The 228,799-nt window shown below is 56.2% G+C and carries 218 protein-coding genes, 1 tRNA gene, 2 pseudogenes, 1 CRISPR repeat array and 2 riboswitches (2 of these 224 cut by a window edge); of the genes and pseudogenes, 139 read left to right on the forward strand and 82 right to left on the reverse strand.

Annotated features, from left to right (window positions below; translation table 11 throughout):
- The 5 genes from DWY95_RS02820 to dnaJ form a co-directional block, all read left to right on the forward strand.
- Positions 1-23, forward strand: partial view of a stage V sporulation T C-terminal domain-containing protein gene (locus DWY95_RS02820; protein WP_118552163.1) — the end only. 520 nt of this gene lie to the left of the window's left edge; only the last 23 of its 543 coding nucleotides appear in the window; its start codon lies off the left edge, out of view; the stop codon is at positions 21-23.
- Between the two features lie 185 nt (positions 24-208).
- Entirely contained in the window at positions 209-1,282 is a 1,074-nt protein-coding gene (hrcA, locus tag DWY95_RS02825) for a heat-inducible transcriptional repressor HrcA (RefSeq protein ID WP_118552165.1), read from the forward strand.
- The gene (locus DWY95_RS02830) at positions 1,279-1,899 is read left to right on the forward strand and encodes a nucleotide exchange factor GrpE (RefSeq protein WP_118552167.1); all 621 of its coding nucleotides are present in this window, start codon (positions 1,279-1,281) and stop codon (positions 1,897-1,899) included. Before hrcA ends, DWY95_RS02830 begins: the two co-directional genes overlap by 4 nt.
- Before the next feature lie 98 nt (positions 1,900-1,997).
- Positions 1,998-3,827: a molecular chaperone DnaK gene (dnaK, locus tag DWY95_RS02835; protein ID WP_118552169.1), complete on the forward strand. Its 1,830-nt coding sequence runs from the start codon at positions 1,998-2,000 to the stop codon at positions 3,825-3,827.
- Positions 3,828-4,083: 256 nt separating this feature from the next.
- The gene (gene dnaJ / locus DWY95_RS02840; RefSeq protein WP_097792948.1) at positions 4,084-5,256 is read left to right on the forward strand and encodes a molecular chaperone DnaJ; all 1,173 of its coding nucleotides are present in this window, start codon (positions 4,084-4,086) and stop codon (positions 5,254-5,256) included.
- Between the two features lie 62 nt (positions 5,257-5,318).
- On the opposite strand, the gene DWY95_RS02845 is transcribed toward dnaJ, so the two are convergent.
- Positions 5,319-6,878, reverse strand: a complete 1,560-nt coding sequence (locus DWY95_RS02845) for a GH25 family lysozyme (protein WP_118552171.1) — start codon at positions 6,876-6,878, stop codon at positions 5,319-5,321.
- A 358-nt stretch (positions 6,879-7,236) separates the two neighbouring features.
- Between DWY95_RS02845 and DWY95_RS02850 the strand changes: the two genes are divergently transcribed.
- Positions 7,237-8,295, forward strand: a complete 1,059-nt coding sequence (locus DWY95_RS02850; RefSeq protein ID WP_118552173.1) for a PTS sugar transporter subunit IIC — start codon at positions 7,237-7,239, stop codon at positions 8,293-8,295.
- Between the two features lie 88 nt (positions 8,296-8,383).
- On the opposite strand, the gene DWY95_RS02855 is transcribed toward DWY95_RS02850, so the two are convergent.
- From DWY95_RS02855 to DWY95_RS02865, 3 genes are all read right to left on the reverse strand, one after another.
- On the reverse strand, positions 8,384-8,905 hold the full coding sequence (locus tag DWY95_RS02855; RefSeq protein WP_118552175.1) for an 8-oxo-dGTP diphosphatase: 522 nt from the start codon (positions 8,903-8,905) through the stop codon (positions 8,384-8,386).
- A 168-nt stretch (positions 8,906-9,073) separates the two neighbouring features.
- On the reverse strand, positions 9,074-9,661 hold the full coding sequence (locus DWY95_RS02860) for an RICIN domain-containing protein (RefSeq protein WP_118552177.1): 588 nt from the start codon (positions 9,659-9,661) through the stop codon (positions 9,074-9,076).
- 82 nt (positions 9,662-9,743) lie between these two features.
- The gene (locus tag DWY95_RS02865; RefSeq protein WP_118552179.1) at positions 9,744-10,715 is read right to left on the reverse strand and encodes a hypothetical protein; all 972 of its coding nucleotides are present in this window, start codon (positions 10,713-10,715) and stop codon (positions 9,744-9,746) included.
- Positions 10,716-11,149: 434 nt separating this feature from the next.
- Here DWY95_RS02865 and DWY95_RS02870 point away from each other — a divergent pair, with 434 nt between their 5' ends.
- From DWY95_RS02870 to DWY95_RS02910, 9 genes are all read left to right on the forward strand, one after another.
- Positions 11,150-11,332, forward strand: a complete 183-nt coding sequence (locus DWY95_RS02870) for a hypothetical protein (protein ID WP_118552181.1) — start codon at positions 11,150-11,152, stop codon at positions 11,330-11,332.
- Between the two features lie 151 nt (positions 11,333-11,483).
- Positions 11,484-11,975: a GNAT family N-acetyltransferase gene (locus tag DWY95_RS02875; RefSeq protein ID WP_118552183.1), complete on the forward strand. Its 492-nt coding sequence runs from the start codon at positions 11,484-11,486 to the stop codon at positions 11,973-11,975.
- 106 nt (positions 11,976-12,081) lie between these two features.
- Positions 12,082-12,381: a YerC/YecD family TrpR-related protein gene (locus DWY95_RS02880; protein ID WP_118552185.1), complete on the forward strand. Its 300-nt coding sequence runs from the start codon at positions 12,082-12,084 to the stop codon at positions 12,379-12,381.
- A gap of 106 nt (positions 12,382-12,487) precedes the next feature.
- Positions 12,488-13,039 carry a DJ-1 family glyoxalase III gene (locus DWY95_RS02885; RefSeq protein ID WP_118552187.1) on the forward strand — a complete coding sequence of 184 codons (552 nt, stop codon included), beginning with the start codon at positions 12,488-12,490 and terminating at the stop codon, positions 13,037-13,039.
- Between the two features lie 15 nt (positions 13,040-13,054).
- Positions 13,055-13,939, forward strand: coding sequence for a fumarylacetoacetate hydrolase family protein (locus tag DWY95_RS02890; protein ID WP_118552189.1), 885 nt, complete (start codon positions 13,055-13,057; stop codon positions 13,937-13,939).
- A 270-nt stretch (positions 13,940-14,209) separates the two neighbouring features.
- Positions 14,210-14,761, forward strand: coding sequence for a twin-arginine translocase TatA/TatE family subunit (locus DWY95_RS02895; protein WP_118552191.1), 552 nt, complete (start codon positions 14,210-14,212; stop codon positions 14,759-14,761).
- Positions 14,762-14,858: 97 nt separating this feature from the next.
- Entirely contained in the window at positions 14,859-15,065 is a 207-nt protein-coding gene (gene tatA, locus DWY95_RS02900) for a twin-arginine translocase TatA/TatE family subunit (RefSeq protein WP_118552193.1), read from the forward strand.
- A 3-nt stretch (positions 15,066-15,068) separates the two neighbouring features.
- Positions 15,069-15,872: a twin-arginine translocase subunit TatC gene (gene tatC / locus DWY95_RS02905; protein ID WP_118552195.1), complete on the forward strand. Its 804-nt coding sequence runs from the start codon at positions 15,069-15,071 to the stop codon at positions 15,870-15,872.
- 210 nt (positions 15,873-16,082) lie between these two features.
- Entirely contained in the window at positions 16,083-17,033 is a 951-nt protein-coding gene (locus DWY95_RS02910) for an ROK family glucokinase (protein WP_118552197.1), read from the forward strand.
- A gap of 76 nt (positions 17,034-17,109) precedes the next feature.
- Here DWY95_RS02910 and DWY95_RS02915 read toward each other — a convergent pair whose 3' ends face one another.
- From DWY95_RS02915 to DWY95_RS02940, 6 genes are all read right to left on the reverse strand, one after another.
- A complete protein-coding gene (locus DWY95_RS02915; RefSeq protein ID WP_118552199.1) occupies positions 17,110-18,909 on the reverse strand; it encodes an ABC transporter ATP-binding protein in 1,800 nt (599 codons plus the stop codon).
- Between the two features lie 62 nt (positions 18,910-18,971).
- Positions 18,972-19,691, reverse strand: a complete 720-nt coding sequence (locus DWY95_RS02920; protein WP_118552201.1) for a YggS family pyridoxal phosphate-dependent enzyme — start codon at positions 19,689-19,691, stop codon at positions 18,972-18,974.
- A 5-nt stretch (positions 19,692-19,696) separates the two neighbouring features.
- Positions 19,697-20,257: a TIGR01440 family protein gene (locus DWY95_RS02925; protein WP_118552203.1), complete on the reverse strand. Its 561-nt coding sequence runs from the start codon at positions 20,255-20,257 to the stop codon at positions 19,697-19,699.
- Between the two features lie 112 nt (positions 20,258-20,369).
- Positions 20,370-21,662: an SMP-30/gluconolactonase/LRE family protein gene (locus tag DWY95_RS02930; RefSeq protein ID WP_118552205.1), complete on the reverse strand. Its 1,293-nt coding sequence runs from the start codon at positions 21,660-21,662 to the stop codon at positions 20,370-20,372.
- 142 nt (positions 21,663-21,804) lie between these two features.
- Positions 21,805-22,560: a glycosyltransferase gene (locus DWY95_RS02935; RefSeq protein ID WP_118552207.1), complete on the reverse strand. Its 756-nt coding sequence runs from the start codon at positions 22,558-22,560 to the stop codon at positions 21,805-21,807.
- A 16-nt stretch (positions 22,561-22,576) separates the two neighbouring features.
- On the reverse strand, positions 22,577-24,082 hold the full coding sequence (locus DWY95_RS02940; protein WP_158577508.1) for a polysaccharide biosynthesis C-terminal domain-containing protein: 1,506 nt from the start codon (positions 24,080-24,082) through the stop codon (positions 22,577-22,579).
- 279 nt (positions 24,083-24,361) lie between these two features.
- Here DWY95_RS02940 and DWY95_RS02945 point away from each other — a divergent pair, with 279 nt between their 5' ends.
- Both DWY95_RS02945 and DWY95_RS02950 read left to right on the forward strand, forming a co-directional pair.
- Entirely contained in the window at positions 24,362-25,048 is a 687-nt protein-coding gene (locus DWY95_RS02945; protein ID WP_097792924.1) for a response regulator transcription factor, read from the forward strand.
- 18 nt (positions 25,049-25,066) lie between these two features.
- Positions 25,067-26,575, forward strand: a complete 1,509-nt coding sequence (locus DWY95_RS02950; protein WP_118552211.1) for a HAMP domain-containing sensor histidine kinase — start codon at positions 25,067-25,069, stop codon at positions 26,573-26,575.
- Positions 26,576-26,610: 35 nt separating this feature from the next.
- Here the strand turns inward: DWY95_RS02950 and DWY95_RS17165 are convergent, their stop codons facing one another.
- From DWY95_RS17165 to gltX, 4 genes are all read right to left on the reverse strand, one after another.
- A complete protein-coding gene (locus tag DWY95_RS17165; RefSeq protein ID WP_179859523.1) occupies positions 26,611-26,766 on the reverse strand; it encodes a hypothetical protein in 156 nt (51 codons plus the stop codon).
- A gap of 18 nt (positions 26,767-26,784) precedes the next feature.
- Positions 26,785-27,732 carry a pectinesterase family protein gene (locus DWY95_RS02955; protein ID WP_118552213.1) on the reverse strand — a complete coding sequence of 316 codons (948 nt, stop codon included), beginning with the start codon at positions 27,730-27,732 and terminating at the stop codon, positions 26,785-26,787.
- Between the two features lie 57 nt (positions 27,733-27,789).
- The gene (locus DWY95_RS02960) at positions 27,790-30,075 is read right to left on the reverse strand and encodes a SpoIIE family protein phosphatase (RefSeq protein WP_118552215.1); all 2,286 of its coding nucleotides are present in this window, start codon (positions 30,073-30,075) and stop codon (positions 27,790-27,792) included.
- 189 nt (positions 30,076-30,264) lie between these two features.
- Positions 30,265-31,734, reverse strand: coding sequence for a glutamate--tRNA ligase (gene gltX, locus DWY95_RS02970; RefSeq protein ID WP_118552217.1), 1,470 nt, complete (start codon positions 31,732-31,734; stop codon positions 30,265-30,267).
- 267 nt (positions 31,735-32,001) lie between these two features.
- On the opposite strand from gltX, the gene DWY95_RS16950 reads away from it, so the two are divergent.
- The 3 genes from DWY95_RS16950 to DWY95_RS02990 all read left to right on the forward strand — a co-directional run bounded on the left by DWY95_RS16950 (position 32,002) and on the right by DWY95_RS02990 (position 34,956).
- Positions 32,002-33,495 (forward strand): hypothetical protein, encoded by a 1,494-nt coding sequence (locus DWY95_RS16950; RefSeq protein WP_158577509.1) that lies wholly within the window; start codon positions 32,002-32,004, stop codon positions 33,493-33,495.
- Between the two features lie 251 nt (positions 33,496-33,746).
- Positions 33,747-33,998, forward strand: coding sequence for an AbrB/MazE/SpoVT family DNA-binding domain-containing protein (locus DWY95_RS02985; RefSeq protein WP_118552223.1), 252 nt, complete (start codon positions 33,747-33,749; stop codon positions 33,996-33,998).
- 28 nt (positions 33,999-34,026) lie between these two features.
- Positions 34,027-34,956, forward strand: coding sequence for an alpha/beta fold hydrolase (locus DWY95_RS02990; protein ID WP_118552225.1), 930 nt, complete (start codon positions 34,027-34,029; stop codon positions 34,954-34,956).
- 83 nt (positions 34,957-35,039) lie between these two features.
- On the opposite strand, the gene DWY95_RS02995 is transcribed toward DWY95_RS02990, so the two are convergent.
- Both DWY95_RS02995 and DWY95_RS03000 read right to left on the reverse strand, forming a co-directional pair.
- A tRNA-Ile gene (locus DWY95_RS02995) sits at positions 35,040-35,116 on the reverse strand.
- 82 nt (positions 35,117-35,198) lie between these two features.
- Positions 35,199-35,618, reverse strand: a complete 420-nt coding sequence (locus DWY95_RS03000; RefSeq protein ID WP_118552227.1) for a hypothetical protein — start codon at positions 35,616-35,618, stop codon at positions 35,199-35,201.
- 134 nt (positions 35,619-35,752) lie between these two features.
- Between DWY95_RS03000 and DWY95_RS03005 the strand changes: the two genes are divergently transcribed.
- The 6 genes from DWY95_RS03005 to DWY95_RS03030 all read left to right on the forward strand — a co-directional run bounded on the left by DWY95_RS03005 (position 35,753) and on the right by DWY95_RS03030 (position 41,227).
- Entirely contained in the window at positions 35,753-36,247 is a 495-nt protein-coding gene (locus tag DWY95_RS03005) for a conjugal transfer protein TraD (protein WP_118552229.1), read from the forward strand.
- On the forward strand, positions 36,244-37,527 hold the full coding sequence (locus tag DWY95_RS03010) for a family 10 glycosylhydrolase (protein WP_118552231.1): 1,284 nt from the start codon (positions 36,244-36,246) through the stop codon (positions 37,525-37,527). Before DWY95_RS03005 ends, DWY95_RS03010 begins: the two co-directional genes overlap by 4 nt.
- Positions 37,528-37,621: 94 nt before the next feature.
- On the forward strand, positions 37,622-38,167 hold the full coding sequence (locus tag DWY95_RS03015; protein WP_118552233.1) for a hypothetical protein: 546 nt from the start codon (positions 37,622-37,624) through the stop codon (positions 38,165-38,167).
- On the forward strand, positions 38,164-39,093 hold the full coding sequence (locus DWY95_RS03020) for a DMT family transporter (RefSeq protein ID WP_118552235.1): 930 nt from the start codon (positions 38,164-38,166) through the stop codon (positions 39,091-39,093). Before DWY95_RS03015 ends, DWY95_RS03020 begins: the two co-directional genes overlap by 4 nt.
- The gene (locus tag DWY95_RS03025; protein WP_118552237.1) at positions 39,069-39,626 is read left to right on the forward strand and encodes a YgjP-like metallopeptidase domain-containing protein; all 558 of its coding nucleotides are present in this window, start codon (positions 39,069-39,071) and stop codon (positions 39,624-39,626) included. Before DWY95_RS03020 ends, DWY95_RS03025 begins: the two co-directional genes overlap by 25 nt.
- A gap of 110 nt (positions 39,627-39,736) precedes the next feature.
- Positions 39,737-41,227, forward strand: a complete 1,491-nt coding sequence (locus DWY95_RS03030) for a lipopolysaccharide biosynthesis protein (protein ID WP_118552239.1) — start codon at positions 39,737-39,739, stop codon at positions 41,225-41,227.
- A 76-nt stretch (positions 41,228-41,303) separates the two neighbouring features.
- On the opposite strand, the gene DWY95_RS03035 is transcribed toward DWY95_RS03030, so the two are convergent.
- The 4 genes from DWY95_RS03035 to DWY95_RS03050 form a co-directional block, all read right to left on the reverse strand.
- Positions 41,304-42,422 (reverse strand): foldase, encoded by a 1,119-nt coding sequence (locus tag DWY95_RS03035; RefSeq protein ID WP_118552241.1) that lies wholly within the window; start codon positions 42,420-42,422, stop codon positions 41,304-41,306.
- 54 nt (positions 42,423-42,476) lie between these two features.
- A complete protein-coding gene (gene mfd, locus DWY95_RS03040; protein ID WP_118552243.1) occupies positions 42,477-45,935 on the reverse strand; it encodes a transcription-repair coupling factor in 3,459 nt (1,152 codons plus the stop codon).
- Between the two features lie 30 nt (positions 45,936-45,965).
- A complete protein-coding gene (gene pth, locus DWY95_RS03045; RefSeq protein WP_118552245.1) occupies positions 45,966-46,544 on the reverse strand; it encodes an aminoacyl-tRNA hydrolase in 579 nt (192 codons plus the stop codon).
- A 260-nt stretch (positions 46,545-46,804) separates the two neighbouring features.
- Positions 46,805-47,560: a DapH/DapD/GlmU-related protein gene (locus DWY95_RS03050; RefSeq protein WP_118552247.1), complete on the reverse strand. Its 756-nt coding sequence runs from the start codon at positions 47,558-47,560 to the stop codon at positions 46,805-46,807.
- Positions 47,561-47,934: 374 nt separating this feature from the next.
- Here DWY95_RS03050 and ppdK point away from each other — a divergent pair, with 374 nt between their 5' ends.
- The 7 genes from ppdK to cas6e all read left to right on the forward strand — a co-directional run bounded on the left by ppdK (position 47,935) and on the right by cas6e (position 58,267).
- Positions 47,935-50,601, forward strand: a complete 2,667-nt coding sequence (gene ppdK / locus DWY95_RS03055) for a pyruvate, phosphate dikinase (protein WP_118552249.1) — start codon at positions 47,935-47,937, stop codon at positions 50,599-50,601.
- A gap of 364 nt (positions 50,602-50,965) precedes the next feature.
- Positions 50,966-53,662 carry a CRISPR-associated helicase Cas3' gene (cas3, locus tag DWY95_RS03060; protein WP_243082546.1) on the forward strand — a complete coding sequence of 899 codons (2,697 nt, stop codon included), beginning with the start codon at positions 50,966-50,968 and terminating at the stop codon, positions 53,660-53,662.
- On the forward strand, positions 53,655-55,268 hold the full coding sequence (casA, locus tag DWY95_RS03065) for a type I-E CRISPR-associated protein Cse1/CasA (protein ID WP_118552251.1): 1,614 nt from the start codon (positions 53,655-53,657) through the stop codon (positions 55,266-55,268). Before cas3 ends, casA begins: the two co-directional genes overlap by 8 nt.
- A gap of 12 nt (positions 55,269-55,280) precedes the next feature.
- Positions 55,281-55,901, forward strand: a complete 621-nt coding sequence (casB, locus tag DWY95_RS03070; RefSeq protein WP_118552253.1) for a type I-E CRISPR-associated protein Cse2/CasB — start codon at positions 55,281-55,283, stop codon at positions 55,899-55,901.
- Positions 55,898-56,956: a type I-E CRISPR-associated protein Cas7/Cse4/CasC gene (gene cas7e / locus DWY95_RS03075; protein WP_118552255.1), complete on the forward strand. Its 1,059-nt coding sequence runs from the start codon at positions 55,898-55,900 to the stop codon at positions 56,954-56,956. Before casB ends, cas7e begins: the two co-directional genes overlap by 4 nt.
- Positions 56,956-57,618 carry a type I-E CRISPR-associated protein Cas5/CasD gene (cas5e, locus tag DWY95_RS03080; RefSeq protein WP_118552257.1) on the forward strand — a complete coding sequence of 221 codons (663 nt, stop codon included), beginning with the start codon at positions 56,956-56,958 and terminating at the stop codon, positions 57,616-57,618. The genes cas7e and cas5e overlap by 1 nt, the downstream gene beginning before the upstream one ends.
- Positions 57,619-57,634: 16 nt before the next feature.
- Positions 57,635-58,267, forward strand: a complete 633-nt coding sequence (cas6e, locus tag DWY95_RS03085; protein ID WP_118552259.1) for a type I-E CRISPR-associated protein Cas6/Cse3/CasE — start codon at positions 57,635-57,637, stop codon at positions 58,265-58,267.
- Between the two features lie 129 nt (positions 58,268-58,396).
- A CRISPR array of direct repeats spans positions 58,397-58,790; the repeat unit is 28 nt; unit sequence CTTTTCCCCGCATACGCGGGGGTGATCC.
- Between the two features lie 329 nt (positions 58,791-59,119).
- Here the strand turns inward: cas6e and DWY95_RS03090 are convergent.
- Positions 59,120-60,373, reverse strand: coding sequence for a recombinase family protein (locus DWY95_RS03090; RefSeq protein WP_243082548.1), 1,254 nt, complete (start codon positions 60,371-60,373; stop codon positions 59,120-59,122).
- A gap of 31 nt (positions 60,374-60,404) precedes the next feature.
- Between DWY95_RS03090 and DWY95_RS03095 the strand changes: the two are divergent.
- The 9 genes and pseudogenes from DWY95_RS03095 to DWY95_RS03135 all read left to right on the forward strand — a co-directional run.
- A pseudogene (locus DWY95_RS03095) lies at positions 60,405-60,620 on the forward strand (SDR family oxidoreductase); the annotation flags it as partial.
- Between the two features lie 354 nt (positions 60,621-60,974).
- Entirely contained in the window at positions 60,975-62,912 is a 1,938-nt protein-coding gene (locus DWY95_RS03100) for a helix-turn-helix domain-containing protein (protein WP_158577510.1), read from the forward strand.
- Positions 62,913-63,165: 253 nt separating this feature from the next.
- On the forward strand, positions 63,166-63,666 hold the full coding sequence (locus tag DWY95_RS03105) for a PTS sugar transporter subunit IIB (protein ID WP_118552263.1): 501 nt from the start codon (positions 63,166-63,168) through the stop codon (positions 63,664-63,666).
- A gap of 18 nt (positions 63,667-63,684) precedes the next feature.
- The gene (locus DWY95_RS03110) at positions 63,685-64,458 is read left to right on the forward strand and encodes a PTS sugar transporter subunit IIC (protein WP_118552266.1); all 774 of its coding nucleotides are present in this window, start codon (positions 63,685-63,687) and stop codon (positions 64,456-64,458) included.
- Positions 64,451-65,275 (forward strand): PTS system mannose/fructose/sorbose family transporter subunit IID, encoded by an 825-nt coding sequence (locus DWY95_RS03115; RefSeq protein ID WP_118552268.1) that lies wholly within the window; start codon positions 64,451-64,453, stop codon positions 65,273-65,275. The genes DWY95_RS03110 and DWY95_RS03115 overlap by 8 nt, the downstream gene beginning before the upstream one ends.
- Before the next feature lie 74 nt (positions 65,276-65,349).
- Positions 65,350-66,126 (forward strand): ChbG/HpnK family deacetylase, encoded by a 777-nt coding sequence (locus tag DWY95_RS03120; RefSeq protein WP_118552270.1) that lies wholly within the window; start codon positions 65,350-65,352, stop codon positions 66,124-66,126.
- Between the two features lie 14 nt (positions 66,127-66,140).
- Positions 66,141-66,944, forward strand: coding sequence for a ChbG/HpnK family deacetylase (locus DWY95_RS03125; protein WP_118552272.1), 804 nt, complete (start codon positions 66,141-66,143; stop codon positions 66,942-66,944).
- A 74-nt stretch (positions 66,945-67,018) separates the two neighbouring features.
- Positions 67,019-68,410, forward strand: a complete 1,392-nt coding sequence (locus DWY95_RS03130; RefSeq protein WP_118552274.1) for an MATE family efflux transporter — start codon at positions 67,019-67,021, stop codon at positions 68,408-68,410.
- The gene (locus tag DWY95_RS03135; protein ID WP_005936609.1) at positions 68,404-68,811 is read left to right on the forward strand and encodes a PTS sugar transporter subunit IIA; all 408 of its coding nucleotides are present in this window, start codon (positions 68,404-68,406) and stop codon (positions 68,809-68,811) included. The genes DWY95_RS03130 and DWY95_RS03135 overlap by 7 nt, the downstream gene beginning before the upstream one ends.
- A gap of 533 nt (positions 68,812-69,344) precedes the next feature.
- On the opposite strand, the gene DWY95_RS03140 is transcribed toward DWY95_RS03135, so the two are convergent.
- The 4 genes from DWY95_RS03140 to DWY95_RS03155 all read right to left on the reverse strand — a co-directional run bounded on the left by DWY95_RS03140 (position 69,345) and on the right by DWY95_RS03155 (position 73,115).
- Positions 69,345-70,589, reverse strand: coding sequence for a glycerate kinase (locus tag DWY95_RS03140; protein WP_118552276.1), 1,245 nt, complete (start codon positions 70,587-70,589; stop codon positions 69,345-69,347).
- 98 nt (positions 70,590-70,687) lie between these two features.
- Positions 70,688-71,605, reverse strand: coding sequence for a dihydrodipicolinate synthase family protein (locus DWY95_RS03145; RefSeq protein ID WP_118552278.1), 918 nt, complete (start codon positions 71,603-71,605; stop codon positions 70,688-70,690).
- Between the two features lie 216 nt (positions 71,606-71,821).
- The gene (locus DWY95_RS03150; protein ID WP_118552280.1) at positions 71,822-72,250 is read right to left on the reverse strand and encodes a PPC domain-containing DNA-binding protein; all 429 of its coding nucleotides are present in this window, start codon (positions 72,248-72,250) and stop codon (positions 71,822-71,824) included.
- A 16-nt stretch (positions 72,251-72,266) separates the two neighbouring features.
- A complete protein-coding gene (locus DWY95_RS03155) occupies positions 72,267-73,115 on the reverse strand; it encodes an aldo/keto reductase (RefSeq protein WP_118552282.1) in 849 nt (282 codons plus the stop codon).
- A gap of 296 nt (positions 73,116-73,411) precedes the next feature.
- Between DWY95_RS03155 and garR the strand changes: the two genes are divergently transcribed.
- Positions 73,412-74,299, forward strand: a complete 888-nt coding sequence (gene garR / locus DWY95_RS03160) for a 2-hydroxy-3-oxopropionate reductase (protein ID WP_118552284.1) — start codon at positions 73,412-73,414, stop codon at positions 74,297-74,299.
- 147 nt (positions 74,300-74,446) lie between these two features.
- Positions 74,447-76,351 carry a sigma 54-interacting transcriptional regulator gene (locus tag DWY95_RS03165; protein WP_118552286.1) on the forward strand — a complete coding sequence of 635 codons (1,905 nt, stop codon included), beginning with the start codon at positions 74,447-74,449 and terminating at the stop codon, positions 76,349-76,351.
- 109 nt (positions 76,352-76,460) lie between these two features.
- Here DWY95_RS03165 and DWY95_RS03170 read toward each other — a convergent pair whose 3' ends face one another.
- Together DWY95_RS03170 and DWY95_RS03175 are read right to left on the reverse strand one after the other, a co-directional pair.
- Positions 76,461-77,612 (reverse strand): mandelate racemase/muconate lactonizing enzyme family protein, encoded by a 1,152-nt coding sequence (locus DWY95_RS03170; RefSeq protein ID WP_118552288.1) that lies wholly within the window; start codon positions 77,610-77,612, stop codon positions 76,461-76,463.
- A 33-nt stretch (positions 77,613-77,645) separates the two neighbouring features.
- Positions 77,646-78,926, reverse strand: coding sequence for an SLC13 family permease (locus tag DWY95_RS03175; protein WP_158577511.1), 1,281 nt, complete (start codon positions 78,924-78,926; stop codon positions 77,646-77,648).
- A gap of 184 nt (positions 78,927-79,110) precedes the next feature.
- On the opposite strand from DWY95_RS03175, the gene DWY95_RS03180 reads away from it, so the two are divergent.
- Entirely contained in the window at positions 79,111-80,007 is an 897-nt protein-coding gene (locus tag DWY95_RS03180; RefSeq protein WP_158577512.1) for a LysR family transcriptional regulator, read from the forward strand.
- Between the two features lie 15 nt (positions 80,008-80,022).
- Positions 80,023-80,901, forward strand: a complete 879-nt coding sequence (locus tag DWY95_RS03185) for a LysR family transcriptional regulator (RefSeq protein WP_118552294.1) — start codon at positions 80,023-80,025, stop codon at positions 80,899-80,901.
- Between the two features lie 275 nt (positions 80,902-81,176).
- On the opposite strand, the gene DWY95_RS03190 is transcribed toward DWY95_RS03185, so the two are convergent.
- From DWY95_RS03190 to DWY95_RS03215, 6 genes are all read right to left on the reverse strand, one after another.
- The gene (locus DWY95_RS03190) at positions 81,177-82,523 is read right to left on the reverse strand and encodes an enolase C-terminal domain-like protein (RefSeq protein ID WP_118552296.1); all 1,347 of its coding nucleotides are present in this window, start codon (positions 82,521-82,523) and stop codon (positions 81,177-81,179) included.
- Positions 82,524-82,598: 75 nt separating this feature from the next.
- Complete coding sequence (locus DWY95_RS03195) at positions 82,599-83,927, reverse strand: enolase C-terminal domain-like protein (RefSeq protein ID WP_118552298.1); 1,329 nt, start codon at positions 83,925-83,927, stop codon at positions 82,599-82,601.
- A gap of 35 nt (positions 83,928-83,962) precedes the next feature.
- Positions 83,963-85,483 (reverse strand): galactarate dehydratase, encoded by a 1,521-nt coding sequence (gene garD / locus DWY95_RS03200; RefSeq protein WP_118552300.1) that lies wholly within the window; start codon positions 85,481-85,483, stop codon positions 83,963-83,965.
- Between the two features lie 90 nt (positions 85,484-85,573).
- Positions 85,574-86,434 (reverse strand): MBL fold metallo-hydrolase, encoded by an 861-nt coding sequence (locus DWY95_RS03205; RefSeq protein ID WP_158577513.1) that lies wholly within the window; start codon positions 86,432-86,434, stop codon positions 85,574-85,576.
- Between the two features lie 22 nt (positions 86,435-86,456).
- Positions 86,457-87,332, reverse strand: a complete 876-nt coding sequence (locus tag DWY95_RS03210; RefSeq protein WP_118552304.1) for an MBL fold metallo-hydrolase — start codon at positions 87,330-87,332, stop codon at positions 86,457-86,459.
- Positions 87,333-87,364: 32 nt separating this feature from the next.
- Positions 87,365-88,651, reverse strand: coding sequence for an SLC13 family permease (locus tag DWY95_RS03215; protein ID WP_118552306.1), 1,287 nt, complete (start codon positions 88,649-88,651; stop codon positions 87,365-87,367).
- 659 nt (positions 88,652-89,310) lie between these two features.
- Here DWY95_RS03215 and DWY95_RS03220 point away from each other — a divergent pair.
- The 7 genes from DWY95_RS03220 (at position 89,311) to DWY95_RS03250 (ending at position 97,214) form a co-directional block, all read left to right on the forward strand.
- Complete coding sequence (locus DWY95_RS03220; RefSeq protein WP_118552308.1) at positions 89,311-90,606, forward strand: SLC13 family permease; 1,296 nt, start codon at positions 89,311-89,313, stop codon at positions 90,604-90,606.
- 76 nt (positions 90,607-90,682) lie between these two features.
- Positions 90,683-91,657 carry a mannonate dehydratase gene (locus DWY95_RS03225; RefSeq protein ID WP_118552310.1) on the forward strand — a complete coding sequence of 325 codons (975 nt, stop codon included), beginning with the start codon at positions 90,683-90,685 and terminating at the stop codon, positions 91,655-91,657.
- A gap of 111 nt (positions 91,658-91,768) precedes the next feature.
- The gene (locus DWY95_RS03230; protein ID WP_118552312.1) at positions 91,769-93,175 is read left to right on the forward strand and encodes an MATE family efflux transporter; all 1,407 of its coding nucleotides are present in this window, start codon (positions 91,769-91,771) and stop codon (positions 93,173-93,175) included.
- A gap of 284 nt (positions 93,176-93,459) precedes the next feature.
- Positions 93,460-93,897, forward strand: coding sequence for a DUF4869 domain-containing protein (locus DWY95_RS03235; protein ID WP_118552314.1), 438 nt, complete (start codon positions 93,460-93,462; stop codon positions 93,895-93,897).
- A gap of 14 nt (positions 93,898-93,911) precedes the next feature.
- Positions 93,912-94,874 (forward strand): translation initiation factor 2, encoded by a 963-nt coding sequence (locus DWY95_RS03240; RefSeq protein ID WP_118552316.1) that lies wholly within the window; start codon positions 93,912-93,914, stop codon positions 94,872-94,874.
- Positions 94,875-94,897: 23 nt separating this feature from the next.
- Positions 94,898-95,323 (forward strand): hypothetical protein, encoded by a 426-nt coding sequence (locus DWY95_RS03245; RefSeq protein WP_118552318.1) that lies wholly within the window; start codon positions 94,898-94,900, stop codon positions 95,321-95,323.
- A gap of 307 nt (positions 95,324-95,630) precedes the next feature.
- Entirely contained in the window at positions 95,631-97,214 is a 1,584-nt protein-coding gene (locus DWY95_RS03250) for a C69 family dipeptidase (protein ID WP_243082550.1), read from the forward strand.
- A 320-nt stretch (positions 97,215-97,534) separates the two neighbouring features.
- Here DWY95_RS03250 and DWY95_RS03255 read toward each other — a convergent pair whose 3' ends face one another.
- Positions 97,535-98,065 carry a YcxB family protein gene (locus tag DWY95_RS03255; protein ID WP_118552320.1) on the reverse strand — a complete coding sequence of 177 codons (531 nt, stop codon included), beginning with the start codon at positions 98,063-98,065 and terminating at the stop codon, positions 97,535-97,537.
- A gap of 135 nt (positions 98,066-98,200) precedes the next feature.
- On the opposite strand from DWY95_RS03255, the gene DWY95_RS03260 reads away from it, so the two are divergent.
- From DWY95_RS03260 to DWY95_RS03330, 15 genes are all read left to right on the forward strand, one after another.
- Entirely contained in the window at positions 98,201-99,733 is a 1,533-nt protein-coding gene (locus DWY95_RS03260) for a sensor histidine kinase (protein WP_243082552.1), read from the forward strand.
- Complete coding sequence (locus tag DWY95_RS03265) at positions 99,705-100,538, forward strand: helix-turn-helix domain-containing protein (protein WP_243082554.1); 834 nt, start codon at positions 99,705-99,707, stop codon at positions 100,536-100,538. The genes DWY95_RS03260 and DWY95_RS03265 overlap by 29 nt, the downstream gene beginning before the upstream one ends.
- Complete coding sequence (locus tag DWY95_RS03270; protein ID WP_243082557.1) at positions 100,535-101,545, forward strand: TRAP transporter substrate-binding protein; 1,011 nt, start codon at positions 100,535-100,537, stop codon at positions 101,543-101,545. Before DWY95_RS03265 ends, DWY95_RS03270 begins: the two co-directional genes overlap by 4 nt.
- 241 nt (positions 101,546-101,786) lie before the next feature.
- Entirely contained in the window at positions 101,787-102,881 is a 1,095-nt protein-coding gene (locus tag DWY95_RS03275) for a TRAP transporter substrate-binding protein (RefSeq protein WP_118552326.1), read from the forward strand.
- 122 nt (positions 102,882-103,003) lie between these two features.
- Positions 103,004-103,525, forward strand: a complete 522-nt coding sequence (locus DWY95_RS03280) for a TRAP transporter small permease (protein ID WP_118552328.1) — start codon at positions 103,004-103,006, stop codon at positions 103,523-103,525.
- Position 103,526: 1 nt separating this feature from the next.
- The gene (locus tag DWY95_RS03285; RefSeq protein WP_118552330.1) at positions 103,527-104,867 is read left to right on the forward strand and encodes a TRAP transporter large permease; all 1,341 of its coding nucleotides are present in this window, start codon (positions 103,527-103,529) and stop codon (positions 104,865-104,867) included.
- A 277-nt stretch (positions 104,868-105,144) separates the two neighbouring features.
- Positions 105,145-105,696, forward strand: a complete 552-nt coding sequence (locus tag DWY95_RS03290) for a hypothetical protein (protein WP_118552332.1) — start codon at positions 105,145-105,147, stop codon at positions 105,694-105,696.
- A 195-nt stretch (positions 105,697-105,891) separates the two neighbouring features.
- On the forward strand, positions 105,892-106,686 hold the full coding sequence (locus tag DWY95_RS03295) for a dipicolinate synthase subunit DpsA (RefSeq protein WP_118552334.1): 795 nt from the start codon (positions 105,892-105,894) through the stop codon (positions 106,684-106,686).
- Positions 106,683-107,270, forward strand: coding sequence for a dipicolinate synthase subunit B (locus tag DWY95_RS03300; RefSeq protein WP_097791567.1), 588 nt, complete (start codon positions 106,683-106,685; stop codon positions 107,268-107,270). Before DWY95_RS03295 ends, DWY95_RS03300 begins: the two co-directional genes overlap by 4 nt.
- 76 nt (positions 107,271-107,346) lie before the next feature.
- Complete coding sequence (locus DWY95_RS03305; RefSeq protein ID WP_118552336.1) at positions 107,347-108,660, forward strand: serine hydrolase; 1,314 nt, start codon at positions 107,347-107,349, stop codon at positions 108,658-108,660.
- A gap of 189 nt (positions 108,661-108,849) precedes the next feature.
- Positions 108,850-109,416, forward strand: a complete 567-nt coding sequence (gene rfbC, locus DWY95_RS03310; protein ID WP_097791569.1) for a dTDP-4-dehydrorhamnose 3,5-epimerase — start codon at positions 108,850-108,852, stop codon at positions 109,414-109,416.
- Between the two features lie 6 nt (positions 109,417-109,422).
- Positions 109,423-110,232 (forward strand): ABC transporter permease, encoded by an 810-nt coding sequence (locus DWY95_RS03315; RefSeq protein WP_242960618.1) that lies wholly within the window; start codon positions 109,423-109,425, stop codon positions 110,230-110,232.
- 12 nt (positions 110,233-110,244) lie between these two features.
- Positions 110,245-110,988, forward strand: coding sequence for an ABC transporter ATP-binding protein (locus tag DWY95_RS03320; protein ID WP_118552338.1), 744 nt, complete (start codon positions 110,245-110,247; stop codon positions 110,986-110,988).
- Between the two features lie 3 nt (positions 110,989-110,991).
- Positions 110,992-112,878: a glycosyltransferase family 2 protein gene (locus DWY95_RS03325; RefSeq protein ID WP_118552340.1), complete on the forward strand. Its 1,887-nt coding sequence runs from the start codon at positions 110,992-110,994 to the stop codon at positions 112,876-112,878.
- On the forward strand, positions 112,875-113,411 hold the full coding sequence (locus DWY95_RS03330; protein ID WP_118552342.1) for a DUF5662 family protein: 537 nt from the start codon (positions 112,875-112,877) through the stop codon (positions 113,409-113,411). The genes DWY95_RS03325 and DWY95_RS03330 overlap by 4 nt, the downstream gene beginning before the upstream one ends.
- Before the next feature lie 52 nt (positions 113,412-113,463).
- On the opposite strand, the gene DWY95_RS03335 is transcribed toward DWY95_RS03330, so the two are convergent.
- Together DWY95_RS03335 and DWY95_RS03340 are read right to left on the reverse strand one after the other, a co-directional pair.
- Positions 113,464-114,765, reverse strand: coding sequence for a cation:proton antiporter (locus DWY95_RS03335; RefSeq protein WP_243082560.1), 1,302 nt, complete (start codon positions 114,763-114,765; stop codon positions 113,464-113,466).
- A 265-nt stretch (positions 114,766-115,030) separates the two neighbouring features.
- A complete protein-coding gene (locus DWY95_RS03340; RefSeq protein ID WP_118552344.1) occupies positions 115,031-116,056 on the reverse strand; it encodes a glycosyltransferase family 2 protein in 1,026 nt (341 codons plus the stop codon).
- A gap of 231 nt (positions 116,057-116,287) precedes the next feature.
- On the opposite strand from DWY95_RS03340, the gene DWY95_RS03345 reads away from it, so the two are divergent.
- A complete protein-coding gene (locus tag DWY95_RS03345) occupies positions 116,288-117,871 on the forward strand; it encodes a RecQ family ATP-dependent DNA helicase (RefSeq protein ID WP_118552346.1) in 1,584 nt (527 codons plus the stop codon).
- A gap of 45 nt (positions 117,872-117,916) precedes the next feature.
- Here DWY95_RS03345 and DWY95_RS03350 read toward each other — a convergent pair whose 3' ends face one another.
- Entirely contained in the window at positions 117,917-119,038 is a 1,122-nt protein-coding gene (locus DWY95_RS03350; protein ID WP_118552348.1) for a glycosyltransferase family 4 protein, read from the reverse strand.
- A 300-nt stretch (positions 119,039-119,338) separates the two neighbouring features.
- Between DWY95_RS03350 and glmM the strand changes: the two genes are divergently transcribed.
- From glmM to DWY95_RS03365, 3 genes are read left to right on the forward strand one after another with little or no spacing between them, the layout of a single operon-like run.
- Positions 119,339-120,724, forward strand: coding sequence for a phosphoglucosamine mutase (gene glmM, locus DWY95_RS03355; RefSeq protein WP_118552350.1), 1,386 nt, complete (start codon positions 119,339-119,341; stop codon positions 120,722-120,724).
- Between the two features lie 26 nt (positions 120,725-120,750).
- Positions 120,751-121,206, forward strand: a complete 456-nt coding sequence (locus tag DWY95_RS03360; RefSeq protein WP_118552352.1) for an InlB B-repeat-containing protein — start codon at positions 120,751-120,753, stop codon at positions 121,204-121,206.
- Positions 121,207-121,217: 11 nt separating this feature from the next.
- Positions 121,218-121,493 (forward strand): hypothetical protein, encoded by a 276-nt coding sequence (locus DWY95_RS03365; RefSeq protein WP_118552354.1) that lies wholly within the window; start codon positions 121,218-121,220, stop codon positions 121,491-121,493.
- A gap of 81 nt (positions 121,494-121,574) precedes the next feature.
- Here DWY95_RS03365 and lepA read toward each other — a convergent pair whose 3' ends face one another.
- The 3 genes from lepA to DWY95_RS03380 are packed head-to-tail and all read right to left on the reverse strand — an operon-like array spanning position 121,575 to position 125,221.
- On the reverse strand, positions 121,575-123,386 hold the full coding sequence (lepA, locus tag DWY95_RS03370; RefSeq protein ID WP_118552356.1) for a translation elongation factor 4: 1,812 nt from the start codon (positions 123,384-123,386) through the stop codon (positions 121,575-121,577).
- Between the two features lie 37 nt (positions 123,387-123,423).
- Positions 123,424-124,620, reverse strand: a complete 1,197-nt coding sequence (gene alr, locus DWY95_RS03375; RefSeq protein WP_118552358.1) for an alanine racemase — start codon at positions 124,618-124,620, stop codon at positions 123,424-123,426.
- A 31-nt stretch (positions 124,621-124,651) separates the two neighbouring features.
- The gene (locus DWY95_RS03380; RefSeq protein WP_118552360.1) at positions 124,652-125,221 is read right to left on the reverse strand and encodes a hypothetical protein; all 570 of its coding nucleotides are present in this window, start codon (positions 125,219-125,221) and stop codon (positions 124,652-124,654) included.
- Positions 125,222-125,508: 287 nt separating this feature from the next.
- Here DWY95_RS03380 and rplM point away from each other — a divergent pair, with 287 nt between their 5' ends.
- Positions 125,509-125,937 carry a 50S ribosomal protein L13 gene (rplM, locus tag DWY95_RS03385; RefSeq protein ID WP_097791583.1) on the forward strand — a complete coding sequence of 143 codons (429 nt, stop codon included), beginning with the start codon at positions 125,509-125,511 and terminating at the stop codon, positions 125,935-125,937.
- Positions 125,938-125,954: 17 nt separating this feature from the next.
- Positions 125,955-126,353: a 30S ribosomal protein S9 gene (gene rpsI / locus DWY95_RS03390; protein WP_097791584.1), complete on the forward strand. Its 399-nt coding sequence runs from the start codon at positions 125,955-125,957 to the stop codon at positions 126,351-126,353.
- Between the two features lie 148 nt (positions 126,354-126,501).
- Here rpsI and DWY95_RS03395 read toward each other — a convergent pair whose 3' ends face one another.
- Positions 126,502-126,747 carry a phage holin gene (locus tag DWY95_RS03395; protein WP_118552362.1) on the reverse strand — a complete coding sequence of 82 codons (246 nt, stop codon included), beginning with the start codon at positions 126,745-126,747 and terminating at the stop codon, positions 126,502-126,504.
- A 34-nt stretch (positions 126,748-126,781) separates the two neighbouring features.
- On the reverse strand, positions 126,782-127,411 hold the full coding sequence (locus DWY95_RS03400; protein WP_158577514.1) for a GH25 family lysozyme: 630 nt from the start codon (positions 127,409-127,411) through the stop codon (positions 126,782-126,784).
- A 632-nt stretch (positions 127,412-128,043) separates the two neighbouring features.
- Between DWY95_RS03400 and DWY95_RS03405 the strand changes: the two genes are divergently transcribed.
- The 15 genes from DWY95_RS03405 (at position 128,044) to atpC (ending at position 143,136) form a co-directional block, all read left to right on the forward strand.
- Positions 128,044-129,108: a 3D domain-containing protein gene (locus DWY95_RS03405; RefSeq protein WP_223382454.1), complete on the forward strand. Its 1,065-nt coding sequence runs from the start codon at positions 128,044-128,046 to the stop codon at positions 129,106-129,108.
- A gap of 291 nt (positions 129,109-129,399) precedes the next feature.
- Positions 129,400-131,667, forward strand: a complete 2,268-nt coding sequence (gene glgB / locus DWY95_RS03410; protein WP_118552366.1) for a 1,4-alpha-glucan branching protein GlgB — start codon at positions 129,400-129,402, stop codon at positions 131,665-131,667.
- 84 nt (positions 131,668-131,751) lie between these two features.
- Positions 131,752-132,945: a glucose-1-phosphate adenylyltransferase gene (locus DWY95_RS03415; RefSeq protein WP_097791593.1), complete on the forward strand. Its 1,194-nt coding sequence runs from the start codon at positions 131,752-131,754 to the stop codon at positions 132,943-132,945.
- On the forward strand, positions 132,939-134,066 hold the full coding sequence (gene glgD / locus DWY95_RS03420) for a glucose-1-phosphate adenylyltransferase subunit GlgD (protein ID WP_118552368.1): 1,128 nt from the start codon (positions 132,939-132,941) through the stop codon (positions 134,064-134,066). The genes DWY95_RS03415 and glgD overlap by 7 nt, the downstream gene beginning before the upstream one ends.
- A gap of 127 nt (positions 134,067-134,193) precedes the next feature.
- Positions 134,194-135,612 carry a glycogen/starch synthase gene (locus DWY95_RS03425; RefSeq protein WP_097791595.1) on the forward strand — a complete coding sequence of 473 codons (1,419 nt, stop codon included), beginning with the start codon at positions 134,194-134,196 and terminating at the stop codon, positions 135,610-135,612.
- 338 nt (positions 135,613-135,950) lie between these two features.
- Positions 135,951-136,211 carry an AtpZ/AtpI family protein gene (locus DWY95_RS03430; RefSeq protein WP_097791596.1) on the forward strand — a complete coding sequence of 87 codons (261 nt, stop codon included), beginning with the start codon at positions 135,951-135,953 and terminating at the stop codon, positions 136,209-136,211.
- Positions 136,212-136,228: 17 nt separating this feature from the next.
- On the forward strand, positions 136,229-136,729 hold the full coding sequence (locus tag DWY95_RS03435; protein ID WP_097791597.1) for an ATP synthase subunit I: 501 nt from the start codon (positions 136,229-136,231) through the stop codon (positions 136,727-136,729).
- A 3-nt stretch (positions 136,730-136,732) separates the two neighbouring features.
- Positions 136,733-137,476, forward strand: coding sequence for a F0F1 ATP synthase subunit A (locus tag DWY95_RS03440; RefSeq protein WP_118552370.1), 744 nt, complete (start codon positions 136,733-136,735; stop codon positions 137,474-137,476).
- Between the two features lie 41 nt (positions 137,477-137,517).
- Positions 137,518-137,799, forward strand: a complete 282-nt coding sequence (gene atpE, locus DWY95_RS03445) for an ATP synthase F0 subunit C (RefSeq protein WP_055187653.1) — start codon at positions 137,518-137,520, stop codon at positions 137,797-137,799.
- Positions 137,800-137,838: 39 nt separating this feature from the next.
- Positions 137,839-138,345 carry a F0F1 ATP synthase subunit B gene (atpF, locus tag DWY95_RS03450; RefSeq protein ID WP_097791599.1) on the forward strand — a complete coding sequence of 169 codons (507 nt, stop codon included), beginning with the start codon at positions 137,839-137,841 and terminating at the stop codon, positions 138,343-138,345.
- Complete coding sequence (gene atpH, locus DWY95_RS03455) at positions 138,342-138,881, forward strand: ATP synthase F1 subunit delta (RefSeq protein ID WP_097791600.1); 540 nt, start codon at positions 138,342-138,344, stop codon at positions 138,879-138,881. Before atpF ends, atpH begins: the two co-directional genes overlap by 4 nt.
- Before the next feature lie 48 nt (positions 138,882-138,929).
- Positions 138,930-140,450 (forward strand): F0F1 ATP synthase subunit alpha, encoded by a 1,521-nt coding sequence (gene atpA, locus DWY95_RS03460; RefSeq protein WP_118552372.1) that lies wholly within the window; start codon positions 138,930-138,932, stop codon positions 140,448-140,450.
- An 18-nt stretch (positions 140,451-140,468) separates the two neighbouring features.
- Complete coding sequence (atpG, locus tag DWY95_RS03465; protein ID WP_097791602.1) at positions 140,469-141,317, forward strand: ATP synthase F1 subunit gamma; 849 nt, start codon at positions 140,469-140,471, stop codon at positions 141,315-141,317.
- Positions 141,318-141,336: 19 nt separating this feature from the next.
- Complete coding sequence (gene atpD, locus DWY95_RS03470) at positions 141,337-142,731, forward strand: F0F1 ATP synthase subunit beta (RefSeq protein WP_097791603.1); 1,395 nt, start codon at positions 141,337-141,339, stop codon at positions 142,729-142,731.
- 3 nt (positions 142,732-142,734) lie between these two features.
- Positions 142,735-143,136: an ATP synthase F1 subunit epsilon gene (atpC, locus tag DWY95_RS03475; protein WP_097791604.1), complete on the forward strand. Its 402-nt coding sequence runs from the start codon at positions 142,735-142,737 to the stop codon at positions 143,134-143,136.
- Between the two features lie 61 nt (positions 143,137-143,197).
- On the opposite strand, the gene DWY95_RS03480 is transcribed toward atpC, so the two are convergent.
- Positions 143,198-144,040 (reverse strand): DegV family protein, encoded by an 843-nt coding sequence (locus DWY95_RS03480; protein ID WP_097791605.1) that lies wholly within the window; start codon positions 144,038-144,040, stop codon positions 143,198-143,200.
- 336 nt (positions 144,041-144,376) lie between these two features.
- Here DWY95_RS03480 and murC point away from each other — a divergent pair, with 336 nt between their 5' ends.
- Positions 144,377-145,753 (forward strand): UDP-N-acetylmuramate--L-alanine ligase, encoded by a 1,377-nt coding sequence (gene murC / locus DWY95_RS03485; RefSeq protein WP_118552374.1) that lies wholly within the window; start codon positions 144,377-144,379, stop codon positions 145,751-145,753.
- Between the two features lie 93 nt (positions 145,754-145,846).
- On the opposite strand, the gene coaBC is transcribed toward murC, so the two are convergent.
- Entirely contained in the window at positions 145,847-147,043 is a 1,197-nt protein-coding gene (coaBC, locus tag DWY95_RS03490; RefSeq protein WP_118552376.1) for a bifunctional phosphopantothenoylcysteine decarboxylase/phosphopantothenate--cysteine ligase CoaBC, read from the reverse strand.
- 199 nt (positions 147,044-147,242) lie between these two features.
- Between coaBC and DWY95_RS03495 the strand changes: the two genes are divergently transcribed.
- From DWY95_RS03495 to DWY95_RS03505, 3 genes are all read left to right on the forward strand, one after another.
- The gene (locus DWY95_RS03495) at positions 147,243-148,121 is read left to right on the forward strand and encodes a type III pantothenate kinase (RefSeq protein ID WP_118552378.1); all 879 of its coding nucleotides are present in this window, start codon (positions 147,243-147,245) and stop codon (positions 148,119-148,121) included.
- Positions 148,122-148,144: 23 nt separating this feature from the next.
- Positions 148,145-149,116 (forward strand): Gfo/Idh/MocA family oxidoreductase, encoded by a 972-nt coding sequence (locus DWY95_RS03500; protein WP_097791609.1) that lies wholly within the window; start codon positions 148,145-148,147, stop codon positions 149,114-149,116.
- A 122-nt stretch (positions 149,117-149,238) separates the two neighbouring features.
- The gene (locus DWY95_RS03505; RefSeq protein ID WP_118552380.1) at positions 149,239-149,838 is read left to right on the forward strand and encodes an ECF transporter S component; all 600 of its coding nucleotides are present in this window, start codon (positions 149,239-149,241) and stop codon (positions 149,836-149,838) included.
- 139 nt (positions 149,839-149,977) lie between these two features.
- On the opposite strand, the gene DWY95_RS03510 is transcribed toward DWY95_RS03505, so the two are convergent.
- Positions 149,978-150,346, reverse strand: a complete 369-nt coding sequence (locus DWY95_RS03510) for a RidA family protein (RefSeq protein WP_118552382.1) — start codon at positions 150,344-150,346, stop codon at positions 149,978-149,980.
- 171 nt (positions 150,347-150,517) lie between these two features.
- On the opposite strand from DWY95_RS03510, the gene DWY95_RS03515 reads away from it, so the two are divergent.
- From DWY95_RS03515 to lysS, 5 genes are all read left to right on the forward strand, one after another.
- Positions 150,518-152,278, forward strand: coding sequence for a tyrosine-protein phosphatase (locus DWY95_RS03515; protein ID WP_118552384.1), 1,761 nt, complete (start codon positions 150,518-150,520; stop codon positions 152,276-152,278).
- A gap of 322 nt (positions 152,279-152,600) precedes the next feature.
- Complete coding sequence (gene rny, locus DWY95_RS03520) at positions 152,601-154,178, forward strand: ribonuclease Y (RefSeq protein ID WP_097791613.1); 1,578 nt, start codon at positions 152,601-152,603, stop codon at positions 154,176-154,178.
- A 415-nt stretch (positions 154,179-154,593) separates the two neighbouring features.
- On the forward strand, positions 154,594-156,678 hold the full coding sequence (locus tag DWY95_RS03525; protein WP_118552386.1) for an elongation factor G: 2,085 nt from the start codon (positions 154,594-154,596) through the stop codon (positions 156,676-156,678).
- Between the two features lie 308 nt (positions 156,679-156,986).
- Entirely contained in the window at positions 156,987-157,472 is a 486-nt protein-coding gene (gene greA / locus DWY95_RS03530; protein ID WP_118552388.1) for a transcription elongation factor GreA, read from the forward strand.
- Between the two features lie 20 nt (positions 157,473-157,492).
- Positions 157,493-159,460 carry a lysine--tRNA ligase gene (gene lysS / locus DWY95_RS03535; protein WP_118552390.1) on the forward strand — a complete coding sequence of 656 codons (1,968 nt, stop codon included), beginning with the start codon at positions 157,493-157,495 and terminating at the stop codon, positions 159,458-159,460.
- Between the two features lie 128 nt (positions 159,461-159,588).
- Here lysS and DWY95_RS03540 read toward each other — a convergent pair whose 3' ends face one another.
- Both DWY95_RS03540 and DWY95_RS03545 read right to left on the reverse strand, forming a co-directional pair.
- Positions 159,589-160,821 (reverse strand): site-specific integrase, encoded by a 1,233-nt coding sequence (locus tag DWY95_RS03540; protein WP_006874387.1) that lies wholly within the window; start codon positions 160,819-160,821, stop codon positions 159,589-159,591.
- A 52-nt stretch (positions 160,822-160,873) separates the two neighbouring features.
- Positions 160,874-161,074 (reverse strand): hypothetical protein, encoded by a 201-nt coding sequence (locus tag DWY95_RS03545; protein ID WP_003501914.1) that lies wholly within the window; start codon positions 161,072-161,074, stop codon positions 160,874-160,876.
- A gap of 915 nt (positions 161,075-161,989) precedes the next feature.
- On the opposite strand from DWY95_RS03545, the gene DWY95_RS03550 reads away from it, so the two are divergent.
- The 35 genes from DWY95_RS03550 to DWY95_RS03710 all read left to right on the forward strand — a co-directional run bounded on the left by DWY95_RS03550 (position 161,990) and on the right by DWY95_RS03710 (position 199,789).
- Positions 161,990-163,057 carry a lambda-exonuclease family protein gene (locus DWY95_RS03550; RefSeq protein WP_050624129.1) on the forward strand — a complete coding sequence of 356 codons (1,068 nt, stop codon included), beginning with the start codon at positions 161,990-161,992 and terminating at the stop codon, positions 163,055-163,057.
- 14 nt (positions 163,058-163,071) lie between these two features.
- On the forward strand, positions 163,072-165,345 hold the full coding sequence (locus DWY95_RS03555) for an ATP-dependent RecD-like DNA helicase (RefSeq protein WP_118552392.1): 2,274 nt from the start codon (positions 163,072-163,074) through the stop codon (positions 165,343-165,345).
- Positions 165,346-165,414: 69 nt separating this feature from the next.
- Positions 165,415-166,572: a hypothetical protein gene (locus DWY95_RS03560; protein ID WP_118552394.1), complete on the forward strand. Its 1,158-nt coding sequence runs from the start codon at positions 165,415-165,417 to the stop codon at positions 166,570-166,572.
- Between the two features lie 42 nt (positions 166,573-166,614).
- Entirely contained in the window at positions 166,615-168,408 is a 1,794-nt protein-coding gene (locus tag DWY95_RS03565) for a YodL domain-containing protein (RefSeq protein WP_118552396.1), read from the forward strand.
- Positions 168,409-168,423: 15 nt separating this feature from the next.
- Positions 168,424-168,672 (forward strand): hypothetical protein, encoded by a 249-nt coding sequence (locus DWY95_RS03570; protein ID WP_025529719.1) that lies wholly within the window; start codon positions 168,424-168,426, stop codon positions 168,670-168,672.
- A 72-nt stretch (positions 168,673-168,744) separates the two neighbouring features.
- Positions 168,745-169,665 carry a Cas9 inhibitor AcrIIA9 family protein gene (locus DWY95_RS03575; RefSeq protein WP_050624133.1) on the forward strand — a complete coding sequence of 307 codons (921 nt, stop codon included), beginning with the start codon at positions 168,745-168,747 and terminating at the stop codon, positions 169,663-169,665.
- 25 nt (positions 169,666-169,690) lie between these two features.
- Positions 169,691-170,233 (forward strand): hypothetical protein, encoded by a 543-nt coding sequence (locus DWY95_RS03580; protein ID WP_050624134.1) that lies wholly within the window; start codon positions 169,691-169,693, stop codon positions 170,231-170,233.
- A 1-nt stretch (position 170,234) separates the two neighbouring features.
- The gene (locus DWY95_RS03585) at positions 170,235-172,421 is read left to right on the forward strand and encodes a PcfJ domain-containing protein (RefSeq protein ID WP_118479212.1); all 2,187 of its coding nucleotides are present in this window, start codon (positions 170,235-170,237) and stop codon (positions 172,419-172,421) included.
- Positions 172,422-172,487: 66 nt separating this feature from the next.
- Entirely contained in the window at positions 172,488-172,745 is a 258-nt protein-coding gene (locus tag DWY95_RS03590; protein WP_025529721.1) for a hypothetical protein, read from the forward strand.
- Positions 172,742-173,065, forward strand: a complete 324-nt coding sequence (locus DWY95_RS03595; protein WP_003501931.1) for a hypothetical protein — start codon at positions 172,742-172,744, stop codon at positions 173,063-173,065. Before DWY95_RS03590 ends, DWY95_RS03595 begins: the two co-directional genes overlap by 4 nt.
- Complete coding sequence (ligA, locus tag DWY95_RS03600; RefSeq protein WP_118479214.1) at positions 173,065-175,089, forward strand: NAD-dependent DNA ligase LigA; 2,025 nt, start codon at positions 173,065-173,067, stop codon at positions 175,087-175,089. The genes DWY95_RS03595 and ligA overlap by 1 nt, the downstream gene beginning before the upstream one ends.
- A 110-nt stretch (positions 175,090-175,199) precedes the next feature.
- Positions 175,200-177,317 carry a hypothetical protein gene (locus tag DWY95_RS03605; RefSeq protein WP_118523227.1) on the forward strand — a complete coding sequence of 706 codons (2,118 nt, stop codon included), beginning with the start codon at positions 175,200-175,202 and terminating at the stop codon, positions 177,315-177,317.
- Positions 177,314-179,788 (forward strand): hypothetical protein, encoded by a 2,475-nt coding sequence (locus DWY95_RS03610; RefSeq protein ID WP_118479218.1) that lies wholly within the window; start codon positions 177,314-177,316, stop codon positions 179,786-179,788. The genes DWY95_RS03605 and DWY95_RS03610 overlap by 4 nt, the downstream gene beginning before the upstream one ends.
- Before the next feature lie 7 nt (positions 179,789-179,795).
- On the forward strand, positions 179,796-180,410 hold the full coding sequence (locus DWY95_RS03615) for a hypothetical protein (RefSeq protein ID WP_243022882.1): 615 nt from the start codon (positions 179,796-179,798) through the stop codon (positions 180,408-180,410).
- Positions 180,411-180,646: 236 nt separating this feature from the next.
- Positions 180,647-181,336, forward strand: a complete 690-nt coding sequence (locus DWY95_RS03620) for a response regulator transcription factor (protein ID WP_039959333.1) — start codon at positions 180,647-180,649, stop codon at positions 181,334-181,336.
- A complete protein-coding gene (locus tag DWY95_RS03625; RefSeq protein WP_118479222.1) occupies positions 181,333-182,364 on the forward strand; it encodes a HAMP domain-containing sensor histidine kinase in 1,032 nt (343 codons plus the stop codon). Before DWY95_RS03620 ends, DWY95_RS03625 begins: the two co-directional genes overlap by 4 nt.
- A gap of 128 nt (positions 182,365-182,492) precedes the next feature.
- On the forward strand, positions 182,493-182,753 hold the full coding sequence (locus tag DWY95_RS03630; RefSeq protein ID WP_080908638.1) for a hypothetical protein: 261 nt from the start codon (positions 182,493-182,495) through the stop codon (positions 182,751-182,753).
- Positions 182,754-182,865: 112 nt separating this feature from the next.
- Positions 182,866-183,531 (forward strand): ABC transporter ATP-binding protein, encoded by a 666-nt coding sequence (locus DWY95_RS03635; RefSeq protein ID WP_118024200.1) that lies wholly within the window; start codon positions 182,866-182,868, stop codon positions 183,529-183,531.
- Between the two features lie 14 nt (positions 183,532-183,545).
- Complete coding sequence (locus DWY95_RS03640) at positions 183,546-185,930, forward strand: ABC transporter permease (RefSeq protein ID WP_118552398.1); 2,385 nt, start codon at positions 183,546-183,548, stop codon at positions 185,928-185,930.
- 77 nt (positions 185,931-186,007) lie between these two features.
- A complete protein-coding gene (locus DWY95_RS03645) occupies positions 186,008-188,389 on the forward strand; it encodes an FtsX-like permease family protein (protein WP_118479224.1) in 2,382 nt (793 codons plus the stop codon).
- Between the two features lie 132 nt (positions 188,390-188,521).
- Positions 188,522-188,845 carry a PadR family transcriptional regulator gene (locus DWY95_RS03650; RefSeq protein WP_002578897.1) on the forward strand — a complete coding sequence of 108 codons (324 nt, stop codon included), beginning with the start codon at positions 188,522-188,524 and terminating at the stop codon, positions 188,843-188,845.
- A complete protein-coding gene (locus DWY95_RS03655; RefSeq protein WP_002578898.1) occupies positions 188,842-189,429 on the forward strand; it encodes a DUF2812 domain-containing protein in 588 nt (195 codons plus the stop codon). The genes DWY95_RS03650 and DWY95_RS03655 overlap by 4 nt, the downstream gene beginning before the upstream one ends.
- A gap of 12 nt (positions 189,430-189,441) precedes the next feature.
- Positions 189,442-189,861 carry a nuclear transport factor 2 family protein gene (locus DWY95_RS03660; protein ID WP_118479226.1) on the forward strand — a complete coding sequence of 140 codons (420 nt, stop codon included), beginning with the start codon at positions 189,442-189,444 and terminating at the stop codon, positions 189,859-189,861.
- Positions 189,862-189,888: 27 nt separating this feature from the next.
- Entirely contained in the window at positions 189,889-190,062 is a 174-nt protein-coding gene (locus DWY95_RS16955) for a hypothetical protein (RefSeq protein ID WP_158575090.1), read from the forward strand.
- Between the two features lie 121 nt (positions 190,063-190,183).
- Positions 190,184-190,600, forward strand: a complete 417-nt coding sequence (locus tag DWY95_RS03665) for a DUF523 domain-containing protein (protein ID WP_077138745.1) — start codon at positions 190,184-190,186, stop codon at positions 190,598-190,600.
- 136 nt (positions 190,601-190,736) lie between these two features.
- The gene (locus DWY95_RS03670; RefSeq protein ID WP_118479228.1) at positions 190,737-191,405 is read left to right on the forward strand and encodes a response regulator transcription factor; all 669 of its coding nucleotides are present in this window, start codon (positions 190,737-190,739) and stop codon (positions 191,403-191,405) included.
- The gene (locus tag DWY95_RS03675; RefSeq protein WP_118479230.1) at positions 191,402-192,415 is read left to right on the forward strand and encodes a sensor histidine kinase; all 1,014 of its coding nucleotides are present in this window, start codon (positions 191,402-191,404) and stop codon (positions 192,413-192,415) included. The genes DWY95_RS03670 and DWY95_RS03675 overlap by 4 nt, the downstream gene beginning before the upstream one ends.
- A gap of 101 nt (positions 192,416-192,516) precedes the next feature.
- On the forward strand, positions 192,517-193,284 hold the full coding sequence (locus DWY95_RS03680) for an ABC transporter ATP-binding protein (RefSeq protein WP_118479232.1): 768 nt from the start codon (positions 192,517-192,519) through the stop codon (positions 193,282-193,284).
- Positions 193,274-195,511, forward strand: a complete 2,238-nt coding sequence (locus DWY95_RS03685) for an FtsX-like permease family protein (RefSeq protein ID WP_118479234.1) — start codon at positions 193,274-193,276, stop codon at positions 195,509-195,511. Before DWY95_RS03680 ends, DWY95_RS03685 begins: the two co-directional genes overlap by 11 nt.
- 12 nt (positions 195,512-195,523) lie before the next feature.
- Positions 195,524-196,930, forward strand: coding sequence for an ABC transporter permease (locus DWY95_RS03690; RefSeq protein WP_243024406.1), 1,407 nt, complete (start codon positions 195,524-195,526; stop codon positions 196,928-196,930).
- Positions 196,927-197,487 carry a hypothetical protein gene (locus DWY95_RS17300; protein WP_243022886.1) on the forward strand — a complete coding sequence of 187 codons (561 nt, stop codon included), beginning with the start codon at positions 196,927-196,929 and terminating at the stop codon, positions 197,485-197,487. The genes DWY95_RS03690 and DWY95_RS17300 overlap by 4 nt, the downstream gene beginning before the upstream one ends.
- 150 nt (positions 197,488-197,637) lie before the next feature.
- Positions 197,638-197,802, forward strand: coding sequence for a DUF6440 family protein (locus DWY95_RS03695; RefSeq protein ID WP_117497604.1), 165 nt, complete (start codon positions 197,638-197,640; stop codon positions 197,800-197,802).
- A gap of 55 nt (positions 197,803-197,857) precedes the next feature.
- Entirely contained in the window at positions 197,858-198,292 is a 435-nt protein-coding gene (locus tag DWY95_RS03700; protein ID WP_118479236.1) for a winged helix-turn-helix domain-containing protein, read from the forward strand.
- A 167-nt stretch (positions 198,293-198,459) separates the two neighbouring features.
- Positions 198,460-199,374: a ParM/StbA family protein gene (locus DWY95_RS03705; RefSeq protein WP_118479238.1), complete on the forward strand. Its 915-nt coding sequence runs from the start codon at positions 198,460-198,462 to the stop codon at positions 199,372-199,374.
- Positions 199,337-199,789 carry a hypothetical protein gene (locus tag DWY95_RS03710; RefSeq protein ID WP_243008680.1) on the forward strand — a complete coding sequence of 151 codons (453 nt, stop codon included), beginning with the start codon at positions 199,337-199,339 and terminating at the stop codon, positions 199,787-199,789. The genes DWY95_RS03705 and DWY95_RS03710 overlap by 38 nt, the downstream gene beginning before the upstream one ends.
- Before the next feature lie 30 nt (positions 199,790-199,819).
- Here the strand turns inward: DWY95_RS03710 and DWY95_RS03715 are convergent, their stop codons facing one another.
- Positions 199,820-200,149: a helix-turn-helix transcriptional regulator gene (locus DWY95_RS03715; protein WP_118479240.1), complete on the reverse strand. Its 330-nt coding sequence runs from the start codon at positions 200,147-200,149 to the stop codon at positions 199,820-199,822.
- A gap of 126 nt (positions 200,150-200,275) precedes the next feature.
- Between DWY95_RS03715 and DWY95_RS03720 the strand changes: the two genes are divergently transcribed.
- The 3 genes from DWY95_RS03720 (at position 200,276) to DWY95_RS03730 (ending at position 202,195) form a co-directional block, all read left to right on the forward strand.
- The gene (locus tag DWY95_RS03720) at positions 200,276-200,830 is read left to right on the forward strand and encodes an SLOG family protein (RefSeq protein ID WP_118024189.1); all 555 of its coding nucleotides are present in this window, start codon (positions 200,276-200,278) and stop codon (positions 200,828-200,830) included.
- 631 nt (positions 200,831-201,461) lie between these two features.
- Entirely contained in the window at positions 201,462-202,016 is a 555-nt protein-coding gene (locus DWY95_RS03725; RefSeq protein WP_118479268.1) for a sigma-70 family RNA polymerase sigma factor, read from the forward strand.
- A complete protein-coding gene (locus DWY95_RS03730; RefSeq protein ID WP_118479242.1) occupies positions 202,013-202,195 on the forward strand; it encodes a helix-turn-helix domain-containing protein in 183 nt (60 codons plus the stop codon). Before DWY95_RS03725 ends, DWY95_RS03730 begins: the two co-directional genes overlap by 4 nt.
- A gap of 53 nt (positions 202,196-202,248) precedes the next feature.
- Here the strand turns inward: DWY95_RS03730 and DWY95_RS03735 are convergent, their stop codons facing one another.
- From DWY95_RS03735 to DWY95_RS03775, 10 genes are all read right to left on the reverse strand, one after another.
- Positions 202,249-202,674, reverse strand: a complete 426-nt coding sequence (locus DWY95_RS03735; protein WP_118479244.1) for a response regulator transcription factor — start codon at positions 202,672-202,674, stop codon at positions 202,249-202,251.
- Positions 202,659-202,853, reverse strand: coding sequence for a hypothetical protein (locus DWY95_RS03740; RefSeq protein ID WP_243022888.1), 195 nt, complete (start codon positions 202,851-202,853; stop codon positions 202,659-202,661). The genes DWY95_RS03735 and DWY95_RS03740 overlap by 16 nt, the downstream gene beginning before the upstream one ends.
- A 237-nt stretch (positions 202,854-203,090) precedes the next feature.
- A complete protein-coding gene (locus DWY95_RS03745; RefSeq protein ID WP_118552400.1) occupies positions 203,091-205,121 on the reverse strand; it encodes an FtsX-like permease family protein in 2,031 nt (676 codons plus the stop codon).
- Between the two features lie 14 nt (positions 205,122-205,135).
- Positions 205,136-205,801 (reverse strand): ABC transporter ATP-binding protein, encoded by a 666-nt coding sequence (locus DWY95_RS03750; RefSeq protein ID WP_007890430.1) that lies wholly within the window; start codon positions 205,799-205,801, stop codon positions 205,136-205,138.
- A gap of 177 nt (positions 205,802-205,978) precedes the next feature.
- Entirely contained in the window at positions 205,979-207,010 is a 1,032-nt protein-coding gene (locus DWY95_RS03755; RefSeq protein ID WP_118552402.1) for a HAMP domain-containing sensor histidine kinase, read from the reverse strand.
- On the reverse strand, positions 207,007-207,699 hold the full coding sequence (locus tag DWY95_RS03760; protein ID WP_118552404.1) for a response regulator transcription factor: 693 nt from the start codon (positions 207,697-207,699) through the stop codon (positions 207,007-207,009). The genes DWY95_RS03755 and DWY95_RS03760 overlap by 4 nt, the downstream gene beginning before the upstream one ends.
- A gap of 162 nt (positions 207,700-207,861) precedes the next feature.
- Positions 207,862-207,984, reverse strand: coding sequence for a hypothetical protein (locus DWY95_RS17515; protein ID WP_262348839.1), 123 nt, complete (start codon positions 207,982-207,984; stop codon positions 207,862-207,864).
- A gap of 9 nt (positions 207,985-207,993) precedes the next feature.
- Positions 207,994-208,644 carry an ABC-2 transporter permease gene (locus tag DWY95_RS03765; RefSeq protein WP_015567057.1) on the reverse strand — a complete coding sequence of 217 codons (651 nt, stop codon included), beginning with the start codon at positions 208,642-208,644 and terminating at the stop codon, positions 207,994-207,996.
- Positions 208,637-209,497 carry an ABC transporter ATP-binding protein gene (locus DWY95_RS03770; RefSeq protein ID WP_080908610.1) on the reverse strand — a complete coding sequence of 287 codons (861 nt, stop codon included), beginning with the start codon at positions 209,495-209,497 and terminating at the stop codon, positions 208,637-208,639. The genes DWY95_RS03765 and DWY95_RS03770 overlap by 8 nt, the downstream gene beginning before the upstream one ends.
- The gene (locus DWY95_RS03775) at positions 209,490-209,873 is read right to left on the reverse strand and encodes a GntR family transcriptional regulator (RefSeq protein WP_118552406.1); all 384 of its coding nucleotides are present in this window, start codon (positions 209,871-209,873) and stop codon (positions 209,490-209,492) included. The genes DWY95_RS03770 and DWY95_RS03775 overlap by 8 nt, the downstream gene beginning before the upstream one ends.
- Before the next feature lie 207 nt (positions 209,874-210,080).
- Here DWY95_RS03775 and DWY95_RS03780 point away from each other — a divergent pair.
- From DWY95_RS03780 to DWY95_RS03795, 3 genes and pseudogenes are all read left to right on the forward strand, one after another.
- Positions 210,081-210,260 (forward strand): annotated as a pseudogene (locus tag DWY95_RS03780) (helix-turn-helix transcriptional regulator); the annotation flags it as partial.
- An 804-nt stretch (positions 210,261-211,064) separates the two neighbouring features.
- Entirely contained in the window at positions 211,065-211,619 is a 555-nt protein-coding gene (locus DWY95_RS03790) for a sigma-70 family RNA polymerase sigma factor (RefSeq protein ID WP_118523219.1), read from the forward strand.
- Positions 211,616-211,798 carry a helix-turn-helix domain-containing protein gene (locus tag DWY95_RS03795; protein WP_003501974.1) on the forward strand — a complete coding sequence of 61 codons (183 nt, stop codon included), beginning with the start codon at positions 211,616-211,618 and terminating at the stop codon, positions 211,796-211,798. The genes DWY95_RS03790 and DWY95_RS03795 overlap by 4 nt, the downstream gene beginning before the upstream one ends.
- 53 nt (positions 211,799-211,851) lie before the next feature.
- On the opposite strand, the gene DWY95_RS03800 is transcribed toward DWY95_RS03795, so the two are convergent.
- From DWY95_RS03800 to DWY95_RS03920, 24 genes are all read right to left on the reverse strand, one after another.
- Positions 211,852-212,277, reverse strand: coding sequence for a response regulator transcription factor (locus DWY95_RS03800; RefSeq protein ID WP_003501975.1), 426 nt, complete (start codon positions 212,275-212,277; stop codon positions 211,852-211,854).
- 209 nt (positions 212,278-212,486) lie between these two features.
- On the reverse strand, positions 212,487-212,972 hold the full coding sequence (locus DWY95_RS03805) for an NUDIX domain-containing protein (RefSeq protein ID WP_003501977.1): 486 nt from the start codon (positions 212,970-212,972) through the stop codon (positions 212,487-212,489).
- Positions 212,973-212,974: 2 nt separating this feature from the next.
- Positions 212,975-213,631: an HAD family phosphatase gene (locus tag DWY95_RS03810; RefSeq protein ID WP_003501979.1), complete on the reverse strand. Its 657-nt coding sequence runs from the start codon at positions 213,629-213,631 to the stop codon at positions 212,975-212,977.
- Positions 213,621-214,262 (reverse strand): thiamine phosphate synthase, encoded by a 642-nt coding sequence (gene thiE, locus DWY95_RS03815; protein ID WP_003501982.1) that lies wholly within the window; start codon positions 214,260-214,262, stop codon positions 213,621-213,623. The genes DWY95_RS03810 and thiE overlap by 11 nt, the downstream gene beginning before the upstream one ends.
- Before the next feature lie 11 nt (positions 214,263-214,273).
- The gene (gene thiD, locus DWY95_RS03820; protein ID WP_003501984.1) at positions 214,274-215,077 is read right to left on the reverse strand and encodes a bifunctional hydroxymethylpyrimidine kinase/phosphomethylpyrimidine kinase; all 804 of its coding nucleotides are present in this window, start codon (positions 215,075-215,077) and stop codon (positions 214,274-214,276) included.
- Entirely contained in the window at positions 215,074-215,748 is a 675-nt protein-coding gene (locus DWY95_RS03825; protein ID WP_003501986.1) for a TenA family protein, read from the reverse strand. The genes thiD and DWY95_RS03825 overlap by 4 nt, the downstream gene beginning before the upstream one ends.
- Positions 215,749-215,814: 66 nt before the next feature.
- Positions 215,815-215,912, reverse strand: a riboswitch (TPP riboswitch).
- A 60-nt stretch (positions 215,913-215,972) separates the two neighbouring features.
- Positions 215,973-216,072: riboswitch (TPP riboswitch) on the reverse strand.
- A 386-nt stretch (positions 216,073-216,458) separates the two neighbouring features.
- The gene (locus DWY95_RS03830; protein ID WP_003501988.1) at positions 216,459-217,115 is read right to left on the reverse strand and encodes a hypothetical protein; all 657 of its coding nucleotides are present in this window, start codon (positions 217,113-217,115) and stop codon (positions 216,459-216,461) included.
- A 26-nt stretch (positions 217,116-217,141) separates the two neighbouring features.
- Complete coding sequence (locus DWY95_RS03840; protein WP_003501990.1) at positions 217,142-217,849, reverse strand: DUF4313 domain-containing protein; 708 nt, start codon at positions 217,847-217,849, stop codon at positions 217,142-217,144.
- A gap of 126 nt (positions 217,850-217,975) precedes the next feature.
- Positions 217,976-218,299 carry a hypothetical protein gene (locus DWY95_RS03845; protein ID WP_118523218.1) on the reverse strand — a complete coding sequence of 108 codons (324 nt, stop codon included), beginning with the start codon at positions 218,297-218,299 and terminating at the stop codon, positions 217,976-217,978.
- Positions 218,296-219,390, reverse strand: coding sequence for a DUF4313 domain-containing protein (locus DWY95_RS03850; protein ID WP_118552408.1), 1,095 nt, complete (start codon positions 219,388-219,390; stop codon positions 218,296-218,298). The genes DWY95_RS03845 and DWY95_RS03850 overlap by 4 nt, the downstream gene beginning before the upstream one ends.
- Positions 219,387-219,932 (reverse strand): adenylosuccinate lyase, encoded by a 546-nt coding sequence (locus DWY95_RS03855; protein WP_118523216.1) that lies wholly within the window; start codon positions 219,930-219,932, stop codon positions 219,387-219,389. Before DWY95_RS03855 ends, DWY95_RS03850 begins: the two co-directional genes overlap by 4 nt.
- A complete protein-coding gene (locus DWY95_RS03860) occupies positions 219,929-220,468 on the reverse strand; it encodes a decarboxylase (RefSeq protein WP_118552409.1) in 540 nt (179 codons plus the stop codon). The genes DWY95_RS03855 and DWY95_RS03860 overlap by 4 nt, the downstream gene beginning before the upstream one ends.
- Positions 220,469-220,643: 175 nt before the next feature.
- Complete coding sequence (locus tag DWY95_RS03865) at positions 220,644-221,129, reverse strand: hypothetical protein (protein WP_118523214.1); 486 nt, start codon at positions 221,127-221,129, stop codon at positions 220,644-220,646.
- Positions 221,122-221,550 (reverse strand): DUF6809 family protein, encoded by a 429-nt coding sequence (locus DWY95_RS03870; RefSeq protein ID WP_118523213.1) that lies wholly within the window; start codon positions 221,548-221,550, stop codon positions 221,122-221,124. Before DWY95_RS03870 ends, DWY95_RS03865 begins: the two co-directional genes overlap by 8 nt.
- A 35-nt stretch (positions 221,551-221,585) precedes the next feature.
- Entirely contained in the window at positions 221,586-222,269 is a 684-nt protein-coding gene (locus DWY95_RS03875; RefSeq protein ID WP_243022920.1) for a YkgJ family cysteine cluster protein, read from the reverse strand.
- A 104-nt stretch (positions 222,270-222,373) separates the two neighbouring features.
- Complete coding sequence (locus DWY95_RS03880; protein ID WP_117497642.1) at positions 222,374-222,619, reverse strand: hypothetical protein; 246 nt, start codon at positions 222,617-222,619, stop codon at positions 222,374-222,376.
- Between the two features lie 63 nt (positions 222,620-222,682).
- On the reverse strand, positions 222,683-223,222 hold the full coding sequence (locus DWY95_RS03885; RefSeq protein ID WP_118523211.1) for a sigma-70 family RNA polymerase sigma factor: 540 nt from the start codon (positions 223,220-223,222) through the stop codon (positions 222,683-222,685).
- Positions 223,223-223,321: 99 nt separating this feature from the next.
- Positions 223,322-224,155, reverse strand: a complete 834-nt coding sequence (locus tag DWY95_RS03890) for a hypothetical protein (protein ID WP_050624184.1) — start codon at positions 224,153-224,155, stop codon at positions 223,322-223,324.
- Between the two features lie 37 nt (positions 224,156-224,192).
- On the reverse strand, positions 224,193-225,266 hold the full coding sequence (locus DWY95_RS03895) for a DUF932 domain-containing protein (protein ID WP_118552411.1): 1,074 nt from the start codon (positions 225,264-225,266) through the stop codon (positions 224,193-224,195).
- 45 nt (positions 225,267-225,311) lie between these two features.
- On the reverse strand, positions 225,312-226,127 hold the full coding sequence (locus DWY95_RS03900) for a hypothetical protein (RefSeq protein ID WP_118552413.1): 816 nt from the start codon (positions 226,125-226,127) through the stop codon (positions 225,312-225,314).
- A gap of 116 nt (positions 226,128-226,243) precedes the next feature.
- Positions 226,244-226,645 (reverse strand): single-stranded DNA-binding protein, encoded by a 402-nt coding sequence (locus tag DWY95_RS03905; protein WP_050624186.1) that lies wholly within the window; start codon positions 226,643-226,645, stop codon positions 226,244-226,246.
- Between the two features lie 293 nt (positions 226,646-226,938).
- Entirely contained in the window at positions 226,939-227,547 is a 609-nt protein-coding gene (locus DWY95_RS03910) for a hypothetical protein (protein WP_118523209.1), read from the reverse strand.
- A 145-nt stretch (positions 227,548-227,692) separates the two neighbouring features.
- Positions 227,693-228,178, reverse strand: coding sequence for a hypothetical protein (locus tag DWY95_RS03915; protein ID WP_347561965.1), 486 nt, complete (start codon positions 228,176-228,178; stop codon positions 227,693-227,695).
- A 2-nt stretch (positions 228,179-228,180) separates the two neighbouring features.
- A protein-coding gene (locus tag DWY95_RS03920; RefSeq protein WP_117497652.1) for a hypothetical protein crosses the window boundary here: on the reverse strand, positions 228,181-228,799 show its 3' portion. The gene runs 77 nt beyond the window's last position; the window shows 619 of its 696 coding nt (coding positions 78-696); its start codon lies beyond the right edge, outside the window — the gene reads right to left on this strand; the stop codon is at positions 228,181-228,183.

Raw genomic sequence — 228,799 nt, forward strand, 5'->3', positions numbered from 1 at the left:
TGGCAAAGCAGATGGAAGAGTGAATACCTTATAATAGAAGCAAACGGCCTGCGCCTCGGCGTGGGCCGTTTTCTTATGACCAATTTGTGAATCTTTCAAAACTTTTCTGCGAACCTATTGACAGCGCGGAAAAATTGGATATAATGGTCTTAGCACTCAGGAAGACAGAGTGCTAAAGAACGAAAAGCAAACGAAGGAGGCAGGCGCTATGACGATGGATGCACGCAAGCAGCGAGTCTTGCAGGCGATCGTGGCGCTGTATGGTCTCGAAGGGGAGCCTGTGGGCAGCAGTGTGCTGGCAAACTACTTTGATATGGCAGTTTCCAGTGCGACGCTGCGCAACGAGATGGCGGCGCTGACCAAGTTGGGCCTGTTGGAGCAGCCCCACACCAGCGCGGGCCGTGTGCCCAGTGCCAAGGGCTACCGTTATTATCTGGACAATCTGCTGACGGATGACCAGCCGCTGGACCGCGTGACCCGCGCACGGGTGGACGCCGTGTTCGCTAGCCTGGACCACGAGCCTGAAAAGCTCGCCCAGGGTGCCGCACGGGCGCTGGCTCAGATCAGCGGCTGCACCGCAGCCATCAGCACCCCCTGTGCCGAGGACCTCTGCATCGCCCATTATGAGGTGGTGCAGGTGGGCCGCAGCGCGGCGGCAGTGCTGGCGGTGACCACGGCCGGCTACGTCCGGACCCGCGTGGCGCGGGTGCGCACCGGCCTCTCGCGTGAGGATGCTGCGGCGCTGGCCGCCCTGCTCAACCGGAACCTGACATTCGTGGCTCCCATGGATCTTTCGCCCCGGCTCCTTGCAGAGCTGTGCGGCCAGATCAGCCCGGAGCTGGTGCCGGTGGTGTCGGCGGCAGCGGCCATCCTGCAGGATTCCACCAAACCGCATGTCTATCTGGGCGGCGAGCAGTACCTGCTCGACTGGCCCCAGCTGGAAGGCAAGGTCGGTTCCATCCTCAGCCTGCTGAGCGATGAGGAAGCGGCCGCCCGGCTCATCGCCCCGCCCGCAGAGCAGAGCGAGAGCATCCTGCTGGGCGAGGACATCGAGCCGCAGATCCCCGGCCTGTGCATCGTCAGCGACCGTTATCTGGTCGGCGGCGGGCTGTGGGGCTCGGTGGCACTCATCGGGCCGACCCGGATGCCCTTCCCAAAGCTGATGCCTCTGCTCCACACCTTTGCCGACCAGCTCGGCGAGGGCATGAGCGGCAAACGAAAAGATACCCCGCAGGCAGCCGCACCCCGGCGGACTGTGATCTATAAGGAGGACCTGGAATGAGCGAAGAAACCAAGAAGACCCCGCAGGCGGAACCCGCCGCAGAGCCAAAGACCGCTGAGCAGGCCGCACCCGAAGCAGCCGCTGAACAGGCTGCGCCCGCATCCGAGACAGCGGAACCCAAGGATGCGAAGAAGGACGGCTGGTTCAAGAAAAACCGCGACCTGGAAGCTGCAAAGGCAAAGCTGGAAGCAGCCGAGCAGGAAGCGGCCCAGACCAAAGAAAAGCTGCTGCGGATGGCTGCCGAGTACGACAACTACCGCAAGCGCACCGCCCGCGAAGCAGACCAGAAGTTCAACGATGGCATCTCCTTTGCGGTCAACCAGATCATCCCCATCCTGGATACGCTGGAGATGGCGGCCAACGCTCCCACCACCGACGAGAATTACAAAAAGGGTGTGACCATGACGCTGGACAAAGCGGCCAAGGCACTGGATGTCCTCCATGTGGAGGAGATCGAATCCCTGGGCAAGCCGTTCGACCCCAATTTCATGAACGCCGTGCAGCAGGTCCCCGCCGAAGAGGGCCAGGAGAGCGGCACGGTGGTCACCGTCTACCAGAAGGGCTACAAGCTGGGCGACAAGATCGTCCGCCATGCGACCGTTGTGGTGGCCGAGTAACTTCGCAAAGACCCGCAAGGGTTTTCAAATAAACATCCGCTTATCCACTTTGAGCATCATATAAACAAATACGTTCTGATTTGAGAGGAGCTTTCATTATGAGTAAGATCATTGGTATCGACCTTGGCACCACCAACAGCTGTGTGGCTGTTATGGAGGGCGGCGAACCCGTCGTCATCGCAAACTCTGAGGGTGCCCGCACCACCCCGTCCGTTGTCGGCTTCACCAAGACCGGCGACCGTCTGGTCGGCCAGGTCGCAAAGCGTCAGGCCATCACCAACCCGGAGAACACCGTTTCTTCCATCAAGCGCCAGATGGGCACCGACCACAAGGTCACCCTGAACGGCAAGGAGTACACCCCCCAGCAGGTCAGCGCCATGATCCTGCAGAAGCTGAAGGCAGACGCCGAGGCTTATCTGGGTGAGCCTGTCACCGAGGCAGTCATCACCGTCCCCGCATACTTCAACGACAGCCAGCGTCAGGCCACCAAGGACGCAGGCACCATTGCCGGCCTGAACGTCAAGCGTATCATCAACGAGCCGACCGCTGCTTCTCTGGCCTACGGCATCGATAAGGAAGACGACCAGAAGATCATGGTCTACGACTTGGGCGGCGGCACCTTCGATGTCTCCATCATCGAGATGGGCGACGGCGTCACCGAAGTTCTGGCCACCAACGGCGATACCCACCTGGGCGGCGATGACTTCGACCAGCGCATCATCGACTGGATGGCAGACGCCTTCCAGAACGAGAACGGCATCGATCTGCGCAAGGACAAGATGGCTGCTCAGCGCCTGAAGGAAGCTGCTGAGAAGGCAAAGATCGAGCTGTCCAGCGCAATGAGCACCCAGATCAACCTGCCCTTCATCACCGCCGATGCGACCGGCCCCAAGCATCTGGATATGACCCTGACCCGCGCAAAGTTCAACGAGCTGACCGCAGATCTGGTCGACCGCACCATGACCCCTGTCCGCAAGGCTCTGCAGGATGCGGGCCTGCGCGCTTCTGACCTGAAGAAGGTCCTGATGGTCGGTGGTTCGACCCGTATCCCCGCCGTCTACGACGCCGTGAAGAAGGAACTGAACTGCGAGCCCTTCAAGGGCATCAACCCCGACGAGTGCGTGGCAGTCGGTGCTGCCATTCAGGGCGGCGTCCTGCAGGGCGACGTCAAGGGCCTGCTGCTGCTGGATGTCACCCCGCTGAGCCTGGGCATTGAGACCCTGGGCGGCGTCTGCACCAAGATCATCGAGCGCAACACCACCATCCCCACCCACAAGAGCCAGGTCTTCTCCACCGCTGCCGATAACCAGCCCTCGGTCGAGATCAACGTTCTGCAGGGCGAGCGTGAGTTCGCACGCGACAACAAGAGCCTGGGTGTCTTCCACCTGGATGGCATCGCTCCGGCTCCCCGTGGTGTGCCTCAGATCGAAGTCACCTTCGATATCGATGCAAACGGCATCGTGAAGGTCAGCGCAAAGGACCTGGGCACCGGCAAGGAGCAGAACATCACCATCACGGCTTCCACCAACATGTCCAAGGACGACATCGACAAGGCCGTCAAGGAAGCAGAGCAGTTCGCAGCAGATGATAAGAAGAAGCGCGAAGAGGTCGATATCCGCAACGGTGCCGACCAGATGGTCTTCCAGACCGAGAAGATGCTGAAGGAGAACGGCGACAAGATGCCCGCAGACGTCAAGAGCGAGGCCGAGGCAAAGCTGGCCGACCTGAAGACTGCGGTGCAGTCCGGCTCCATCGACGACATCAAGGCAAAGCAGGACGCTCTGAGCCATGTCTTCGAGAAGATGTATCAGGCAGCTGCTGCCGCACAGCAGGCCGCAGGCGCACAGCCGGGCCCCGATGCCGGTGCAGCCAACCAGCAGAAGCCCAATGACGACGGCGTCGTCGATGCAGACTTCAAGGAAGTCTAAGTTTTGATACAGGCAGCACATGTCCGGCCAAACCGGCGGATGTGCGCTGAGATATAAGCAAAAGCCGCTCCGGTTTTGCCGGAGCGGCCTTTGTGGGTTAAACCTCTCAGTCTCGCTGACACTCGCCAGCTCCCCAGCCGGGGAGCCCTTGGCAGGTCGGCCAGCATTGCGCAGATTGCTGGATGTTTCCCGCTGTGGGAAACGGGAGCGCGCTGCTGTCAGGGGGAGGTTGCTACGATACGAGAGGTGAGTGGATATGGCACAGGAAAAGCGTGATTACTACGAAGTGCTGGGGGTATCCAAATCGGCCACGGATGCGGAGATCAAAAAGGCCTACCGCAAGCTGGCAATGAAGTACCACCCGGACTACAACCCCGGCGACAAGGACGCCGAGGAAAAATTCAAGGAAGTCAACGAAGCCAACGAGGTGCTTTCGGACCCGAAGAAACGCCAGATGTACGACCAGTATGGTTTTGCAGGCGTTGACCCCAGCTACGCAGCCCAGAACGGCGGCGGTGCAGGCGGCTTTGGCGGGTTCGGCGGCGATGGCGTCGATCTGGGCGACATCTTCGGCGATATCTTCGGCGGCGGATTCGGCGGCTTTGGCGGTGCATCGTCCCGCCAGGCCAACCCCAACGCCCCCCGCAAGGGCCAGGACATCCGTGTCCGGATCACCCTGTCGTTTGACGAGGCCGTCCACGGCTGCAAGAAGAACATCACCATCACCCGCCAGCAGGAGTGCACGGAGTGCCATGGCTCCGGCTGTGCGGCAGGCTCCAGCCCGGAGACCTGCCCCGACTGCGGCGGCCGCGGCTATGTCATCCGCCAGCAGCGCACACCCTTTGGCGTGATGCAGACCCAGCAGCCCTGCTCCCGCTGCGGCGGTAAGGGCAAGCTGGTCAAGAACCCCTGCAAGGTCTGCCACGGTTCCGGCAAGACGGCCACCCGGAAGACGCTGGAGGTGTCCATCCCCATGGGCATCGACGACGATCAGAGCTTTGCACTGCGCGGCATGGGCGATGCCGGTGCCAACGGCGGCCCTGCAGGCGACGTCATCGTGATGGTCACGGTGCGGCCCAGCGAGGTGTTCCAGCGCGATGGCTACGACGTCTGGGTCACGGTGCCCATTACCTACAGCCAGGCCGTCCTCGGCGACGAGATCACCGTGCCGTCCATCGACGGCAAGGTGGAGTATACCGTCCCCGAAGGCACCCAGAGCGGGACCACCTTCCGCCTGCGCGGGAAGGGCATCCAGTATCTGAACGGCCGTGGCCGGGGCGACATGTACGTCAAGTGCGAGGTCGAGATCCCTAAGAAGCTGAACAAGGCCCAGCGCGACGCCCTGAAGAAATTCGAGGGCACCCTGAAAGAAGAAAACTACGAAAAGCGCAAGGGATTCTTCAAAAAGCTGAAAGACCTGTTCAACTGATCACCAGAAACAGAAAGACCCTCCCGGAAAATTTCCGGGAGGGTCTTTTGTGTCTTCTGCACTCAGCCCATGTAGCTGATGTTCACGTCGATCTGGCCGCCGTAGCCGGGGATGCGGGCGGTGCAGCTGCCCTGCCACATGTTGCAGGCGATGGGACTGCTGGCGACGTTGTAGTGGGCATTCCAGATGTTGTACTGGGTCAGTCTGCTCATGTCCAGGCGTTTGCGGAACCAGGTGGTGGAGGCGTAGACGCCGGGCTGATAGCCCAGGGCCTTGACCTCTTCGCAGAAGGCGACCGCGCACTTGGTGCGGTCCTCCACGCCCAGACCATCGGCACGGCCAGAGCCGGAACCGGAGGCCTCGGTGTCAAAGTAGATGGGGTAGTCCAGCTGGCGGCCGTTCAGCACATACACGCAGGCTTGCGCTTCCTCGCGGGCTTCGTTCTCATTGACGGCCTGAGTGAAGCAGTAGACGCCCACCCGCAGACCGGCGTTCCGGGCGTTGGTGAAATGCTCTTCGAACTTGGGGTCCTGCACCAGCGTGCCGGAACCGTAGCCGCGGTAGCCGATGCGGATGATGACGAACTCGACGCCGGCCTGCTTGGCCTGCTCAAAGTCGATGCTGGACTGATATTTGGAGACGTCGATGCCGAAGGTGGCGTTCTGCTGGACGCCATTGGCATCAAAGTAATAGAGCTTGTTGTCGATGGAGCGGATGCCGGTGACGGGGTCGGTGGTGTTTGGCTCATAATAATAGGTCTTGCCGTTCACGGTCCGCCAGCCGGAGTAGGTGGGGCGCGGTGCAGGTGTGGAGGGCTTGTCTTCCTCCTTTTTGCCGAACAGCAGGTTCCACAGCCATTTCAGAAAGCCGTTCTCGCTGTCAAGGCACTGGGCGGAGACGCTGCTTTCGTCCAGCGTTCCGGCGTCCAGCGCGGCGCGGATCTCTTCCGGCGTCAGCAGGATGGTGCCGTTGGTGTCGGAGATCCCGGCAGAAGCGACGGCCTCGCCGTTCTCAGAGGCGGCGGGGGTCTCGGCGGCCTCCGCCTCCAGCGTTTCCACCGGGGCGCTCAGCGGGTCTTCGGCGGCCAGTTCCGCAGTCTCCTGCACGAAGTGGGGGAAGAGGGTGTTTTCGTGGTCGTTCTCCTCGGCAGGACCGGCCATCGGGTCGGCGGCGGGAGTCTCAGCGGACGGCTCCGCAGGGGTCTCGTTCGGCACAGCGGCGGGGGCTTCTTCAACGGGGGCTTCCGCCGCAGGTTCGGTGCTGGAAGCAGGCACCTCAGCCTCCGTCGGGGTCACAGGCACAGCGGCAGAGGAAGCAGGGACCTGTGCCGGTGCGGTCTCCTCCACAGCCGTGCTGGAAGCAGACGCTTCCGCCGTGCTTTCCGAAGCGGCCTCCGTGGAGGCGCTCTTCTCCGGCTGAAGGCTGATGGCGGGGGCCTCCCACTCCACCGCCGCAGGCGCGACGGTCAGACCCGCAGGCTGGGTAGCCAGCAGGATGGTGGTGCTCGCGCCGCCCACGGTCAGAGCCAGCGCCATGACAAAGGCGGCAATGGCCTGCCCCGCATTGCGGCGGGTGTTTTGATCGGATGTACGATCCGGAACCGATGGAAATTTGTGTTTCATGCCGTTTGCTTTTGCCTCCAAATAAGATCGGACGTGCAGCCGCCGTGCGGCCCGCAAAGCCCGGTAGAATCGGGACCGATCCAGAAATCCTGATTTCACTCTTCCAGTATACACCCAACCCCGGTATCCGTCAATCTTCTTTGCGGCGGTGTGAAGGAAAAACAGCGAACGGAAAAGAGAAAAATCGCTCCACAGGCAATACGGTTCAGCCTGCGGAAAAATTGCATCCAGCGCTTCAAAATTTGGTTCTTTTCACGAAAAAGGCATTTTTCTCTTGCTGTCTTGACAGGTGTATGGTATGATGATGGACATGCAGTCCGGTTGCAGAAATGACCGGAAAAGAAAAGAGGAAAATTCTATGGCAAGCTTCAAGGAGTTTTTGAAACGAAAAGATATCGTCATCACCCCGCAGCGCTACCTCATCGAGGCGCTGGGCGCGATGGCACAGGGCCTGTTCGCCAGCCTGCTCATCGGCACCATCATCAAGACGCTGGGCCAGCAGACCGGCCTGGACGTGCTGGTGGACCTGGGCGGCTATGCCACGGCCATGAGCGGCCCGGCCATGGCCTGTGCCATCGGCTGGGCGCTGCACTGCCCGCCGCTGGTGCTGTTCAGCCTCATCACGGTGGGCTACTCGGCCAACGCACTGGGCGGGGCCGGCGGCCCGCTGGCCGTCCTCATCATCGCCATCGTCGCGGCGGAGCTGGGCAAGGCTGTGAGCAAGGAGACGAAGATCGACATCCTCGCCACCCCGCTGGTCACGATCTTTGCAGGCGTCGGCCTGTCCATGCTCATCGCAGCGCCCATCGGCGCGGCGGCAAGCCAGGTGGGCACCCTCATCATGTGGGCCACCGAGCAGGCCCCGCTGGTCATGGGCATCCTCGTGTCGGTCATCGTGGGCGTGGCGCTGACGCTGCCCATCTCCTCCGCCGCCATCTGTGCGGCACTGGGACTGACCGGTCTGGCCGGCGGTGCCGCCGTGGCGGGCTGCTGCGCCCAGATGGTGGGCTTTGCGGTCATGAGCTACAAGGAAAACGGCGTCGGCGGTCTGGTCAGTCAGGGTCTGGGCACCAGTATGCTCCAGATGGGCAACATCATCAAGAACCCCCGCATCTGGATCGCTCCTACGCTGGCCTCGGCCATCACCGGCCCGCTGGCCACCTGCCTGTTCCACTTTGAGATGAACGGTGCGGCGGTCTCCTCCGGCATGGGCACCTGCGGTCTGGTGGGTCAGATCGGCGTCTACACCGGCTGGGTCAACGACATCGCGGCAGGCACCAAGGCTGCCATCACCCCGATGGACTGGGCAGCCATGCTGCTGATCTGCTTCGTCCTGCCCGCCGTGCTGAGCGTCGTCTTCTGCGAGATCGAGCGCAAGCTGGGCTGGATCAAAGAGGGAGATCTGAAACTGAACTAAAAGGCAGAACGCCCTCCGTCACAGCTTTGCTGTGCCAGCCCCCTCTGGGAGGGGGCCTTGACGTAGCGGTATTGCTGCAAAGCCTCCCTCACTGAGGAAGGTGGCATCCGCAGGATGCCGAAGGGAGTTCCTTCCCGTCCAACACGGCCTGCGTCAGCGTGTCGCCCTCATAGGTCAGCTTGAGGGAGAAGAACGGGCGGTCCTCTTTGAGCAGGCGGAAGAAGATCTTGTCGCCCTCCCAGATGGGCAGCGTTTCGACGGTGTCCATCGGCACCCATTCCAGCACTCCTTCGTTGCGGGCGGGGTCCCGGATCAGTTCACCGGTCCAGCCGTCTGCGGTGTAAAGGTGCATGTACTCGGTCAGACGGCCCAGAATGAAGGTCACGATACCCCGGCAGCGGAAGCAGGTCAGCTGAAGGCCGGTCTCTTCCCGCACCTCGCGCAGCAGGCAGTCTTCCGGGCTTTCGAACGGCTCGAACTTGCCGCCCACGCCGATCCATTTGTCGTGGTTCATGTCGTTTTTCTTGGTGACACGGTGGAGCATCAGCCACTTGCCGTCCTGCTCCAGATAGCACAGCGTCGTGTTCCGCATGGGAAATTCAGGGTTCATGAAGCGTTCTCCTTCTGATAAATAAAAGAGACCCTCTCCGTCATTGCTCCGCAATGCCGCCTCTCCCGAAGGGCGAGGTTTTGATGTTGAGTTCTGTCAGCATCAAAGCTCCCCCGACGGGGGAGCTGGCGAGCGGATGCGAGACTGAGAGGGTCTTTTCGTTCTTTTTTATTTCCGTGCAGCGCGGCCCTTGCCGGCGTTGTTCAGCTTGCGGACCAGATCGTTCTGGTGCTTGCGCTGCGAGGGGGTGGGTTCCGGGTCGTGCGCCTCGTTGCCGCGCGCGCTGATCTGGGTGGAATCGGGGTCCACGCGGACAAGGTTCCACTCCTGATTGCCGCCGGAGACGTAGTTCCAGATCTGGGCCTGGGCACCGTTCGCGGTGTTCATGCCCACGAGGTCGATGTACTTGTCAGCCAGCACGTTCCGGATGCGGGTGCGGCCGCTTCGGGTGGGTTCCAGCGCCCAGCACTGGCTCAGCCCGCTGCTGCGGCTCCACTGGTGCAGCCAGGTGCCCTCGACCACGCCGCCGAGCGCCAGGTCGATGAACTTGCCTGTGAACCGGTTCTGGATGCGCCAGCGGCCCTCACCGGCGTCCACGAACTGCCACTGCTGCCACGGATGGCCTGCATAATCCCACAACCGGATCGCAGCGCCGTTCTCGGTATTGAAGTTCTTTACCTCCAATACCTTCCCGTTCGGGGCTTTGATCAGGTAAAATTCATTTTCCATTAAAACGACCTGCGATGCTTTTGCCATAGAGCATGTTCTCCTTTCCGGTATCCGCCGATTTGATGGTTCTATTATAACGCATTTCTTCTCTGGCAACAAGGATGGGAAATCACAATCTTTTGTCGTTTTCTTGTGCGTTTTGCTTAAAAAGACACGCTTTTCCCGCCAACTTGGGCACCGTGTACCACAGGAACAGGGCCGCAAGGCTGAGCCACCGGATCTGGGCGTTCGTCAGGTGCTCGTTTAAAAGCCAGCCGACGCCGAACGAGAGCAGGTTGGCCGTCAGGGCGTAGAGCACCGGGTGGGGCGTTTTGCCCTCCGGCCAGGGCAGCCAGTGGCAGTAGGCGGAGGCTTCCACCGCGAAGACCAGCACTTCCATTCCGGCGTAGAGCGCAAAGCCCGCCCAGGGGCCGAGATAAAACAGTCCGTAGTGGAGAACAAGGTTCAGTGCAAGCTGCGTGGCCAGATTGACCCCGCCGATGAGGTTCTGCTGGGCTTTTTCGCGCAGGCCGAACACCAGGGCACCCAGCGCTAGCTCCAGGATCAGCGTGATGAGTAACCGGGAGGTGAACAGGGAAATCTGGTCGCTGTCGGTCCGGTTGGTGTAGACGTGCATCCAGCCGTCCTCCGGGTCGAACAGCACCTGCCATTCGCTGTCGAACGCATACCGCTGGACCGGCTCTTTGCTCATGGAAAAGACCCCGGTGTCCATATTATAAAGGAGCACATAGAATTTCTGGGGCGGGTAGTACCCCCAGGTGAAGGTCTGTTCGGTGTCGCCGAAGTATTCCTCGAAGTAGCCGAGGAAGTAGTACCCCTCCGGCGCATCGTAAGCCTGAAAGGCTTCCCACACCTCGCGGGAACCCATCCAGTCCCCGTATGCGCTGGGGGCGCTCCATGGGCCGGTGGATTCTGTATTGCCCAGCAGAGTCACGGCGTAATTCTGGTCGTTGTAGATGTAGAGCCTGAGCGTGACCGACGGTTTCGGTCCCATATCCGCGAAGGCAGGCGGCGAAACGGTCAGCAGGAGCAGGGAGGCGAGCAGAAAACCCAGGATTTTTTTGCAGAGTTTTTCTTTCATGATGGGGCCCTCCGGCTTTCGAAAACAAAAATTCCGACACGACTTTCCTTAACTTGTAAACGAGGGAGGGACAGCTGTTATTGCATGGCATTCTGCACAAACTTCAAACAGGACTTTTGTGCACTGTTTTCTGTACTTACAGAGAAAACAAAACGCCGGTTTTCGTGGCGTTTTGACCCCGAATATGAACAAATTGTTTCCGGCTCACGGCCAATTCAGAACACTGACTTCACATTTATAAAGCAAAGCGAACTTTTACGCTTTACTTCGATGAGTAAAACGAATTTCAACAAAAGCTTTCAATTGTTTCATGATTTCGGATATTGACTTTAGATTGAAATTGCGGTATAGTAAGGATGCGGAGAGCGGAAAACGCCCCGCTGTGTACTGAACTTCGGGTCCAAGACCCGTAGAAAGATATAGGAGGTTTGATTATGTACTATTACATTCTGGGCTGTGGTATCGCATGTCTGGTCCTGTTCGGCATCAACAGCATGGACACGGTATGTGTCAAGCCGGCCGAGATCCTGGGCAAGGTCATTCTGTGGCCTCTCGCCCTGATGGAAGCAGTTGTTCGTTACAGCTCCACTCATCACAACATCAAGACCGCGCTGTAAAACATCTTGTTCCCATGCAAAACGACAATCAGGCGGCTGCGCTTTTTTGGAAGGCGCAGCCGCCTTTTTGTTTTGCACTTTGGCGCGGCGTATGGTACAATAAGAAAAACCCCGCCCGGCGGGCTCACCCTGAACAACGAATAGGAGAACTATGAAACCCGATTACAAGCTGGTCGCAAAGGCCAAATATATCCACATGACCGCCGACCTCGCCAGCGAGCTCTGGCACGAGGTCTACAAGCGCTATTACCCGGCGAAGCAGCTGGACGCGCTGGTGGAGACGCTGCAGAGCGCCGACGCCATCGAAGAGGACATCGACCGCGATGTGAACTATTTCCTCGTCTTTCTGGGCGACAAGCTCATCGGCTACTTTGCCTGGAAGATGGAGAACACCGCCCTGCACCTGCTCCACCTCTATCTGAAGCCGGAGTACCGGGGCAAGGCCATCGGCCGCGACATCGTGGCCTCCTGCGAGCGGCTGGCCCGCGGCGAGGGCCGGGGCCGCGTCTGCTGCGAGGTACACACCAAGTGCCTGCCGGTGCAGCAGTTCTTCAAGGCGCGGGGCTACCGGCTGCTCAAGCCTGTGGAGAACGCGGTGGGCGGCATCTCCATGCAGCTGACCGAAATGGAAAAGATGCTCTGAAATTTCCCATTGCAATTTTCCTGCATTTGTACTACACTAATGTAGTGCAATGAAGTGCCCGTCGCGGGCCAGACCCCCACCAAAACGACAAGGGAGGAAACGAGCCATGGCAAAAGATCATCCCACCGGAGAGTCCGGCCTGTATTCGGCGCTGCTGGAACTGAAAACGCCGGAAGAATGCTATCGCTTTTTGCAGGATGTGTGCAGCTACGCCGAGCTGAGTGCAATGGAGCAGCGCTACAACATCGCAGAAAAGCTGGTCAGCAAGCAGAGCTACACCAGCATCATGGGCAACATCGGCGCGTCCAGCGCCATCATCAGCCGGGTCAGCCGGGTCATCAGCAGGGAGGACAGTGTGCTGCGCCGCCTGCTGGAAGAAAAGGCCGAGGCACCCACCGAGGAATAATGCAGGACCGCGCACGGCGGGGCAGGGGAGCACTCCGCCCGCGGTGCGCTTTTTTATCCCCTGCTGCGCACAGCGCACAGCAGGGCCGCAGGAAGGAGCAGATACAATGAGCAAAGCAGTTGTCTTTTTCGCCGATGGCACCGAGGAGTGCGAGGCATTGCTGGTGGTGGACCTTCTCCGCCGCGCCAAAGTCGAGGTCATCGTGGCGTCTGCCATGGGCCGCAGGGAGCTGGTCAGCAGCCATAACATCCACCTGACCGCCGACGCTCTGGCCGAAGAGGTGGATTATTCCGACGTGGACATGGTCGTCCTGCCCGGCGGCATCCCCGGCACCCCGAACCTTGCCGCCAACAAGACCGTGACCGACACCTGCACCGCCTTTGCCAGGGCAGGCCGGAAGGTGGCGGCCATCTGCGCGGCCCCCAGCATTCTGGCTTCGCTGGGCCTGCTGGAGGGTCGGAACGCCACCGCCCACGCCGGGTTCCAGGACAAGCTGGCCGGGGCCGTCGTCCACGACGAAGAGGTCGTGGTGGATGGCAGCATCACCACCAGCTACGGCCTCGGCGGCGCCATCCCCTTTGCGCTGGAGCTGGTCCGCCAGCTGGCCGGCCCGGCGGAAGCCGACCGCATCCAAAACGCCATCGCCTATCGGCACTGAGAGGAGGCTTCCCCCATGCGCTTTGTCACCTGCCGTCTGCCGGACGGCATCGAAGACCCGGCCATCCTGTCGGCAGATGGCCGTCAGGTCTGGCCGCTGAGCTGGCTGGGCCTGCGCTATGAGACGCTGTCCGACGCCATCCCGTTCCTGACCCCGCAGGTGCGGGCGGGGCTGTCGCTGGCCATTGCGGGCATCCCGGCCCTGCCCATCGAGGCCGTCACGCTGGAAAGCCCCATCCCGGCCCCGGCGCAGGACGTCATCTGCCTGGGCATCAACTACATGGCCCACTCGGACGAGGCGGAAAAGTATTCCGCCGACGCCTTTGCGACCCGGCATCAGGACGCCATCTACTTTTCCAAGCGGGTCACGCGGGCGGTGCCGGACGGCGGCTTCATCGAGGCCCACACCGACCTTGTGAAGAAGCTGGACTACGAATGCGAGCTGGCTGTGGTGCTGGGCAGGGATGCCAAAGATGTGCCTGCCGGGCAGACGAAGGACGTCGTCTTCGGCTACACCATCCTGAACGACGTCTCGGCCCGCGATGTCCAGACGGCCCACAAGCAGTGGTATTTCGGCAAGAGTCTGGACGGCTTCACGCCGATCGGGCCTTGTATCGTCACGGCGGACGAGTTCGAGACCTACCCGCCCAGACTGGGGATCCGCAGCTTCGTCAATGGCGAGAAGCGGCAGGACTCCAACACCGGCCTGCAGATCTTTGACATCGACCACGTCATCGCGGAGCTTTCGCAGGGAATGACCCTGAAGGCGGGCACCCTCATCGCCACCGGTACCCCGGCGGGCGTCGGCATGGGGATGGACCCGCCGCAGTTCCTCGTCCCCGGCGATGTCGTGCGGTGCGAGATCGACGGCATCGGCACCCTGACGAACCCAGTCCGTTGAACGATGAGAACGACGGCCCCGGACATGACGCCGGGGCTGTTTTTAATTTCCGAACTGTAATATAATCGCCGAAATTTTGATTTTGTTTAGAAAAAGAGGGGAGAACCTACCTTGTTCATAAACTATTCAAAATAAGTTCATATACAGTTCATTGACATCCGGTATACATAGGGCAACGAAAGGCGCACCGCTGCGCCAAACCCCAGAACCGTACAGCAATGCAGACCCCAAAAAGAACGGCCTGTGTTTGAGGAAAGGAATTGGAACGCTATGAAAATTGGTTTTACAGAGCTGATCCTTGTCGTGATCGTTGCGTTCGTGGTCATCGGCCCGGATAAGCTGCCGGAGTACGCACGCAAGCTCGGCAAGATGCTGCGTGAGCTGAAGAAGTACACCGGCGCAGCCTCCGAGGAGATCCAGAAGAACGTCGTCGAGCCGCTGAACGAGATCCAGGCTCCCATCAAGGAGGCGGTCGCCCCCCTGACGGACCTCAAGAAGGACATCGACGACAGCATGAAGGATGTGACCAAGAGCTTCACCAACATCGGCAAGACCAGCAAGGAAGAGGCCAAGAAGGCCGAGGAGGCCGAAGAGGTCACCGAGCTGGAAGAGGCCGTGGAGGAGCTGCCCGAAGAGCCTGCCAAGGCCGAGGCTGCTCCCGCAGAAGAGTCTGCGAAGGCGGAGGAAGCACCGGCTGAGGCTGCGGAACCCGTGAAGGCCGCAGAAAAGCCCGCCGAAACGGAAGCGCCCGCCCCGGCTGCGGAAGCTGCCCCCGCCCATGAAGCCGAAGCCGCTGCCCCGGCGGAAGAGGCCAAGGCCTGACCGTCCCTGTTTGGATGCACCCGCGCCCGCGGTTGTACGATACATTGTAAATCAGCCCGCCCGCACGGCGCGGCAAGAGTAAAAAGGAGATTTTATTATGAGAATCGGACCTCAGGAGTTTATCATCGTTCTGATCATCGTTCTGGTCATCTTTGGACCCAAGAACCTGCCGAAGCTGGGCAAGATGTTCGGCAAGACCATGAAGAACTTCAAGGAAGGCATGGACGACGTCGATGACAACGGCGAAGTCAAGAAGACCGAGACCCAGTCTGAGGACAAGGCTGAGAAGAAGGACGAGGAGTAATTCGTGGCTACAAACGTTAAGCGCAAAAAGAAAGCCGAAGTCATGTCGGAGGACGGCAGCATGACGCTGACCGGCCACCTGAAAGAGCTGCGGAACCGGCTGATCATCTGCGCAGTCGTGTTTGTGGTGGGTGTGATCGGTTTTCTGGCAGTTTCGGACAAACTGATCGATCTGCTGACGGCCATGGCCCGGAATGCGAACTATACCTTCGTCTTCCTGGCCCCGCAGGAGAAGCTGATGCAGTACTTCCGCGTCTCGCTGATCGCGGCGGTGGTCATCACCGTGCCGGTGGCGCTGTATCAGATCTACGCCTTTGCAAAGCCGGGCCTGAAGCGGAGCGAGAGCTTCTTCTTCAAGCTGGTGCTGCTGCTCGGCCTGATGCTGTTCTGCATCGGCATCCTGTTCGCCTATAAGGTCACCCTGCCCTTTATGCTGAACTTCCTGGTCACTCTGGAAGGCACCGATTACATCACGGCGTCCATCAGCATCGAGAGCTACATCAACCTCTGCCTGACGATGTTCATCATCTTCGGTTGCGTCTTTGAGATGCCGCTGGTCACCATCATTCTGGCCAAGATGGGCATCGCAAACCCGGAGATCATGAAGAAGGGCCGCGGCGTTGCCATCGTGCTCATCTTCCTGGTCGCAGCCATCATCACCCCGCCGGACATCGTGTCCCAGTGCTTCGTGGCAGTGCCCATGTGCCTGCTGTACTTCGTCAGCATCTTCCTGAGCGGCATCTTCTACAAGCCCAGAACGGACGATGATGAGGACGACGAGGAAGAGGACGAACCCGACGAGGAATAAGCCTTCTGGCCTTTCATTGCAGCGAAAACGCGCTCTGCCTTGCGGCGGGGCGCGTTTTTTGCGCCCTGCGGCCCACAGAACACAGCCGCGCCCCGCACGAGACTGGAAAAATCCGAAAAAATGGCTCCCCATCTGCGGCAGAATATGTTATAATGGCAACAAGGTAAAACGATCAGCGGGCGACCGCTGCGGAAAAGGGGTAAATGAATCATGAAAGAATACGCATTTGGCATTGACCTGGGTGGCACCACCGCAAAGGTCGGTCTGTTCACCACGTCCGGCGCACTGCTGGAAAAGTGGGAGGTGCCCACCGACACCTCCAACGCTGGTGAGCACATCCTCGAAAATCTGGCCGATGCCATTCACGGCAAGATGACTGAGAAGGAGATCGCCGCAGAGCAGGTCGAGGGCGTGGGCATCGGTGTGCCCGGCCCGGTGCTGAACTCCAGCGTCGTGCCCATCGTCTGCGCCAACCTCGGCGGCTGGGGCGAGCGGAACGTTTCCGCCCAGCTGTCCGGCCTGCTGGACGGCCTGAAGGTCCTTGTCGGCAATGACGCCAACGTCGCCGCCCTGGGCGAGATCTGGATGGGCACTGCCAAGGGCTGCCGCAGCGCAGTCATGGTCACGCTGGGCACCGGTGTCGGCGGCGGCGTCATCGTCAACGGCAAGGTCATTGATGGTGCCCACGGCGCGGGCGGCGAGATCGGCCACATCACGGTCGATCCGCACGAGACGGCCGTCTGCGGCTGCGGCAAGCGCGGCTGTCTGGAGCAGTACTCCAGCGCCACCGGCGTCGTCCGCTGCATGAAGAAGCTGCTGGACGAGAACCCGGAGGTGGAGTGCGTCCTGCGCGGCACCGATTTTGCCGCCAAGGACGTCTTTGATGCCGCCCGCAATGGCGATGCGCTGGCCTCCCGCGAGGTCGAGGATATGTCCAACACGCTGGGCATGGCGCTGGCCAGCATCGCCTCCACTACCGACCCCGAAATGTTCCTCGTCGGCGGCGGCGTGGCCCGCGCAGGCGATGTCCTGTTCGACCCGCTGGTCAAGCACTTCAAGGAATACGCCTTCCGTTCCTGCCGCGAGACCCCCATCAAGGCCGCAAGCCTCGGCAATGACGCCGGCATCTATGGTGCCGTCCGTCTCATCGTGGGCGAATAAGCCGAACTTCTCCACAACAAAAAGCGAAGCCGTTGAATGCTCAGCGGCTTCGCTTTTTTCGTACAGGGATTTCGGGTTACAGCGTATCTTCTCCCGGCAGCTGGTTCCACAGGCGGTAGTAGACGCCGTGCTGTGCGAGCAGCTCATCGTGGGTGCCGGATTCCTCGATGCCGTCGGAACCGAGGACGAGGATGCGGTCGTAGTTCTTGATGGTGGTCAGGCGGTGGGCGATGGTCAGGGTGGTGCGGCCGTGGGCCAGCTTTTCAAGGCTCTGGCCCACCAGGATCTCGCTCTCGTTGTCCAGGGCGCTGGTGGCCTCGTCCAGGATCAGGATGGGCGGGTTCTTCAGGAAGACGCGGGCGATGGCGATGCGCTGTTTTTGGCCGCCGGAGAGCTTGACGCCGCGCTCACCGACGTAGGTGTCGAAGCCGTTCTTCAGGGCGAGGATGAACCGCTCGGCACCGGCCAGACGGGCCGCTTCGATGATCTCCTCGCGGGTGGCGCCGGGCTTGCCGTAGGCGATGTTGTCCGCCACCGAGCCGCTGAACAGATACACGTCCTGCTGGACGATGCCGATGTCCTCGCGCAGGCTCTTGAGGGTGATGTGCTGGATGTCCTGCCCGTCGATGAGGATGCGGCCGCCGGTCACATCGTAGAAGCGGGGGATAAGGTTGCACAGGGTCGTCTTGCCGCCGCCGGAGGGGCCGACCAGCGCCAGTCGCTCACCGGCTTTGATGTCAAGGCTGACGTGGTGCAGGACCTTGTTGTGGTCGTCCGGGTACTCGAAGCTGACATCCTCGAACCGGATGGCACCGGGGCCGGGCTGAAGGGGCTTGGCGTCGGGGGCGTCGTGGATGGGCACCGGGGTGTCCATGATCTCGGCAAAGCGCTCGATGCCGGTCATGCCGCGCTGGAACTGCTCGGCGAACTCGACGATGCGGCGGATGGTGGCGATGAGGGTGGTGACGTAGAGCATATAGGCCACAAGGTCACCGGCGGTGATCCTGCCGTTGACCAGCGACAGACCGCCCGCCAGGATGACCACCAGATACATCAGGCCGTCGAACAGGCGAGTGGAGGTGTTGAAGGCAGCCATGGCGTAGTAGCCAAGGGTCTTGATCTGCTCAAAGTCTTTGTTGCCCTGCGCAAATTTTTCGCGCTCCTGATCCTCGGCGGCAAAGGCCTTGACGACGCCCTGCCCCAGCAGGCTGTCCTCGATGGTGGCGTTCAGCTCGCCGATCTGGACGCGCTGCTGGCGGAACCGGGCGCGGAGCTTTTGGTTCAGCTTGACCGAGACGACTCCCATCAAGGGCACACAGGCGAAGACCGCCAGCGTCAGCGGGATGCTGGCCCGGCAGAGGATGATGAAGGACGCCAGGATCTTGATGAAGGCGATGAAGAATTCCTCCGGGCAGTGGTGGGCGAACTCGGTCACATCGAACAGGTCGTTGGTGATGCGGCCCATGATGGTGCCGACCTTGGTGTTGTTGTAATAGGTGTGGTCGAGCAACAGCAGGTGGTCGAAGGCATCGCGACGCATGTCGGTCTCGATGTGGACGCCCATGATGTGGCCGATGCTGGACATGAAATACTGCGCCGCTCCATCAATGATGCGGAGCACGAAGTAGATGCCCGCCAGCTTGAGCACGATGCCGGCCGTCAGGGTGATGCCCACCCCCATGGCCGAGTTGGTGATGGCGCTCATGATCTTGGGCAGGATGATGTCGCACAGGGTGGTCAGCGCTGCGCAGAGCAGGTCAAAGAAGAGGACGCCCTTGTACTTGGCCAGATACGGCAGAAAGCGCCGGATGAGGGCGCGGCTGCTGGTGTGGTGTGCGGCGGGGTCCTGGGTGGATCGGATCTGTGTTTTTGGCATGGTTTCTCCTATTTTTGACCCTCTCAGGCAGCGCGCCAACGCTGACGGAGAGGGTCGTAATGTTACTTTTTACGATAATCCCGCTCGCCGTAAATGGCGGTGCCGATGCGGACAAGGGTGGCACCCTCGCGGATGGCGTTCTCGTAGTCGCCGCTCATGCCCATGGAGAGGGTCTCCATCTTCACGTTGGCATAGCCGCGCTCTCCGGCCTGCACGAACAGCTTGTGCACCGCTGCTAAATAAGCGCGGTTCCGGGCGTCGTCATCGTTGACGGGCGGGATGGCCATCAGGCCGCAGACTCGGATGTGCTCCTGTGCGGCGGCAGCTTCCAGCAGGGGCCAGAGCTGCTCCGGCGAAACGCCGGACTTTGACGCCTCACCGCCGATGTTCACTTCCAGCAGCACGTTCTGGACAAGGCCAGCCCTGGCGGCTTCCTTCTCGATGGCGGCAAGCAGATGCTCACTGTCCACGCTCTGGATGAGGCTGGCGCGGCCCAGCACTTTTTTGATCTTATTGGTCTGCAAATGGCCGATGAAGTGGCTCGGCTTGCCGCAGTAGGCCCCGGCGTCAAAGTTTGCGCAAAGCTCCTGCACATGGTTTTCGCCAAACACGTCAATGGGCAGGGCGGCACTGGCCGCCACGGTTTCCGCTGTGCGGGTCTTGCAGGCAGCGCAGAGCTGCACCTCGGCGGGGTCGCGCCCGGCCTCGCGGGCCGCAGCGGCCATGGTCTCCCGGATGGCGGCAACGGCCTCCCGCATCTCTTCCAGCGTTTTTTCAGCCATACAACTCAGTCCTCCTCCGTATATCTGGCGCGCTCGCCGCCGATGAGCTTCGGGCGGGTGCGGGCGCAAAGAATGTTCGCTTCGCCGATCCGGGAAAGGTTCAGCCGCACCGGCACGGCCACCCGGCGCAGGTGCATCCCGATGAGGGTGCCGCCGATGTCGATGCCCGCATGGGCGCGGATCTCCTCCACTGCGATGGGGTCCTGGAACTGCTTCCAGCAGGTGGTGGCCCAGCTGCCGCCTGCGTGGGGGCGGGGCACGACGCAGACTTCCTCCCAGCCGTATTTTTCGGCGGCTTCCCGCTCGATGATGAGGGCGCGGTTCAGGTGCTCGCAGCACTGCGCGGCCAGCCAGATGCCGTTTTCGGCCAGCACCGGCGCGATGCCGGCATAGACGGCCTGTGCGGCCTCCAGGCTGCTGTCCTTACCGATGTGGCCGCCGACGATCTCGCTGGACGAGCAGCCCACCACAAAGACATCGCCTTTGCGCAGCCCGGCCTGCGCCAGAAGTTCGGTCACGGCCTGCCGTGCCTCGGTTTCAATCTGCTGTTTGAATGCTTCCGTCATATGGATTCACCTCATATCTACCCTTGCGCGCAGGGCCCGCCGCCTCTTGGCATGGTGGGCCTGCGCGTTTTGTAAAAGACCGGCCCGGCCCGCAAAGCGGGACGGAGAGGGTTTACACCCTGACCCAGTGCAGTTTTGTTTCCCCGGAAATAGCCAGATAGACCCGGCTGCCCACCGGGCAGAGCGCCGTGGTGCTGCCGGAGCTGCCGCCGGGGATCGTCCGCTGCCAGCTGCCGCTGGCGGGTGCGACCGCCTCGGCGCGGATGTTGCTGGCCGAGAGGGAGAACAGCCCCTCCTGCATCGTCTGGCTCAGCCGCAGGGCCATGCCCCGCAGCAGAGTGCGCCCGGCGTGGTCTTCCAGCCAGCCGGACCGGGCCCAGCGGTAGCTGATGTAGAGTGTGCCGTCCGCATCCAGCGCCAGGGCACCGGGGTAGCCGGGCAGGCCGTACAGATGGGTCGAGCAGCCTTTGCCCCCGGCCGTCCGGTCACGGGCGGCGGTGTCCACCGCCCAGACGCAGCGGTTCCCCAGGTCGGAGACATAGAGCGTCTCCGCTGCCTCATCCAGCGCAAGGCCGGAGGCTCCGGCGATGCCGGTCAGGACAGTCTCCACCGTGCGGGCGGCGGGGTCGTAGACGTAGACGCTTCCGGTGCCGGTGTGGGCGGTCAGTTCGGTGCGCAGGGCGCTCTCCACACCGTGCCGGGCGCGGGCGGCGGCAAGGTCGGTGAAGTAGACCGCGCCGTCCGATGCGGCAGCCACTGCCGTGGGGCAGGAGAGGGCGCGGCCGTCGATCTGGCTCACGGTGAGTTCCACCGTCACGCCCCACTGGTCGCTGTTCACCCGGTAGAGCCGCCCGCCCTCCGATTCCAACGTCGTCATCCAAATGGTGCCGTCCGGTGCAAAGGCGAAATCGGTGATCTCGCCTGCCGTCGTCAGCACTTCGGTCCGACCGGTGCCGTCCGGCTGCATCCGCAGCAGGCAGCCATTCTTGCCGGATTTGGCGGCGGCGTAGAGCCAGCCGTTGTTCTCCCGCAGGGCGGAGATCTCCGAGTAGGGGGCCAGTTCCAGAACGCCGCCTTCGGCGGCGGGCTGCGCCCCCGTCTCCTGTCGGACGTCCGGGGCGGTGTAGGGCGTGGGCGCGGCCTCGATGGGCCGCAGCACCAGCCCCCAGATGAGGGCCACCGCAGCGCAGAGCACAAAGACGATGCTCAGCTTCTGGAACCGCTGCAGCACCTCTTCCCGCTCGGCGGCGCGCTGGGCCTCCTGCGCTGCCCGGCGGCGGGCCGCTGCGGCGCTGGTCTTCTGGGCGCGGCGCATCCAGCGGTCCACCCAGAGCGCTGCACTGGGGCCGACGGTCAGCGATGCGATGAGCAGGATGAGCAGCAATTCAACAAGTCCGATCCGCATGGAGGACTCCCTTCCTCTGGTCAAAAACAGATGGGTATTCGTATCGTTTCAGTATAGCACAACTGTGCCGGAAAGTGCAAGCGCGCCCCGGCGGGGCAAACAAAAAGCAAGCGGCCTGGAACAGAGCCGCTTGCGGGAGGGTTCAGGTGCGCCATTTTTTCCGCCGCGCACCCAGAGCGCGGCGGAGCGGACGGTAGTACCGGTAATAGAACTTTGCGCCGAGGAGCGGCTCCATCACCTCTTCGTCGAACCGCATGGCCCGACTCTTCTCCTTCCAGCTGGAATGGTAATGGTGGATGGAGTAGGTATTGGGGGTGATGTCGCAGGTGGAACCGGCATAGGCCACCGGGCAGAAATACTCCACCGGAAAGACTTCCATCTCTGGGGTGGACTGGCGGGTGCCGTCGGCCCGGATGCCGAACCGGGCAAAGATGGGAAGATTTCGTTTCGGGCAGGGGGTCAGGTCGCAGCTGCCGTCCGGCAGCAGGAAGGGCAGGCTGTCGTAATCATCCAGCAGGGCTTTTACCACCGGGCTGCGGGCCTCGGCCCCGAAGCCAAGGCCGGTGGCGACCTCGTTGTTGTGCTGGAAGCCGAAGAAGGCCGGATACGCCAGCAGGTCGTCCAGCGGGCGGAGCAGCTCGACGTCGGTGTCCATGTAGATGCCGCCCTGTTCGTACAGGATCTTCAGGCGGGCATAGTCGGCCACAAAGGCCCAGCGGCGGGCATCGTAGGCCTGCCGGGTGTAAAGTGACTGGGAAACGTCGAAGTTCTGCTCGTTCCACTCGATGATCTCATAGTCCGGGCAGTATTTTTTCCAGCTGCGGATGCAGTTCTGGATGTTTTTGGGTTTGGGCGCGCCGCCAAACCAGCAGTAGTGGAGAACTTTCGGGATGCTCATAAACAAAACCTCCGGCTCAGGATCGGATGCTGCTGCGCAGAGCGCGGAGCTTGCGCAGCAGGTCGTGGTCAAACAGGAAGGCAGCGCCCGCGAAAGCAGCGCCGATCCAGATCATATGCAGCAGGGCCACGCCGATGACGCCCGGCAGGCTGAGTTCCGGGCGGCTCTGGATGCCCACGATGCGCAGGATGAGGGCCATCAGGCCCAGATCACAGACCCATTTCAGGGCGGGGCGGGCCATGCGCTGGTGCAGGATGTTCCGGTAGGTGTAGCGGAAGATGAGCACCGTGCGGCAGAGCAGCGCGGCCAGAGTGCCGAACAGGCAGCCGTAGATGCCGAAGAACTGGATGCCAAAGAGGGTGATGGTCAGATTGATGGCCATTTCGACCAGCGCATGCCAGCGGGTCTGCTGGAACGCGCCTTCAAACTGAACGGCCTGGTGGTAGATGCTTTTGCCGCTCTCCAGTACGGCCTTGAGGGCGAAGAGCAGCAGCAGGAAGGCGTCGATGTAGTTGGTGTCCTGAATGCCGCTGGTGTAGATGCGGATGACCGGCAGCAGAAAAGCCGCCGTCATGGTGTAGCAGAACGCGACAAAGGCCAGATACAGCGTCTCGCACAGGTCGAACAGGCCAAGGAACCGCTCCCGGTCGGTGTGGAAGATCTGGCCCATCCGGAACGAGATGCTGTTGAGGAACAGGTTCATCACGAAGATGATCTGGACGAAGAACATGTTGTAGATGCTGTAGACGCTGACGAGCTGGAAATTGCAGAAGTAGGACAGCAGCACCATGTCCGTGTTGTTGAAGATAACGCCGGACAGCTGGTGCATCAGCACCGAGTTCTTCTGGGCGACGGCGGAGTAATCCGGTTTGGCGTGGTGGTCGATCCAGGGGTAGTTCTTGTGGGTGTACCACAGGATGACCGGGATGGGCAGCATGGAGCACAGGCAGTACAGCAGCTGCATGGCCAGAAGGTTCTGGGTGAGCATCAGCACCAGCACCTTGCCGATGCCGGAGATCAGGTTGGTGGCAGTTTCCAGGTTGCTGAGCACATAGCGGCGGCCGTCCACATCCATCAGCAGGCGGTACTTGGCCTGCACAAAAAAGCTGGTGACGGAGGGCAGGCCGTACAGGATGGTGTACAGTAAAACGACGCCGCGCGGCAGGGTGAAGTGCACCACCATGGGGTACACGATGCCGATGGCCACCACGATGAGGGCATACAGTGTGCCGGTGCGGCGGTAATAGTGGTCGGTGGCGGCCAGGATCTCGCTCACAGTCTGGTGTTCTTCCATCGCCACCGGGCGGTAGAGCGCCTGGATGGTGGCCAGACCGACCCCGGCTTCGAGCAGGTAGAGGTAGGCGAACAGCTGCTTGATGGTGTTCAGCTCGCCGTTGACGCCGGAACCGTAATAGGTCAGATAGAGCCGGGGCATGAGAAAGCCCAGCAGGATGGTCACAAACTGGCAGAACAGGCCGGTGAGCATGTTCCGTTCCACGCGGGAAAGGTTCTTGAATTTCATAGAAACTCCAACGCCTCCGGGAAGGCATACATTTTTCATTCTGTTTTTTACTATAAAGGGTGCGGCCCGCCTTGTCAAGAAATCCGGACGAAAAAACGAACGATCTGCGCGTTTTCACGGCAGGGACGGAAATTCGGTTGGATTGCACCGGCCAGCCGTGGTATACTGAATGTGTTCGGGTTTTCCAAAGCATTCACCCAAACTTCACAGAAATTTCCAAACTTCGCGGTATGATAACCTCAGAATACCAGACACTTTTGAGTGAGGAGGGAGCCATAGATGGCAAAAATTCTGATCGTTGATGATGAACCCCGCATCCGGGAACTGATCCGGGAGCATCTGCAATATGCGGGCTATGTCTGCGAGGAGGCAGGCGACGGCTCGGCGGCGCTTTCGCTGCTGAGCGGCGGCGGATACGATCTGGTGATCCTGGATGTGATGATGCCGTTCATGGACGGCATGACCTGCCTGCGGGAGATGCGCACCCGCCACATCAACACGCCAGTCATCATCCTGACCGCACGCGGCGAGGAATACGATAAACTGGCGGGCCTGGAAGGCGGCGCGGACGACTATGTGGTCAAGCCCTTCTCCCCGCGCGAGCTGGTGGCCCGTGTCCGGGCCGTGCTCAACCGCACCATGCCCCGGAGCGAGGCTTCCGACGGCACCATGACCTTCGGCGACCTGACCATCGACACGGCCAGCCACACCGTCCGCGTGGCGGGCGAAGAAGTGAGCCTGACGCCCAAGGAGTTCGACCTGCTGGTCTTCCTGGCATCGAACAAGGGCATCGCCCTCAGCCGCGAAAAGATCTTGCAGAAGGTGTGGAACTACGATTACTTCGGCGAGGACCGCACCGTGGACACCCACGTCAAGATGCTGCGCGGCCACCTGGGCAAGTGCCGGGGCTACATCGCCACGGTCTGGGGCATCGGCTACAAGTTCGACCCCGATGCGGCACGATAAAACGGAGGAGCGCAGTTGATGCGGCAACTGGGAAAAAAGCGGCGTTCCATCGGTATCCGCGGGCAGATGATGTGGTTCTTGTGCCTGATCTGCCTGCTGCTGCTGGGGTTGTTCTGGTTCCTGAGCACCCAGCTGCTGGAGCCGCTGTACACCAAACACATCCAGAAGCAGCTGACGGCAGAGGCCGAGATGATCGTGGCCGAGATGGACGACGCCATCGCAAAGGGGGAGATCCTCTCGTACTGGGCGTTCGGCGGCATCAAGGTGACGAACGACGACTTCTTCAGCCAGCTGGGCAGCGACATCTATTCCAACGGGGAACTGAGCAGCTTTTGTGTGGACATTTCGGACGCAACGCTCCGCACCATTAAAAAATACGAGAACCTCTCCTATTGCAGCCTGCACCAGAAGTCGTTCCCCGATACGCTGGATGACGACATCGCTTATTCCACCGCCCGGCAGGTGCGGCAGTACTGCCGCGAGAACGGGGCCTTCGCCCGTGTGCTCCCGGCGGCCAAGCCGTCGGCCTACAATCAGCTGGTCGTGGGCCGGATGACCGCCGATGGGGCCTATACGGTGCTGGTGAGCACCACCCTGATGCACGTGTCCGAGGCGGGCGAGGTGATGAGTACCGTGCTGCCGCTGGCGGCGGCGCTCATCTTTGCCTTCTCGATGAGCGCGGCGTGGATGTTCAGCGAGTGGTTCACAAAGCCGCTGCGTCAGCTCTCCGGTGCGGCGCGGCAGGTGGCCCAGGGCGATTATGCCGTCCATGTGGAAACGGGCCGGAACGATGAGCTTGGCGACCTGGCCGAGGATTTCAACCACATGGCGAAGGAAGTCCAGCGGGCCTCCCAGATGCAGCGGGACCTGCTGGCCAATGTCTCCCACGACCTGCGCACCCCGCTCACCCTCATCAAGGGCTACGCCGAGACAGTGCGCGACATCACCGGCGACGACAAGGCCCACCGCGACGAGCAGATGAACATCATCGTGGACGAGGCCGACCGCCTGACGGCTCTGGTCTCCAGCGTCATGGAACTGAGCAAGGTGACGAGCGGCGCGGAAAAATGCGAGAAAGTCCATTTCGATATGGGTCAGCTCTGCGACGAGGTCAGCGAACGGTACGACGCCGTCTGTGCCCAGAACGGCTGGCAGCTGAAACTGGAGCTGCCGGACGAGGAACTGCCCGTCTACGCCGACCCCAACATGATGCAGCGGGCGCTGCACAACCTGCTGGGCAACGCGATGCACCACATGGGAGCGGACGGCATCTTCGTGCTGCGGGCCGCACCATCTGCCGAGGGCGTCCGGGTCGAGGTCGAGGATCACGGCCCCGGCATCGCTGCGGAGGATCTGCCCTATATCTTTGACCGCTACTACCGCTCCCGCTCCGATGCGGGCAAGCAGGGCACGGGCCTGGGCCTGTCCATCACAAAAGCCATTTTCCAGCAGCACGGCTTCCGCTTCGGTGTGCAGAGCACCGTGGGCAAAGGAACGACGTTCTGGTTCATCATGACTTCAGAGTAACAAAAAAATCCTGCGCGAAAGCGCAGGATTTTTTGTTACGAGTCGGCAGAACGGTAGATGCCCAGGCTGTTGTCCGGGTCGGGCATCTTGACACGGGAGGCGCGGTCGTTGACCTGGACCAGCATCCAGCCCATGAGGGCCAGAACGGCCAGAATGATGAGCCATTTGACGGCGTTGGGGAGCTTTTTCATCGTGACGTTCCTTTTTTCTTAAACTTCCGGGCGGCAGCGCTTCCGGGCGCGGGCCAGCAGCGCGGCCGCATCGGCAGCGGAAGGTTCGTTCACCCAGGCCGGGCGGGGCGCAGCCCCTGCGCCGGAACTGCCCTTCTCCGCAAAGGAGGCAAGGCCGGTGTCGGTGCGGTCGTTCCAGGGCGAGAAGCCGTCGGGGGCGATGTGGGCACCGAGGCGGCAGTCCAGCACGGTGGTCTTGCCGGTGGGGCGCCAGGGCCGGCCCAGATAGACTGTCCCGGCCGGGCAGTCCGAGACGAGATCGCAGTCCCAGAAGACAAAGCCCAGCCCATCCGCCGGGCCGGACGGTGCCGTGACGAAGCTGCGGGGGATGTGGTTGTTCACGGTGCGCAGAGTGCACTGCTCGAACAGGGCGTCTGCCCCGCCGAAGATGAAGTCGATGTCGCCCGCGATCTCACAGTTCTGGTAATACTGCGCGGAGGCCCGCCGGGGCGCAAAGGTGCGGGGGCCGAGGAAGCCGTCCTTCTCCCGCTCTTTTTCGGGCAGCGGGGCGCAGAACAGGGTGTCCTGATTGCCCAGCAGCTTCACCCGGCGGAACACGGCCCGTGCGCTGTCCACATAGGCTGCGATGGCCTGCCCCACCAGACTGCCCGGCCCGGCATCGTTGGCGATGGTCAGGTCTTCCACGGTGAGGCTCTCCCCGCTGAAGAAGGCCGTGTAGCTGCGGAAGGTGTGGGTGGGCCGCCCATCCGGGTGGGGCAGCTTGCCGCCGTCGGCCCAGACGAGGATGGTCTGGTCGGCACCGGCACCCCGCAGGGTGATGCAGCGTTTTTCGCAGACCAGCTTTTCCCGGTAGACGCCGGGCCCGATGACGATCTCGGCTTCCAGTTCATAAGGTACGGCCAGCACAGCCTCGGACACCGAAGCGTAATCGCCGCTTCCGTCCTGCGCAACGGTAAGGTGCAGCATAGAAAGGGACCTCCCACAAAAAAGATAGTATTATTATAGTCCCTATTTGTGAATAAATCAACGCCCGCAGGCTTCCAGCCGGAGCACGGCTGCGGTGATGTCGTCGGGGCGGCCGGTCGCCTCGGCGCGGGCGCGGGCCGTTTCCACCAGCGTTTTGGCCAGCACTTCGGGCGGGTCGGCTGCGGCAGCAGAGAGCTCCAGCTGCTTGAGCACCCAGCCGGTGCCGTCCACGAGCAGGCCGTCCGACACCAGCACGGCGTAATCGCCCGCCGCCAGATGCACCACCCGGCTCTGCCCGTTCACCCCGCCCAGGATGCCGATGGGCAGGCTGGCATCCCCCACAGGCCGTGCCCGCCCGCCGTGGACCAGAAAACCCGGTGCGGCCCCGGCCTTGAACAGCCGTGCTGTGCCGGTATAGAGGTCCACGCTGATGAGATCGAGGGTCGCGCCGCTCTCCTCATCGCTCTTGAGGGCCAGTGCCACATTGACCAGCCGTGCGGCCAGCTCGGCGGTGAAGCCTGCCTTGAGCAGGCGGGCCGTCAATTCTGCGGCCAGGTTGCCGTCCACAGCGGCCGGGCGTCCGGTGCCCATGCCGTCGCAGAGGATCATCTGCGCGGCAGTGGGGCTGCAGAACTGCTGGACCGCATCGCCGGAGATGCTGCCCCGCGCGGCGCTCCCGGCAGACCCGAAGACGGCCCGCAGAGCGGGCTTTTCGCAGAAGAGCAGGGTCGTCATCCCCTTGCAGGAGAGCACCTGGGGCGGGTCGAAGGTGCGGCGGCAGAGCCGCCCGACCTCCTGTGCCAGTGCGGCCAGCTCCGGGGCAGAGAACCGGGTGCGGGGCAGGGTGACAGCGGCCCGCGTCCGGCCCAGGTCGTCCAGCGTGACGGCAGATTCCAGCGGCGGGGTGCCGAGGCTGGCAAAAAAGTCGGCCACCCGCCCGGATTTATAGGGCTCCGGTGTGCCGGGGCGGCCCAGCTGTTCGCTCAGCACCCCCAGCGCGTCGGCCACAGCGCTGTACTGCTCGGTCAGGGCTGTGCGCATGGCCTCGGCGTGGACGCGGGTCTCCTTCCGGCTGCGGTAGAGCGCAAAGGCTTTGTTCACCGCTGCGCAGAGCGCCGCCGGGTGGATGCAGCGCCCCAGCTGGGCTGGGAGGTCGCCGGTCTCCAGATGGCCGTTCCGTTCCAGAATGGGCCGCAGGGCGTTCATGCCGTCCAGCGTCGCGGTGTATTCCTGCTTCCAGCAGCTCTCCCGCCGCCCGCAGTTGAAGCAGAGCGCATCATGGGCGTTGTCGATGACCCAGCGGAAGGTCTCGCACCGGTGGGGCAGGGCATCGTAGACCTCGTTGACGGTCTCTGCGAGGGAGGACAGGCTTTCAGCCACCGCTTCCAGCCGGGTGGCCGCGGCCGAAAAGCGGGGCCGCTCCTCCGGTGCGTCCGGTTCGTCTGCGGGCACCGGGGCCAGCCAGCCGCCGGGCAGCAGCGCGGCCAGCCCCAGCCCCGCCCCGGCGCTGAAGGCAAAGCCAAAGGCACTGCCGGGCGGCTGGACGCAGAGCACCCCTGTCACACAGCCGCCCGCATAGGCGGCAAACGCTTCCACCCGGCGTCCGGGGGCCAGCAGAGCAGCCGCTGCACTGGCGCAGGAGAGCCCGGCCGCCGCCGGGCCGAGGGAGGCATCTGCCCCGCAGAGGGCCGCACCCAGCACGGCACAGCAGGCAAGGGCGGCTTTCCCCTGGCCCCGGCAGCAGAGGGCGGCTTCCAGTGCCGCGCAGAACACGACGCCAAGGCAGACCGGCCCCAGTGCGACCCCGCCCAGGGCCGCAGCGGCAGCGGCCCCGACGAGCAGCATCCCCGCGCCGGGCGTTTCGGGCGGGAACCGCCGCAGGGCAAAGCCCAGCGCCCCCGCCAGCAGAGCATCTGCCCCGCAGGTGAGCAGCAGGTCTACCCCGCCGCCGGTGGGGCCGAAGGCAAAGCAGACGGCTCCCAGCCCCAGGGCTCCGCAGCTCGCCAGCAGGGCGGGCCGGAACCGACCCGGCCAGAGCCACCGTGCCGCCACAGCGGCCCCGATGGCGCAGAGCAGACAGATGCTGTCCAGCGACAGCGCCCCGAACCCATGGAGCAGCAGCCCCAGCACTGCCCCGGCCGCACAGGCAGCGAAGCAGTCCTCCGCAAAGCCGAGCGTCAGCCCCAGCCCGAAGGGGATGAGTGCCCCATACAGCACCGCCCAGCCGCCGAGCAGCCCGGCCAGAAAAGCCGAACTCTGCCGCAGGGCCGGGCGGACAGCTGCGCGCGGCAGCAGCGCCGCTGCAAAAGGATGGAGGGTATCCTGCCTGAGAAGATCGTGCATAAAAAAATCCCCGCTTTCCGGCGGGGATCGTTTGTGTTGTTCTGTTTCCCGCGCCTTGTGCATATACTGTAGCGCGGCCGTCGGGCGGTTTTTGGGAGGGTGAAGCGAAGCGGCATCCTTTTGCTAAAACCAAGAAAAAAGCCCTGCGGCGTACAAAAACTGCAGAGCTTTTTGGAAATTTTAGAAGATTCAGCCGTTCAGCTTCTCGATGGCGGCTTTCACGCGGGCAAGGGTCGTCTCGCGGCCCATTATGCAGGCGAGGTCGGTGCCGCCGCCTGGGGTGCGCTGTCTGCCGGACAGGGCGATGCCCAGCGGGTAGAGCAGCCAGCCGTTCTTCTTGCCCAGCTCTTCGGCCTTGGCCTTGCAGGCATCAAAGACGGCGTCGCGGTCGGAGAAGTCCAGAGCTGCATCACTCAGCACGGGCAGCAGTGCTTCCAGCGCTTCCTTTGCGGACTCCGGGGTGGTCTTCTGCTTCTTGTTGGTGTACAGGCTCACGTCGTACTCCGGCATCGCATCGAAGAAGTCCAGCTGCGCGGGGATCTCGCCCAGCACCTCGCAGCGGGGCTGCAGGTTGGCGCAGAGCAGCTTCTTGTCAATGGGGGTGTGGACGGCCTGGTCAATCCAGGGCTCCGCCGCAGCCAGGAATGCGTCCGGGCTCAGGCGGCGGATATACTCCGCGTTGATGGCCCGCAGCTTGAGCGGATCGAAGATGGCCGGAGACTTGGAGATGCCGTCCGGGCTCCAGACCTTGCGCAGCTCGTCGAGGGAGAAGATCTCCTGCTCGGCGTATTCGCCTCTGGGGCTCCAGCCCAGCAGGCAGATATAGTTCAGGATGGCAGCGCTCAGGTAGCCCTTGGCGCGCAGATCCTGATAGCTTGCATCGCCGTTGCGCTTGGACAGCTTGTTCTGGGCGTCCTTCATGACCGGCGGGCAGTGGATATAGGTGGGGATCTCCCAGCCGAATGCCTGGTACAGCAGGTTGTATTTGGGGGTGGAAGACAGGTACTCGCTGCCGCGGATGACATGGGTGATGCCCATCAGGTGGTCGTCCACGACGTTGGCGAAGTTGTAGGTGGGCATCCCGTCGGTCTTGATGAGGATCTGGTCATCCATCTCGCTGTTCTCGACCTCGATGTGGCCGTAGACCACATCATCGAAGCCGGTGATGCCGGTGCGGGGGATCTTCTGGCGGATCACATAAGGCTCTCCGGCGGCCAGACGCTTCTGGACCTCCTCTTCGGGCAGGTCGCGGCAGCAGCCGTCGTAGTGGGTCATCTCGCCGTTGGCGCGCTGCTCAGCGTGCAGCGCTTCCAGGCGCTCCTCGGTGCAGAAGCAGTAATATGCCTTGCCCTCGGCGACCAGCTGTTCGGCATACTGTTTGAACATCCCCATCCGCTCGCTCTGGACATAGGGGCCGACCGGGCCGCCGATGTCCGGGCCTTCGTCCCAGTTCAGCCCGGCCTCGCGCAGGGTGTTGTAAATGACGTCCACAGCGCCTTCCACATAGCGGCCCTGGTCCGTGTCCTCGATGCGGAGGATGAAGGTGCCGTCCTCGTGCTTGGCCATCAGGTAGGTGTACAGCGCGGTGCGCAGGTTGCCAACGTGCATATAGCCGGTGGGCGAGGGGGCAAAACGGGTGCGGACTTTATTGCTCGGCATAAAAAACGCTCCTTATCTATATCGGCAAATAAATTTGTGAATTGCTACCCTTTAGTTTAACTGTTCAGCGCGATTTTGTCAACGAGGAGACGCGAAGAACGGCCGGAAGGGGGCGTTCTCTCCCGGAAACGACCAAAATCGTCGAATCTGCCCAATTTTCGGAGAAAAACTTTGGAGCGAAACGCTGCCGAAACGATTGACAAACGGCGCAGAAAACGGTCAAATAAAAACGACACATTTCAACACATTCAGGCGGAGGTAGAAACGATGAAACAAAAATCGTTCGATGCAGTGCGGCAAAAGAGCAGGACGCTTGCGGTGCTGCTCTGTCTGGCCGTTCTGCTGCTGACCGGCTGCGGTGGAGGCGGGGCAGCTGCACCGGAACCGCCCGCGTCTGCTCCGGCGGCGGGCAGAACGGACGAGGATACGGCTTCTTCTCCGGCGGCACCCGCGCCTTCGGAACCGGAATCGGTGTCCAGTTCGACGGCCGTGTCTGAGTCGGAAGCTCAATCGCCGCAGGAACCGGAGGTGGAAGACTTTCTCCGCTGTGAGCCGATGGACTACACCAGCGTATCGGCGGTCTGCTCCGGGCAGGAGGGCACCCTTATCGTGGTCAAAGTCCGCGTGGAAAATACGACGGAACAGGTCGTCCATGCGTTCAACACCAGCGCATCGCTTGGGAACGTGACGGTGGACAACGCAGTGGACGGCATGTCTGCGGACCGGGTCGCTGCGGGCAAGGCCGCAGAACATCTGACGGCGGTGCTCCGGACGACGCAGGAGACCGTGGTGAAAAAGCCGGTCATTGCAGCCCTGGAAAGCGCAGCCGAAGCCCTGCAGCCGGGGCAGAGCGCGGTGGCGTATGGGTATGTATTCCTCCCGGCCAGCGAAGGCAGCTGGATACGGGCGGATTTTCTGTGGAAGGAGCAGGCCATCGGCAGCCTGACGCCGAAGAAGAAGCCGCAGGCCCCTGCGGAGTCGGCTGCGCCGTCGGGCAGTACCGCCGCTTCGGCACCGTCCGCACAGCCGGAGCCGCCGGCCAGCTCTGAGCGCCCGGCCGCGTCGGAACGCCCTGCCGTCTCGGAGCCGCCCGCAGCTTCGCCGCCCACGGCATCGCCGGGCAGCCCGGCCGGGTCCGAACCATCCTCGCAGCCGGAGACGTCAGCGGGGTCCGAACACCCCGCTGCATCCGAGGCACCGGCCTCGCCGCCTGCATCCAGCGCACCGTCGGCCCCGGAAACGCCGGCAGCGTCCGGGACGCCTGCTTCGTCAGAAGTGCAGGAGCCGGATACGTTCGCGGCGTTCCCGGAGTTTACTGTGCTGGGGCAGACCCTGACGCCGTCCAGTTTCTGTGTGCACTTCCGGGTGAAGAACCACACAAAGGAGACGCTGGACCTGGAAAATACCGCCGCACAGTTTACGGACGCTGCGGATGGGACGTTCCGGGAAGACCGGCTTTACCAGAACGGCACAAAGAGCCGCTGGATCGGTTCGCTCTGTTATCTGACGAACGGAGCGCAGACGGACGAATATCCATGCTACGTCGTCACGTCGGCCCGGAGCACCGTGCTGAAGCCGGGGGCCTCGGCGGAGATCTGGGTCTACGGGCACCTGTCGGATACGGAGAAGGTGTCTCTGGTCGCCGTGTCGTTCTCTGTCTGCTGCGGCGGCAAAACGTGCCCCATCCCGGACGAAGATGCCCTGTTTCTGGTGCCGGGACGGAACGGCTCGAAGCGTGAGACGAGCAGCAAAAAATCTTAAAAAAATCCCAAGAACCGGAACTTTTCGCCCGGAGGCGGACTGCCTTCGGGCGTTTTTGTGCCCATTCCAGAAACATCCGGGAAGTTTTTGTCGAAAAGGACCGCAAGCGTTGACGAAGCAGGAAGTATTTTGTATACTAATGAAGCACTGGAACAATTTTCCTATCACCGGATTTATGGCCGGGCAGCGTGGCCCGGAAAAATGAGGAAAATACGAGAAGCAGTGCGAATTAGAAAAAGGAGAAGCACAAAATGAAAAGTACAGGAATCGTTCGCGGGATCGATGCGCTGGGGCGGATCGTTCTGCCCAAGGAGCTGCGTACCAGCATGAAGCTGGAAACGGATGCAAAGCTCGAAATCTTCGTTGATGGAGACGCCATCGTCCTCAAAAAGTACCGCCCGAAGGGAAGCTGCGACTTCTGCGGGACCGTCGATGAGCGGGCCGTGCAGTTCGCAGGCTACTGCATCTGCTCCGCCTGCCGGAAGAAGATCGGTGCCCTCTGAGCACGGGCCGCAAAAAGGAGAAGACGCTATGAGCCAGATGATCGAGTTTACGCTGCCGTCGAGTGCACCGGGGCGGATGCTTCATGCGTTCCGCTGTGTGCCGGAGGGCGAAGTGCGCGCCATCGTACAGCTCTCGCACGGGATGGTGGAGTTCATCGACCGCTACAAACCGCTGGCCGAGTACCTCGCCGCACGGGGCATCCTCGTGACCGGAAACGACCATCTGGGCCATGGCGGGTCCATCCGGACCAGGGCCGACTACGGCTATTTTGCCGAGCCGGACGGCAACCGGGCAGTGCTGGATGACCTCCACGCCATGACGGTTCTGACGAAAAAGCTCTACCCCGGTGTGCCGTATTTCCTGCTGGGCCACAGCATGGGCTCGTTCTATGCACGGCAGTATCTGTGCGAGTGGGGCAGTGAGCTGGACGGTGCCATCATCCTGGGGACCGGTTTCCAGCCGAAAGCGCTGGTCGCGTTTGCCCGCACGGTCTGCCGGGTGCTGGCGGTCTTTTTCGGCTGGCAGCATCGCAGCAGGCTGGTGGCGGAGCTTTCGTTCCTGGGCTACAACAAGGGGCTGGAGGGCCGCACCACCCACGACTGGCTCAACCGCGACCCTGCCGAGGTGGACAAGTACCTCGCCGATGAGCGGTGCACCTTCACGTTTACGCTGAATGCCTATTACAGCATGTTCACGGGCATCCTGCGGCTGTACGACCCGGCCTTTCTAGCCCGGATGCCGAAAGACCTGCCGGTGCTCTTCCTGGCCGGTGATGCCGACCCGGTGGGCGAGCGCAGTGCGGGCGTCCGGCGGGCCGTGCAGAGCATGAAGGATGCCGGGATGCGGGACGTGCAGGTCAAGTTCTACCCCGGTGCCCGGCACGAGCTTCTGGTGGAGACGAACCGGGCCGAAGTTTTTGCCGACATCGGCGATTTTGTGGAACGGCACCTTCCCTGAGCGGCATTGCCGTGGAATCGGGATGGGTGTTCGGAAGATGAAAAAAGACACCTCATGGCGAGGTGTCTTTTTTCATAGGGTGATGGTGGGCCAGGCAGGACTTGAACCCGCGACCAAGCGGTTATGAGCCGCCAGCTCTGACCAGCTGAGCTACTGGCCCGCAGAGGCACCCGGCGAAAAAGCAGGGTGTAACAGATAGTATAGCAAAAAAACGCGAAAATGAAAAGCGTTTTCGGACAAAATTATTTTGTGCGGTGGGCCTGGAGCTTTTGCATCATAAAGGTGTCCAGCATTTCCTGCGGGAAAAGCGGCTCTTTGTAGCCGAAGGATTCCCGGATGAAGATGAGGGTCACGATGGTCTGACGGCCGGGGTCGAGGCGGAGGGTGTAGAGGGTATCCAGCGGCTGCTGGGTGGGCTGATGGAGCGTGAGGTGGAGCAGGAAGCCGCCGTCGTTCTCGCGGCGGCACTCGTAAGCGAACTCGTCGGTTTCGCTGTGGAGGTCGAGCCGGTCGAAGCACTCGTCCAGCGGCAGGTCGGTGCGGAACTCGCTCAGGCCGGCGGGGCCGTACTGGCTGCGGCGGGTGTTCTCGCGCCGGGTGAGCAGCACAACGATGACGCCCAGCGCCACCGCCAGCAGGATGATGGAAATGACAGCGTTCATGGAGCCCTCCTGAATGGTTTTTTGATCAGAGTTTTCCTTATTGTAACACAACCCGCAGGAAATTGTGTTATAATATTGGAAAAATTCTAAAATTTGCGGTCGCCCATGCCGTCTCATGGGCGGGGAGGCTCACAATGAAACTGAAATTCACCCACAAGACCTGGTACTTTTTCCTGCTGTGTGCAGCGGCGGCATCCATGCTGAACGGCTTTGCCGTGCTGGGCGGGATGGACTTCTCCTTCTTGGAGATGGCGGCATTCTGCATCACCGGCATCACCCTGCTGTTCCTGGCGGCGGAAAAAGGCAGCCCGGCCAAAGACAAGCGCAATTACTTCGGCCTCTTCGTGGTGCTGATGCTCAGCTACATGGGCCGCGGCTGGGCGGCATACATCTGCTCGGCGCTGGTCTGGCCCGGCCTGCTGGGCTACGAATACCAGAAGGGCAGACCCATTCAGCGGCAGCTGCAGCTGGTGGGCGCGGCAGAGGTGCTCCACCTGCTCTTTGTTCTGCTGACGGTCTACGGCGGCATGGCGGGCCTGAGCTTCTGGGCGAACCTGCTCTGGGTGCTGCTGGCCTGCGCCCGCGGCTGGGCCGCACTGAGCCTGTATAAGATGCAGGAGGACGCATGAGCCCGCAGCGGCGCGCACCGCGCAGGAAGAAAAAGATCGGCCGCCGACGGTTCCTGGCGGGGCTGGGCTGTGCCGCCGGAGCGTATTTTCTGTACCGTTCTGTCCGGAACGTAGAAAAAACAGACCCGCCCGCAGTGCTGCAACCGGATGAGACGCCGAACCCGGCCCTGCCATCCGGTGAGTGGCGGGCGGTCTGGGTGAGCTATCTGGAATGGGCGCGGATGGACTTTTCGTCCGAGGCAGCGTTCCGGGCAGACATCGCCGCGCTGATGGACAACTGCGCCGCTCTGGGGCTGAACACCGTCCTCGCGCAGGTGCGGCCCTTCGGGGATGCGCTGTACGAGAGCAGCCTGTTCCCGTGGAGCCATCTCTGCACCGGCGCGCAGGGGCAGGCACCCGGCTTCGACCCGCTGGATGTGCTCATCACCGAGGCACACGCGCGGGGGCTTTCGCTGGAAGCCTGGATCAACCCATACCGGCTGAAAAGCTCTGCGGCCATGCCGCCCAGCATCGGGGAGACGAATCTGATGCACACCCATCCGGAGTGGTGCTGTACGGTGGGCGAGGGGGTCTACCTGAATCCGGCCATCCCGGAGGCCGCCGCGTATGTGGTGCAGGGGGTGGCCGAGCTTGTGGAGCGCTACGCCGTGGACGGCATCCACCTCGACGATTATTTTTATCCCACGACCGAAGCCTCCCTCGACGCGGCGCAGTTCGCGGCCAGCGGTGAGAAGGATCTGGCATCCTGGCGGCAGCAGAACGTGACGAGCCTGGTCAAGGCTGCACACGATGCCGTGAAGGCAGCAGACCCGACCCTGCGGTTCGGCGTCAGTCCGCAGGGGAATCCGGAGAACGATCTTGCCACCCAGTACAGCGACATCTACACCTGGCTGACGGCCAGCGGGGCCGACGCCGTGGTGGATTACCTCTGCCCGCAGGTGTACTGGGGCTATGGATACCAGCTGCAATCGGGCAGCACCCGCTTTGCCTTTGAGAACATCGTGCCGGAGTGGCTGGGCATGGCCCGCGCCGGGGATGTGGCGCTGTATTTCGGGCTGGGGGCCTACCGCATCGGCGTGGGTGACGGCGGGGCCAACGCCGACAGTACGAGCCAGTGGGCCACCGGTTCCGCGCTGGCCCGGCAGACGGCCGATCTGCGCAGCCGGGGCGCGCAGGGCTGGGCGCTCTACCGGTACGATTCGCTCTTCGGCCCGGCCCGGAACGACCTTGCCGCCGCCGAATGCGCGGCCCTGACGGCACAGAATGGGGAAACGCGCTGAAGTGTCTTGTATGCAGGAAAAAAATGCGGTATACTATACCCGTATCATGCCTTGCAAAAGTACACTTTTCTGCGATTTTTGAGGATAAAAAACCATGAAGAAAACAAAACGGATCTTTGTCTTTGCGCTGGCGCTGCTTCTGGCTGCGCTGATGCTCACCGGCTGCAAAAGCACACTGACGTCCATCGCCCACAAGCTGACCGGCGCGTCGGACGAGGTACAGGAGGAGGACACCACCCAGTGGGCGGCCCCCAGCAGCGACCCGCTGATGATCGAGGGCATCGCCGACACCTCCGCCAAATACGCCACGGCTGTGGCCAACGGCTCGCTGAACATCGTCTTCAACGGCATCTGGAGCCGCCAGACCGACTATTTCACCGCGCCGAACGGGCTGCTCTCCGTCTACGGCTGCGGCACGGCGGAGGGTGTGCAGAAGTTCAAGATCTCGCTGTGGAAGAAGGTCGATGGCGGCGCACAGTATGTGGACAACACCACCTACTACTTCGTCACCGACGGCCAGAACTACCACTGCGACATCGGCGATCTGGACCCCAACGCCAGCTATCGGCTGACCATCTCCTATGATTCGAGCAAGTATTACCTCTACGGACTGCTCAAGGTGGAGGGGATCGGCGGATGAATGCACAGACCCGGCATTCCCTGATGCTGATGCTCTGCGCCCTGATCTGGGGCACGGCCTTTGTGGCCCAGAGCGCAGGCTCCGGCATGGGGGCCTATTCCTTTCTGGCCGGGCGGAGCTGGCTGGCCGTGCTGGTGCTCCTGCCCACCGTTTACGCCTTTGACGCCCTTCGCCGCCGCCGGGGCGAACCCACCGGCAGGCCGCAGACCGCTGCCGACCGCAAAACGCTGGGAACAGCGGGCTTTATCTGCGGCACCTTTCTGTTTGCGGCCAGCGCGGCCCAGCAGATCGGCATTACGCTGAACCCTTCCACGGCCAAGGCCGCGTTCCTGACGGCGATGTACGTCGTGATGGTGCCGGTGTTCGGGCTGTTCGTGGGGCGGCGGGGCAGTGCCCGGCTCTGGCTGAGCATGGTCATCGCCGTGGGCGGGCTGTATCTGCTCTGCATGAAGAACGGCTTTGGCGGCATCGAACCCAGCGACTGGGTCCTGCTCAGCTGCGCCGTGCTCTTCAGCTTCCAGATCATGTCCATCGACCACTTCTCCCCGCTGGTGGACGGCGTCCGGCTGAGCCTGGTGCAGTTCGTTGTGGTGGCGGTGGAGAGCACCGCCGCCGCCCTCCTGTTTGAGACGCCCACCCTCGCCGAGTTCGGCACCAACTGGCTGCCCATCGTCTACTGCGGTGTGCTGTCCAGCGGCGTCGGCTATACGCTGCAGATTCTGGGGCAGAAAGAGCTGAACCCCGCCGTCGCAAGCCTCATCATGTGTCTGGAAAGCGTGTTCAGCGCTCTGGGCGGCTGGCTCATCCTGCACCAGAACCTCTCGGTGCGGGAGGCCTCCGGCTGTGTGCTCATCTTTGCAGCGGTGGTGCTGGCCCAGCTGCCGGTGGAGGAGTGGCGGAAATGCCGAAACGCAAGCCGGAAGTGACCCTGCGCACGGCGGGCGGCATCCTCTACAAGGCCACCCGCCGGAAGGTGAAGAACCTGAACATCCGGGTGCATCCGGACGGCACCGTGGCCGTCAGCATCCCGTTCCACTCCTCGTGGGAGGAGGCCGACCGCTTTGTGCTACGGCATCGGGACTGGGTGCAGGAGGCGCAGAGGGACCTGGCCGACCGCGAGGCCCGCACCTACTGGCGGCCCCTGCCCGAAAAGGACGTGGCGCTGGCCCACTTTGCGGTCATGAGCGACAAGGTCTACCCGGCCTTTGCCGAGGTGCTGGGCGGGCAGAAGCCCATCCTGAAGGTGCGGAGCATGACGAGCCGCTGGGGCGTCTGCACACCGGGCAAGCGGCAGATCACGCTGGCATTGGAGCTTTACAACATGCCCGAAGCGGCACAGATCTATGTGGTAGTACATGAGTACTGCCACTTTCTTGTGCCGGACCACAGCCCGAAGTTTTGGGCGGAAGTGGAAAAGATCCTCCCGGACTGGAAGGCCCGGCGGGAGCTGCTGAAATAACCCTCGCAGTTTCGTATTCGTGGAGGGGGAACGTATCAGAGAATCGCCCTGCGGGCTCCAGAACAAGCGGGCCCTGCTCACAGGGGCGGATAGTACAGGAGTTGAAAAACGTGGCAAACGAAAAAAGCTCCGGCGGCGACAAGTATTCCAAGCTGGCCGGAAATACCATCATTTTTGCGATCTCAAGTTTTTCGTCGAAGCTGCTGACCCTGCTGGTCCAGCCGTTTCTGACCTATGCCATGGCGGAGATCTCCGACCTTGGCCTTTCGAAGATCCTGAGCCAATACGCCAATCTGCTCATCCCGTTCGTGTCGATGGGCATGTCCAACGCCATCATCCGGTTCGGCCTGGACAAGGGCAACAGCGAAAAGCAGGTGTTCACCAACGGCCTGCTGACCATCCTGGGCGGTTTCGGCATCCTGGTGCTCTGCTGGCCCATCGCGCAGTTTTTGCCCGATATGGCACAGTACGGCCTGCTCATCTACCTCTATGTCCTCATGAGCTGCCTGCGCACCCTGTGCACCCAGTTCGTGCGCAGCCGCCAGTGGAACAAGCTGGTGGCCGTGGACGGTGTGCTCTGTACGGTGGCGACCATGGCGTTCTACGCGCTGTATCTGGTGGGGTTCCACTGGGGGGCCAACGGCTACCTGCTGGCCATCATCAGCGGCGACCTGGTCAGTGTGCTCTTCCTCTGCCTGACCGGAAAGCTCTGGAACTTTGTGGAGCTGAAGGGCCTGAACAAAGACCTGTGGAAGCAGATGCTCCGCTTCTCGCTGCCCATGATCCCGGCCCAGATCAGCTTCTGGGTCATCAATGCGTCGGACCTGTTCTTCGTGCGTGAGATGTGCAGCGGGCTGGACGGCCACAGCGGCGACGCCTGGAGCGGCCTGCTCTCCACCGGCTACTTCCTGCCCACCATCCTCACCACGCTGGGCCTCATCTTCTACGATGCCTGGCAGCTCTCCGCCGTGACGGAAGAGGACGGGCGCGCCCGGTTCTTCACCAAGATCTTCCGCACCTATTCCAGTGTGCTGTTCTGCTGCGCGGCGGGCATCATCTGGCTCTGCCGCCCGGTCATGCACATCATGAAGGCAAACTATTATTACGCCTGGCACTTTGTGCCTTTCCTGACGCTGGCATCCACCTGCAGCTGCTACAACCAGTTTTTGAACAGTGTCTATGTCGTCAACAAGAAATCCAGCCACAGCCTGTGGACCATGCTCTCCGGTGCAGTGAGCAACTGCATCATGAACTACTTCTTCATCAAGTGGTGGGGCCCCATCGGCGCGACGTATGCGTCCTTCCTGGGATTGGGCCTGGTGTTCACTCTCCGTGCGCTGGATGCCCATCACATGATCGGGATGTCCATCCATCCGGTGCGGGTGGCGGTCAACTTCGGCGCGTTGGCGGCGGAAGCCTTCGTCTTGCTGGCGGATGTCCCGCTCTACGGCCTGTGGACCGGGCTCATCACCGCAGCGGTCATCCTGTACAACTTTGCAGGGGTCTGGGCCATGGCCCGCATGCTGCTGCCCAAGCTCTTCGGCCGCCGCGGCCGGGCGTTCGTGAACACCGTGGATGGCTGGGCCGGTCATCGCAAGTGACCGCCGGTAAAAAAGCATAAAACAAAGGCGTCTGCATCGACCGGGTGCAGACGCCTTTGTTCGTTTCAGGGAATGGTCAGTTCGAGCTTGCGGCCGCGATCTTCCGGGCCGGGAGCTTCCCCATGGCGGAGCTGTCCAGGCTGTGCTCCATGGAGGCACCATAGGCAGCCAGCGCATCCTGCAGCTCGTCGCTCTTCATGTCGGCCAGGACCTGTGCGCGGACATCGTCCAGCGCTGCCCCGTCCAGCGGGTCGAGACGGACGGCCAGCATCATGGAGAGGGAGGAATACTGCACGGCGGCGGCCTGACCGAAGGACAGGCTGCGGATGGTGTCGGCAGAGCCTTCGGTGGAGAACGCCGAGTCGAGGGTGCTGCTGCTCAGCAGCTCGGTCTGCAGGGAAGCGGTGTCGTCGGTGGGGACGGTGGAGTCCAGCACGGCGTAAATGCCGCTCAGGGCCGCAGAGGACACCTCATGGAAGGCGGTGAACTGGCGGACCGCATCTGCCGGAGCGGAGGCGTTGTAGCTGTCCGCAGCAGCCTGTGCCAGGCGGAGCATCGTGTCCTTCTGGTCGTCATCGGCGAAGGCGTAGGTGCTGGAATTGTAGAGCGGGATGCTGTAATAGGCCAGCTTGTACATCTTGTTCTCCAGATGGCTGGTCAGGTCGGCGTCGGAAACCGGGGTCTCACCGTTGGTGCCGTACACGAGGTCGAGCAGGTCGGTGCTCTTGAGCAGGATGCGCTCAAAGCGCTGCAGCGTCTCCAGACCGATGCCGTTGGCCTTGTAGGTGTCGCCATACTGGTCCATCAGCTGGGATGCGTAGCTGTCGGCCTGGGCCTCCTCGGCTTCGGTCAGCTGGCCGCCCAGCTCGTCGAAGCGGGCCTCGACGGCGGCGTACAGCTCCAGATTCTCCTGGGTCTTCTGGGCGACATAGTCGCTGACGGCTGCGGTCTCGCCGGAGTCCGCGTCGGTGGTGATGGTCTCCTTCAGGAAGCTCTTGACGTTGGTGGAATCCTGGTCAGAGGAAGCGAGCTTTGCGGCGGACTGGTAGGCGTTGTACTGCGCCAGCAGATAGAGGCCGGAGGAGATCTCCACATTGCCGATGGAACCGACCGTGTCCGGCGTGGAAAGGACGCAGCCAGCCAGACCGAAGGCCAGTGCCGCCGCGCAGAGAAGGGCAAGAAGTTTGTGTTTCATAAAAGTGTACTCCTGATGTGTTGTGTTACGACCTCTCCGGCATCGCGGAGGGGGTTATTTTGTTCCTAAAATCTCGGCCATCGCCTTGAGGATGCTTTGCAGCAGGTCCAGCGGCTTTTCGTCGGGCTGCAAGGTGACGGAAAGATAGGGTTTGCTGCCGGCACCGGCGGTGACGCGGCCGTTGAAGGCCACGAGCAGGCCGCGGATCATCGGGACATCCAGTGTCTCGACCTGCAGGACGAGGGTGTCCTTTTTCTGGGTGACTTCGTACACGCCCACGGCGGTGGCCTGCACCCGGACCAGCGAGACGTTGACCAGGTCGCTGACCGAGGGCGGCGGGTCGCCGTAGCGGTCGATGAGTTCATCCAGCACGTCGGCGGCGTCTTCGGGGGTCTGGATGGCCGCGATGCGCTTGTAGGCTTCGATGCGGCCGGGGCCGTCGGCGATGTAGGATTCGGGGATGTAGGCGTCCACCCGCAGGTCCACAAGGCACTCGCTCTTGTCGCGCTGGATGGGCTCGCCCTTGGCCTGTGCGATGGCCTGCCCCAGCATCTTCACGTACAGGTCGTAGCCGACGGCCTCCATGTGGCCGTGCTGGCTGTGGCCCAGCAGACTGCCCGCGCCGCGGATCTGCAGATCGCGCATGGCGATGCGGAAGCCGGAGCCGAAGGCCGTGAACTCCCGGATGGCGGACAGCCGCTTCTGCGCGATGTCGGAGAGGGTCTTGTCCCGCCGGAAGGTGAAGTAGGCATAGGCTTTGCGGCCGCTGCGGCCCACGCGGCCCCGGATCTGGTACAGCTGGGCCAGACCCATCCGGTCGGCGTCTTCGATGATGAGGGTGTTGCAGTTGCGCACGTCGATGCCGGTCTCGATGAGGGTGGTGCAGACGAGGATGTCGATCTCGCCGTTGAGCAGGTGCTGCCAGACGGGGTTCAGCTCCTCCTCGGTCATCTTGCCGTGGGCGATGCCGACGCGGGCACCGGGCACCATCTGGCTGACGTGGGCGGCGGTGGACTCGATGTTGTCCACCCGGTTGTGCAGGTAGTAGACCTGCCCGCCGCGCGCAAGCTCTTTCTTCATGGCTTCGGCCAGGATGACGTCGTTGTATTCGAGGACGAAGGTCTCCACGGGCTGGCGCTCGATGGGCGGCTGCTCGATGGTGGACAGGTCCCGGATGCCGCTCATGGCCATGTTCAGGGTACGGGGGATGGGGGTGGCCGACAGGGTCAGCATGTCCACCCCGATGAAGTTCTCCTTGAGCTTTTCCTTGTGCTTGACGCCGAACCGCTGCTCCTCGTCGATGATGACAAGGCCCAGGTCATGGAAGCGGACGTCTTTGGACAGCAGGCGGTGGGTGCCCACCACGATGTCCACGCTGCCTGCCTGCAGGCCGCGCAGGGTCTCCTTCTGCTGCTTGGCGGTGCGGAAGCGGGAGAGCATCCCGACCTTGACCGGGAATGCCTCCATGCGGGAGAGGATCGTGTTGTAGTGCTGCCAGGCCAGCAGGGTGGTGGGGGCCAGGATAGCGCACTGCTTTCCGCCCATGACGCACTTGAACGCGGCCCGCAGGGCCACTTCGGTCTTGCCGACGCCCACGTCGCCGCAGAGCAGGCGGTCCATCGGGTAGCTGCGCTCCATGTCCTTTTTGATCTCGGAGGTGGCGTTGAGCTGGTCGTCGGTCTCATCGTACTCGAAGCGGGCCTCAAAATCGCTTTGCCAGTCGCCGTCCGGCGGGAAGGCATAGCCGGGGGCCTGCCGCCGCCGGGCATACAGCTCGATCAGCTCCTGCGCCATCTCCTCGGTGGCCTTTTTGACTTTGGCGCGGGTGCGCTGCCACTCGGTGCCGCCGAGCTTGGCCAGCTTGACCTTTTCCTCGTCGCCGGGGGCGGTGTAACGGCTCAGCAGGTCCAGCTGGGTGACGGGCACATACAGCACATCCGAGCCGGAATACTGGATCTTCAGATAATCCTTGATGGCACCCTGCACTTCCAGCCGCTGGATGCCCGCATACATGCCGATGCCGTGGCTCTGGTGGACCACATAGTCGCCGGGCTTGATGTCCGACAGGCTGGACAGGGCGTTCTTGTTCTTTTTGCGTTTTTTGGCCTCGGCGGCTTCGTCCAGACCATGCCGCCGGGACGAGATGACCGCCATCCGGGCGAACGGGAAGGTGCACCCGGCGGTCAGGTGGCCGGGCAGCACCTGCACCAGCCCTTTGGCGGGGCGGACGTCCCGGCTCATGCTGACGGAGTAGCCCTTGTCGGCCAGATCGCGGGTCAGGGCCGCTACGCCCTTGGGCGTACCGGCAAAGAGGGTGACGGCATAGCCCTGGGCGATGAGCGGGTCGAGATCCTCCCGCAGGGAGGCCAGGTCGCCGCCCCAGTTGGGGGCCGCAAAGGCCTCTGCGTTGATGAGGTCTTTCAGCTGGAACTCGTTCATCCCGCGCAGGAAGTTCTCACACAGCAGGGTGCTCTGCTTCTGCGCCGCGAAAACGAGGTCGTCCATGGTCTGGTACAGCACATCCAGGCCGGGGCAGAGCACGCCCTCTTCGAGCAGGCCGGTCAGCTCTTCGCCGCGCCGGAACTCGGTGGCCTTCTGGGCGTCCCGGATGCCGCCCACCTCGTCCAGCACGAAGAGGGGAGAATCGAGGTGGTCCAGCAGGGTGGCCGGGGCGGGATACCGCAGGCCGTAGTATTTGTCCATGGCTTCGGGCATCAGGCCGGAGTCCAGCTGAGACAGGTCGGCCTCCATGGCCTTTTCCAGCGCCGTGCGGTGTTTGCCGCGCGCCTTTTTCTGGGCTGCGCGCAGGGCCTCGGCGGTGTCGGCGGTGCTGCCGAACAGCACTTCGCGGGCGGGGGAGAGATAGATCTTTTCCAGCGAGCCGTCCCGCCGCTGGGTCAGCAGGTCAAAGGAGGCCAGCGAGTCGATCTCGTCGTCCCAGTACTCGATGCGGGCAGGCTGGTGCATGTCGGGCGCATAGATGTCCACGATGTCGCCGCGCACACTGAACTGGCCGGGGCCGTCCACCTGGCTGCGGCGGACGTAGCCGGCGGAGAAGAGCCGCTCCACCAGCGCCTCGCGGTTGTAGACCATGCCGGGCTTGAGGGTGAGGGTGTTCTTCTGGAACTCCGCGCGGGGGACAGTGTATTGCAGCAGGGCCTCTGCCGGGACGCAGACGGCGTTCAGCCGCCCGCCGGCCAGTGCACCCAGCACCGACAGCCGCCGGTACTCGTACTCGCGGCCGGCACCCTCCACCGGGCGGAGCATGAAGTCGCGGGGCGGGAAGACCGCCGCCGTCAGGCCCAGCGCCTTGAGGTCATCGGCGAAGTGGGTGGCCTCGGCCTCGCCGGGCGTCACGATGCAGAGCACCCGGCCCAGGTCTTTTTGCAGGGCTGCGTACAGCAGGGCGCGGCCCGCCGGGGGCAGGCCGAACAGCGCCGCCGGGCCGGGCGTGGCAAGGCTTGCAGAAATCTTCTGGTACTCTGCCGTATGCTTCAGCAGGGATTCGTACATCGTGGACCTCCTCTCGGTTACAGCATCCGGTTACCCGTTGTAGCGGCTCTGTGCCAGCCCAAGCTTGCCGTCCATGATGAGCCTGGCGGCCGCTTCCAGGTCGGGATAGCGGTCGGTCATGGCCTTGACGTCGTCGGGCGGGAACTTGCCCAGCACCCAGTCGGCCAGATCGTAGTCGGGGCGAGGCTTGGCACCCACACCGATGCGGATGCGGGGAAAGCTCTCGCCGCCCAGCCGGGCGATGATGCTCTTCAGGCCGTTGTGGCCGCCTGCCGAGCCGGAGGGCCGGATGCGCAGCTTGCCGGGGGCCTGGGTGATGTCGTCGCACAGGACGATGACGTGGTCGGCCGGGATCTTGAAGAAGCCGGCCAGTGGGGCGATGGAGTCGCCCGAAAGGTTCATGTAGGTCAGGGGCTTGAGCAGCACGATCTTGTGGCCGTCCACCTCGCCCTGGCCCCACAGGCCCTGGAATTTGGTTTTGCTGACCGCGATGCCCCACTTGCCCGCCAGATGGTCCAGCGCGGCAAAACCGGCATTGTGGCGGGTGCCGTCGTACTTGGACTCCGGGTTGCCCAGACCGGCGATCAGCCAGATGTCATTTGCATTCATAGATGATTTGCCTTTTCCTGTTTTATTTTTGCTCTGAAAGCAAGTTCTTAGTATAACATACGTGCGCGTAAAAAGATATACATTTTGAATCGAAAAGCTGCACGGTGCGCAAAAAAGGCTGCGGGGAACTCCTTCCGTCATCGCCTGCGCGATGCCACCTCCCTCTGGGAGGGAGGTTTTGGCCCCCTCTCCGAGGGGGCTGGCACGGCAATGCCGTGCCTGGGGGAGTTCTTCGCAGCCCGATGAAGGTGAGCAGGGGCTTACTTGCCCTGCTCATCCTCCAGCTTCTTCTTTTTGGCGATGTAGGCTTCCATCTTGGGGGCGGCCCAGCCTTCGAGGTTGGTCTGGCGGTCACGCGCGATGCCGAGGGCCTGCGCGGGCACATCCTTGGTGATGGTGCTGCCTGCGGCGGTGTAGGCACCGTCGCCGACCTTGACCGGAGCCACAAGGTTGGTGTTGCAGCCGATGAAGCAGTAGTCACCGATCGTGGTGCGGAACTTGTCCTTGCCGTCGTAGTTGCAGGTGACGGTGCCGCAGCCGAAGTTGCAGTACTTGCCCACATCGCTGTCGCCGATGTAGGTCAGGTGGCTGACCGTGTTGCCGCGGGCGAAGCTGGAGTTCTTGGTCTCCACATAGGCGCCCAGATGGACGCCGTAGTCGGTGACGGTGTTCACCCGCACATGGGTGAAGGGGCCGATGTTGTTGTGGGGGCCCAGATGGGAGCCGTAGACCTGGCTGGCGTTGACGGTGGTGCCTTCGTCCACGGTGCTGTCTTCGATGAGGCTGTTCGGGCCGATGACACAGCCCGCGCCGATGACGGTCTTGCCGCGCAGGATGGTGCCGGACAGGATGGTGGCACCAGGCGCGATGACGACGCCCTCGTCGATCTCTACAGTGCGGCTCTCGATGTTCACGCCGTTGGCGATGTGGTACAGCAGGATATCCTCCCGCTTTGCCTCAGCGGCGGCCAGCCTGGCGCGGGCGGCCTCACGTGCAGGATTGGAACTGGATTCCATGAATGATCCCTCCTTGGAACTGGATCGAAATTGATTGGGGGAGAGGAGAAATTGCGGCAGATCCCCGGAGGGCTGTCCGCAACAAAGCTCATTGGATAGAAAGATGTATCCAACAGGCGGAAAAATGGCTCCATATAACAAAAACCTCTCGAAATCTTTCCCATTCTATATTACTCAAAAACTCAGTAAAATGCAAGGGATTGCACAAAAATTATCAAACAAATTCGGTGTTTTGCATGGTGGCAAGGAAGTGATTTTCTGGTATAATAATTGAGCATTCACATGACAATGTTCATCGTATCAGTAATTGTGAGCAAACGATGAGACCGCCGGGACATCTGGACCGGGGGCCACGATTGGGAGGTAAACAACGCATGAGCAAAAAGTATCTGTACTACTTCAGCGAGGGCAACGACGCCTTCGGTGGCGACAAAGTCACCATGAAGAACACGCTGGGCGGCAAGGGTGCCGGCCTGGCTGAGATGACCGCAGCCGGTATGCCGGTGCCGCAGGGCTTCACCATCACCACCGAGGCCTGCACCCAGTACTACGCCGACGGCCGCCAGATCAACGACGAGATCACCGCTGACATCTTCGAGCACGTCAAGGGCCTGGAGAAGATCACCGGCAAGACCTTTGGCGACAACACCAACCCCCTGCTGGTCTCCGTCCGCTCCGGTGCACGTCAGTCCATGCCCGGCATGATGGACACCATCCTGAACCTGGGCCTGAACGATGAGGCTGTTGAGGGTCTGGCCAAGAAGACCAACAACGCCCGCTTTGCATACGACTGCTACCGCCGCTTCGTGCAGATGTTCGCAGACGTCGTCATGATGGTCCCGAAGAGCCTGTTCGAAGTCGAGATCGATAAGATGAAGGAAGCCAAGGGCGTCAAGAACGACGTGGACCTGACGGCAGACGACCTGAAGGAACTGGTCGGCATCTTCAAGAAGATCTATGAGGAGAACGAGGGCAAGCCGTTCCCCCAGGATCCCCGCGATCAGTTGATCGAGGCTGTCAAGGCTGTCTTCCGCAGCTGGGACAACCCCCGTGCAAACGTGTACCGCAAGATGAACGAGATCCCCTACGAGTGGGGCACTGCGGTCAACGTGCAGCAGATGGCATTCGGTAACTCCGGCGACCGTTCCGGCACCGGCGTCGCATTCACCCGTGACCCCGCCACCGGCGCGAAGAAGCTGATGGGCGAGTACCTGATCAATGCACAGGGCGAGGACGTCGTCGCAGGCGTGCGCACTCCTTCTCCCATCAGCCACCTGAAGGATCAGATGCCTGAGGTGTACGATCAGTTCGTTGAGATCGCGACCCGTCTGGAGAACTACTTCCGCGACATGCAGGATATGGAGTTCACCATCGAGGACGGCCACCTGTACATGCTGCAGACCCGCAACGGCAAGCGCACCGCGCAGGCTGCTCTGCAGATCGCATGCGACCTGGTGGACGAGGGCATGATCACCGAGCAGGAGGCTGTCCTGCGCGTGGAGCCCAAGCAGCTGGATACCCTGCTGCATCCCCAGTTCGACGCCGCTGCTCTGAAGGCAGCTGAGGTCGTCGGCAAGGGCCTGGCAGCTTCTCCCGGTTCCGCCTGCGGCCAGATCGTCTTCACTGCGGAAGAGGCAGAGGAGAAGGTTAAGTCCGGCGAGATGAAGAAGGTCGTTCTGGTCCGTCTGGAGACCTCTCCCGAAGACATCGTCGGTATGCAGGTCTCTCAGGGCATCCTGACGGTCCGCGGCGGCATGACCAGCCACGCAGCTGTTGTTGCCCGCGGCATGGGCACCTGCTGCGTCTCCGGCTGCGGCAATGACAACGACGTGAAGATCGATGAAGAGGCAAAGACCTTCGAGATCAACGGCCACAAGTTCGTCGAGGGCGACTGGATCTCCATCGACGGCTCCACCGGCAACATCTACGGCGAGCAGGTCGCGACCGTCGCCGCTACCGGCAACAAGAACTTCAACCGCTTCATGGGCTGGGCAGACGCTGCACGTCAGCTGCTGGTCATGACCAATGCGGATAACCCCCGTGACGCACAGCAGGCCGTTGACCTGGGTGCTGAGGGCATCGGCCTGTGCCGTACCGAGCACATGTTCTTCGCAGAAGACCGCATCAAGGCCGTCCGTGAGATGATCTGCGCACGTACCGTGGAAGAGCGCGAAGCCGCTCTGGCCAAGGTCGAGCCGTTCCAGCAGGGCGACTTCGAGGCGATGTACCGCATCATGGGTGAGCGCCCGATGACCATCCGTTATCTGGACCCGCCTCTGCACGAGTTCCTGCCCAGCAAGGACGAGGACATCAAGGAGCTGGCCGCCGATATGGGCATGACCTTCGATGACCTGAAGAACGTCGTTGCTTCCCTGCACGAGTTCAACCCCATGATGGGCCACCGTGGCTGCCGTCTGGCTGTCACCTACCCGGAGATCGCAGCCATGCAGACCCGCGCTGTCATCAAGGCAGCTCTGAACGTCTCGGCTGAGACCGGTTTCGTGATCACCCCGCACATCATGATCCCGCTGGTCGGCGAGGTCAAGGAGCTGAAGTTCGTCAAGGACGTCGTCGTCAAGGTCGCAGACGAGCTGATCGCTGCTGCTGGTGTTGACATGAAGTACCAGGTCGGTACCATGATCGAGATTCCGCGCGCTGCTCTGACCGCAGGCGAGATTGCCAAGGAAGCTGAGTTCTTCAGCTTCGGCACCAACGACCTGACCCAGATGACCTTCGGCTTCAGCCGTGATGACGCTGCCAAGTTCCTGGGTGCTTACTACGAGAACAAGATCTACGAGAGCGATCCGTTCCAGCACCTGGATCAGATCGGCGTCGGCAAGCTGGTCAAGATGGCTGCACACGACGGCCGCGAGACCCGCCCCGACCTGGGCCTGGGCATCTGCGGCGAGCACGGCGGCGACCCCACGAGCGTCGAGTTCTGCCACAACGTTGGCCTCGACTACGTCAGCTGCTCTCCCTTCCGTGTGCCGATCGCACGTCTGGCCGCTGCGCAGGCTGCCATCAAGAACCCCCGCAAGTAATTGCGTGAGGGCCTGAACCGACACAAATAACGCAAACGAACCGCCCCGGTTTCCACAGCAGGAAGCCGGGGCGGTTTTTTATACCAAAAAAGAAATCGTTTTTTGTGGCTTTGATGAATTTGCGCAGAGCCGTTGACAGCAGAAGGGCAGAAGCGTATCTTTGGAACAGAAGATGGAACCGGGCTATGAATAGCAGGTTTCTCTACCTTGCAAGGACACTTTCGTTTTGATGAGGCACGACCCGGTGCGCCGTTTTTTCATTTGCGGAGATAAAATACAAAAAGTACTGATTATGGGATACATGATCTGTTATGCTTGGTACATGGAAGGCACACACACCGGAAAAGGAACAGAAATGCGATGGATGTTGAATAAAACAAGGTTTTTGGTTGGTAAAACGGACCCGGAGAATACCAGCCTGTGGCTGCCGCTCTGGATGCACCTGTGGGATACGGCGGGCATCATGGAGCGGCTGGTCCGGCAGTGGCTCCCGGAAAGCGTAAAACGGGCCATGGGCATGCGCGAGGAAGCGTTGCGCGCGCATGCCCGGTTTCTGGGCGGAATACACGATATAGGCAAGGCTACGGTAGCCTTTCAGGCAAATATCCTGCGCACCCTGCCGGAGGCGCGGCAGCGGCTGGAAACATTGACGCCGCTGGACTGTCCTGAACAGAACCGCCGGGAGTCGCCGCATGCCAGGGCGGGCGAGGCGATCCTGCTGTGGGATGATTGTCCCGGAGGGATCGCCTCCATTGTGGGGGCACACCACGGCAAGCCACAGAGCTGCGCGGCGGTCGATGATCAGTTAGAGGGGTGGGAGAGCAACTACTACCCCAAGGGACAGAAAAAGGTCTGGCAGGGTTTCTGGGTAGAGCTGCTCATGACTGTTTTGCAGGACTGCGGCTTTGACGACACAGCGGAGCTGGAAAATCTGGACCCGCAGGAGGAAGTGCTTCTGACCGGACTTCTGATTATGGCAGACTGGATTGCCAGCAATACGGAATACTTTCCCCTGATCCCGGTAGAGGAGTTGGGCAGTATGAAGGATTACCCGGCGCGGGTGGACAGGGCGTGGAAAAAGCTGGCGCTGCCCTTCCCGTGGGAGGCACAGCCGGGCATTGCAGACCCGCAGGAGTTTGCGGTGCGGTTCGGCTTTGCGCCCAATGCGGTGCAGAGGGCTGTTCTGGAGGCTGTGGATACCGCAGCGGAACCGGGCATCCTGATCCTGGAAGCACAGATGGGCGTGGGCAAAACCGAGGCGGCGCTGGCCGCTGCGGAAATCATGGCCAACCGGTTCGGGCTGGGCGGTGTCTTTTTCGGGCTGCCCACACAGGCTACGGCAAACGGCATCTTTCCTCGGCTGCTTGGCTGGGCAGACACGCAGTCTGAGGAGACGCTGCCGCAGGCTATAAAGCTGGCGCACGGCATGGCGGAACTGAACGAGAGCTATCTGCGGCTGCAGGGGCGCGGGGTGCAATTGGAGGAGGACGCGCAGGAAGAGCATCAGGTGCAGGTACACCAGTGGTTTCGGGGAAACAAGCAGGCACTGCTGGCAAACTTTGTGATTGGTACAGTGGATCAGCTGCTGCTGGCAGCACTTGCCCAGAAGCACGTTATGCTGCGGCATCTGGGGCTTGCGGGCAAGGTAGTCATTATTGACGAGTGCCATGCCTACGATACCTACATGAACTGCTATCTGGACCGCGCACTGGAATGGCTGGGCTGGTACAAGGTGCCGGTCATCCTGCTGTCAGCCACCCTGCCCGCCCGGCGGCGCACAGAGCTGGTCGAGGCCTACCAGAAGAAAAAGGCTGCCCCGGACGCCCCGTGGAAAACCAGCTGCGGCTATCCGCTGCTGACATGGACGAATGGCGCAGAGGTAAAGCAGATGGCCATCCCATCGGATGCACCCGGTCGAACGGTGCAGATCACTACGCTCACAGAGCCGGAGCTGCCCGCGCTGCTGCGCCGGAAACTGGCAGAGGGCGGCTGCGCGGGGGTGATCGTAAATACGGTCAAAAGAGCGCAGAAGATCGCGCAGCTGCTGCGGGAAAGCCTGCCGGACAAAGAGGTGCAGCTGTTCCATGCGCAGTTCCTGATGCCGGACCGCGCAGCGCGGGAAGAGCAGCTGATGGAACGCATCGGCAAGGGCTCTTCACCGGAGCGCCGGAACGACCTGATCGTGGTGGGTACACAAGTAATGGAGCAGTCGCTGGATATTGATCTGGATGTTCTTGTTACAGAGCTTTGCCCCATGGATCTGCTGTTGCAGCGCATCGGACGGCTGCACCGCCACCGCCGCAGCCGCCCCGCCCCTTTGCAGCAGGCCTGCTGCGCGGTGCTGGACACCGGGGAGGATGCCTTTGACGCGGGCAGCGAGGCAGTATATGGACAGTGGCTGCTCTGGCGTACCCGGAAGTTTCTACCCCGGAGCATCCGGCTGCCGGAGGAAATCTCTCCGCTGGTGCAGCGGGTTTACGGCTGGGAGCGGGAAGCTCCCGGCGAGGCGCAGGGTGAGGAAATGCGCTGCGTATATGAGAAGACGCAGGAGAAAAAGAAAGCACGCGCCGAGGCGTACCTTGTACCGCAGCCGGAAACGCACCGGCTGGTGCAGCTGAATACACTGGACGACTGGATGCAGAACGAGGGCGCCCGCTCGGACCCGGCGGCGCGGGCAGCAGTGCGGGACGGCGACCCATCGGTAGAGGTGCTGGTAATGCAGCGCCGGGCAGACGGCGGCATCCACTTTCTGCCGTGGCAGGAGAGCGGCACTGCTGTAGCTGCCGACAGCCCGCCCCCGCCGGAAACAGCACTGAAGATCGCCCGGCAGAAGCTGCGGCTCCCGGCGGTGTTCGGCAAAGCGTGGAAGATGGACAGGGTCATCCGGGAGTTGGAAGCAGACAACCGCAGCTGCCTTGCGGCGTGGCAGCTGTCGCCGCTGCTGCACGGAGAACTGATCCTGCTGCTGGATGAAAGCCTGACTGCCCGGCTTGCGGGCATGGAACTTTGTTATGACCGTGAAAACGGTCTGTATTACCAAAAGGAGGAGACGGATGAATGAAATTGAATTCAACCTGCTGACCGAACCGTGGATACGGGTGCGGTTGCGGGACAACACAGTGCGGGAAGTGTCCCTGACCGAGGCGCTGGTGTCGGCGCAGGATTATGTGGACCTTGCGGGTGAGATGCCCAGCCAGAACGCCGTCGTGCTGCGGCTGCTGCTGGCGGTGCTGTTCACCGTGTTTTCCCGGATGGATGCAAAGGGATGCCCCCGCCCGCTGGAGCAGAGCGATGATGCACTGGAGCGCTGGAACGAGCTGTGGCAGCTGGGACATTTCCCGGCAGAGCCTGTCCGGGACTATCTGGAGCAGTGGAAGGATCGCTTCTGGCTGTTCCACCCGACACACCCCTTCTGGCAGGTGCCGCAGGCAAAGATCGGCACGGAATACGGCGCAGCCAAACTCAACGGTGAAATGTCGGAAAGTGGCAATAAACTCCGGCTCTTTCCGCTGTATGCGGGGCAGAACAAGGAGCAGCTGAGCTATCCACAGGCGGCGCGGTGGCTGCTATGCGTGAACGGCTATGATGATACCTCCGCGAAGCCAAAAGGAAAGGGACTTCCGTCCGTAGGAGCCGGGTGGCTGGGCAAAATCGGTTTTATTCAGGCACAGGGCGATAATCTGTACGAGACCCTGATGCTGAACCTGACGCTGCTGCGCGACGGCCGGGAATGCTGGGGCGAAAGCAAGCCCTGTTGGGAATTGGAAGCACCAAAGAGCGCGAAACGGACAGAAATTTGCTGTCCGGATAACCCGGCACAGCTGCTCACCCTGCAATCCAGAAGGCTGTTGCTGCACAGGACAGGGGAGAATGTGGATGGGTTCTGTCTGCTGGGAGGAGATTTCTTCCCCAGAGAAAACGTCTTTGCCGAACAGATGACCATCTGGCGCATGATGCCAATCAAGAAAAATGAACCGGTGGTGTTTGTGCCCTGTCGTCATGACTCGGCCAAGCAATTCTGGCGGGAGTTCCCGGCGGTCTTTTGTCAGGACAGCGGGCATCGACCGGGCGTTGTATGCTGGATCGAAAAGTTGCAGGAAAAGAGATTGAAACTTCTGGATCCCCGCAGAAAGGTACATTTCCGCATCTCCGGTGTCCAATATGGCGATAAGGACTTCTTTGTAAATGATTCTTTCAGCGACAGCCTGACCTTTCAGGCAGGGATTCTGGATGAGATAGGGCGCCCATGGCAGAGCCGGATCGTCAGAGAAATCGAACGCTGTGAACAGACAGCGGCGCTGATCGGGCGTTTTGCACAGGAGCTGGCAATTGCCGCCGGCGACCGGAATGAAAACGCAGGCGGCGCGATTCGTGCACAATTCTACTTTGCGGTGGACCAGCCTTTCCGGCAGTGGCTGCAGGCGATCGACCCGGAGCAGGACGACCCGGATGAGGCAGCGCTGCGCTGGCAGGCACGGGCACGCAGCATCGCGGAAAAACTGGGAAAACAGATGGTGATGGAGGCCGGAAATGCCGCCCTGAAGGGACACCGCATTGTGGTGGATAAGGACAAAAAGACCGAGCGCACCATCCTGTATACCTCGCCAAAGGCCTATCATCATTTCCGCGCAAGACTTTGGGAGATCTATCCCAAAACAGAACCATAAAGGGGGAATTGTATGAAAACACAGGACGTCAAAATGTATACGGCGCAGCAGCTGCACAGGCTTCAGGCTCTGCCGGACAACCAGCGGCGGGCAGAACTGGCAAAGCTGCGGCGCGGCATCGGCCATGCGCCCGGCGAGCTGCCGGAGCTGTGGGGAAGTTTTTTGCTGGAAATGCCGGAAAGCTTTCAGAGCCGCAGTGCGCCCTCGGCGGCAGAGTGGGCGGTCTACCTTGCCCTGACCCTGTATGCTGTGCATCAGCAGGGGAACGACCGCCCCATGAACTGCCCCGGCAACACGCTGGGGCGTGCGGTGCGGCAGCTGGCAGAGCGGAACAGTGCCGGACAGGACTGGACCGAGGCCAGTGTGCTCCGGCGCTTCAATGCACTGGCCACCGCAGAAGAAATCACCGAGATCAGCCACCATCTGCGGGGCATGATCCAGCTGCTGAGCGCGGCAAAGGATGGCGGCATCCCGCTGGACTACCCGCAGCTTGCGGCAGATCTGTATGAATTGCAATGCACCGACCCGCGGTATGCGCAGACCCCTGCCAATGTCCGTCTGCGGTGGGGACAGGACCTGTACCGCGACCCGAAGCCTGCACCGGAAGAAAAAGAAAAGGAGAACGGATTATGAATAAGCGCCTGTATGTTGATTTCCACATTTTGCAGACCGTCCCGCCCAGCTGCATCAACCGGGACGATACCGGCAGCCCCAAAACGGCTGTGTACGGCGGTGTGCTCCGCGCCAGAGTTTCCTCGCAGGCATGGAAGCACGCCATGCGCGCAGCCTTTGCGGAGAATGCTCAGCTGGATGTGGGCAAGCGCACCAAAAAGGCAGCAGAACTGGTGAAGGAGCAGATCCTTGCACTGGCCCCGGAACTGGATGCAGACAAGCTGGCAAAGAAAGCGCTGGAGAATGCGGGCATCAAGAGCGACGACAAGGGCACCAAGGCTCTGTTCTTCATGAGCACTGCACAGGCAAAGGCATTGGCAGAACTGGCTGTGGAGGGCTCTGCGGATAAAAAGCAGTATCGGGATGCTCTGAAAGCAGCCCCCTCGATGGACATGGCGCTGTTTGGCCGCATGGTGGCAGATGACCCTTCTCTGAACTATGACGCTGCTGCGCAGGTGGCGCACAGCATCTCCACCCATGCTGTGCAGAACGAGTACGATTACTTTACTGCCGTGGATGACTGTCAGGCAGAGGACAACGCCGGTGCAGGCCATCTGGGCACGGTGGAGTACAACTCCTCCACCCTGTACCGCTATGCCACGGTGAACGTGATGGAGCTGGCCGGGCAGCTGGGTGCAGCGCAGGCCGCGGAAACGGTGCGGGCCTTTGGTGAGGCGTTCCTCTTCTCCATGCCCACCGGCAAGCAGAACACCTTTGCAAACCGCACTCTACCGGACGCGGTATATGTGACCCTGCGGAAAGATCAGCCGGTGAACCTGTGCGGCGCATTTGAGCAGGCCGTGCCCCGCAGTGCGCAGGGTTACGCCGCGCCTTCCAAGGCGGCACTGGCGCAGTATGCGCAGCAGATGTACAGCAGCTTTGCCGAGGCCCCGGCGCAAAGCTTTACTGTGGGCAGCGGACTGGAGGTTCTGGCTCCGGCGCAGACGGCAAAGGCTATGCTGGACGCACTGGAAAAGGCTGTCCGGGATGCGCTTGCCGGAAATGAGGTGGGGTAATGGCAACGCTGTTGCTTCGGCTGGCAGCGCCTTTGCAGGCGTGGGGCGCGGACTCTAAATTTGAGACCCGCAAGACCAACCGGGAACCCACCAAGAGCGGCGTGATCGGCCTGCTGGCGGCAGCTCTGGGGCTGCGGCGTGACGAGCGCGAAGCACTGGCCCGGCTGACCGGGCTGCGGTTCGGCGTCCGCGTGGAGCGGGAAGGGCAGCTGCTGGTGGACTACCACACGGCAAAGACGCAGGATGAAAAGACCTCTTATGTGACCTACCGCCATTATTTGCAGGACGCTGTGTTTCTGGCCGGTATTGAAAGCGAGGATGCCGCCCTTTTGCAGCAGCTGCAGCAGGCGCTGCTGCACCCGGCATTCCCGCTGTATCTCGGCCGCCGCTCCTGTCCGCCCACTCTGCCGCTCTGTCTGGGAGTACGCCCGGACAGCTTGCAGGAGGTGCTGCAAGCGGAACCGCCTCTGTGTCCGGGACGACAGAGCCGGATCCTGTTGGACGCCGACCCGCTGGAGCCTGGCACAGCTCCGCAGCGGGATGTGCCGGTGAGCTTTGACCCACATCACCGGCAGTACGGCTACCGCTCGGTACGGGAGCTTTGGCAGAAAGTGCCGGACAGGCCGGAGACTACGGAGCACGACCCGTTCCGGGAATTGTAAAAAGGGGGGCGAGAGAATGTATTTATCACGGGTAGAACTCGATCCCACTCGCCGCAGCACCATGGCTGCGCTGGCGGCACCGCAAAAATTGCATGGTGCTGTGGAAAGCGCTTTTGGAGGGGAACGCCGTCGCAGGATGTGGCGGTTGGATCGTCTGGGAGAGCAGCTGTATCTGCTGCTGCTCAGCGAGGATGCACCGGAGCTATCCGGCGTGGTGGAGCAGTTTGGCACCGGAGCGGCTGCGGAGACCCGCAGCTACGACCCGCTTTTGCAGCGGGTGGAGCCGGGCAGTTGCTGGCAGTTCCGGCTGACTGCAAACCCCACCAAAAGCTGCAAAGACACCAAAAACCCCGCAGCGCGGGGAACCGTGGCCGCACATTGCACGACACAGTACCAGAAGCAGTGGCTGTTGGAGCGCGCTGCAAAGCACGGCTTTGCTCTGCGGGACGATGGATTTACCGTGACCAGGGTGCAGTGGCAGCATTTTGCCAAGCACGGCACCCGGCCGGTGACCCTGCTGGCAGTGACCTATGAGGGCATTTTACAGGTGACCGATGCAGAACAGTTTCGGGCACTGCTGTGTCAGGGCATGGGGCGCGGCAAGGCCTATGGCCTTGGGCTGATGACCATTATGCGCGGAGGAAACTGAGATGGACGAGATGCCGGGCATGATTCGGCCGGACCTGCAGGCGCTGCCGCAGGTGAAAGACCGGATGACGTTTCTGTATCTGGAACACTGCACCCTTGGCCGACAGGACGGCGCGATCACCGTTACAGACTTTTCCCCGCATACGCGGGGGTGATCCCTGCGCTCAGGCAACCGCTGAGAGCATCCACACCTTTTCCCCGCATATGCGGGGGTGATCCTAATTATTCACAAGCGAGGTGGAAAATTTGCAGTTTTTCCCCGCATACGCGGGGGTGATCCTGAACTGCTTACTACCCTCGTGAAGCTGGTCGTCTTTTCCCCGCATACGCGGGGGTGATCCCAAGCAAACTGCACTGGCACAGGCTGAAACGGACTTTTCCCCGCATACGCGGGGGTGATCCCAGGTAGTGGTACAGGGTGGACTTGCTCTCAAACTTTTCCCTGCATATGCGGGGGTGATCCTAGTAGTCGTACACATCAACAATGGTGTTAATGCTTTTCCCCGCATACGCGGGGCTTACGAAAAAAGAGCCACAGGCTAAACTGAAAATGAAATGATGTTTCTGGAAAGGAGAACTCTGTAATTTTGGAACCCGCTCAGGCTGCTATTATCGCAATTTTCAAAAATAGTGCCAATCAAAACGGCATCTTTGCGATATGCAGTTTGCGGATGTTGCTTGTGCATTAAAAACGCAAACTGCTATAAAAGCCCGAAAGTATAAGTGTTTATAGCAAATTATCGTTAAAAATCAAGCATAAAAAAGGTTCACCGTCAGTTTTGGCGGTGAGCCTTATTTGTTTGCTCATGTATGAGATGAATTGCGTTTAACACAGGGCTGCTTTCCAGAAGCATCACAGATACACCTCCACAGTCAGGTCGGTCCACGCTGCACGGCGGAACTGGTGGGGCATCTTGTTGGCTTCCCGGTAACGCTTGGCGGTTTCAAAGTCGATGGTGAAGGTGAGGATGGGCTTTTCCGATACAGCCATCAGATCGGTGCGCTCCTCTTTGGACTTCTTGCAGCCGGTGTTCAGCTTCCAGCGGTAGGAGTAATCGGCAATAGGGGTGACGACTTCAACGAACTGCTCAATCAATTCGGGCGCAAGACAGGCACCGTGTACATCGACCTTCTGAGAGAGAAAATCGTAGATCGCTTTCATGTCCGAAGAAACCGTCTGCGGTTCGGGCGCAGGGGAGAGGGCTTTCAACTCCTGCTCTAAGCAGGCAATCTCGTCATCTGCCTGTTTGCAAAGGGCTTGATATTCTTCTCGTGGCAGTTCGCCGTCTGCACACATGGCAGCGTAGTTCAGCTTGCGCTTTTTGATTTTTTCAATCTGGCTCCGAATCGGTGCAGCAGACATTCGTGTGATGGCTTTTCCGTTCTGGCAGCTTTCGATCATCTTACAGGCTCGAAGGATGGCTTTGTTCTGATTGCCCCAGACCTTTTCAAAGATCTTCTTCGCCATCAGCTCCAGCTTCCACTCCGGGATGGAGATGGCATCACAACTGAGCTGCTGGGTCATGTTGTGTTCCAGAACGAAGGAACGGGTCGGGTTGACGGTTCGCATATTGCACTGGTAGCCAAAGACCGGCGTTCCGTCCTTCAGTTTACGCCAGTTGAAAATGCGGTAGGAAGAACCGCAGCGGCAGCGAAGTTTTGACACCCACAGATTCTTGGTAGTTCTGGCTCCTTTACGCCTTGTTTCTCCATCAGGAAGGCGCAGGCTGGAAATACGGGACTTGCGGATGCGCTCACATTCATGCCAAAGGCTTTCTGATACGATCGGCTCAAAGTTGCCTTTTACATAGACGAAGGAAGTTTCGTCCAGATTGTTGATGCGTTTCTTTTCAAGATAGTTGTTGACCTTGGACTTGTTGTAGCAGACATAGCCCATATACGTTGCGTTACGAAGGATGCGGCTGATTTTTGTACAGGACCAACTGACGTTTCCGTGCCCATCCTTACGACCCAGCCGGGAAAGTTCATTGACAATCGCCTTTTCCCCGTAGCCCTGAGAATAGAGCGTGAAAACCATTCGTATGGTAGCAGCCTGTTCCTCGTTGATAACGTATGTACGGTTGACCTTAATCACCCACCAGGTCATGAATGGTAGTAACGACCTTTGCCATGCGCTCCAGACCGCTCCCCTGCGCGAGACCCAGCCGGACGGCAGCCGTCACCCCTTCGACACCTTCATCTGCGCTAAGACCCCGTCCGGCCGCTGGGGCGACCCCGAGGACATGGTGGGCCCCTGCGTGTTCCTAGCCAGCTATGCTTCTGACTTCGTCAACGGCCAGATCCTGTACGCCGATGGCGGCATCCTGGCTTACAGCGGCCGTCAGCCCAAGTAACTCCGTCCTTTAAAACAAACAGAAAGCCGCCCGGAAACGTTCTCAGACGCTTCCGGGCGGCTTTTGTCGTATGTCGACCTTCTTTTTCCCAAGTGCTTCTTTCGCGGATGATTGTTCATAATTTGTCGAGCCAATGTTATTTCATATTTCTTGACTTTTTATTGAAAGCATGGCGGCGTAAGTGCTCCAGAATCCATGCATCTGAGAAAATCACACCGGGCAGTTCTTGTAAAGTGCAAAACGATGTAGTACACTTATGACAACTGCCGACAAGCTACACAGCAGAACCGGAAATTCAGTGGGTGTCAGGCACAGGGAATCTTTACGGTGTTCGGGCAAAAGGGGATGCGCAATATGTTTCAGGATTATTCGATTGACGATTACAAAAAGGCATGTTATATCATCCTGCGGCCAGATCTAACTCCGGAATACTTTATCCGGCATTTTGGAATGAGCCGCTATGAGTACAGCATCTGTCAGCAGCGTCTGAAAGAACTGCAAAAGTTCTATGGGATCGAGTATCATTTTGAAGAAAACCGGATCCATTGGACCGTCACCGATGAGAAACAGTTTCATCAGCACTATAAGGGGATGTGGTCCTTCTACAATCGCCACCGCAGAAACCTTACAAACCGGAGCGAACTGGTCAGAGGGCTTTATATTGCCAGAAAGATTCTTCTTGCCAATGACCATACGGATTTGGATGCTGTGTCAGAAACAATGGGATTTTCCCGCAGCAATCTGCGCAATGCAATCAAACTTTGCCGCACCTTTTTGCAAAGTTATAACATCCGGCTGGAAAACGCGCCCCATTACGGAGTGTACCCTATGGGCAACGAATGGAACATCCGGCGCTGTCTGATGGCGATCTATAGTCTGCTGGACGTGAACGTTATTCCGGAAGAAGATTATCCTGAGATCGCGGAAGGGCTCAGCAATCCGCACTACCCCGTGCTTCGGGAGAAAGTGTATGAAGCGCTGCTGCATAATAGCTGCAATTATTCCCAGGCACAGGTCCGGCGGCTGACGTATTATATCTTCTTCCAGCACCTGCGCATCCGGCAGGGAAGGATATTTTCCGGTTTTGAAAACATCCATCCGGCCATCATCGGCTATGTCCGCAGCTCCGAACGGCTGATGAAGATCAGTGCGGACATTACCCGGTCCTGTTTTGGCGGGGAAGCATTTTCCGAACAGGAGATTTTATCGGTTGCCATGATGTTGTTTGAAATGTATGACGAACCGGAGGAGTTCTGCGCCTTTGTGGAAGCAACCTTTCCCGAGGAAGCCAACGACCTGTACCGCATGGTGGATGGCTATCTGCTGCGAAGTTACGGCTTCTCCATCACCGGCCTGTACAGTTCCATTCTCCGGACAACGCTCTACCGCCTGATCATTCACCATCAGATGGGTTTGCTGTCCGAACATGCAGGGCACTCTGAAAGCCGGGCACAGATGATCTCAGACTATCCGCTGGTGATGCTTCTCTACCAGAACATCCAGCAGCTCCTTGCGGAACGCTATGGAAACGAGGCGGCCGGAATCTGCTGTGCTCCGCTGTGTGAACTGATTGCCTTTTATATTCAGGGGATGGATTATGCTGCGCCGCGGCTCCGCATCGGGATCACCGCCCGTTCCGACATTTATGCTCCCGAAATGATCCGGAACCTTCTCCTTGCAAAGCTGAACCCGCGGTATTACAGCTCGGTGGAATGCTGTACCTATGTTGACATGCTGGAAAACATCCCGGAGGCTCGGAAAAAGTATGATCTGATCCTGTGCGATGAACGCCTGTCCAACGATCCGCTGTTTTTTTCATATGCAGAGATCCGGAACGATCTCAACAACATCAATGCCTATCTTCAGATGCTGCGGGACCTGTTTGGAAATGACCTGAAAAAAGAAGATATCCGCACCCAGGAGCTGAAGCTGAGTGATGGGTGGGCCGAAGAGCTTCTGGCAGAGAGCTGTGCCTTTCCCGTTGCTGCTTTCACGGTGGAAGAAATCCAGAAGAAAACGATCTGTGTGAATGACTGTCTGGTTCTGCTTCTCACGCAACAGACGGCGCCACACAGTCTGCTGCAGTTCGGGAAATTGAAAAGTCGGCTCCGGGTCGGTGACAAGCGAGTCTCCCGTTATCTGCTGCTTTCCGGACGTGTAAATGCCCAAAACATCCGGATCATCAATTTGCTGCTCTACGAGCTGATACAGGACCTGCTGTTCTGGGCTACGCTTACCAGCTGCCCCTGCCCGGAAACGCTGAACAATCAGATCAACCGGCTGCTCAAATGATGCTGCCCTTTTGAAAAAACGACAACACCGCATAGAATTCCTGCGCTCTCTGAGGGAGCGTGGGATCCTGTGTGGTGTTTTTTGTGCACTTTGTCAAAAGCAAGCATATGAGCTTGTCAAATTTGTACAATGATGCAATTTTTTATGTAAAGTGCTCGAAAAAATCAGACAAGGAAAGTCTGTGGCAGACTTGTTATAATACACTCAGAAACTTTTCCGGAAAGTGATCCACATCAAAAAAGGAGGACACACAATGATTGCTTTGCTCAGAATTGATGAACGTCTGATCCATGGTCAGGTTGCAACCAGCTGGTCAAAGGCATTGGACATCGACACCATCGTATGTGCAAGCGACGAAGCGGCCCAGAACCCGCTCAAAAAGAAAATGCTGCTGATTGCAGCGCCGCCGGGCAAAAAGACCCATGTTCGCAGCGTGGACGAGGTGATCGGACTTCTGCAGGATCCGCGCGCAGAACGCATGAAGATTTTTTTGCTGACGGACAACCCCAAGGATGCGCTGAAACTGGTTTCGGCGCTGGGACTGAAAAATGTCAACTTGGGTAATTACCACAACCGCAAGGCAGAACATACCGCAAGCGTTTCTATGTATGTGCAGTTGGATCGGGACGATCTTGGTGCATTGAAGGAGATCAGCGAACGTGTTGCGGACGCTTATGTCCAAAGCCTGCCCTCGACTGAAAAAACGTCCCTGAAGGCCTTTGTTGCAGCAGCGGAAAAGGCTGATTGGAAATAAAAAAGGAGGAAACACAGTATGTTAGTTCCTGCATTGCTTGTAGCGTTTGCTTACTGGATCACATGGCTGATTGACGGCATTTTGGGATGGCAGACCATGACCCGCCCGATCGTGCTGGGCACAGTGATCGGTTTGCTCTGCGGTGATCTGAAGACCGGCGTTATAATGGGTGCCTCGCTGGAAGCTGTTTATATGGGCATTTCCGGCATCGGCGGCTCTCTCGCAGCCGATTATCGTTCGGGTACGGCAGTTGGCGTGGGCCTCGCGATCCTGTCCGGGATCTCCATGGAGGAGGGCATTGCAATCGCAGTTCCGATCGGTGCTCTGTGCCTTGGCCTGATGCCGGTCACCACAATGGTTGGCAACCTGATGGAAGTGCCCCTGATGAACGCCGCCAAGCAGGGCGATGTCAAAAAGTACAACCGTCTGGTCTGGTTCCAGGCCATCGTGCTCCAGCACCTGCTGGATACTGCCGTCATCTTCCTGTGCTGCTACTTCGGATCCACCGTGATCACGACCACATTCGATGCGATCCCCGCCTGGCTGATGAATGGTCTGTCGGCATCCGGCGGCATGCTGGTGGTCGTCGGCCTGGCGCTGACGACCCAGGCCATTTTCTCGAAGTACACCGTACCGTTCGTTCTGGTTGGCTTTGTTCTGACCAAATATCTGGCAATGCCGGTGCTCTCCGTGGCAATCCTCGGCTTTGTCTGTGCCTACATGGTCTTTGATCGTTCTCGTGCTCTGAAGCAGGTTGAAAATACGGTTGGAGGTGACGATTTCTATGCCTAATAAGCAGAATACGATTTCGCCGGAAGAAAAAAAGATCCTGAACAAATGCTATTGGGGCTCTCTGTCCTGCATGCGCACCACCAGCAATGTGGTTGGTCAGGGACGTGCCATGGTGCTGTCCACGGCACCGGTTATTGAAAAATATTATCAGGATGACGAAGCCAAAAAAGAAGCGCTTACCCGCCACGCTTCAGAGTACATCAACACAAACCAGACCATGTATGGTCTGTTGGCAGGCATTGCCTGTGCAATGGAAAAGGAACGCGCAGAAAAGGGCAACGTGGAACCCGGCACGATCACCAGTGTCATTGCATCCCTGATGGGCCCCCTGGCCGGTATTGGTGACTCGTTCTTCTTCAACTGTGTCCGTGTTATCGTAGCCGGCATCGCCATCGGAATTGCAGCCGACGGCAATCTTCTTGGACCACTGCTGTTTGTAGCAATGTTCGGCTTCGGTCTTCTTGCACTCAAGTATGTGCTGTTCATGACCGGTTACCGCACCGGCACCTCTTTGATCGATCAGGCTTCGGAATCCGGCATTATTTCTATGCTGATGGAAGTTGCCGGCATTCTGGGTGCCATGATGGTCGGTGTTCTGATTGCTTCCAATATCAAGATCAACATTGCTCTGGCACCGGTGGTCAACGGCGCAGAAATCAACATTCAGGGCATTCTGGACAATGTGATGCCTGGTCTGCTCAGCCTTGTTCTCTGGTGGGGTAGCTATAAGGCTCTGCAGAAGGGCCTGACCCCAGTCAAACTGATCTTCATCATTATGGGTGGATGCATTTTGCTCTCGCTGGTTGGTATTCTGTAAAATTGTGACGGGGAAGGAAGGCTCGCAAAGCACCTTCCTTCCCTGGTTTTTATGTTGAGAAGGGAGAGGTCGAAATGAAACTGCTGACGCAATCGGACGACTACGGATTTACCCGTGGTGTGACCTGTGGCATTCTGGATGCAATTGAAAACGGTGTCGTCCGGAATACCGGGTTGTTTGTAAATATGCCGGAAAGCGAGCACGCCGCATCCTTTATCCAAGATTATCCGCAGGTGTGCTTTGGCATCGACTTCAATATTGTCTCCGGAGATCCGGTCTCTGACCCGGAACTGCTCCCGGACCTGGTGGATCAGGACGGACATTTTATCCGTTCCACCGTCAAAATGGCAGATCCGCGCTTTGGTAAGGAAGAGTTGTGGCCCTACGAACAGGTGCTGACCGAACTGCGGGCACAGCTGAAGCACTTTGTCCGTCTTGCAGGGCAGCCGCCGGAATATCTGCACGGACACTCCATCAGCCGCAGCAGCCCGGCCTATATCCGGGCGATCCGGACCCTGTCGGAAGAAAGCGGCGTTCCGTACAGCGCAGACTGCCACAAAAAGGTGAATATGTACTGGGCTGCCAACGGTTACAATACCAAGCCTTTCACGGTGGAAAAGCAGCTGGAAACCGATGCACTGGCGTATGTCCGGGAACATCTGGATGAGGCAATGGGGCACGAATACGTCCTTTTGGGCGGTCATGTCGGCTTTGTGGATGCAGATCTGTTCCGTTACACAACCTATTCGGTCATCCGCTGCAAAGATCACGAAGTATTCACCTCGGACTTTGTGAAGAACTGGATCCTCCGCAACAACGTTGAGCTGATCACATACCGTGACCTGAAATAAGAAAGGAGAAACAGATGAAACTGATTGTACGAGGCGCCGATTATGCCATGACCGACAGCATCACCGACGGCTGCCTGCGCGCAGCCCGCTGCGGGATTCTGACCGATGTGGGCCTGATGACAAACAATGCTGCACAGGCCCGCTATGCGGTGAACGAGTTGAAAAAGTATCCGCATGTTTCGGTTGGTCAGGACCTGAATCTTGTGTCCGGGCTGCCCGCCAGCGACCCGAAGGACATCCCTGCACTGGTGGATGAAAACGGCATTTTTATTTCTTCGACCCGCCGCAAACTGGAAAATCTGTATGAGATTCCTTACGACCAGATCTACTGTGAAATGAAACAGCAGGTCGAAAATTTCATCGAAATTGTGGGCCGCAAGCCGTGCTACTTTGCAGGGCATTCGCTTTCCACACCGGAAGTCGAGCAGGCCATGGTGGATATTGCAGAGGAATATGGCGTACTGCTGAACTGCTTTGGTCTGAAGGATCTGCCGGTCGGCACACGCTGGTACTATAAAAACATGAAGGTCGACCCGAATGACCGCAAGCCATCTTACGGTCTGGCTGAACAGGGTGCAACGGATGTCATCGGGCATATTCTTTCTGGCGGCTGTGAGTTCGACTTCAATGCACCGTATGCGATGCTTGCAACCCACTGCGGTTACTGCGATGGTGAATTGCAAAATATGTCGACTTTTTCCGTCATCCGCGGCAGAGAACTCGAAGCGCTCTGCTCGCCGAAGATCAAGGAATGGGTCAAGGCAAACGGCATTGAGCTGATCAGCTTTGATCAGTATCTGGCAGAGCACGCGAAATAAACCACCGCGCATCTGCGCTTAAAACGCATAAAGGGATATGCGCCACTGGAAAAAATGGAGCATATGATGACAAAATGGAAAAAAAGACACTATTGGTAAAGGAACCAGGCTTTTACAGGCTGATGCTGATGCTTGCACTTCCTGTGATCATCCAGAATATGATCACGGTGGGCGTGAACATTATGGACACTGTGATGCTGGGCAGCTTTGGTGAGATACAGCTTTCCGGTTCTTCGCTGGCAAATGATTTTATCAACCTGTTCCAGATCGCCTGTATGGGCGTCGGTGGCGGTGCATCCGTTCTCAGTGCGCAGTTTTATGGCAAAGGCGACTACAACAATGTGAAAAAGACGGTTGCGATCATGCTGCGTGTAATTCTCTCTGTGGCCGTCGTCTGCATGGTGATCTCGTTGTTTTTCCCGGAGGAGCTTCTCCGGATCTATACAGCCGACACTGCTGTGATCGAAAAGGGTGCAATTTATCTCCGGTACAGCACAGCTTCTTTTGTAATGATGGCCATCACAATGACCCTGACCTTGATTCTGCGGTCTATTCATGATGTAAAGATCCCGCTCTACACATCGATTGGCAGTTTCTTCGTCAACATCTTTTTTAACTGGGTCTTTATTTTTGGTCACTTTGGTGTGCCACAGATGCAGATTGCCGGTGCCGCAATCGGAACCGTTCTTGCCCGTCTGTTTGAGCTGATCGTGATCGGCGGACACTTCTTCTTCCAGGAAAAGCAGTTGCGCTTCCGCATCAGGGATCTTTGGATGCCGGTCGGAGATCTGCTGGGTACATACTGCAAATACTGCATTCCGGTTCTGTGCTCTGACATGCTTCTGGGTATCGGCAACAGCATGGTCTCGGTCATCATCGGCCACATCGGAACATCGTTTGTAGCGGCCAATTCCATCGTTGCCATGATCCAGCGCCTTTGCACAGTCATGACACAAGGCATCGGACAGGCCGCGGCCGTGATCACCGGAAACAATGTGGGAAGCGGCAAATTGGACAAGGCTTACCGGGAAAGCACAACCATGATCATCTTGACCGTGTTGTTTAGCCTGGGAACCAGCCTCATTTTAATGATCATCGGGCCGTTTGTGGTCAATGCCTACAACCTTTCCGTTGAAACACATGACATTGCCATGCAGCTCCTGGACGCGATCAGCTTTATCATTGTATTTCAGGCACTGCAGTCCGTGCTGACAAAGGGTATCCTGCGGGGCGGTGGAGACACACGGTTCTGCATGATGATTGATGCCACATTTCTTTGGCTGATTTCCATTCCACTTGGATGGCTCACCGGTGTTGTCTTGAAGTTGCCGGCATTTGTCGTATATGTCTGCATGAAACTGGACTGGATCATCAAGGTTTTTGTGTGTCTGTTCCGTTTCAAAAGTAAAAAATGCTTTCGGATCGTCTCCGACAGTACGGAAGAAAGGAATGCCGATTCATGTTAAAGATTTTTCTGTCCTCTCATGGCCGCTTTGCCAGCGGCATCAGGAGTTCCTGCGAGATCCTTCTGGGAGCGCAACAAAATCTGACGGTTTTTGATGCCTATGTAGACAACGATACCGTGCAGGAGCATCTGGATGATTTCTACAAAACCGTTTCTGCTGAGGATCAAGTCCTGCTTTGCAGCGATCTGTATGGAGGCAGCGTCAATCAGTCAATGTATCCATATCTCCAGAAGCCGAACACGCGTCTGGTCAGCGGCGTCAACATGACATTCATGATGAACGTCTTGTGTGAGGAAGAATTGTCCGATGAGCGACTGGAGGAGATTCTGGAGGAAAGCCGCAGCTATCTGCGCAGGGTAAATCTGGAAACCAATGAGACAGAGGATGAATCCTTCTTCTAAGGAAAAAGCAGTAGGAAAAGCCACGACAAATGTTCATATTGTGACGTTTCATCGTGGCTTTTCTTGCGGTCAGAGTGGCGAGACTCAAGCTCGCGGCCTCCTGCTCCCATAGAAGAAGTAAAAAGACATCGCAAGCCGATGATGCTCAGTTCAAAAGGAAGCGTTGAGCAGCACCCGGAGGGAGAAGAATGATTCCCAACGCTCTGCGATTTTGGCACCCACTCAGGCTGCGATCAAGAACCCCCGCAAGTAATTGCGTGAGGGCTTGAGAAAGCACCAATAAACGATCAACTCCCGCCAGCTTCCGCAACCGGAAGCTGGCGGGAGTTTTTGCGTCTTGTTTTGATGCCGCAAAACGGAATAAACCTTCCGTTTCGGCTGAATATCCTAGGCCAAGCAAAGAAGCGCACCCAAAAAAGGCTCACCGTCCATCTGGCGGTGAGCCTTGGTTATTTATTCACGGAACGGATACAGGGCGCAGGCCCCCGTACCGCTCAGAAGACGCCCCGGCATGACAAGCCCCCTGCCGGGACTCAGCGCACCTCCGACGGGATAAGCAGCGCCACGGCGACGTCATTGACGTTGGTGCCGGTGGGGCCGGTGACGATAAGGGCATCGATCGCCTGAAGCGCATGGTAGGCATCGTTGTTCTGCAGGACCTCGAACACGTCCAGCCCTTTCTCCTTCAGGGCAGCAGCGGAAGCACCGTCCACATAACCGCCGGCCGCATCCGTGGGGCCGTCGGTGCCGTCACTGCCCACGGAAAAGACACAGGCGTCCAGCCCGGCAATGCCGGGGGCGGCAGCCAGCGCAAGTTCCTGATTCCGTCCGCCCAGACCCTTGCCGGTCAGGTGGACCACCGTCTCTCCTCCGGCAAGGAAGGCCAGCGGCTTCTTGCTGCCTGCGTAGGTCCGCAGGATGCTGGCCAGAAAGCTTCCGGCTTCCCGTGCCTCGCAGCAGAGCTGGTCGGTCAGGATCATCGGCTCGTAGCCCAACGCGCGGCATTCGGTCTCTGCGGCGGCGCACAGTTCCCGGACGCTGCCGGTGATCTGTGTGGTCACGTTATCCAGCGTTTTGGGGGTCTCCTGCGTCAGCAGATGCCGGGCTTCCGCCGAAAGTTTCAGCTGATATTTTTCGGCGATGGCCAGCGCCTCGGCACAGGTGGAAGTATCCGGAACGGCCGGGCCGCTGGCGATCATATCCAGCGGGTCGCCCAGAATATCGCTCAGGACGATGCTGAACACCTGAGCCGGGGCACAGAGCTGCGCGAACCGGCCGCCCTTGACGCCGGACAGCCGCTTGCGCAGGGTATTCATTTCCACGATGTCTGCGCCGCAGGCCAGCAGTTGGCCGGTGATGTCCTGCAGCTCCGGGCCGGGCACCAGCGGCAGCTCAAACAGCGCGCTGCCTCCGCCCGACAGCAGGAACAGGACCCGGTCCTCTGCCGTCAGTCCCTGTACCAGTTCCACCGCCTTCCGGGTGGCGGAAAAGCTGTTTTCATCCGGGACGGGATGTCCGGCTTCATAGCACGTCACGCCGGGGATCTCCCCTTTGACGTGACCGTATTTTGTAACGACGACACCGTCATCCACCCGGCCCAGTGCCTTTACGGCGGCATTTGCCATCTGCCATGCAGCTTTTCCGGCAGCCACCAGAAGGGTCCGGCCCGTTCCGGGGCGGAAGCTCTTCAGGGCGCGGAAAACGGCCTCGTCCGGCAGAACGGCCTTCAGGCTTGCAGCGATGATCTGGTCGGCATCTTTTCGCAGGGTTGTATTCATAGCGGCTCCTTTACAGGCCCGGCTCCGGGCCAGACAAACAACAAAAGGCGGCAGACGACCTTTTTCGCCGTACGCCGCCCGGATACAGTCTCAGGATATCAGATCAGCTTCATGTCCACAAGGACCTGACGCAGCTTTTCCTTTTCCTCAGGCTTCAGCTCTTGGATGGGGTCCAGACACTTGCCCACCGGGATGCCCAGAAGGTTCAGGCTCTCCTTGATGACTTCGGGGAAGGTGCCCATATTGGTGGCAATGCGCAGGGGAGCCAGCCGGTACTGTGCTTCCAGAGAACCGGCCAGATCACCGGCCACATACTTGTCGTAGATATCGGCCACCACGCGGGGGGCCACGTTGGCGCAGCTTGCCACAGCGCCGGAGCAGCCATAGGCAAGGGCGGCGTGGATCATGGTATCGCGGCCCATCATGACGTTGAAGTGGTCGCGCTGATCTGCGGTCAGGCGAAGATACTCCTCGCAGTTGGTCATATCGCCGGTGGAATCCTTGACACCGATGATGTTGGGGCAGTCCTTTGCCAGACGTGCTACGGTTGCGGGGGCAATGGTCACGTTGGTCTTGGGCTTATTGTTGTACATGAGCACGGGCATCTTCGTGCTTTCGGCGATGGTCTTGTAGTACTGGTACAGCTCATCCTGCGTCTGGCTGACGAACATGGGGGTCAGCACGCTGACGGCATCATAGCCGCCCACCTGCTCCACCAGATGGATCAGCCGGATGACGCCGCGGGTGGTGATGTGGCTGCAGCCGGCCATCAACTGGATCGGCTTGCCGTAGCAGTTGGTCATTCCCTTCACTGCGTCGCGGACCGTCTCCAGCGCCTTGACGTATTCTTCGTCGCTGACGGCATAGAACTCGCCGGTGGTGCCGAACGGGAACAGGCCGTGCACGCCGTTCTCGACCAGATAGACCGACATTTTGGCAAGGGAATCATAGTTCACCTTTCCTTCCTCGTCGAAGGGGGTGATGATGGGAGGGATGATACCGTAAGGCTTGTACATAATATTCACTCCTGTTTGGTCATATTTTTATCAGCCGACCCCGCGGCTGACGGGTTTCAGAAAAAAGAGGGTCTTATCAGTTTTATTCTACCGGGCATCGGAACGAGTTGCAATGGACATTCAGCCAAAACAACCGGGGCGAATCTGGAAGAAAGATAAAAATTTCAAAAAATGAAATCTTTGGTTTGAAATGTCTGAAACGATTCGTTCGCCGGGTCATTCCGAAAACTTGAACAGATTCAGCCCGACTTCCGGGGAATACTCCCGCTCGACGGTGCCGTCCAGCTGCTGGATGACGAACTCACCGGTCAGGCTGACAACGGCGCGGTTCAGGTGTCCGCCGTGGCACTCGTCCTTCACGGCATTTCCGACCGCCATATGGATGTGGAGGTACGTCTCCCCCTCCTTGGTGGTGATGGTGCCGGAGCAGGATGCGATCTCGTAGTCGCCGGTATAGGTGGTGGACTCGTAAGCAAACTTTTCCCGGTTGAAGACGCCGAGGGTCACCTCGCCGACGGCACCGATGCCGCTGACGCTGCCCAGCCGGATCTTTTCGGCGTTGCACAGGGTGGTGATGGAGGCAAGGATCTCCTCGCCGCGGTCGATGCGCAGAATGTAAGTGGAACCGAATTTGCGATACTCCATAATAAAACCTCCTGTATCAGACGATTTCGAGACGGACCTTCCGCTGCGGCGGAGCAAAGGCCTTGTCCAGCAGGGCAAGCTCTTCGGCGGACAGACGGATCTCTGCGGCGCGGGCGTTCTGCAGCGTGTGCTCGGCACGGCCGGTGCGGGGGATGGGAATCACCCCCGGACGGGCCAGCAGGAAGGCCAGCATGATCTGCGGCACGGTGGCATGGTGCTGCCCGGCAAGGGCCTGCAGGGTGGGGTGACGCATCAGGCCCCGGCGCAGCTGCCCGGCCTGCGCCAGCGGGCAGTAGGCCATGACCGGGATCTGATGCTGCTGCATCAGGGGCAGCAGATCGTACTCGATGCCCCGGCTGCTCACATTATAAAGGACCTGCTCGGCGGCACAGTGCGTGCCGTCCGGCTGAGCGAACAGCTCCTGCATATCGGCCGTGTCCAGATTGGAAACGCCCCATTCCCGGATGCGGCCTTTCGCTTTCAGCTCTTCCATGCATTCGACGGTCTCCCGCAGGGGGATGCTGCCGCGCCAGTGCAGCAGATACAGATCCAGATAATCCGTCTTCATCCGGCGCAGCGAGTCCTCACAACTGGTGAAGATATGCCGCTGCCCCGCATTGAACGGGTACACCTTGCTGACAAGGAAGAGCTTGCTGCGGTCCATTCCCTGAATGGAGAAGCCGACCAGCTCCTCGGCTGCGCCGTCACCGTACATTTCGGCGGTATCGATCAGGTTCATCCCCGCCTCCACACCGGTGCGCAGCGCCTTGTATTCTTCCGGGAACAGACTAGGGTCCTCCCCCAGATACCATGTTCCCTGACCGATGGGGCCGACCGACTGGCCGCTTTGCGTCGTAAAAATCATTGCATCGAACCTCCTGTTCCGGCTGTTGGTCTTATTGTAGCACGAAGCACCCGCGCGGGCAAATTGCCGCGAAGCCTCAGGTGAAAGAATCTGAAACTTGAATTTCAAAAAATTCCGTATTCTTTTTCAAGAAACGAACCTTTTTGCAAAACGCACAAAGCGCAGCACTCGGATTCGGCGTTTTGTTCCTTGTTCCGGGACGGATTTCCCGGTATACTGTACCCAGTCGAATAGAATCCGCAACAGGCCGGATTCTGAAAATATTGATCAACTATCAAATACGGAGGTACTGTTTTATGAAAATCGGTCTGATCGGTCTGGGTATCATGGGCAAGCCCATGGCAAAGAACATTCTGAAGAAGGGTTACCCCGATCTGCTGGTCAGCGACCTCAACAAGGCTGCTGTGGACGAGGTTGTGGCCTGCGGCGCAAAGGCTGCCACCAATCAGGAGATCGGCGAGCAGTGCGATGTCGTGCTGACCATGCTGCCCAACTCCCCCCATGTCAAGAGCGTCATGCTGACTCCTGAGATCGGTGTTGCAAACTTCATGCACAAGGGTCAGGTCTTTATCGATATGAGCTCCATCAACCCCGTTGCTTCCAAGGAGATCTCCGCCGCTCTGGCCGAGAAGGGCGTTGAGATGCTGGACGCTCCCGTTTCCGGCGGCGAGCCCAAGGCCATCGACGGCACCCTGAGCTTCATGGTCGGCGGCAAGCAGGAAGTCTTTGACGCATACAAGCCTCTGCTGGAGACCATGGGCGCATCGGTCGTCCGCTGCGGCGATGTGGGCGCAGGCAACACCACCAAGCTGGCCAACCAGATCATCGTGGCCTGCAACATTCAGGCTCTGGCCGAGGCTCTGACTCTGGCTCACAAGGCCGGTGTGGACCCTGAGCTGGTGTTCCAAGCCATCAAGGGCGGTCTGGCAGGCTCCACCGTCATGAATGCAAAGGCTCCCATGATGATCGAAGGCAACGACAAGCCCGGCTTCAAGATCGACCTGCACATCAAGGATCTGAACAACGCTCTGGACTGCGCACACTCCGTGGGCGCACCCGTCCCCATGACGGCTGAGGTTCAGGAGATCCTGCAGTGGCTGCACAACCACGGCAAGGGTCAGGCCGACCACAGCGCCATCGCACAGTATTACGAGGCTCTGACCGGCATCCAGATCGGCCGTTGATCCCTCTTTTCTTTTGAATGAATTTCTGCTATGATATTTCTGGGATTGGACCGATCCCGGAAAACGGCAGAGTCGCGGTCGGCGGCCCGGTCTTACGGGCCGCCGATCTTTGTTTTCACAGCATCATGATAAGAAGGAGATGCTTTCATGGCAAAGGTTGCAGTTTTGGTTCCGAATCAGGAGATGAGCACCATTGCAAAATCCCTGACCGGTGAATTTCCCTCCATCTCCCTGATGGCGATCGAATCCATCCAGACCGATCAGGCCGTCCGGCGGGCCGGCGAGCTGGAACAGCAGGGGTGCGATCTGATCGTGGCGCGCGGCGTGCAGGCCCGCGCCATCAAGCGGAGCGTCAAGCTGCCGCTGGTGGAGATCAGCGTGTCCCAGCAGGAGCTGGCCAGTGTGGTACTGGAACTCAAGGAGGAGCTGGGGCTTCCCTGCCCCCGCATCGGGCTGATCGGGCTTTCCAATATGTTCAGCGACACTTCCCAGTTCGACCGGCTGTTCGGCATCGATCTGGACCTGTATATGGTGGAGCAGAACGATGAGCTGGCCGCTGCCGCCGTGCGTGCCTTTTCCGACGGATGCAATGCCGTCATCGGCGGCGATATCGTCTGCGAGAATGCCCGGCGGGAAAAACTGCCCTATAAGTTCATTCCTTCCGGCGTGGAAAGCCTGCGCAACGCCCTGACCGTGGCGGCCCGCGTGGCCTACGCCATCGATTTGGAAAAGCGGAACAGCGCCGAGATCAACGCCCTGCTGAACTACACCTTCAGCGGCATCGTGCAGGTGGACCGGGAAGGAATCATCCGCCGGGTGAACCGGATCAGCTACAACCTGCTGGAACACCCCGCCGACACGCTGCTGGGCCGGCCGATCTCCGAGATCCTGCCCAACCTGAACCAGAACGTGCTGGACAACGCCCTGATCGGGGGGCAGGAGGCTTACGCCTTCGTGCTGGACATCAACCACAAGGCGGTGGTGGTCAACATCGCCCCCATTCTGGTGGACAGCCAGATCGAGGGCGCCGTCCTGACGTTTCAGGAAGGCCAGCGCTTGATCGAAATGGACAGCGAGATGCGCCGGGAGCTGTATCAGCGGGGCTTCGTGGCCCGGTACAGCTTCGAGAATATGATCTGTGAGTCCCCGGAGACCCGCAGCATGCTGGATCTGGCCAAGCGGATCAGCAAATTCTCCGCGCCCGTCCTCCTGACCGGCGAGACCGGCAGCGGCAAGAACATCCTTGCCCAGTGCATCCACAACGAAAGCCTTGTGCACAACAACGCCTTCGTGACCATCGACTGCAGCGCATGGCTGCCGGAAACGCTGGACAATATGCTGTTCGGCAACTACACCGTCCGGAAGGACTCCACGGTGGACAGCTACGCCGAAATGGCGCAGGACGGCACCCTTTATCTCAGCCATGTGGAAATGCTGCCGCCGGAGACCCAGTACAAGCTGCTCTGCCTGATCCGGGGCCGCTTCCTCCACAACGGCCCGTCCCGGCCGGTGGCGGCCAACGTCCGGGTCATTGCATCCAGCGCCGTGAACCTGATCTCCCGTGTGGAGAAGGGGGAGTTCCGCAGCGACCTCTACTATGCGCTCAGCGTCCTGAGTCTGGAGGTGCTGCCGCTGCGCCGCCGCCGGGCCGATATCCTCGGCTGGACCGAGCTTTATCTGGACGACTGGCAGGAAAAATACAAGCGCTACGTCCACCTGACGCAGGGAGCCAGAGACTACCTGCTGGACTACGAGTGGCCGGGCAACTTGGACCAGTTGTGCAGCGTCTGTGAGCGTCTGGTCCTCCTGACCCGGAAGCGGAACATCGACGAGGTCTTCCTCCGGCAGCAGTTGGAGCAGGTGACGCCCCGGATGCTGCCGGGCACCGAGCAGATCGTCCTCTACAAGGATCAGAAGGCGGTGGAGATCGCCGCCCTGCTCAAAAAATACCACGGCAACCGGCAGAAGATCGCCGACGAGCTGGGGGTCAGCAAGACCACCCTCTGGCGGTATCTGAAGAAGTTCGACATCAAGCCGGAATACAACTGCTGAACCTGAAAACAACAAAATCCGGGAGGATCCTGTGCGAGAGGACCTCCCGGATTTTGTTGTTTGGAGACAATCTGCCGTTCGTTTCAGAAAAGCGATCGCGGGGAAATGGTTACATGATGTGGGGTGCGCCGCCCAGCGTGTAGGCCGTGGGAGAATCCAGCTTGACGCGGCTCCAGACGATCGGCTCGTGCTTTTCGATGAAGTCGTAGTCCAGATCCATGCCCCAGCCCGGCTTGTCGTTGGGGGTGATGAAACCGTCCTTCACCTTCAGCACATCGGTGACCAGCTCGGCGTCCAGCCCCTCTTCCCGCGGCTCGTTCTCAAGGAAGGTGGTGTTGTAGGTGCACATGCAGAAGTGGACGTTGATGCAGTTTGCCAGCGTGCTGAGCGGGTTGTGGGGGCTGAGCTTGCGGAAACTGGGTTCTGCCATGGCGGCGATCTTCCGCATCCCGGTGAAGCCGCCGCAGAGCAGGATGTCCGGCTGCAGCAGATCCACGGCGTGCAGCGCCAGCAGGCGCTCCCACGTATAGGGGTCGAAGATCTGCTCGCCGGTGGCCAGCGGAACGTTCAGGCCCTGCGCCATTTCGGTCCATGCTTCCAGATTGTCCGGGCGGATCGGCTCCTCCACAAAGAAGGGACGGTAGGGTTCGATCAGGTTCGCCACTCGGCGGCCCTCCCGCGGCTCATAGATCTTGCTCTGCATGTCGATGCCGATCTCAAAATCGGGACCAAGGGCGTTCCGCATCCCCTCAAACATCTCCACGAGGCGTGCTTCGGCGGAACCGTTGGGGAAGTAGCCGAGGCCCTTCACGCCGACCTTGCAGGCCTTGTAGCCATACTTCTCGATCTTGGGCTGCAACATTTCCAGCGCGGCCTTGCTGTCCTTGCCCATGGTGTGGCAGTAAACGGGCACGCGGTCCCGCACAGCGCCCACCATCTTGTACACCGGCAGGTTGGCGATCTTTCCGGCAATGTCCCACAGCGCCAGATCGATGGCGCTGGCCGCCGTATAAAGGATGCTGCCGCCGGGAAAGCGAGAGTAGTTCAGGATCCGCTTCTGGATCCGCTCCCGGTCCAGCGGGTCCATGCCGACGACCCACTCGGAGACATACTTGACCATCTCGGCCGTGGCCTTGTCGGCACCGATGCAGAACAGCTCGCCCACGCCGTGGACGCCCTCGTCGGTGTCGATCCGGACAAAGTTGAAATTACGGAACTGGGTGGTATGAACGGAATACGTCGTGACTTCAGTGATCTTCATGTGATGTACCTCTTCTACAGTGTCATACAGGGATTATACCATGGGGAAGCGGAAATTTGCCATAATGATGACGGTGATGCCATACAGGAACCACAGCGGCAGGCAGGCAAGGAAGACGTCCTTGATCTTGTAACCGCCCGCGCCGAAGGCGATGGCGATCGAGGGAGAAGACATGGGGGTCAGCATTGCGCCGGTGGTACCGCAGGAGATGGCAAGGACGACACCGCGGGGATCCACACCGCGGCTCACACAGGTGATGATGGCCAGCGGGATCAGGACGTTGTAGGTCGCCGTGTTGCTCATGATCTGGGTCAGGGTCGCGCCGACGACATAGAAGGCGATCATGATGGCCAGCGGCGAGGGGTTGCCGCCCAGTGCCTTGACGATGAACTCTGCCACAAGATCGGCTGCACCGGTCTGCTGCATCGCAGTCGCCAAGCAGAGCAGGCCCGCCAGCATCAGGATGGTTTCAAAGTTGACATACTGTTTGGCTTCCTTCATGTTGATGCAGCCAAGCGCACCGAGGATCAGGTCCGCGATGATGGGGATGATGTACATGGGGAAGGGCAGATAGCTGTTGAAGCAGATGGCGATCATGGTCAGGATGAAGACGATGTAGATGACCTTTTCCGTCTTGGGGTCGATCTTCTTCGCCTTACCGGCGCGGCTCTCGTCGATCTTGGCCGCGTCGATCTTGATGACGGGGAAGTGCTTCCAGCCGATAAAAGCCATGTACAGGAACGCCACCAGAGCGGGAACGAAGACCACGGCGGACTTATCGAACATGGTAAAGCGCTGCTCGGCACCGTTGGCCTCCATCAGGGCGTTGGCCGTGACGAAGTAGGTCAGGCCGGCGCCGACCGGCAGCATCGCCTGAGAAGCGTGGGAGCAGACAGCGCCGGGGTACAGAAGCTGGGAAGGCTGCACGGGGGAGTTCTCGTCCAAGGCTGCGGTCAGGGGCAGCAGCATGGCGATGACGCCCAAGGGGCTGACGAGCTGGGTCAGCAGGATGGAACCCAGCAGGTACAGGAAGACGATGGAACGGCCGCTGGTGCCCTTGCTCATGATCCAGTTGCGGACATGATCGACCAAGGTGGTCTTGCCCAGCGCACCGGCCAGAATGAACATGGCACCGACCATGACAACGTTGGTGCTGGCGAAGTTGGCGTATGCGTCCTTGAAGCTCAGCACACCGGTGGCGCACAGGAACGTGGCACAGAACATGCCGATCCAGCCGAAATTGAACTTGCCGCTCAGGAACATGATCACGACCACAAGCAATGTGACAAGGGTCAGGATCAGATGGATACTCATAACAGATTCACTCCTTTGACATTCATCGGTTTTGGTTATTCTTCTCCGGAGTTTGCTTGGGATTTTCGACTCATTTTTGCATGCAACTGTTGGTAACATTAGTGTATTTTATCTTCCGACTCTTTTCAAGCCGGAAAAAGCGATGTATACTATAAGCAGAAATTATAACAGGAGGAATGCAGCCTTGAACCTCACATCACAGCAGTATATCATCGCGCTGGCGCAGGAGGGTTCCTTTACCGGGGCGGCCCGGCGGCTGGGGGTGTCGCAGCCGGGGCTTTGCGGCTGGCTGGACAATCTGGAAGAGCAGTTGGGCACCCGGCTGGTCCTCCGCAGCCGCAAAGGCATCACCCTGACCCCCGCAGGGCAGATCTATCTGAACGGCTCCCGCCGGATGCTGTCGGTACAGCAGCGCACGGCAGCGGCGCTGGCGAATCTGGGCGGCGGCGAGGTGCCCTGCCTACGGGTGGCGGGAACGCCCGGCGGCGGCGCGCAGATCTTTGCCCGGATCTTCGGGGCCTTCACCGGCCGGTTCCCGGCGGTGCAGCTTCAGTTCGTGGAGAGCTACAATCAGGAGGCGCTCCGTCTCGTGCAGGAAGGCAACGTGGATTTTGCCCTTTGCAGCCTGCCGGATCCGGACGCCTGCCCGGCAGAGCACATCGTCAAGCGAAGCTCGGAGCTGATCGTCGTGCTGCCGGACCAGTACCCGCTGGGGTACGACGCCTCCGCCCTGACGGCGGGAGCCGAGCTGCCCGGCCTGCCGCTGCGGCGGCTGGGCGACCTGCCCTTTATGATGCCGAGCGAGGAGATGTCCTATTACCCGGTGCTGCAACAACTGTTCCAGCACGCGGGCGTCCACCCGAAGGTCATCTTCCAAAGCTCCAACACCAACATCCTGTACCAGATGGTCTGCAACGGATACGGTGCCGCTATCGTCCCGCGGAGATGCTTTTCGCCGCGGGATCCGGTGTCCCCCTTCTCGCTGCGGCCGAGGCTCTATAATTACGCCTGCCTTGTCTTCCGCAGCGGAGCGGAAAAGACCGCCGCGTGGAATTATCTTCTGGAATTGCTTTCGATCTGAGAAAAGGGAGAAATCATGGACGTTCACGCATTGGAATATCTGCTGCTCATCGCCGAGACGGGCAGCCTGTCGGAAGCGGCCGAAAAGGCCCATCTGAGCCAGCCGGCCATGACGCAGTGTCTGGCCAAGCTGGAACGGGAAGCCGGGTGGCCGCTCTTCAACCGGGTAAACCGGAAGCTGGTGCCCACACGGGCCGGGCAGATCTACCTCAAGGGTGCCCGCGAGATGGTGCAGATCAAGGAGGAGACCTATCAGAGCATCGAGCAGCTCCGGCGGCAGCAGGGACAGCTCCGGGTCACCGGGTCGGCGGATATCTGCCACCTGTTGGAGGAAAAACTGCTGCCGAAGCTGTATCTGCAGTTCCCGCAGCTGAAGGTGGAGCGGATGGTCACAACGACCCACACGGCCAAGCAGTATCTGACCAACGGGCTGGCCGACCTCTCCTTCCTCTGTGCCGTCAAGCCCAGCAGCCTGTTGGAATACGTTCCCCTGCTCCACGACACCCTCTGCCTTGCCGTTCCGGAGAGCATGATCAGCGCGGAGATCCGTGCCGGAGGTCTGGCGGCCTGCGGCTGCCTGCCCTTTGTCCTGCCGGACGAGCAGCAGTTCGGGCGGGAACTGGTGGACCGCCTGTTCCGGCGGGAGCACCTGTACCCCATTTCCCTATACACCGCCGCCGGTTGGAAGGACCTTGTCCGGCTGGCAGACGAGGGCTACGGCGCAGCGATCCTGCCCGAACGGAGCGCCGCCCGGCTGGAACATTGCGAAGTCCTCCCGCTGGAAAATGCCCCTTCGTTCGATTTTGTCTGCGCGGTTCCGCGCTATGCCGAGCCTTCCCCCGCCTGCATGGCCCTGATCGAGCTGGCCCGGAAGCACTTTGCAACCCATGGATGAAACAATGATTTCACTTTCTGAAAGCAGTGCCAGAATGCCGATTCCGGCCTGTGTTTTTGTAGCAATTCGTCAATTGTAAAAAAAGCGCACCTGCGGTATCTTATTGTCAGAGGCCGACGAAAAACGGTCCTGCCACAAAAATTTCATCGTATTGACCCATTTCTCCTTATATTTCATCAAACCTAGCTATTTTCTCTCACCAGACAATCCTTCTAAAACCAGAACGCCCCCGACAGACACGGCTGCCGGGGGCGTTCTGGTTCTTTTGTGCTGCTTCAGCGGACGAGGCAGGGCTTCTTGTGGTCGTATTTCCAGCCGGGGATCAGGTACTGCATGGCCTTTGCGTCATCCCGGTCATGGGAGGGCAGCTTCCGATACAGTGCGTTGGCGGCCATAACGCGGTCCATGTTCAGGTGGACGCCCAGACCGGGAGCATCCGGCACCTGAAGGCGTCCGTTCCGGATCTGCGGCGTGTCGTCCAGCAGGTTCTGGCCGTCCTGCCAGATCCAGTGGGTGTCCAGCGGGGCGGGGGTGCCCACGGCGGTGGCCCCCACCTGCGCAAAGGCGGCCAGCGTGATATCGAAGTGGTTGTTGGAATGCACGCCCCACGTCAGCCCCCAGCTATCCAACAGCAGGCTCATCCGGATGGTGCCGTCAAAGCCCCAGAAATGCGGGTCGGCAAGGATGATATCGCAGGCGTTCAGGCTGACGGTGTGGTAGAACTGCCGCCAGTCGGTCGCGATCATGTTGGTGGCAACTTGGAACTGGGTGGCATTCTTGAATTCCCGCATGATCTCACGGCCGGAGAACCCGGCCTCCGGGCCGCAGGGATCCTCCACATAGGTGATGACGTCGTGCATCCCTTTGCACAGCTCCACCGCCTCGGCAAGGCTCCACGCCCCGTTGGGGTCGATGTTGATCCGTGCATCGGGGAACGCCTTTTTCAGCGCCCGGAGCGCGTCCATCTCCTCCTGCCCGGTCAGGACGCCGCCCTTGAGCTTGAAATTGCGGAAGCCGTATTTTTCCTGCACGGCCTGTGCTTCCTCCACGATCCGCTCCGGAGTCAGGATCTCCTCCCGCCGCAGGCGGAACCACGGGTCCGGGTTGCCGGATTCGTCCAGATACTGCATCTCCCCGGCGGGGGTCTTTGCCTTGTCGGAGACGTAGAAGAGGTAGCCCAGCATCTCCACCTCCCTGCGCTGCTGCCCCTCACCCAGAAGCTGGCACAGGGGGACGCCCAGATACTGGCCCATCAGGTCCAGCATGGCGCACTCGATGGCCCATTCGCTCTTGACCACGAACTTCAGCTTGGAGATGTCCAGCGTCTGGATGCCCTCGCCGTCGTCGGTCGGCTCGTGCCGGGCCAGTTTGTGGATCTTCTGCAAGATCTGCTGGTAGGCGGCAATGGGCTGCCCCTCCACCAGCGGGCGGACAAAGTTCAGGCAGTCGCAGGTATAGTCGCCGCCATGGATCTCGCCGATGCCGGTGTGGTTCAGACTGTCGGTCAGAATCACGAGGTTGCGGGTAAAACAGGGCGCGTGCGCGCCCGACAGGGTCATCAGCATGCTGTCGTAACCGGCCACGGGGATGACCTGCATCTTGGTAATGACGGGATGTTCCATTTCAGGGCCTCCTTAAAAAACAGAGCCGGCACCCTGCGGTGCCGGCTCCTGCATCAGAACGGTTCTTTTTGCAGCTCAGCGCACCAGACAGGGACGCTTGTTGTCAAACTTCCAGCCGGGGATCAGATACTGCATGCCGATGGCGTCGTTGCGGGCACCAAGGCAGTTTTCTACGTACAGCTTGTTGGCCTTGAGAATCTGCTCGCGGTCGATCTCGATGCCGAGGCCGGGAGCCTTGGGCAGGTCGATGCAGCCGTCCACGATCTGCATGGGCTGTTTGGTCAGGCGCTCGCGGCCCTCCTGCCAGATCCAGTGGGTATCGATGCCGTTCATCTTGCCGGGCACGGCGGCAGCGCACTGCACGACCATGGCCAGAGAGATGTCGAAGTGGTTGTTGGAGTGGCAGCCCCACATCAGGCCGAAATCATTGCACATCTGGCCGACCCGGACCGAGCCGTTCATGGTCCAGAAATGGGGGTCTGCCAGAGGGATATCCACGCTGCGCAGGGAGATGCAGTGGCACATCTGCCGCCAGTCGGTATCGATCATGTTGGTGGCAGTGGGCATGCCGCTGTCCCGCTTGAACTCGGCCATGGTCTCGCGGCCGGAGAAGCCGTTCTCGGCGCCGCAGGGATCCTCGCAGTAAGCCAGCACTTTCTTCAGCTCCGGTGCCAGCTCCAGCGACTTTTCAAGGCTCCAGCAGCCGTTCGGGTCCAGATCGATCCGGGCATCGGGGAAGGCGGCCTTCAGGGCCTGCACCGCCTTCAGCTCCTCTTCCGGCTCCAGAACGCCGCCCTTGAGCTTGAAGTCCTCGAAGCCGTACTTCTCGTGGGTCGCCTTTGCCTGCGCCACGATGGCCTCCGGGGTCAGTGCCTCGTTGTGGCGGATGCGGTACCACTCGCAGTCGGAGTCCGACTCATCGGTATAGGGCAGGTCGGTCTTTTTCTGATCGCCCACATAGAACAGGTAAGACAGGAACCGCACCCGCTCCCGCTGGATGCCGTCGCCCAGCAGAGCGGCGGCGGGGACGTCCAAGAATTTGCCCATCAGGTCCAGCAGCGGAGCCTCGACGGCAGTGACCACATGGACGCCGGTGCGCAGGTCAAAGGTCTGCAGGCCGCGGACATCGTCCTTGATGTTGGCGTTCAGCCATGCGCGGACTTTGTTCAGGGTCTGCTTGTAATCCACGATGCGGGTGCCGACCACCAGATCCTTCACGGATTCCAGTGCCGCCGTGATCTTCTGGCCGCCGGGCACTTCGCCCACGCCCTCAACGCCGTTGGAATCGGTCAGGATGACAATGTTGCGGGTGAAGTACGGTGCGTGCGCACCGGACAGGTTCAGCTCCATGCAGTCGGTACCGGCTACGGGGAAAATTTCCATTTTTTCTACGATCGGGGACATAAAGGTTTCCTCCTGTGAGTTTGAATTTTATAAGATCAGGTAATGGGTGCGGGGTTGAAGATGCACATGTCGTTGTGGAAGCCGTACTGATCGCTGTACGGCTGTTTCGTTCCGCTGGCCACATCCAAGATGAAGTTGTAGATCTCGGTGCCGACCTCGGCGATGGTCTTTTCCCCGGTGGCGACCTCGCCTGCGGAGATGTCGATCAGGTCGAACCAGTGCTTCTTCATCTCGTTCCGGCTGCACACCTTGATGACGGGGGAGACGTCCAGCCCGTAGGGGGTGCCGCGGCCGGTCATGAAGACCTGCAGGCCGATGCCGGAGGCGACCTGAGACGGGCCGCAGACGATATCGGAAGCCGGGGTGGCGGCATAGATCAGGCCGTGCTTGGTGGGCTTTTCGGCCGGGCTGAGCACTTCGACGATGGGGCTGGTGCCGCTCTTGGCGATGGAACCCATGGCCTTTTCCACAATGTTGGCCAGACCGCCCGCCTTATTGCCGGGGGTGGGGTTGGCGTCGCGGCCGACACCGCCTGCGGCGAGGTAATCGTCGTACCACTTCATCTCCTCGGCCAGACGGTCGCGGACGTGGGCATCCACACAGCGGGCGGCCAGAAGCTGCACGCCGTCCCGGACTTCGGTGACCTCGCTGAACATCACGGTGCCGCCGCAGCGGACGATCATATCGGCGGCGTAACCGGCGCTGGGATTGGCGGTGATGCCGCTGAAGGCATCGCTGCCGCCGCACTGCATCCCGATCAGCAATTCGCTGACGGGCAGCTCTTCCCGGCGGCGCTGTTCCAGTTTCTGCAGCTTTTTGTCGGCCATATCGAGGATGGCCTGCATCATGGCATCGTGTCCGGCGTAATCCTGCAGGGTCAGGACGTTTTCGGGGGTGATATCCTCCGGAGGCAGGACACGGTCATAGGTCAGCTTTTCGCAGCCCAGACCCACGACCATGATCTCGCCGCCGAAATTGGGGTGGCGGATCAGGTTGGTGACGGCCCGGATGGGCACTTTAGCCTCCGGCGCGTTGATGGCCACACCGCAGCCGTAAGGGTGGGTGACGGCGACCACACCGTCCACATGGGGATACTTGGGCAGCAGCTCCTTCCGGATCCGCTCCACGGCCACCTTCAGGACACCGGCAGCGCACTGGACGGTGGTCACGATGCCCAGCAGGTTGCGGGTCCCGGCGGGGCCGACCTTGTTGCGGTAGCCCATCCATGTGGTGCGCTCCGGCATCGGCAGCGCTTCCATGGGTTTCAGGTTGGTGCCGTAGGGCAGGTTGTCCAGCTTGGGGCTTTCGGGCAGATCGAGCATGAACTCGTTGATCCAGCTTCCGGTCGGAATCTCCTTTTTGGCGTAGCCCAGCACGACACCGTAGCGGATGATCTCGCCGCCTTTGGGGATATCGGTCAGCGCGATCTTGTGCGCCTGCGGGATCGGCTCCCGGGTTTTCAGGCCGGGCAGGAACTCCGCCCCGGCGGGCAGGTCGTGGATGGCCACGGCCACATTATCGTTTTCGTTAATCTTTACAATGATCCGTTCGGGCATGGTCTGTTTTTTCTCCTTTGATACATGGTCTTTTCAGCACCAAAAGCGCAAGCCGCTTTACCGACTTGCGCCTTGGTGATACGGAGCCGGTTATTGTCCGGAAGTACCGTAGATTTCGGGATAGAATTTCTTGACGGCTTCAGCGCGGTTGATCAGGACATCGGCCCATGCGTAATCGGCTACGAAGACGGTGTAATCGTCCGGGTCCTTGGGGATGTTGGGCAGGATGTTGTTCTGGTTCAGGTGGCTTGCCAGTGCGATATCCACCGGCATCTTGGCCAGCTCATAGCAATCCTTGATGAAGCGGTGGGGCAGCTCCGGGTCCGTGCCGGTCTTGATGACGCCTTCCTTGCTCATCTGTCCGACACCGAGGCCGCCGTGCAGGGCGCAGCGGTAGGTCTTGCCGGTCTTCTCGTCGGTATCCTCAAAGAAGAAGCTGGTCACGCCCGGCGTATGGCCGGGGCACAGGCGGAAGGTGATGGTGAAGCGGCCCATGGTCAGGGGGTGCTCCATATCGTAGAAATTCGTGACCGTGTAGGGGGTGACATACGCAGGGAAGGTGTCCTCCGCGTGCTTCTGATGCTCGGCCTCATCCTCCTTGGACAGCCAGATCTCGGCACCGGTCATCTCGTGCAGGACCCGTGCGCAGCAGGAGTGATCCCCGTGCCAGTGGGTCAGGAAGATCTTCTTGATGTCCTTGGGGTCGTGGCCGGAACGCCAGATGCGGTCGATCAGCAGGTACAGCGTCTCCGGGCACAGGCCGGTATCGATCAGGATCAAGCCCTCGCCGGTATCCAGCAGGAAGGACGCGACGTTGTCCTGCCCGCCCACGTTCCAGACGTGGGGCGCATTGCGGTAGACCGGGATGGCATGCTCCCAATGGGTGGCCAGTGCCTCCTTGCTCATGCCCAGACGCCCTTCGGTCGAGGCGTAATGAAATTTCTTTTCCATGGTTTGCGCTCCCTCTTTCCGGTTACTTGTTGCCGTACACTTCGGGGTAGAACTCCTTGGTGGCATCGGCGCGGTTGATCAGGACATCGGCCCATGCGTAATCGGCCACGAAGACGGTGTAATCGTCCGGGTCCTTGGGGATGTTGGGCAGGATGTTGGCCTGATTCAGATGGCTGGACAGCGCAATGTCCACGGGCATCTTGGCCAGCTCGTAGCAGTCCTTGATGAAGCGGTGTGCCATCTCGACGGGGTAGCCCAGCTCCTGCAGGTTCTGCGGGCGCATCATGGGGTTGACGCCCAGACCGCCGTGCAACGCGCAGCGGTAGGTCTTGCCGGTCTTCTCGTCGGTATCCTCGAAGAAGAAGCTGGTCACGCCCGGCGTGTGGCCGGGGCACAGCTTGGTGCGGATGATCATATTGCCCATGACGATGGGCTTGTCGTCGTCATAGAAATTGGTGACGGTGTAATCGGGGATCTCCATCGGCGGGATGTGCTTCCGGAACTCCTCATCGTGCAGGGAGCGCTGATGCTCGACCTCGTCCTCCTTGGACAGCCAGATCTCGGCACCGGTCATCTCGTGCAGGTAGCGTGCGCAGCTGGAATGATCGCCGTGCCAGTGGGTCAGGAAGATCTTCTTGATGTTCTTGGGGTCATGGCCGGAACGCCAGATGCGGTCGATCAGCAGATACAGCGTCTCCGGGCACAGACCGGTATCGATCAGGATCAGGCCGGCACCGGTGTCGATCAGGAAGGATGCGACGTTGTCCTGACCGCCTACGTTCCAGACGTGGGGTGCATTGCGGTAAACCGGGATGGCGTGCTCCCAGTGAGTCGCCATTGCCTCTTTGCTCATGCCGAGGCGTCCGGCCGTCGAAGCATAGAAGAATTTCTTTTCCATAAAACGAACCTCCCTAGAACAACTATATCACATCACCCGTAGATCGGGAAGAAGAAGTTGGCCGAAAGCGAAATGGTCACGATCGCGATCAGAATGTACGGAACGGTGAACTTTGCCACCTGAGACAGCTTGTAGTTGCCTGCTGCGTAGATCAGAGCGGTCTCGGCTGCACCGGAGGGGAAGCCCAGAGAGATGACGTTTGCGATGGCAACGATCAGCATGATGCCGCGGGGATCCCAGCCGCCTGCCAGACAAACCGTAGCACCGACGGTGTACAGGATGTTGGACGTTGCGGAGTTGGACATCAGGGTGGTCATGATGATGCAGACGGTGCTGAACAGGAACATGACAGCCAGAGAAGAAGGATGGCCGCCCAGAACGCCGAGGATCGCGTTGCCGATCAGGTCGCCTGCGCCAGACTTGGTCATGGCAGCTGCCACGCCCAGAACGCCGGCCATCAGGAAAATCATGTCCGCAGTCAGAGCCTTGGTCACTTCGGGAACGCTCAGAGCCTTGCCGTAGATCAGGACCAGAACGCCCAGAGCGGGAGCAACATACATCAGCTTGCCGGTCCACTTGTTCAGGACGAGGACAGCCATGACAGCGATGAAGACGACGTAAACCAGAGTTTCCTGTGCCTTGGGAAGGGTCTTGGTCTCCTTGACCTCTTTTGCCTCTGCTGCGTTGACGGTGCCGCGCTTGGGCAGGAGCTTCCATGCGACCAAGCAGTAAATGGTCAGGCAGACAACGGGCAGGATGGAGACCCTGAACTTGTCGAACATGCCGAGCCAGTAGCCTTCATCGGTGATGATGGTGCCGTAGATGGCGTTGATGGTCGCAAAGCTGGTGGCACCCATACCAATGGGCAAGAAGCCCTTCCATGCACAGCTGATGCCCAGCATCGGCATAAGCAGACGGGTGGGGGTGACTTCGCCGTCGTTGCTCAGGGATGCGAGGAAGACGATCATGATGGAGAAGGTTGCGGTTGCGGGGATGAACTGGACGAATGCGATGACGATCAGATAGAAGAACAGGATCAGGACGATGCCCTTTTTGCCGCTCAGGCTGTTGACCTTATTACGGATATAGGGAACGATGCTGGTCTTGGTGATGGCAGAACTCAGCGCCATCATGGGAGCGACCAGAATGATACTGTTGTTGGTGAAGCCGCCGAACGCTTCCGAGGGGGAGAGGATACCGAACGCTGCCAGCAGTGCGCAGCAGGTCATTGTGGTAACGCCCATGGGGAACTTCTGCCACACGAACATTACGATCATGAAGGCGAGGATCGCCAACGTGATAATCAACTGGGATGTCATAAGTGAATTGCCTCCTTTTGTTTTTTACGACCAAGGGCCGGAGTGTAAGCACTCTTGCCGGACGGGGCGCCACCGTCCGGCAACTCGCACAGAGCTGGACCTTACACTCACAGCAGCCTTTTTGCTCATTCTAGCCAAAAGTTTTGCATACAGCAATTCGCTTTTCGACCGATTTTGACTCTCAATTTTTGACGGACGCCACAAAATTGCAAAATGTGAATTTTGTGGTTCATTTTTTGATTCATTTCGTTTCAATTTTATGGAATACAAGTGGCACGGGGAAAATTCGGGCTTGCACCGGGGGGATCCACCCTCTCAAACCTGCCTCCTTTGTAAAAGCTTCGGAATCTTTTTGTAAAACCTCCGGGAGCTTCCGGTTTCAGCTCCTCCGCCTATATGAAATTTTTTGAAACGCAGAAGTTCACATTCTGCGCCGAATCGTTCAGAAAACCGAACGTTTGTGGGATGCGGATAAATTTTTGTTAAGTTTTTAGCAGATTTCCCGATTGTCGAAGAAGGGGAAAAGTTGTAGCATAGCGATATGGAAATGGCATGTGTGCACACAGAAAACATTTTCGGAGACAGCTCTGGCCGGTCAGTGCGGAACACGGACAGGGTAAAGGTAAAAGAAGTAAGTAAAAGAAAAGGAGCCGTTTCGTATGGAACTTTATATTGTGCTTGCGATCATGGCGTTCATGATTGTCGGCTTCCTCCTGAACAAGTGGCCATTCGGCCTGACCACCATGACCTGCTGCGTCCTGCTGGCCCTGACCGGGGTATTCACCATCCCGGAAGCCTTTGCAGGCTTCTGCAACAAGACCCTGATCCTGCTGGTCGGTATGTTCGGCATGGTCTCTGCATTCCAGAAGACCAGCGTTGTGGATAAGATTCAGGCTCAGATGCTCCGCCTGAAGGGCAAGAGCGGCATGGCGCTGGTCATCGGCCTGTACGTCGTGGTCATCGGTCTGGCCTGCTTCATGCCCACCACCGCCAACATGGTCGTCATGCTGATGTTCCTTGTCGGTCTGGGCGATTCCGGCGAAGTCACCCCCACCCGTATGACCATCCCTCTGCTGGCCATGATCGCCATCTGGGGTTCCAAGCTGCCCATCGGCATGGGCGCTGCCAGCCACCTGAACCTGAATGCCCGTTACGAAGGCATGCTGCCCGAAGGATCTGAGGGCATGCTGCTGGACCTGATGACCCGCTTCAAGGTCATGATCCTGCCCTGCATCATCCTGACGGTCTACTGCCTCTTCGCTTGGAAGTGGCTGCCCAACAAGAAGTTCGACTCCTCCAAGCTGGAAGGCAAGGGCGGCAAGAAGAAGGAAAAGACCCCGCTGCCCAAATGGCAGGAGAACCTGATCCTCGGCCTGTTCCTCGTTGTCATGATCTCCCTGTTCTTCAGCAAGCAGCTGGGTGATTATATGTACCTGATCCCCGTCACCTGCCTGCTCATCATCACCTTCTCCGGCTGCATGTCCGTGAAGGAGACCATCAACGCCATCACCATCGACGCCGTCTGGATGATCGCTGGTGTTCTGGTCATTGCCGACGCTCTGGGCAAATCCGGTGCCGGTGACGTCATCGGCAACACCATCCTGAAGATTCTGGGCGGCAACCCCAGCGGCCTGTTCGTCATGTTCGTGTTCGCAGTCGTCACGGTCGTGATGACCACCTTCATGTCCAACTCCGCGACCTCCAATGTCCTGATCCCCGTGGCAGCTTCCGTTGCCATTGCAGCCGGTTGGGATCCCCGCGGTCTGGTGCTGATCGTTTCCTTCTGCTCTGGCATCGCCATCGCATTCCCCTCCGGCTCGCCTGCCTGCGGCATCGCCTATGCCTCGACCGGCTATAAGCTCAGCGAGACCTTCAAGTTCACGCTGCCCTTCATCGTGCTGGCCGTCATCAGTATCGTGCTCAGTGCAAACTTCTTCTGCCCCATTTACGGCTGATCACACGAACCGCCCGGCGGCCAGAGCCGTCGGGCGGCTTTTCTGAAAAAGAACCGAACGAAAAGAGGTCGATTTTATGTCTTTGCGTCCCCAGATCCCCGTCCGCACCAGCGAGAGCGATGCCACGCTCTCCTTCATCCGTCAGATGGGCGTGGAAAACGTCAGCCTGATGCTCAAGCCCGATGAGATCAACCGGGAAGTCCTGCAGCAGCAAAAGGAAAAGCTGGCCCGCTTCGGCATGACCATTTCGGATGCGGCCTGCAATGAGCTGCAGAAAAATAAGAGCATCCACCTCAACCTGCCCGACCGCGATTTCCAGATCGAGCGGTTCAACAACATGCTCCGGGTGCTGGGCGAGGAGAAGATCCCCTTCACCTCCATTGCATGGCAGCCCAACGGCATCCTGCGCACCGACCACCGGGTCGGCCAGCACACACGCGGCGGCAACAGCGCGTTCTGCGACCAAGCCGAGATCCTTGCCCGCCCCAACGCCGAAAGCCGAGCCTACACGGAGGAGGAGATCTGGGAAAACTTCGCCTACTTCATGGAAAAGGTCGTCCCCGTGGCCGAGGAGACCGGTGTCCGGATGGCGCTGCACCCCAACGACCCGCCGCTGGCCTGCATGGCAGGCATCCCCAGCCTGATCTATAATATGGAGTGCTACCGCAAGGCCTTCAAGGCAGCAGGCGGCAGCAAGGCGCTGGGCATCAAGCTCTGCGTGGGCTGCTGGCTGGAAGGCGGCAGCGACTTCGGCGACCTGATGTCGGACATCAAGGAGCTGTGCGACGACGACCGGATCCTCTGTGTCCACTTCCGCAATGTGGACAGCCCCCTGCCGGTGTTTGAGGAAGTGCTGGCCGAGGACGGCTACGCCGATATGTACGCCATCATGAAGCAGTTGGTGGCCTGTGACTGCAACGCCGTTATCTCCATCGACCACGGTTTCAAACCCATTGAGGGCTTTGGCGGGATGCCCGGTTCCTTCTGCTACCCCACCGGTTTCATGAAGGGTCTGATCTATGCCGCCGAAAAAGAGCTTGGCAAGCGCTGAGCTGCGTAAAATCAGTGAAAAAAGGTCGGCAGCTTTCCGGAGCTGCTGTCCTTTTTCATCCATTTAGTTCGATACAAAACAGCTTTGGGAAACGTGAAGGAGGAATCGCAGGTGGCCGCGCAGAAACAAAGGTTCAAGCTGGTGACCGACAAAAAATTCTATAAACGGGTGCTCAGCATCATGCTGCCGGTGGCGCTGCAGCAAGCCATCAATATGGGCGTCAACATGCTGGACACCATCATGCTGGGGCAGTTCGGCGAAGTGCAGATCTCGTCATCCAGTCTGGCAAACCAGTATTATAATTTCTTTACCATCTTCTGCATGGGCATCATCGGCGGCAGCAGCGTGCTTGCCGCGCAGTACTGGGGTGCCCGTGAGGTGGAGAAGGTACGTCAGACCTTCAATATGGCGCTGCGGATGGCGCTTACGCTGGCCTCCGTCTTTGCCGTTCTGACATGGTGCTTCCCCGCCCAGATCATGAGCATCTATACCTCAGAGGCTCATGTCGTGGAACAGGGCGTGCGGTACCTGCGGATCACGACCTTTGTCTTTATCATCCACGGCACCAGCCTTGTGGCTGCCCAGTTGATGCGCTCAGTCGGGCAGGCGCAGCTTGGCCTGATCGTCAGTTGCGTGTCCTTCGTGGTCAACCTGATCGCCAACTATGCCTTCATCTTCGGCAAATTCGGTGCTCCCCGGATGGAAATCGCCGGTGCCGCACTGGGCACCCTGCTGGCCCGCACGTCGGAGTTCCTCGCCACCTTCGGTTACATCCTCTTCAAGGACAAGGAGCTGGGTCTGCGGATCAAACACCTGCTGCACATGCCCGGCGAGGAGTTCTTCTCCAACTATCTCCGCCTCGGCCTGCCGGTGCTGGTCAGTGACGGCCTGCTGGGTCTGGGCGGCAACATCGTCAGCATCATCCTCGGCCACATGGGTGCCGCGGTGGTGGCCGCAAACGCCATCTGTCAGGTCATCGACCGCCTGTTCACCGTGGTGATCCAAGGCATCTCCAACGCGTCCAGCATCGTTACCGGCCATACGCTGGGCGAAGGCTCCCGCGAGAAGGCCATGCAGCAGGGGTATACGTTCTATGTACTGAGCATCTTCTTCGGCCTGATCGCCGCCGTGATGGTGCTGGCCTGCGGCCCGCTGACCATCGCCATGTACACCCTGAACGACGAGACCATCCTCATGACCGAAGAGATGATGGGTGCCTACGCGGTGATCGTCTTCTTCCAGTGCATCCAGTCCGTCATGACCAAAGGCGTCCTGCGCGGCGGCGGCGATACCAAGTTCCTGATGAAGGCCGACATCCTGTTCATGTGGCTGGTGTCCATCCCGCTGGGCGGCGTGGGCGGCCTGCTGCTGGGCTGGCCTGCTTGGCTGACCATCCTCGCCCTGCGCGTGGATTATGTGATCAAGTCGGTGTGGTGCATCAGCCGCCTCAAGAGCGGAAAGTGGATCCACACCGCCGACGGCATCGCGGAAGAAGAGCCGGAAAAAGTGACCGACTGAGCCGGAATGCCACGGCCCGCTTTCTCCTTTGCCTGAGTCGGATGTCAAAAGCCGCCCCCTGCGCCGGAATGATATGCTACCCCCAGAGTATTCAGAGTTTTGTTTTTACTCTGTCTACTCTAGGGGTAGCATATCAAATTGCGTGAGGGCTTGAGAGAGCACCAATAAAGCGCAAAGCCCCCCGGTTTCTGTGATAGGAAGCCGGAGGGCTTTTTGCATCTTGTTTTGTAAGCGGAAAGAGGGTACAATGATAGCAGAAGTACGCACATCAATGAGGTGATACTATGCTGAACATTTTTTACGGTGATATGAAGGAAGCGGTGTACAATACGGCTTCTTATTTCAAATACGATTACGAAGAAGACTGGATCGTTGATCCGATGGTCAAGGAAATGATTCAGGATGTGGATAAGTCTACCGTTATCGACAGTGGTGTAATTGACAGCCCGGTTTTTGGTAAAATTCCACCGATTGGTTTATCTGGTGGCGTAAAGACACTGATTTTGGTAAAGTTTGAGCCAGAGAAAGTGTTCAATGTATCGACTTGTGGTGACAACTGTGCAAAGTGGCTGCTCAAAATTGCAGAGCAGGAGAATCGCACGGTGAATTTGTGTCACCTGATGGATTTTGGCAAAAAGCCGTTTACAATAAAAGTGCTGAATACGAATCAAATCGTTCACAGTATGGAAGAGCTGATTTTGGCCGCAGGTGAGTTTGTGTAAAGGGGCTGACAGAAATGAAAGGCATTCATAAAGTGGTCGTTGGCACAAAGTACCTGAAATATGAATTTGAACTGCGACGCAACCTGACCATTATTCGCGGGGATAGTGCAACGGGAAAAACGACCCTTGTGGATATGATTCGCACCCATATGAACGATGGAGAGAGTGGGCCGGTCACTCTGAATTGTGATAAAGGTTGCTATGTGGTAGAAGGACGCCTTTGGAAGGGACAACTTGACAATATTCAGGACAGCATTGTTTTTATCGACGAAGGAAATGAGTTTGTCAAGACCAAAGATTTTGCACGTGCGATTCAGCAGACCGACAACTATTACGTCATCGTGACCAGAGAGGGTTTGTCTGCCTTGCCATACAGTGTGGAAGAGGTGTACGGAATCCGGACCTCTGGAAAGTATGGGGCACTGAAACAGAGCTATCATTCGTTCTATCGAATCTACCCGGATAGTACGACTGAGAATATTAAGCCGGAGAAGATCCTGACGGAAGACAGCAATTCGGGTTATCAGTTTTTTGACGCGGTCTGTGCAGAGCATCAAATGCAGTGTGATACTGCAAATGGAAAGTCAAATGTGTTTTCCTATTTGAAGGCGCATAAGGATGAAAAGATTCTGGTGATTGCAGATGGCGCTGCCTTTGGCCCGGAAATGGATAGGGTGTTGCAGTTGGTGCTGACAAGAGAGAATCTGGAACTCTATTTGCCAGAATCTTTTGAATGGTTAGTGCTTTCTTCTGGAATCCTGAAAGATACGGAGGTTGCACAGATCTTGCAGACACCGTCTGACTACATCGACAGCAAGGAATATTTTAGCTGGGAGCGTTACTTTACGGCGCTTCTGACGGAGAAAACGGCGGGAACATATCTGAATTATACCAAGAAAACGCTGAATGAGGCCTATCTGAGGGATGGTGTGAAAAACGCGATTTTGGGACAGATGCAGAAAGTCGAATTGAAATAAAATCAAAAGAAAGTGGAATCGTAATGAGGATACAGTATACATTAAAGGTTTATCCGGCAGGGCTTGGGCGCAGCGTATACAGAACGATAACCATCTGTGGTACGGATACACTGGATCAGCTCTGCATGGCGATTTTGAATGCATTTGGTTTTACGGCAGAGCATCTGTATGAATTTTGCATGGACAACAAGATGTACAGCGAAGACTGCTATCGATTCAATCCGATGGAAGATGACCTGTTTGACGAAGATGATGCAGAAGGAACCGATATTGCATTAGATGAACTGGGGCTGATCGAAGGACAAAAATTCTCGCTCCATTATGACTTTGGCGATGATTGGATGTTTGCCATCCGTGTGATGAAAATAGAAGAAGTAAAAAAACATCGCAAGCCGATGCTGCTCAGTTCAAAAGGAAGCGTTGAGCAGTACCCGGAGGGAGAAGAATGATGTCCAACGCTCTGTAATTTTGGCACCCGCCCAGGCTGCGATCAAGAACCCCCGCAAGTAATCGCGTGAGGGCTTGAGAAAGCACGAATAAAGCATAATGAACCGCCTCGGTTTCCGAAAGAGGAAGCCGGGGCGGTTTTTTGCGCTCACGGAGGGGCAGATGAAAAACACAGTATGAATATATACAATATAAAAATGAATATATGCTAAAATTTCGGGAAAATACTTGCATTTTCATTAAAATGGGTGTATTATGACACCTGCCGACGAAATGCCGACAATCAACAAGAGAGGGATCGATACTATTATGTCTTTGAAGAAGAAAATTGCTGCGGCTTTCATCGCCTGTGCGATGACGCTTGCCGTGGTTCCTTCCGCCTTCGCCTGCACGGCACTCTATGTCGGCAGCGACCTCACCGAGGATGGCACCACCATGTTTGGACGGATCGAGGATCTGGGCACCAACGATTACAACAAGCTGTTCAACATCAGCCCCGCCGGGAAGCACACCGCGGGCGAGGTGTACGAGGGCTGCTACGGCTTTACCTACACCTTCACCCACGACAGCTACCGCTACACCGCCCGCCGGGACGACAACGGTCTGGGTGTCTGCCCGGACTGCGACAGCACCCACGAGCACACCCCCTATGAGGAGGCCGGTACCAACGAGAAGGGCGTCATGGTCTCTGCCACCGAGTCTCTCTACGGCACCGACGCCGTGCTGAGCGTAGACCCCTATGTGGACAACGGCATTGAGGAAGCCGAGATCACCACGGTGCTGCTGAGCGAAGCTTCCACGGCCCGCGAGGGTGTTGCCCTGCTGACCTCCATCTACGACAACGCCGGTGCAGCCGGCGGCTCCGGCGTGTTCATTGCCGACCAGAACGAGACCTGGTTCGTGGAGAACCTGACGGGCCACACCTACCTTGCCCTGAAGCTCTCCTCCAGCGTGGTCTTCATGCAGCCCAACATCGCCGCTATGGGCAAGATCGATCTGGATGACACCGACCATGTGGTGGCCTCTGCCAACCTGATCTCCGTGGCCCAGAAGGCCGGTACCTTTGTGGGCGACGCCGCTGCCAATGTCATCGATCTGGATGCCTCCTACAACGGCGACATCGCATCGGACCGCATGGCAGCCGGCCTGAACTACCTGTACGGCACCGACACCTTTACGAAGGACAACTACAGCGAGACCGACTTTGCTATCAGCAACGTCGGCGAGAACGGTGCCATCGTTCCGGTCTACTCCAACATCCAGTTGACCAAGAAGTTCTCGGTGGAGGATTCCATCCACTTCTTTCAGACCGAGCCCATCGGCAAGACGGGCAATGTGGAGACGCATCTGTTCCAGGTGAGCGCCACCGGCGATCTGAACACCGCCATTACCGAGTGGACCGCTTTTGACGACGACGTGTACAACGCCTTCGTCCCTTACTATCCGATGCTGACCACCGACACCGCAGATGTCTACAAGGTCTCGGTCCACACGGTCACCCGCTCCGACGAGCAGCCCACCGAGGGCGTCTGGTATCAGGATGCCAAGGGCCGCTACTACACCTACCCGGACGACTGGACCGACTCCTTCTACGGCGTGCGTGACGCCCTCTCCAACCTGCTGACCTACGGCAGCAATGGCAATCAGGTCACCGCAAAGGATCGGGCAGCAGCCAAGGCCAGCTATGCCGCGCTCCAGCAGGAGATCATGGCCGACTACGCCGATATGAAGGCCGCCGTTGCCGCCGCCGACACGCTTGAGGCCAAGCAGGCTGCCGCCACCAACGCCAGCAATGCCATGAGCCAGAAGGTGTACAACACCACCCTGAAGATGTACAATAAGCTCCAGGCCAAGACGGCCGCCCGGGCATGGGTCAGCTCTCTGCTGCACTGAGGCTTTGCAGCGCCTGAGGCGTTTCCCATAAAACCGCAGCGCCCCCGGTTTCCATGACAGGAAGCTGGGGGCGTTTTGTGTATGACTGCTCCTTGCAAACGCCGCCCATTCGTTTTATATGACAAGGCAAAACTGCCGGAATTCTATAAAAGCCAAGCATACAATAAGGTTCACCGTCAGTTTTGGCGGTGAGCCTTATCATATCATAGCACCGTCTGCTTTTTTGTCGTTTTGGCGCAGAAAAAGTCCCATGAGACCGGGGACGGCAGTACGCCGTCCGGGTTCCATGGGGCTTGTTGTTTGCAGGGGGGGAAGCGGCGTTACCGCAGATCCCGCAGCCGGGAGGCGGGGAGATGCGTCTTCAGGCAGTCCCACACCGCGTCCCGCTCCTCGCTGTTGACAAGGTAGGCTTGGGTCTGCTGGACGTAAAGGTACACGGCGTCCGGGGTGCGGTAGGCCACGTGAAGGTCCTGCCACGGGTACTGGTGGCTGGGCTGGGGCTTGTCCTGTTCTCCGGCCATCCAGACGGAAAGGCCTGCATCGTCCAGCCGGAGGCGGTAGAAGGGCCGGGGGAGGCCCAGCTTCTGGATCGTGGTGCGCAGGTCCCGGAAGAAGGTGTAAAAGTACACTGCCGGGAGCCCCAGCGCCACCATAGCCAGCACTACCGCCAGCAGGGAAGCCCCCTCCCGCACTCCCACCTGCGACAGGCAGATGCCGGAGGACCCCAGCAGGATGGCGGCGAACAACAGGGGCCGCTGCCAGCGCTTTTGGTGGTGGAACAGGTCGAAGGAACGGAATTTCTGGAACGATTCGGCGTCCATGGTGACAGAGGTCGTAATGGGCTGCGACATAGACAAGCATCTCCTTTTTTAGTCATAGTACCATATTCTTTTTCAGCAGGCAAGGGAAATCTTGCACAAATGGCCCAAAACGTGGTAGAATAAAAATATCTATGGGGCAAAAAACAAGCCGGGGAGGGGAAAACCTTGCATCGACAAAGTACGCTGAAGCAGCGGATGGTGCTGTGTCTGACGGCATTTTTTGCCGCGCTGGCGGTTCAGATCGTTCTGAGCTTTTACCAGTCCGGCACGGTGCTGCGGGAGCTGGACGACCAGATGGGCAACTTCAACGCCATCAGTCGCTTTCAGAACGGGGTGGAGCGCAGCCTTACGGCGTTGGACGACTACCGCTGGGAGTACGGCGACACCGATGCGCTGCTGGCAGAGCTGGACAGTGCCTTTTCCGTTACCAATGCGTGGCTGTGGCGCATCAACGGCAGCCTGGACACGGTGAGTGAGGAGCGGTACCTGCTGTACAGTGCCGTCTGCACCACCTATGACAGCTACACCGCCCTTGTGGAGGAGCTGCGGGCTGAGATCGCCGCCGGGCAGGACGCTGCGGCGGCCCAGCTCTACTACGAAAAAGTCTCGCCCTGCGGCGGCTATCTGCGGCAGTACGCCCAGCAGCTGCTGAACACCGCCATCTCAGACGCACAGAGCACCTACACCACGGTGTCGGCCCTCAGCAGCCGGGTCAAGTGGGCCCAGACGGTGGTGGTGGGGCTGTGCCTTGTGCTGGGTCTGGTGATGGCATGGTCCCTCATGCGGCTGCTGACCCCGGTGCAGGAGATGATCGGGGCATCGCAGGCCATCATCCGGGGAGAGCTGGAGACCCCGGACATCCCGGTGCCCCGGCAGGACGAGGTGGGCCAGCTGACGGACGCCTTCAACCACATGAAGCACTCCATGGCCCAGCAGGTGAACACCCTGCGGGAGAAAAACGAGATGGAGCAGGCGCTACACCAGCAGGAGACCCAGGCTCTGGAGCTGCAGAACCGCATGGAGCGCAGCCGGATGCAGCAATTGCGCAGTCAGATCGACCCGCATTTCCTGTTCAACACCCTGAACGTCATATTGCAGACGGCAGGGCAGGAAAAGGCCTACCGCACCCAGGCGCTGATCACGGCCCTGAGCCATCTGCTGCGGTACAGCCTGATGAGCAACGATGAGCAGGTGCCGCTGGCCCGCGAGGTGCGGATCGTAGATGAATACTACTCCATCTATCACGTCCGCTTTGGTGACCGTGTAAAGATGCGGTGGTGCATCTCGGATTCCATTGACCTGACCGAGACGATGGTGCCTTCGTTTATTTTGCAGCCCATTGTAGAAAATGCGTTTAAGCATGGGATCGCCCCCAAGGAAGAGGGCGGTGCAGTGCGCATCCGCATTACGCCGCTGCGGGAACAGGGGCTGCTGCGGATCAGCGTGTGTGACAATGGTCTGGGCATTGAACCGGAACAGCTGGCCCGGCTGCAGGCAGGGCTGGCGGCCCCCGGCGACCGGTGGGAGCACATTGGTGTGTATAACGTGGCGGCGCGTCTGCGGCTGCTGGACAAGCGCTGCCGGTTCGAGGTGCGCTCACACCCAGGGCGGGGCACGGCGGTGAGCCTGTATCTGCCCCTTGTGGAATTGACAGAAGAGGAGGACTTGGATGATGATTCGCCTGTTGATTGCGGATGACGAGCGGCTGGAGCGGGAAGCGCTTGTGGAAATGGTGTCCCGGCGCTTTGAGCATGAGGTGGTGCTGGAGACCGCCGAAAATGGCCGCAAGGCTGCGGATGCCGCCATCCTGTGGGGAGCGGACCTCATTTTGATGGACATCGAGATGCCGGGTATGAGCGGTCTGGATGCTGCCCGCGCTGTGTTGGCCCAGCGGCCCGGCTGCCGGGTCGTCTTCGTCACGGCCTACAGCCTGTTCCAGTACGCCCACGAGGCGGTGCATCTGGGGGCCTGCGATTATCTGCTGAAGCCGGTGGACCCGGACGAGCTGGAAGCCTCCATCCGCCGGGCCATCCGGCAGATCGAAACGGAGCGGAAGCTGGAAGCGCTGGCCCCGGTGCAGCCGGAGCCGGAAGCTCCCACCGCCCCGGAGGCCCCGGCACCCGCCCACCCGGAAAGTGAGAACCAGCAGACCGCCCTTGTAATGGCCCACGTGCGGCGGTATCTGGAAGACAACTATATGTTTGACATCTCGCTGGACAGCGTGGGGGAGATCCTGCACATCAGCCCCGCCTACCTGTCGGCCCAGTTCAAGAAATACCAGAAGATGAACTTCCTGGACTGCCTGACGGAGCTGCGCATCAACGCCGCCAAGGAGCTGCTGAACGACCCCTTCCGCTCCTCGGCGGAGGTGGCCTCCATGGTAGGCTATGAGGACGCCAGCTACTTTGCCCGTGCCTTCAAAAAGCGCACAGGCGTCACCCCCACTCAATACCGGAAACAGGCCGCCAAGGCCGCCAAAGACCAGCAGGAGGAGGCACTGTGAGCCGGGCGTTTACCCGGCGGCAGGTGCTGGCGGCGGCCGCCGGAGCCATGCTGGGCTTTGGGGCCTGCCAGAAGCAGGAAACGGCCTCGGACAAGCCGGAGCTGGTGCTGCGCTACACCGAGAACCAGCCGGAGGATTACCCCACCACGCAGGCGGCTCTGGCCTTTGGAAATCTGCTGGAAGAGCAGACCGGAGGCCGGGTGAAGGTGGCCGTGTACAGCAAGGGAGAGCTGGGGGCGGAGATGAGCGTCATCCAGCAGATCCAGTTCGGCGGCATCGACTTTGCCCGTGTCTCGCTGAGCCAGCTGGCAGAATACATGCCCGCCCTGAACGTGCTGCAGCTGCCGTTCCTCTATCAGGATGCCGACCAGATGTGGCGTGTGCTGGACGGAAGCATCGGGGACGAGTTTCTGACCCGGCTGGATGCGATCGACCTGACTGGGCTTTCCTGGTTTGATGCCGGTGTGCGCAGCTTCTATACCCGCCAGAAGGTCACATGTCTGGCAGAGCTGCAGGGGCTGAGGCTCCGTGTGCAGGAATCCGACACCATGAGCATGATGGTCTCGGCTCTGGGGGCTGACCCGGTGCAGGTGGTGTACAGTCAGGTGTACGCGGCCCTCCACAACGGCCAGATCGACGGGGCGGAAAACAACTGGCCCAGCTATGAGGCCATGAGCCATTACGAGGTGGCGCCCTACTTCCTGCGGGATGAGCATACCCGCGTACCGGAGATCCAGCTGGCCAGCATCCCGGCAATGGAAAAGGTGGCCGCGCTGGACCCGACGTTTCCGGACATCCTGCGCAGCTGCGCGCGGGAGTCGGCGCTGATCGAGCGCACCCTCTGGGCCGAGCAGGAGGAGGGTGCGGAACAGGAGATGCTGGCCCGTGGCATTGTAGTCACCGAGCTTTCCAGTGAGGAAAAACAGAAATTCCGCGCTGCAGTCCAGCCCCTGTACGATCAGTTTGCGGACCAGTCGGAGCTGATCGCCCGCATTCAGAACAGTTAAAAATATCAGGAAGAATCCCAGCCGTTGGCAGGTATGCCCAAAGGCTGGGATTTTTATTTGTGCAGGATGCACAGAAGTTGTTTTCACATTTTTTCGAAAAACAGGACATTTTTTGGAAGCCCTTGTTCTGACCAAGAAATTTTGCTAAAGTATGAACAGTGAATGAACGACAGCACCGCACCTGTGCAGGAGGATGCTGCCGGAAGGAAACAGAAGAATATATTTCAGGAGGGTTTTTACCATGAAAAAGATCTCTCGTCGCAGCTTTCTCGCCGTTGCCGGTGCAGCTACCGCAGCTGCTGCCCTGACCGCATGTGGCGGCTCTTCCAGCTCCACTGCATCCTCTGCCGCCGGTTCCACCGCCGCTTCCACCGCCGCTTCTGCTGCGGGCGATGCCGCCGCCGCTGCCAACGATCCCAAGGTCACTCTGGTCTACGCCGAGGTCAACCCGCTGGATACCATCGTCGGCCAGACCGCTACCCACTTCAAGGAGAAGGTCGAAGAGCTGACCGGTGGCTCTGTTGTCATCGATGTGCAGGCTTCCGGTGTTCTGGGTTCTGAGAACGACGTTCTGGACGCCATCCTGGGCGGCTCCACTTCCATTGATATGAGCCGTATCTCCGCTTTCGCACTGACCAGCTACGGCTGCAACAAGTCCAAGCTGCTGAGCATCCCCTTCACCTTTGAGAACCGCGCACACTTCTGGAACTTTGCCAACAGCGACCTCGCACCGGAGTTCCTGAACGAGCCCCAGGAGCTGGGCCTGCCCGTTCGCGGCATCTTCTACGGCGAGGAGGGCTTCCGCCACTTCTTCACTGTCAAGCCTGTTTCCGGCATCGCTGATTTCAAGGGCCTGAAGCTCCGCGTGTCCAACGACCCCGTCATGAACGGCATGGTCGAGAGTCTGGGCGCAAACCCCACCGTTGTTTCCTTCGGTGAGCTGTACAGCGCACTGCAGACCGGCGTTGTCGATGGCGCTGAGCAGCCCATCGCAAACTACAAGTCCAACGCTTTCCCTGAAGTTGCCAACAACCTGATCCTGGACGGTCACACTCTGGGCGCGATCCAGGCTGTTATCACCGATAACGCATGGGCAAAGCTGACCGAGAACCAGCAGGCTGCCATCATGGAGGCCGGTGCTGACACCCAGAAGTTCAATGCAGACCTGTCTGAGAGCGCTGAGAACAAGGTTCTGGATGAGTTGAAGTCCTCCGGCTGCAATGTGGTGGATGTTCCCGATAAGGCACCCTGGCAGGAAGCATGTGCCAAGGTCATCAGCGACAACACCTCCGATCAGGCTGAGCTGTACCAGAAGCTGCTGGACATGAAGGCATAAGCAAAAGCGCCTTTTCCATGCAAAAATAAAATGGCCCGGCGGGGACAACGGGAAATCGGCCCGCTGTCCCTGCCGGGCTTTTGCTGCCCCTGCCGGGCTTTTATAGTAAAGGAGGAAACCTTATGCCGAAAATCTTTACCACATTGGATAAGATCAAGCCGGCGTACGACATCACCTATAAGGTGGTGCTGTTCATCTGCAAGATTTTGCTGATCCTGGACATCCTCATCACCACCATGTCGGTCATTGGCCGTTACGTCCCCTTCATCCCGGACCCTGCCTGGTCGGAAGAAGTCGTGCTGACCTGCATGAGCTACATGGCCGTTCTGAGTGCAGCGCTGGCCATCCGCCGCGGTGCCCACATCCGCATGACCGCCTTTGATGTCTACCTGCCCAAGACAGTCGTCAAGGTGCTGGACATCCTGGCCGATGCTGCCGTGATGGTGCTGGGCATCATTATGATGGTGGTGGGCTGGAACTACGCTACCACCTTGGGCGGCCGTGGTTTCTACGTTTCCATGCCCTGGCTGAGCCGCTTCTGGATGTACTTCCCCGTGCCGCTGGCCGGTGTTGCCATGATCGTGTTCGAATTTGAGTCCATCTACAACCACATCAAGAGCCTGTTTGTAAAGGAGGAGAATTGATATGACAGTTCAGACACTGGCGATCCTTGTCCTTCTGGTCAGCTTCTTTGTGATGATCTTTCTGCGGTTCCCCATTGCATACGCCGTTGGCCTTTCCAGTGTGTTCTGCCTGATGGTGCAGGGCCAGGCTCTTACGGATGTTTGCCGTCTGATGGTCAAGGGCATTTCGTCCTTCAGCCTGATGGCCGTGCCCTTCTTCATCACCATGGGCGTGCTCATGGGCTCCGGCGGCATCTCTGAAAAACTGATCGCTCTGGCGGATGCCTGCGTCGGCTGGATGCGCGGCGGCATGGCCATGGTCAACATCGTGGCTTCCTACTTCTTCGGCGGCATTTCCGGTTCCGCCTCCGCCGACACCGCTTCCATCGGCTCCATTATGATCCCCATGATGGTGGATCAGGGCTACGATGCCGACTTCTCCACCGCTGTTACCATCACCTCCTCCTGCGAGGGCCTGCTGGTTCCTCCGAGCCATAACATGGTCATCTATGCCACCACCGCCGGCGGCATCTCCGTGGGCAGCCTGTTCCTGGCTGGCTACCTGCCCGGCGCTCTGCTGGCCATCGTCCTGATGATCGGCTCCTACATCATCTCCGTCAAGGAAAACTACCCCAAGGGCTCGCCCTTCAGCATCAAGGGCTTCATCAAGCAGCTGGGTACTTCCATCTGGGCGCTGGCTGCCGTTGTCATCGTTGTCTTTGGTGTTGTGGGCGGCGTGTTCACCGCCACAGAGTCCGCAGCCATCGCCGTTATCTACTCCCTGTTCGTGTCCGTGTTCATTTACAAGGGCCTGGATTGGAAGGGCGTCTGGTACGCTCTGGACGAGTGCGTGAACACCCTGTCCATCGTCCTGATCCTGATCGCCACCTCTGCGGTGTTCGGCAACTGCCTGACCATGCTGCATGTGCCCGATCTGGCCGCAAACGCCATCACCAGCGTGACCGATAACCCCTACATCATCGCCCTGCTCATTGATGTCATCATTCTGGTTCTGGGCTGCATCATGGATATGGCCCCCATCATCCTGATCGCTACCCCCATCCTGCTGCCCATTGCAACCTCCATTGGCATCGACCCCATCCAGTTCGGTATCATCGTGGTGCTGAACTGCGGCATCGGCCTGCTGACTCCTCCTGTCGGCGCTGTGCTGTTCATCGGCTCTGCCGTGGCAAAGCGCCCCATGGAAAAGGTGGTCAAGGCCACCCTGCCGTTCTACCTGTGCATGTTCATCGCCCTGGTGCTGCTGACCTTTATCCCCGACATCAGCCTGGCCATCCCCAAGCTGCTGGGCGGCTACGTCAGCCCCATCCCCAATCCCCTTGGCCCGGTGTTCATCCACTGATGTGCGTGTGAGCAAGTTTCTTCTCCTGAAACGATAACCTATCTGCAAGAGCCATTCTCACGGTGCGATTCCTGCGCCGTGGGGATGGCTCTTTGTTTGGCGATTTTTTTGCCGGAATCTCCAATTTTGCGGCCCCGAAATTGTGATATGATACAAAAATAAAATAACCTATTGAATAAATTGTGACAAAATGGTAATATAAGGCCAACAAATCGGGTGTATGGAAAGACCATCACTCGGATGGGTGCAGTGCGAAACTATTTTGGAGGATACGATTATGAAAATGTTCAAAAAGCTCATGGCTATTGCGCTCGCTGGCGTTATGGCACTGGCAGTTCTGACCGGCTGCGGTTCTTCTCTGAATGGGAAAGAACTCATCAAGCAGATGAACGACCAATTGACTTACACTTCGATGGTCGATCCGAGTTTTAAGAACTATAAGGAGTTCAAGGCCGACAAGGAAATGGATGCAAAGGCTGAGACGATCGCAAAGAAGGTCGCAGAAAAGGCAAAGACCCAGGCTGAGATCGTGACCGTGCTGAAGTCTGACGACGTGAAGAACATCCTGGTGGGCAAGGACGATACCAATATCTACGAGGTCAGCTATGTGAAGAGCGTTTCCTTCGGCAGCAAATACTACCAGACCAACAAGGACATGGTTGACCTGCAGGTTATTGATGAAAACGCAACAAGCCATTTTGACATCACCGCACAGGTGGGCCGTGAAGTGAAGGATGCCGTGGTTGGCGTTGGCTTTGCAGATGCAACGGTTGGCGGCAGCGTTTATACCATCGTTGTCATGAAGGTCCCCACCCAGAAGATCGCATAACTTCGAACGATACCTTTTAACTTGGGCATTGCAATAAGATTGAAACACCCTGAACTGCACCAAACGAATCATTGAATCACACTCCTGCCCCGGAGCGAGCCATGCGGCCTCGCTCCGGGGCCTTTTGCGTTTGCAGTCACATCGCTGCCCGGCCCGGCATAGGCTGACACAGACCTTGGGGAGGAGGAGCCGGGCATGGAAGGACGAAAGCAGGTTGCAGTGATCGGCGGCGACGCGCGGCAGGCGGCAGCGGGCCGGGCGCTGGCGCGGGCAGGATACGCCGTCTGCGGGGCAGAACAGGTGGCCCTTGCGGATTATATTTTGCTGCCGCTGCCGCTGGATGAGACCCGCACACCGCTGGCGGAGCTGCTGCGGGCGGCAAAGCCGGGGGCACTGGCGCTGGGCGGCAGGCTCTCGGCGCAGGCAAAGCAGATCGCGCAGGAGGCCGGGGTCGAGCTGGTGGATTACTTTGCGCGGGAGGAGCTGACCATCTGGAATGCCATCCCGACGGCAGAGGGCTGCCTCGCCATCCTGCTCCGTCAGCGGAAGCGGACGCTCTGGGGCAGCGGGGTGCTGGTGACTGGCTTCGGACCGGTGGGGCAGGCGCTGGGGCCGCGTCTGGCGGCGCTGGGGGCTGACGTGACCATTGCGGCCCGCCGCCCGGCGCAGCGGGCGCTGGCCGAAAGTCTGGGGCTGCGCAGCGTCCCGCTGGCGGCACTGGCCGGGGTGGCCCCGGCGTTTGATACGGTGGTGAACACCATCCCGGCGGTGGTGCTCACCGAGCCGGTGCTGGCGGCGCTGCGGCCGGGAAGCCTCATCGTGGACCTGGCATCCCGCCCCGGCGGCACCGATTTTGCGGCCGCCCGGCGGCTGGGGCTGACGGCGCTCCATGCGCTGAGTCTGCCAGCGGTCTGCGCACCGGAGACGGCGGGCGAATTTGTGGCGCAGACGGTCTGTGAGATCCTGCGGGAACGGGAGGGGAGTGCATGAACACGCAACATCGGGGCAGAGCCGCATTTGCGGTCTGCGGGAGCTTCTGTACGCTGGGCGCGGCAGCCGCGCAGGCAGAGCAGCTGGTGCGGCAGGGCTGGGAGCTGCTGCCGGTCATGAGCTTTGCAGCGTCCCGGCTGGACACCCGCTTTGGGCGGGCGTCGGAATGGAAAGAGCGGCTGGAGCAGCTGACCGGGCATCCGGTGCTGGACAGCCTGCAGGCGGTGGAACCGCTGGGGCCGAAGCGTCTGGCCGAGGCGCTGGTCATCGCGCCCTGCACCGGCACCACGCTGGCCCGGCTGGCGGCGGGCCTGTCCGACACGCCGGTCACGCTGGCGGCAAAAAGCCTGCTGCGGGTGGGGTGCCCGGTGGTGGTGGCCGTCTCCACCAACGACGGCCTGGGCGCATCGGGGGAGAACATCGCCCGGCTGCGCCAGCGCAAGCACTATTACTTCGTGCCCTACGGGCAGGATGACCCGGTGGAAAAGCCGCAGAGCCTGAAGGCCGATCTTTCGCTGCTGCCCGCCGCGCTGGAAGCGGCGCTGCAGGGGCGGCAGCTCCAGCCGATGCTGCGGATGTTCTGAGCGTTGCATTTCTCTTTTCAGCGGGGAAAAAGTGTGGTATACTAAACAAGATCAAATTGACGATGGAGTATACCAGATGAAAAAACAGATCGCCGTGCTGTGTGCGGTGCTGCTCTGCCTGCTGACGGCCTTTGTGCCCGGCGCGGCGGCCGCTGCCCCGGCACTGACCACCACCGAAGCCTACTGCATTATCGATGCGGACACCGGTCTGGTGCTGGAACAGCAGAATATGGACGAAGAACTGCACCCGGCGTCCATCACCAAGGTGATGACGCTGGGCCTTGCCTGTGAAAAGGCGCAGGGCCAATGGGAGGACGTCAAGCTGACCGTCAGCCACGAGGATGTCTACTCGCTGGCGGGCACGGATTCCAGCCACATTGCCCTGCAGGAGGGGGAAGCGGTCCCGCTGACGGATGCCCTCTATGCCACGATGATGGCCAGCGCCAACGACGGTGCGAACCTGCTGGCCGAATACTTTGGCGGCGGCACCATCGCCGACGGCGTGGCCGCGATGAACGCACAGGTGAAGGAGCTGGGTTTGCAGCACACCCATTTCGCCAACCCGCACGGCATCAGCGATGAAGACCACTACACCAGCTGCTACGACATGGCGCAGATCCTGCGCTGGGCGCTGACCCAGCCGGGGTTCGAGACCCTCTTCACCCGGAACGAGATGTACACCATGGCCCCCACCAACGTCCAGCCGGTGACCCGGTACTTCCACCAGCAGGATAAAATGCGGGTGGCGTCCAGCCGGTTCTATATCCCGGCCATCCTGGGTTCAAAGATCGGCTACACCAACATCGCCCGGTACAGCTACGTCTGTCTGGCCGAGCAGAACGGCGTCCGGCTCATCTGCGTGACCATGCAGAGCAACATGAAGACCGATAAATACAACGATGTCCGCACCCTGCTGGACCATGCGTTTTCCACCTTCACCGGCTACACCGAGATCCCGGCGCAGGGCGTGACGGCGCAGCTGGAGGTCGTGGGCGGCGGCGATGCCATGGGCACCGTGACCGTCAGCGACCCCGGCGTCCGGCTGCTGCTGGCCAATGGCCTGACCGCCGAAAACGTCTCGGTGAGTCTGGAATTGCCCGAACGCTACATTTTGGGGGTTGACCCGGAGGCGTATGCGGTGTATACCATTCAGGGCAGTGGATTGCAGGAGTCGGCCAGTGTCCGTGTCAAGGCGAAGATCGAAGGGCTGGAAGAGGTCGTGGCGGCCAACGCAGATGTTTCGCTCCCGGCCTCCCGCAGCCTTAAAAAGACCGCAGGCGGGCTCATCGCCATCTCGCTGGGCAGCACCGTGCTGGCCGCCGTGGTGGTGTTTGCAGTCATCCGCTTGCAGGCAAAAAAGAAAAAGCGAAAGCCAGGAAGTAAGCACTGAATGCTCATGCCAAGGCCTCTCCTACCAGGAGAGGTGTCACCGCAGGTGACGGAGAGGTTGTACGAAGGCGCGCTTCCCGGAAACCGGTAAAGCAAAATGGAACCCTTTCATTTATGCGCAAAAGCCGCCAAGGCTTTTCCAAATAAAACAAAAACGATATTTTTCAAAAAAAACAGAGAGGTAACAATTATGGGCAAGTTCACATTTACGCAGACCGAGATCCCCGGTGTCGTCGTCATTGAGCCGCAGGTGTTCGGCGATGACCGCGGCTATTTCATGGAGACCTATCAGAAGGACCAGTTCGCGGCAGCCGGCATCGACAAGGAGTTCGTGCAGGACAACCAGAGCCGCTCCACCCGCGGTGTGCTGCGCGGCCTGCATTTCCAGAAGAACCACACCCAGGGTAAGCTGGTGCGCGTGACGAAGGGCGAAGTGTATGACGTCGCCGTGGACTGCCGCCCCCACAGCGCCACCTTCGGCAAGTGGGTGGGTGTGACCCTGAGCGAGGAGAACAAGAAGATGTTCTATATCCCGGAGGGCTTCGCACACGGCTTCCTGGTGCTGAGCGACGTGGCAGAGTTCTGCTACAAGTGCACCGATGTCTACGACCCCACCAGCGAGGGCGGCATCCCCTACGACGACCCCACCGTCAATGTGCAGTGGCCGGACTGCGGCTGCGAGCACAAGACCAGCGCCAAGGACAAGCTGCATGAATCCTTTGCTTCCCAGAAGTTCGAGTTCTTTGAAAAGTGGTGATCGCCTGTGGCAAAATGGAAAGGAATGCTCAACGGCTTCTGGCGGTACCGCTATCTGCTGTGGAACCTCGTCAGCCGTGACTTCAAGCTCAAATACCGCCGCAGTGTGCTGGGCGTGCTGTGGAGCGTGCTGAACCCGCTGCTGATGTGTCTGGTGTATTGGGCCGTGTTCAGCAGCCTGATGGATATGCGGGGCAGCGGCATCGACAACTTCCCGGTCTTCCTGATGTGCGGCCAGCTGCTCTTCAACTTCTTCAACGAGGCCACCTCGTCCAGCATGTCCAGTGTGCTCAGTGCGGCCCCGCTGCTCAAAAAGGTGTATATCCCAAAGTATATCTTCCCGCTGGAAAAGTGCTGCTTTGCCATGGTGAACTGCGTGTTCAGCTTCGTGGCGCTGCTGCTGGTGATGATCTTCACCGGGGCACCGTTCCACCTGACCCTCATCGAGGCCGTCTATCCGCTGGTGACCCTCTTCTTCTTCAGTCTGGGTGTGGGGCTTTTTCTGGCAGCGGCTACGGTGTTCTTCCGCGACATCATGCACATCTGGAGCGTCTTCATCACGGCGCTGCTCTATTTCTCCGCCATCTTCTACGACCCCACCCAGATGACCTTCTCCATCGGCGGCTTCAACATGCAGCAGATCATCAAGCTGAACCCGATGTACTGGTATATCACGGGCTTCCGCCGCACGTTGATGTGGGGCATCTCGCTGGATTTCAACATGTTCGCCGTCTGCGGCCTGTGTGCTGTGCTGTCCATGGTGGTGGGCGTCTGGATGTTCCGCAAAACGCAGGACCGCTTTGTGCTGCACATTTAAGGAGGGGAGAAAATGGAACCGATCATCAAAGTGGACAATGTTTCCATGTGCTTCAACCTCTCCACCGAAAAGCACGAGAGTCTGAAGGAATATCTGCTGGCCATGGTGCAGGGGCGGCTGCAATACGATGAGTTCTACGCCCTGCGGGACGTGAGCCTCGACATCATGCCCGGCGATTTTTACGGTCTGGTGGGCCTGAACGGTTCGGGCAAGTCCACCCTGCTCAAGACCATTGCGGGCGTGTACAAGCCCACCAAAGGCAAAGTGACCGTCAACGGCAGCATTGCGCCCCTCATCGAGCTGGGCGCGGGCTTTGACATGGACCTGACCGCCCGCGAAAACATCTACCTCAACGGCACGGTGCTGGGCTTCTCGCCCAAGTACCTCGACGAGAAATTCGACGAGATCGTGGAGTTCAGTGAGTTGCAGAACTTTCTGGACGTCCCGCTCAAGAACTACTCCTCCGGCATGGTGGCCCGCATCGGTTTTGCCATCGCCACCATCACCAAGCCCGACATCCTCATCGCCGATGAGGTGCTGTCGGTGGGCGACTTCCTCTTCCAGCAGAAGTGCGAGAAGCGGATGCAGGAGCTGATGGCGGGCGGCACCACGGTCATTCTGGTGTCCCACTCCATCGAGCAGATCGAGCGGATGTGCTCGAAGGTCGCCTGGCTGAGCCATGGCCGCCTGAAGATGAACGGCGACACCGAGACGGTCTGCAACGCCTACAAGGCAACGCAGCGCGGCGAGGCATAAGCGATGAATGTACGACTGAAACGCGCCAGAGAGCTGGCGGGCTATGCCGTCCAGCTGACGAAGGACGAGGGCCTGGGCACCATGCTGGTGCGGGGCGCGGGCTTCGTCCGGCGCCGCTGCTTTGGCAAAAAGGCCCGCTATCTGCCCGCCAAAAAGGTGCTGGAAGCCCAGCGCGCCGAACGGACCGGGAAGACGGCAGACACCTGCGGCCTGCCGACCATCTCCATCCTGACGCCGCTGTATAATACGCCGGAACGATACCTGCGGGAATTTCTGGATTCCTTCCTTGGGCAGACGGCCCCCAACGGGGAGCTTTGCCTGGCCGATGCGTCCGATGCGGAACACGCCGGGGTGCAGCAGGTCGTGGAGGAATATCAGGCGAAGAATCAACGCATCGTATACAAAAAGATCGAAAACAGGGGCATTGCGGCCAACACGAACGCGGCCGCAGCCCTTGCTTCGGGCGAATATCTTGCGCTGGCCGACCACGACGACATTTTGGCCCCCCATGCGCTGTACACGATGGGCAAGGCCATTTTGCAGCTGCGGGCACAGGGAAAGCCGGACGGCTTCCTTTACAGCGACGAAGCGCTCTTCTCCAAAACCATCCAGCGGCCCATCGTGGCGCATTTCAAGCCGGATTATGCCCCGGACTACCTGCTCTGCTGCAACTACATCTGCCATCTGGCCGTCTTCCGGAAAACGCTGTGGGAGGCCGTGGGCGGTGAGCGCCCGGCCTGCGACGGCAGCCAGGACCACGACCTCTTCCTCCGGCTCATCGAGCTGGTGGGCGGCGCGGCCCATGTGCCTCAGGTGCTCTATTACTGGCGGGTCCACGCCGGGTCTACGTCCGGCGGCACCGAGGCCAAGCCCTACGTGGCCGAAGCCGCAAAAAAGGCGCTGGCCGACCATCTGGCCCGCACCGGCCGGACCGGCACCGTGGAGGATGGGCTTTTCCCCAGCACCTACCGCGTGAAGTGGGACATCGAGGGCGACCCGAAGGTCAGCATCCTCATCCCCAACAAGGACCACACCGCCGATCTGGAAAAGTGCCTGCAAAGCATCTGGAAGAAGACGACGTGGGACAATTACGAGGTCATCGTCATCGAGAACAACTCCACCGACCCGGCGACCTTTGCCTACTACGAAGCGGCAAAGCAGCGGTACGACGGCCTGCGGGTCGTCACCTACCCGGAACAGGGCTTCAACTTCTCCGGCATCAACAACTTCGGCCGGAAAGCGGCTGCGGGCGAGTACCTGCTGCTGCTCAACAACGACGTGGAAGTCCTGAACGGAGACTGGCTCACCGAACTGCTGCGGCAGTGCGCCCACAAGGGTGGTGCCGCCATCTGCGGTGCCATGCTCTATTATCCGGACGATACGCTGCAGCATGCGGGCGTCATCACGGGTCTGGGCGGCTATGCGGGCCACAGTCACAAGTATAAGCAGAAGGGCGGCAGCGGCTACCTGTTCCGCACCGCCACCGTGCAGGACTTCTCCGCCGTGACGGGGGCCTGCCTGCTGGTCCGGGCCAGCGTCTACGACGAAGTGGGCGGGCTGGATGAGCAGTTCGCGGTGGCGTTCAACGATGTGGACTTCTGCCTGCGGGTGCGGGATGCGGGCTACCGCATCGCCTGGACGCCCTATGCACAGCTGGTCCACTACGAGAGCAAGAGCCGCGGCGGCGACGAGAAAGACCCGGCCAAGGCGGCGCGGTTCGCGGCGGAACAGCAGCGGCTCTATGCCATCCACGGCAAAGAGGATATCCTGGACGACCCCTACTACAACCCCAATCTGACCCGCGACCGGGAGGATTTCTCGGAGAGCGACGATCTGCGGCGGCTGAAAGAGGGAACGGTGACCGTACGTTTTCGTGGAGGCGAAGCATGAACATCAAAGGCCATTTTGAGACCATCACCCGGCACAAGCTGCTGGTGATGAAATACTGCTTTGAATGCGGTCTGTACGAACAGGGCCTGGCCCACGACCTGAGCAAATACAGCCCCACGGAGTTCATCCCCGGCTGCATCTACTATCAGGGCGACCACAGCCCCAATGAGGCCGAGCGGGAGGCCAGAGGCTACTCCTCGGCGTGGCTCCACCACAAGGGCCGCAACAAGCACCATCTGGAATACTGGATCGATTACAGCACCAACAAATCCGGCATGGCGGGCATGAAGATGCCCCTGCGCTATGTCTGCGAGATGGTCTGCGACCGGATCGCGGCCAGCCGGATCTATCTGGGCGACCGGTACACCGACGCCTCGCCGTGGGAATATTACGACCGAAGCAAGGGCCACTACATGCTCCACCCGGAGACCCGCGCCCTGCTCGAAAAGCTGCTGAAAATGGTGCGCGACCTCGGCCAGGAGCGGACCTTCGCGTACATGAAGTTCCTGCTCGGCTGTCAAACGGATTACTGAAAAAAGACCTCTCCGGCTGTGTTCGGAGAGGTCTTTTTGTCAGTCGAATTTATCAGTCCAGTGTGACCGGAGCTTCGGGTTTGTTGGCCGTGCGGGCGCTGGTGCGGCCTTCCGGCTCGATCTCACCCGCCGCAGTCAGGCTGATCTTGGTCAGGGTCGGGCCGACCAGCTCATACACGAGCACCGAGAAGAGCACGACGTTCCGCACCATGTGGCCGTCGGAGAGCTCGGCGGCTTCGGCCGCCATGCCCAGTGCAACGCCGGCCTGGGGCAGCAGGGTGATGCCGAGATACTTCTGGATGTTGTCGCTGCAGCGGGTGGCGCGGCAGCTGAAGTAAGAGCCGGAGATCTTGCCCAGCGAACGGGATGCGATGTACACCACGCCGATGAGGAGCACCAGCGGGTTCGAGAGGATGTTCAGATCCAGCTCGGCACCGCTGAGCACGAAGAACAGGATGTTGACCGGCGAGACCCAGCGGTCCAGACGGTCCATCAGCTCATCGGACGTGGGGCAGATGTTGCAGAAGACGGTGCCGGTCATCATGCAGACCAGCAGCAGCGAAAAGCCGCAGTGCACCGGCCCGATCTGGAATGTGACCATGGAGAGGCCGACCGTCAGCAGAACGAAAGCCACCGAAAGGCTCATGCGCTTGGAGCGGGAGTGGAAGTAGATCTCCAGCTGGTTGAGCACAAAACCGGCCAGCGCACCCAGACCCAGTGAGAGGACGATTTCCACCAGCGGCTCCACGATGACGCTGAGGGGGTCGATGCGGCCCTGTTCCAGCGCGTTCGCCACGCCGAAAGAGGCAGAGAAGAGGACGAGGCCGACGGCGTCGTCGATGGCGACGACCATCAGCAGCAGGTGGGTCAGCGGGCCGTTGGCCTTGTACTGCTTGACGACCATCAGGGTCGCGGCCGGGGCCGTGGCCGCTGCGATCGCACCCAGCGTGATGGCCGAGGCCATGGAGATGACATCCGGGCGGAGCAGGTGCAGGATGACCAGCGCGAGATCCACCAGTGCGGTGGTGACGACGGCCTGCAGGATGCCGACCGTGATGGCCTGCCGGCCCATGCTTTCCAGCGTGGTCAGACGAAATTCGTTGCCGATGACGAAGGCAATGAAGCCCAGCGCCACCTGGGTGATGAGGCCGTAGCTCTCCACCTGAGCCAGGCTCCCGAAGCCGATGCCCCAGCTGCTCAGGCCGAGACGCCCCAGAAAGAAGGGCCCCAGCAGCAGGCCTGCCACCAGATACGACGTCACGGCGGGCAGGTGGGCGACCTTGGCCAGCCGGGACATCAGAAGCCCCGCGATCAATGCGAGGGACAGACAGATGAGTAATTGTTCCATGTTCATTGCGGGAGCGCGTTTTACCGTTCGGCTCCCCGATCCTTCCTTTGAATGTGCTGCAAGCGGGGCGGATGCCGGGCCGCCGGGCGCTGCGCGTTGAAATGATGCCTAAAAATTATACTCCATTGTAAGCAAAAAAGCAACAACAGTTCATCTGCTTCAAATCTGAAGTTTTCTTAACGTGCTTGGATACAAGCAAAAACCGGGCTGCTGAAAACGACAGCAGCCCGGTTTTGGAAACATTTGTGCAAAAAATGCAACAGGAATTGTCTCAATTGAATTTGAAGATCTTCTGTGCGATGCGGTAACCGCCCACCACGATGGCGTCGCCCTTGGGGAAGTTCAGGTTGGTGATGCCGCCGAAACCGTAGCGAATGGCGCGGTAGACATCGGGTTTGGTGTTCTCCTTGAGATACTTCCACAGGTCGGCCTTTTTGGCCTGCGCCTCGGCGCTGCCGTCCAGCAGCAGGAAGATGTCGCTGACGGCCATCATCGTGGAAAGGTAGTGCAGCATGTAGGCGCGCAGGCGCTTTTCGTTCTTGAGGGCGTCGAGGTCCTGGCAGGCGATCATGTGTCGGGTCACGCGCAGCTGCTGGTCCACCCGCTTGACCATGACGCTCTCGTTCACGCTCTGGTCCGAGCGGCCGATGAAGTAGCGGTAGAGGTCAAGATCCATGTAGTACATGCTCTTGACGTAGGGCAGCGGCTGGTAGACGAAGATGTTGTCCACATAGAAGGTGTGCTTGGGCAGCACCATGCCGCAGTCCCGCAGGACCTGGGTGCGGTAGATGACCGAGTGCATCAGCAGGTTCTGGTCCGGGCGGAAGTGGCCCACGTGCATCCAGCTGAACAGGCGGTTCTCCGGGAAGACGTTGGTGTAGCGCACGGTGTGGGTGGTGTTGTCCTCCACATGCTCGTAGACGTAGTTGCAGATCATCAGGTCGGGGGCGGTGCCGCGGGCTACAAGAGTCTGCAGCTTGGCCAGTACGGTCTTCAGGGCGGCAGTGTCCAGCCAGTCGTCGCTGTCCACGACCTTGTAATACAGGCCGGTGGCGTTCCGGATGCCCTGATTCACGCCCTCGCCGTGGCCGCCGTTCTCCTGATGGATGGCCTTGACGATGGTGGGGTATTGGGCGGCGTATTCATCGCAGATGGCCGGGGTCTCGTCCTTGACGGAACCGTCGTCCACCAGGATGATCTCGGCCTGCTCCCCGGCGGAGAGCAGGGTCTCGATGCAGTGGCGCATATAGGCCGCCGAGTTGTAGCACGGGACGGCAAAGGTGATCAATTTCTGCATAGGTTGAAATACTCCTTTTTTCATCAGATCCGGCACAGCATTGGCCGGGATGGAGATATGTGTTCTTATTATATCATTTTCGCGCCTGAAAAGCTATCCATTGGAAAAAATCCGTTTGTTATTTCGCGCATTCCGGCAAAAAACGAGGCCATCCCCCTGCGAAACCGGCCGTTTTGTGGTATACTGAGAGGGCTGCGAAGGCAGCTCTCATAGAGTATAACGGAGGAACGCATGGAAAACCCGCATTCGATTCTAAAAAAAGTGTTCGGCTATGATGGCTTTCGCCCCGGTCAGGAGGAGATCGTCTCCCGGCTGTTGGCCGGGCAGGACGTTCTGGCCGTGATGCCCACCGGTGCGGGCAAGTCCATCTGCTACCAGGTGCCCGCGTTGCTGCTGCCGGGCATCACCATCGTGGTCTCGCCGTTGGTCAGCTTGATGAAGGATCAGGTGGGGGCGCTGGTGCAGGCCGGTGTGGCAGCGGCGTTCCTGAACAACAGCCTGACCGACAACCAGAAAGCTCTGATGCTCCGCCGTGCGCGGGAGGGCTGGTATAAGATCATCTACGTGGCCCCGGAGCGGCTGGAGATGCCGGGCTTCCAGCGGTTCGCGCAGGAGCGGGAGATCAGCATGGTGACGGTGGACGAGGCCCACTGCATCAGCCAGTGGGGGCAGGACTTCCGCCCCAGCTATCTCCGCATCAAGGCGTTCGTGGACGGCCTGCCCAGGCGCCCGGTCATCGGGGCGTTCACGGCGACGGCCACGGCCCACGTCCGGGATGATATCCGGAGCTGCCTCGAACTGAAAGACCCCTACGAGGTCACGGCCAGCTTCGACCGCCCGAACCTCTACTTCGAGACCCGCCGCGCCCTGCCCAGCGAGAAGCCCCGCGTTCTGCTGGAACTGGTGCTCAGGGAGCGGGACCATGCGGGCATCATTTATTGCAGCACCACCCGGCAGGTGGACGAGACCGCCCGCCTGCTGCAGAGCCGGGGCATCCGGGCGGCGGCGTACCACGCCAAGCTCGACCCTGATGCCCGGCGGCAGAATCAGGACGACTTTCTGTACGACCGCATCCAGATCATGGTGGCGACCAATGCGTTCGGCATGGGGATCGACAAGCCCAATGTCCGGTTCGTCATCCACTACAACATGCCCAAGGATCTGGAAAGCTACTATCAGGAGGCCGGGCGGGCCGGCCGCGACGGCGAACCGGCCCGGTGCACCCTGCTCTACTCCGGTACCGATGTGCGGACGATCCGGTTCTTCATCGAAAAGGAGATGGAGGCCGACAACGGCCTGCCCGCCGATGTCAAGGCCGAAGCCGCCCGCAAGGCCGAAGAGCGGCTCAAGTATATGACCTTTTATTCCACCACACCGCGCTGCCTGCGGGGCTTTCTGCTGAGCTACTTCGGCGAGGCTGCACCGCAGAAGTGCGGCAATTGCTCCAACTGCCTGCTGGCCGAACAGGCGGCAGAACAGGTGGAGCAGCAGGCGGCGCAGGCCAGAGAACGGGCCGCTGCCAGCGCCAGACGTCTGGCTGGCGGCCGCCGCCGCAATGCAGACGATGCGCCCCTGAGCGAAGCGGACGAAGCGCTGCTGGGCGCGCTGTACGCTCTGCGCAAGCGGCTGGCGGCAAAGCAGAAGGTGCCTGCCTACATGATCTTCAACGATGCCACCCTGCGCGAGATGGCCCGGAAAAAGCCGCTCAGCCTTGACGAGCTGCTGAACATCACCGGTGTGGGCGAAAAGAAAGCCGCCCACTATGGCCGCGACTTCCTCCGCGTCATCGAGGAGATGGTGGAGAGTCGGGGCTGAAAAAACGAACAGGCCCACCGGCGCTGCCGGTGGGCCTGAGATGGTTCAGGTTGTTTGGTAGAGCTTCAGGGTCGCATCCACGACCTTGTCCCACTGGAAGCGGTCGCAGATGTAATCCGAGGAGAGCCATTTGAACATCCGGACTGCGTTGGGGTGCTCGATGGCATAGCGCAGCTTGGCTTCCAGATCGTTCACGTCTCCCTTGCGGAAGGTGATCCCCCGGTCATGGATGACGTTGGTGCATTCCTCAATGTCCGATACCAGCACACAGTTGCCGTAGCTCATGGCCTCCAGCAGGCTGAGGGGCATTCCCTCCAGGTCGCTGGGCAGAACGAACAGATAGGCGTTGCTGTACAGCTCATCCCGCAGCGCGCCGTCCACGAAGTCGGTGAAGAGGATGCGGTCATCACCGACGGCCAGAGCCTTCAGGGTGTTTATGTAATCGCCGGAGTCGGACACGCCGCCCGCAATGACCAGCTTCTTGTCGGTCTTGAGCCGCCTGAAGGCTTCGCACAGATGGTGGCAGCCTTTTTCCGGCACCAGACGGCCCAGAAACAGCAGGTAGGAACCGTATTCCAGCCCGAACCGTTTCCGGATGAGCTCCGGCGGGGCATACGCCGGGCGGTTGACGCCGTTGGGGATGTAGTGGGTCTCGCGGTGATAGGTGTCGCGGAAATAGGTCTGGGTGCTGTGGTTGAGCACGATGATCTCGTGTGCGAACCGGGCACCGACCTTCTCGCCGAAGTGGATGTACCAGGAGCCGAAGCTGCCCTTCCACTTGTCCCGCGCCCAGTCCAGCCCATGGACCGTCAGGACGACCCGCTTGCCGAACAGCCGGGGCAGCCAGCAGAAAGCGGCCGGGCCTTCGGCGTGGACATGCACGACATCGTAAGGGCCGAGCGCCGCCGCAAGGCTGGCAAAAAAGCTGGATGTAACGGCTGCAAGCCCTTTTTTGTCCAGTGTTGGCACACGGCGGATGCGAATGCCACGGTATTCGTCCAGCTTTTGCACTTCATATTCTTTTCCGCTGACGTGCTGGCCGGTACGGTTGAAACAGGTGACCTGATGCCCCTTTTCGACCATCCGCGCGGCCAGCTCTTCAACGACGACCTCGATGCCGCCCTCGTGGGAGGGGATGCGCTTGTGGCCGAGCATTGCGATCCGCATGATTGACCATTCCTTTGTCTGTTGTAGAGGAGCATCGGCAAGCCCTGCGATGCTCTGATATATCTTTCATTCTACACAGTTTTGCGGTTCAGGTCAAGAAAAAATAGAGAATCTGCGAAAATTTGCAAAACCATGTCGAAAGGATGAAATTTATGGAATATTCTGGAAGGTTTCCACTGCTTTTGGGAAAATCCAAATTCAGGATGGAAACTTCTGCGTCAATATGCTATGATATAAGGTGCAGAACGATCTTGCTGAACGAATCCTTATTTTATATAGAACGAAAAGGGAAGGATCTTTATGGGAAAGTATTTTGGGACCGATGGCTTCCGCGGCGAAGCCGGGATCACGCTGACCGCCGACCACGCCTACAAGGTGGGCCGCTTCCTTGGCTGGTATTACAACAAGCTCCGCGAGCGCAACGGCAACAATGAGCCTGCCCGCATCGTCATCGGCAAGGACACCCGCCGCAGCTCCTACATGTTTGAGTACAGCCTTTGTGCCGGTCTGACGGCCTCCGGCGCAGACGCCTATCTGCTGCACGTCACCACGACGCCCTCTGTGGCCTACATCGCCCGCGTGGACGACTTCGACTGCGGCATCATGATCTCGGCCAGCCACAACCCGTTCTACGACAACGGCATCAAGCTCATCGACTGCTACGGCGAGAAGATGCCCGAAGAGACCCTGCTGCTGGTCGAGGACTACATCGACGGCAAGCTCCACGTCTTCGATCAGGACTGGCCGGAGCTGCCCTTTGCTCACCGCGAGCACATCGGCTGCACCGTGGACTACGTGGCAGGCCGCAACCGCTACATGGGCTACCTCATCAGCCTGGGCATCTACTCCTTCAAGGGGATCAAGGTCGGCCTGGACTGCGCCAACGGTTCCAGCTGGAACATCGCGAAGTCTGTGTTCGATGCACTGGGTGCCGACACCTATGTCATCAACAACAAGCCGAACGGCCTGAACATCAACAACAATGCCGGTTCCACCCACATCGAGGGCCTGCAGAAGTTCGTGGTCGAGAATCATCTCGACGTCGGCTTTGCCTACGATGGCGACGCTGACCGCTGCCTGTGCGTGGATGAGAAGGGCAATGTCATCACCGGCGACCACATCCTGTACATCTATGGCTGCTACCTGCAGGAACACGGCGAGCTGATGAACAATACCGTCGTCACGACCGTGATGTCCAACTTCGGTCTGTACAAGGCCTTTGACGAAAAGGGTATCGGCTACGCCAAGACCGCCGTCGGTGATAAGTATGTTTACGAGTACATGGCCAAGAACGGCTGCCGCATCGGCGGCGAGCAGAGCGGCCACATCATCTTCAGCCAGTATGCCAGCACCGGCGACGGCATCCTGACCAGCCTGAAGATGATGGAAGTCATGCTGGCCAAAAAGCTGCCCATGAGCAAGCTGGCCGAGCCGCTGACCATCTATCCGCAGGTGCTGGAAAATGTCCGCGTGACCGACAAGAAGGCGGCGCAGGACGATGCTGCTGTGCAGGCCGCCGTCAAGGCGGTGGCGGAAGCACTGGGCGACACCGGCCGCATTCTGGTCCGTGAGTCCGGCACGGAGCCGCTTGTCCGCGTTATGGTGGAAGCCCCCGACCACAACACCTGCCAGAAGTACGTGTCGCAGGTCGTGGAGGTCATCAAGGCGCAAGGGTATGGCGTCTGAACGACGCCTCAAAAAGAGGAAGTGCAATGAAACGAGCAAAACAGATGTTCGCAGTGCTGCTGTGCATCGCAGCACTGTGTGTGCTGGCCCCGGCGGCGCTGGCTGCCCAGCCGCTGGACGAGAGCGAGAACGACGGAAAGGTCATCATCTATTTTGACGCCTGCGGCGGCACCGGCATCTCGGTGGTGGAGCGTACCAATGCCGACGGCAAGCTGTCCAGCCTGCCCACCCCCACCATGGAGGGCTACACCTTCAACGGCTGGTTCACCGACATCGTGGGCGGCAGCGCCATCGTCGCGGGTGAGACCGTGTTCTCCGGCGAAGAGGCCACCGTCTACGCGCAGTGGAGCCCCATCGACCAGGTGCCCACCGAGCCGACGGCTCCGGCTGACACCGTTGCGGGCATTCTGGAGCGCCATAAGGGCACGATTTTGATCGTGGGCGGCATGCTGGTGCTGGTCGCGGTAGGCCTTGCAATGTGAAAGGGACTGGAATGGAACAAAAACTGAAACTGCCCGCCCAGTGCGCAGCGATCCCGCAGGAGGAGCTGGAATCTATCTGCGGCGGTGCCCCCGCCTGGTTCGAAAACACCGTCACCGCAGTCAAAAATACCCTCCGCCCGGCCAAGCCCTACCTCAAGGCCGCCTGGGAGGTGCTCATGGTCACGATGGCCTGCATCAATGAGCTGTATCAGGCATACGGCTATGGCATGATCGTCATCTCTTCTCTGAAAGGCATCAAGAAGTGCCTGAAGGAGTTTGGACAGTAACCGACAAACGATAAGACCCCCTGTGCAGGATGGGATGCTGCACAGGGGGTCTTTGCTGTCTATGGGATGCGATGGGAACGTTTAATCGTCATCGCTGTCGAGCTTCAGCACGGCCGTGAAGGCCTCGCTGGGGAGGGAGACGCTGCCGAGCTGGCGCATCTTCTTTTTGCCTTCCTTCTGCTTTTCGAGCAGCTTCTTCTTGCGGGTGATGTCGCCGCCGTAGCACTTGGCCAGAACGTCCTTGCGCATGGCCTTGACGGTCTCGCGGGCGATGATCTTGCCGCCAATGGCAGCCTGGACCGGGATCTCGAACAGGGTGCGGGGGATGTTGTCCCGCAGCTTTTCGCAGATGCGGCGGCCCTTGCCGTAGGCGTTGTCGCGGAAGACGATCATGGACAAAGCGTCCACGGGGTCGCCGTTCAGCAGGAAGTCCAGCTTCACAAGGTCGCTCTCGCGGTACTCCTTGAACTCATAGTCGTAGCTGGCATAGCCGCGGCTGCGGCTCTTGATGGCGTCGAAGAAGTCATAGACGATCTCGCCCAGCGGAAGTGCATAGTGCAGGTCCACCCGGACGTCGTCGAGATACTTCATGTCGGCCAGAACGCCGCGCTTCTGCTGGCAGAGGTCCATCAGGCTGCCCACGTATTCGTTGGGGGTGTAGAGGTGGACGTCCACGAACGGCTCCTCCTGCTTGACGATGGTGGACGGGTCCGGATAGCTGGACGGGTTGTCGATCATCTCGACCGTGCCGTCGTTCAGGGTCAGGCGGTAGCGGACGCTGGGGGTGGTGGTGATGATGTCGAGGTCGAACTCGCGCTCCAGACGCTCCGTGATGATCTCCATGTGGAGCAGGCCGAGGAAGCCGCAGCGGAAGCCGAAGCCCAGAGCCGCACTGGTCTCCATCTCAAAGGTCAGGGAGGCGTCGTTCAGCTGCAGCTTTTCCAGCGCGTCCTTCAAGTCGGGGTACTTGGCACCGTCGGCGGGGTAGATGCCGCAGAAGACCATGGGCTTGACCTGACGGTAGCCGGGCAGGGCCTCGGCGGTGGGGCGGTTGGCCAGCGTGACGGTGTCGCCCACGCGGGTGTCCTGCACGGTCTTGATGCTGGCGGTCAGGTAGCCGACCTCACCGGCCTGCAGCTGGTCGCAGGGGGTCAGGCTGGTCGCGCCCATGTGGCCGACCTCCACCAGCGTGAACTGGGCACCGGTGGCCATCAGGCGGATGGTGTCGCCGGGCTTGACGGAGCCCTCGAAGACGCGGATGTAGACGATGACTCCCTTGTAGCTGTCGTAGATGCTGTCAAAGATCAGGGCCTTGAGGGGGGCGTCCGGGTCGCCGGTGGGGGCGGGGATGTCGCTGACCACCCGCTCCAGCACCTGGTCGATGTTCAGGCCGGTCTTGGCCGAGACGCGGGGTGCATCCAGGCAGGGCAGACCGATGACGTCTTCCACTTCCTGCGCCACCTCGTCCGGGTGGGCGCTGGGCAGGTCGATCTTGTTCAGGATGGGCACCAGCTCCAGATCGTGTTCCAGCGCCATGTAGGTGTTGGCTAGCGTCTGGGCCTCGACGCCCTGGGTGGCGTCCACCACCAGGATCGCGCCCTCGCAGGCGGCCAGGCTGCGGCTGACTTCATAGGCAAAGTCTACGTGGCCCGGCGTGTCGATGAGGTTGAACTCGTACACCTTGCCGTCTTTGGCGGTGTAGTTCATGGTCACGGCGCGGGCCTTGATGGTGATGCCGCGCTCGCGCTCGATGTCCATGTTGTCGAGGATCTGGTCCTCCATGGTGCGCTCGTCCACGCTCTTGGTCAGCTCCAGAATGCGGTCCGACAGGGTGGATTTGCCGTGGTCGATGTGTGCGATGATGCAGAAATTGCGGATGTTGTCTCTTGCCATCTGTTCCTCCAACGGAAAATAGTGGGTGTTCGATTGATTATAAGATCCAGTCCTCCACGGCGATGATCCGGCCGTGTTCGAGGTAGACGCGGGGCACCCGGCGGGAGACCCCGCAGAGCACCTCGTAGGAGATCGTATCGGTCTTACGGGCGATGTCCTCGGCGCTGTCGCTGACGGTGCCGCCCCAGAGGATGGCCTCGTCGCCCTCCTGCACATCGGGCACAGCGGTGACATCCACCATGAGCTGGTCCATGCAGACCCGGCCCAGCACCGGGCAGGGGACGCCGTGGACTTCCACGATGCCCTTGCCGCAGCTCAGCAGGCGGGGGTAGCCGTCGGCGTAGCCGGTGCAGAGGGTGGCCACTCTGGTGGGGGTTTCGGCGGTGAAGCGCCGGCCATAGCTGGTGGATTGGCCCGGCTGCAGCTCCTTGACCATGCTGACCACGGTCTTGAGTTTCATGACCGGGCGGAACTTCCCGAAGCGGACTTCGTCGCTGGGGTCGAAGCCGTATAAAATGATGCCGGGGCGGGCCATGCAGGGCACGGAGACCGCGCTGCTTGGCCAGTCGGGATGGAGCATGACCCCGGCGGAGTTGTCGCAGTGGACGAGCGGCGGCTCCTGCCCGGCGGCCTTTAAGGCGCGGTAGGCGCGAAGAAAGAGCTGGTACTGCTCCTCGGTGTAGGCGACATTCCCGGCATCGGTGTCGTCGGCCACGGCGAAGTGCTGGAACAGACCGGTCATCCGCAGGCCGGGCAGGGTGCAGACCTCCAGCATCTCGGCGATGGCCCGGTCAAAATCGGTGCGCAGGGCAAAGCCGATGCGGCCCATGCCGGTGTCGGCCTTGAGGTGGATGTCCACGGTCCCGCCCGCCCGTTCGGCGGCAGCGCTCAGGGCCTTTGCCTGCGGCAGCGAGTAGCAGGCGGCGGTGATGTGCTTCTCGATGAGGGCGGAGGTGTACTCCGGCTCCACATGGCCCAGAATGAGGATGGGCAGCGTCCGCCCGGCATTGCGCAGCTGCAAGGCCTCGGTCAGGCAGCTGACGGCCAGCCAGGCCGCGCCCTCCTCGGCGAAGACGCGGGAGCACTGGACGGCCCCATGGCCGTAGCTGTCGGCTTTGACGACGGCACAGAGCGGCAGGCCGCCCGCCCGCTCCTTCACGGCCCGGAAGTTGGCCCGCAGGGCGTCGAGGTCGATCTCGGCCCAGACGTGTTTTTCAAAGGTGGTTGTCGGCATGGAAGATCCCTTCCTTTTCTGTGAGCGGCCCTCAGGTCAGGGAAACGCTCTCTACAAGATTCACGATATCACTGATGGAGGCCAGCTTGGTCAGGCCCGAAACATAGACCACATCGCCGCTGTCGTATTCCACGGTGGCAAGGACTGCATAATAGGTCTGGATGTCGCAGCGCACGGCGGTGACGGTGGCCCCCTCGATCTGGATCTTGACCTTGCGCGGGCTGATGACACCGTAAGCGCTCTTCAGGTCGGATTCGGACTGGCCGATGTAATCCTCGTAGGTCGAGGCGTCTCCCCGCTGGAACAGCACGATCTGATAGTTCGCGTTGTCGCTGTCGGTGCCGGAGGCCAGCTTGAGGGCATGGCCGAGGGTGTCGTCCTCGGTCATCTCGCACACGGGCCAGACGGCGCTTTCGTAGTCCAGCACGATGCCATTGTCGGCGGTGTAGTGGGTGTCGGGGGCTGCCGGGGTGCGGCGGTTGACGACCAGCGTCAGCACAAAGTAAGCCAGCGCACCGACCAGCACGATCACGCCCATGGCGAGCAGCAGCCGGGATGCCCGCTGCTGGGAAGAGTCCTGCGTGTGAATGTTCTTCGGCATGGAATAGTCTCCTTTTTACAATATCAAATATAGTATAGCACATCTCCGGGCAAAATTGTAGCGCCCCGCCCCAGAAATCCGCCCGCAGCGGCAAAAAATCAGTTGAAAAATCCGAAATCTGAAATCGCGAGATTTCAAGAGATTTCAAGCGAAAACGAGAGAATGAAAAGTTTGCACCGAAAAAATCAAAAAATTCTGTTGACAGGCGCGTTTTTGTGATGTATACTGACACTCGCGCCCCAAAAGGGTGCCTGAACCGTTAAAACACTTATCAGGAGGAAATAGATATGAGCACTACTCTCGTAAAGCCCGCTGAAGTCGAGCGCAAGTGGTATCTGCTCGACGCATCCGGCAAGAGCCTGGGTCACGTCGCTGCTGAGGCTGCTGTTCTGCTGCGCGGCAAGCAGAAAGTCAACTACACCCCCAACGTCGATTGCGGCGATTACGTCGTCGTCATCAACTGTGACGAGGCTGTCCTGACCGGCAAGAAGGCCGAGCAGAAGTTCCACATCACCCACAGCAAGTTCATCGGCGGCCTGAAGAAGGTCCAGTACAGCAAGCTGATGGCTGAGAACAGCGATCTGGCTATGACCTACGCGGTCAAGGGCATGATCCCTTCCAACACCATCGGTGCCAAGGCTCTGACCCGCCTGCACTGCTACAAGGGTGCTGAGCATGCTCAGGCAGCTCAGAAGCCCGAAAAGATCGAGTTCTAAGAAGGAGGCAATCGAATATGTACGAAACCAAACCTTATTTCTACGGCACTGGTCGTCGTAAGAATTCCGTTGCCCGCGTTCGCGTTTACACCGGCACCGGCAAGATCACCATCAACGATCGCGACATCGACAGCTACTTCGGTCTGGAGACCCTGAAGCTGATCGTCCGTTCTCCGCTGGTCCTGCTGGGCCTGGAGGGCAAGTATGACGTCGTCGTCCGCGTTTCCGGCGGCGGTGTTTCTGGTCAGGCTGGCGCGATCCGCCACGGCCTGAGCCGCGCCCTGCTGCAGCAGAGCGATGAGAACCGTGCAGTCCTGAAGAAGGCTGGCTTCCTGACCCGCGATCCTCGTATGAAGGAACGTAAGAAATACGGCCTCAAGGCTGCTCGTCGCGCACCTCAGTTCAGCAAGCGCTGATTTACCCTCAAAATGTATTTTTGCAACCCTGCTTCGGCAGGGTTGTTTTTGTTATAGCTGTTTTTTCGCTGAACGGGGGTGCGCGGCTGCATCGCGGCCCCGGACAGCACGGAGGGCCCGGTGCGCCATGCACCGGGCCCTCATCTGTTTACTGGCCGCTCTTCAGTTTGTAGAAGTAGTCATCGGCTTCGATGGCCTCCGGGGTGAACGAGTTGTTCTTCCACCAGCTGACGAGGGCGGCGGCCACGGTCAGGCCGGTAGAGACCAGCTGCTCCAGTTGGGCCGACTCGATGGGCAGCACCGCGTGGCCGGTGGCGCTGAGGATCTGGTTGGTCAGGGCCAGCGCCAGCGCGGCGGTGCGGGCAATGGTCGAGGGCGAGATCTTGTGCTTCATAAAAACTCCTTTCGTTCCGGGTGATGTGCGGGGCTCAGCCGGAGAAGCGGCCAAGCCCTGCGCGGCGGCAGAGGGCGGGGTAGTCCTTGTAGGCGCGGCTCAGATCGACAGGGCCGTCGATGCCCGCCACATGGCCTGTGCTGGTGTACTGCCACATCCCGTGGGGGCGGGTGGGGCGCTTGCCGCGGTAATCGGCGAGCCAGAGGTCGTAGGCGGTGAGTGCATCCATCGCAAGGGCGGTGTCCGCAAAATTCGTGTAGGTGTAGACCATGGCGTAGAGATTCCAGGCTTCGAGCTGGGCGGCGGCCTGGGCCACCCGCTGCGCGAGCGCGGCAAGGGAGAGGGAGCGCAGCCGGGCGTCCTCCACATCAATGGCAAGGGGCAGCTGGAACGTTTTCCCGCGCAGCGCGGCCCGCAGGGCGTTGAGCTCGGCTTCGGTCTGACGGGAGGTGACGGCGCAGGTATAATAGTAGCCGCCCACCGGGATGCCGCGCGCCGTGCAGGCAGCATGATTGCGCTCGAACTGCGGGTCGGGGTAGGGCTGGCCGTTTCGGCTGCCCAGCACCCGCAGCATCACGCCGTCAATGGTGCCAGAACGCTGCACCGCGTCCCAGTCTATGCGGCCCTGCCATCGTGAGACATCCAGCACCCGCAGCGGGGTCATCGGATGGCCTCCGGGCGGTGAGTCGAATCTGGTGTTTGTGTCATGGAACAGACCTCCTTTCTGCTGTTGCCCCGATTGTACAGTCGGGATACGAAATGCGGAAGTGTGGTCTTTTTTCTTGCGAATCTTTGCCGTTCGGCATTTTGCCAAGGGGTGTTTCCGGGGCAGAAAAGCAGGGGCAGAACAGGGCCTTTTTGGGAGTAATTCTGGGTGCATTTTCGGGCGGAAAATGGCGTCTGTGAATGGTTTGTGATGACAAAAATCAAGGGAAATTCGGTCGATTTCTGGCCTTGAAACAGCACTTGGATGTTAAAAAATTGTGAACAAATCATGCCCGGATTTTGCAAAAAAATCGGGAAGAATCGCTCGAAAATTTCGCGCATCCGGGAAAACTGTGTACAAAATTCACAAAAAACTATGTTAAGAATCTGGCAAACTGGAAATGTCAAATTTGACAAATTGGTTTTGGTCTGCTAAAATAGCTTCCGCTCAACGGACGTTGCAGCGTATAAAATTCATCACATTGAAGTGAAAAGCCGCACTGCGGCTCCCGAATACGGAGTGAAGAAACTCCGTGCCACGGCGGGTATTGGAAGGCCCGCATCGTATTCCAAACTGTAAAAAGAGAGGAGTTGTTCCGTATCGCTTCCGTCAAATTTCAAAAAGCATTGAGCGGCCGCACCCGTGCCGCCGCCCCCCGTGTGCTGGCGTTCTGCGTCATGGCCGTGAGCCTGTTGTTCACGCTGGCCGTGACCGCCGCGAATCTGCGGCTGACCTACGTCACTGACTCCTATGGTGCGCGGCAGCTGGTGGTCAGCACTGACGCTGACAGCGACCCCGCCCGCGTGATGAGCCTTTCCGGCATGGAGGCCGAAGAGGGTGACCATGTCTATTACACCGCGTTCAGCGGCAGCCTGGCTTCCCTGAACATCGAGCGCGCATTCACCGTGACCATCCAGGCCGACGACCAGGAGTATCCGGTGAGGATGGCTTTTGGCACCGTTGCCGATGCGCTGGAACGCGCCGGCATCACCCTGGATGAAGAGGACTACACCGAGCCTGCACTGGACCAGCTGGTCACAGCAGGCAGCAGCATCGTGGTCCACCGCGTCGATTATCAGGATAAGGTCGAGACGCAGGCCATCCCCTACGATACCGAGTATGTCTACACCAGCCTGTACTTCCGCAACACCGGCCGTGCCACCACGTTACAGCACGGCTCGGAGGGCCAGCAGGCTGTGACCACCCGCGAGCGCTGGGTGGACGGTGAGCTGGAAAACAGCATGGTGGTCGATGTGACCACCACGGTGGAGCCCACCAATCATGTCGTCAAGACCTACGGTGCCGGTGCGCCCGTCTCGCCGCTGACCGGCACGGACGGCACCACCAATGCGCCCGCTTCCTACAGCAGGGTCCTCACCGGCAAAGCCACCGGCTACTATTCCAAGTCCGGCAAGGGCTCGTCCGGTCTAGGCCTGGGCTACGGCACGGTCGCCGTGGACCCGGACGTCATCCCCTACGGCACCCTGCTGTATATCACTTCCACCGATGGCCGCTTCGTTTACGGCTACGCCATCGCGACCGACACCGGCATCGCCGTTCAGAAGGGCGAGATCCTCGTGGACCTGTTCTACGAGACCTACGCCGAGTCGGTCATCAATGGGGCGATCCAGGTCAATGTTTACGTTGTGAACTGAGTCTTTGGAACCACCCCCTGCGCACACGGAATGAACAGAACATCTGCCCCCGCTCTTTGCTGCATTTTGCACAGAGAACGGGCGCAGATGTTCTTTTTTGTTTTATATTCCGTCAGGTTTACCTATAATTTTTGCATAAATTTGGCCAGGTTGTCCATATCACTAAAATATCCTAGAAAAGATTATGGTACATTTTCCGGAAAAAGCCTTGAAAAATGTGCCAAAATTCTTTAATATAAGAGAGTAAAAAGGTATAGGCCCCTCTGCGGCCTGTACGGGGAGGAGCTGTTTATGAAACCGACGGAAGAAAAAATCCATACGGATCCATCGGATCTGCCGATCTATCTGTTCAAGCAGGGCAATAACTGCGAAGCATACCGCTACTTCGGTGCACACATCGAGACCCGCGCCGGAGAGTCCGGTGTCGTGTTCCGCGTCTGGGCACCTCACGCCGCCGCCATCAGCGTGGTGGGCGATTTCAACAGCTGGAAGCCGGGCAGCCACCCGATGCACAAGGTGGATCAGGACTCGGTCTGGGAGCTGTTCATCCCCGGCATGAAGGAATATGACGTTTACAAATACTGCGTGACCACCCGCGCGGGCGACCTTGTCTACAAGGCTGACCCGTATGCCTTCCACGCCGAGACCCGGCCGTCCAACGGCAGCAAGGTCTACGACCTGAACGGCTTTGCGTGGCACGATGCCGCATGGCAGGAGGCCCAGAAGAAGGCCGATGTCATCAACGGCCCGATGAACATCTACGAGATGCACGCGGGCAGCTGGAAGACCAAGGGCGAGAACATCCCCTACAACTATTCCGAGCTGGCCGACCAGCTTATCCCGTACATCACCGAGATGGGCTACACCCATGTCGAGCTGCTGCCGGTCATGGAATATCCCTTTGACGGCAGCTGGGGCTATCAGGTCACGGGCTATTTTGCACCCACCAGCCGCTACGGCACCCCCAAGGACCTCATGGCCTTTGTGGATAAGCTCCATGCCGCCGGCATCGGCGTCATCATGGACTGGGTGCCCGCGCACTTCCCGAAGGATCAGTTCGGCCTGTACCGGTTTGACGGCGAGCCCTGCTACGAGGACCCGAACCCCAAGCGCGGCGAGCACAAGGAGTGGGGCACCATGGTGTTCGACTTCGGCCGCAGCGAGGTGCAGAGCTTCCTCATCTCCAGCGCACTGTACTGGCTGGAGCAGTACCACATCGACGGCCTGCGCGTGGACGCCGTGGCCTCCATGCTGTATCTGGACTACAACCGCAAGCAGGGTGAATGGGAGCCCAACAAGGACGGCGGCAAGGAAAATCTGGAAGCCGTTGCGTTCCTGCGCAAGCTGAACGATACCGTCCTGGGCCGCCACCCCCACAAGTACATGATCGCGGAGGAATCCACGGCCTGGCCGATGGTCACCAAGCCTGCATCGGACGGCGGCCTGGGCTTCAACTTCAAGTGGAACATGGGCTGGATGAACGACATGCTCAGCTACATGAAGACCGACCCGCTCTTCCGCGCCGGCAACCACAACAAAGTCACCTTCAGCTTCTTCTATGCCTTCAGCGAGAACTTCGTGCTGCCCATCAGCCACGACGAAGTCGTCCACGGCAAGGGGAGCCTCATCAATAAAATGCCCGGTGAGTACGAGGCCAAGTTCGCCAACCTGCGCACCTTCTTCGGCTACATGATGGCCCACCCCGGTAAGAAGCTGCTGTTCATGGGCCAGGAGTTCGGCCAGTTCGCCGAGTGGAACGAGAACAAGCAGCTGGACTGGATGCTGCTGGGCTACGACAAGCACACCGAGCTGCAGAACTACGTCAAGACCCTGAACGCCTTCTACAAAGAGCATCCGGCGTTCTGGCAGATCGATTACAGCTGGGAAGGCTTCCAGTGGATCGTGCCGGACGACTCGCAGCAGAGCGTGGTCGCCTTCCTGCGCAAGGATGCAGCGGGCAAGCAGATCCTGATCGTCTGCAACTTCAACCCCGTCCTGCGTGAGGGCTACACCCTGGGCGCACCGGTGGCGGGCACCTACAGGGAAGTGCTGAACAGCGACGACGAAGCCTTCGGCGGTTCGGGCGCGGTCCACAACAAGGCCGTCCGCACCCACAAGAAGCCGCTGCACGGCTTTGAACAGAGCATCACCATCACCCTGCCGCCCATGAGCACCCTCTACTTCGAGGTGCCCACCAAGCGCACCCGCAAGGCGGCAGACCCGGCCAAGGCCGACGAAAAGGCAGCCTCCAAAAAGACCACTGCCAAGACCGAAAAGGCCCCCAAAAAGACCACCCGCGCCACCAAGGCGAAGACGGAGAAGGCCGCGGAGGAAAAGCCCGCAAAGGCCGAAAAGCCCGCCAAGGCAGAGAAACCGGCTAAGGCCGCAAAACCCAGAAAGACCTCCGCAAAGGCCGAACCGGCCGAGAAGGCTGCGCCTGCGGAAAAGCCCAAGCGCACCCGCAAGACCAAAGCAGAAGCTGCCCCTGCGGCAGACGCTGCACCGGCAAAGCCCACCCGCAAGCCCCGCGCCAAAAAGGCAGCAGAGCCCAAAGAGTGAGCCGTGCGCACAGACCATTCACATCGTTAGACCATTTCCAATTCCAAACCAACTCGGAAATGTGTAAAAGGGGAGAATAAAGCTATGGCAAAAGAAATTGTGGCAATGATCCTTGCCGGCGGACGTGGTTCGCGCTTGTATGCGCTGACACAGAAAACGGCAAAACCGGCGGTCGGTTTCGGCGGCAAATACCGCATCGTGGACTTCCCGCTGTCCAACTGCGTCAACTCCAACATTGATACCGTTGGCATCGCGACCCAGTATCAGCCCCAGAAGTTGAACGAGTACATCGGCAACGGCCAGCCCTGGGACCTCGACCGCCTGCACGGCGGTGTGCACACCCTGCCGCCGTATGAGCAGGCAAAGGGCACCGACTGGTACAAGGGCACCGCAAACGCCATCTACCAGAACATCAGCTTCATCGACAATTATGACCCGGAGTATGTCATCATCCTGTCCGGTGACCAGATCTGCAAGCAGGACTATGCAGACTTCCTCCGCTTCCACAAAGAGAAGGGCGCAGAGTTCTCGGTCGCCGTCATGGAAGTCGATTGGAAGGAAGCTTCCCGCTTCGGCCTGATGGTCGCAGACGAGAACGACAAGATCACCGAGTTCCAGGAGAAGCCCCCGGTCCCGAAGTCCAACCTGGCTTCCATGGGCATCTACATCTTCAACTGGGACGTCCTGAAGAAGTATCTGGAAGAGGACGAGGCAGACCCCAACTCCAAGAACGACTTCGGCATGAACATCATCCCGGCCCTGCTGCGTGACGGCCGCAGGATGTATGCGTACCGCTTTGCAGGCTACTGGCGCGACGTCGGCACCATCGACAGCCTGTGGGAGGCCAATATGGAGGTCCTCGACCCGGAGAACTCCGGCATCGACATCTTCGATAAGACCTGGAAGATCTACAGCCGCAACCCCGTTCTGCCGGCCCAGAAGATCGGCCCCCGCGCCGTCGTGCAGGACTCCCTCGTCACAGAGGGCTGCAAGATCTACGGCAATGTCCGGCACTCGGTCCTGAGCGCAGGCGTCGTCGTGGAAGAGGGCGCTACCGTGGAAGATGCTGTTCTGATGGACGGCGTCGTGGTCAAGGCGGGCGCTGTGGTCAAGCGCTGCATCCTCGCTGAGGATGTCGTCGTGGGTGCCGGTGCAAAGATCGGCGGCGACGGCGCCATCGCACATGTGGGCACCGGCCTGACCGTCGGTGCAGGCGCGACCGTCAAAGAGGGCGCCAAAGTATTTGATTCCGTCAAGGAGGGCGAGGAAGTATGCTGAGCCAGAACAACAATGCGTTGGGTATCATTTTCCCCAACAGCTATGACACCACCGTGCCTGAACTCGTGACCGAGCGCGCGATGGCATCCATCCCGTTTGCAGGCCGTTACCGCATGGTGGACTTCGTGCTGTCCAGCATGGCGAACTGCGGCATTTCCAACGTGTCCATCGTCGTGCGCAAGAACTACCACTCTCTGATGGACCATCTGGGCACCGGCCGTGAGTGGGATATGGCCCGCCGTCACGGCGGCCTGAACATTGTGCCTCCCTTTGCAGAAAAGGGTGTGCGCATCTATTCCGGCCGTGTCGAGGCTCTGGGCTCCATCCTGAACTTCCTGGAGAATCAGAAGGAGCGCTACGTCGTCATGAGCGATGCCAACATTGCCATCAACTACGACTTCAACGCTCTGCTGGCCGCTCATCAGGCCAGCGGTGCCGATGTGACCATCGCATACCAGAAGACCGAGATCCCCGAAGGCCGCAAGAACGACAACTACACCCTGACCGTTGATGCCGACGGCCGCGTGACCGAGCTGCTGTTCAACGATTACCGCTCCGGCATCCAGAATCTGGACCTGAACATCTACGTTCTGGAGCGCGAGACCCTGATCAAGCTGGTCAAGGACGCCACCGCCCGCGGCCTGATCTACTTTGAGCGCGACATCCTGGCACACAACGTCAACATCCTGAACATCCGCGCTGTGGAGTACACCGGCTATGTGGCCCACATTTGCGATATGAAGAGCTACTTCGACGAGAATCTGAAGCTCATCGACGAGAAGAACCTGAACGCTCTGTTCCCCAAGGAGAGCCCCATCTACACCAAGATCCGCGATGACAACCCCGTCCGCTACGTCAACGGTTCCTGCGTGGAGAACTCTCTGCTGGCCGACGGCTGCGTCATCGAGGGCACGGTCGAGAACTGTGTGCTTTTCCGCGGCGTCAAGGTCAAGAAGGGTGCGGTCGTCAAGAACTGCGTCCTGATGCAGGACACCATCGTGGAAGCCAATGCGCAGCTGGAGTGCGTCGTCACCGACAAGAATGTCCGCGTGACCGCTGGTAAGAAGCTGTCCGGCACCGAGAGCTTCCCTGTTTACGTGCAGAAGAACCACATGGTCTGATGCGCTTCCTTTGATTTTTTCACAGGGGCGGCTCCCTCCCCGGTAGCCCCTCTCGGAAAGAGGGGCGGGGGCAGCTTTGCCCCCGCCCACTCTTTGTTTCAACCGCTTTTCTGAAAGGAGCGATCTTATGAAAATCCTCTATGCTGCTTCGGAAGCAACTCCCTTTGCGAAATCCGGCGGTCTGGCTGATGTTGCAGGCTCTCTGCCCAAGGCTCTGGTCAAGGACGGCGTGGACGCCCGCGTCATCATGCCGCTGTACGGCGACCTGAAGATGCGTGACCGGCTGGAATACGTCACCAACTACTCGGTGCCGGTGGGCTGGCGCAGCCAGTACTGCGGCCTGTTCAAGGCCGAAGTGAACGGCGTGACCTACTACTTCCTCGACAACGAGTATTACTTCCGCCGCCGCGGTCTGTACGGCTTCTACGATGACGGTGAGCGCTTCGCCTTCTTCTCCCGCGCCGTGCTGGAGACCCTGTTCTACATCGACTTCACCCCGGACATCATCAACTGCAACGACTGGCAGACCGCGCTGGTGCCCGTTTACCTGAATCTGTACTACCGTCATCTGGACAAGTTCAACCGGATCAAGACCATCTTCACCATCCACAACATCGCCTATCAGGGCAAGTATGGTACCGACATTCTGGAGGACACCTGCGGCATCGGCCGCCGCGACCAGCACATCGTCGAGTACGATGGCTGCGCCAACTTCATGAAGGGTGCCTTCGAGACGGCTGACAAGATCACCACCGTCAGCCCCACCTATGCACAGGAGATCCTGGACCCCTGGTTCAGCTACGGTCTGGATGCCCTGCTGCGCGAAAAGCAGTATAAGCTGTGCGGCATCCTGAACGGCATTGACATGGAGGCGAATGATCCCGCCACCGACCCGAAGATCCCCTTCAACTACGACATCACCAACTTTGAAGAGGGCAAGGCAAAGTGCAAGGAAGCATTGCAGGACAAGTTCGGCCTGAACAAGGACGGCAGCCCCGTCTTCGCCATGGTCAGCCGCATGGTCGGCATGAAGGGCTTCGACCTGGTGCAGAGCATTGCCGACGGTCTGGTGGACCGCGGCATCGAGCTGGTCATCCTGGGCAGCGGCGAGAGCCAGTATGAGAACTTCTTCTCCGAGCTGTGCGCCCGCCACCCCGGCCGCGTCGGCACCTATATCGGCTTCGAGCCGGCACTGTCGCAGGAGATCTACGCCGGTGCAGACGTCTTCATCATGCCGTCCAAGAGCGAGCCCTGCGGTCTGGCCCAGATGGTCGCCTGCCGTTACGGCACGCCTCCCATCGTCCGCGAGACCGGCGGCCTGCGCGACTCCATTCACGACTGCACCCTCGGCGAGGGCAACGGCTTCACCTTTGCAGGCTACAGCGCCCACGAGCTGTATGACGCCTGCTGCCGTGCACAGGACCGCTACTACAACAAGGAAGACTGGCACAACCTCGTCAAGCACGACATGGAATGCGACTTCAGCTGGGACCTCTCGGCCAAGAGCTACGAGGGTCTGTACAACGAGACCGCAAACCTCTGGTAAATTCGACCAATTCCATACACTCCAGCCCTGCCGGGCCTCTGTACTGCACAGGGGCCCGGCGGGGCTTTTTGCTGTCAAGGGGCAGACTGAACAAAGACGCTATCACTTTTTTGTGGAGGATGCGATGAACGGCGGACAAAAATCCACCGGGGGAGGACAGTTGTGAAGTAAGTATAAACAAACTATGAAGATTTCACAGAATTTGGTGGAGAATTGATTGAAAAAACCGACGGTTTGAATTATACTATCCCTATGAGGGTCTTGCATGGAAGAGATCCTTTGCGAAAGAGCCGCCGCATGGGGTGCCTGCGGCGGGCAGACCAGAAGGAGGAACGCCGTTGAAGGGCTTATACAAAGCACTGGAGGATATCGTGTGGCTGACGCAGCTGGGTTTGTCCATGCTGCTGCCGCTGCTGCTCTGTCTGGGCGGCTGCTGGTGGGCAGTGAACCGCTGGGGCTGGCCGGAGTGGGTGTATCTTCCGGGCGTTTTTCTGGGGCTGGCCGCAGGGGCACAAAATTTCTGGGTCTTTGCCAGGGAGCGGATGGAACGCGCCAAAAAGGAGAAGACTTCTCGTGTCGGCTTCAATTCGCATCAATGAACGTTGGAGGGTTTGCTATGAAATTGCAGCCGGAGTCCAAAAAGGAACTGCTGCGCATCGCCTGCGGCACCGCCATCTGTACGGCGGCCATGTGGGTGCTCTTTGCAGCGCTGCACCTGGTGGGCTGGGTCCGGTTCGACTACACGGTCGTGCTGGGCGGTCTGGTGGGTGCAGCCGTCGCCATCGCAAACTTTGCGGGCATCTGCTTCGTGGTGCAGAAGATCATCGACGAGCAGGATGAGAAGCGCCGCAAAGCCAAACTACAGCTTTCCCACAACAGCCGGATGCTGCTGCAGGCCGTCTGGGTCATCGTGGCCATCGCCGCGCCCTGCTTCCAGCCGTTTGCCAGTGTCCTGCCGCTGTTTTTCCCGCGGATCACCATTTATTACCTGCAAATAACGGGCAAGTACAAGCCCCTTGCGCAGGCAGCCCCCGCACAGGACGTCTCGGTGGAAGACGAACCGGTGCAGGCCGCCGCGCAGGCCGAAGCTCCCGGCGAAAAAGGGGGTGAAACCTAACAAATGGAACTGAACGGCGCAAAGATCCTGTATACCATCCATACGGATATCCCCATTCTGGGCGATTTCAAGATCACCCAGACCCTTGTGACTACCTGGATCGTGATGGCGCTGCTGACGGCGCTGGCCTTCTGGCTGGGGCATGACCTGAAACTGGAAAATGTCTCCAAGCGGCAGGCCGCTGCCGAGTTCATCGTGGAACGGCTCGATCAGTTCGTGCACGAAAACATGGGCACACACTTTGACCGGTATATCCCGCTGGTCGGCGCGATCTTCGCGCTGAGCATCGGGTGCAACCTGATCAGCGTGGTGGGCCTGTGGAGCCCCACGGCCGACCTCAATACCGAGGCTGCGTGGGCCATCGTCGTCTTCGTCCTCATCATGTACTACAAGATCACGACGAACGGCATCCTCTCGTATCTGAAGGGCCTGCTCGACCCCATCTTCATCATGGCACCCATCAACGTCCTGTCGGAGCTTTCGACCCCCGTCAGCATGGCGTTCCGTCACTTTGGCAACATCCTGTCCGGCACAGTCATCTCCACCCTGCTGTACTGGGCGCTGGCAAGCCTGAGCCATGTCATATTCGGCTGGCTGCCCGGCTTTCTGAGCCAGATCCAGCTGTTCCAGATCGGCATCCCGGCCTTTACGGGCCTGTATTTCGACTGGTTCGGCGGCTGCATCCAGGCATTCATCTTCTGTACCCTGACCACCATTTTCATCAAACGTGCTGCCGGTGAAGACTGAGCCGGCATCCCCCAAAAACAATTTTTCAGGAGGACACTATTATGACTGACTTTCAACTTCTGGCTCGTGGTATCGCTCTGGCAGGCTGCGGCATCGGCGCAGGCCTGGCACTGATCGCAGGTATCGGTCCTGGTATCGGCGAAGGCAACGCCGCCGCTGCGGCTTGTGAGGCCGTTGGCCGCCAGCCCGAATGCAAGAGCGATGTCACCAGCACCCTGATCCTGGGCGTTGCACTGTCTGAGACGACCGGTATCTACGGCTTCGTCACCGGCCTGCTGCTGATCTTCCTCGCACCCGGCATGTTCATGAACTATCTGGGCTGAGCACTCCCCGAACAATAAGAAACGAAAGGGGAGACGCTTATGCAACTTTATCAGGCATTGATCACGCTGGATGGCTGGACCTTTCTGGCCCAGATCTGCAACCTGATGATCCAGCTGGTGATCTTCAAAAAGCTGCTGCTGAACCCGGTCAAAAAGGTCATCGCCGAGCGCAAGGCCAAGGCCGACAGCCAGATCGCGGACGCCCAGAAGCTCCGCACCGAGGCCGAGGCCATGAAGGCGGAGTATGAGCAGAACCTGCAGAATGCCCGCAACGAGGCCAACCAGATCGTGGCGTCGGCGCAGAAGACCGCCGCAGCCCGCAGCGAAGAGCTGCTGGGTGAGGCCCGCGCCCAGGCCGCTGCCCTGAAGCAGAAGGCCGAGGCCGACATTGCGCAGGAGCGCAAGAAGGCCGTCAACGAGGCCAAGGACGAGATCGGCGGCATGGCGATGGAGATCGCCTCCAAGGTGGTCGAGCGCGAGATCAAGGAAGCCGACCACAAGGACCTGATCGACGAATTTATCAAAAATGTGGGTGAAGCATCATGACCGAGATCGCAAGGATGTACGGCGGAAGTCTGTACGACCTGGCCGCGGAGGAAGGGCTTGAGACCCGCATCCTGGAAGAGCTGGACGCGGTGGCGGACATCCTGAAACAGGACCCGGAGTATCTCCACCTGCTCAGCATCCCCAGCATCCCCAAAAAGGAGCGCTGCGCCCTGCTGGACGAGGCGTTCCGGGGCAAAGTCCACCTCTATGTGCTGAACTTTGTGAAGATCCTCTGCGAAAAGGGCACCCTGCGGGAGCTGCCCGGCTGCGCACGGGCCTTCCGCGTGAAATACAATCAGGCGCATGGCATCCTCGAAGCAACTGCGGTCACGGCCGTGCCCATGTCGGCAGACCAGACCGCCCGCCTGCACGAGAAGCTGGAGGCTGTCACCGGCAAAACGATCGACCTCAGGACCAAAGTGGATGCAGCCGTTCTGGGCGGCATCCGGCTGGACATCGAGGGCACCGAGCTGGACGGCACGGTCAAGAACCGGCTGGCCAGCCTGCGCCGCAGCATTGCAGGCATTACCGTTTAATCCGCCCCAAGATTTTGAACAAAAGAATTGAGTGGTGAACACAAGACAATGCAACTGAAACCTGAAGAAATCTCCAAGATCATCCGGGCGCAGATCAAGCACTATGAGAACGTGATCGAGCAGAGCGAAGTCGGCACGGTCATCATGGTGGGCGACGGCATCGCCCGCGCCAGCGGTCTGGAAAAGTGCATGGCAGGCGAGCTGCTTCAGTTTGACAACGGCGAATACGGCATGGCCCAGAACCTGGAGGAGAACACCGTCTCCATCGTTCTGCTGGGCTCCGACGTCGGCATCAAGGAAGGCAGCACCGTCAAGCGCACCGGCAAGGTCGTTTCCGTGCCGGTGGGCGACGCACTGATCGGCCGTGTCGTCAACGCACTGGGCCAGCCCATCGACGGTGCAGGCCCCATCGAGACCACCGAGTTCCGCGCCATCGAGAGCAAGGCCCCCGGCATCATCGACCGCCAGCCCGTCAAGGAGCCGCTCCAGACCGGCATCAAGGCCATCGACTCGATGATCCCCATCGGCCGCGGCCAGCGTGAGCTGATCATCGGCGACCGCCAGACCGGCAAGACCACCATCGCAGCCGATACCATCATCAACCAGAAGGGCAAGGACGTCCTGTGCATCTATGTCGCCATCGGCCAGAAGCGCTCGACCGTTGCCAACCTCGTGCAGAGCCTGACCGAAGCCGGTGCCATGGGCTACACCATCGTGGTGTCCGCCACGGCGTCCGAGCTGTCGCCGCTGCAGTATATCGCCCCCTATTCCGGCTGTGCCATGGGCGAATACTTCATGCACAAGGGCAAGCATGTCCTCATCATTTACGACGACCTGTCCAAGCACGCCGTCGCTTACCGTGCCCTGTCGCTTCTGATCCGCCGTCCGCCGGGACGTGAAGCTTACCCCGGCGATGTTTTCTATCTGCATTCCCGTCTGCTGGAACGCGCGGCCAAGCTCTCCGATGAGCTGGGCGGCGGCAGCCTGACGGCTCTGCCCATCATCGAGACGCAGGCGGGTGACGTTTCCGCCTACATTCCGACGAACGTCATCTCCATCACCGACGGCCAGATCTTCCTGGAGACCGAGCTGTTCCACTCCGGCGTCATGCCGGCCGTCAACCCCGGCATCTCGGTGTCGCGCGTCGGCGGCAACGCACAGATCAAGGCCATGAAGAAGGTCGCGGGCACCCTGAAGCTGATCTACTCCCAGTACCGCGAGCTGCAGTCCTTTGCGCAGTTCGGCTCCGATCTGGACGCCGACACCAAGGCCCGCCTGGCACAGGGCGAGCGCATCGTGGAGGTGCTGAAGCAGAACCGTTCGGCTCCCGTGGCAGTGGAAAAGCAGGTGGCCATTCTGTATGCCACCATCCACGACTACCTCGTCAAGGTCAGGGTGCCGGACGTGGCGGAATACGAAAAGGGCCTGTACGAATATCTCGACAACAGTGCCGACGGTGCTAAGGTCATGGAGACCATCCGCACCACCGGCAATCTGGACAAGGATACCGAGGAAGCACTCAAGGGCGTTCTGTCCACCTACACCGAGAGCTTCGTCAAGGCGCACTGAGGGAAGGAGGCGTAACGCATGGCAGGTTCCATGAAGGACATCAAGCTGCGCATCAAAAGCGTAGAAAGTACCATGCAGATCACCAAGGCCATGGAGCTGGTGGCTTCCTCCAAAATGCGCCGTGCCAAGGAGCGTGTCGAACACAGCCGCCCCTATTTTGAGACCCTGCACGAAACACTGACCGGCATTGCGGCAGCGGACCCCCGCGCCCGCAGCCCGTATCTGCGCCGGGACGAGATCCGGCGGACGCTGCTCATCGTCATCGCGGGCGACCGCGGCCTGGCGGGCGGCTACAACAGCAACGTGCTGAAACAGGCCGAGGCCCAGCAGGGCCCCGTGACCGTGCTGCCCATCGGCAAGCGGTCGGCGGAGTATTTCGCCCACCACGAGGCCGACCTGTTCACCGACGAGGTGCTGCTGGCGGCGGAGATCTCGGTGGGCGAGTGCTTCTCGCTCTCCCGGAAGATCACCGAGGGCTTTCTGAAGGGTGATTACGACGCCGTGAAGATCTGCTACACCCGGTTCGACTCCATGATGACCCAGACGGCCGCCACAATGGAGGTGCTGCCCCTGAGCATCGAGCCGACCGAGGAGCAGAAGGCAGCGGCCCGCCGCAGCCAGATCCTGTACAAGCCCAGCAGCGAGGAAGTGTTCCGTGCCATCATCCCCGAATATGTCGCGGGCATCGTCTACGGTGCCGTGTGCGAGAGCGTGGCCAGCGAGCTGGCCGCCCGCCGCACCGCCATGGACGCCGCGACCAAGAATGCGGGCGAAATGATCGACCATCTGAATCTGTATTACAACCGCGCCCGTCAGGCTGCTATCACGCAGGAGATCACCGAGATCGTGGCCGGCGCGGAGATTTGAAAGTAAGGAGTTGTAGCCTATGTCCGAAAAACACATCGGCAAGGTGATCCAGGTCATCGGCCCGGTGCTGGACATCCAGTTCAAGGATGGCGAGCTGCCGGAGCTGCTCAACGCCATTGAGATCGACAACCACGGCGAGAAGCTCATCGTCGAGGTGGCCCAGCTCACCGGCGACAATGTGGCGCGCTGCATTGCCATGAGCAGCACCGATGGTCTGGTGCGCGGCACCGACGCCGTGGATACCGGCGAGTCCATCAAGGTGCCGGTGGGCGACCAGTGCCTGGGCCGCGTGTTCAACCTGCTGGGCGAGCCGGTGGACAACAAGCCCGCCCCGGAGGCCGAGGCCTACTGGCCCATCCACCGCCCGGCTCCCAGCTATGAGGAGCAGCAGTCCACCACCGAGATCCTGGAGACCGGCATCAAGGTCGTTGACCTGATCTGCCCCTACGCCAAAGGCGGCAAGATCGGCCTGTTCGGCGGTGCCGGTGTCGGCAAGACCGTTCTGATCCAGGAGCTGATCTATAACATCGCCACCGAGCACAACGGCTACTCGGTCTTCACCGGCGTCGGCGAGCGCACCCGTGAGGGCAACGACCTCTACGGCGAGATGACCGAGAGCGGCGTCATCAACAAGACGGCGCTGGTCTACGGCCAGATGAACGAGCCTCCCGGAGCCCGTATGCGCGTGGCACTGTCCGGCCTGACCATGGCGGAGTATTTCCGTGATGTCAAGAATCAGGACGTGCTGCTCTTCATCGACAACATCTTCCGCTTCACCCAGGCCGGTTCTGAGGTGTCGGCTCTGCTGGGCCGTATGCCCTCCGCCGTCGGCTACCAGCCCACGCTGGCCACCGAGATGGGTGCTTTGCAGGAGCGCATCACCTCCACCCGCAAGGGCTCCATCACCTCCGTTCAGGCCGTCTACGTTCCCGCCGATGACCTGACCGACCCGGCCCCTGCCACTACCTTCACCCATCTGGATGCCACCACCGTCCTGAGCCGTGACATCGCATCCCAGGGCATCTACCCGGCTGTGGACCCGCTGGATTCCACCAGCCGCATCCTGAGCCCCGAAGTCGTGGGTCAGGAGCACTACGAGATCGCCCGCGCCGTCCAGAAGGTGCTGCAGCGCTACAAGGAACTGCAGGACATCATCGCCATCATGGGCATGGACGAGCTGAGCGAGGAAGACAAGCGGACCGTCAGCCGCGCCCGCAAGGTGCAGCGCTTCCTGTCCCAGAGCTTCCATGTGGCCGAACAGTTCACCGGTATGCCCGGCCAGTATGTGCCGCTCAAGGAGACGCTGCGCGGCTTTAAGATGATCCTGAACGGCGAGTGCGATGACCTGCCGGAGAGCGCATTCCTGTTCGCCGGCACCATCGACGATGTGTTCGCCAAGGCGAAGAAAGGGTAAACCATGACGACCTTTCATCTGACGGTGGTCACGCCGGACGGCTGTGCCTTTGATGGGCAGGCCGAGCGGGTGGTCTGCCGCGCCATCGACGGTGACCTTGCCATTCTGGCCAAGCACGGCGACTACTGCACCGCGCTGGGCATGGGCGAGGCCCACATCGTGGACGCGGAGGGCCAGCGCCGCCGTGCTGCCTGCATGGGCGGGATGCTCACCGTGCTGGACGGAACTGTCCGGCTGGTCGCCACCACCTGGGAGTGGGCCGAGGAGATCGACCAGGCCCGCGCCGAGGCCTCCAAAAAGCGCGCCGAGGAGCTTCTGGCACAGAAAAATCTGGACAAGCGCGACTATGAGCTGGCCCAGGCCCGCTTGAAGCGCGCCCTCGTCCGCACCTCCATCCACCCGTAACAGCAAACAGCACCCCATCCGCAGCGCCTGCTGCCGGTGGGGTGCTTTTGCGCGGTGCGATTTACTTTGTGGCAAAAACGATACCGATGGTGCCGGGGCCGGAGTAGCCGCCGATGGTGGTACCGATGTCCGTCTCGATGATCTGCTCGAACTTGCCGTACTGTGCAAGCCCGGCCTTGACGGCCTCCAAACAGCCGGGTTTGGGCTGGCAGGAGGAGAGGAAGACGACACTGGTATCGATGTCGTCTCGGTCAGCCAGCTTCTCGGTGATGTATTTGCCCACGCAGATGGGAAGCTGACCGCGGTACTTCTTGACCACCTTCAGCTCGCCGTCGATGACGGCCAGACTGGGCTTGATGCCCAGAATGTTGGCCCCGAAGGCCAGTACGCCGGAGCAGCGGCCACTCTTGGCCATGTAGTCCAACTGGTTGAGCACGAAGCTGAGATCGACCTTCTTGGCAAGGGCTTGCAGCCGCATACAGATGTTCCGGGGCGGCAGGCCGTCCGCCGCGAGCTTGGCTGCCCGCAGGACGAGATAGCCCTGCCCGGTGCAGATGTTCTCGCTATCCACGACCGAGACGTTCCCGAACTCCTGCGCGGCGAGTTTTGCGTTCTGGCAGCAGGACGAGAACTTGGACCCGACACAGATGTGGATGACGGCATCGTAGTCTTTAGCAAAGGGCGCAAAAAAATCCGTGTACTCCACGAGGTTCGGGGCAGCGGATTTCGGCATCTTGCCGCCGTTCTGCACATGGGTGAACACATCGGCGGGGCGGACGGTAACGCCGTCCAGCAGGCTTTCCTCGCCCATCAGGATGTGCATGGGGATGAGCGAGATATTCCACTGCCGCAGCAGCGTTTCGGACAGGTCACAGGTGCTGTCCGCAGTGATCTTGATCTTCATGTTCGATACTCCTCTTCTGTTCGCCGGGCCGGGCCGCAGCGCGTTGGTCTCTTCAAAATCCTGAATTATCATAGCACAAAAGCTTAAAGTTTGTTAGGCGATCATAAAAATGAAATGTGAATCTTTTGTGAATCGCTGATTCTGGCGGAAAAAGGCTGGCATTTGTGTACAGTTGTCACAAAATAAACCGGTTTTTTATGGTTCTTTCCGAAAATTCGCTCGGAACTGTTTATTTTGTCCGCCAAAAATTATATAATAAGTAGTACCACACGATGGATCAAAATGAGATCGGTCTGCGCTGCGGCCGTTTTATGTTTATTTGGAGGTTGCCTTATTATGTTTGTTACCGACTATACCAAGCATCTGCTTGATAATGTGAAGAAGATCCATTTCATTGGCTGCGGCGGCAGCGGCATGTATCCGCTGATCCAGATCCTCAACGCCAAGGGCTATGTGATCTCCGGCAGCGATGTGCTGGACGGAAGCATCATCCAGTACGAGCGGGAGATGGGCGTCAAGGTCTCGCTGGGCCACAGCGCCGACAACGTTATTGGCACCGACCTCGTGGTCTACTCGGCTGCCATCTCGAAGGACAATGTGGAGCTGAATGCGGCGGTTTCCTACGGCATCCCCACCGTGGAGCGCAGCGTCCTGCTGGGCTATGTCAGCCGCCTGTATAAGGACAGCATCTGCGTTTCCGGTACCCACGGCAAGACGACCACCACGTCCATGATCACCACGGCGCTGGAGCTGGCAGGCCGCGACCCCTCTGCCGTCATCGGCGGCAAGCTGCCCCTCATCGGCGGCTACGGCAAGGCCGGCAAGGGCGACGACATCGTCATCGAGGCCTGCGAGTATTCCGAGACTTTCCTCAAGCTGACCCCGTATCTGTCGGTCGTGCTGAACATCGACAACGACCATCTGGACTACTACGGCAGCATGGGCGAGCTGAAGTTCGCCTTTAAGCGCTTCGCCCTGATGACCCGGTTCATGATCTTCGCCAACGCCGACGATAAGAACACCATGGATGTTATGTACACCCTGGACCGCCGCGTCCGCACCTTTGGTATCGACAACGACGGTGACTACCGTGCCGTCAATGTGCAGGAGTACAAGCCCGGTTTCTTTGAGTTCGACCTCCAGGAGTGGGGCAAGGTCACCGGCCACATCCGTCTGGCGGTGCCTGGCCGTCACAACGTGTACAATGCGCTGGCTATGTGCGCCGTCTGCCGCTTTGCGGGCCTGACCGTGGAGCAGTGCGCCGATGCAGCCCTGAACTTCAAGGGGGCAGGCCGCCGCTTTGAGCTGTACGGTGAGTGCAACGGTGCAGTGGTCGTGGACGACTACGCACACCACCCCACCGAGATCCGTGCGACCCTGACCACGGCCCGCGAGATGGGCTACAAGCGCCTCATCGCTGTCCACCAGCCGTTTACATACAGCCGGACCAAGATGCTGTTCAACGACTTCGTGGATGTCTTCAAGATCCCCGACATCACAGTGCTGACCCCCATCATGGGCAGCCGTGAGCCGAACGACCCCTCCATCACCAGCGCCAAGCTGGCCGCCCAGATCCCGAACGCAGTCCTGGTGGACAGCCTGGAAGCTGCGGCGCAGTGGGTCAAGGACAATGCCCGCGAAGGGGACCTCGTCATCACCCTCGGCTGCGGCGATATCTACAAGGCCAGCAAAATGATGGTGGCAAAGGACTGAAACTGCCGCATCCGGTGACCAATAAAACCAAAGCTCCCTGCCGGGCACAAAATGTGCGGCAGGGAGCTTTTTTGTGGGATGCGAACCGTCTGTTCACCCGTTCCGCCGTTTCAAAATCTCGTCCAGAATGGCGTCGGCGACGTCCGATTTGCTCATGAGGGGCAGTTCGCGGGCACCGTCCGGGGTGATGAAGGTGACGACGTTGGTGTCCACGCCGAAACCGGCACCGGCCACCTTCAGGTTGTTGGCGACCACCATGTCGAGGTTCTTCCGGGTCAGCTTGGCCGAGGAGTTTTCCAGCATGTCGCGGGTCTCCATCGAGAAGCCGCAGAGGAACTGCCGGGTCTTCCGGGGGCCGATGGTGCCGAGGATGTCGGCGGTGCGTTCCACCGGGATGGACAGGTCGCCGTCCTTTTTCTTGATTTTGTCGTCGGCGACGGTGGCGGGGCGGTAGTCGGCTACGGCAGCGGCCATGACGAGGATGTCCATTGCGTCAAAGCGGCTGGTCACGGCGTCGTACATGTCCTGTGCGGTGGTGATGGGCACATCCTCGGTGAACCGGACCGGCGGCAGGGCCGTGGGGCCGTGGATGAGGGTGACGTCTGCGCCCCGCATCGCGGCGGCGCGGGCTACGGCATAGCCCATCTTGCCGGTGGAGTGGTTGGTCAGGTAGCGCACAGGGTCCAGCGGCTCCTGGGTGGGGCCGGCCGTCACGGCGATGCGCAGCCCGATCAGGTCCTTCGGGCAGGCAATGGCGTGGAGGATGTACTCAATGAGGACATCTTCCTTCGGCAGGCGGCCGCTGCCCACATCTTTGCAGGCCAGCACACCGCTCTCGGACGGGATGACGGTGAAGCCGTAACGCTCCAGCGTGGCGATGTTGTCCTGGGTGATAGGGTTTTCCAGCATCCCGGTGTTCATGGCAGGGGAGACCAGCTTCGGGCATTTGGCCGCGAGGACGGTCGTGGTCAGCATGTCGTCGGCGATGCCGTGGGCCATCTTGGCGATGACATTGGCCGTGGCCGGTGCAACGAGGATGACGTCGGCCTTTTTGGCCAGTGCAATATGGGTGACCTCGAACTTGAAATCCCGGTCGAAAGTGTCCACCATGCACTTGTGGCCGGTGAGCGTTTCAAACGTGATGGGGGTGATGAACTGGGTGGCGTTCCGGGTCATGATGACCTCGACGTCGGCCCCCAGCTTGCGCAGTGCGCTGGCGACATTCGCCATTTTATAGGCGGCAATGCCGCCGGTGACGCCCAAAAGGACGCATTTTCCGTTCAGATCCATCCAAAAACCTCCCAAATCTCTGGTTTGCTCCCTTTAGTATAATGCAAAATTGCCGCCAGCACAATAAAATCTTTTTGCAGCACTTGTAACGGAAGGCAAAATGCGGTAAAATAACCCTTGACTTAGAGTGAAAGGAACCTCTCAGTCATCGCGAAGCAGACGGAGAGGTTGTACGTATCTTCAGAAAGGTTTCCCAAATATGATCTTAGCCATTGATATAGGCAACACCACCGTCGCCCTGGGGGGCATCAAGGACGGACGTGTATGCTTTGTGGCCCACATGGATACGGTGCGCACCCGCACGGCGGCGGAGTACCGCGCCGAGATGGAAAAGGTGTTTTCGCACCGCCGCCACCCGGAGCGCCCCATGCGCTTTGAGGGTGCGGTGCTGACCAGCGTTGTGCCCCAGATCACGGGGGCGCTGGCCGAGTGCGCCCGCCATTACACCGGCAAAAAGCCGGTCATCGTATCGCCGGACATCCGCACCGGCCTGACCATGGGCGTGCCCGACCCCCATACCGTGGGCAAGGACCGTCTGGTCGATGCTGCCTATGCGGCGGCAAAGTTCCCGCTGCCGGTCATCACGGTGGACCTGGGAACGGCCACTACCTTCAATGTGGTGGATGAGGACCGGGTGTTCCGGGGCGGCGTCATCTGCCCCGGCCTGTCCACCGGGCTGCGGGCCTTGGGGGAGCGCTGCGCCCAGCTTCCGCAGGTGCGTCTCGGCTCCCCGAAGAGCGCCATCGGTGTGAACACCGAGAGCTGTATGCTGTCCGGCTCGGTGCTGGGCACAGCGGTGCTGCTGGACGGCATCACCCAGCGCATCGAAGAAGAACTGGGCCGCCCGGCAACGCTGGTCGTGACCGGCGGTCTGGCCAAATACGTCACCCCGCTCTGCCGCCACCCGCTGACCTACGACCCCGAACTGCTGATGAAGGGTCTGGCGCTCCTGTACCAGATGAACGCGCCGCAGCACCACGCAGGCGGCGGCAAAAAGCGGAACCAGAACTTCCGCCGCGCCCGCCGACCCCACCCGCAGCGCCGGGAGCGCCGCGAGGATGAGGCCAAAGCAGGCTGACGACAGACAGGATGGAGAAGAGAATGAAATTAGGGATTCTGGGCACGGGCATGATCGTGCGGGAATTTTTGCCGTGGCTGACCGGGGCGGACTCGCCTTTTACGGTACAGTGCATCTGCAGCACCCAGCGCAGCGCAGAGGCGGCGGGGGAGCTGTGCGAACAGTACGGCATCCCCCAGCATACCACCAACTATTTTGAGTTGTTACAGGACGTGGACGTGGTCTATCTGGCCGTGCCGAACAACCAGCACGCCCGCTATGCCAAGGTGGCCATCGAGGCGGGGAAGCACGTCATCGTAGAAAAGCCGATGGCCATCAATGCCTTGCAGGCAGAGGAGCTGGCGAATCTGGCCCGCCGCAGGAAGGTCTTCCTGTTCGAGGCCATGACCACCCAGTATCTGGAAAATTACAACAAGATCCGCGAACTGCTGCCCCGCGTAGGCAAAGTGAAGCTGGTGCAGTGCAACTTCAGCCAGTATTCCAGCCGGTACGATGCTTTCTGCGCCGGGGAGACGCCGGTCTCCTTTGACCCGGCCCGTGCGGGCGGTGCGCTGATGGACCTGAACGTCTACAACATCAGCTACATCGTGGGTCTGTTCGGCGAGCCGAATCAGGTGCACTACACCGCCAACATCGAGCGCGGCATCGACACCAGCGGCATCCTGACCATGGAATACAACAGTTTCCGTGCGGTGAGCATCGCCGCCAAGGACTGCGGCGCCCCGGCCCGGTATGTCATCCAGGGCACGAAGGGCTATATTTTGCAGAAATCCACCGCCAACTGGTGCGGCGGTGTGACCTTCCACCCCAATGAGGGCAAGGAAGAGCACTACAACCTCAACGGCGGCCGCCCCCGGCAGGCGGCCGAGTTCCATGCGTTCGCCCGCGCCATCGAGGGCGGGGACCAGGAGCTTTGCAGCCGGATGCTGGATACCTCTGTGGCCGTCAGCAAGGTGCTGACCGTGGCCCGGCGGTCAGCAGGACTCAAGTTCTGACCACGGACAATGCCCTGACAAGCGTGTCTGAAGTCCGTATAAACAAAATTTATCCCGCATAGAGCGGGCAGGTTTGCGCCGTATCCGACGTAAGGGCGGAACGGCAGCAGGAGGAAAACAGAATGAAAAACAACGATCTTCGTACTCTCACCCGGCTGGCACTGCTGGTCGCCATCGAGCTGGTCATGAAGGCCATCGGCCTGGGCAGTGTGCCCATGGGCCCGCTTTACATGAGCTTTTTGACCCTTCCCATCGCCGTGGGTGCCATCACCATGGGCCCCGCTGCGGGTGCCATCCTGGGCGGCGTGTTCGGCGCGGTGAGCTTCTATGACGCCATCACCGGCGCTTCGGCCATGACCGGGGCCCTGTTCCAGGTCAGCCCGGTCAACACCTTCATCCTCTGCGTGGGGATGCGTGTGCTGATGGGCCTGTGCGTCGGCCTCATCTTCAACGGCCTGAAGAAGCTGGACAAGCCCGGCACCTGGAGCTACATCCTCAGCGCCATGTGCGCCCCGGCCCTGAATACCCTGTTCTTCATGGGCTACATCGTGCTGGCCTTCTACGGCTGCGACTATGTCCAGAACCTCGTGTCCGTCAAGGGCGCGGCCAACCCGTTCATGTTCGTCGTCCTGCTGGTCGGTGTGCAGGGCGTGGCCGAGTTCCTGGTGTCCGGCATCCTGGGCGGCATCGTCGCCCGTGCTGTGCACAAGTTTTTGAAGTAACCGACGCGCCACACGTCAGGGCAGCGCGTCCGGCCCGATCATAACATAACAAAAGCCAGAACTGGTCTGCCAAACGGCAGCGCAGTTCTGGCTTTTTTGCAGCTTCATGCAGCACCCGGAACCGGGTACGGACGGCGGATCACGCCTCTGCGATGGCCTCGATCTCGCACAGGACGCCCTTGGGCAGGTCCTTGACGGCGACACAGCTGCGGGCGGGCTTGGAGGTGAAGAACTTGGCGTAAACCTCGTTGAAGGCCGCAAAATCCGCGATGTCGGCCAGGAAGCAGGTGGTCTTGACCACCTTGTCAAAGCCGCTGCCGCCGGCTTCCAGAATGGCGCCGACGTTCTTGCAGCTCTGCTCCGCCTGTGCGGCGATGCCTTCGGGGATGGTGCCGTCGGCGGGGTTCACCGGAATCTGGCCGGAGGTGTAAACAAAACCGTTGGTGAGAAAGCCCTGCGAGTAGGGGCCGATGGCGCCGGGGGCCTTTTCTGTAGCGATCACTTTCATAGGATACTCCTTCTTTCTTCATCTGAGATGTGAAATGTGTTTGCTATGCTGAGTCTACACCCGGCGGGCGGGTGCTGTCAATCATTCGGCACTTTTTTCGCCGTCCGGCTTTACATTCCGCGCAAAAGGCGGTATTCTTTATGTACCAACCACTGTTTCAGGAGGAGCCCCATGGATATCCGCCAGCTGCATTATTTTCTGGTCCTGTGCGAGGAGATGAACTACACCCGCGCGGCCCAGCGGCTGTTTCTGTCGCGGCAGGCGCTGCGGCAGAGCATCACCGCGCTGGAAGCCGAACTCTGCGGGCCGCTGTTCCTCAGCGCCCATCACAAGCTCTCGCTCACCGAGCGGGGGCTGAGCCTGCAGCGCCATGCGGCCCCGGTGGTGGAGCAGTTCCAGCAGATGCAGGCGGCCCTCCATGCCGAGATCCAGTCCGCCCAGCCGGTGCGCATCGGCATCAGCGTCTCGCTGGTGCCGGACTATCTGCCCGGTCTGGAGACCCAGCTGGACAAGTTCCGCCAGCAGTACCCCCACATCGAGATGCGGTTCCGCCTGCTGGACAACGATGCCGTGGCCGACGGAGTAGAGCAGGGCGAGCTGGATGCGGGGCTGGTCATGGACCTGGGCTGCGCGGCGCAGGTGCTGGCCCGCACGACCCTGCGGGCAGACCCCGCCTGCCTGCTGGTGCCGCGCGGCCACCCCTTCTGGGAAAAGGAGCGGGTGCCGCTGGCAGCGCTGCGGGGGCAGCGGGTGCTGCTGCCCAGCCTGCGGCAGGACCTGTTTGCGCCCCTGTGGGACGCCTGCGCCAAGGCGGGCTTTGCGCCCGACGCTGAGATCGGCCCCAGTTTCTATCAGGCCTATTATCTGGTGCAGGAGCAGCTGTGCACCTGCCTGACCCGGTACGAGCCGGGGGCACGGCGGGAGCTGGACCGGGTGCGCGATGTGCTCATCGAGGATATGCCGCCGCTCTGCGTCTCGATGGTGCAGCGGCGGGACCACAACTCGGCCTATCTGGACCTGCTGCGCAGCTACCTGATGGAGGTGCTGGGCGGTACGGCATCGCTGCCGCCCCGGCGGGGCCGCCCGGCCAAGCCGTTCTACAGCCGTCCGGTGCTGTCCAGCACGGCGGTGGAAAAGCCTGCGCCCCACCCCACGCCCGGAACCCAGCTGCCCTTTGCGGGCGGGAACAACTTCCGGGAGCTGGGCGGCTACCCGGCCGATGAGGGCAAACATGTCCGCTGGGGGCAGATCTACCGGGGCATCCCCACCGGTCTGCTGACGAGCGACGCCGACCGGAAGCTGCTGGATTCCCTTGGGCTGCGCCTCATCCTCGACCTGCGCAGCGGGCAGGAGGCCGAGAAGACGCCGGATTATGTGCCGGACGGTGCCCGGATGGTGCGCATCTGCGGGCTCTGCCTGGACGACGGCAAGGAAGTGGATTTCTCGCCGGAGGACCGCGAGCGCCTGCTGGAAGGCAAGCCGGACGAAGGCCGCCGGATGGCCGATGCCATGTACCGGCAGATGCTCTTTGGCAACAAGGCCTACAAGGAGCTGTTCCGCGCTCTGGAAGTGGGTGAGACCCCGGTGCTTTTCCACTGCTCCGGCGGCAAGGACCGCACCGGCGTGGCGGCTATGCTGATCCTGCTGGCGCTGGGCGCTTCGGACGAGACGATCCGTCAGGATTTCGTCCGGACGAACGAATGCCGCCGCCCGGAGCTGGAAAAGATCTGGGCCGAACATGCCGACGAGATCGCTGCCCGCCCGGAACAGAAGAAGTTTTATCAGGGCATCGCAGGGGTGCACCCCGAATCGGTGGACCTGGTGCTCTCCGCCATCCGGGAGAAATGCGGCAGCGCCGAGGCCTACCTCGAAGCCGAATACGGCCTGACCCCGGCCCGCCTGATGCGGCTGCGGCGGATGTATCTGGAGTAAATTTTCAAAATTGCGCCCGCTTCCCTTGACATTGCTTCAAATGTTTCGTAATATAAGAAGTAGTATGGAATCCATGACGCTGTGTGCAGGGGTATTCCGCAACCAAATTTCAATGGGGCTTCATCTGCCCGTTTTTATATGAAAACCTTGTAAATAAAAAAGAAGTGCAGAACGCGCACCCGAAGGGTCTTTCCGGTGGTGTGTTCCAGTCCGGCTTCTTTTGTGTTGAGAGCTTGATTTTGTCTTGTTGCCCACGCCTTGCCCGGCAGCGTCTCCAGCATTTCGTTGAATTTGAACTTTAACGTTAAGGAGAGTGAACACGATGCCCACGATCGCATTGGTTTTGATCGTGGCCGTGATCGCAGCTGCTGCCGGCATCGGCGGGGGTTATTTTATTGGTTATAACAACCGTAAAAAGACCGCCGAGGCCCAGATCGGCAGCGCCGAAGCCGAGGCGACCCGGCTGGTGAACGAAGCGATCAAGACCGCAGACCAAAAACGAAAAGAAGCTGTTCTGGAAGCAAAGGACGAGGCCTTCCGCCTGAAAGCGGAGGTGGACGCCCAGAAGGCGGAAGCCGACAAGGAGATCAAGCAGCGCCGCGCTGAGATCACCCGTCAGGAGAACCGCATCGACCAGAAGGAAACAGCTCTGGACCGCAAGACCGAAGCTCTGGAGAAAAAAGAAGAAGAGCTGAAGAAGAAGAACGAGGAAGCCGACGCCCATCTGGCGGAGGTGGACGCCATCCGCGCCAAGGAGATGGAGCGGCTGGAAACGCTGGCCGGTCTGAGCCAGGAAGACGCCCGCGAAGTGCTGCTGCACAAGGTGGACGAGGAACTGACCCACGAAAAGGCCGTCCGTGTGGCAGCCTACGAGACCGACCTGAAGGAGAACTGCGACAATCTGGCCCGCAACCTCATCGGGCAGGCCATTGCCCGCTGTGCAGCCGACCATTGCAGCGAGACCACCGTCAGCGTGGTGCCGCTGCCCAGCGATGAGATGAAGGGCCGCATCATCGGCCGCGAGGGCCGCAACATCCGTGCGCTGGAAACGGCCACCGGCGTGGACCTCATCATCGACGATACCCCGGAGGCCATCACCCTGTCCTCCTTCGACCAGACCCGCCGCGAAGTGGCCCGCATGACCCTGGAACGCCTGATCGGCGACGGCCGCATCCACCCCGCCCGCATCGAGGAAACGGTGGAGAAGTGCCGCCACGATCTGGAACTGCAGATGAAGCGCGAGGGCGAGAAGGCCGTGATGGAGCTTGGCATCCATGGCCTGCACCCCGACCTCATCAAGCTCATCGGCCGCCTGAAGTACCGCACCAGCTTCGGCCAGAATGCTCTGACCCACAGCATGGAGGTGGCCTGGCTGGCCGGTCTGCTGGCAGGCGAGATGGGCGTGAACGTCACGCTGGCCCGCCGTGCCGGTCTGCTGCATGATATCGGCAAGGCGCTCGACCACGAGATCGAGGGCAGCCATGTGCAGATCGGTGTGGACATCTGCCGCAAGTACAAGGAAAACACCCAGGTCATCCACGCCATCGAGGCCCACCACGGCGATGTGGAGCCGAAGACCCCGCTGGCCTTCATCATCCAGGCCTGCGACGCCATCAGCGCCGCTCGCCCCGGTGCCCGCCGTGAGAACGTGGAGAGCTACGTCAAGCGTCTGGAAAATCTGGAGGAGATCTCTTCCAGCTTCGAGGGCGTCGAGCAGGCCTTTGCTGTTCAGGCAGGCCGCGAAGTGCGCATCATGGTCAAGCCCGATGTCATCAGCGACGATCAGGTCATCCTGCTGGCCCGCCAGATCGCAAAGAAGATCGAGGACACGCTGGATTACCCTGGCCAGATCAAGGTCAACGTCATCCGCGAGAGCCGCGCCGTCGATTACGCAAAATAAGATCCTTTCCCGAAGCCCGCTGTATGGTTGCAGCGGGCTTCTTTTAGTTAGCTTGAGCGAGTCAAAACCACCAGCTAGGCTGGTGGTTTTGACTGAGGAGAGGGGATACCGTGCCATTGCCATTGTACCATCGCTCAGGCCTGCACTGGTGGGGGAAGATACTCCGGCGGTCGATGCGAACGGCAGGAGTGAGCGGGCGGCCCTCTGCTTACGAGAACTTTCTGCGCGGTTTTTAGTCGATTTTTGAGCCGGACGGTCAAAATGCACAAAAGCAGGGCGGCAAGTTTGGCGGGTCAAGGAACAAAATTTTCAAGCAATCTATTTGAAAATCGTTTGAAGTGTGGTATTATCTTTGTAAAATATGCCACAAAAACGGAGAGAACGCTCCGTGCGGCGGAAAGAGGGAAAAACCGATATGAAATACGCAAGCAACAACATCCGTAATATCTTGATTGCAGGCCATGCCGGCAGCGGCAAGACGACGCTGACTGAGGCATTGGTCTATTTTTCGGGCGCAGCGGAGCGTATGGGCCGGGTCGAAGACGGCACCACGATTTCGGACTTTGACCCTGAGGAAGCAAAGCGCAAGGCCAGCCTGTCGGCGTCGGTCGTCCCCGTGGAGTACGAGGGCATCAAGTACAACTTCATTGATGCACCGGGCCTGTTCGATTTTGAGGCCGGTGAGTATGAGGGCATCCGGGCTGCGGAGAGTGTGCTGGTGTGCGTCTCCGGCCGCAGCGGCGTGACCGTTGGTGCCGAGAAGGCTTTCCAGCTGGCCCGCAAGAACGGCAAGGCCACCATGGTCTTTGTTTCCAAGTGCGACCTGGAAAACGCGAACTACTTCAAGATTCTGGAAGACATGAAGATCCGCTTCGGCTCCACGATCTGCCCCTGCGTCGTCCCGGCCAAGCTCGACGACGGCACCCCGGTGTACATCAATCTGTTCAGCCAGAAGGCCTTCAAGTATGAGGGCGGCAAACAGATTCAGGTGGATCTGCCCGACATCGGCCACCGCTTCCAGGGCCTGATCGAGGCCATGAGTGAGGCCATCGCCGAGACCGACGATGAACTGATGGAGAAATTCTTCGGCGGTGAGCCTTTCACCACCGAGGAGATCGTCGAGGGAATGCGCAAGGGCGTCAAGGACGGCCTCATCACCCCCGTCTTCTGCGGCAGCGCGGTCAACCAGCAGGCGCTGGATATGCTGCTGTTCAACATGCACAAGCTGCTGCCCAGCCCGGAGCACGAGGAGTGCACCATGGCCGAGGATGCTAGCGGCGAGCCTGTCGAGCTGCACTGCACCGAATCGGAGCCTACCGCTGCCTACGTCTTCAAGACTGTGGCCGACCCGTTCGTGGGCAAGCTGAGCTATCTGCGCGTCATCAGCGGCAAAGTCACCGCAGGTTCTGCCCTGACCAATGCCCGCACCGGCGACATCGAAAAGATCAACAAGCCCCTGACCGTCCTCGGCAAGAAGCAGATTGAGAACGACGGCATCGGTGCCGGTGACATCGGCGCTGTGGCAAAGCTGGTCAGCGCAAAGACCGGCGATACCCTCTGTGATGCTTCCCGCGTGGTCAAGCTGCCCGCACCGGTCTTCCCGCTGCCCAGCCTGTTCATGGCCGTCACCGTGGCCAAGAAAGGCGACGAGGGCAAGATCAGCAGTGCGCTGGCCCGCCTGATGGAAGAAGACCCCACCCTGAGCTACGAGAACAACGCCGAGACTCACCAGCAGATCATCGGTGGTCTGGGTGAGCAGCATCTGGACGTCGTCAAGGCCAAGCTGAAGAACAAGTTCGGCGTCGAGATCGGCCTGGAGGCTCCCCGCATCGCCTACCGCGAGTCCATCCGCAAGGCCTGCCAGAAGCAGGGCCGTCATAAGAAGCAGACCGGCGGTCATGGCCAGTTCGGCGATGTCGTCATCAACTTCGAGCCCTGCGACAGCGAGCAGGTCGTCTTTGAGGAAAAGGTCTTCGGCGGCAGTGTCCCGAAGAACTTCTTCCCGGCCGTTGAAAAGGGCGTTCGTCTGGCCGCAGAAAAGGGTGTGCTGGCCGGTTATCCTGTGGTCGGCCTGAAGGCCACCCTGCTGGACGGCAGCTACCACCCCGTGGACAGCTCCGAAATGGCCTTCATCATGGCGGCGAAGCTGGCCTATAAGGCCGCGATGCCCGAAGCTGGCCCCGTCATCCTGGAGCCTATCCACACCCTGAAAGCGCACGTTCCCAACGACAACACCGGCGATATCATGGGCGACGTCACCAAGCGCCGCGGCCGTGTGCTGGGCATGGAGCCGGATGAGGACGGGATGCAGACCATCATCGCCGAAGTGCCGCTGGCCGAGCTGAGTAGCTTCACCACCTTCATCCGTCAGACCACGCAGGGCCGCGGCTGGTTCACCACCGAGTTTGCCCGCTATGAGATCCTGCCCGAAATGCTGGTGCCCGCCGTCGTCGAGCAGGCCAGAAAGCTGGGCAACCTGGACGAAGCTGCGGATGATTGAGCACAGCGCCCGCTATTTTACCGCCAATTGAACCCAAGCAGTCCGTATTCGCTGCCCGATCTGCCAATGGCTCGCCCTTCGGGAGAGCTGGCATCGCGCAGCGATGACTGAGAGGGTAAACATCAACATCTTCAAGGCCCCGTCGGCAATTCCCTCTGCCGGTGGGGCCTTTTGCAGTTTTTTGCATTGCAGAACCGTCGTTTTTGTTGACAATATCCCGGCTTGCCATTATAATAGAACAGTCAAAATAGCACTCGTGCGCGGCTTCGCGGCTGCGCCAATCCAATAGACAAGGAGAGAATCCCAAAATGGCACAAGAAATCAAGATGTCCGCTGCCGGCCTGAAGGCTGTGCAGGATGAACTGGAATACCTCAAGACCGTCCGCCGCAAGGAGCTGGCAGAAGAGATCAAGGAAGCCCGCAGCCACGGCGACCTGTCGGAAAACAGCGAGTACGATGAGGCCAAGAACACCCAGGGCCTGGTCGAGAACCGCATCACCGAGCTGGAGCAGATGGTCAAGAACGCTGTCGTCATCGACGAGAGCGAGCTGAGCGTGGAGAACGTTGCCGTCGGTACCCATGTTACCATCCTGATGACCGGCGAGGATGAGACTGAGGAGTACGATATCGTCGGCCGCACCGAGGCAGACCCTCTGAGCGGCAAGATCAGCGATGAAAGCCCCGTCGGCCATGCCCTGCTGGGCAAGGCCGTGGGCGAGAAGGCAGAGGTCTTGCTGCCCACCGGCCACACCGTGGAGTACACGGTGCGGAGCATCACCCACGCAGCCAACTGAGCAGAATACGGGAGGAAGCAATGGAAGAGCAAAAGAGAAATCCTGCTGCCGGCCTGAGCGAGAGCGAACAGGTGCAGGTGCGCCGCCAGAAGCTGGCCGACCTGCAGGCTGCGGGTCACGACCCGTTCACCCTGACCAAGTTCCCGCAGGATGCCTATTCGGCTGACCTGAAGGAAGAATTCAAGGACCTGCCCAATGAGACCGACTCCGGCAAGAAGGCGGCTCTGGCCGGCCGTATGATGTCCAAGCGCGTCATGGGCAAGGCCAGCTTTGCCCATCTGCGCGACGATAAGGGCGATATCCAGCTGTATGTCCGCCGCGATGAGCTGGGCGAAGAGTCCTACGCTGCGTTCAAGAAGCTGGACGTCGGCGATATCATCGGCGTCAAGGGCGAAGTGTTCCGCACCAAGACCGGTGAGCTGAGCGTCCGCGCAGAAGAGCTCACCCTGCTGGCCAAGAGCCTGCGCCCCCTGCCGGAGAAGTTCCACGGCCTGACCGATACCGAGACCCGTTACCGTCAGCGCTATGTGGATCTCATCGCCAACCCCGAAGTCAAGGAGACCTTCGTCAAGCGCAGCCAGATCCTGAAGGAGATCCGCGCATATCTGGACGAGAAGGGCTTCCTGGAGGTCGATACCCCCATCCTGACGCCGTTTGAGATCGGCGCTTCGGCCCGCCCCTTCTACACCCACCACAACACCCTGAACATGGACATGGTCCTGCGCATCGAGACGGAGCTTTATCTGAAGCGCCTGATCGTCGGCGGCATGGATCGTGTGTATGAGGTCGGCCGCATCTTCCGCAACGAGGGCATGGACCCCAAGCACAACCCGGAGTTCACCACCATCGAGCTGTATCAGGCATTCACCGATTTCCACGGCATGATGGATCTGGTCGAGGAGCTGTACAAGCGCCTGGCCCTCAAGATCTGCGGCGGTATGGTCATCCCGTATCAGGGCAAGCAGATCGACATGGGCCACTGGGAGCGTCTGACCATGATCGAGGCCGTCAAGAAGTATTCCGGCGTGGATTTCAACGACTGGAAGACCGACGAGGATGCCATCGCTGCAGCCAAGGAGCACCACGTCGAGCTGCCCGAAGTGCCCACCAAGGGTGCCATTCTGGCCGAGTTCTTCGACGCCTTCGTCGAGGACAAGCTCATCCAGCCCACCTTCATCTACGATTATCCCGTCGAGATCAGCCCGCTGGCAAAGCGCAAGCCGGATGATCCCGCCTTCACCGAGCGGTTCGAGTATTTCATCGACTGCACCGAGTACGGCAACGCCTTCAGCGAGCTGAACGACCCCATCGACCAGAAGGGCCGCTTCGAGCGCCAGGTCGCCGAGCGCAAGGCCATCGAGCCCGACTGCAAGGCTCAGGTCGATTACGACTACGTCAACGCTCTGGAGTACGGCCTGCCTCCCACGGGCGGCCTTGGCTTCGGCGTGGACCGCCTTGTCATGCTCCTGACCGACAGCGCCTCCATCCGTGATGTGCTGCTGTTCCCCACGATGAAGACCCTGGACCCAAAGAAGGCTGAAAACAAAGCCGAAAAAGCAGCGGTAAATTGTTCTGCAGAGGATGCAACCGTGTCCGCGCCAAGCGTACAGATTGATCTTTCCAAGGTGAAAATCGAGCCGTTGTTTGCAGATGATGTAGACTTTGAGACATTCAGCAAGTCTGATTTCAGAGTGGTTAAGATCGAAGCCTGTGAGGCAGTGCCGAAGTCCAAGAAGCTCCTGAAATTCACACTGAATGACGGAACAGACCGGAAACGCACCATTTTAAGCGGTATTCACGAGTATTACGAGCCGGAAGAACTGGTTGGTAAGACCTGTGTGGCAATCACAAACCTGCCGCCGAGAAAGATGATGGGTATTGATTCCGAGGGTATGCTGATTTCCGCAGTGTACGAGTATGACGGACGGGAAGGCTTAAATCTTTTGATGCTGGATGACAGTATTCCGGCAGGAGCAAAGCTGTACTAAAGAGGTCATTTACTACAAAAAATCGCGTTACTACAACTTTTCTACAACTTTTGCGCGAGACCCTACGAAACCGGATGAAGCAATATGAAAGGCGGATCTGCTTATAAAATGCAGATTCGCCTTTCTTTTTACATCAGCTTCATGTTCACACTAATGTTTTTTGCCTTCTCCTGCATATTCTCTTGTGTGATATGGGTGTAGATGTCCATTGTAGTAGAGAAATCGGCATGCCCCATGACTTGCTGAATGAATTTAACATCGTTGGTGCTTTCGCAGAGCCGGGTACAGAAGGTGTGCCGCAAGTTGTGAACACTAAAATGAGGGAGCAGATCCGGTTCACGGTCTTCCAGTTCAGCCTGATCCATTTCCTCCATGTTGTAAGTTACGCTGATTCTCTCAATCGCCCGATTGATATTGTGGGCGCTCATGAATGAGCCGGTTCGGTTGCGGAAAACAAAACCGTGAACTCCTCCTAATACCAGTTGATCGTCTGGATACAATGCGTCGATGGTTTCAATCTGGAGGCGAAGCTGCTCGGCCACCTCTGGATAGAGGATAGGGATAATTCGTGTACCGCTCTCAGTTTTGGGAGTGGTAATGTGAAATCCGGCTTTTCCGTCAATGACCCGGTAGATTAAGTTGTGGTTGACCGAGATTGTGTTTTCGCTCAAGTTAATATCGCTTTTGGTAATGCCGGTACATTCTGCTACACGCATTCCTGTTCCAAGGAGCACAGTCATGATGGGGAGCCAATGGCTGTATGTAGGGGACTTGGCAATAAAACGCAGGAAATTCTGCTGTTGCGTTTTTGTGAGTGCGATCCGCCGTTTAGGCTTTGGAGCGCTGCCATCCGTCTTGAGCTTGCGGTAAATGCCCTTGCTGGGATTTTTGCGGATGTAATCGTCGTCCACGGCCATTTCAAGCGTAGGGTGAACAATGGTGTTGATGCTCTCCAGTGAGTTGATAGCAAAGCCGTGTTTCAGCAGTTTGGTATAAAACGCGAGAATATCACTTCTGTGGATTTGTGGCAGAGGCATGTTAGCGAAAGGCTCTTCTTTCACATAGAAGTCCCACAGGTAAAGATAATTTGCTCTGGTAGAGGGCTTCAGTTTGATGTTGTTATTCATGTAGACCTTGAACATATCATTCAGGGTAAGCTTCATGGCTTCCTGAGTACGGATGCCATCATCCTTATCTTTGTTGATCTGCTTTTCTTTGACACGAAGACTTGCGAGATCGGAGTCGTAAAGATATTTCTTTTTAGTGCCTAATTTGTAGACATACATATAGCTGCCATCTGCCCGTTGTGTTTCTCCGGGCCGAAGATTTCGTCCTTTGTTGTCTTTTCTCACTTTTGCCATTACTGGTACCTCCTGATTATAAAAGTGTAGTGCGCCTTACTGGCATGGTTATTTAGCCGGAAATATCATAAAGATATTCTTTGATACGCTGGACACTCCATAGGACACGGGTGTTCATAGTAATGCGTGCATTGGCAAGATCCCCAATCTGTACTGCAGTGTGCCTTCCACAGCACAACAGTTTGCAAAGGGTATCGGTATCAACAGCCAAGCACTGCTCCGGCGGTAGGTCATTCGGTTTTCTTTTCTCCATAATCGTCCTCCTTTTTTCGATTACAATGATCCCTTACGATTTGTAGAAGAAGGTTTTCAACAAAAACAATGAAAACGGTCTTGAGGTCAGGAGGTATTGAAATAACAAAAGAACTCTAATGGGGCCATTTCCTACGCCAGAACGGTTCTGCCGTGTATTTCAGGCTGCTGCTGTGCAGCACTTCGATTATGGGCGCGCTTCTGTGGTCATCGCACACTGTCCAGAATTCCTGTATAACTCCCCATAGAGGTTATGAACTTGTCAAGGTACTAAAAGAGCGTAGGGATCATCCGGTATTACCAAATGATCCGATACATCCTATAAATAGGCGGGGAAGAAAGAACTTCTGCAAAGAGGAAAGAAAATTTAAAGAAAATCCAAAAATCAATATATAGAATGTTTGAATTGACAAGCACTATATATTGTGTTAGAATTGCAATGTAATTGATTTTTGTGCGTTGCCCGTCAGGGTACACAGGCTTTAGGGCTTGTGTTGCGGAGTAATGACTGCATTGCACACGCTGTTAATTTTGTACTTGTGTCAGTAGTATCACTGCGCCTTTTCAGGCCGGTATATTGCTGGCTTTTTTTATTTTACGGGATTTACCCACCATTGCGAGAATGACATCGGTTCATAGGCAACTATGGACGCCAGGCTTTATGCCGTCTGTCATTCTCGCTTTTTTATTGCCTGTAAGCCTGAAAGGGCTTTAAGGATAAATCAAAACTGAGAAAGGCAGGTCATGTACATGAATGTGAAGCAGAAAAGAAAGCAGAATGGTCGGCGGGTCAAGCCGGCATACTCCACGGACTGGAAGATGAAGAGACAGGCAGTATCTTCGCTCCGGCCCCGAAATGTTGCACCAATGGCGAGGGCAGTTATTTTGCCCCGAAGATCACGAAGGGGGATTTGATATGTCTGGCAGCAATAGTGCTGAACGAAAGCGGCATGAACCGCTGGTGCTGGTAGAAACGGCAGATCTTTCGGAAGAAGACTGGCTGGATTACCGGCGCCGTGGAATCGGCGGCAGCGATGTATCGGCGATCTTTGGCACTTCTCCATTCCGGACAGCCAGGGATTTGTACTACGACAAACTGAACATAGCGTCAGTGGAAGATGATGAGGGCAACTGGGTTGCCATGGAAATGGGGCATTTGCTGGAGCCTCTGGTAGCAAAGATATTCGAGCGGAAAACCGGATATCGGGTCTACCAAATCAAAAAGATGTTCCAGCACCCACAGTATCCTTGGATGCTGGCTGATGTGGACTACTTTGTGGAACTGCCGGATGGCACCACAGCGATCCTTGAGATCAAGACCACAAACTATAATGCCAGAGATAACTGGTGGATGAATGGGAAGGAGACTGTTCCAGTCTACTATGAATCTCAGGGGCGTCATTATATGGCAGTAACGGATCTTGACCGATGTTTCTTTTGCTGCCTGTATGGTAACAACGAGGAGGAAGTTATTATCCGGGAGGTCAAGCGTGATTTCGAGTATGAGGCTGAGATGGTCTTTTTGGAGCAGTATTTCTGGGAAAACCATGTGCAGCGCCATGTGCCGCCGCCCTATACAGAAAGTGGGGCCTTGATTATTGAGAGCGCACGCAAACACTTTGGCCCGGCAGATAAAAATGCCCCGGCCGTTGCACTCGACCTGGATATGACTGCAAAACTCATGCAGTATTTGCGGCTTTTGGATGAAAAGAAAAATGCAGAGGTGTACTCCAAAGAAATCGACAAGGATATTCAGCGTCTGAAGGCGCTGTTGATTGCGGAAATGGGTACCAGCTGCACTGCAGTCTGTGAGCAGGAGGGAGTGAACTATACGGTTACCTATACCCCTGTTCGCAAGTCCATCATCGACAAGGATAACCTGCTTCGGTTGAAACTGGAGCATCCGGATATTTACGAGCAGTTTGTTACAGTATCCGAATCCAGACGGTTCAGCGTTAGAGCCTCGATTATGGAGGCCGCTTAGTGAGGTGAAAAAGGATGAATTGTATTGGAATCTACGACGGGACGATTTTTTATAATCCTGCCAATAAGTTTTGCATCGTCAGTGTAAAGACCGCAGACCAGAGCGTGCCAGCCGAGGCCAGGTCAAACAGACGGTACAAAGACCATTTGATCCGCTTTACAGCTGTGGGGTATGAGATTCCACGGACAGATGCGGTAGAGCTGGAACTGGATGGTGAATGGACAAAGGGCAAGTATGGTGTCCAACTCCAGGTGGAGCAGTGGCGTGAAATTGTGCCCAGAACAAAAAACGGCGTAGAGGGCTATCTTGCCTCCGGGCTTATCAAAGGGATTGGTCCTAAAACTGCCGCAGACATTGTGGAGCGGTTCGGTGTGGCCACACTGGATATTCTGGAACACCAGCCGGAGCGGCTGTTGGAGATCCGGGGTATTACGGAAAATAAATTGGAGGACATCAGAGCCTCTTATGCAGAAAACCGTATGCTCCAAGGAATTATGACTTTGCTGGCGCCATTTAAGATTACTCCCAAGACAGCATTGAAAATATATCAATATTTCGGCCCAACCAGCGTAGAGATTTTGGAAAAGAGCCCATTTGAGCTTTGCCAGATCTCCGGCTTTGGATTTCGGCGGGTAGATGCAATCGTACAAAAGAGCGGGGGTGATCTCCATGACCCTATGCGTATCAAAGGGGCTGTCTTTTGTGCGCTGGATGAGGGCAAGGGTAAACGAGGCCATCTGTACATCAGTTCTGAAGAACTGGAGAAATCAGCGCTGAAGCTGCTCAATGAGAAGATACCTGTACCGGAGCTTCGCCTGCATCAGCAGGAAGTCAGGGATATGATGCAGGAAATGATCCTGAATGGAGCAATCGTTTCTGTGAAGGATAATATCTATCTTCCCAGAGTGTTTGCCCAAGAGGACGAAACGGCGCGCCGGATCGCCCAGCGTCTGGTCACCCAGATGCCAGTAGAGCATATTGCGCCGGTGCTGGAACAGGTCAAGGTTGAAATGGGGCTGCGCCTGTCTGCACAGCAGGAGGCTGCGGTCTATGCAGCATTTAGGCATGGCTTGTCAGTGATTACGGGTTCTCCTGGTACTGGTAAAACAACAGTGCTGCGGACGATACTTGAGGTTTACCGGCGGCTGCACCCTGATGGCAAAATTGCTCTTATGGCGCCTACCGGTCGGGCAAGCCGCAGGATGTCGGAGAGCACCGGCTTTGAGGATGCCCGGACATTACACAGTGGTCTGGGACTGACCAGTGAAGAGGATGAGGGTAGCCGGAACAGAAAGTCAGAGCCACTGTCGGCCGATTTAATCATTGTGGATGAGTTTTCCATGGTGGATATGTGGCTTGCCGAGAAATTCTTTGAGCGCATGAAGGCAAATGCCAGAATCGTGCTGGTAGGCGACCCAGATCAGCTTCCCAGCGTAGGAGCCGGAAATGTTTTCCGTGAGATCATCGAGACCCAAATCGTCCCGGTAACGGTGCTGGATCAGATTTTCCGTCAGTCGAAGGACAGTCTGATTGCCTATAATGCCAAATTTATCAACGAGGGCAATACCAAACTGTTTTACGGACCGGACTTTGTTTTCGTGTCTGGTGATAGTCAGGAAGACACCGCTGAAAAGATTACAGAACGGTATTGTTTGGAGATACAGGAGAGTGGCATTGAGAATGTGCAGATTCTTTCACCTTTCCGTTCAGAAGGTGCCGCGTCGTCGGAACAGCTGAATGAGACCATTCGTGAATTGGTCAACCCATTCCGCTCTGCGGAGGAGGAAATCAAGTTTGGCCCCAGGATATTCCGGGTCAATGACCGCATCATGCAGACCAAGAACACAGAAAAGGTCTCTAATGGAGATCTGGGCTTCATCCGGTATATTAAGGACACTGACCAGGGTAAAAAAATCGGCATGGATTTTGGCGCTGGCAGAACACTGGAATACGGCGTAGATGATTTGAGCAATGTGGATCTGGCTTATGCTACTACGATCCACAAGGCTATGGGCTCTGAGTATGAAACAGTCATTATGCCGCTGCTCAAAGCGCACACCATCATGATGTACCGTAATCTGCTCTACACCGGAATCACGCGTGCCAAAAAGCGGGTGGTGCTGATTGGGCAGAAACAGGTATTGTTTATGGCAATCCATCGTAATGAGATTGGAAAGCGAAATACGCTGCTGGGTATGCGTATTCAGATGTATTTCAAAGCCTACGCAAAGAAAGCCGGTATCCCCATTCCGGCTGCGTTGGAAGAACAATTAAAGAACGCAAGTTAAAAAAGGGAGGTCAGGTGCAGAAATGGCACTTGGCGTCTCCTATTTTTATGTCAGAAAGGAGTTTCCAACATGAACGAAAAAAGTAATCCGATGCCTATGATGTACAAAACAATTCCGGCAGTGGCAGAACTGAACAAGGTGCCGGGCTTTGACCCGCTCAAATTTCTGCGCCATAAGGTGTCCAGAAAAACCAATGAGGAAATGCTGCAGTTGGAATTGCCCTATCAGAAGCTGTGGTTTCGCCTGCGTCACCCCCAGGGCCGCATGAAACTGACTACTCTGCGGATCACGGAACAGCTTGCGATTATGGAGGCCAGAGTTTATCTGGACCGCAGTGATGCAGAGCCTATCAGTAGTTACATCTCGCAGCACAGTGCAGAAGAAGGTACCGACTATGTACAGGCTGCCCAGGATGAGGCATTGAGTGCTGCGCTGTCGGATGCCGGTTTCGGTCTGCAGTTTGCCGATGTTGCTGTTGACAGTACGGGCAAGGTGTTTGGAAGCAGTATTCCGCTTTCCGGGACGGCTCCTATCCAGCAACCGATGCCAAATGCGGCGCAGAGGCCCGTAGAAGCCCCTGGAGCGGCGCTGCGGCAATCTGGCGGGGAAGTTCATGCCCGGCCGGAAAGAGCGCCTCAGAACGCCGTAGAGGGCCGTAATGCTCCTGCTCGTCCGGCGCCTATTCAGAAACCTGCGGCAAAGCCGGTTCAGAATGAACAGCCCCCGGTTTCTCCGGTACAGCCAGTTGTCCAACAGATGGTTGCAGAAGAGAAGGAGAATAGGGATACACTGCCTGCCGGCAAGGTAGAGGAGAATGCTCCCAATATGGAGCTGCCGGTACCGAGCCGCGAGGTTACATTGGATAGCAGTCCAAAACAGGATGATGCGTCTGAGCAGCCGGCCGCCTCCGTATTCCAATCGGATGAACCGGAAGAACTGCCTGTGGCGCCTGTTGTCCAACAGGAAGCACCCGATCAGCCTGTGGCGCCTTCTTATACGGAGAGCACTCCGGTAGAAGACATCTTGAAGGTAATGACCTTTGAAGAAGCGCAGAATGTGGTGGTCGATAGCGGTCTGAGCAAAGGAAAGACCATGGCAACAGTTGCCAAGGAGCGTCCGGTGAGTCTGAAATTCTACCTCACCCCAGGCAACAAGAGCACCAACAATATCGTTCGTGCTGCGGCGCAGATCATGCTCGATGGTATGGCCGCACAGAAAGCCGGATGATAAGCAGCCCCATCTATGGGGTCAAGAAGGGAGGGAGAACAGATGGACTCATATCCAGGAGATTTTCCGTTCGGTATTATGGATGTAGTGGAACTTCTACATCTACGAATCAGACGCCGACAGGCAAACAGTGTATATGTGGATTGCCCGTTTTGTGGTGACCGTCGCGGCAAGATGAATGTGAATTTCGTCAAAAATGTCTGGCGGTGCAATTATTGTGATGAGCATGGCGGTATGCTTGCGCTTTACGCGCGGCTAAACAATACGACTACATCCGATGCGTATTGGGAGATAGGAGAAGCCCTGTGCAACGATTTTCACAGGGAACGGCCGAACTCTGGATATGAGATGGCAGGAAACCAGCAGGCTGGCACTGGGTCCCCGGTTTCGGGGACTCAGACCGACTTTGCCGGATATGAGAGGAGGGGCGAACTAAAAACAGTGCAGCAAGCAGAACGGGCCAGCGGACAGGAAATTCATCAAACGCTTTCGCTGCTGCTCGCTATGCTGCCTCTTCAGCCTGCCCACCGCAACCATCTGCACTCCCCAAAACGGGGACTGTCGGATGAACAGATCGACCGGATTGGGTTCAAGAGCACTCCACCCCCATTCCTTTGCCGCTCCATTACCGAGCGGCTGATGAAACAGGGATGCAAGGTGGAGGGGGTGCCCGGCTTTTATCTGGATGACAGCGGGCGCTGGACCATGAACTTCTACCGAAAAAACGCAGGGATTTTGATTCCGGCTGTGGGATACGACGGTATGATACATGGCCTGCAGATCCTTTTGGATAGTCCGCTCAAGCAAAAAGATGATCCACCGGATAAGTCAGGAGCCAAATACATCTGGTTTTCGTCCTCGTCCAAAAATATGGGCGTCACATCCGGGAGCCCGGTACATTTTATCGGCCATCCATCTGCTCGAGTGGTCTATGTCATTGAGGGACTGCTGAAAGCAGACATCTCACACTGCCTGACAAACCGGACTTTTGCGGCGATTGCCGGCGCAAACAACACAAGCCAGTTGGATACGCTGTTTGCACTGTTGGCACAGAATGGCACTGAGGAGATCATTGAGGCTCATGATATGGATAAGTACAGTAACCAAATGACCTCTAATGGGGCATCTAAGATCTATCTGATGGCCCGAAAAAATGGAATGGCATGTCGTCGGCTGACCTGGAATCCGAATTATAAAGGGTTTGATGATTGGCAGCTTGCCCTTCGGGAGAAAGAACAGAAGGAAAAGGAGGTGCAGAGAATGAATTTTAAGCAGCAATATCTGTGCGGTAAGTGTGATTTTACCTATATAGATGGCTGCGTCGAGCTTTGGCACACCAGAGCGGAGAAAGATTTGGATCTGACAGAGTATCTGGGGCTGACAAAGGAAGAGTATCAGATATTTCTTGCTCAGGGCAATCGGGCGCTGAAGGATATTCTGGACAGCCAGAGAGTTTTCCGGAGATTTTGCATTTACCAGCTTTGCCTGGGTGAGACACAGACGGTACCTTTCGCGTTCAAGCAACTGGATGCACTGCGTAAAGCTGGATATGAACAGCCGCCTGCCGCCGCCTATCAGACGGTATGGAGCGCAGAGGTTTGTTGCCCAAAGGGGCAGAATGACATGGAAGTGCTGGGGCGCCTGTTCCTGGACTTTAATGAGCATTTGCCGGAAGATTACAGAGGCCGTCCGTTGGCTCCATCTGATGTGGTGGAACTGGACTGCCAAGGCAAACGCACATACTTCTATGTGAATGACTGCCGGGATTTTGCGCCGGTACGCTTCTCCCCATTCTTGTGTAAAAGACTTCCGGAGCCTGCTCAAAAACAGGAATGAAGGGATAGGGGTCAGATGCGTATTGCAGAAAAGAAGAAAAGCCAGATTACAGCACTGTATGAGCAGTGCTCCAATCTTCCGGCAGATGTCAGAAGTTGTCTGGAGAATGGCTACTTTACCGTAACGGTACCTCCACCCTGGAATATGAGCAATCAAAAGACTGCGCAGGAGGTGCAGGACAAAATCAAGGAATGGTCAAGGCAGTATACTGGCGTGGTCTGCTACTGTTTTGACAGCTTCAGCACACTTTTATATGTGCTGTGAGCAACACACAATGGCATGGAAAGGGTCATAACGGCCTGCTCTATGCCATTTTTTGCGAAAGGAGATTTTACAATGGGTGTTTTTTCAGAAATAGCAATGGAGCAGCAAAACAGTATGTTCGATTCGTCTGCAGCCTTTGAGGATGATGAAGCCTTTGAGCTGGAGGAGATGGAATCTTTGCCTGTGCCGCCTGTAGGTACAGACACTGTCCCAGTATCGGCGGCTTCGGTTTGTGCCGGTGAGACTGCTTTGGCTGATGCAGAGGAGGAACCTGCGGATGAAGTAGCGCCTGCTGGGGAAGAGAAGTCTGCTGAGGAGGGGAATTCGGCACAACCGCCCGCCGCAGAAGATGAAGAAAAAAAGCGTGCGGAGCATGAGGCGGCTGAAGCCCAGCGCAAAGCGGAATTTGACGCCAAACAGCAGGCGAAGAAAGCCGCGGAGCAGGAGCAAATCGCCCGTCTGGAAGCGATGAGTGATGAAGAAGTAATCGCGGCCTCTACCCAGAGGGTGAGTACCGATGTGGAAAAACTGACACGGCGAAATATGAAGGAATGTGTGTCCGAGCATATCCAGATGCTCTGTATGGAAGATACGGCGTTTGCCCGTCTGACGATGCATCCGAAAAAGAATATGATCCGCTGTTTCCAGTACATCAACCGAAAGGCATGGGATTATGTGCAGGATGAACTAAAAGCAAGCGGAACCCGCCCTGGTCCCGGACAGCAGACATATGGCTGCGATGTGCCGGATGATATGTGCTATCAGTGGGCGGAAGATTATTTCCGTGACCCTGATGCCAAGGAAGACCATGAGGATGAGGAGAAGTTTGTTCCCAAGCCGTATGCTGGGAAGTCCTCTGCAAAGAGCAAACCTAAGAAGGCGGCAGAGAAGAAAAAGACGGAACCCAAGGCGGCACCCAAGCAGGAGGAAAAAAAGCCTTCTCAGGATGGGCAGATGTCGCTGCTGGATTTTGGGATGGCAAAGGCAGGCTGAGCCGGCAAAGGAGGAAAAATGCAGAATGATTGCTTATAAGGGTTTTCGCCCCGGGCTGATATGCCGTGGCTATCAGTTTGTGATGGGGCTCAATACGACTGAAAAAGCAAATTGCAGGGAAAATGGATTTCACTGTGCGGAAAATCCGCTCGACTGCCTTAGCTATTATTCCAGCCTGGAGCATTCGGAATATTATATTGTCAACGCCGGCGGCGACATCGATGAAGATGAGCATGACTCCAAAATCGCCTGTACGGAGTTGACTGTGATTAAGCGGCTAACCAAAGAGGAGCTGTTTTTACATGGTTTGGCCTACATGGTAGATCACCCGCGCAGGGTGTGGAGTTCCCATGTGGCAGCCAACCGGGCAATGGCGAACTGCGGTTATGCGGTGGTACGGGGGAAAGACCCCGTTGCCACCGGCAGACTGGGAGACATCCTTGCTTTTGCGAAGGAAGCGCCGGATTCGGAAAGTATCGTACAGGTTGCTGTAGGACAAATTGATGGTGTCACATTACTGCCGGATGTGTGGTATGGCGTGGATTTGACAAGAAGGACGGTGAATTGAGATGAAAAAAAGAGCCCTGATGGCACTTCCCAAGCTGACAGCGACGGATGAGATGAAGCAGATCGCGGCGTCAGACTTGCCAAGAAAAGAAAAAATCGCCTACGGATATGTTCAGGAGGTTTGTGAGTATTATGTTTACCTGAGATGCATCACGCAGGATGGGATATTGAAGGTGGCTTTCTTTTTCCCAGAGCATCTTCGCATAGACGGGAATAGCCCAGCTTACGAAGTGTATCTGGATAAAGAAAAGCGGCAATTTATTACTTATAATAGCCTGAACCAGAAATGGTGTGAGGCCAAACTGGACAGATTGGACTGGAAGCGCCGATACTGGTATATCAAAGCCTACTGGGTCAGCGAGGAAGATGAGACATCTATACAGGCATATCTGAACATCAATAAAAAAGCGGTAGAGGCAATCCGGCAGTTTCAGCGGAATGTGCGTGAGGAACAGCTCGAACAGCGGCACCGGCGGGAAACTGATCCATGGGATAAGGATATGGAACAGGTGCCGGAGCTTCCCAAGGACTGGAACCGCTGGGTGGATAAGGTTGCCATCCGGCAAAATTACATTTACTACCACTACAAAAAGGGCGGCGCCAAAACAGGTTACTGTACCTACTGCGAAAAGGAAGTGCCGATCAAGGTGCATCCCCATCACAATCAACAAGGCCGCTGTAGCTGCTGCCGACATCCGGTGGTATTCAAAGCCTATGGACGAGCGGGGTATATGCAGACAGAAAAACATTTTGCCTACCTAATCCAGCGATGCAAAGACGGTTTTGTAGTTCGTGAATTTCAGGCTGACCGGACATATGGGAAAGAAAGCCTTCCAAACTCCAAGCTTTATTGTCAGGAAATCCGGCGCACGATTTATGACCGGGAAAGAAAACCAAGAACCTACTATTGGGGTCTGTATAAACAGCGAAATATGCGCTGGATTTCCGGAAGCCCCTGTTCTTATAGTTGGTCTGGTTCACATGATGGACGGGTCTATGGAAAAACGCTGCCAACTCTGGAACAGAAGGAACTTCGATGCACAGGGCTGGTCAACTGGATTCGGAAGCAGAAAAGTGTTGACCCGGAAAAATATCTGGCAGTGCTTGAACGGATACCGCAAATGGAGCAGATCAGCAAGGTGAACCTGCCGAAGCTTACCAAGGAATGTTTCAGTTCCTGCGGAACAGTCAGTGAACTAATCAAAAACCATAGTGCCGGGAGTCTGATTAAAGCTCTGGGCCTTGACAGCAGGAGGTTTCAGCGACTTCGGCTCCATAATGGAGGCTGTGATCTGCTGCGGTGGCTGCAATATGAAAAGGGCACCGACAGGGAAATCCCAGATAATGTCCTTTTGTGGATGTGTCAGCAGAACATTAGCCCCAGGGATGTCCAGTTCATTGCTGACCGCATGAGCATGGTGCAGGTCTATAACTATGTACGGCGTCAGATGCCATCCTTCCGGAGAAACAGCCATGAGGTATTGCGTACCTGGGAGGATTATCTTTCCATGGCAAAGAAATTGCACATGGATGTATATGATGAGATCGTATATCGCACCAGAAAACTGCGGCGGCGCCACGATGATCTGGTGCTCAAATGCCAGGAGAAGGATATTGAACTGCAGGCCGAGGAGATGGAGGAGAAATTCCCCCATGTTAATGCTATCTGTCAGGAAATCAAAGCGAAATATGAGTACGCCGATGCGGATTACATGGTAGTGGTGCCAGACGGTATTCTGGACATTATTACCGAGGGGCGTGCGCTCCATCACTGTGCAGGCAGCAGTGACCGCTACTGGGACCGGATTGAGCGGCGAGAAAGCTTTGTGATGTTTCTGCGTAAAACGGCTGATCCTTTCCATGCCTATTACACGCTGGAAGTGGAGCCAGATGGAACAGTGCGGCAGAAACGGACGGAATATGACCGGCAGAAGAAGGACATTGAGCAGGCGACCGAGTTTCTGCAGAAGTGGCAGCGGGTGATTACTGCCAGGCTGACAGAAAGCGACAAGGCGCTGGCTGCGGAAAGCAGGATTCTTCGTGAGAAGGAGTTTATCCAGTTGAAGAAGGATCGGGTCATCATTCATACCGGCCATTTGGCAGGAAGGCTTTTGGCGGATGTGCTGATGGCTGACCTGATGGAAAACACGGATAGCATCCAGTCTCCGGCATTGGCTGCTGCAGCGTGACAAAATGAGAATGGCCGGGCGTCCTTGAGGGCGTCCGGTCATTGATGAAGAAGGAAGGAGCAGAGCATGAAACAAATTGGAAATCTGGCAGTGGTTTGCGCCAGGCGACAGGATGTGCTGCTGCAGGTTGGCAGTGAAAAGGTATGTGTCCATGTGGGAGCCGGGCCAGAGCGGAATACGCTTCACGCAGCGTGGGACGATGATGACGCCATTCAGCGTATTGTCCATGAATTGAATTTTGGCAGATATGCAGCCGGCAGAAATGGGCTGCATACCGCACAGCAGGATTGCCCTGTGGGGCGGGGAAAGGAGAAAATTGCATGATCAAAAACCTGAATCAGCTGCGCAGGACACTTCGGGAAGGGACGCAGTTGGAGATATTGGATCACTGTCGGCCGGAATGTATTGGGCAGATACGGAACATTACGCTGGTAAACACGCAGGGCTTTTATAGTACCGTAGCGAATCAGCCAGATGCGTCTGCCAACAGAGGCAACGGCGGCCGCGGCCCGATCCTTTGGTGGGGCAGAGCCGCCCACTGGCAGTTTGCAGACGGTGTTTGCAGTGTTTTCGACAGTGAACAGAAGCATACGGAAGAAGAACTGGTTATGTCCTTCCGGGTACTTGAAAAGGAGGCAGCATAATGGAACGGAATATTTTTGAAAAGCAGAGAGACTTGAATGACCGGCTCAACCGTTATCGGGATGAGTATTATAACCACAACGCTCCCAGTGTGTCAGATGAGGTCTATGACAGACTCTTTGACGAGTTGAAAGAGCTGGAACAGGAAACGGGAATCCAAATGGCAAATTCGCCAACCCAGACAGTAGGCTATCCTGCGGTGAGCAGGCTGGAGAAAACCAGACATGAGATCCCGCTGCTGTCTTTGGATAAGACTAAGAGCAGTATGGATCTTCTGAATTTCATGGGTGAGCAGCAGGTGATGCTGATGCTCAAACTGGATGGCTTGACTGTAAAGCTGACCTATGAGAATGGAGAACTTCTGGAGGCGGCTACCCGTGGCGATGGTGACGAAGGGGAGATCATTACCCATAACACCCGAGCCATCAGCGGTATCCCTTCCCACATCACCTACAAAGAGAGACTGGTTGTGACGGGCGAGGGCTTTATCAGACCCAGTGATTTTGAGGAACTGAAGACCAGCCTACAGGACAGCAGCGGTAAGCCCTATAAAAACGGCCGCAATCTGGCTGCCGGTTCCATCCGTCTGATGGATGCCAAGATATGCCAGGAGCGTCGGCTGGTTTTCATGCCGTTTGGTGTGCTGGAGGGCTTTCCGCACCTGACCCGGAAATCAGATAAGCTACGGGAACTGCGCGCGTTGGGGTTCCAGCCCTGTAAGTATCTGGTCACAAAGCAGAAACTGACGCTGGAAAATGTGGAAGCCGGTATCTATCAGCTGCGGCAATATGCCACTGACAAAGATATCCCCATTGACGGTATCGTGGTTTCGTTTAACGACATCGCCTATGCCCAGAGCTGCGGCCGCACCGGACATCACTATAAGGACGGTCTGGCCTATAAGTTTGAAGATGACCTGCATGAGAGCCTGCTGCAGTACATCGAATGGACGCCGGGCAGAACCGGAGAGATTGCTCCGGTAGCAGTATTTACGCCGGTGGAAATCGATGGCTGTGAGGTCAGCAGGGCCAGTCTGCACAACCTGTCCTTTATTGAGGATCTGGAACTGATGGCTGGAAACCGGATTCTGGTAAGCAAACGAAACATGATCATCCCCCACGTGGAGGAAAATCTGGACAGAGGCGGCTTCTCTATGGTGGATACGATTCCCCATGTTTGTCCCTGCTGTGGACAGCCTACCCGCATCCATGAATCAAGTGGAAAGGGCGAAAATGGCGAGGATCGCATCATCAAGACGCTGTACTGTGATAACCCTGACTGCGAGACACGTCGGCTGAAAAAGTTCGTCCATTTTGTCAGCCAGAAGGCAATGGACATTGAAGGGCTGTCGGAGGCTACATTGGAAAAATTCATCGGTCAGGGATTTATCCATAGTTATCTGGATATTTACCGTCTGGATCGTTACCGGGCTGAAATCGTCCGCATGGATGGGTTTGGTGAAAAGTCCTGGCAGCGCCTTTGGGACGCTATCCAGCAGAGCCGAAACACCACCTTTGAGCGGTATCTGATTTCTATGGACATTCCTATGATCGGCAATACTGCCAGCAAGGTATTGGGTCGTGTATTCCACTATGATTTGGATGAGTTTCGGGATGCGGTCTATGGCGGCTATGATTTCCGGCAGCTTCCGGATTTCGGGGAGACATTGCATAACAATATCCACGACTGGTTCTGCGTGGAAGATAATTTTTGTATTTGGGAGGAGTTACAGACTATGATGAGTATTCAAAAGCCTGCTGTGGCAGAACACAGCGAAGACAGGGTGCAGGATAATCCCTTTGTAGGAAAGACTATCGTAGTTACCGGCAAGGTGGAACCCTACACCCGGGACGGAATCAATGACCTGATCGAATCACTGGGAGCCCATGCCGGCAGCTCGGTGTCCAAGAAGACGGATTATCTGGTCTGCGGCGAAAATGCCGGCAGCAAGTTGTCCAAGGCCAGGGATTTGGGCGTTACGGTACTGTCACCTGCGGAGTTCTTCAGCATGGCCGGCGCTGAGTAAGAAAATATAGCATACCATCGGTATGCTGTCAGTTGATCAATGGGGAGAGAGCCATGCTGCGGCTCTCTCCCCATATCTTTTATGGAAGATTTCAGGTAGGAGGGATTTTAATGCATATCGACAGGATACCGGTTTACCGGGTATATCAGAGGGCTATTGATTTGGAGCTTTACCATGCCTTTGCCGAATTGGTAGTACAGACTTCTCAGGACGATACGGCGAGAAGGACTTACCGACAAACAAGGGCGATGCAGATATGGCAGGTGGAAACGGATGTGTCCGGCTATTTTGAACCATATCATCTGCGTTATCCTGGCGAGGTGTTGGAGCGGTTTGAGGAAAAACTGGGCAATGATGTCCGAGTTCTCCGCGCTCTGGCCCTGGCGCTGGGAAATACCTGTGCGATCCAGTCTGACAATATGTTTGTGGGCAATCAGCGGGGAGCATTCCTCCAGAAATTGCGGCGATCTGCCGGAGAAGATGTGTACCTGCAGGGCGCTCTGTATCTTTTGGAAACAGATGCGGCACAGCGCCATGCCCTGTTGGAGAAACTGGCAGAAAGAGAGTGTACGAGAACGGAAGAAGCCCTGTTTGTACTGTCGTTATTTGATGATAGGGAACATGGCTATGAGGTGATGCATACCCAACTCAGTCATCTATTCACACAAAATCGGACACTTTCACTGGTATATGATTTTGGTGTGCTGGAATGGTTCATCCGGTTCTATGAAGAGCAGGCAAAGAAATACCGCGGGAAAGCCGACCTGGTGCTGCGCACGCTGATGAAACTGCCATATATGAATATGAAGCCCGACAGCCGCGAATTTTCGGTTTTGACTAAAGCAGGGTATCGCTGCGATGAAATCATTTTGGCAAACTCTCTCGCTGTATGGGCGGACAGGCTGCCGGACCGGTTGAGTTCCAAGAGCATCACTGCCGAGAAAATCGCAACAGCGTGTGGGCGGATGCTTCTGAATGCTCCAAAGGATCTTTCGGAAGAATTTTACGAGTATCTTGGCTGGCTGTTTCAGTTCTATAACAGCTTTACGGTCAAGTACGAAGGATTTCAGGGACTCTGGGAAGCGGTTCAATATGGTTTGAACCCCACAGCACCGAAAACACTGTTATGGATGAATCAAACGATACAGAAGGATTTTCCGTACCGATTTGATGTGTTTGATCCTCAGTACGATAATCTGGCGAAGGAACTGGAGCGGGATAACTACATGGAGTTGTTTACCCTGCAGATGCTGCATTCCAGACAGACGATCCCTTTGAAACAGTGGCTTTCCAGATATCAGGAACTGACCGGAGCTGACTATGGAGAATATTTCAGAAGTTGGCATACGAACGGTAGGCGGGCATTTGCCTTTCTGGCGGAAAAGAAGGAAATCAATCTATGGGAGTTTTTCAAGCAGCATCGGCAAGATGGTGAAGATGCGCCACAACTGAAACTGCTGCGGGAGTATGCCCTGAGAATTTCAAGTTGGAGGTGTTTCCGGTTTGTAGAGAGGCTACTGGCTGAGTACACTTTTTCCCAACTTCAAACGATATTTGGCAAGCGGTTTTACTTTCACGAATGCTTTGTCAGGAGTGAGGGGTATTACAGCAGAAGGGAATATAAAACATACATCAGCCGTCCATTCCTATCTGCAGAGCAGCATCGACAGCTCTATGACTGGGTGGAGCGTTCAGTTTTCCAGACTGAGCCGGAAAAATATGAGGACTTCGTTTTAAGTGCCTTAAAAGCACCGGAGATCCAACGCCTTTATGATAAAAAAGCGCTGGCAGCGGTGTTGCGGCAGTTTTTGCTCCACAGGGAGTATAACGGCTATGAAATCAACCGGCTGAAGGAAACATTCTATTCCAAGGAAGAGTTGGAGGATGAGCACAGAGCCGAAGCTGAGAGAAAGGAGCAGGAAAAACGACTGGAGCAGGAAAAACGGACCATACAGAAACGGGAAAAGCTGCAGCAACTTTATAACGGCAGCGCCGAATCTCTTGTGAAATTCATAGGGGGATATTATTACAGGGATGAGAAGAAAGAGGTACTGGATATGGCATTTGATAAGTTGGTGGAATGGCCCGCCGGTTGTGTGCAGACAATGGATGCCAAAGATGCACACGCCTTTTTTGAGCTGTGTGGTGAACTGGTAGAGTCTGAACCCCGGCCAAGGCATGAGATTTTGAATATGGTACTGACAATGATCGGAGGTGAAGCAGCATGAGAAATACATTAAAACATCTGACCCTATTGACCAGAATGAAAGATGACGGATTGCTTCCGACGCTTACAGGCAGCTTTTCAGAGGATGCCATAGCGCAGGCATGTGGACAGGTGGAGACACTTCAATTACAGGAACGGCTGCACATCCGAAAGACAAAGCGGATACAGGAAGAACTGGTTCGGGTGCCGGACTTTGCAGCGCTCTATGGTGCGTTGTGCAGGCAGGAGATTGGCGATGAAGAAATTGCTTCAGCCTTAGAGTCGGCAGACGGGTATGGAGAGAGACTGACAGCGTATCCCCAAGAGCAGGTGCTGGCAGTCATGAAATTGGAACTGTTGCCTTCCCTGCGGTTTGAATACCTGAAATACTATTTTCCCTTTGTGATGTATGAAGAAGAGGAGCAGGTCATATTGGATAACCTGCAGACTTTTCCCATTGCGGAGTGGAAGGGACTTTCCATGCTGACGGAGCACCAGCGGGATATGATGCGGCAGCCGTTTCTTGGTTCGTATCTTTTTTGCTGGCATCAAAATGAACGGGAAGCTCTGGAACTGTTGGAACAGAATTGTCCGCTCCAGAGAGTCTGCATCTTGCTTTATCGGTATGGCGTGCGGCTGTTTCTGTCAGTAGAGCGACTGAAAGATCTCCGGTGGATGAAAATGACCGATGTGGGAAAATTCCGCCGGCTGTTGGCTGTATTTGAATATGACGCAGAGGATTTGTCTGCTTTTTTTGGCCTCTGGCTGGACAACCATGCCGGACAATATGACCTCAACTGGTTTATCTCCCAGCCACATCCTTTGAGCAAGGAACAGAGGGAAGAAATTTTATGCAACCAACTGAGTTATCTGAATGCTCTGTATGCCGGCAGGCTCCATCTGGATTTTAATGCTGTCCGGCAATTCCAGTTTTCAATTCTCATTTATGCGGTGGAACATAGAAAAAAGCATTTTTTGGAATTGGTGGATCAGAACAGTGAAGTGTTCCTGTCCTTGGGGCGATACTCTCTATTGTTTGAGCCGGGCTTTTGTGAGCACTGCAACATCAATTCCCTGACGCTGAAGAATTTGAAAGCCAGCGATTCTGTGAACCGCAGCGACAGCTTCTTTACGCTTCTGGAAGAAGGGCAGCAGTACACCTTTGAGGAAATGTATCAGCTTTGGCATCAGAAAGAGGTTTATGTCCGGTTATACACTATGCTGACACCTCTTTCCATAGATCAGCGTTTGCTGACGCTTCGGCAGCTGATAAAACGGGATCTGGTCAGCCAGTATACAGGAGATGCAGAGTTGGAGCAGCTTGGAAAATGTCTGTTGGAAAGGCCGTTTAGCGAATGGTATCGGGGTTCATTTGGACATATCTGTGGGCTGACCCGGCGGATTGCCATGGGGCTGCTGCAACACTATACGCAGCTGCAGGCATTCATACCGGATTTCACTACAGAGTCGGATGCGGTATTTACCCTCAATAATATGACGGCTCTTTTGGAAAGGACGGATTGGAAGCAGGTGCGGAAAGATATTCTGACAACAGATGCAGACTGGCTGGATCTAAAAGAAAAACTGGCATTTTCGGACGATTTTGTGGAGCAGAACCGGGAGACTGTCACGGAATTTTTACTGCAGGGCGGCGCGGCTATGGTACGCGCTCTCTATGGGGAACTGGACGGGCAGGAGCTGGCTGTTGAAGCGTTGCGACGGATCGTACAGGCTGAATTGATGGGCCAGTTCTATAAACTCAAATATTTTGCTGGTGACCTGCAGCGTGAGATTCGCTACCCTGTCAGCGAGATGCAGGAGAGCCTCTGGAAGAAAAATCTTTCGTTGGCGCGAGGTGCATTTTGGGCAGAAGAGGTGGATGATTTTTACCACACTCTGCGGCTTGGTGAACTTCCTCATAGTACCTGCTTGTCTTACCGTACTGGAAGCCAGAGGGAGTGCCTGTTAGCTGCCTTTGACTCTAATAAGAAGATTGTCCTTGTGAAAAAGGATGAAGCGGTGGTGGCTCGTGCCTGTCTCCGCTTGACAAAAGGTGCATTTCAAAAACCGCCTGCCGTCGATTTTTCTTTTGCTGATCTGTCGCAGGAGAACATGGATATCGGAAAGCCTGTTACCAGTGAGAAGCCTGTGCTGTTCCTGGAGAGTATCTATACTTTCGGACTCAATGATATTGAAAAAGAGGAAGTAATGAAACTGGCAGTTTCCCTAACGACACAGAAAGCGGCAGAGCTGGGTGTTGTGGCAGTACTTGCAAGACGGTATCTGGGCTGCTATGAACGGGATGAGTATGTGCTTGCACCGTTCTATGTGTACATCTCAAAATCCAAAAACGGATGGCAGTATCTGGACTCTCTGGGAGGAGCAGCATATACCTCAGCAAAAGAGGAGTATGTAGAGCATCCATTCCTGGTCATACAGACTGCCATGCATCATGCAGGAGCACATAACAGAAACGAGGTGGATTATGAATAATAGGACAATGGCAACAGTTTATGTGGATCGGGATAGTATTTCCCTCAAGACCCGTTCCAGAAGTGGCTGTTCGCCGCAGTACTTTATTATTTTGAAAAAGGAATTGCAGCGGCTGGAGGAGAAAAAGTATTTGATCACCAAAGATATCCATTCCTATGCAGAACTGCGGCTGTGTGATGCCGTAGGCGGTGCCAAAGTGCTAGAGTTTTCCTTCACATGGCTGAAGGATGCTGGCAGAGACAGCGTTTCCGGTTATACCGAGCGAATAAGACTGCCTTATGAGCCGTTCCGTTCATATGCGGCAGGTGAGGGAGAAACCGTTGATAGAACACGGTGGCGGCTGTTGTCCATTCCGGAACAGAACAGACCAACGCTGGAGTTTCACAGCCGGAAAAATCTCAAGGCTGTAGTGGAGAATCCTATCCTGCGGCACAAACTGGGGAAATTTCTGGATCAGCATTTTAACTGGTACAACTACGAACGCATCGTCCTGACAGATGATTACTTGCCTTACAGCTTCTTTTTTGAGGGCTACATGGTACAGGGCACAAAGACCTGTGGCGGAGTAATCCTGCATGGTGAAGAGAACATCCAAACGGCGAAATACGGGATACATACATAAAAACCTGTAGGAAGATTTTATACATAGTTAACACCGCCGCAATCGTATAGTTTGCGGCGGTGTTCTTGTTGTCCAACATGACATTGAAACTATTGTATGTATTCATATTTTTATTCTTGTGCTGAAAAGTAGGCTATCCTATAATTAAAAAGAAAAATATCTGATTAGGACATTTCTGTAACATTTTGTGTTTATCCTATCAGTATAGTTGAAAAATAAGGAAGGAAGTGAATGTCTTGAAGAAGATTCTAATTGTAGAGGACGATCAGCTTTTGAATCGGACATTGGCATACAATCTGACCTCTGATGGATATGAGGTCATTTCTGTTTTTAATTTTGACAGCGCGGTAAGAAAGCTGCGGGAAAATGAATTTGATGTGGCACTGTTGGATATTAACCTGCCCGATGGCAGCGGACTGGATCTGTGTGAAGAAATCCGGAATCGCGGTCAGCATACCTATATCATCTTTATCACAGCCAATGATAAGGAGAGCGATATGCTCAAGGGATATGAAGTCGGCGGCGCGGATTATGTGACTAAGCCCTTTTCTGTGACAGTGCTTTGTAAAAAAGTGGCGGCGGTTTTTGCAAATCTGGAGCTGCGGACACCTCGGCATGATCTGTTTGACGATGGCTTTCTGAAAATCGACTTCTCCGAACAAAGTGCGTCCCTTGCCGGAGAATCCCTGGACTTTACACCGAAGGAATACCGCACCCTGTTCCTGTTCGTAAAGAACCCCCGGATTATTCTGACCAAGCGGCAGATTTTAGAGAAGCTGTGGGACATTGATGGAGACTTTGTGGATGAGCATACTCTAACGACGATCATCAGCCGTATCCGCAAAAAAATCGAAACAGATGAGCGGAAATATATTAAGACAGCTTATGGAATGGGATACCAGTGGATCGGCGGTGAGCCACGATGAAGCTGCAAAATTTATCTGTCAGGGTATTTTTGAGAAAAATTGTGGCGGGGACTCTGCTCACTGCCGCTTTGCTGCTGTTGATTTTTTTCCTGTTGACGAAAGATGTGCGTGTTGTCATCTGCGGCATTATTTTGACAGCTGCATTTTACATTTGGGGCATGGTTTTTCTGCACTATTTTCAAAAGAAACTTTCTCTGTTCACCGATGGTTTGTGCCAGACATTGGATCACATGATGGACAGTACAGACCGGCCCCAGGTAGACTATGAAGCGGAAACACTGCTGTCTCGGATTAGCCATCGTCTGGAACGGCTCTATAATGTGATGCAGAAAACCAGACATACGGCAGAGGGAGAAAAGGAAGAACTGCAATCCCTAGTATCAGATATTTCCCACCAGACCAAAACCCCCATCGCAAATTTGAAGCTGATCAACGATACCATGCTGACACGGCCATTGACAGAAGAAAAGCGCAAGGAGTTTTTGCAGGCCACAGGCACGCAGCTGGATAAATTGGATTTTCTCATTCAGGGAATGGTGAAAACCTCCCGTTTGGAAACGGGTGTCATTACGCTGGAGAAACAGGATGCTGTGATCGGGGATACGCTGGTGAGCGCCATCAATGGTGTTTTGGCTCCGATGGAACAAAAAGAGATCAGCCTGTCGGTGGACTGCCCATCTGATTTGACAATATCCCATGACAGCCGCTGGACTTCCGAAGCATTGTTTAACATTCTGGATAATGCGGTAAAGTACACCTCTGCTGGTGGCAGCATTCAGGTGAGGGTACGGGATTGGGAGATGTATTTGAGGATAGATGTGACGGATACAGGCAGAGGCATCCCGGAGCATTCTCAGGGCACGATCTTCAAACGCTTCTATCGGGATGAAGCGGTGCATGATATAGATGGGGTCGGAATCGGCTTATACCTTGCCCGAGAGATCATTACCATGCAGGGGGGCTATATTACCGTCGAGTCTAAAGTTGGGGAAGGATCAACTTTTTCCGTGTTCCTGCCCATAAAATAATTCTGAGGCAGTCTGTTTTGGCAGGCTGCCTTTTTTGAAAAATTTTTAGAGGACAATGGATTTTAGGACAATTCTGCAACATTTGGGATTTATGCTGACAGCAACATCATGAATTTGGAGGTGGCCTTATGGAAATCACAAAGACATTACTCATCAATGCAGCTTGCTTGCTGATCCCGCCGGTTGTTGTTGTGCTGCTGCTCCGGCACTTCTTTCCAAGAAAAATTAGATGGTCGGCTGGTGTGGTGGCTCTGGTAGATCTGGTGATCTTCTGGACAGATATTTTTTATTATGAGAGCGTTTGGCTGACGCTGTTTTTTGTTGTAATTCAGTTAGCAATGGTTTTGCTTATATCTATCCGGCTTTATAAAAAAGACACACGAAAATGAATTGTCCTAAAATTGAAGCAATTCATTATGGATTTTCATACCCTTTAGGACAATTCTGCAACATTTGCCCTTTACCCTATACTCAACAAATTAAGAAAGGCAGGTAACTGTTATGAAAATTTTGCAGACAACTGATCTTAAAAAATACTACGGCACAGAGCCGAACATTACCCGCGCCCTGGATGGCGTGAACTTTTCTGTGGAGGAGGGCGAATTTGTGGCGGTGGTCGGCACTTCCGGCTCCGGTAAGTCCACCCTGCTTCACATGATGGGCGGTCTGGACACACCCACCTCCGGCAGCGTGATGGTGCGGGATAAGGAGCTGGCGAAGATGAACGACGAGCAGCTTACCATATTCCGTCGCCGCAATATCGGCTTTATTTTCCAGAACTACAATCTGGTGCCAATCCTAAATGTGTATGAAAACATCGTCCTGCCGGTGGAGCTGGATGGGGATACGGTGGATCAGAAATTCATGGCGGATGTGGTGTCCATGCTGGGACTGGAGGATAAGCTGAAGAATATGCCAAACAACCTCTCCGGTGGACAGCAGCAGCGTGTGGCAATCGCCCGCGCGCTGGTGTCAAAGCCCGCTATCGTCCTTGCCGATGAACCCACCGGAAACCTGGACAGCAGGACCAGCGCCGATGTGCTGGGGCTTTTGCAGAGAACAAGCCGTGAATTTAACCAGACGCTGGTGATGATCACACATAATGATGCCATTGCCCAGCTTGCAGACCGTATTGTACGGATCGAGGATGGCAAAATCGTTGGATAAAGGAGGTGGCAGACATGACATTGCCTTTTGAAAATGACACAGGGCCGGTTATTAAAAGACTGGCGGCAAGGAGTATTCAGACAGACAAGCGGCGCAACCTGTTTGTGATCGTAACGATCGCTCTGGCGGCTGCTTTGATGGCGGCGATTTTCTGCGCAGGAGCGGGAAATGACAGAAAACTGGAGGCGGATCTCCGGGGACAGTATCAGGCGGTTGTGGTGAATTGTGACCGTGATACGATTGAAAGACTGAAAGACTGCCCGGAAGTGGAACGCTGGGGTCTTTCCCAGAATTACGGTTCCGCCCGCTATGGTGACAGCGTTCTGACTGTGGAGTATGCGGATGCCAACTGGATGGAATTGGGGAAGAAACCTTCCTTTACCGGGACGCTTCCGCAGGCTGCCAATGAAATTCTGGTAGAACGGGCATTTCTTGATTATTTTGAAATCCCCGCAGAAGTCGGGCAGACCATAGAAGTGAATCTTGGAAACGGAAAGCAGACCTATACCGTCAGCGGTATCATGGATGTGGAGAATGACTCCCGTATGTTCCAGCTTTATGTATCTGAAGCATTTGTGGAGGAGATGGCGCAGGGAGAGCCGCTGTTTGAATTTCGGCTTCGTTATACCGGTGCTGATGATATGGAGCTGGAGCAGCTCAAGGCGGGTATTGCAGCATTCCTTTCTGCCAACGATGTCTCAGAGGATCAGATTTTTTACAGTTCCAACTATTTCGATATGCAGGGCTTTAAGTCCGGCGTGATGAAATATTACATTCCCGTGGCAATCCTTTTGCTGGTTGCCTGTGCCGTGGTCATTTACAGTATCTTTTTCATTTCCGTAAAGGGCAAAATGCGGGAATATGGACGCCTGAAAGTGATCGGCACAACACCAAAACAGATCCGGCGGATCGTGCGGCGGGAGGGATTGCTGTTATCTCTTTGCGGTATCCCGCTGGGGCTTTTGGTTGGAGGGGCTATCGGGTTTGCTATTTTCCCGGCACATTGGAGCTGGATGGGCAATCTGCCCTATCTGGCTGCGACCGCAGCAGCCTGCGCCCTGACGGTATTTCTGTCCATTCATGCGCCTGTCCGCATGGCGGCGAGGGTATCCCCCATCGAAGCGGTCCGCTCCAGTGGTTATGAAACGGCAACAGACCGGAAGGATCAGAAAAACCACCGCATTACGCCGTTCTCTATGGCACAGATGAACTTTAGGCGGAGCAGGAAAAAGACGGTCATCACCCTGGTATCTCTCGGGTTGACGGGTGTGTTTTTGGTAACAGCCGCTACGGTACTTAACTCCATCAGCCCCGAAAAGATGGCGATAGAAGCCATGGGAGATCACTGTAACTATGAGGTCAGCTGGATGGATTCGGGAGGCGCGGAAGGCTTGCCTGCCATCGCGCGGGAAAATCCACTGACAGAAGAACTTCGTCAGGAGCTTCTTGCCATAGATGGTGTGGAATCTATCACCAGCCATGAAGTAACATCCGCAACGGTGAAATTCCCCCAGGAAAGTGTTGCGTTAAAGTTCCCTGTATTTGACAGAGAGCAGATGGAACAATGGCTGCCAGAGGAAAATCTGGAACAAGGCAGCGCAGATTATGAGGAGCTTGCCGCAAACAACGGTGTGGTCGTGACTGATTCGGAAGATCATCTTTTAAGTATGTTTTATGGCTATACGCCTGCTGTTGGGGATGTGCTGACCTTTGAATCCATGGACGGTAAGGCCATAGAAGTAACGGTCATGGGGATTGCGAAACCGTCAGTGACATCGGGCACCGGCGCATGGGGCCTGTTTACCCTTACAGAAGAACTGGCCGATCAGCTCTACCCGGACATTGAGAACAGAGAGGCTGTTTGGAATGTCCATACATCGGAGGACTCGGATGCGCTCAGGGCGTCTATTTTCAGCCTGCTGGAAAATCCGGTGCTGACGGTCTTTTCCAGAGCAGACCATGCGGCATCCCTGGAATCGCAGCTAAAGATGATGACCCGCGGTGTTTATCTGCTGCTGGCATTCCTGTTTGTGTTCTCCATGGTAAATCTGGTCAACACCCTGATGACCAATCTGCTGGCAAGGCAGCAGGAGCTTGGGATTTTGCAGTCTGTGGGAATGACCGGAAAGCAGGTTTCCCGTATGCTGATCGCAGAATGCCTGTGGTACGCAGGGGTTACGGTATTTTTGTCGGTTGGCATTGGCGGAATCCTGGGCTGGATTTTTGACTATGTGATCAGCAGCTTTAATATTTTTGGGGAACTGTCCTATCAATTCCCTTTGATGGAAACGGTTGTTTTTGTTCTGGCACTTTTGGTCGTGACCGGAATCTTCTCTTTGGTTGCTGTCCGTTACTCTAAACGGCTTTCCCTTGTAGAGCGGATCAAGACCATGGACTAACCAGAGGCGGCGGCTTCCGATGTGAAGCCGCCGCTTTGCTGACAGCAGAAATATAAGACTTAAAGGAGATGATCAAAATGACAGTACCATTTGAAAATGATACAGGAAATATTGTCAGGAAACTGGCAAGAAAGAGTTTGAAAAGCGAAAAACGCCGGAATTTGATGGTGGTGATCGCCGTTGCGCTGGCATCCTGTCTGATCTGTTTTTCGATTGTGATGGCTTTGTCTACCCGGCAGATAGAGAAAAATCATGTGGAGGATACCTATGAGGCGGTCTATACCAGAATTACCGAAGAAGATGTGTCCACCCTGAAGGGGCTGGATGACTTCTCAAGGGTAGGAGAGTATTACATGCTGGCTGTGGAACCTACGGAGCAGGGATACAATGCCTCCTATATTTATTGTGATGAGGAAACGATGTATATTGCCCGTGACCAGATGAAGCTGCTGGAAGGCCGACTGCCCCAAAAGGAGGATGAGGTGGTGGTGAGCCGTTATTTCCTTTCCAACTATGGTGCAGACGCCGGGATTGGCGAAAAGGTTATGCTAAGCAGCGAGAGCTTTCACGGAGAATACACGGTGACTGGCATTATGGAAGGCTATAAGGAAAAAGAGGTAAATGGATCTTCCATCCTTCTTTCCAAAGAAGCCCTGAAAGGATGGAGCGGCTATGACCCCGCTGATTATCGTGCCTATGTGCATTTTAAGAATGAGCAGCAAATGGATGAAACAGAGCTGACTGCCCGCAGCCGGGAGATTGCCAAGGAATATCAGCTGGAAATGCCGATCATGAACCTCAGCTATATGAAGTTCTATAAGCAGCCTGTGAATGTCAGTATGCTGGCGCTGGTTGCCGGAATTGCAGTTCTGGTCATCATCGGAGGGTATGTTGTGATACAAAGTATCTTCCGAATTTCTATCAATGACAAAATCCAAAGTTATGGACAACTGCGGACTATCGGAACAACGCCAAAACAGATCCGCCGTATTGTCAAAAAAGAAGGCCGTTTCTTAGGATGGGCTGGCATTGGTATCGGTATTTTGCTGGGATGTGCAGCCGGGTTTGCGCTGTTTCCCCGTGGGTTTCATCTGCCATTTTATGTTGCTGCGATTGTTTTGACTGCACTGCTTGGCTGGTTTATGGTATCCATTGCGATCCGCAGACCGGTAAAGATTGCCGCCGGTATCTCCCCGATTGAAGCAGTCCGCTTTACCGGCAATCAGAGCGGAAAGACCCACACACATAAGAAGAATATGCGGTTAAATCCCCTCTCCATGGGAATTGCAAATTTCAGGCGTGACCGCAAAAAGACGATCAGTATCGTGGCTTCCCTGAGTCTGGGCGGGGTGATCCTTTTGGTGACAGCTTCTATTCTTTTGGTTCGTTCGCCGGAGCGGATCGCAAGACAGTATTTCCCGGATGGGGATTATAAAATCTATATCCATTCTGAAAAAACAGAATATGAGGTAATGTCAAAAGGAAATCCTTTGAATGAAGCGCTTCGGCAGGAAGTGCTGGCCGTAGACGGCGTAACAGATGTGATAGAGAATCGTCAGGCGGTTCATGTGCGGTTTGAAAATGAGGAGAGTTCTTCCGGCGGAATGTGTGATCTGTTGAGTGACCGAAACAGGGATCAGATGGAAGCGGCGCTTGTGTCCGGAACTTTACCTCAAGATTCCCATAGTATTGCACTCGATATGGAATATGCAGAAGATATGATCGGTGTAGATGTGGGGTCAGTTATAAAACTTACCATAGGGGATCAAGAGATTCCTGTCACTGTTTCCGGTCTGTTCATAAACGATGGGCTTAAAAATGGTCATGGTCCTCTGGCATTGGACAGCACCTGCATGGTTGCAACCGAAGAGCTGTTTCAGGAAGCAATGCCTATGATTGATTGTTTTGATTATTCCTGGAGCATTGTCAGCGATCCCCAAAAGGCGGAGCAGATTGAAAACAGTCTGAGTGCGATCATTTCTTCCAATCCGGATCTTGACTTGGATACCATTGGGATACATAAGGATTATGAGGAAATGGAAAACCGGGTCGTTTTTGGAGGGTTTCAGGCGCTGTCCTGGCTGGTATTTCTCTTTGGCGTGGTTAATCTCATCAACACCACCCTCTCCAATCAGATGTCCAGAAAGAGGGAAAACAGCGTCTTTCGTGCCATCGGTCTGACCAGAAAACAGCTCTGTCAAATGACCATCTATGAGGGAATTTGCTATGCGTTTTCTGCTGCGTTGGCAACCCTGGCAGTCGGCCTCCCGATTGCAGTGATATTTGCCCGAAAATTCAGCGAAATGACTTTCCATGTAGCAATGCCATATTCCTTCCCCTTCCTGCAAATGGGGCTGTTCGTTCTGGTACTGTTTGGCCTGGAGGTGATTCTGTCCTTCTGGACAATGCGCAGGCAGAAAAATCAATCGCTTGTGGAAGAAATGCGAGCGATGGAATAAGCATATAGGATCGGCGGGGCGGCGTGTGCTGCCCCGCTTTTTAAGTTTGCTGTTATATTTTGGATCGTTATTGACTTCTATTACGGTTAGTGATATATTTATTACAGTAACCGTAATAAGGAGGCAGGTGTTATGCGAGACAATGCGAAAGGCGGTGCGCTCACAGAGGTGACATTCTTTATTTTGCTCTCCCTTTATACCCCGAAACATGGATATGCTGTTATGCAATTTATTGAAGACAATACAAAAGGGCGGCTCACGCTGGGGGCAGGTACTTTATATGGTGCGTTGAACTCGTTGCAGGAAAAAGGCTGGATTGCACCTTTTGGAGATAGTGCGGGACGGAAAAAAGAATATCTCATTACAACGCAAGGAAAAGAAATTGCAGAAAAGGAGCTGATAAGGCTCAATGAACTTGTAGGCGTGGCTAATGGAATTATTGGAGGTGCGGTATGAGCAAAAAGTATTATCGTTTCTTTGGCGGTTTGTTGACTGCCCAGGAACATTGGCTGAATAAAATGTCTGAAAAGGGCTATCGTCTGATTCGGGCGGAAAAAATGTTGTATGAATTTGAGGAGTGTAAACCGGATCAGGTAAAATACTGCGTGGAGTTTATCGGGCAAAAATCGAAGGCCAACGCATCCGATTATCATGAGTTTTTAGAGGGGATGGGTTACAAAGTATTTTATAAAAACATCAACCTGAACTACTCTGTTGGTAAAGTACGCCTACGGCCATGGGCTGAAAAAGGCGGACGCATAGCAACAAATGCCACCACCTTTAATCGGGAACTGTTGATCGTAGAAAAAGATAATGACGGTAAGCCGTTTGAACTTCATACTTCTTATGAGGACAAGGAAAACTATTACAGAAATCTGCGTAATCCGTGGTTGCTGATATTGCTCATGTTCGCAATATTTGCGGTTGCAAAATGTTCGGTAGTTTTTGGTGTGCTTGCCCTGGTTTCTCTGATTCCTGTTCTCGTATATCAAACCCAGGTTATGCAGAACAAACGCGAAGGTAAGACAAAAGAATGGTGAGGTGTTTATATCATGAATGAACGAGAAAAAACAATCCGATTATGGTTTGATATGTGGCTCAATCAGCAGGATATGGGGATTGATGATATTTTTACAGAAGATGTGATCTATACAGAAAGCTGGAGTCCCCAGTATAACAACCGAAAAACAGTAAAGCATTGGTTTCAGGAATGGAATACCCGTGGCAAGGTGGTTATTTGGGAAATCAAGCAATTTTTTCATAAGGAAGATCAAACGATTGTGGAGTGGTATTTCAAAAATGAAATGAACAATGGAAGTATAGAGGAATTTGATGGAATATCGCTGGTTGAATGGACAGAGGATAATAAAATAAAGGCATTAAAAGAATTTGGGTGTAATCGCAATACCTATAATCCATACCAGGAAGGCGATACCCCTCAATTCAAAGCAGAAAAAGCGAATTGGTTTTGAATTGAGTGCTTATGGAGGTAAAATATAATGTATCGGACAGAATTAGTAGAAGGAATTACCGTGGAAAATGTAACAGAGAAAATCAATGCAAAAATAGAAGAAATGGAAAAGGAAAGCTATCGACTTGTTACGATGTCTTTTTGGGGAACCGAAAGAGCTGTACTGGTTTTCAAAAAAGGGTTAAAGGGTAGTTTGCTTTAACACATAGTTTGCTTTTGAACTGTCGTCTATGGTGCGTTGACAGACTGGTAATCTCGACTATTCGTTAAAGGACTTTATTGTGGACTGTTCGAGCAAGCCATTGGGCTTTGAGGTGACAAATATGAAAGTATTGGTTAGTGCCTGTATTATGGGAGAGAACTGTAAATATAATGGGAAAAACAACAAAAATTCAGCAGCTATCCATTTTTTAAAAGATAAAGAAGTGATTTCTATCTGCCCGGAAGTATTAGCAGGAATGGAAACTCCCAGACCCTGCGCAGAAATTGTGAATGGGAGAGTAGTTGATGAAAACGGAAATGATGTTAGTTTAGAATATAATAAGGCAGTGGCAGTTGCATTATCGAAAATTCAGAATGAAGAGATTGATTTAGTTATATTACAATCCAGAAGCCCTACCTGTGGTGTTAATCAGATATATGATGGTAGCTTCACTGGAAAGTTAGTTTCTGGAATGGGTTTGTTTGCAAAGGCATTAAAACAAAAAGGATATCATGTCATTGATGTTGAAGAAATATAAGTTTACCATTTTTCATTTGTTGAGGGATAAGGTTCCTAACGCATTAAGGCTGCATTTTTATATTCGCCTGATGCAAATGTCAATGGGAGCATGAGCGACTATATCATAGAATATTATTTTTTTCACGGAGGCTGATATGAAAGAAAAAATATTGATAATAGAAGATGATCCGTTGATACGGAATGAATTGAAAACGCTGCTGCAAAGCAATGGCTATGAAGCGGCGGCTCCGGAAGATTTTTCTGATGTGATTGATCGGATCAAAGCCGAACAGCCACACTTGATTTTACTGGACATCAAGCTACCGGGAACCAGTGGCTTTTCTCTCTGCACCGAGGTTCGCACATTTTCCGAGGTGCCGATTATTTTTGTGACAAGCTGCAACACGGATATGGACGAACTAAATAGCATCATGCTGGGTGGGGACGCTTTTATCACGAAGCCCTATAACACAGCGATCCTGCTTGCAAAAATCGCTTCCCTGCTGAAGAAAGCCTATCCCGCACAGCAACGGGAGCAGATCGTCTATGGAGATGCGGTGCTGCATCTGGAATCCAGTAGTTTGGACTATAATGGACAGAGCGTAGAACTTACCAAAAACGAATTGAAGATTCTCTATTACCTTTTCAAGAACGGAGGAAAAATCTGTTCTCGTGGAGATATGATTGAGTATTTGTGGGACAATCAGTTATATGTGGATGACAATGCTTTGAGCGTCAATATCAACCGCATCCGGGAAAAACTTGCGGGCATCGGCCTGACGGATTTTATCAAGACAAAGCACCGACAGGGGTACACGATATGAACAGCAGACGATATTGGAAAAACAGGCTGCCGTTTCTGCTGACGAACCTTGTTTGTATGGCTGCGCTCACTGTATTTCTGCTGGTGTGCGGCAATTCGGTTTCCGCAGTAGTATTGATCCTGATCGTATGGGCATTGATTTTGCTGACGGGACTTGTCCTCACTTACTGGAAACGAAAGCGGCAGATGCAAAAACTTCTGGATATGGCGGAGCAGCTCTCCGAGAGATACCTCATTTCCGAAGTGATGGAACTGCCGGAACAGGCCGAGGATCAGGTTTACTATCAGCTTTTGAAAATGGCTGGAAAATCCATGTTGGAGCAGATCGGGGAGGTCGAGCGGGAACGCCTGGAGTACAAGGAATACATTGAACAATGGATTCACGAAATCAAAACGCCCATTACTGCCATGAAACTTCTATGTGAAAACCATCGGATGGACTGGACAAAAGAACTTCTGCTGGAACTGGAAAAGACAAATCGCTTTACCGAACAGGCTCTTTATTATGCCCGCAGTGAGCATACAGAGAAAGATTATTCTGTCCGGGAAATGGCACTGTCCCAAGTGGTGCATCAGGCGATTGCAGATAATAAATATCTGCTGCTCCAAAGTGGTATGCGTCTGGAAGTGGAGGAAATGCAGGACACGGTTTATTCAGATGAAAAGTGGGTGCGCTTTATTCTGAACCAACTGATTGCCAATGCGGTCAAGTATCGTACGGAACAGCCGGTTCTCCGCATTTCTACTCATAAACGGCAGGATCAGGTTGTTCTTGTCGTGGAGGACAATGGAATCGGGATTGCTGCGTCCGATCTGCCCCGTATCTTTGAAAAGGGATTTACCGGTCAGAATGGTCGTATGGTCCAGCAGTCCACAGGCATTGGCCTGTACCTATGCAAACGGCTTTGTGAAAAGCTGGGCATTGGCATTACGGCGGAGTCGTCGGAACATGGCACAGCAATTTCCCTTTCTTTTCATATTAACTGTTTGATTCATGAAGTGCAGAGCTGAGAACCGTTCTGCACTTCTTACATTTTTGTTAGAACTTTGTAAGAAAACTTGATACAAACGAAGCCGCTCTTATTTTACAATAGAGATCAGAGGTGATAACAATGAAAGAAATTTTGAAACTGGATCATATCCAAAAATATTATGGCAATAGTGGGAATGTTACAAAAGCAATTCAGGACATCAGCTTTTCCGTTCAGGAGGGGGAATTTGTAGGAATCATGGGAGCATCCGGTTCCGGCAAGACCACCCTGCTCAACTGTATTTCCACCATTGATACCGTCAGTGCGGGACATATCTATCTGGATGGGACCGATGTGACGGAAATCAATGAAAAACAGATTGCCCGGTTTCGCCGGGAAAATCTTGGATTTGTGTTCCAGGATTTTAACCTGCTGGACACGCTGACCATTTCGGAAAACATAGCCCTGGCGCTGACCATCAACAAGGTTCCAGCAGGCGAGATCGATGGACGGGTGCGGGAAATGGCCGGAAAGCTGAATATCATGGATATTCTGGATAAGTACCCATATCAGGTGTCCGGCGGCCAGAAGCAGCGGTGCGCCTGTGCCAGAGCCATTATCAACCAGCCTAAGCTGATTTTGGCGGACGAACCCACCGGCGCGTTAGATAGTCATTCGTCCCAGATGCTGCTTTCTACGATTCAGAGTATCAACGAAGATCTCGGAGCCACGATCCTGATGGTGACACACGACGCTTTCTCGGCAAGCTACGCCAATCGCATTCTCTTTTTGAGGGATGGCGCGATCTTCACGGAAATCCGTAAGGGTGGTGATTCCCGCAGGACTTTCTTTGAAAAAATCCTGGATGTCCTCACCATGATGGGAGGGGGCATGAGCGATGTACGCTAAACTCATTTTCAAAAATGCAAAGCGGTCTGTGAAGGACTGTTTGATTTATATTGTGACCATGACACTCTGTGTCACCCTGTTCTATGCGTTTTTGTCTATCAGCAGCACCCATTATCATCCGACCATTGGTGCGGAATATAATATTTCCCTGCTGGCTGGAGGTATGAAACTGGCAATTTGCGGGATTAGTCTGCTTTTGTTGTTCCTGATCCACTATGTCAATCGTTTCATGCTGAGAAAAAAACAATCGGAGTTTGCAGTTGAGGCAACCCTGGGAATGGAGCAAAAAACCATAGGACTGCTCTTTTTTGGAGAGACTTTTTTCCTGCTCATATTCTCTGTATCGGTGGGAATCCTTCTGGGGATGATCGTTTCTCAGGTCATTACGGCTATGCTGCTTGCTTCTTTTGGGGAACCCTACGCTTTTTCTTGGTCTTTTTTTCCAGATACCGTGCTACTGACCGTGGGCTTCTTTGTTATTTGCCAGATTCTGGTTGGAGTCGGGAATGTCAGAATTCTCAACAAAAGCAGGATTATTGAGCTTATGACGGCAAACCGTCAGAATGAAAAACCGCTTCATAAAAGCAGATGGATGCCGATGATCTGTATTTTCTATGGCATTATGCTGCTGTGGATGCTGGAGGTAGGTGCTGTAAAATATCATTTTTACTTCGATCCCAGACATCCGCTTCCTGTAAAGCTCATGTATTGGGGGAATGTCCTATTCCCTGCACTGACGCTGCTTTGGGCAATCGCAGGTGCTGTTTTACACAGAAAAATAGGATTTTCCCGATATCTTTGCGGGCTTCTGGCTGGTGCTGTATTGACCGCTATCCCGATTTTTTCCATCGCAGAACTGGAAAAAGCCTACTTCCTTGGATTTGACGCCCCAACTCTGAATCAATATTTGCTGTTTGGGGTTGCGGATATTTTGTTTATCATTTCCGCAGTCATTTATTTATCGAATGCGGCGCTCCTATACTGGAAGGAGTCTAAAGTGTCCTGCAAATATCACAATACGAGTTTATTTCTGTTTGGACAGCTTTCCTCTAAGCTGGCTACCAATACGAAAACGATGACGATAATTTGTGTGACCCTGACTTTTTCTATCTGCTTGTTTGTCATTGCGCCAGTTTTGACAGGATGGAGTCTGGGCTATTTGGATAGTCGGGCAGTCTATGATATTCAAATTTCAAGCCGCTACAACGATGTTTATGAAGTGGAAAATCTTCCGGATACAGACTATGGGGAAATTACTGCGTTCATAGAACAAAACAACATAGCGATAAAGGACGATTTGACTTTTTCGGAATATCTTCCCCAAAAAAGCGACTTTCACCAGCGGGTAAAGTACGATTTTCCTCCCTTGGCAATTGCACTGAAGGATTATAACGCTGTTCGGAAAATGTTGGGATATGAACCTATTATCTTACAAACGGATGAATTTGCTACCCACTGGCATCGTGCGGCAGAGGACAAGGATATTGAAAACTACATCGCTGAGCATACCTTACTGGAAACTGACGCAGGCACCCTGAAACTCAGTGAGAACGCCGTGTTTCAGGAGCCTGTGGGGGAATCCATCTATAATCTTTATACAGATGTGGTGTATATCATACCTGACGAGATAGCGCAAGTCTTGCTTCCGGTACAGAGCAACCGATTTGTGATGACCCAATATCCGCTTCCCTTCAAAACGGCAGAAATGCTGGAACAGCTTCTTGGGCGTTCTTATCCAGAAGATCCTGATAAAGACAATCTGGCAGGATACAGTACAACTGTCCATACTACGGAAGTGAACCGTATAATCGCCCTTAACTTTATCCTAAAAGCGTCCTTGATCTATGGTGCAATTGTGCTGATGGTGATGTGTCTTACCGTGCTGGCTCTTCAGCAGCTCCTAGATGCAGAAAAAAACAACTACAGATTTTCGGTTCTGCGAAAAATGGGAGTGGAAGAGAAGGACCTGCATACTTTGGTTCTAAAACAGCTTGGTGTTTGGTTTGGGATGCCGATCACAGCGGCAATCGTTGTAGCAATTATTGTGATTGGCTATTTTCTTCAAAATGTTTCTGCTGAAATCTCAGCTTATATTGGCTACGGAGCCTTGATGCGGCAAATAGGTATCATTGTCGGGATTTTCGCTTTGCTGCTGAGTTGCTATTTTCTCAGTACATGGCTGCTGTTCCAGCGTTCGATTCGCAGCAACTCCGATAGCGTAAGGTGATGGGAGGAAGATATGTACTGGAAGTTAGCAATTCAAAATATCCGCAGAAGCCTGCGGGATTATATCATTTACTTGGTGACGCTTACCTTGACTGCGGCATTGATGTACTCATTTTTGGCATTGGGCTTTTCATCAGATGTTCTTGCTATGGCAGAAAATATGTCGATGCTGACTACTGGAATTTTGCTTATGTCAGCTCTGGTTGCTTTTATGTCCTCGTTTGTAATCGGTTATGCGATCCGCTTTATGCTGGGACGACGGAAAAAGGAGTTTGCAACCTACGAACTGATTGGCATGGAAGCAAAGACAGTACGGAATTTGTTCCTTGCTGAAAACAGTATCATCGGTACAGGGGCCTTTCTGCTTGGTTCTTTGGTTGGTACAGGACTTTCCGGTTTGCTGAATCAGGTAGTAAAAAATATCTTTGAGGTGCCGCATACCTATCAGGTTTCCTTTTCTCTCCGGGCCTGGGCAGTAACATTTTTGTTTTTTGCCTTGATGTATGGTTTTGGGATGCTCCGAGCAGCAAAGATTATCCGGCATCAGAAAGTAATCGATTTGCTGTATGATAACCGCAAGAATGAAGAATACCGTTTCAAATCATTCCGCCATAGTCTTTTGGTAGTATTGCTTTCAATAGCCGCAATGGTTGCAGGCGTGATTTTGCTTGGGCGGATGCTTCAGACACAAACCAATGAAGCATTTTTGTACCTTGGCGGAGCCTGCCTGCTCATTCTGGTGGGTGTTTACGAGCTGCATCGCCAGATTCCGCTTTTGCTGCACCGATTTGCAAAACAAAATCTGCGCCATAAGTACAAAGAAGAAAATCTGTTCTTCCTGGGGCAGATTGGGCGGCGCATCCATTCTGCTGGCCGGACAATGGCTGTGGTGGCGATTCTTTTAACCATATCCCTGACAACCATGTTTGTGGGGCTTACAATGGGAGCAGGCTACAAAGCCAACATGAAAGCCTATTATCCCTATGATGCAGGCGTGGCGATTGATGCACCTTTGGAAAAATCCAGCATGGATTCCATCGTTTCCTTTACAGAGGAGCATTGTGGAGTCGAGGATTCTGTGAGCTATTATCTGTATGCGGTTCCTGAAAAACCGATCGAAGCCTTGTCCTTGTCCGACTATAACCACCTGCGTGAGATTTTGGGGCTTTCTCCTGTTTCCATGAGCGACAACGAGTTTTTGGTTCATTGTGATACATGGAACTATATGGACGGAATCCGGCAGGGCTTGAAGCAGCAGCCGGAGATCACATTAAATGGTCGAACCTTGACTATTGCAGAGACACCAATCCTGACGGAGCCGATGGAGCAGTATCAAATGGCCGGAACGAAGGGATATGTACTTGTTCTGCCGGATGAAGCAGCTTCACAATTAGTCGGAGAAAAATCCGTCTGGCAATGAAACTGGAAGATGGCGGATACCCGGAATTGAAAAGCGACTTGAAGCAATTCCTGAACAGTGGGAAATGGCAGCTGGAATTGCAGTCCGGTCAACAGCTCCCGGAAAAAGTAACGATGGGTGTTACAGTAAAGGCGTGGGGCGTTGCCAATTCGCTGACGGGATTTACAGCTATTTCGTTCTGCGGATTGTATTTAAGCATTATTTTCATCATTCTATCCTGCTCGGTTCTTGCATTCGAGCAGCTTTCTGCCATAGACAAAAACCAGAAGAATTATGCAGTCATTGACCGTTTGGGTGTACCGGGGCACAGGCAAGCCTCCCTGATACGCAGGGAACTGTCCACAGTCTTTTTGATCCCACTGCTATTCCCTCTTTTGCTGACGGTTTTGCTGATAGTAGGGGCACAGTTCTTTTTCGGAGAGGCAATCTTGCAGCAGGGACTTGTGCCTCTTTATGGTTTGGTGACGATCCTGCTATTCTGTGCAATCTACCTGACCTATTTTGGTGCAACAATGTTCTTATTCAAACGGGTTATTCTTCGGCCTGAAATGAGATAAAAATTGAATTGTTACAAAAATGAAGCAATTCCGCCTGTTTTCTTGCCGAAAAAGAAAGCGGTTAGGAGATTTCTGCAACATTTGGCCTTTATCATAGAGTAATAAATTAGAAATGCTGATACCTTACACTATGCAAAGGAGTGGATTACTATGGCAAACAAAGAAAAGCGCTTTGAAACAATCTATACACAGGGAACTTCCTTGAGTATTGTTGTAGACACCGAAACAGGTGTAAACTACCTTGTCCATGATACGGGGATTACCCCTTTGCTGGATAAAAACGGAACAGTCGTTATTACTGAAATAAACAAGTAAACTTTATATTGGCTGCAGGGTATCAGCATTCTAATTATGAATAAGGGAGGGACATATGGGAAAAATCTTTGTATTGTCGGTAACAGACCATGAAGAATACATACTTAGCAGAATTATGGAGATTATTGCAGCCGAGCCAGGATTTGACCATATTGTGTCATTTCACCCTTGTAATACTCTTGTTTTTCCGGGATTGGAGCTTCGCCTGAAGGAGAGAACGGTACACCGAAACGGCGAGTTAATTTCTATGACCCATCGGGAATTTGCGACATTGGTATACTTGGCAAACCACCCGTCCTGGGTATTTTCTGCCGGGCAGATTTATGAAGAAGTGTGGGGTGAGGATGGTGAAAACTGCGGAACAGCCGTTGCCAGCGTCATTGGTCAGATCCGCAGAAAACTGACACCGGATATGCCGAAAGCGGGTTATATCCGTACTGTTTTGGGGAGCGGATACAAATTTGAAGTTCCGCAAGGTATGGCAGAATAGAACAATCAAATATATATTAGCTGCGCACATTATGAAGCAGCCAAAAGCGGGAAACCTTTATGATGGGTCTCCTGCTTTTTGTTTTCATAAAAATAGTGTGTGATTGTTGAGAATAGGCGTCATATAGGCGTAAAGGATATGTATAAAGCAAAAAGGAGGCATTACATATGCTTATTGGCGTTGATCATGGCAACAAACAAATTAAAACGGTTCATTGCAACCCCTTTGTGTCCGGTCTTAAGCAGAGTGTCACCCGTCCCTTTGGACAGAATGTGCTGAGGTATCAGAATACCTACTATACGCTGTCTACTGAGCGGATTCCTTATCGGAAAGATAAAACGGAGGACGATCGCTTCTTTATCCTGACCCTATTTGCTCTGGCTGGTGAGATTGAAGCGAGGGGAGCATATTCCTCGGAGGTTCAGCGTATCCAACTGGCAGTAGGGTTGCCGCCGGCACACTTTGGCGCCCAGGTGGAGCGGTTTATACAATACTTTGGGCAGCGGGGAATGGTAGAATTTGAGGTGCAGGGCAAGCCGTATTCCATCTATATTGAAGATGTGGCCTGCTTTCCACAGGCATATGCAGCGGCGGCCACCATGCTTCACACGCTTGTTGAAGAGCCAAAGGCGGTAATTTTGGATATTGGTGGGTTTACTGCTGACTATCTGCTGATGAAAAACGGAGAGATTGATCTTACCTCCTGTGATTCGTTAGAAAATGGCGTGATCCTGTTGTACAATAAGGTGCGTTCAAAGGTGAATTCGGAGCTGGATCTGTTGTTGGATGAAGGAGATGTGGATGCCATACTGATGGGAAAAAAGACTCAATATCCGGATGCAGCCATACGGCTGACAGAACAGATGGCGCAGGAATTTATCAATGACCTGTTCAGCACGTTGCGGGAGCGAATGTTGGACTTGCAATATTGCAAGGTAGTATTTGTAGGCGGCGGTGCCATTCTTTTGAAGCGGCAGATCGAAACTTCGGGCAAGGTGGGAGCACCATTCTTCGTATCGAAAATCAATGCAAATGCGGATGGCTATGAGTATCTGTACCGGATTGAAACAGCAGGCAGGTGATGGTATGGGCGAGAAAAAAGAACGAGGACGGTTTACGCTGCGCTTTAATGAGGGCGATCCCATACACGAGACGGCCATTGGATTACTGGAATTGCAGAGTCCCCGCACAAAAGCGCAATATGTGGCAAATGCAGTGGTCTACTATAATGAGCACTTTGGGCAAGAGCCACAGCCGCTAAATGCTTCAATCATCAGCAAAGAAGCGGTGGTGGCTATTGTCAAAGAGATTTTGCGGCAGGAAGGTATGGGACAGGAAAAAGCAAAAGAGCAGATTCCCACAGCCAGATTGGTGGAGAAGCCTGCAGCGCCTGTGATGCTTTCGACTGCACAGGAAGTGGACGATGATCCGGAAATGGACGATAGGACACGCAGCCTGATTGCCAGTACTTTATCTGCGTTCCGCAGCAGGGGATAATCAAAAGAGGCATGGGAGCCAGTGATGCTCCTATGCCTCTTCCTGTATGGCCGCGATAAAACTGTCTAAAATATCTTCAAAATGCCTGTATTGTTTGGGCGTTAGTGTGGAAATCTTCTTCATAAGAAGAGAAGAATCTGCTTCTGTGATGACGCCTCGCAACAAATACTCGGTGCTGATGTGAAGTGCATCACAGACTTTGAGGATTGTCTCAGGCCGCATAGCCTTTTGCCCCAGTTCTGCGGTGGAGATGGTCTGTGGTGTGACATGAGCCAGCTCTGCCAGAGTTTCTTGGGTCATATTCAGTTGTTTCCTCCGGTCGAAGATCCGTTTACCCATATCTTTCAATAGATTTTCCATGCGTCACCTCCATGCTATAGTTATATTTTATCCGCTATGACATGGATTATTAAGCGGTCATGGTTGATTTATCTCGTCTATGGCAAGTATAATATGAAGAGGAGTATGACGGGAAAGGAGAACCATATGAACAGTTTTTCGTGTGTGATTACAGGCCACAGGCCGACCAGATTTAAGTTCAAATATAATGAAAAGGATAAACGCTGCCAACGGATTAAAAAGTGTCTGCAGGAGCAACTCATACGACTTTATAACCAGGGAGTACGATGCTTTTGGGTTGGAGGAGCAATGGGCGCTGATATGTGGGCAGCGGAGATACTGCTGCGCATGAAAGAACAGCAAACATATCAAGATGTGGAATTGTGCTTGGCGCTCCCTTTTGAGGGTTACGATTCAGACTGGGATGACTGGCACCGAAAGAGGATGGATTTTATTCGCAGATATGCTGAAAAGGTCTTAATACTGTGTGAAACGCCATCAAGTGAAAGCTATAAGAAACGCAATTACTATATGGTGGAGCAGGCCGGATATATGATAGCTGTCTATGATAATGCACACAATATGCGGTCTGGAACCCAGCAGGCGGTCAACTACGCCAAGAAGAAAGGACTCCAAATCATTTATATCCATCCAGATACGGCACAGGTAGCGATGGAAGATACAACTTTATGGAAAAAATAAAGGAAGAGCTCTAAAGCGGAACACTAAGAAAGATTGCAAAGTAGTGTGTCCGTTTTAGAGCTTGTTTTGTCATATAATGTCGAATGATTTTCTTTTTGCTCGAAAGCGATTCCAATGCTACTCCAAGAGTTTCCGAAAACTGTCAGTTACACTATGATTATGGCAGTGATCCCAAAACCAATGAAAACTCGATAAGTGGAGGTGGGGGTATGAGATCAGTACAGTACCCAATGAAAATCGGAAGAAGAGGGCGGTCTTTATCCTGGCAATAAGGATGGAGGCCGCCTTTTGTTTTAATTTAATAGAATAGCTGGAATAGCATTTGAAAAAAGTATTATTTCACAATTTAACAATTATCAGCAGGGCGGCAGCGTTGCGCTGCCATATCGCGAAAGAAAGGGGATGATGCAGGCCGCCTGTGTGCCGTCCGCATAACTGCGGACAGGGAGTAACGATGTTATGGAGAAAGGATTCCACAACATCGAGCAGTTCATTGCTTTCATAACTCCAGGACACACGGCTTTTCATGAACGGCTCTCAATAGGGGTGCATCGTCGAGGCAGGACAAGGGAGTTCTCTCCACATAAGGAAAAACCTCCGCCTGCTCGGACGGTATCTATTGAACTGCTCGATGCAGCAATTCAAGGAACAGCTGGTTTTGTCCATTGGTACAAAGCTGGCTGTTTTTCTCTATCACAGCCAGGTTTTGTCCGGTGCAGGTCACCGCCAGAAGCTCAGGAAATCCATCGGAATTCTTGAGACTTTTGGAGGTAAAGCCATGTGGCAACGGAACAATGGGCAGGCAGAAGATGACCTGCAATTCAGGTTTACAGCATATTTAGTTTCGGCGGTCAAGCGCCGCAGAAAAGATTATTTGATCCAGTTTTATAAGCGCAGCAGTATAGAGAGTACTGTGGAAGTGGTCTATGAGTCTGAACCCAGCTCAGAGGAAGTGGTCTTGGACAGATTACCGCTTATGGATGTCATTGAGAATGGAGCGCTTCTGGAGGCGTTGCAGAAACTCAATGAACGGGAACGCCAGATATTTCTGGCTCGAACGCTGGAGGAAGAAGATTTCGAGACTCTGGGAGCAAAGTTTGGGCTGTCCTACAAAGGGGTGGCTGCACTTTACTACAGGACGATCCAGAAAATCAGAAAGAGCATTGAAGGAGGTGACAAGAGATGAATTTTGAGTGTCTGCTCCTCAGTGCCAAGGACGGAAACGAGGATGCCATTACGGCGATCTTACAGATGTATCGACCATTGCTGCTCAAGTATGCTATTATTGACGGCGTGCTGGATGAGGATCTGTACCAGGAATTGAGCATTATTTTGTTGAAGGCGATCAAATTGTTTAAGATTTAAGTCAATGAGAAAGGCTCCGAGATCATTACGGCCTCGGAGCCTTTCTTACTGACTTAAAAGGGAGAACTGCTAAATTTATATCCACTGCCCAGTATAGTGCGGATATAGCCACCCTTTGGTGTATCCGGCGTCAACTTGCGCCGGATCTGACTGATGATACTGGCAACGGCAGTGCCGCAGCGTTCACCGTCTCTATCCCATACGGCCTCATAAATCTGGCTGGCTGAGAATACCCAGCCAGGATGACGAGCCAGATATGTAAGGACAGCAAACTCATGGTGAGTCAGAGTAACAAGTTGACCGCTGCAGGACACTGTCTGCTCCTTCAGCCGGATTTCCAGATTTGTAAAAGAAAGAATGTTGCAAGGGAGAGGAGGCGCAATATGGTTAAGCTCCGGCTCGTTTGCGATAGTTTCCATAATTTTATTGAGTATATGTTCTTCGTGGTCAGTGACGGATAATATTAAAATTCTGCCCATATTGTTCGCCTCCTTTGCTTGGGGTAAATGCGGAAAACTGCTGCGCCAGTGGCCGCCAACAGTACCAGAAGCAGCACAGCAAACAGACCGAAACTCTCATAGTAGAACAGTTCATCCCAAAATAGGAGAACATCACAGAGAGCAGTCAAGGCAACCGTCCAGCGGATGTGCCGGGCCAGTCATTGCCGGAACACCAGCACAAGGACAACGGGTGGGACGATCAGCAGCACCAGATTCAAAATCAATGTCGGGGTCAGTTCCATTGCGTCGCCTCCGTTATGCGTGCTCTTTTGTTGATAAGGTCATTGTAAAACCCAAATCTCCGCGAAATGTTACAGTGGCCAAAAAATTCCATTGAAAATCGGGGTGAAATGTTACAACGCTCGGACACTTTTATATTAGTTGGGTCTACTTCCTTAGTCTACAATCCGTAATCTCTCAACCAACGGAGTTTTTTGTAAACTGTAAAAAGCGGAAATAGTAATCATCAAAATAATCAGAACCACCACAATGCAATATACAGTAAACAATGCTAATGGAAATGTATATGACAAATAGAAAATCCCTGCACTTATCAAGCCTTTTATCAATATCTGCCCTAAAATAATTCCCAATATCAGAGTAAGTATCAAGCTCCCTATCGCCAATACACAACTTTCGCATAGTGCCATTTTTTCTGTTTGTTTCCTAGTCATACCGATGGATTGAAACATAGCGTATTCCCGCTTTTTTGTTGCTATATTTGTAATGATTGTACTTGCGAAAGTAATGATACTAAAAAGCAGCAAGAATAGTGTTACGCCTATGATAGATATTCCTACCTGCCTTATAGTAGCTTCTTTTGAAGCAATCGCTTCTTGCATAGTCGTCAGTGTTAATCCATCTGACATATCCACTAATTTCTCTAAAGATATTGTGGTGTGTTCCAATCCGGTATCATTTGCCTTTACAATCAACCTAATAGAAACATTAAAAGAAACCGAATTTTCTGCTATCAATTCAGTGGGCATTAAAAACCAGCCGCCATAAATTGCTGTATTTGAATACAGATCACCATCTAATATGCCTCCCACTGTATAAGTTTTTTGGGTGCCATCCCCAAATGTAAATTCTACTGTATCGCCTTTAGAAATACCTTCTACACCATTTACAGCAACAATCTGGTTAGATTGAACAAGCTGTTGGTAATCCAAATCGCCTGATTCGCTGAATTGCTGAATAGAAGCAAAGTCATTAGCGGTAATAATAGAAAGTTGATCTTTGCCTGTGCTATTTTTCCCTGCCCAACTAATATCTGTTTCAACAACTTGCTTTATATTGCTAATGTTTGGAAACTCCATTATCTTTTGTTTGAAGTTTTCAATTTCTGAAACTTTCTCGCTGTATTTACCAGTAGTTTCAATCGCAAATTGTCCATACTGGTAGACATCTTTCTTTACAATAGACTCTGGATCAATGGAAGCGGTGTATGTCGCAGCTAAGACGAATAAAAGCCCGCTTAGGCCCAAAGAAAGCACAGAAACTAAAATGCTTTTCCAGTGTGATGTTATGCTTATGATTGCTAGCCCCAAAGAAGATAATTTTCGTTTTTCTTTGTTAGTAACCTTACAATCAAAGCGTTCCATCATATATTTGCTGGAAAGGATCGGGGAAATGCTGAGGGCTATTTTTGTAGGTCTATTTAACGATACTTTTACAACGAAATTGATGATAAGACTAATGATTATCCCCCAGAATACCGCAGCGATCCAATCCCAACCATCAGGTTGCAACAAATATCCAGCAAGGCCACCAATCAGTAGACCAATCGGAACCCCAATTCTACATAAAATTTTTCTTTCGTAGCGGATGATTTTCTTTGTTTGCTGCTGTGTCATTCCGACAGTACGAAGCTGCCCAAATTGCCGCACTTGATTTACAACAGATAAATAGAAAACATTGTAAATTACTAAAGCACTCACAATTATAATGAAGATTGCCACCCCCATAAGAACCATGTTTTTCTGATTTAATAGTCCTCCGTTGGGCAAACTATCCATGAATAAGTCGTTTCTTGTTACATGATGAATGTCATATTTTGAAGATATATTATCGACCGCAGAAGAAAAACCATATTGCGTCATTTTTGTGGCATCAACAATGGTAATTGAAGCATCGTACCCATTTTCTGTTTCAGTTACTTTGATGGATTCGATATTTTCCTCTGAATACAACAACTCAATTTGCTGCTGGGAAAGATCATAAAAAACAACTTGTGGCTGCCCTTCTGCCATTCTATCTTTTGTAGTTTCATATCCGCTTTCAAACATAATCAACATCATGAGTAGTGCTGTTGCAAAGACTATCGTAGTAAGCGAGAAAATCTTTTTAACTCGGTTTTTATCTATATCGTTTTTAGCAATTTTTTTCGTGATAGCACTGGTATCATTCTCAAAAGGCCATGTCATAGCTTACCACCTCCTTATTCCACAATCTTGCCGTCCTCAATGCGGACAATCCGATCTGCAAGGCGGGCTATGTCGTCATTGTGGGTAATCATCACAACAGTTTGCCGGAACTCTGCGCTGGTACGCTTGATAAGCCCCAGCACCTCGGCGCTGGTCTTGCTGTCAAGGTTGCCGGTCGGCTCGTCGGCCAGCACGATAGCCGGTTTGGTAATCAAGGCGCGGGCGATAGCCACACGCTGCTGCTGTCCGCCGGAAAGATTGTTCGGCATATTTTTCAGTTTATCTTCCAGTCCCAGCAGGTGAACGATCTCGTCTAAAAACTTCTGATCCACCGTGTCCCCGTCCAGCTCCACCGGCAGGACGATGTTCTCATACACATTCAGAATAGGAACAAGGTTATAGTTCTGGAAGATAAAGCCGATGTTGCGGCGGCGAAAGATGGTAAGCTGTTCATCGTTCTTCTTTGCCAGTTCTTCGCCCCGGACAATCACGGTTCCGCTGGTGGGAGTGTCCAGCCCGCCCATCATGTGAAGCAGGGTGGACTTGCCGCTGCCGGAGGTTCCCACAACGGCCACAAACTCGCCGTCCTCCACGGAGAAGTTCACGCCGTCAAGGGCGCGGGTGATGTTCGGCTCTGTGCCGTAATACTTTTTCAGATCAATCGTCTGTAAAACGCTCATACTCAAAACTCCTTTCAAGGCTTTCTGCCTGTTGATAAGGCTATTGTAAAACCCAAATGTCCGCGAAATGTTACAGCGGCCAAAAAATTTCATTGAAAATCGGGGTGAAATGTTACAACGCTCGGACATTTCAAAAAAATTTACGGCGGGCAGCCGGAAATGGCCGTCCGCCGCGTTCTATTTTGTCGGTAGCATAATGGAAAATTCCGAACCCTTGCCCGGCTCCGAAACCACTTTGATATAGCCGCCCTGCCGGGTTACAATCTCGCGGGCCAGATACAGGCCAATGCCTACGCCCTGCTGTTCGTGTACTTCTTCCTCACGATAGAAGCGCCGGAAGATGGCGGCCTGATTGCTTTCAGAAATTCCTTTGCCAGTGTCGGTCACTTTGATCTCCACATACATTTCCCACAGCACCACCGACACAGCGATTTTCCCGCCTGCCGGGGTGTACTTCACCGCATTGTCCAGCAGGTTAAAGAGGGCTTCGGATGTCCACTTGCTGTCATGGGAAACGGTCAAATCCTCCGGGCAGTCCACGGACACGGCGATTTCCTTTTTCTCCGCTGCATACACGATCCCACTCATGGCCTGCGCCACGGTATCAAAAAGGCGGCCCGATTTCTTGTCCAACTGGATCACGCCCGTTTCCAGCCGGGAGGTTTTCACAAGGGCCTGAAAGAGAAAGTCCAGTTTATCCGTCTGGCTGCGGATTCCTCGGATAAAGTCGGTGCGCTCCGCCTCGGTCATAGGCTTTTCCAACAGGGTGTCCGTCGCCATTTTCAGATTGCTTACCGGCGTTTTCACCTGATGGGAAATATCTGATACAAGGGTCTGTAACTCCTGCCGTTCCTCGTCCACCCGGCGGCGGTTCTCCTGCATGATCTGGTAAAGCCTTGCCAGCCGGTGTCCGATTCTGGCAAGCTGGGTTTCGCTGTCCTCTGGCCGCTGGGGTGCTTCATTTCCGGCGATCATGTGGTCTAAAGTCTGGCACAGGTCAGCGGTAAACTGTGACAACCGTTTTCCAAACGCCTGTGTCAGTACAAAAATCCCCACAAGGGCGCACAGCAGCAGCGCCCCGCCCGTCAGCAGCACCGCCGTCTGTTTCGTCACAAAAAACAGGGCTATGGTGATCCCGGACATGGAGAGGACAAGCCCTATTGCCACCCGGCCAAACAGCCGCTTTACCGATAGGTTCTTAACCTTCATTTTGCCTCGCCTCCCGTCCATTGATAGCCCATGCCATAAATGGTCTTGATGTAGGGTGCGCCGCCGTCGGATTCAATCTTGCTGCGAATCCGGCTGATGGAGGTTGTCAGGGTGTGTTCGTCTACAAACCTCTCGTCTATATCCCACAGCTTTTCCAAAAGCTGCCCACGGGTCAGCACTTGCCGGGGATTTTTGCGGAACAGGTTCAGCATTTTATACTCCATCGGGGATAGGGTCAGGGGCTTGCCGTTTAGGGAAGCCGTCTGCTCCGAGAAGTCCAGAAACAGCCGCCCGTCGTCGTAAATGTCCTTGGCCGGTTTGTGGTGTTCCAGCATAGCGAACATGGCTTTGATTTTTCGCTGCAAGGCCCCGATCACAAAGGGCTTTGTGATGTAGTCCACCGCGCCCACCTCATAGCCCCGTATCTGGTCGCTCTCCTGATCGTTGGCGGTCAGGAATATTACGATGGTGTCCGGGTGCTGGGGCTTTATCAGCTTGCACAGCTCAAAACCGTTCCCATCTGGCAGGTTAATGTCCAACAGCACTAAATCAAATTCCCGCTGGCGGATGGCGTCGGCTGCGGTTCTGGCATTTAGGGCAGAAGTCACGCCGTAGCCATCTGCGGTCAGGTTATAGGCCAACATCTTATTCAAAAAACTGTCGTCCTCGACAATTAAAACCTGCTTCATATCCTCACTTCCTTTGCTTTTTGCAGATAGTATAACAGGCAAATGTCCGCGAAATGTTACAGCGGACGGATTTTTTCAAAAAATCTATCAGCAAAATATAGCTCTATTAAAAAGCAGCACCAAAGAAGATATTTTCATATTCCTCCCGGTGCTGTTTATATATTATTTCAGCTTATCCTTATTATCTTCTTGTTTCTTTTTATCCCGATATTTCCGTATGAGTTTATTACGGATAGGAACGCCAACACCAATCAAAAGCACAACTGCCAAAATTGTGAAATCCATACAATCACCTCACATTTCCTTATTCTTCATAACCCGAATGGACAAGAAGATTGAAACCGCATACATCACGACAATAGCAAAAACCGCAAGCAACACAAGAAGTATCGGAGAAGATTCAACGACTGAAATAATTGAGTTCCCGATAGCTGGCATTTTAGAGAGAAGAAGTAAAGTCACCAAAAAACCGGCCACTGGAATATACATAAATACCCGTCCTTTGATTGAGCCGTACTTGTAATATCCCGGAATCTGGAACACGGTATAGAGTGCAAATAAGAATACTCCTGCAATAGCGGCAGTTACAATATCAAATACGCCAACTGTTTCACCCAGCACTTTCAAGACAAGCGGCTGTGCAATCAAAGAAATAATCAAGGAAAGAAGCCCCATTGCAAGGACGAAAACATAGCGTCCGATCACAAGCTCACTTTTACGAACAGGTAAAATACCAAACAGACGATCCATACTGTTTTTTTCTGTGATGGAAAAGGTATATCCCGTCGTCATGGCAATAAAGCACATAGCAAATGATACCCCTGTCAGCAAAGAACGATTGATTGCGGCAAACACAATCGGCAGAAGCAGGGTGAAACAAATTGTCTTAAAATATGGTTTTACCAATGCAATATCTAATTTTGTGGATTTCAAAATATTACTCATAATCGTCACCTTTCTTGCTTGTAAACACTACAATTTCATCAATGGTGGCAGGCTCAACGGTCAGGTTAGGGAAACCGCTAATATCTTCGGTTTTCATCAGCGCCTCAAATCCCGTAGGGAATGTACGAATACCAGCCGCCTTATTTTTCAGATCATCGGACAGTTCCTCAATTCCACCTTTTACAATGCGGAACATATCTACAAAATCATCTTTGCTGCCAGTAAAGTACAGCTCGCCATAACTGATGTAGGTAATATAATCGGCTGCACGCTCCAAATCGCCTGTGATATGGGTGGAGAACAAAACACTATGCTCACCATCTTCAATATACTCTGAAAGAATTTTCAAAAGTTCATCTCTGGAAACCGGATCAAGTCCACTGGTCGGCTCGTCGAGGATCAGCAGTTTGGCGTCGTATGAAAACGCACAGGCAAGCATTAACTTCATCTGCATACCTTTGGAAAGTTCTTTTACCTTTTTGGTTGGTGCAATGTGAAATTTCCGTAACATATCCGCAAATTTCTGGCTGTCCCAATTTGGATAAAATACCGAAATGGATTTTTCAACCTGCGACACTTTCCAATCATCACTGAAATAATTTGTATCGAAAACAACGCCCAGCTCTGATTTTACTTTTTGTTCTTCTGCGATATTATCCAGCCCCATCACTTTGACTGTGCCGCCGGTGCGCTTGAGCATATTCAAAATCAGTTTGATTGTCGTTGTTTTGCCAGAACCATTCGGGCCGATCAAGCCCATAATATATCCCTTTGGCAAAGTAAAGCTGATATTGTGAAGTTGAAAAGAATCAAAAGATTTTGAAAGATTCGTTACCTCTAAATAATTAGTCATCTGTTTTTGCCTCCGTTAAAATGTCCAAAAGGCGATGTAATTCCTCTGTGGATAGATTTGCCATTCTTGCAGCTTTTATTGCTTCGGTGAGATTGTTTTCTACTTTGCAAATAAGCTGCTCCTTAATCAGTTCTGAACCAGACCCCATTACGAAACATCCACGCCCCTGCACATTTTTAACAAAGCCCTCTTGCTCTAATTCTGTGTATGCCTTTGTCACTGTTAAGACGCTGATCTTTAAGTCTTTGGCAAGTGTTCTAAGGGAGGGCAAAGTTTCTTCGGCTTGAAGCTCGCCAGATAAAATAGCCGCCTTGATCTGCTGTTTAATCTGCTCGTATATGGGGACGCCAGATACATTTGAAATAATCAGTTTCATTGCTGCATCCTCCGTGTGTTTTAACTGTTATGCTGTTGTGTATAACAGCATAACACGAGAGGCGTATCTTGTCAATATTTCAAGGGGTGTGGCAATGATTTCCTCTGTCTATGTTTCGGGATATGAATTATAAAGTTTAATCTTACTGCATGTAGCAACATTCCATTGAGAAAATATGAAATATACAATGTAGATGGATGGTGCTATATGGCAAATATCAAAGATTGTCCCGGCTTTGAAACTTTCGGCGCGGATGTAAAAGAGGCGCGGAAAGTCAAGCAGTTATCGCGTAAGACGCTGGCGGAACAGATCAATATCGACTGGCGCTATCTTGCCAACCTTGAAAACGATGACACGATTCCCAGCTTGCCGGTTATCATACAGCTTAATCTGGAACGAAATGTATATTGATATAATGGTAAAGTTATGGTGGCTGTTTATGATAATGTAAACAATATGCGATCCGGAACTCAGCAGACTGTTAACTATGCCAAAAAGAAAGGACTCCAAATCATTTATATCCATCCGGATACGGCACAGGTAACGACAGAAGATGCAACTTTATGGAAATAATAAAGGAATAGCTCCAAAGCGGAAAAATGCAGTGACCGTTTTGGAGCTTGTTTTGTCATATAATGTCGAATGATTTTCTCTTTCCTCGAAGGATATTCCAATGCTACTCCAAAAGTTTCCGAAAACTGTCAGTTACACTGTAATTATGGCAGTGATCCCAAAAATCAATGAAAATTCGATAAGCGGAGGTGGGGGTATGAGATCAGTACGATACCCAATGAAAATCGGAAGAAGAAGGCGGTCTTTATCCTGACAATAAGGATGGAGGCCGCCTTTTGTTTTAATTTAATAGAATAGCTGGAATAGCATTTGAAAAAAGTATTATTTCACAATTTAACAATTATCAGCAGGGCGGCAGCGTTGCGCTGCCATATCGCGAAAGAAAGGGGATGATGCAGGCCGCCTGTGTGCCGTCCGCATAACTGCGGACAGGGAGTAACGATGTTATGGAGAAAGGATTCCACAACATCGAGCAGTTCATTGCTTTCATAACTCCAGGACACACGGCTTTTCATGAACGGCTCTCAATAGGGGTATATCGTCGAGGTAGGACAAGAGAGTTTTCTCTACATAAAGATAAACCTCCACCTGCCCGGACGGCATCTATTGAACTGCTCGATGCAGAAATTCAAGGAACAGCTGGTTTTGTCCATTGGTACAAAGCTGGCTGTTTTTCTTTATCTCAGCCAGATTTGGTCCGGTGCAGGTCACCACCAGAAGCTCAGGAAATCCATCGGAATTCTTGAGACTTTTGGAGGTAAAGCCATGTGGCAACGGAACAATGGGCAGGCAGAAGATGACCTGCAATTCAGGTTTACAGCATATTTAGTTTCGGCGGTCAAACGCCGCAGAAAAGATTATTTGATCCAGCTCTATAAGCGCAACAGTATAGAGAGTGCTGTAGAAGCGGTCTATGAATCCGAACCCAGCTCAGAGGAAGTGGTCTTGGACAGATTGCCGCTTATGGATGTCATTGAGAATGGAGTGCTTCTGGAGGCGTTGCAGAAACTCAATGAACGGGAACGCCAGATATTTCTGGCTCGAACGCTGGAGGAAGAAGATTTTGAGACGCTGGGACTAAAGTTTGGGCTGTCCTATAAAGGGGCAGCGGCACTTTACTACAGGACGATTCAGAAAATCAGAAAGTGCATTGAAGGAGGTGACAAAAAATGAATTTTGAATGTCTGCTTCTCAGCGCCAAGGCTGGCAACGAGGATGCCATTACGGCAATCTTACAGATGTACCGGCCATTGCTACTCAAGTATGCCATTATTGATGGCGTACTTGATGAAGATTTATACCAGGAATTGAGCATTATTTTACTGAAGGCAATCAGCCTGTTTAGGATTTAAGTCAATGAGAAAGGCTCCGAGATCATTACGGCCTCGGAGCCTTTCTTACTGACTTAAAAAGGAGAACTGTTAAATTTATACCCACTGCCCAGTACGGTGCGGATATAACCGCCCTTCGGCGTGTCTGGCGTCAGCTTGCGACGGATCTGACCGATGACGCTGGCAACTGCAGTACCGCAGTGTTCACCGTCTTTATCCCATACGGCCTCATAAATCTGGCTGGCTGAGAATACCCAGCCAGGATGACGAGCCAGATATGTAAGGACTGCAAATTCATGGTAAGTCAAAGCGATGAGGGTACCGTTGCAATATACGGTTTGTTCCTTTAGCCGAATTTCAAGACCAGGGAAGGAAAGTGCAGACTGCGGTGGAGATGGTGCAAGGTGGATAAACTCTGGCTCATCCGCAATAAGCTCCATAATTTTGTTGATTATATGTTCTTCATGATCAGGAATGGACAGAATCAGAAGTTTACCCATTTTGCTCACATCCTTTCTCCTTACACACTTTGAGACAACCAAACTTCATGGAAATATAGAATATAAAATGCAAGGATAATTTATATAAGTGATTTCCACAATTTGTTTGATTTCATATGGAACTAAATAACATGGATCCTATTTGATTTCTTGTGCAATAAAAGCGTGTTAGACAACAGAGACTTTGGTACCTTAACATCTGGCATTTTTCAGCCTATTAGTTGTTCCACATAGGTAATCAGAGGGTGCAGTTGTTTCAGGCGAAACATCTTAAATAACTTATCTGGATTTACCCATTGAACATCCACAACTTCTGTTTCCTGTAAACGCATTTCTTCAATCTTTATATCCTTATGAAATAGCCAAACATCGTAAAAATCCTGCACATTTTCCCGTCTGGTCTGATAAATCAATTTTTCACTTCCGGGAGTAAGCAGTATTCCTAATTCTTCTTTTACCTCTCGGATTGCTCCTTGCAAACTGGTTTCCCCGGAAAGTACAGAACCACCCGTACATTCCCAATAAAGAGGGTATTGCTTTTTCGGATGCCGCTGTGATAAAAGATACTGCCCCTGCTGGTTGACAATCCATACACTCACAGATAAATGATACAGCCCTTTGGGTATGATTTCTCCACGGCACACTGCTATTCCAGACTTTTCCCGTTTTGCATTATATAAATCCCATTTTTCCATTTTCATACCTCTTTGTGTGGGATCGGTGCTTGCCGGAAATCAAGTAAGTAAATATCCGCAATCCTTTCTATTTCTGTACGCTGATCTGCGGAATACTTATCATAAATCCCACCTGCTAACATACGGGCTGCCTTTGCGCTTTTAATTGCTGGAAGCACATCATCAAACACAATACAGTGTTCAGGTGCAACCCCTAATTTTCTTGCGGCCAATTCAAAGACATCCGAATATTCTTTTCCCCGCTGAACCTCATCTGTTGAACATAGAGCGTCAAATAATTCTAAAATAGAATTGTTCTTTAAGCATGGAATATAGAGATTTTCCGGCAACCCCGTAGCAACTGCAAGTTTTATTCCATGTTCTTTTAAGCGCAGAAGATAATCAAGGGCATAGGGCAGCAGACCGACATGGTTCCTGTATTCCTCGACCGCCATATTATTCCATTCCTCAATAATTCCCTCTACCGTTTCCTGCAATCCAAAAAGATCAATGGTATATTGTGCGGCTTCCTCAAAACTCCTTGCACATATTTCAGTTACATAATTATCTGGGACAGGAAGATTTCTCTTTTTCAAAAACTGAATATCTATATGCTCCCATACATCCATTGAATCCAGAATTGTTCCATCTAAATCAAAGATTGCCGCATTAAAATCCATGTTTCTTTTCCTTTCCGCAAAATAAATCTTTCAGTTCCGCAGCAGCAGCTTTTATATCGGACTGCGCTATGATGGCAGATACAACAGCCAGTCCGTCAATTCCCATGGGCTTGAAACGCCCTGCATTTCCTTTATTGATACCGCCAATAACAACTATCGGCAAAGAAACGGCTGTGCGGATTTTCTGTAATTCCTCCATTGATACAGATTCAGCGTCGGTTTTAGTTCCAGTAGGGAACATTGCGCCAACTCCCAAATAATCCGCACCATCCTGCTGTGCTTGTATTGCTTCTGCAATGGAAGAAGCAGATACCCCCAACAGCATATTTTCCCCAATTACTTTGCGGACGGTAGCCGCAGGTAAATCATGTTGTCCAATATGTACTCCCGCAGCCTGCACAGCCATTGCAATATCTATCCGGTCGTTTATGATAAGGGGAATATGGTATCTCTCCGTAACCTGTTTCACGGCAACCGCCTGATTATAAAATTCCAATGAAGGCAATTCTTTTTCTCGGAGTTGTATCATTGTGCAGCCTCCTAAAATTGCCTGTTCCACCGCTTCTGTCAGGCTATCGCAGCTCATTAGTTGACGATCAGTAACAAGATAAAGTGTATAATCAAAGTTCATTTTGCACCTGCCTATTCTTTAGATAAACCATGCTGATACAATTCGTAGAAATGGTGCGTCGGGCCACAGCCTTTTCCAATCGCAAGGGAGTGTTCGATTGCCGTTGTGACATAAGCCTTTGCCGCTTCGACAGCAAGCGGAATACTTTTTCCCTTTGCAAGCTGGGAAGCGATTGCAGAAGAAAAGGTACAGCCTGTCCCATGAGTATTTTTCGTATCAATGCGGGCTGTTTCAAAGTGGTGGAAATTTTCTCCATCAAATAGGACATCAACGGCATTTCCTATATGATGTCCGCCCTTGACAACAATCGCCTTACAACCCATGGCATATATTTTTCTTGCGGCAGCCTCCATATCTGAAACTGTGGAAATCTGCATATCCGCTATTTTCTCTGCCTCTGGAATATTTGGAGTAAGCACATCGGCCAGTGGAATTACAGTGTCTATCAAGGTGGAAACCGCCGCAGGATTCATCAATGGGCAGCCATTTTTGGCATACATAACCGGGTCGATTACAATATTTTGTGGCTTATATTGTAATAGTTTCATTGCCACTGCTTTCATACATTCTGGCGTAGAAAGCATACCAATCTTTACTGCGTTCACTTCAATATCTTCAAACACGGCATCAATCTGTTTTGCAATCATATCCGGGGTAATATCTTGGATGTCGATAACGCGGCTGGTGTTCTCTGCAACAACAGAAACAATAACACTCATTCCAAATACGCCGTGAGCAGAAAAAGTTTTCAAATCAGCCTGAATACCTGCACCTCCGCTGCAATCTGATCCGGCAATGGACAATACTTTTTTCATTTTGCATTTTCCTCCATTCTCTCGTTCCGATAGGCCATCTTCCAAAAAGCAAGCTCTAACAAACTTGCTTTTTCAAAAATATCAGCCAGATACTTTTTATTTGCTACTGATAACCCGGCACATTTATGCTCTGCAAAAGCAGACCATTCTTTGCAGCTTTCTGCATATTGTTCATCCGCATAATCTTTGATAAAGTCCCAATATCTTGACTGTCTGCTTGTAGGAACAGCCGCCAATTTTCGGAATATATAGCTGTAACTTAGCATACAGGGAAGAACCGCCATTAAAATTTCTTCATTCTTTCCATGTGACGCAATCTCAAACATGAAATCAATGTAATTTTGATTTTCAGGCAGAGGAGCGATCAGTTCAATATCATTATCCGTCATGCAAAATTGCTTTAGATAATCCAGGCGCACTTCTGATTCCGTATCATTTACAAAATTCAGCATGGAATAGTAAAGCTGAATTTCTCTTAATGTATCAGCATGAAAAATTGCCTTGCCGTATATACGGGCATAGTTTTTCAGATAGATACTATCCTGAATCATATATCTTTTGAATTTTTCAAGAGGTAGCTTTCCAGTTTGCACTTCCTGCACAAATGGGGTAGCTGCACATTCTTCCCAAATGGGAATGTTGTGGGTTAAGATGTCTTTCATAAATGCCATGTTTGATCCTCCTAAGATAAAAAAATAGAGCCTCTAAAACAATTAGAAGCTCTTTCAGACGCAATACGAGCGTAAGAAATTGCTTCCCTACGCCGGTATTAGCCGACAGGTCCAGAGGTCAGGTCTTACCTTTTTCAACTTGTTCAGTTCCCTCGCAAACACATATCATATCTTATTCAATTAAAAAAGGACATTCCCAAAACAGAGAATGTCCAAAAAATACGAATCTGTATTCTTTAGCTCCCTGCGTTGGTATTAGCCAACAGGTTCAAAGGGTCAGGTTTTAACCTTCTCAACTACAAGGTAGTCCCCCTGCTTGAATATCATTATAGTTAGAAAGTCCCCAAAAGTCAAGTCTACGCATTTAGGACGGTAAAAGTCCACGGAAATCAAAGGTTTTTCCGCATGGTCGGCTAGATAAAGTTATCCTGTTCCCCTCAAAACGAGGTTCTAAATGCGGGAAAACGGACAAAAAAGGAGAGACAGATGTGGAGGATTTGACACCTTTTCGCCGACGTTTTTTATCACTGGGTTACAGTAAGGGGCTAATGTATCCTAAAATAATAGCTTTGTTTTATCCCTCAATAGAATTTGTGGCATCTAATTTTTCATAAATATTTTGGATATGATTATGGTGCGGTATATAAAGAGAGAAAAACGCACCGAATACAGAGCCGATAGGCATACTGTATCCGGTGCGTTGTAAATTTTTAACCTTTCAGATAGTAATGCACATAGGCATTATAATCTCGATGCCGGGTGACTAACCGCAGCCAGATATAAAAGTGGGCAGTTTCCGAATACAAATTGAATTCGGTGGGCTCGCTGGTGGGCTGGGCGTACCCTCGGCAGAACCGTGTCAGGGTATCCAAATTCAGAAACTCCGGCAGTTGGAACAGCGCATTCTGGAAAGCATCAATTTCACGGGCAACTTCCAGAACAGGCGTATCCTTTTGGCACTGATGCCAGGTGGTCCACCATTTCCATCCGTCATAATCAGAACGGGAATAGGCTATCTCGCTGGCAGGACGGGAGCCCTGCTGAAACAGATCTTCAAAGGTGCAGGAAGTAGTCAGCAACGGATTTTCAAAGTCGGTCTGCTGCTGGCTCAAACCGTTTTTGACAGCTGCCCATTCTGTTAGAGGGAGTGGGCAACGGTTGGCATCACGCAGGGCTTCATCCATACCGCACGCCTCGCAGATATGGACATCTGCATAGCGGCTCAGGGCGTTGATGACCAGCCTGCAATCCAGCGGCTGACCACACCGAAGACACAGGGGTGGTTGCTCCGCCTCTGGGGTAAACAGCAGTTTGTCCTGCTGCCACATGGTTTCCAACAGGGATTTGGGATAGATACGGATCTTCATGATGATGTCCTCCTATTTTATCGTGTTTAATATTCGTACCGTTTCCTTCGGTCTTCAGACCAGGGAGGGTAAACACGCAGCTCATCCTGGAACATGGTCATCAGATCGCCTGCCATGTCCTCTTTGCGCCGATAGATGCACTGCTTCTCCGTACCATCGGCATAGCGGATGATAGTCTGGAGTGCGGGACCTTTCTGTGTGAAGATGAATTTGCGGCCATGAGAAGGATCAGATGCCTCAATCCAGAGGGGCAGGGTGGAGGAACTCCCATCCAGACACCGCCAGCCGCTGTAATCGGTGTAGCTGAACCCGTTGATTTCCCGCGCCAGTCTGCGCAGGGCAATATACAGCCGCTCAAAGTGGCACCCCAGTTCGCCTTTCTGATGCCGGATGTAGAGGGTGTGCCCCTCATGATCCAGGGCATCCAGTTCTTTGCCATAAAACAGGTATTCAGGGTAAAGACAGCCATCCGATTCAAGAATTTGTCCAGTGGGTTCCGCAAGGTGATTGTCTGACAGCCAGGCCGGAAAAAGTCCGTCTGCGGCTTTTATATTGATGAAAGCGCAGTGGTCGGGCCGGATTCCGGTTAAGTTGGTGGTAAGGGTTTCCCACAAAATCAGGATGCCATGATCCTTTTCATAAAGCTTGATGGCGAGATTGCCGTTGGGATATGTACTGATTTTCAAAGTAAGCTGGGCTCGGTGTTCGCCCAGCGTAAATGCGAGAGTATTCATAAGCGTTTTCCTCCAAAGAAGCACCGGACGCCTGCAAAAATGCAGATTGCCGGTGCTTCTTAGTGTGTTCTGGACAAGGAAACCGGAGCAGGGAGAGGAATGCAGTTCCTCTCTGGTCATCGTCAGCTACACAGCCAAAGTCTTTGACTCGAACTGATAGCGCAGAACCTGAGCCAGCTTTGTCCTGTTTTCACAAGTAATGCGATAGGTAGGGCCATAGTTACGCCTCTGTTCATCCATCCTTCGAATGGAAATGCTAAATCGGGTGCCCTCCTGGGTGATCCACAGACGCCTGCCCGTGGCAGCATCTTCAGCAATAATCCATAAAGGGTACTGCATGGTCATGTAGGTCTGGGGGTAAGCACGCCAGCCGCTGCGGTCATGGTAACAGAAACCGGGGGTAGCCTGCCGCCTTTCATTCAGTACATCATAAACTGCCTTATATTTCATGCACTGCACCGCCTTTCAAAGTTTTTCAGGTAGCCTGCATACCCTTCCGGGTCCAGCTCCTGTAGCCGGTTGGCACGAAAACGATATTCAGGATAGGTGCAGAACCCACTCTGCATGGTGCGACCGGTTGGGATAGCCAGACCATGTCGGACGAGCCAGGTGGGAAATTCCGAATCGGCATTGGTGTCGATAAAGGCATGGTCTTTTTGCCGTTGGCCGGGCAGGTTGACGGTGAGAGTCGCCCAGGGTTCCGGGTCACCGCTTTCCCATGTCACCATTTGTATGGCAAGGTTTCCATTCAGGTAGGAAGTCACCTGCAGCTGGATGGGGTGCGTGGCACCAAATTTCTTGTAAGGCAAGGTAACAGGTGCAGCATCGGTATCAGGCTCTCCGTCCTCTACGCCCAGTTCCCAACTAAGGGACAAAATCTGGCTCTGGCTCAGCGTGCGGGTATATTTCTTTGCGTATTTTGGCCTGAAGAGCAGGGTACCGTCCTGCAGGAGCAGCTTTCCTTCTTTTTGGTCCTGAATACAGCGCAGGCCATGCAGACGGGGCTTTGCGCGCTCCACCGCATCGTGGATCTTCGGATGGTCAAACCATATGGAACACTGTACGGCTACATGGAGATGGGGATGCTCCTGAAAGCGTGAGCATAGGAGCTCCAGCACCTGTTGACAGACTTTTCTTCGTTTCTCCAGCGTCTGACGCTCGTTAAAGGTCAGCGTGAAATACGAGAAATCCCGTTCGGATGCGTCTGCGGCGCCGTTAAAGGGATTACACCAGAAGTACAGATCCCATCGGTCGCTGCCATAGGACACAGGGATATTTTCGTCATACTGGTAGCAGACAAAGTCCTGTGCGATGGCTTCCATGACGGGTTTCATTGCTGCGCTGCTCTCAAAACTTGCCTGACGGATATACTGCTCCCATTCTTCGCGGGTGTGGCTGTCATAAAACTGTTTGTTGGCTGCTGCCTCTGCTTCGGTGCATAGGGACTGCAGGCGCAGGGAGTGGACGTCTTCTTTGGCATAGCCTTTTTCAAACCATCTGGTATCAATATTCATATGAGAACGATCTTCATGAATTTTCATTTTGCATCCTCCTTGTGTATAGTTGCTACATTTTTTGACTCAGTGTGGTCATTGGTCTTTCCAGTCATAGAGCCGACCATTTCTTTCAGACTGGCGATATACTGTTTCCATGCCTGCCTGGATTCTTCAGCACGCTTCAACTCGGCAAGCTGTTCTTCCGGCGACAGGGCTTCAAACTCGCATTGGCGGCAGTCTCTATCAATATCCTGAAAGATGCGGTTCAGAATGGAGAGAGCCAGCTCTGTAACAGTGGGGCTGTGTTCATCAAGTGCCTTGCGGCCCTGACGGAACAATTCCAGATAGCGCTCATACTGCCGTTCGCTGATGAATTCCCAGCCGTAGGCTTCCTGGATGTCACTTTCGCTATGGTATTGCATAGCTGCTTCAAATTCTGCCTCGCGGTCTGCGGCTTCCTTTTCGATGTGCCGCCTGAGCTTGGCGCGGATGCGCTCCAAGTCTTTGAGCAAAAGCTTGCAGGCTTTGGCCTCCATGAGATAACCGTGTGCTTCGCTGTTTAGATATTGCTGAGATGTCTTTTTCATGCGGCAGCTTCCTCCTTGAATTTGGATTGAACAAAGAGCAGGAACCCTTTGCTGGTATCCTCCAGAAGCTGCCATGTACCATCCCGCCAGACACAGGCGGTTGCATCATTGTAGACTTCCGGCGTCTTGGGCGGGTCGTCAAAGCATTCCGGCGTCACATAAAGGCACATATGTCCCATATAGAAGGGCTGCAGAGCAGCTTCTATCTCTTTGCGCAGGGCAAGGGCGAGTGATTCGATCTCGTCAATATCCTGACGCTGAAAGGTAGCATCTGAAATCTGTTTGAGCCGCTTGGTTTGCTTCACAGCTGTATCGATATAGGGTACAGCCTCATCAAAGTATTTGTGTTTGATCCGCATACCGTCAAATACCAGAAAGCGGGTATAGGCGGTAGCGGCTTTACAGATGTCTTGCCGCAGGGCATCAAATGGTTTTTTGTACTTGGTTTTCAGCACCTCCATGGATACGACCTGCAGATTGCGCCGCAGGGTTTCCAGATGGTTCACTAAAGTGGTGCGTAGTTCATCTCGTTCCATAGGCATCCTCCGTGGGTAGCTTCCGGGCGGCTATCCGCGCCGGAAGTGGCGGCAGTGCTTATGCACATTGGCGTGGATAAACGCAAAGCTCTTGCAGGCCAGCAATCGGTTCCGTTCTCTGGAAGATTGCCGGGCAACGCTTGCATGATACTTTTTAACAGATGTTTTTATAGGGTTATTCGAGTTCAGGTTCCCAAGGGGTATCTTCCTCATAAGGCGCAGCCTCCTTTTTATTGTCAGCGGACTTGTTGGCAGCCTGTACTGTCAGCAGAAGGGCATCTTCCCCGACATCGCTGCTGTGGGACTTTTTGGCTCGTTTCTTTTTGCATCTTTCCACGGCTTTGTCATAGTCGTAGCCGATACCAGCTTGCAGCTTATCCGCAATTTTACGAAGCTTTTCGGCATGGTACTCATAGGTAGCACGATGGAATCCAGTCAGCTCCCACTGATCGCACACCGATTCCAAAAGCCGGACATAGTCCCGCAGTGCATTGACTGTTTTGTAGATATCGCCATGGCAGGTAGTAAAGGTATGGACGCCATCAAGATCCCGAAAGCAAAAAATCAGTTCTTCCCCCAAAAACTGTTCCAGTTGGACTGATTGTGCGATCATTGGCCGAAAAGATTCCTGGGGCAGTTCGGGCAGTCTGTTCTCATCCATTGCTATCCTCCTCATGTTCCGGTATTGGCGGCTGTGGGCCTAAGCCTGCCGCAAACATCTGCACAGCGGTACGGTAACCAGAGGCGTATGCCTGCTCCAATACAGCAGAATTGCGGCATTGTACCGCAGTCTGATACTGTTCAAAAGCGATGGACGCCTCGCTGGAGAGCAGCGGAAGCAGAGCTTTTTCTTTCTGTTGTACTGTCTGGTTAAAAGGTGTGAGGCGTTTATCGGGCTTGAACACATCTGCTTCATATTCGCCGTAATAGAGCGAAGTGAGAAAGCGTGGGTCTGCCGGAAAGGATATAGCAGATGGTGCAGGGCGGGAAAGCGCCGCCGCAATGTCTTTGAGTGTGTTAATCAGTGCGGGGAGCTGAACATTAAAAAATCTTTGCCCCATTGCTGTTTCGTGTAAATTCATAAAATAAGGCCCCCTTTCTAAAAGCCATTTGCCTTTTACTGTTCCCCGGCAATCCGGTGCAGGTCTGCTAACAGGTGTCGGTTATTCTGCTCATACTGAGGCTGAAAAGGCTGGTCTAAATCAAAATTGTAATAGCGGTAGTAGAGTACCTTGAATACAATGCCTTGCCGCATGGCAGGGTCAATGGCGCGCATCAGTTTGCCCAGTTCGGTGGCAATCTCATATTCCCGCTTTACATATTCTTTGTCTTCCCTCTTAAAATTCTGATACAACCAGTCCTTGACGGATACCCGGCTGCCGGTAAAGTGGCTCCGGTGCCGGTCCAGACACAGGCAGTATTCAAAATCACGGCCACGCTCCCCTGGACCTACGGTAAGAGGATAGATACGGCAGGTACGGGTACGGGCAGGGTAGACGGAACAGCGCCCATCCATAAGGAAGATACAGGAGCCGTTTGGGGCTTTTGTCTTGAGCATATAGATAGGGAAGCCTTCTTCGGTCAGAGGTTCCGGATCGCAGTAGCGGAACAGGAAATCCTCTATTCCTTCGATGAGCTCACCTTTTGTTCGGAGATAGCGAGCCAGACGGTAGGCATCCAGACTTTCCACCATTACACAGCCTTCAATATTGCGGCAGCATGCCCCGCATTGACGGCAGGAAAAGGGAAACTGGTCTTTGGGGCGGACTGGTTGGATCTCATTCATGATTTCTTCATTCATTTTGTTCCTCCATAAAAAGAGCCGTGACGGAATGGTATCCGCCACGGCCAGAACTTGTGGAATAGTCAGCGGGAGCCGGCTGTTCCAAACCATTTACAGTCCCTTCACGCACATGCGGCCAATCTCACAGGGAGCGGACTGACAGCCGCCAGCGGAAAAGGGGACATGGACAGATGGTAGTGGGAGTTCTGCGTTTCAAAACGGACGCAATCCTCCGACTCCTCCAGAATCGTCACCACACGCGAAGTATGGTAGATGTTTCCTCCGGCGTGCAGAAGCGCACCACGCCCAACAGACAGCGGACGCAGCAGAGAGCCATTCAAAACGATCTGTTTCTTTTCTTTCTTCATTCGGTTTGACCTCCAATCTTTTTGAAAATGTGGATGTAAGGGTATTTCTTATCTGTAATGGGTTCATCCATAGCAAATATCCAGCAGCACATCGTGGACTTCAGCCAGCAACTCTTTAATGCGCCGCATGGGAACCTTCTGGGTGCGGGCAATCTCACGGAGACCATAGCCGCCCTGTTTCAGATGAACAATATCCATTTGCTGCTTGGAGACTCTGCCGGCCAGCTCGTGGAGCAGAAGATCCATTTCCAACTGCTGCATGATTGGGTCATGGGCAGGAATGGTATCTTCTAAAGGCGCACCATCGGGATATAATCCGACGTGAATACTGAGAACCTCCATATTGCGCTTGCGGCGACTTTGGTATCGATTGTAATTAGATAAAGCTCCCTGCATTGATTTCCAGCCAATTGTGGCGAAGGAATATTTCTGAAGCTTTGGCTCGTTGAAATAGCGGTACACTGCTCGGAGATAGCCAAAAATGATTACATCATAAAATTCATCTTCCGGCAGATGGTTTTCATTCAGGAACTTGTAGACCAGTCCGTGATGATCAGTGGCAAATGCCTGTTGTTCTTTGGTTAATGGTACTTCACATAACATTGTGTTTTCCTCCTTAAAAAAAGAGGGATACCTCCGGTGTGTTAAACCGAAGGTATCCCTTTGTTCATGTGTCATGTGGTGCAGGTCACATCAAGATACTTATGCGGGCAGCTGCTCGCAGTCACCATTGATCTGGCTGACAGTATAGTGACCGTCTGCCGGCTCGTTGGTCATGGCGCCAGGCTCGATTACATAATCGCAGCCGGTGTCGCGCTGCTCCTCAGTGATCTCGGCACGCTGCTGGAGCAGGAGTTTGATTTGCTCCTTAAAGCTATTGGCGTAAGCCCGGATTTGAGCCAGCTCCTCGCCCTGGAAATCCTGCAGCAGTTTGAAGGTAGCAACACTGTAGTCATTGGTGCCGTTGTTCTCACGCTTGAGACCAATCTGCACGATACTGCCGTAAGTGGCGCGGCGGCGGAGCATGAAGGCCCGGTTCAGAAATTCCTTGAAGGGCTTGATGCTGGTAGGAGGCAGATTTACCTGCAGAGGCATGTACTCACCACTGCGAAGCAGGTAGAGCACACGCATATTTTTACAGGCTTTTCCCTTGCTGCCATCAGGTGCAGAACCAAAGCGGTTCATCACGCAGGCAGCACAGGCGCCTCCGGGAGTGCCGATGCCAACCTTGCCATCCACAGAAGAACAAAGCGGCGTGGTATCGTCGTCATATTCGCTGCCAGCCGGCCAGTAGGCGCAGGTGGCGTGGTTATGCAGAATGACGCCTACCAGAGTCTTTTCATAGTCGGGATTGTCCGGATCATCGGACGGCATCTCAAATTGGAGTGTGCCGCCGGCGGGAATCTTGACACGCTGAAAGCTCATCTGCAGACCATCGGCGTCCTCAGCCAGTTCCTCGGCGCTGAAATCGCCTTCGATCATAGTGGGGAGCATGAATTTTTCCTGTTTCATCAAATCGCTGTTCTGATTATACATAGTGGTTCCTCCTTAAAAATGTGATGGTTGCAGATGGTCAGGCGACCATCTGATTGATACGGTTCCACTGCTGCCGGGGCATGGACAGGATATTGTATCCAATCCCCTCCAGGGCAGTGGCGCGGTCATAGCTGTCCACATCCTGACTAAAGCGTGTTACGGCATTGGATAGCCCATAGAGGGTCAGATCCTTGCCTTCAATCAGACGCTGCAGAACGCCGGTGCTTTCTTCCTCGGTGATATTGAAATCCTTGCTTGCCAGACGGACAACGCCGGGAATATCAGTGGTATTCATCTGAACGGTTGTGGCTTCACGCATCATGCCAACTACCCGTGTAAACCGCGTTTCATCCACGGCGGCCATCACGGTATCTTTGATCTTCATGGCAAATGCGTGGTCATCAGCGGCTAACGTCTCCTGTGAGAACAGTTGGAAGTTTTCATCTGCCTCATTGACCCGGCCGATGTGAGTGCGGCGAGTCTGGGCATCGTTGACGACCATGCCGTTACTGCATACCAGCCGATAGACCAAAGGCTGGATGTTGACGGAACCCAGTCCAACTTCACTATTGCTGATGATAACGCCGGACTGTACGATGTCACCGGGTACAACTTCGGCTTCAAGCCGCTTGTTGACTACCTTGATGTACATACGGCTGTCCGTGATCTGGCAGCTTTCAAAATAGGCGTCCTCCATTTGCTGAATGACAGGAAGGACGATTTCTGCAATGTCCAGATTGTCAATGCGGCGATAGCGGTTGCTCAAAAACGCCCGTACAGTGCCATCCAGGGTGCGGACCATACGCTGGGTCGGTTCCCGCTGGAACCAGGAATTCACATTCTCTGCCAGCAGTTCCGGATAATCGGAAAGCATACGGTCATAGTAAGCAGCCGGAATCTTCAGATGTGTGCCGATCTGCCGATGGGCAATCTGGTTGATCTCCAATGGCTCCACCAGTGGGTCATCGTGGTCATCAAAGGTGTGGAGATAAAGTTGAGAACCAAAAGGTTCTACTTGAAGTCGCCTGGTATCAAGCAAATAGTCTTGCTTGAGTTTGGATTGGCGTTCAATCTGCTGTGCCATTTCCACGATGGTAAGTCCTGATTTCATTCGTCAAGTTCACTCCTTTCTCTGTGTTCCTTGTCAGCAGAAGCATTACCAGGATACCTGAATACCCTGGGCAGTGACTTCAGCCGCCAGACCATTGCTTTCCAGTACCTCTGCCAGACGGGGCCAGTAGACCTTCTGGGGAAAGTTGTTCAGATGCTCCTGAGAAACAGCATCTTCGCCCTGCTCAATGCAGATATCACCGTCTTCACGAAGCGTCAGTTTGCTGTGTCCACGGGAATTAAGGTCGGAGATCAGTGCTTCCAGTACAGAGCGTCCCTGCGTTTCATACCAGATACGGGGATCAACAGGCTGCCTGTTTGGAGGTGTTGCATCATCCTCGTTTGTTTCTCCGCCGACCTTGGATAGCGGAACGATCTTGACCATATCGCATTTGATATTGGCGTTCTGATCCAGTGTCACATCAGCGTGATCAAACTCGTCAATGCCAAACACACGGATGCGGCCGGTACCGCCATTGCGGATTAGCTGCTCCGGCTGCTTTTCACACCACTCGAAGGTGGCTTGCGGATAAGCGGAGCGCAGATATGCCAGAATACGATGGTTGGTGTGGCGAACCAGCAGTTCATCGGAGCTGGTGCTACCCAGATCAGGGATCTCAAAACTTCTTGTCTGGATGCCTTCTGCATGGAGCTGTCTGGTGCGCTGCTGACGCTGGCGACGCCGTTTAGCCTGCTGCATATAGGGGAGCAGCAGGATCAAAACTACCCACAGTCCCCAGAGAGTGAAAACGCCCAGAAGCAGCCAAACCTGCCAGGGCCCGCGTACCAGAGCCATAATTGCGATGACTGCACCAATCAGGATCGTGATGCTACCGCTCAAAAGTCCTCTGTCATTATTCATGTTTGATACCATCCTTTTTTCTGAATTTGTTGGAGAACAAAAAAAGAGGGACCGCACCAAGCTTTCAGTTTCATTCTGAAAAACTTGATACGGTCCCTCTTGGGCGCCGAAGTAAACTACTCCGGCAGGGATTCACGGTCGCCGTCCAATACCTCTGTGAGAGGCGGTGCGGGTTCCGCAGTAATGTCCGGGTCATTCTCCTGTCTGTTCGCTGCGGCGGGCTGTTTGGGGAGGAAACCAAAGTCATTTAGACTGACCTTCAGCTTCTTTTCCAATTTACCGTCCTTCATGCGAACATCTACCAGCCGCTGTGAGCCGGCAAGCCAGATCATACTGCCTTTTTTGACCTTGAATTGCATGAGCCGGGTGACATCTGCATCCCAGGCCCATACCTGATAGAACTGCGTCCAGTTTTTGGTGCGTTCCATCAGATCAAAGCATACATAGCTTTGTTTGGACTGGCTTTCTTTGGGTACAAGGTCGTTCATGACGCGCCCGAACACAAAAATCTGTGCCATAACACTCCTTTCTGCCATTGGCATTATTATCTATATAAAAAAGTGCCAGTAGTTTTTCGGCCCTAAAAGGGCGCAAAAAATCACTGACACTTGCATACAAACTTAACAGCGTGTGCAATGCAGGCTTTTGGCCTACGGTACAGATCAAAAAGACCTGTATTCCCAAATGGGATACGCACAAAAATCAATTACAGATACAGTATAGCACTGCATCTTGTGCCTGTCAAGATGTAAAACGCTATATATAGATTTGTAGCCAGTGACAAGTACGATATGTAGTAGTTGAAAAGGTTTTACTCTGTAAGATGGTTCATAACACGGTAGTAGTCATCCAATAGGTAGAACTGAGTCTTTGTTGGGGATGCCGTTTGATAGTCAAAGATCAGACCGTACAGGCTGCCGGTACCATCTACTCCCAGAGGACCAAACCAGCAGGACATTGTATGGCCGTTGAAATACCATAGCTGCAGGTCATTATATTCCGATTCGGTAACGAGTCCTTTGCGTGCCAGCCGAAGGGTCTCATCTTCACTGATCAAAGGATGGGACAGAAAATGGCGGTAAAGAATATCGGACATACCAAGTGCCTGCTGGTAGGTAAGCGGGTTGGGATTGTTCAGCCACCAGCGGGTCAGCGCTTCAAAGTCATGGATGACTGGGCGGGGCGTAAGGCTGCGGAATTGTTTTAGAAAAGCGGTTACTGTTTCCGGAGCAGCTGGAGCCGGTACGGGTATTTCCTGCACACAGTTATTGAGAAAGGCAAACGCGATTTTCTCACCGGTTTTGTCCTCCAGTATCAGTCCGAAGCGTGACAAAGGGGCGAGCAGGAAATGCTCCAGCGCAAAGTTTTCCTCCAGAAAGCGATAGACTTTATATTGTTCAATGGTATGGGGTTTATACATAGGAAACCCTCCTTTCCTTGATCTACCCAATAAATAGGGACAGAAGGAATGTATTCTGCAAAATATAAGGAAATCAGGCGTTGGTCATTGTGATTTGCAAAATGCCCTTTAAGAAAGCGAGGTGGCTCAAAACCACCTCGCATTTTTAGGATTCAGAGGACGGATCGGGATGCTCCTCCGGCTCGCTGATTGCTTCATAGCCCAAAAAGCTGTTCGTTGAAAGTGCTGCGTCCAGATAGTCATTTCCAACGACAGGCCGTGACCCTTTCTGAAAGTAAAATCGGTAGGGCTCGCCTATTTTAAGCAGGGCCGATTTACTGAGAAGCAGTGTGATCTCTATGCCATGGCTGTCTATCAGATGTACTTTGCGGTAGCGGCGGAGCATAGGTGTACTGATACCGGCGCAGATGCCTTCCACTACCTCGTAGTTCTTATGTGCTGCAGTCGCCCAGATTCCTCTACAGGATATAAGACAGGTGCAGAGTACGACAATCCCCAATGCCAGCAGGATATGATCTTTAGTCGCCACGCAGATGATGACGCTGATTCCCGCACTGGCGATTCCGGCCAGCAGAGTGAGCAGAAACTTTCGCTGCAATACAGTGGGAAAAAGAGTCCATTGTTTCATCATGCTCATACCCTCTCAAAGATAATCTGCTGCCGCAGATAAAGATTGGCAACGGCTAATGTTACCGGCTTGCTGCTCTGGCTGATTTTGACCATGCTTGCAATGTTGTCACTGGTGGTCGTTTCATCTCCGTAGAGGGAATCCAAAAGCGCACATTCATTGGGGAGGCGGGAAATATTTTTATCTATGCACTTGATGATCTCTGCAGTGGAGAGCAGGGCTTGTCCGGCAAGGCGCATGACCAGAGCTTCGTATTTGGTGCGTTTATCTTTCTGGAACAGTTTCCGCGCAGCGGATACCGGAACATGTGCCAGCAGCGTCAGCTTGACAAAAGAGGCGAGCCGGAGGAAGAACGGTCCGCTGGTTGGGATAATGCTGAGCGAACCAAGCAGGTCATACAGAGCATCGTATTCTGTTTCACCGCTGCCGGATACCAGAAGACCGCGGGTAAGCAGTCGGTTTGTACAGTCTTCCCAAGAACGCTCGGTACAGTAACCGGATGCGGTGGCTAGCTTTTCGTATTCTTGTGCGATGTCATCCCAGCGCAGGATTCTCCAGTTGAGCATGCTCCAAATCACCATTTCCTGCATATCGACCATGTATTCCTGACCGCCTAACAGGATG

The organism is Faecalibacterium sp. AF28-13AC (genome assembly GCF_003478405.1).
GTDB classification, from domain to species: Bacteria; Bacillota; Clostridia; order Oscillospirales; family Ruminococcaceae; genus Faecalibacterium; species Faecalibacterium prausnitzii_E.

Excerpts from the sequence above, each read along its gene's own strand:
- DWY95_RS02990 (WP_118552225.1), top strand. The coding sequence starts at position 34,027 with ATGAGCCAGATGATCGAGTTTACGCTGCCGTCGAGTGCACCGGGGCGG.
- DWY95_RS03125 (WP_118552272.1), top strand. The coding sequence starts at position 66,141 with ATGAAACTGATTGTACGAGGCGCCGATTATGCCATGACCGACAGCATC.
- DWY95_RS03640 (WP_118552398.1), top strand. The coding sequence starts at position 183,546 with ATGACATTGCCTTTTGAAAATGACACAGGGCCGGTTATTAAAAGACTG.
- DWY95_RS02870 (WP_118552181.1), top strand. The coding sequence starts at position 11,150 with ATGTACTATTACATTCTGGGCTGTGGTATCGCATGTCTGGTCCTGTTC.
- DWY95_RS03000 (WP_118552227.1), bottom strand. The coding sequence starts at position 35,618 with ATGAACGCTGTCATTTCCATCATCCTGCTGGCGGTGGCGCTGGGCGTC.
- DWY95_RS03360 (WP_118552352.1), top strand. The coding sequence starts at position 120,751 with ATGAAACGAGCAAAACAGATGTTCGCAGTGCTGCTGTGCATCGCAGCA.
- dnaJ (WP_097792948.1), top strand. The coding sequence starts at position 4,084 with ATGGCACAGGAAAAGCGTGATTACTACGAAGTGCTGGGGGTATCCAAA.
- DWY95_RS03440 (WP_118552370.1), top strand. The coding sequence starts at position 136,733 with ATGGAACTGAACGGCGCAAAGATCCTGTATACCATCCATACGGATATC.
- DWY95_RS03415 (WP_097791593.1), top strand. The coding sequence starts at position 131,752 with ATGGCAAAAGAAATTGTGGCAATGATCCTTGCCGGCGGACGTGGTTCG.
- DWY95_RS03020 (WP_118552235.1), top strand. The coding sequence starts at position 38,164 with ATGAATGCACAGACCCGGCATTCCCTGATGCTGATGCTCTGCGCCCTG.
- atpC (WP_097791604.1), top strand. The coding sequence starts at position 142,735 with ATGACGACCTTTCATCTGACGGTGGTCACGCCGGACGGCTGTGCCTTT.
- DWY95_RS03300 (WP_097791567.1), top strand. The coding sequence starts at position 106,683 with ATGAACACGCAACATCGGGGCAGAGCCGCATTTGCGGTCTGCGGGAGC.
- DWY95_RS03275 (WP_118552326.1), top strand. The coding sequence starts at position 101,787 with ATGAAAAAGATCTCTCGTCGCAGCTTTCTCGCCGTTGCCGGTGCAGCT.
- DWY95_RS03800 (WP_003501975.1), bottom strand. The coding sequence starts at position 212,277 with ATGGGTAAACTTCTGATTCTGTCCATTCCTGATCATGAAGAACATATA.
- DWY95_RS03705 (WP_118479238.1), top strand. The coding sequence starts at position 198,460 with ATGCTTATTGGCGTTGATCATGGCAACAAACAAATTAAAACGGTTCAT.
- DWY95_RS03380 (WP_118552360.1), bottom strand. The coding sequence starts at position 125,221 with ATGCCGAAGAACATTCACACGCAGGACTCTTCCCAGCAGCGGGCATCC.
- ligA (WP_118479214.1), top strand. The coding sequence starts at position 173,065 with ATGGAACGGAATATTTTTGAAAAGCAGAGAGACTTGAATGACCGGCTC.
- atpG (WP_097791602.1), top strand. The coding sequence starts at position 140,469 with ATGGCAGGTTCCATGAAGGACATCAAGCTGCGCATCAAAAGCGTAGAA.
- DWY95_RS03005 (WP_118552229.1), top strand. The coding sequence starts at position 35,753 with ATGAAACTGAAATTCACCCACAAGACCTGGTACTTTTTCCTGCTGTGT.
- DWY95_RS02955 (WP_118552213.1), bottom strand. The coding sequence starts at position 27,732 with ATGCTGCACCTTACCGTTGCGCAGGACGGAAGCGGCGATTACGCTTCG.
- DWY95_RS03905 (WP_050624186.1), bottom strand. The coding sequence starts at position 226,645 with ATGGCACAGATTTTTGTGTTCGGGCGCGTCATGAACGACCTTGTACCC.
- DWY95_RS03140 (WP_118552276.1), bottom strand. The coding sequence starts at position 70,589 with ATGAATACAACCCTGCGAAAAGATGCCGACCAGATCATCGCTGCAAGC.
- coaBC (WP_118552376.1), bottom strand. The coding sequence starts at position 147,043 with ATGGATCTGAACGGAAAATGCGTCCTTTTGGGCGTCACCGGCGGCATT.
- DWY95_RS03105 (WP_118552263.1), top strand. The coding sequence starts at position 63,166 with ATGATTGCTTTGCTCAGAATTGATGAACGTCTGATCCATGGTCAGGTT.
- DWY95_RS03690 (WP_243024406.1), top strand. The coding sequence starts at position 195,524 with ATGTACTGGAAGTTAGCAATTCAAAATATCCGCAGAAGCCTGCGGGAT.
- DWY95_RS02915 (WP_118552199.1), bottom strand. The coding sequence starts at position 18,909 with ATGCCAAAAACACAGATCCGATCCACCCAGGACCCCGCCGCACACCAC.
- DWY95_RS02935 (WP_118552207.1), bottom strand. The coding sequence starts at position 22,560 with ATGAGCATCCCGAAAGTTCTCCACTACTGCTGGTTTGGCGGCGCGCCC.
- DWY95_RS03555 (WP_118552392.1), top strand. The coding sequence starts at position 163,072 with ATGAATTGTATTGGAATCTACGACGGGACGATTTTTTATAATCCTGCC.
- DWY95_RS02950 (WP_118552211.1), top strand. The coding sequence starts at position 25,067 with ATGCGGCAACTGGGAAAAAAGCGGCGTTCCATCGGTATCCGCGGGCAG.
- DWY95_RS03875 (WP_243022920.1), bottom strand. The coding sequence starts at position 222,269 with ATGAATGAAGAAATCATGAATGAGATCCAACCAGTCCGCCCCAAAGAC.
- DWY95_RS03850 (WP_118552408.1), bottom strand. The coding sequence starts at position 219,390 with ATGAAAATTCATGAAGATCGTTCTCATATGAATATTGATACCAGATGG.
- DWY95_RS02960 (WP_118552215.1), bottom strand. The coding sequence starts at position 30,075 with ATGCACGATCTTCTCAGGCAGGATACCCTCCATCCTTTTGCAGCGGCG.
- murC (WP_118552374.1), top strand. The coding sequence starts at position 144,377 with ATGTTTGTTACCGACTATACCAAGCATCTGCTTGATAATGTGAAGAAG.
- DWY95_RS03345 (WP_118552346.1), top strand. The coding sequence starts at position 116,288 with ATGGAAAACCCGCATTCGATTCTAAAAAAAGTGTTCGGCTATGATGGC.
- DWY95_RS03425 (WP_097791595.1), top strand. The coding sequence starts at position 134,194 with ATGAAAATCCTCTATGCTGCTTCGGAAGCAACTCCCTTTGCGAAATCC.
- DWY95_RS03670 (WP_118479228.1), top strand. The coding sequence starts at position 190,737 with ATGAAAGAAAAAATATTGATAATAGAAGATGATCCGTTGATACGGAAT.
- DWY95_RS03840 (WP_003501990.1), bottom strand. The coding sequence starts at position 217,849 with ATGAATACTCTCGCATTTACGCTGGGCGAACACCGAGCCCAGCTTACT.
- DWY95_RS03630 (WP_080908638.1), top strand. The coding sequence starts at position 182,493 with ATGGAAATCACAAAGACATTACTCATCAATGCAGCTTGCTTGCTGATC.
- DWY95_RS02985 (WP_118552223.1), top strand. The coding sequence starts at position 33,747 with ATGAAAAGTACAGGAATCGTTCGCGGGATCGATGCGCTGGGGCGGATC.
- thiD (WP_003501984.1), bottom strand. The coding sequence starts at position 215,077 with ATGAAAAAAGTATTGTCCATTGCCGGATCAGATTGCAGCGGAGGTGCA.
- DWY95_RS02850 (WP_118552173.1), top strand. The coding sequence starts at position 7,237 with ATGGCAAGCTTCAAGGAGTTTTTGAAACGAAAAGATATCGTCATCACC.
- DWY95_RS02885 (WP_118552187.1), top strand. The coding sequence starts at position 12,488 with ATGAGCAAAGCAGTTGTCTTTTTCGCCGATGGCACCGAGGAGTGCGAG.
- DWY95_RS16950 (WP_158577509.1), top strand. The coding sequence starts at position 32,002 with ATGAAACAAAAATCGTTCGATGCAGTGCGGCAAAAGAGCAGGACGCTT.
- DWY95_RS03915 (WP_347561965.1), bottom strand. The coding sequence starts at position 228,178 with ATGATGAAACAATGGACTCTTTTTCCCACTGTATTGCAGCGAAAGTTT.
- DWY95_RS03575 (WP_050624133.1), top strand. The coding sequence starts at position 168,745 with ATGGGTGTTTTTTCAGAAATAGCAATGGAGCAGCAAAACAGTATGTTC.
- DWY95_RS02855 (WP_118552175.1), bottom strand. The coding sequence starts at position 8,905 with ATGAACCCTGAATTTCCCATGCGGAACACGACGCTGTGCTATCTGGAG.
- DWY95_RS02895 (WP_118552191.1), top strand. The coding sequence starts at position 14,210 with ATGAAAATTGGTTTTACAGAGCTGATCCTTGTCGTGATCGTTGCGTTC.
- DWY95_RS03050 (WP_118552247.1), bottom strand. The coding sequence starts at position 47,560 with ATGGAATCCAGTTCCAATCCTGCACGTGAGGCCGCCCGCGCCAGGCTG.
- DWY95_RS03145 (WP_118552278.1), bottom strand. The coding sequence starts at position 71,605 with ATGTACAAGCCTTACGGTATCATCCCTCCCATCATCACCCCCTTCGAC.
- DWY95_RS03745 (WP_118552400.1), bottom strand. The coding sequence starts at position 205,121 with ATGACATGGCCTTTTGAGAATGATACCAGTGCTATCACGAAAAAAATT.
- DWY95_RS03865 (WP_118523214.1), bottom strand. The coding sequence starts at position 221,129 with ATGGATGAGAACAGACTGCCCGAACTGCCCCAGGAATCTTTTCGGCCA.
- DWY95_RS03695 (WP_117497604.1), top strand. The coding sequence starts at position 197,638 with ATGGCAAACAAAGAAAAGCGCTTTGAAACAATCTATACACAGGGAACT.
- gltX (WP_118552217.1), bottom strand. The coding sequence starts at position 31,734 with ATGCCGAGCAATAAAGTCCGCACCCGTTTTGCCCCCTCGCCCACCGGC.
- DWY95_RS02875 (WP_118552183.1), top strand. The coding sequence starts at position 11,484 with ATGAAACCCGATTACAAGCTGGTCGCAAAGGCCAAATATATCCACATG.
- DWY95_RS03720 (WP_118024189.1), top strand. The coding sequence starts at position 200,276 with ATGAACAGTTTTTCGTGTGTGATTACAGGCCACAGGCCGACCAGATTT.
- DWY95_RS03775 (WP_118552406.1), bottom strand. The coding sequence starts at position 209,873 with ATGAAACTGATTATTTCAAATGTATCTGGCGTCCCCATATACGAGCAG.
- glgB (WP_118552366.1), top strand. The coding sequence starts at position 129,400 with ATGAAACCGACGGAAGAAAAAATCCATACGGATCCATCGGATCTGCCG.
- DWY95_RS03510 (WP_118552382.1), bottom strand. The coding sequence starts at position 150,346 with ATGAAAGTGATCGCTACAGAAAAGGCCCCCGGCGCCATCGGCCCCTAC.
- DWY95_RS02940 (WP_158577508.1), bottom strand. The coding sequence starts at position 24,082 with ATGAAATTCAAGAACCTTTCCCGCGTGGAACGGAACATGCTCACCGGC.
- DWY95_RS02845 (WP_118552171.1), bottom strand. The coding sequence starts at position 6,878 with ATGAAACACAAATTTCCATCGGTTCCGGATCGTACATCCGATCAAAAC.
- DWY95_RS03890 (WP_050624184.1), bottom strand. The coding sequence starts at position 224,155 with ATGTATAATCAGAACAGCGATTTGATGAAACAGGAAAAATTCATGCTC.
- DWY95_RS03505 (WP_118552380.1), top strand. The coding sequence starts at position 149,239 with ATGAAAAACAACGATCTTCGTACTCTCACCCGGCTGGCACTGCTGGTC.
- DWY95_RS03895 (WP_118552411.1), bottom strand. The coding sequence starts at position 225,266 with ATGAAATCAGGACTTACCATCGTGGAAATGGCACAGCAGATTGAACGC.
- DWY95_RS03170 (WP_118552288.1), bottom strand. The coding sequence starts at position 77,612 with ATGAAGATCACTGAAGTCACGACGTATTCCGTTCATACCACCCAGTTC.
- DWY95_RS03015 (WP_118552233.1), top strand. The coding sequence starts at position 37,622 with ATGAAGAAAACAAAACGGATCTTTGTCTTTGCGCTGGCGCTGCTTCTG.
- cas6e (WP_118552259.1), top strand. The coding sequence starts at position 57,635 with ATGTATTTATCACGGGTAGAACTCGATCCCACTCGCCGCAGCACCATG.
- atpH (WP_097791600.1), top strand. The coding sequence starts at position 138,342 with ATGACCGAGATCGCAAGGATGTACGGCGGAAGTCTGTACGACCTGGCC.
- lysS (WP_118552390.1), top strand. The coding sequence starts at position 157,493 with ATGGAAGAGCAAAAGAGAAATCCTGCTGCCGGCCTGAGCGAGAGCGAA.
- pth (WP_118552245.1), bottom strand. The coding sequence starts at position 46,544 with ATGAATGCAAATGACATCTGGCTGATCGCCGGTCTGGGCAACCCGGAG.
- DWY95_RS17165 (WP_179859523.1), bottom strand. The coding sequence starts at position 26,766 with ATGAAAAAGCTCCCCAACGCCGTCAAATGGCTCATCATTCTGGCCGTT.
- DWY95_RS03545 (WP_003501914.1), bottom strand. The coding sequence starts at position 161,074 with ATGGAGAAAAGAAAACCGAATGACCTACCGCCGGAGCAGTGCTTGGCT.
- DWY95_RS03495 (WP_118552378.1), top strand. The coding sequence starts at position 147,243 with ATGATCTTAGCCATTGATATAGGCAACACCACCGTCGCCCTGGGGGGC.
- tatA (WP_118552193.1), top strand. The coding sequence starts at position 14,859 with ATGAGAATCGGACCTCAGGAGTTTATCATCGTTCTGATCATCGTTCTG.
- DWY95_RS03515 (WP_118552384.1), top strand. The coding sequence starts at position 150,518 with ATGGATATCCGCCAGCTGCATTATTTTCTGGTCCTGTGCGAGGAGATG.
- DWY95_RS03100 (WP_158577510.1), top strand. The coding sequence starts at position 60,975 with ATGTTTCAGGATTATTCGATTGACGATTACAAAAAGGCATGTTATATC.
- atpE (WP_055187653.1), top strand. The coding sequence starts at position 137,518 with ATGACTGACTTTCAACTTCTGGCTCGTGGTATCGCTCTGGCAGGCTGC.
- DWY95_RS03235 (WP_118552314.1), top strand. The coding sequence starts at position 93,460 with ATGCTGAACATTTTTTACGGTGATATGAAGGAAGCGGTGTACAATACG.
- DWY95_RS03655 (WP_002578898.1), top strand. The coding sequence starts at position 188,842 with ATGAGCAAAAAGTATTATCGTTTCTTTGGCGGTTTGTTGACTGCCCAG.
- DWY95_RS03855 (WP_118523216.1), bottom strand. The coding sequence starts at position 219,932 with ATGAAAAAGACATCTCAGCAATATCTAAACAGCGAAGCACACGGTTAT.
- thiE (WP_003501982.1), bottom strand. The coding sequence starts at position 214,262 with ATGAACTTTGATTATACACTTTATCTTGTTACTGATCGTCAACTAATG.
- DWY95_RS03885 (WP_118523211.1), bottom strand. The coding sequence starts at position 223,222 with ATGTTATGTGAAGTACCATTAACCAAAGAACAACAGGCATTTGCCACT.
- DWY95_RS03675 (WP_118479230.1), top strand. The coding sequence starts at position 191,402 with ATGAACAGCAGACGATATTGGAAAAACAGGCTGCCGTTTCTGCTGACG.
- DWY95_RS03245 (WP_118552318.1), top strand. The coding sequence starts at position 94,898 with ATGAGGATACAGTATACATTAAAGGTTTATCCGGCAGGGCTTGGGCGC.
- DWY95_RS03320 (WP_118552338.1), top strand. The coding sequence starts at position 110,245 with ATGGAACCGATCATCAAAGTGGACAATGTTTCCATGTGCTTCAACCTC.
- DWY95_RS17300 (WP_243022886.1), top strand. The coding sequence starts at position 196,927 with ATGAAACTGGAAGATGGCGGATACCCGGAATTGAAAAGCGACTTGAAG.
- DWY95_RS03365 (WP_118552354.1), top strand. The coding sequence starts at position 121,218 with ATGGAACAAAAACTGAAACTGCCCGCCCAGTGCGCAGCGATCCCGCAG.
- DWY95_RS03215 (WP_118552306.1), bottom strand. The coding sequence starts at position 88,651 with ATGACATCCCAGTTGATTATCACGTTGGCGATCCTCGCCTTCATGATC.
- DWY95_RS03340 (WP_118552344.1), bottom strand. The coding sequence starts at position 116,056 with ATGCAGAAATTGATCACCTTTGCCGTCCCGTGCTACAACTCGGCGGCC.
- DWY95_RS03730 (WP_118479242.1), top strand. The coding sequence starts at position 202,013 with ATGAATTTTGAGTGTCTGCTCCTCAGTGCCAAGGACGGAAACGAGGAT.
- glgD (WP_118552368.1), top strand. The coding sequence starts at position 132,939 with ATGCTGAGCCAGAACAACAATGCGTTGGGTATCATTTTCCCCAACAGC.
- greA (WP_118552388.1), top strand. The coding sequence starts at position 156,987 with ATGGCACAAGAAATCAAGATGTCCGCTGCCGGCCTGAAGGCTGTGCAG.
- DWY95_RS03240 (WP_118552316.1), top strand. The coding sequence starts at position 93,912 with ATGAAAGGCATTCATAAAGTGGTCGTTGGCACAAAGTACCTGAAATAT.
- DWY95_RS03645 (WP_118479224.1), top strand. The coding sequence starts at position 186,008 with ATGACAGTACCATTTGAAAATGATACAGGAAATATTGTCAGGAAACTG.
- DWY95_RS03400 (WP_158577514.1), bottom strand. The coding sequence starts at position 127,411 with ATGACCCCGCTGCGGGTGCTGGATGTCTCACGATGGCAGGGCCGCATA.
- DWY95_RS03765 (WP_015567057.1), bottom strand. The coding sequence starts at position 208,644 with ATGAGTAATATTTTGAAATCCACAAAATTAGATATTGCATTGGTAAAA.
- DWY95_RS03265 (WP_243082554.1), top strand. The coding sequence starts at position 99,705 with ATGATGATTCGCCTGTTGATTGCGGATGACGAGCGGCTGGAGCGGGAA.
- DWY95_RS03295 (WP_118552334.1), top strand. The coding sequence starts at position 105,892 with ATGGAAGGACGAAAGCAGGTTGCAGTGATCGGCGGCGACGCGCGGCAG.
- DWY95_RS03760 (WP_118552404.1), bottom strand. The coding sequence starts at position 207,699 with ATGAAGCAGGTTTTAATTGTCGAGGACGACAGTTTTTTGAATAAGATG.
- atpA (WP_118552372.1), top strand. The coding sequence starts at position 138,930 with ATGCAACTGAAACCTGAAGAAATCTCCAAGATCATCCGGGCGCAGATC.
- DWY95_RS03025 (WP_118552237.1), top strand. The coding sequence starts at position 39,069 with ATGCCGAAACGCAAGCCGGAAGTGACCCTGCGCACGGCGGGCGGCATC.
- DWY95_RS03195 (WP_118552298.1), bottom strand. The coding sequence starts at position 83,927 with ATGTCCCCGATCGTAGAAAAAATGGAAATTTTCCCCGTAGCCGGTACC.
- garR (WP_118552284.1), top strand. The coding sequence starts at position 73,412 with ATGAAAATCGGTCTGATCGGTCTGGGTATCATGGGCAAGCCCATGGCA.
- DWY95_RS16955 (WP_158575090.1), top strand. The coding sequence starts at position 189,889 with ATGTATCGGACAGAATTAGTAGAAGGAATTACCGTGGAAAATGTAACA.
- DWY95_RS02910 (WP_118552197.1), top strand. The coding sequence starts at position 16,083 with ATGAAAGAATACGCATTTGGCATTGACCTGGGTGGCACCACCGCAAAG.
- DWY95_RS03035 (WP_118552241.1), bottom strand. The coding sequence starts at position 42,422 with ATGAAACACAAACTTCTTGCCCTTCTCTGCGCGGCGGCACTGGCCTTC.
- rplM (WP_097791583.1), top strand. The coding sequence starts at position 125,509 with ATGAGCACTACTCTCGTAAAGCCCGCTGAAGTCGAGCGCAAGTGGTAT.
- DWY95_RS03395 (WP_118552362.1), bottom strand. The coding sequence starts at position 126,747 with ATGAAGCACAAGATCTCGCCCTCGACCATTGCCCGCACCGCCGCGCTG.
- DWY95_RS03120 (WP_118552270.1), top strand. The coding sequence starts at position 65,350 with ATGAAACTGCTGACGCAATCGGACGACTACGGATTTACCCGTGGTGTG.
- glmM (WP_118552350.1), top strand. The coding sequence starts at position 119,339 with ATGGGAAAGTATTTTGGGACCGATGGCTTCCGCGGCGAAGCCGGGATC.
- DWY95_RS03585 (WP_118479212.1), top strand. The coding sequence starts at position 170,235 with ATGAAAAAAAGAGCCCTGATGGCACTTCCCAAGCTGACAGCGACGGAT.
- DWY95_RS03330 (WP_118552342.1), top strand. The coding sequence starts at position 112,875 with ATGAACATCAAAGGCCATTTTGAGACCATCACCCGGCACAAGCTGCTG.
- DWY95_RS03290 (WP_118552332.1), top strand. The coding sequence starts at position 105,145 with ATGAAAATGTTCAAAAAGCTCATGGCTATTGCGCTCGCTGGCGTTATG.
- DWY95_RS03130 (WP_118552274.1), top strand. The coding sequence starts at position 67,019 with ATGGAAAAAAAGACACTATTGGTAAAGGAACCAGGCTTTTACAGGCTG.
- rpsI (WP_097791584.1), top strand. The coding sequence starts at position 125,955 with ATGTACGAAACCAAACCTTATTTCTACGGCACTGGTCGTCGTAAGAAT.
- DWY95_RS03715 (WP_118479240.1), bottom strand. The coding sequence starts at position 200,149 with ATGGAAAATCTATTGAAAGATATGGGTAAACGGATCTTCGACCGGAGG.
- DWY95_RS03755 (WP_118552402.1), bottom strand. The coding sequence starts at position 207,010 with ATGAAGGTTAAGAACCTATCGGTAAAGCGGCTGTTTGGCCGGGTGGCA.
- DWY95_RS03735 (WP_118479244.1), bottom strand. The coding sequence starts at position 202,674 with ATGGGCAGAATTTTAATATTATCCGTCACTGACCACGAAGAACATATA.
- DWY95_RS03175 (WP_158577511.1), bottom strand. The coding sequence starts at position 78,926 with ATGAGTATCCATCTGATCCTGACCCTTGTCACATTGCTTGTGGTCGTG.
- DWY95_RS03540 (WP_006874387.1), bottom strand. The coding sequence starts at position 160,821 with ATGGCAAAAGTGAGAAAAGACAACAAAGGACGAAATCTTCGGCCCGGA.
- DWY95_RS02930 (WP_118552205.1), bottom strand. The coding sequence starts at position 21,662 with ATGCGGATCGGACTTGTTGAATTGCTGCTCATCCTGCTCATCGCATCG.
- DWY95_RS03770 (WP_080908610.1), bottom strand. The coding sequence starts at position 209,497 with ATGACTAATTATTTAGAGGTAACGAATCTTTCAAAATCTTTTGATTCT.
- DWY95_RS03335 (WP_243082560.1), bottom strand. The coding sequence starts at position 114,765 with ATGAACATGGAACAATTACTCATCTGTCTGTCCCTCGCATTGATCGCG.
- DWY95_RS03870 (WP_118523213.1), bottom strand. The coding sequence starts at position 221,550 with ATGAATTTACACGAAACAGCAATGGGGCAAAGATTTTTTAATGTTCAG.
- DWY95_RS02920 (WP_118552201.1), bottom strand. The coding sequence starts at position 19,691 with ATGGCTGAAAAAACGCTGGAAGAGATGCGGGAGGCCGTTGCCGCCATC.
- DWY95_RS03185 (WP_118552294.1), top strand. The coding sequence starts at position 80,023 with ATGGACGTTCACGCATTGGAATATCTGCTGCTCATCGCCGAGACGGGC.
- DWY95_RS03750 (WP_007890430.1), bottom strand. The coding sequence starts at position 205,801 with ATGAGCGTTTTACAGACGATTGATCTGAAAAAGTATTACGGCACAGAG.
- DWY95_RS03525 (WP_118552386.1), top strand. The coding sequence starts at position 154,594 with ATGAAATACGCAAGCAACAACATCCGTAATATCTTGATTGCAGGCCAT.
- DWY95_RS03910 (WP_118523209.1), bottom strand. The coding sequence starts at position 227,547 with ATGTATAAACCCCATACCATTGAACAATATAAAGTCTATCGCTTTCTG.
- DWY95_RS02865 (WP_118552179.1), bottom strand. The coding sequence starts at position 10,715 with ATGAAAGAAAAACTCTGCAAAAAAATCCTGGGTTTTCTGCTCGCCTCC.
- DWY95_RS03610 (WP_118479218.1), top strand. The coding sequence starts at position 177,314 with ATGAGAAATACATTAAAACATCTGACCCTATTGACCAGAATGAAAGAT.
- DWY95_RS03880 (WP_117497642.1), bottom strand. The coding sequence starts at position 222,619 with ATGAAGAAAGAAAAGAAACAGATCGTTTTGAATGGCTCTCTGCTGCGT.
- DWY95_RS03595 (WP_003501931.1), top strand. The coding sequence starts at position 172,742 with ATGATCAAAAACCTGAATCAGCTGCGCAGGACACTTCGGGAAGGGACG.
- DWY95_RS03115 (WP_118552268.1), top strand. The coding sequence starts at position 64,451 with ATGCCTAATAAGCAGAATACGATTTCGCCGGAAGAAAAAAAGATCCTG.
- DWY95_RS03725 (WP_118479268.1), top strand. The coding sequence starts at position 201,462 with ATGCAGCAATTCAAGGAACAGCTGGTTTTGTCCATTGGTACAAAGCTG.
- DWY95_RS02860 (WP_118552177.1), bottom strand. The coding sequence starts at position 9,661 with ATGGCAAAAGCATCGCAGGTCGTTTTAATGGAAAATGAATTTTACCTG.
- DWY95_RS03150 (WP_118552280.1), bottom strand. The coding sequence starts at position 72,250 with ATGGAGTATCGCAAATTCGGTTCCACTTACATTCTGCGCATCGACCGC.
- DWY95_RS03110 (WP_118552266.1), top strand. The coding sequence starts at position 63,685 with ATGTTAGTTCCTGCATTGCTTGTAGCGTTTGCTTACTGGATCACATGG.
- DWY95_RS03830 (WP_003501988.1), bottom strand. The coding sequence starts at position 217,115 with ATGAAGATCCGTATCTATCCCAAATCCCTGTTGGAAACCATGTGGCAG.
- DWY95_RS03790 (WP_118523219.1), top strand. The coding sequence starts at position 211,065 with ATGCAGAAATTCAAGGAACAGCTGGTTTTGTCCATTGGTACAAAGCTG.
- DWY95_RS02890 (WP_118552189.1), top strand. The coding sequence starts at position 13,055 with ATGCGCTTTGTCACCTGCCGTCTGCCGGACGGCATCGAAGACCCGGCC.
- DWY95_RS02880 (WP_118552185.1), top strand. The coding sequence starts at position 12,082 with ATGGCAAAAGATCATCCCACCGGAGAGTCCGGCCTGTATTCGGCGCTG.
- casA (WP_118552251.1), top strand. The coding sequence starts at position 53,655 with ATGAATGAAATTGAATTCAACCTGCTGACCGAACCGTGGATACGGGTG.
- DWY95_RS03580 (WP_050624134.1), top strand. The coding sequence starts at position 169,691 with ATGATTGCTTATAAGGGTTTTCGCCCCGGGCTGATATGCCGTGGCTAT.
- mfd (WP_118552243.1), bottom strand. The coding sequence starts at position 45,935 with ATGTACGAATCCCTGCTGAAGCATACGGCAGAGTACCAGAAGATTTCT.
- DWY95_RS03680 (WP_118479232.1), top strand. The coding sequence starts at position 192,517 with ATGAAAGAAATTTTGAAACTGGATCATATCCAAAAATATTATGGCAAT.
- DWY95_RS03280 (WP_118552328.1), top strand. The coding sequence starts at position 103,004 with ATGCCGAAAATCTTTACCACATTGGATAAGATCAAGCCGGCGTACGAC.
- hrcA (WP_118552165.1), top strand. The coding sequence starts at position 209 with ATGACGATGGATGCACGCAAGCAGCGAGTCTTGCAGGCGATCGTGGCG.
- DWY95_RS03325 (WP_118552340.1), top strand. The coding sequence starts at position 110,992 with ATGAATGTACGACTGAAACGCGCCAGAGAGCTGGCGGGCTATGCCGTC.
- dnaK (WP_118552169.1), top strand. The coding sequence starts at position 1,998 with ATGAGTAAGATCATTGGTATCGACCTTGGCACCACCAACAGCTGTGTG.
- DWY95_RS03660 (WP_118479226.1), top strand. The coding sequence starts at position 189,442 with ATGAATGAACGAGAAAAAACAATCCGATTATGGTTTGATATGTGGCTC.
- DWY95_RS03220 (WP_118552308.1), top strand. The coding sequence starts at position 89,311 with ATGGAACTTTATATTGTGCTTGCGATCATGGCGTTCATGATTGTCGGC.
- DWY95_RS03165 (WP_118552286.1), top strand. The coding sequence starts at position 74,447 with ATGGCAAAGGTTGCAGTTTTGGTTCCGAATCAGGAGATGAGCACCATT.
- garD (WP_118552300.1), bottom strand. The coding sequence starts at position 85,483 with ATGCCCGAACGGATCATTGTAAAGATTAACGAAAACGATAATGTGGCC.
- DWY95_RS03805 (WP_003501977.1), bottom strand. The coding sequence starts at position 212,972 with ATGGAAAAATGGGATTTATATAATGCAAAACGGGAAAAGTCTGGAATA.
- DWY95_RS03560 (WP_118552394.1), top strand. The coding sequence starts at position 165,415 with ATGAACGAAAAAAGTAATCCGATGCCTATGATGTACAAAACAATTCCG.
- DWY95_RS03225 (WP_118552310.1), top strand. The coding sequence starts at position 90,683 with ATGTCTTTGCGTCCCCAGATCCCCGTCCGCACCAGCGAGAGCGATGCC.
- DWY95_RS03205 (WP_158577513.1), bottom strand. The coding sequence starts at position 86,434 with ATGGAAAAGAAATTTCATTACGCCTCGACCGAAGGGCGTCTGGGCATG.
- rfbC (WP_097791569.1), top strand. The coding sequence starts at position 108,850 with ATGGGCAAGTTCACATTTACGCAGACCGAGATCCCCGGTGTCGTCGTC.
- DWY95_RS03435 (WP_097791597.1), top strand. The coding sequence starts at position 136,229 with ATGAAATTGCAGCCGGAGTCCAAAAAGGAACTGCTGCGCATCGCCTGC.
- DWY95_RS03685 (WP_118479234.1), top strand. The coding sequence starts at position 193,274 with ATGTACGCTAAACTCATTTTCAAAAATGCAAAGCGGTCTGTGAAGGAC.
- DWY95_RS03710 (WP_243008680.1), top strand. The coding sequence starts at position 199,337 with ATGAGTATCTGTACCGGATTGAAACAGCAGGCAGGTGATGGTATGGGC.
- DWY95_RS03010 (WP_118552231.1), top strand. The coding sequence starts at position 36,244 with ATGAGCCCGCAGCGGCGCGCACCGCGCAGGAAGAAAAAGATCGGCCGC.
- DWY95_RS03550 (WP_050624129.1), top strand. The coding sequence starts at position 161,990 with ATGTCTGGCAGCAATAGTGCTGAACGAAAGCGGCATGAACCGCTGGTG.
- alr (WP_118552358.1), bottom strand. The coding sequence starts at position 124,620 with ATGCCGACAACCACCTTTGAAAAACACGTCTGGGCCGAGATCGACCTC.
- rny (WP_097791613.1), top strand. The coding sequence starts at position 152,601 with ATGCCCACGATCGCATTGGTTTTGATCGTGGCCGTGATCGCAGCTGCT.
- DWY95_RS03135 (WP_005936609.1), top strand. The coding sequence starts at position 68,404 with ATGTTAAAGATTTTTCTGTCCTCTCATGGCCGCTTTGCCAGCGGCATC.
- DWY95_RS03210 (WP_118552304.1), bottom strand. The coding sequence starts at position 87,332 with ATGGAAAAGAAATTCTTCTATGCTTCGACGGCCGGACGCCTCGGCATG.
- DWY95_RS03810 (WP_003501979.1), bottom strand. The coding sequence starts at position 213,631 with ATGGATTTTAATGCGGCAATCTTTGATTTAGATGGAACAATTCTGGAT.
- DWY95_RS03900 (WP_118552413.1), bottom strand. The coding sequence starts at position 226,127 with ATGAATAATGACAGAGGACTTTTGAGCGGTAGCATCACGATCCTGATT.
- DWY95_RS03845 (WP_118523218.1), bottom strand. The coding sequence starts at position 218,299 with ATGAAATATAAGGCAGTTTATGATGTACTGAATGAAAGGCGGCAGGCT.
- DWY95_RS03155 (WP_118552282.1), bottom strand. The coding sequence starts at position 73,115 with ATGATTTTTACGACGCAAAGCGGCCAGTCGGTCGGCCCCATCGGTCAG.
- DWY95_RS03615 (WP_243022882.1), top strand. The coding sequence starts at position 179,796 with ATGGCAACAGTTTATGTGGATCGGGATAGTATTTCCCTCAAGACCCGT.
- DWY95_RS17515 (WP_262348839.1), bottom strand. The coding sequence starts at position 207,984 with ATGGATTTCACAATTTTGGCAGTTGTGCTTTTGATTGGTGTTGGCGTT.
- DWY95_RS03625 (WP_118479222.1), top strand. The coding sequence starts at position 181,333 with ATGAAGCTGCAAAATTTATCTGTCAGGGTATTTTTGAGAAAAATTGTG.
- DWY95_RS03700 (WP_118479236.1), top strand. The coding sequence starts at position 197,858 with ATGGGAAAAATCTTTGTATTGTCGGTAACAGACCATGAAGAATACATA.
- DWY95_RS03650 (WP_002578897.1), top strand. The coding sequence starts at position 188,522 with ATGCGAGACAATGCGAAAGGCGGTGCGCTCACAGAGGTGACATTCTTT.
- DWY95_RS03255 (WP_118552320.1), bottom strand. The coding sequence starts at position 98,065 with ATGTCGCAGCCCATTACGACCTCTGTCACCATGGACGCCGAATCGTTC.
- DWY95_RS03590 (WP_025529721.1), top strand. The coding sequence starts at position 172,488 with ATGAAACAAATTGGAAATCTGGCAGTGGTTTGCGCCAGGCGACAGGAT.
- DWY95_RS03500 (WP_097791609.1), top strand. The coding sequence starts at position 148,145 with ATGAAATTAGGGATTCTGGGCACGGGCATGATCGTGCGGGAATTTTTG.
- DWY95_RS03190 (WP_118552296.1), bottom strand. The coding sequence starts at position 82,523 with ATGGAACATCCCGTCATTACCAAGATGCAGGTCATCCCCGTGGCCGGT.
- ppdK (WP_118552249.1), top strand. The coding sequence starts at position 47,935 with ATGAGCAAAAAGTATCTGTACTACTTCAGCGAGGGCAACGACGCCTTC.
- DWY95_RS02925 (WP_118552203.1), bottom strand. The coding sequence starts at position 20,257 with ATGACGGAAGCATTCAAACAGCAGATTGAAACCGAGGCACGGCAGGCC.
- DWY95_RS03285 (WP_118552330.1), top strand. The coding sequence starts at position 103,527 with ATGACAGTTCAGACACTGGCGATCCTTGTCCTTCTGGTCAGCTTCTTT.
- cas3 (WP_243082546.1), top strand. The coding sequence starts at position 50,966 with ATGTTGAATAAAACAAGGTTTTTGGTTGGTAAAACGGACCCGGAGAAT.
- DWY95_RS03605 (WP_118523227.1), top strand. The coding sequence starts at position 175,200 with ATGCATATCGACAGGATACCGGTTTACCGGGTATATCAGAGGGCTATT.
- cas7e (WP_118552255.1), top strand. The coding sequence starts at position 55,898 with ATGAATAAGCGCCTGTATGTTGATTTCCACATTTTGCAGACCGTCCCG.
- DWY95_RS03480 (WP_097791605.1), bottom strand. The coding sequence starts at position 144,040 with ATGAAGATCAAGATCACTGCGGACAGCACCTGTGACCTGTCCGAAACG.
- DWY95_RS03825 (WP_003501986.1), bottom strand. The coding sequence starts at position 215,748 with ATGGCATTTATGAAAGACATCTTAACCCACAACATTCCCATTTGGGAA.
- atpD (WP_097791603.1), top strand. The coding sequence starts at position 141,337 with ATGTCCGAAAAACACATCGGCAAGGTGATCCAGGTCATCGGCCCGGTG.
- DWY95_RS02830 (WP_118552167.1), top strand. The coding sequence starts at position 1,279 with ATGAGCGAAGAAACCAAGAAGACCCCGCAGGCGGAACCCGCCGCAGAG.
- DWY95_RS03860 (WP_118552409.1), bottom strand. The coding sequence starts at position 220,468 with ATGGAACGAGATGAACTACGCACCACTTTAGTGAACCATCTGGAAACC.
- DWY95_RS03250 (WP_243082550.1), top strand. The coding sequence starts at position 95,631 with ATGTCTTTGAAGAAGAAAATTGCTGCGGCTTTCATCGCCTGTGCGATG.
- DWY95_RS02945 (WP_097792924.1), top strand. The coding sequence starts at position 24,362 with ATGGCAAAAATTCTGATCGTTGATGATGAACCCCGCATCCGGGAACTG.
- DWY95_RS03305 (WP_118552336.1), top strand. The coding sequence starts at position 107,347 with ATGAAAAAACAGATCGCCGTGCTGTGTGCGGTGCTGCTCTGCCTGCTG.
- DWY95_RS03570 (WP_025529719.1), top strand. The coding sequence starts at position 168,424 with ATGCGTATTGCAGAAAAGAAGAAAAGCCAGATTACAGCACTGTATGAG.
- lepA (WP_118552356.1), bottom strand. The coding sequence starts at position 123,386 with ATGGCAAGAGACAACATCCGCAATTTCTGCATCATCGCACACATCGAC.
- atpF (WP_097791599.1), top strand. The coding sequence starts at position 137,839 with ATGCAACTTTATCAGGCATTGATCACGCTGGATGGCTGGACCTTTCTG.
- DWY95_RS03795 (WP_003501974.1), top strand. The coding sequence starts at position 211,616 with ATGAATTTTGAATGTCTGCTTCTCAGCGCCAAGGCTGGCAACGAGGAT.
- DWY95_RS03665 (WP_077138745.1), top strand. The coding sequence starts at position 190,184 with ATGAAAGTATTGGTTAGTGCCTGTATTATGGGAGAGAACTGTAAATAT.
- DWY95_RS03635 (WP_118024200.1), top strand. The coding sequence starts at position 182,866 with ATGAAAATTTTGCAGACAACTGATCTTAAAAAATACTACGGCACAGAG.
- cas5e (WP_118552257.1), top strand. The coding sequence starts at position 56,956 with ATGGCAACGCTGTTGCTTCGGCTGGCAGCGCCTTTGCAGGCGTGGGGC.
- DWY95_RS03350 (WP_118552348.1), bottom strand. The coding sequence starts at position 119,038 with ATGCGGATCGCAATGCTCGGCCACAAGCGCATCCCCTCCCACGAGGGC.
- casB (WP_118552253.1), top strand. The coding sequence starts at position 55,281 with ATGAAAACACAGGACGTCAAAATGTATACGGCGCAGCAGCTGCACAGG.
- DWY95_RS03565 (WP_118552396.1), top strand. The coding sequence starts at position 166,615 with ATGGACTCATATCCAGGAGATTTTCCGTTCGGTATTATGGATGTAGTG.
- DWY95_RS03090 (WP_243082548.1), bottom strand. The coding sequence starts at position 60,373 with ATGACCTGGTGGGTGATTAAGGTCAACCGTACATACGTTATCAACGAG.